Source organism: Pseudomonas sp. R2-7-07 (assembly GCF_003852355.1).
GTDB lineage: Bacteria > Pseudomonadota > Gammaproteobacteria > Pseudomonadales > Pseudomonadaceae > Aquipseudomonas.
In genome coordinates this window covers 180,172-410,857 of record NZ_CP027759.1, presented here as the reverse complement: position 1 = coordinate 410,857, position 230,686 = coordinate 180,172, and the positions used below count along the sequence as shown (strand labels likewise).

Here is a 230,686-nt window from a genome sequence, read left to right as displayed (position 1 = left end):
GCCCGCAGCCGAGATGGAGCTGTATAGATTGTTTACGGTTTGCGCGCCAACGGTCAGGCCTGCGCCCGACGAGATGTACGCGGTGGGGGAACTGCCGGTGACGACGTCCTCGTAGCGCTCAACCGAGCGGAAGTGCACTTCACAGCCCTTGCCGTCACAGAAGTCGTCGTAGTAGGTGTCGAAGCTGCCCGACACCAGTTTCATTTCGGTGCTGAACTGGTCGCGACGGTTGCTCAGGGTGTCGGCCAGCAAACGCATGTTGCCGGTGCTTTCCAGGGTACCGGAGACGTTTTCAATCAGGGCGCTGCGCCCATTGGCGTCGTCGCGGGCGATGTCCAGGCCGCCCAGGCTGTAGACGTCGCCATAGCGATTGCTGAAATCATTGACGCGCAACGTCATGTCGTTGCCACTGAAGATCAGGCCCTTGTCGTTGAGCAGGTGAGTGGCGTTCAGGCGGACCTTTCCAGCGCCGCCGAGGGTGCCGTAGTTGTTCAAGGTGGTGGCGTTGACGGTCAGGTCGCCGATGGCAGTCAGGCGTCCGCGATTGTTCAGGGTGGTGCTGTTGATCTGGGTAAGTGCGCCGCCGGCAATGCGTGCGTTATCGCCGAGGTCCATGCGGGCGCTGGTAAGGCTCATGGCGCCCAGGCTGCTGACCCGACCATTGCCGCTGTAGCCACCGGTCAGTGTCAGGTTGAGGGTGCCATCGCTGGCCAGCAGGCCTTCGTTGGTCCAGGTGCCGCCGATGCCGGTCAGGCTTTGTGCGCCCAGCAACTGGCCGCTGGCGGTCTGGGTGAACTCGCCGATGTCGAGGTTCAGGCGCGCGGCCTGAATCACGCTGCTGTTGGTCCACTTGGCGGCCGTGATGTCCAGTTGGCCGCTGGTGATGAAGCTGCCGCCGGCTCGGGTGACTTGGTCGGAAGTCAGGTCGAATGTGCCGCTGCCGGTGTGCACGATGCGCCCGCCGTTGTTGTCCAGGCTGGCCGCTTGCAGGTTGAGTTCTTCGTTGGCGCTTTCCAGCGCACCCAGGCGGTTATCGAACAGCCCCAGTGTGCTGATGCGGGTGGAACCGGTGCGGCCCATGGCCCGCAGGGTACCGCCCACGTTGCTGATGGTTTGCGCGGTGAGGCTTAGGGTGTCGTCGCTTTCGATCAGGCCAAAGCGGTTGCTCAGGGTGCCTGTCAGGCCGAAGTCGATGGTGCGCGCGCCGACTTTGCCGCCGTTGCCGGCAGCCGTGCCCTGGTTATCGAAATCCTGGGCCGTGACTTTGAGCAAGGTGTCGGCATACACACCGCCACCCTGGTTATTGAAGGTGCTGGTGACGATGCGGTTTTCACCGCCCAGGGCCGAGAGATGCCCGAGTTGGTTGAGCAAGCCGCCGTGGGCGGTGATGTCCAGCGATTGCGCCTGGGTGATCCCGCTGCCGTTGTCGAACAGGCCGCTGACCAGTTTGATCCAGCCCTTGCTGCTGTTGAGTATGCCGCCAGCGGTGTTGGCTACACTGGCTGCTTCCAGGTCCAGGTTGCCGCTGAGGCTGTCGACCCGGCCACCCTGGTTGTTCAGGGCGCCACTCAGACGTAGCCGGTTATCGACTTGGCTTTGCAGCGTGCCTTTCTGGTTATTCAGGGTACGCGCAGCCAGATCAAGCTTGCCCTTCTGGCTGAAAATCAGGCCGTCCTGCTGGTTGTTGATGTCACCGGCCAACAGCTTGATCACCAGGTCTTTCTGGCTGGCGAGGGTGCCTTTGTCGCGGTTATCCAGATCACCGTCGGCGAGGGTCAGGTCGAGTCGGTCCTGGCTGACCAGTTGGCCGCCCCGGTTATCCAGGCTCGATGCGTTCAGCAGCAAAGCTGCGCCACTGGCCAGGCGGGCGTTGTTGGCGTTGATCAGCGCACCGCTGAGGGTGCCTTCCAGGGTGCCCTGGCTGATCAGTTGACCGGCGCTGTTGTCCAGGCTTTGGCCAACCAGAGTGATGTTGGCAGCACTGATCTGGCCGCCACGGTTGAAGATTTCACTCTGGGCATGGTTGAAGTCCAAGTGCTGACCGGCAGAAATCAAGCCGCCGTTGCTGTTGTCCAGGTGCCCGGCGACGGTGAGGCTGACATCCGCCTGGCCGGAAATGATCCCTTGATCATTGTTCAGGCTGGCCGCGCTGATGGTTTGCTTGCCCTGGCTGACCAGCGCACCTGCCGCGTGGTTATCCAACGCGCCGGTAAGCGTGGTTTGCAAGATGCCGCTCTTGCTCGACAACGTGCCTTCGGCGCTGTTGTCCAGGCTGCCGCCGACGACGGTCAGGCCATTCCAGCCAGAGATCAAACCCTTGCCAGCGTTGACCACCGTATCCGCTTCAAGACGCAATTGATCGGCACTGAGGATGACCCCGCGATCGCCGTTATCGATGCGCTTGGCCGCCACGCTGAATGCCGTCTGGCTGGAGATTTCGCCTTGTTCACGGTTGGTCAGGTTGGCCAGGCGCGCGAAGGTCAAAGGCCCTTTGGCGCTGATCAGGCCCGCGCTGTTGTCCAGATCACCGCCTTGCAGATCGAGGCTCACGGCGCGCTCGCCAATCAAGCGGCCCTGGCGCTGGATCAGCTTCTGGATCGTGAGTTTCAAGTCGCCCTTGGACGAGATTTCCCCGTCCTGGCTTGAGTCCACGCGCTGGCCCGCCAAGGTGAGGTCGTTTTGACTGTTGATCAGGCCCGCAGCGTTATCGAGGTTGGCGACGGTCATGTTCAAGACGTGCTGGCTGCCGATCACACCACTGCGGTTATCCACATCGGCGGCGGTGATTGTCAGGCTGCCATCGCTGACCAGTTGGCCGCCCTGGGAGTTATTCAGCGCACCGGTATTAAGGGTGTGGAACGTGCCGGCAGAAAGCCGACCGTTGGCACTGTTATTCAAGGAGCCCGAGGTGACGGTGAGCGCAGTGGCAGCAGAAATCAGCCCCTGGTTATGGTTGTCCAGAAGGCCGGTGACCTTCAGGCCCAGCGCGCCACGGCTGGCGAGGGCGCCGCTGGCCTGGTTGTCCAGGCTGCCCGCTTCCACCTGCAGGAGGTTCTTGGCAGACAACACACCTTCAACGCTGTTATCCAGCGCCTTGGCGATGCGCACCTGAAGGCTGTCGCCACTGATGACTTTGCCGCCCCGGTTGTTCAGTGCATCGGCCGTCAACAGGAAGGATTGGGTGCTGGAAATCTCGCCGCCCTGGCTGTTGTCGACGCTGCCCAGGTTGCTCAGCAGCAATTGGCCGGGGGTCGCAATCAGGCCGTGGTCGCGGTTGAGCAGTTGCCCGTGGCTCAAATCCAGATCGATGTGGCTATCGCTGACCAACTCGCCACGATCATGTTGGTCCAGTCCGGTCAGGGTGGCCTTGACCGTGGACTTGGCAAAGATCGAACCTTGCTGGCTGTTGTTCAGTTGCCCGGCATTCAGGGTGATGCCGGCGTCACTGCTGATGCTGCCGCGCTGGCTGTTGTCCAGCCCCGCACTGCGCACGTCAACCTGTTGCTTGGCGCTGATCACACCGCCCTGGCTGTTGTTCAGCGCAGCGCTCACCAGCGTGGCCGTGCCATCGGCCAGCAGCTTGCCCGCCTGATTGTTCAGTTGGCCGTCCGTTGTGATCGACAGGGCGTTGGCGGCGGACAGAATACCGCCCTGGCGGTTGTCCAGCGTGCCAGCCTTGACCGTTAACGTGCCTTCACTGAGCAAGGTGCCCTGATCATGGTTGAGCAGGTCGCCGCTCAGGTTGATATTCAGGTCTTTCTGGCTGGTGATGCGGCCGCCCAGGCTGTTATCCAGTTGACCGCCGTTCAGCACGAGGCCGTCGCGCCCCGCCAGCAGGCCTTTGCTCTGGTTGAGCAGGCGTTGCACGGTCAGGCTCAAGCCGCTGTCACCAATCACCTTGCCGGCGTTGTTGTTCAACTGGTCGGCCACCAGCAGCACCTTGGCCTGGCTGGAGATCTCGCCTTGCTGGTTGAGCACGCTCTGGCTGCGCAAATCAACGCCGTTGGTGGCGGCGATGAAACCGCCGTTGCGGTTGTCCACCGAGGTGCCAATAAGGCTCAGCGCGCCTTCGCTGACCAGCTCACCCGCTTGCTGGTTGAGCACGCCGACGGTGGCCTGCAGATCACCCTTGGCACTGATCCGACCGGCGGTGTTGTCGAGTTGGTTGGCATTGAGCGTCAACCCGCTATGACTGCTCAGTTGGCCGCCATTGCTGTTGTCGACGCTACCGCCGGTCAGGGTCAATGCCCCATCAGCGATCACCTGGCCGCTCTGGTTGGCCAGGGTATCGCCGTGCAGCGCCAGGGTGGTTTTACTCGATACCAGCCCAGCCTGGGCGTTGTTCAGCTGCCCGACCCGAACCTGCTGGGTCCCTTGGCTGACCAGGTTGCCTTGATTGTGATTGTCGAGCAGCCCGGCGATGGTCGCGGTCAAGCTGCCCTGGCTGGCGACGGAGCCTTGGTCGCTGTTATCCAGGCTTGCGGCTTGCACCGTCAGCAGGCTGGTGGCGGAGAAAATCCCCAGGCGGTTATCAATGGCGCCGCTGGCGGTCACGTTGAGTTGGCTGCCCAGCAGTTTGCCGGAACGGTTATCCAGCGACGTGGCGCTAAGGGTGGTTTGCTGGGCGGAGATTTCGCCGGCTCGGTTGCTCAACGCTCCGGCGGTTACCTGGGCCTGCTCTTGGCTGGCGACCAAGCCGTTATCGTTGGTCAATTGCCCGGCGTTGAGCGCCAGGCTCTTGAGGCCGATCACTCGGCCGTTCTGGTTATCCAGGGCAGCCGTCACCGTGACGTCGGTGCTGTTATCACTGTGCACCAAGCCAGCCGCGCGGTTATCCAGGCCGGTGGCGTTGACTTTGAGCGCATCGGCCCCCAGAACCCGGCCGCCCCGGTTATCGAGCTGGCCTGCGCTGACCACGGTGTTCACACCGCTCAATGTGCCGCCCTGGTTATCCAGGGTCTGCGCAGCGGTCACCATCAGGGTGCGACTGGCAACCACGCTTTGGGTGTTTTTCAGGCTCGTCGCCGTCAGGTGGACGTCGCCGCTGGTATTGCGGCTTTCATCGCCATTCACGCCCGCTTCGATGATGCCGTTGTTGATCACCTGCCCGCCGCTGGTCAGGCTGATGCTGTCGCGCGCGGCGAGGCTTTTCTGGTTGCTCATCCCTGTGGTGGTTTGCGCATCGATTCGGGTACCGGCATATACCGCGCCCGTTGCATCCAACTGGTCGGCCTTGATCACCACCGCTTCGCTGGCCTTGGCATTGACCATGCTCAAGCGCCCATTGGCATCGAGCTGGATATCCCCACCACTGGCTGCCAACGTACCGTCGAGCTTCACGCCCACACCGGCCTCGGTGCCCACCAGTTTGATCGCACCGGCGTACATACCGCCCAGGGCCGAGGAGTCGATCGCCAGCTCGGGCTTGGCACTGCCGTCATCGGCGCGGACGTTGGTTTTCAGGGTTTGCGCATCGACGTCGTTGCGCCCGGCGATCACGTTGAGTTCGCGGGCGTTGATTTTCGCGTTGATCTTGGCTGAGCGGGTGATGATGTCGAAGCGGTCGACGTTGCTGGCGTTGAGGCCTTCACCGTCGATAGTCACGGCGCCGCCGTCGACCTGGTAGCTTTTCAGCTGGCCGGTCGGGTCGATGATGGGTTTGCCGGTGGTGAGGGTGACGTTCGGCGTGTTGATAAAGCCGCAGCCGCTGCAGGTGATCCCGTACGGGTTGGCGACGATGACCTTGGCCGACTGCCCCGCCACTTCGGTGTAGCCGCGCAACTGGCTGGCGCTGCCGCCGTTGACTTCGTTGAGGATGACGCTGGCTGCGCCGCCCTTGAGGTTGGGGTTGCCGACGATGTAGCCGCCCAGCTGGGTGTTGACCAGGGTGCCGGTGGCGTTGTTGAGGATCACGCCGTTGGGGCCGACGTTGTACTGCTGGAACTGGTTATGGGACAAACCTGCGCCGTTGGGCGTGGCGATGTTCACCACCGGTACGCCATTGCCCGCCGCACCCAGGCTGGTACCCGGCGCGCTGACCACGATGCCCTCGGCCTGGGCCAGCAGCGGTTGCCAGAACAGCGCATTGGCCAGGATTAACGCCAGCCCGCGCTTGGGCAGGCCGAAGAACGAGTTTCGCGACTTCAGAGCAGCAGAAGGTTGGCGGGCCAGGAAGGCGAATTGGCGAACGTCCATTGTCAGGTTCTCATTGCAGCGGGGCGTTAATTACAGGAAGAAATCCATGCGGAAGTAGATCGGCGCTTCGCGCTCGGTCACGACCCCAGGTCTTTCTAACGAATGGGCAAAGGTCACGCTGGTGCTGACGTTTTTGCCGCGGGCGAACAGTTCCAGGGAGTTGCTGGAGACCCGCCCATGCAGGTTGTCGTTGTAGCGGTCGTTGCTGATCACGCCCTGGTCGTAGCCGACGCTGGCACCGTATTCGAAGAAGGCCGGGCGCATCCAGTCGAGGGTCACCGGGCGCGCCCAGCGCACTTCGTTGCGCCAGTAGCCGCCGCTGTCGCCGGTGAGCAACTGGTCCTTGAAGCCGCGCACCGAGGCCGAGCCACCGAGGCTCATGCGTTGCGGGCTGAACAGGATGTCTTCGCTGCGTTGGCCGGTGGCCAAGCTGGAAAAACTGAACGACTCGCCCCACAGGCTGAACGGTTGCAGGTAGCTGACGGTGGCGGTGTATTTGCGGTAGCGCGAATTCGGCTGGCGCCGACCGAATTCGTCGCGCTCTTCCTGCGACTGGGCGTCGAGCAGGCCGATGCCGTTTTGCATGCCCAGGTCGAGGTTGACGAAGGCACTGCCGATGCGGCGGCCGTGGTTGATGCCCAGTTGCAGTTCGCTGAGGCGGTTGCTGCTGGGCGCGGTGCGCACGTCGAGGAGGTAGTTGTTGGTGCGCAGGTGCGCCAGGCCGACGTTGACCGAGGTCTTGCTCACGTCATCGCGGTGAATCACCCGCTCGGCGCGCAGTTGGTGGTTCTGGTTGTCGCCGTCCTGCTTGTACTTGGCGTTATCGGCCACGATGTAGGTGCGGTAGTCGCTCTCGTTGTAGCTGTAACTGAAGTTCCACCAGCCCCACGGTACGTTGTAGTAAAGCAGGGTGTTTTTCGAGGTTTTCTGATGGTCGCTGATGGCGTCGTGGCCGCCGCGCAGCATCAACTGGTCGCCGAGGCCCAGCGGGCTGTCCCACTCGAGGCCGGCGCCCCATTGCTGTTCGCCGGTGCTTTTCTGGCCGTCGTTATTGCGCGACAGGCTGGCGCGCCAGGGCTTTTGTGGGGTGTTCTTGACCACCACGTCGCTGCCGCCGACCTGGCTGCCGGGGGTCAGCTCCATCTGCGCTTGTTTGGACGGCAGGCGGTTGAGCTGGTCCACCAGTTGCTCGATTTCGCGCAGGTTCAGCGCCTCGCCGACCTTGCCGGGAAAGGCCATGGCCAACTCGCGCTCGGTCACCGTGCTGCCTTCGGCGCCTTTCAGCGCTTCGAGCTTGCCTTCCACCACCAGCACTTGCAGGTGGCCGCTGGAGAGATCCTGCTGCGGCAGGTAGGCACGGCTGGTGACGCGGCCTTTGCCGAGGTAGTAGTCGGTGATGGCCTTGAGCAGTTCGTTGAGCTGGGACACGCCCAGGCACTGGCCGATATATGGCTTGAGCAGGCGCTCACGGTCGGCGGCCGGCAGGCTGTCGGCGCCTTTGAGTTCGATGTCCTGGATCGGGAAGCAGCGCGTATCGGCGGGGGTGGCCGGTGCTTCGGGCTTGGCTGCTTTGCCGGGCAGGTCCTGGAGTTCCTGCAGACGCCGCTGCTGCTCTTCGAGCAGGCGGTTTTGACGGTCGCGGATCAGGTCCTGGTCGCCGGGGGTGGGGGCGGCGAATGCAGTGTTCAGCGTGAAAAAAGTCAGCAGGCAGGCGCCCAGCAGCCGAGTCCATGGCAGGAGAAAGTACATGTTCGATCCGTCGATTTACAAAGGGTGGCAAATTAACATCGAAGCATGCGTCAGCCAATATCCCGACTGTCTTATCGGCAGATGCGTTAATAACTCCTAATTAACTGATTTTTAAATAAAAAATTATAAAGTTAGAGTATTTGGCGTTGCGATTCCGATAGACGGTAGCGGTGGTCTAACTGAACGAGCAACGGTAACGTGCTGAGCGTCGCCTCAGATGCTTTCTAAAAAGGGCTTCTCAGTTGAGCAAAAACACCATCAACGGATTGTCATTCAATCGCCCCTGAAAGCTCGGCGCTAATGGTTCCACTGGCGAGCCCTTCAACAGAGCCGTGTCCTTGCGCGGCACAATCACCCAGGATGGCCGGGGCAATGTGACGAGCTTCTCAAGCTCGTTACGCCCGACGAACAGCGGCTGCTCATCGTGATCCAGGTTCATCATGTAGCGCACCGCCCAAGTGTCCCGGGCCAGGTCGACAAATACCAGAGGCCCCGGCTGCGCATCCCGCAACGCCTCTACCTGGCGGACAAACTGGCGGGTATCGAACTGAAGGTCCTTGGCCGGCTCGATGACACTCACCAGCAGCAACCACTGGGCCGCCAGGGCGATTGCGCTGAGCCACACCAAACGTGTGGCCCGACGCCACGCAAACATCGCCGCGCCTTGCAGCAGCACCAGCACGCCGATCAATAGCGGCATGGACACGTCGGGCCAGTAACCCTGCTTGTGCCAGGCATGCCGACACACAAACAGCACCACCACGCACAGCGCCGGCAGCGCTACAACGAGCCCTTCGTAACCGCGGCGCACGCCAACGAGCCAGCCTTGCGCCTGGAGCAACCCATAAGCCGCGACGGCGGCAAACATCGGCACCATGGGCAGGATGTAATAAGCACGCTTGAAATGCGGCACGGACAGGCCGAGCAGAATCATCAGGCCGCACGCGCCGAGCCGTATCAATAACTGCACATCCTCGTTGGCCCAGCGTTGCGCCCAGCGATGACGCAGCGCAATCAAGGTAGCCAGCGCCAATGGCACCACCGGGAAATACCGGTACAGACTCAGCTGGAAGTAAAAGTAGAACGGCTCGCCGGACTCATCGAGGCGTCCGCCGACCTGCATCTTGAACACTTCATCAGCAAAGGCATCGCCACCACTGATGCGCGCGAGCTTCATCAACAGCCACCAGCACGCTGCCAGCAACACCAACCCGACAACGCCGTGAATCAACACCTGCCTGACCCGCTCCCCTGGCCGGCCCAGCGCCCAGTACACGCATGCGACGCCACACACCTCGATCAACCCCAGCGGCCCGCGAATCGCAAAGGCCAGGATAAACAGTGGGAACACCGCAAGCTGCCTGACCCGCGAGCCCAGGCGCTCACCACTGTGCAGCAGGTAGAAAGTGCCGATGCACAACAGCGCGATCATCTGGTCCAGGCACACCGAGCGCGACTTTTCGAGCAACTGGGTGGTGAGCAATGTCAGCAACACCGTCAGTAATGCCCAGGGCCGGCTGGACGGCGCCAGCAGGCGATAGGTCAAGGCAATCACGCCGGCCGAAGCCAGCGCGGTGGGCAGCACATTCGCCAGATGGTTGGGCGCGTCGAACAACCGGGCGAAGACGTAGCTGAAGAAGGTCGCGGTGCCGGGATAATCGGCGTACGGCTGGCCGTAGGTGGTGGGGAAAAGACTCGCGCCGTGGCGAAACATTTCCTGCAGGAACAGCGCCCAACGTCCGTCAAAGCCCTGGGGCTGCTGGTCCCAGATACCCCAGGTGAACAGCAATAAGGCGATCAGAAAGATGCCCAGTGACTCCAGGCGATAGCGGTTGCGATGATCCATCGGGTGACCTGTCAGGTGGGAAGCGCGCGCTTATGGTGCCGGCCGACTCCCTGAATAGCGCCTGAACAAACCTGATTATTCACGCGTCAGCGGCTGGCGGGCCACACCAGAGCCGGGATCAGGCGGATATAGATCAACTGCGCGACCAGCTCGACCAGGGTCTGCAGGATCACCGCCGTCGCGGCCAACCCGCGCACGCCTTCAGGCAACGCCAGCGCCAGGGGGAGCACCACCAGCGAATTGCGGGTGGATGCGCTGAACGTCACCGCACGCGCCGTGGCCGCCGGCAGCGCAAACAGCCGCGCGGCCAACATTCCCATCAGCGGCGCCAGCAGCACGAAGCCTGCGTAGACCGCGAGCACTGGCAGCAGTACGCCGATGTCACGAATCACTGATGTGATCTGCGAGCCGATCACCACAAATAGCACAAGCGCCATCGCCGGCACCGGCAGCCAGGCCCAGGCGCTGTTCCACCGGCTTATGCGTGTTGAACGGCGCGCAAGGAGCAGGGTCAACGCGGCCAGCAGCATCGGCGCCACGATCAAGCACAGGAACGCTTGGATAAACGGCCCGACCGCGATCACCACCCCGGATTGCGCGCCCAGCATCAACCCCAAGTACACCGGCAGCAAGGCCAACTGCATCAGCAGCAATAACGGCGTGGCCGCCAGTACCAACCGCGAGTCGCCTTTACCGATGTGAGTAAACACCACCACGTAATCGATACACGGCGTGAGCAACACCAGCAACGCGCCCACCAACAGCGCAGGGTGCTCCAGCAGGCCACGGGTCAGCGCCCATACCAGCAAGGGCACCAGGATGAAATTGGCCAGCAGCAACGCCGCAATAAAGCGCTTGCTGCCCCAGCCGCGGCGCAGCTCGAGGAAAGGAATCTGCAGGAACATCGCGTACATCAATACCGCGATAGCCGGCGTGATCAGCACGCTGAGGCCCTGAGCGAATGATGGCGCGAATACGCCACACAGAGCGGCCAGCAGGATGGCAACAAAGTAGACGGGAATCTGGTTGTGCTCGAGGGTATCGCGGGTCATGAAGACGCTCTGGCAGGTTGCGAAGGCCAAGCCTATTCATCTATTGCCTGGCGGTCGAGTTGGATGAGCGACCAAACCTTCTTGGGATTTCTCCCAACCTGCGCTTCAATACCTGCCCCAAACCCAAGGACGTTACGCCCATGGCCTCGCCAAACAAGCAGCAAAAACGCGCCCAGCGGGCAAAAACCAAGGCCAAGCAAAACCGCACCCAGCGTGCCGTCGCAACCAAGCCGGACGCGTTCGCAGGCGACGACAGCCGTATCGACCTTGAGTCGGTGGACTTGACCGAGCTGTTCGTGGAAATGCGTACGGCGGGCGAAATCAGCCAGCAGGCGCTGTGTGCGGTATTCCTGGCGCACCCGCTGCTGGCGCTGGTGCTGGAGCAGGAAGGCGAAGAGGAAGCGACCGACTTTATCCTGGCCGCGCTGATTGAATATCGGCAATGGGCCACTGACAGCGATGACGAGGCCGCCGCATTGGCGTGGATCGAATCGCCGCAGTTCCAGGCGGACTACTTAGCCGCATCCCAAACGCTGACAAATTCAGCAGACTGACACATACGAAATGTGGGAGGGGGCTTGCTCCCGATGGCGGTGGGTCAGTTAACAAATAAGTGACTGACACACTGCTATCGGGAGCAAGCCCCCTCCCACATTTTGATCTACATTTTTCAGTTCAGTACAGCAGCACCGACTCTCTGGGCCTTGCGACGACTCGCAACAAACAGCCCCGCCAACACCACCAGCAAGCTCAGAATCCCTGTCGCGATGATCTCAACGCGGTGCGCTTCCTGGAACAGCATGATGGTCAGCGTGCCCACGATAAAGACCATCACCGCGTAGGTCAGGCCCGGGAACAGCCACATCTTGAACACAATCTTCTCACCCGCCGCCGTGCGCTTCTGACGCATGCGCAGTTGCGACACGGCAATCACCAGATACACCAGCAAGGCAATGGCGCCCGAACTGGCCAGCAGGAATTCGAACACCGCCGCCGGCGCCACATAGTTGGCAAACACCGCCAGGAACGCAGCGCCCGTGGACAGCATCACGGCCCAGTAAGGCGTGCCGCTTTTATTGGTGCGCTTGGCCACAGCCGGGGCGTCGCCACGACGGCCCAGGGAGAACAGCATGCGCGAGGCGGTGTACAGCGCCGAGTTAAGGCAGCTGGTCACGGCAACCAACACCACCAGGTCGACGATCAGCTTGGCATTCGGGATGCCCATGCGCTCGAGCACGGTCTGGTAGGAACCCACCGCGGCCAGCGTCGGATCATTCCAGGGCACCAGGGATACGACGATGAAGATCGACAAGAGGTAGAACAAACCAATCCGCCAGATCACCGAGTTGGTGGCCTTGGTGATTTGCTGGCCGGGGTTCTTCGATTCTGCGGCGGCGATGGTCACGATCTCAGTGCCCATGAACGAGAACATGGTGGTCAGGATCGCCGCCAGCACCGCGCCCATGCCATTCGGCATAAAGCCCTGGGTGTCGAACAGGTGCGATACACCGCTGACCTGGCTGGTGGGTAAAAAGCCGAAAATCGCCGCCAGGCCAAGGATGACAAAGCCCACGATCGCCACGACCTTGATCAGCGCGAACCAGAACTCGAACTCACCATAATTCTTCACGCTGAACAGGTTGGTCGCCGTCAGCAGCAAGGTGATGATCAGGGTGAAGGCCCAAATGGCTACGCCCGGGAACCAGGCATGCAGGATGGTCGCGGCCGCGTTGGCTTCCAACGGAATCACCAGCACCCAGAACCACCAGTACAGCCAGCCGATGGTAAACCCGGCCCAGTGGCCGATCGCGCGGTCGGCGTAAGTAGAGAACGAACCGGTGTCCGGCGAGGCAACGGCCATTTCGGCCAGCATGCGCATCACCAGTACCACCAGCGTACCTGCTGCGGCATACGCCAGCAGTACGGCGGGGCCGGCGGCGGCAATCGCGTGGCCGGAGCCCACGAATAAACCGGCACCAATCACCCCGGCAATCGAGAGCATGGTCACGTGACGCGGTTTAAGCCCCTGTTCGAGGTCATTGCAGCTTTGCGTACTACTCATTGACACACCTTTGGGAGGAATTGCGAAAACGGTTCGCCCGGCCCGCAGTCTTTCTCGTGAAAAGAAACCAACAGGGCGTTCTTTATTTTTTACGCAAGTTTTGCGCCAAAATGTTACAAAGCCTGGATTGACGCGGGCTGTAGGACAATTCCTCAGTCGTTGCAAGTCATTGAGAACAATGGCATTTCGCTATAGCGTTACCGAGCGACCCATTTTCACCGCGCAAGAGCGCACCAAAAACACACACAAAAAGTAGGCGGCGCTCTATAAAGGGGCCGATATGCACCGTTTACCCGGTTAACCCTTCCAACACCCGGCCAAAGCTGGCACCATCGCGCCCTTTTTTACGCGAAGCCTGTGGATTGGCCAGGTCCAAACGTCTGTTAGTTGTTGATGGCGCGACACGCTGCTGCGCCGATGCGACACCCTGCCGCAGACCACCTGTTAACCGTCCGCAGCGCTGTTGGCTGTCATCCAAACGCTATGCTAGCTTGGCGCCTCGCCAGGAAGGCGGCCCAACAGCAGGAATGCAATGCACACAATGAGGACCGCACATGGCCGAGGCCGCGCCCGCGCTTGAAATCCGCAACTTGCACAAACGCTACGGTGAGCTGGAGGTACTCAAAGGTATCTCGCTGACCGCTCGCGACGGCGATGTGATCTCGATCCTGGGTTCCTCCGGCTCCGGCAAGTCCACCTTCCTGCGCTGCATCAACCTGCTGGAAAACCCGCACCAGGGCCAGATCCTGGTGGCCGGCGAAGAACTCAAGCTCAAGGCCGCAAAAAACGGCGAGTTGATGGCCGCCGACGGCAAGCAGATCAACCGCCTGCGCAGCGAAATCGGTTTTGTGTTTCAAAACTTTAACCTGTGGCCGCACATGAGCATCCTCGACAACATCATCGAGGCCCCTCGCCGCGTGCTCGGCCAGAGCAAGGCCGAGGCGATAGAAGTGGCCGAGGCCCTGCTGGCCAAGGTCGGCATCGCCGACAAGCGCCACGCCTACCCGGCGCAACTGTCCGGCGGCCAGCAACAGCGCGCAGCGATTGCGCGTACGTTGGCGATGCAGCCCAAGGTCATTCTGTTCGATGAGCCGACGTCGGCGCTTGACCCGGAAATGGTCCAGGAAGTACTTAATGTGATCCGCGCGCTGGCCGAAGAAGGCCGCACCATGCTGCTGGTCACTCACGAAATGGGCTTCGCCCGCCAAGTGTCCAGCGAAGTGGTGTTCCTGCACCAGGGCCTGGTCGAAGAGCAAGGATCGCCACAGCAGGTGTTCGACAACCCGCTTTCGGCGCGCTGCAAACAATTCATGTCCAGCAACCGCTAACGGAGCAACATGCATGCAGACCTATAAAAAATTCCTTCTGGCCGCGGCCGTCTCGATGGCGTTCAGCGCCACGGCCATGGCAGAAACCTTGAAAATGGGGATCGAAGCGGCCTACCCGCCCTTCAACAATAAAGACGCCAGCGGCAATGTCGTCGGTTTCGACAAAGACATCGGCGACGCCCTGTGCGCCAAGATGAAAGTCGAAAAGTGCGAAGTGTATGTGTCCGACTGGGACGGCATCATCCCGGCCCTGAACGCCAAGAAATTCGACTTCCTGGTGTCCTCGCTGTCGATCACCGATGAGCGCAAGCAGGCGGTCGACTTCACCGACCCGTACTACTCCAACAAGCTGCAGTTCATCGCGCCAAAAGCCACCGCCGACTTCAAGCCCGACGCCGCCTACCTCAAGGGCAAGGTGATCGGTGCACAACGTGCGACCCTGGCTGGCACCTACCTGGAAGACAAGCTGCCGGACACCGAGGCCAAGCTGTATGACACCCAGGAAAACGCCTACCTCGACCTGACTTCCGGCCGCCTGGACGGCATCCTGGCCGACAAGTACGTGCAGTACGAATGGCTCAAGAGCAAAGACGGTTCGGCCTATGAATTCAAGGGCGACCCAGTTGTAGAGAGCGATAAGATCGGTATCGCCGTGCGCAAGGGCGACCCGCTGCGCGAGCGCCTGAACAAAGCCCTGGCAGAGATCAAGGCAGACGGCACTTACAAGAAGATCAACGACAAGTACTTCCCGTTCAGCATCGAATGATCTGAACGGCCTGACCGACGCGCTCAGCCGAGCGCGCCGGCTTCCAGCAATGCCTGCCGCGATATGAAAACACCATGAATTTCGACCTCTACGGATTCGGCCCGGCCCTTGGCGCCGGCGCGCTGATGACCGTCAAACTGGCGCTCACGGCCCTGTGCCTGGGGCTGGTGCTCGGCCTGGCCGGCGCCTTGGCCAAGACTTCACCGTACAAGCCGTTGCAATGGCTGGGCGGTGCTTATTCGACCATCGTTCGCGGTATTCCCGAGTTGCTGTGGGTGCTCCTGATTTATTTCGGCACGGTCAACCTGATGCGTGCCTTGGGGGAATTTTTCGGTAACCCCGACCTGTCCCTGAGTGCCTTTGCCGCCGGTGTCATCGCTCTGGGCCTGTGCTTTGGCGCCTACGCCACGGAAGTGTTTCGCGGCGCGATCCTCGCCATTCCCAAGGGCCACCGTGAAGCCGGTGTGGCGTTGGGGCTGTCGAAATTTCGGATTTTCACTCGGCTGATCATGCCGCAGATGTGGCGCATCGCCCTGCCGGGCCTGGGCAATCTGTTCATGATCCTGATGAAAGACACCGCTCTGGTATCGGTGATCGGCCTGGAAGAAATCATGCGTCACGCACAGATCGGCGTGACCGTGACCAAGCAGCCGTTCACCTTCTTCATGGTCGCCGCCTTCATGTACCTGGGCCTGACCGTGCTCGCCATGACCAGCATGCACTTCCTGGAAAAACGCGCCGCCCGCGGCTTTGCAAGGAGCGCCCAATGAGCGCTGATTACAGCTGGCTGTCGCATTTCGACCTGGGTCTGAACTGGGCCGTGATCATCAAGTGGCTGCCTAAATTGGCCCAGGGCGCGACACTCACCCTGGAGCTGGTGGCAATCGCCGTGATTGCCGGCCTGCTGCTGGCGATCCCATTGGGCATCGCTCGCTCATCACGCCGCTGGTACGTGAGCGCCCTGCCCTATGCCTACATTTTCTTCTTCCGTGGCACGCCGTTGTTGGTGCAGTTGTTCCTGGTCTACTACGGCCTGGCGCAATTCGACAGCGTGCGTGGCAGCTTCATGTGGCCCTACCTGCGCGATCCGTTCTGGTGCGCCACCGCCACCATGACCCTGCACACTGCTGCCTATATCGCTGAAATCCTGCGCGGCGCGATCCAGGCCATTCCCCCGGGCGAGATCGAAGCGGCTCGCGCCTTGGGCATGTCCAGGCCCAAGACACTGTTCTACATCATCCTGCCCCGCGCCTCGCGCATCGGCCTGCCGGCCTACAGCAACGAAGTGATCCTGATGCTCAAGGCCAGCGCCCTGGCCAGTACCGTGACCTTGCTGGAACTGACCGGCATGGCCCGGACCATCATTGCCCGTACCTACCTGCCGGTGGAGATCTTCTTCGCGGCCGGGCTGTTTTACCTGGTGATGGCCTACGTGCTGGTGCGCGGTTTCAAACTGCTGGAAAAATGGCTGCGCGTCGATGCATGCCAAGGACGTTGAGGCACGCTTCCAGGCACTGGATGCGTTTCTGATCGAGCACCAAGGGCTGTGGCGACCGCGGCCCTTTACCCAGCTTCGATTGGACTGGGAAACCGAACATCCCGCGCTAGCGCAGTGGCTACGCCAACGCTCGCTGGACGACGCCGAAGCCAGTCACAATCACCCCCACGACCTGCCGGCGCCCGCGCCTTTTCCACAGTTGGCCGCACAGGCGCTGCGCCTCAGCGCCGTGGACAAATTGCCGACACACGCGCTTGCACCCGCTCGCCATCGCCTGGATGTCGACGTTCCGGGGCGCAAATGGCAGCAGATCGAAGCCTTCGGCGCCGCCCTGAATTTTGCCGCAGAGCCCCACCACTGGCTGGACTGGTGCGCCGGCAAAGGCCATCTCGGCCGCCGCCTGCTGCAACCTGGCCAACAGCTGACCTGCCTGGAATATGACCCAGCCCTGATTGCCTCCGGCACAGCCTTGAGCGATCACCACGGCTTGCGCGTTACCCATCGCCTGCAAGACGTGATGGCGGATGTGGCGATCAGCCCCGAGCACACTCCCGTCGCCCTGCATGCCTGCGGCGACCTGCATGTGCGCATGCTGCAACTGGCCAGCGCTGCCGGCTGCAAGCAACTCGCGCTGGCGCCGTGCTGCTATAACCGCATCGGCGCCGATCACTATCAAGCGCTGTCCGCGACCGGGCGCGCGTCAGCACTGCACTTGTCGATCGACGATCTGGGCCTGCCGCTGAGCGAAACCGTCACTGCCGGTAACCGCGTACGCCAGCAACGCGATGCCTCCATGGCCCGGCGCCTGGGCTTCGACCGGCTGCAACGGCAGCTGCGGGATTGCGACGACTACCTGCCCACGCCGTCCCTGCCCACGAAGTGGCTGGATAAATCCTTCGCTGACTATTGCCGGGAGCTGGCACGCCTGAAGGATTTATCTACCGGTGACCAGGATTGGGGGGCGCTGGAAGCACACGGCTGGCGCCGGCTGGCCGAGGTGCGAAACCTGGAACTGGTCCGAGGCCTGTTTCGCCGCCCGCTGGAAGTGTGGCTGGTACTGGATCGCGCGTTATTCCTGATGGAGCACGGCTACAACGTCGAGCTCGGCAGCTTCTGTGAACACACCCTCACCCCACGCAACCTGATGGTGCTGGCCGAGCGCGATTAAGGGGCAAAACTTCCTACCGCGCCCTGTGGATAACTCTGTTGATGAATTCTTTGCCAAAGCTGTAGCCATCAGCGCTGCAGACCAAAAGCAGCGCTGGTCATTTTTTGTTCACACAATAAAACGCACGCAAAACAGGCAGTTGCAGCGTATTGAGAACGGCTCCACAAAATGGCCGTTCAGTAACCACCGTTACCAACCGATTGTGCATAAGCATCTGGCGTAAACCGTATAAACCGCGCTTTCACGCGGTTTTCCTCGGCGCCTTCAGCAGCAGGCACAACGCGTTGATATCGTCACTGGCGAGCCGCTTGGTCACGTTATCCAACGGGTCGGCCGCGAAGGCCAATGCCTCGTTGATCGCCATGTCGCGATGCACCTCCAGCAGGTCTGTGCCAAGCCGATGTTTGAACGCCTCAACCATGTCCAGGCTAAAGGCATTGCTTTCGTCCACCTGGTTGACCACTACGTGCACAGCCGGTGGGCACTGGCCCTCAAGGTACGGGGCGAGCAGCGTATCCAGATGATCCAACGTACCAAGGCACGCAGCGTCCGGCTGCACAATAAGCAGCACCACATCGGCCACGTTCAGCGCCTGATGGAAATAGACATTATTGCCGGCGGGCGTATCGATAATCACCGTCTGCCGCTCGCTCAAGCCCAGCGACGCGAGACGCTGCGCCAACCAATCGGGCTCATGCTTGAGCCAACGCTCCAGATTCTCCTGCTGCTGAATATCGACATCGCCGAAGGTGATCACCTGGCAACCGGCAAACCCCAACTGCTGCAGCGGGCCCCACTGCCCATGCTCCAGACTGGTGCGCCCGATCCCGGGCAATGTGGAACTGACGCCAAAGTGGTGGTGCAAGGCATTCTGCGGGTCCAGGTCCAACGCCACCACCGACTCACCATGGCGCTGCAAACCACTGCTCAACGCCGTAACCAGCGTGCTGCGCCCGACACCGCCATTGATCGACACCAGCGCCACTATTTTTGGACGCAACAAAGGGGTAACCAGCGGCTGGAGATGGGATTGTTCAGGGACACTGCCGAAAAAGTGCATTCGCGCATTGATGCCATCGGCGTCATGGGCGACATCCTTGCCGAACAACGCCAGGATTTCTCTGCTAAGGCTCATAACCTGCTCCTCACGACGCAGCGTTAAGACGTGAAGCTCGGCAAGCGCGGATACTTACCGCAGGTCTTATTATAGGCGTCCTTGTTTGGGCATTCTGTGGCAACGGTTAGGGTGTGTCATTATTTTGATGTTTTTGTTTTGTGCTTTCTGGATGAACGGTAAAAAGTCAATTTAATGGCTCTTTTATGAGTGCTGCCTGCACAGGTTTTCATGCAGTGACATTGGGCAAAAAACACAGCGACTGCAAAAAACCGCAGCGTTTGCAAAAATAGTCAGAATTCAGGGGTTTACAGAACCTTTTCAATCGCTATAATCGTCGCCCTAACACGCCGGTATAGCTCAGTTGGTAGAGCAACTGACTTGTAATCAGTAGGTCCCGGGTTCGACTCCTGGTGCCGGCACCATACAAAACAAAGCCCTCGCAGAAATGTGAGGGCTTTGTTGTTTCTGGGTTAAGACAACCCCAGCCGCTCGCCTGCAAACCCTTCCCAAACCGACAAACCGCTATTGACCGCCAACCTGCCGAAGCCTAACGTTTGTATACCGTGTACACAGCGTATACAAAAACGTATGGAGCAACGTTATGGCAGCCTCTCCCGTTCTGTCTTTCCGAGTAAAGCCCGAACTTGCCAGCGAGCTGGATCAACTGGCGCAGGCGACCGACCGAGACCGCCAATACCACCTGCAACGGGCTTTGAGCCGCTATGTGGCCGATGAATCCTGGCATTTCAAAGCCGTGCAGGAAGGCATCGCAGATGCTGATGCCGGCAACGTCACCGATTTGGATGCCGTAAAGGCTAAGTGGGTAAAACGTGCCGAAGATCGCGTTAAGCAGCAAAGCGGAAAGTGACCTGAATGGAATTTACGAGCATTACGAAGGTTTAGTCGGCGCGGAATTGGGGGAGGCAGCCGTCTTCCACATCCTCAACTGCCTGGAAATGCTGGAGCGTTTTCCTAATGCAGGGAAAGCGTCTCCAGTGCCCGATTGCCGAGAGCTGACTATCACCACGTATCCGTATCGAGCGACCTATAGCTTGCAGGGTGACCGCGTGATGGTCTTCCGGATTCTTCACCAGCATTCAGAGCGTCGGGAGGACTGGTGATCGTTGATACGCAGAAGCGCCCGGGTAACTGACCAACTGATTACAAGTCGGTAGGTCCGACTCGTCACCACAATACAAAGCCCCTTAACTCGGGGCTTTGTGGTATCTGGGGTTTGAATGAATAGTGGCAATTGCAAGAAAATAAGTCCGTCCCTTTTTTCTCTTTGATTATGGACTGGCAATAATTATGCCCTTTAGCGGCTCTTTAATTTCTAGGGTGCTGCAACTTCCCACCCCCCTATCCCCACTAAGCCTCTCCCGAGAACGACCCAATCATCTCCCCCCGACACACCCCCAAAATCTCATCCGCCAACGCCGAGTCATCAGGACAAGCGCGCGACAACACAATCGCACCCACCGCCCTCGCCAGCAGATCAATCATTTTTACCCTCGCCTCATCCGGCTCCGCATCCGGTCCGGTTGGGTATTTTTCGCCGAGGGTTTGCAACATGTGCTCGATGCCTTCGGCGAAGGTCGATTTCAAATCGCCCGACTGACGCGCCGCGTCGCCGCACAACGCCGCCATGGTGCAGCCCGTGGCGCGGTTGTCGCGATGAGCCCTGGACACGTACAGGTCGATGAAGTCCTTCACGCTCAATGTTTCGGCGCTGGCCAGGGACTGCGAAAGACTGCAGGCCGAGGCTTCGGCCATCAGGTCGGCCTTGGAACCGAAATGTTTGTAGAAACCGCCATGGGTGAAGCCGGCGGCGGCCATCAGATCGGCCACGCCGACGCCGTCAAAACCGCGCTCGCGAAATACCACTGAAGCCGTTTCGACGACGTGCTCCCGGTTTGCTTGGGCCTGGGCCTTGGACACGCGCATGTTCGCTACCTCTCTACCGCTGAATTCATGGGCTGATGATACATAGATGTCGTTCATAATCAAAACCGTTGACAGTTTAGATTTCGATCATCATCCTAATCGCAAGTGACATGACCTCTACCCACGGGCACGGAACCAACATCCATGAGCGATCTGAATCTGTTTACTCCCTACACACTTGGCAACCTGACGCTCGCGAACCGTGTGGTTCTCGCGCCACTGACACGCAATCGCGCGGGCAAAGGTTTTGTGCCGAGTGAGTTTGCTGCTGCCTATTACAGCCAACGGGCCAGCGCGGGCTTGTTGATTTCCGAAGCTTCGCAGATTTCGCAGCAGGGCCAGGGTTATCAAGACACCCCGGGCATTTACACGCAGCCGCAGATAGACGGATGGCGCGCGGTGACCGATGCCGTGCACGCCAAGGGTGGGAAAATTTTCCTGCAGCTGTGGCATGTGGGGCGTGTATCTCATGTGGATCTGCAGCAGCAAGGTGCAGCGCCGGTCGCTCCTTCCGCGCTTCGTGCCGCGACCAAGGTGTTCGTCAATAACCGCTTCGAGGATGCTTCCGAGCCGCGAGCGCTGGAGGCCGACGAGCTGCCGGGCATCGTTAACGACTTCCGCCAGGCAGCGGCGAACGCGATTGCGGCGGGCTTCGACGGCGTGGAAATCCACGGTGCAAACGGCTATCTGCTGGATCAGTTCATCAAGGACGGCGCCAACCAGCGTACGGATGCCTACGGTGGTTCGATCGCGAACCGGGCGCGTCTGTTGCTGGAAGTGACGGCGGCCGTGGTCGACGAGATTGGTGCTGATCGCACCGGCATTCGCCTTTCGCCTGTGTCGCCGGCCAATGGTGTATCGAGCAGCGATCCACAGGCTCAGTTCGATTACATCGTCGACCAACTCAATGCGCTGGACATCGTGTATCTGCACGTCGTCGAAGGCGCGACCGGCGGGCCACGGGACGTCGCGCCCTTTGATTTCGAGGCCTTGCGCCAGCGCTTCAAGAACACCTACATCGCCAACAACGGCTACGACCTGGACCTGGCCGAGGCACGCGTGGCGCATGACAAGGCCGACCTGGTCGCCTTTGGTCGCCCATTTATCAGCAACCCCGATCTGGTGGAGCGGCTCAAGACCGGTGCGCCACTGTCCGCCTTCGACCCCGCCACGCTCTATGGCGGCGGTGCGGCAGGTTACATCGACTACCCGACGCTTGCCGAATCAAGCGCTGTCGCTAACTAGGCGTCGGCTGATCGAGCCTGGTTCTACGCGCACCTCAATCCCAATCCCTGATAAAGAGCTGACATCATGACGACTCGCCCTACTGTTCTCATCACTGGCGCTTCCACCGGCATCGGCGCGGTGTACGCCGAACGTTTCGCCCAACGCGGGCATGATCTGGTGCTGGTCGCCCGCGACCACGCACGCCTGGAAACGCTCGCCGCGAAGTTGCAGGACGAACACAACGTCGCCATTGATGTGCTTCAGGCCGACCTGACGCAACTCAGCGACCTGCACAGCGTTGAAGCGCGCCTGCGCGATGACGCGCGCATCGGCATCCTCGTCAACAATGCCGGCGCCGCACAATCGGGCACTTTCATCGAGCAAAGCACTGACAGCGTTGCGCAGCTGGTGGCCCTCAACACCACCGCGCTGGTGCGGCTCGCAAGCGCCATCGCGCCACGCCTGGCCAAAGCAGGTGAAGGCTCTATCATCAACATCGGTTCGGTGGTGGGGCTGGCGCCTGAGTTCGGCATGTCGGTCTATGGGGCGACCAAGGCGTTTGTGCTGTTCCTTTCCCAAGGTCTGAGCCTGGAACTGTCGCCCCAGGGTGTTTACGTACAAGCCGTACTGCCCGCCGCCACCCGCACGGAGATTTGGGACCGCGCCGGTATCGACATCAACACCCTGAGCGAAATCATGGAAGTGGGTGAGTTGGTCGATGCGGCACTGCTTGGTTTCGACCGACGCGAATTGGTGACTATTCCTGCGCTGCAGGAAGGCGAGCGTTGGGATGCGCTGCAAGCCGCGCGTGGGGGGCTGTTGGGGCAGATCAAGCAATCAACGGTGGCGCAACGCTATTTGACTCAAGCCTGAACGTTCTGACGTTGCCGGGGCCGCGCCTCGCTCATTCCACGACAAGAGCAGTTGCACCATGAAAGCATTTTTTATCGACCGCTACGGCAAGCAGAACGGAATGATTGGCGAAGTGCCCGACCCTGCGGTCGGTGTGCATGACGTGCTGGTCCAAGTGCATGCGACGAGCGTGAACCCGTTGGATTCGAAGATCAGGACGGGGGCGTTCAAACTGATCCTGCCCTATCGGTTTCCATTGATATTGGGCAATGACCTGGCCGGGGTGGTGGTTCGCACGGGTGCGGCGGTGACGCGATTCAAGCCGGGAGACGAAGTGTACGCTCGGCCTCCCGACGCGCAGATCGGGACCTTCGCTGAACTGATCGCTGTGAACGAAGACGCGCTGGCGCTGAAACCTTCGAACCTCGACATGGCCCAGGCGGCGTCCATCCCCTTGGCCGCCTTGACGGCCTGGCAGGCGCTGGTTGAAACCGCCCAGTTGAAAAAAGGCCAGAAAGTGTTGATCCATGCCGGCTCCGGCGGTGTTGGCACGCTTGCCATCCAGCTCGCCAAACACCTCGGCGCCTTCGTTGCCACCACCACCAGCACGGCGAATGTCGAATGGGTGAAAGCACTTGGGGCGGATGTGGTCATCGATTACAAACAGCAGGATTTTGCCAACGAGCTGCGCGATTTCGACGTGGTGTTGAACAGCCTCGGCACCGATGTACTGGAGAAATCGGTCAAGGTTCTCAAGCCTGGCGGCCAGCTAATTTCCCTGTCGGGGCCGCCGACCGCGCAATTTGCCCAAGCCCAAGGCTTGTCATGGGTGCTGGGGCAGGTCATGCGCCTGCTCAGCAGCGGCATTCGCAGAAAGGCCCGCAAACAGGGGGTGAGCTATGCGTTTTTGTTCATGCATGCCGACGGGGTACAGCTGCAAAAAATCACCTCGCTGATCGAGGCTGGAGTCATCAAACCGGTCATTGATCGCTCCTTCCCGTTTACATCGACCGCAGAGGCGTTGCGGTACGTCGAGCAGGGCAGAGCAAAAGGCAAGGTCACCATTACGCTCCGATAGTTTTTTTTGCGAAAGGCGATCCAAGCGCACGAAGAATGTGGCACTTAGCCATCTCTTTGATTGACACCCTTCTCTACTCCGTTAAAAAACCCGCCTTGCTGTGCATTTAATCGAGACATGGATGTCGTCCAACCCCCCGCTGTTCAAATACCGCCGCTATTGGCTGGCGGCCATCATCGTGTTGCTGGCGATTCTTGATCCTTTTGGCCTGGCCAGTTCCAGCGACAAGGCGTCGGCGCAGTGGCTCAATCGTATGTTCGCCAGCCACTACCCAAGCCTCGGACAGCAGCAGGTGGCAGTGGTGTTGATTGATGATGCCTACCTGATGCGCAATGACAGCCCATGGCCAATGCCGTACAGCGACCAGAGCAAATTGTTCAAGCGTTTGCTGGCATACAAGCCACGGGCTGTGTTTGTGGATTTGCTTTACAGCCACGACCACTCGTTCGGCGACCCGGCGCGGGGCAGTCAGTTGCTGGCAAATGTATTTGAGCGTTATCAACGCCAGGGCATCCCGCTGTGGTTGGCCAATACTGGGCTGACGCGAGCAGAGGCGGGCCAGGCCAATACGCTGGCGCCTTTTATGCAGGTCAGCCGGCCAGCACTGGTGGCGTGGGAAGGGGTAGACGACAAGTACCCACTGGCTAAGCATACGCAGGCCGGGCTGATGGAAACTCCCGCCTTGGCACTATACCGGGCCTTCTGTGCCACCCAAGACTGCACGTCGCCGCCTGTGGATGTACAAACCGCTGCGCAGCGCCAGCCCATCGCGGTGCAATGGGGGCTGAAGCTGGCAGCGGACCAGGCGCGTGTTGCCGATATCCGCCACTGCGCAGCGGCACGACATTTCTTGCTGGACGGGGTGGCTCAGTTCTTCCAGGCCGTGTTCTGGAAGCTGGATGACTCCGCCCAGGCGCGGTGCCCTTATACGCTGACGTTGTCGGCCAGTGACCTGGAAGTCAGTGACCCGGACGACCAAGCCTTGATCGCCGAGTTACTCAACGACCGCCTGGTGCTGATCGGCGCCAATATCGCGTCCACGGGGGACCTGGTGGAGTCGCCGGTACACGGCCAGCTCCCCGGCGTTTACCTGCACGCCATGGCCCTGGATAACCTGATCAATGCAGGTATGAATTATGACCATGAACCCGCCGACTTCCCCCACCTGCCTTTCAATTGGCTGGACCTGCTGGAACTCGGGCTGCTGGCGTTGATCGCGGTGCTCAAGGCGCTGCACGCCCGACGCTTGGCGGGCCATTGCACCTGGGGCCGATGGCGGCGCCAGGAAATCTGGTTTTTCACCTCGCCGTGCCCGTCGTGGCTGTTGGTGATGTCAATGTTGGGATTGGTCAGTGTGCTGCTGAGCCTCAATGACATCACCCCGGTCAACGTGCTGGGCATCGTATTGCTGTCGTTGGTGTTGTTCAGCGAGCGGATCGAAGCCTTCTTCGACCGCGATCGTTGAGCGTACCGCTTTGCCATTTGACTTAAGGAACTCAAGGATGAACAGAAGCCTCATCGTCTTGCTCGCAGCCGTCTTTACCCAGGGCGCCTGGGCGGAAACCCACAGTATCCAGGCGTTCCTCGCCGATCCGGTGACGGTGCTCGACGAGCAGGGCAAGCCACAGCGCGAGTTGGCGAAAAAAGATGCGCCTACCCAACCCATGCCGGTGCTGCAGTACAACCAGGCGCTGGACCTGGTGCAGGTAGAACTGGCAGGCCAGAAAGTCTGGCTGGACACCATGGACCTGCGCATCGAACCGCCGCTGAACGTGGTCGACCTGCCCTGCCTTGGCCTGACGAAAAGCCAGGCCAGGGACGCCCGCAATAATTCCACCATAGGCTTTGGTGCCGGTTGCAATCAATAAAGGGAGCGTTGCGGTGAGGGAATATCTAGTAGCAGCCAGCCTATTGGCCAGTTCGGTGCTCAGTGGTTGCGCCACCTTGAAGGGCGCGGACCAGGCGTTCCTGAACCTGGTAGGGCCGTCGACCCAGTCGCGGGTCCAAGGCCACTACGTGGACAACATCGACGTGCGCCAGTACTACAAGCTGGACCCCCAACGCCAGAGCCAACAGCGCCTGAGCTACGACGGGCGGGCGGTGCCGGCTGCCGAAGCACGCCAGCAGAACCTGGTGGATATCCCGATGCTGCAAGGCTACTTGCAGGGCATTGTCACGCGCTTGTCCAAGGGCTGGCCGGGCGAAGTGCCGCCGCTACAGGTAAAGATCACCGACAGTTATGGGTTCGGACCGTCGGCAGACCCTTACGGCAACCTGTTCGTACCGCTGGGCATGCTGGACAACGTTGCCAGCGAAGACGAAATCGCGGCGATGCTTGGTCACGAAATGAGCCATGTGCTGCTGCATCACCATGACCGCATGGCAGCCTTCCAGCAGCAGAAAGACATGTTTACCACCGTCGCCTCCACGGTCGCCTTGGCTACCATGGCTGCCGATACCGGCGTCGACCGTAGCGCCGGTACGATGAAGCTGTTCAGCAAAGACCCGGCCGGTACCCAGAAGACCATCGGCAACACGGTGCTGTACACCGCGCTGGCCAATACGTTTTCCGACCAAGTGTGGAGCACCGCCTGGGGCCGTAGCCAGGAAGACCAGGCCGACCTGCTTGGCACCGACTTGATGATCCGCGCCGGTTACGCGCCGCGCGCCGCTACCCATAGTCTGGAGCGTCTCAACGACTTCCAGGGCAAACAGAAGCCCTTGCTCACGGGGTTCCTCACGGCGCGCAAGAATGCCATGCAGGATTCGCTGCAACAGTTCAATCTCAACCAGTTCACCAAGGAGTTGGACGTGTTGGTCAAGGACGGCTTGACCACCGGCATCACCGCAACCACGCAGTACTTCAACCGCTCGCATATGTCGACCACGGACCGCGACACCGAGCTGCGCCAATACTTGCAGCGCGAATATCGCCAGGAACGCCGCGCCCGGGTCAACCCGCAAAGCTGGTCGAAGATGAAGGCTACGCCCAAAGTGGCGGAGGCCTTGCAGGGCTACAAAGACGCATACTTCGCAATCGACGCCCTGGAGAAAAACAAGGTACCGGATGCCGAAAGGTTTGTTCGCAAGGCCCTGGCCTCGCCCGTCAAGGACCAGCCGAGCATTCGGCGCACCGCCTATACCTTGCGCCTGGCCCAGGGTAAAAACAGCGAGGCGGTGAAAGAGTTGCAAGCGATCAAGGACTGGTCCCTGGCCGGCCCTTCCACCTATGACTTGATGATCAGCTACCACCTCAAGCGGGGCGACGGGCAATCGGCACTGCAGATGATCGACAAGGCCGAACGCAATCTGGGCTCGGAAGAACTGTTCATCACGGAAAAACTGTTGGCCAACCAGCAACTGCAGAATGTGCAGCAGGTGCAAACCGTGCTGCGCAAGTGTGAGCGATACCCGACACGCAAGGAAAACTGCAAGAAGCTCGCGCCGATCAAGGCCTGACGTTCGATGCTCACCGCCTAGCGGGAAATGCTCGTCGCCAGAAATAAAAAAACCCCGAACCAGTCGTAATGCTGTTCACTTAAGCGGAGCAGCCTTACGGTCCACTGGGTACCGGGTTTTGGAAATCTTCACCGTCCTTGGCCTTCCCGGCCTTGGGCGGTGATCCAGAAACATTCCTCCTACTCCTCCCCTCAGCTCGCTTAGCCTCCTTCCTGTTGCAGATACCGGATTAGCGGCTGCCATCACTATCAACTGCACCGCTATGTACTGGCAGGCAGGCTTGAACCGTATATCCGAAGGTGCGCGGCCGAACGCTACAGCGGCTTGGCTGGCCTCTCGACGAATAATGTTATAAGCCAGCAAAAGCCCCCAGACCTCCTGATAAATCAGCTCGACTTTCTTACTGCGCAGCGTTACCGCGTTCTGTTGCATCGAGCTTTTGATATCCCTGAAGCCCAGCTCAATCTCCCATCGCTCCAGGTACAGCTCAGCCACAGCTGCGGTGTCGTAGTCCTCGACAGGCAAAGAGGTAAGCAGCGATCTGACTTTTCCATGGCTTTCATAGCTAACTTCACGCACTTCCCAACTCAGGGGCAACTCAGGATTTCGTTTACGTGCCTGAGGGGAAACCTTCATCCGGACGAGACGGTCGTGCTCGCCGTAGCGCTCTACTTCCTCCATGACCAAATTCTTGCGAGCAGGTGTCAGCCAGTGTCGGTTCGCGCCGCCGCCCACCACGCTTAGCAGTAGATCCGCGCCCCAGAAGCCTTTGTCGAACAAGGTGATCGAATTGTCCGGAATTTGCCCCAGAAACGTTTCGGCCAACCGCATTTCACTGCCCCGATAAGGGCTGAGCTGCGCATCGAGGATGACATGCGAACGGACATTCATCAGCGCAACGAGCCGCAGCATCGGAAACGGGGTCTGACGGTCGGTGCCGGTGTTACCGGAGCCAAAATGTTCTCTGAGCTCAGGTGAGTCAGCAGTTCGCAGTAGTGCACCGTCCACCGCGAAGACCTGTAGACCGTTCCAGTCATCTCCCTCGTAGCGCTCGTTGCCCCAATGTTTACCGGTTTGACGGAACAGCGATTCAACGGGGTCAGCGCCAAGCCTTTTGCGAGCTTCAGTTAACCCGCTTCGGGCCAGCAACTGATCAGAAGCCAAGCCTTGCGCGCAGATATTCAAACGCCTGGCGACCTCATGAACAGGCTCATCGCGGAACAGAGCCATGCCCAAAACTAGCCAAAGAACTTGATCGCTCGGCAAACGGCGCCGTCGTATCGTGGCTTGCGCCGAGAGGTTCAGCGCACTCGCTACCCACTCGATAGGGATGTTCTGAGTGAAGGTACTCAGGTCAGAAAAATTGAAGAGATCGCCAAGGTCGAGCAACTGCTGCTGAATGGGCATAAAAAAATCCGATGCCAGGGGTCTGACATCGGATTCTCTAGAAAGCCCGGCTTGGACTCAAATGCTTAAGTGAACAGCATTACGAACCAGTCGGGGTTTTTCTCGCCTGGCATCAGGCGCGACCTGCAATCAATCAGAAAACATTGATCGGGTAGTCGGCGAACAGGCGGATTTCGTTACCGCCCACGTTGTATTCGCTGGCGTTGTTGGAAACGCGCAACCACGAGGCGCGAGCGCGCAGGCTCAGGTCTTTGGCCGGGCCGCTCTGGACCACGTACTTGAACTGGTTCCAGATTTCACGCTCGGTGCCATCGCCACGGCCAGTGCCGTCGTCGATGTTGGTGCCGCGTACATAGGCAATGTTGTAGGTCAGGCCCGGTACACCGAAGGTGGTGAAGTCGATGCCGTAGCCTGCTTGCCAAGAGCGCTCGTCCTTGCCGTTGAAGTCGGACCAGTAGGAGTTGGCCAGCAGGATGGTATTGCCGCCGTCGCCGATGCCGCCAGCGTTGCGGTAGCCGCCGTAGAGGTAGCCGGTGTCACCGGTGCTGCGCTGGTGCGCGATGGTGAAGCTGTGCGCGCCAACGGCCCAGGTAGCGCCCAGGCTCCAGATTTTGTTGTCGCGAGCGTCGGCGTCTTTCTGGTTTTCCAGGGCGAAGCTGCGGTCCAGCTTGGTTTTGTAGCCGTTGAAGTCAAAGGTCAGCGACTGTTTCTCTGGCAGCGCCAGCACATAGTTAACGTTGACGTATTGCTTCTTCAGCACGTCCTGCATGTCGGACGCGTACAGGGCAGCCGACAGGCTTTCGGTGAATTTGTAGCTGCCACCGATGTAGTTGATGCTTTTCAGGCCACCGCTGTCGCTGCCTTCGGCGCTCTTGCGTGCTTCCTTGGTGAAGTGGCCGGCGTCCAGTTGCAGACCGGCGATTTCCTTGGAAACGATCGAGGTGCCCTCGTAGGTTTCCGACAACAAACGCGAATTGTCGTACTGCAACACAGGCACGGCTGGCATCTGCTGACCGTATTTGATCACGGTGTTGGAAATGCGCGCCTTGACGGCAGCGCCACCTTTGGCCAGATCGTTGGCCGCTTCACCGCTATCGCCTTGTTTGAAGAAGTCGATACCGCCCGCACCGCTGCGACCTTTGCCGCCGTCCAGACGGATAGCGTATTGGCCAATCACGTCCACACCCACGCCCACAGTGCCCTGGGTGAAGCCGGACTCGAACTTGCCGATAAAACCCTGGCCCCACTCGGCCTTGTCCTGCTTGCCGTTTTTGTAGTCCCGGCTGATGTAGGCGTTGCGTGCTGCGATGTTCAGGTGGCTGTCTTCAACGAAACCCTTGGATTGCTCCTGGTCGTTCGCCATGGCTGTCGATGCGCTCAAAATCCCCAGAGCGATCAGACTCATCCGTTGCTTCAACATTTTCTTATATTCCTTATTACTGGTTGAGTACGCGCTATGACACCAGGCCCCGTATCGCTTTCTGATGTCGACTTTCTCCGAAAAAAACAAGGCCCGCGGACGACTGAACTGCCGCGGGCCTTTTCTTATTGGATGAGTCATGGCTGTTAGCCACAGGCGTTGGACGCAATCCTATGCGCGCGTTGAACTATGTGTCAATTTCGTGAACCGCTTGTATTTAGGCTAAATAATTCTAAGCACAGACCTATGGCGCTTTGGCAAAAGTCGGAAAAACCGCCTTTCTCCTGCCGAAAACACACTAAGTAACAAATTATCAGCCGCTACGTTTGGGAATAGATCACGCGGGCAAATGCAAAGCATTACCATTCGCGCACTTCTTCCTACCTGACAATTCGGACACATTTCCCCATGCTCGCCCCTCGCCTGACGCCCATTTCCCTTGGGCTTTCCGTTGTGCTGTCGGCCAGTTTCGCCTGCGCCACCACGGTCTTGCCTACCACCTCGATCAGCGCCGAAGTCGATGAAGACGACCCGCGCGTCAAGGAGAGCAACACCGCCACGCGCACCGCGACTGCCGTGCGTTATGTGCCCCAGGCGATCGACTCGGTGAAAACCGAAAACCTGCGCGCCTATGGCACTAACGATCTGGGCCAGGCGTTGAGCGGTATTCCCAACGTCAGCAGCGGCGCCGACACCCGCTTCGACAGCCTGCGTATCCGTGGTTTCGACGCCAGTAATGACTTCTACCTGGACGGCATTCGCGACGACAGCCAGTACGTGCGCGACCTGCACAATATCGAGCGCATCGAAGTGCTGAAGGGGCCGGCGGCGGTGCTCTATGGGCGCGGCGGCCAGGGCGGGATCGTCAATCGGGTCAGCAAGCTGCCATCCCCCGGCCGTCAATCCAGCCTTGAAGCCCAGGGCGGCAGCAACGACCTGCGCAGTGTGTATGCCGACCTGAGCACCGATCCCAGCGATACCATCAGCCTGCGCCTGAACATGGGCAACCAGGACACCAACAGCTTTCGCGATGGCGTCAGCGGCAACCGCCAGTTGTTCGCGCCGTCGATGAGCTGGCAGCTCACGCCCGAGTTGAACTGGCTGGTGCAATACGAATACAGCCGCTACAACCGCACGCCGGACCGTGGCATTCCTGGGGTCATTGGGCGCCCTGCCGATGTTAGTCGCAGCACCACTTATTTCTCCAGTGGCGATTACATCGATGACACATCCCAGTCCCTGCGCTCCAAGCTCGCCTATGCGCTCAACGACGACTGGCAACTGCGCCACACCCTGGGCGTGTTCAAGCTCGACAGTGATTTCGACAACACCTACCAGACCGGCTACGACGCGAAAACCAACACCGTCAGCCGCCAGCACTGGCAGCAGGACCTGACCACGCGCAATGTGTTCAACAACCTGGAGCTGGAGGGTGGTTTCGAGACCTTTGGCCTCGAGCACCGCCTGCTCACCGGGATTGAACTGGGCAGCCAGCGCCGCGATCCGACACTCTACTCAGCCACCGCGACCAATCGGGGCGGCCAGGCTGTGCCGAGCCTGGACCTCAACCACCCCAATCGTCACCTCAACCATACCGGGCGGATGAGCGTTTCGAGCAACAACCACACTGAAGTCGAAAGCCGCGCGCTGTACGTGCAGGACCAACTGCGCCTGAACGATCAGTGGCAGCTCCTGGGCGGGCTGCGCTATGACCGCTTCGAAGTGGACACCACCAACAAGCTGCTCGATACGCAGCAGAACGTCAAAAGTCACAGCACCAGCCCGCGCGTCGGCCTGGTGTGGACGCCTCTGGAACATCACTCGTTCTATGCCTCGTGGAGCAAAACCTTCTCCCCGGCAGGCGGCGGTTTGATCGGCATCACGCCGAACGCGGCCGGCAGCGTCAACGACTTGAGCCCCGAGCTGACCAAACAGAAGGAGATCGGCGTCAAAAGCGATTGGCTCGACGACCGCTTGAGCACCACCTTGGCGGTGTATGAACTGGTGCTCTACAACCGCCGCACCAGCGACCCGCTGGACCGCACGATTACCCTGCTGACCGGCGAGCAACGTTCACGCGGCATCGAACTGACAGCCACCGGCAAGGTCGTCGGCAATTGGTATGTACGCGGCGGCGTGGGTCTGCAGGATGCCAAGGTCGAGAAGGACAACAACGGTTTCGAAGGCAAGCGCATCAGCGACGTGGCCAAGCGTAATGGCCGCCTATTTGTCACCTGGAAGCCGGAGATGGGCTGGTATGCGGAAACCGGGCTGACCCTGGTCGGTGATCGTTATGCCGACAGCCTCAACACCGTGGTGTTACCGGGATATGGTCGCTGGGATGCGCTGGCCGGGTTCCGTCAACAGGCGTGGGACGTGCGGGCGGCGTTGAACAATATCGCTGACAAACACTATTACGCCTCCGCGACCAGCGTGGCGCAGATCCAGCCGGGTGAGCCGCGTAGCCTGGTGGTGACAGGGACCTACAGCTTCTAGGTTCGATCAGACCAGACGCAACTAATGTGGGAGGGAGCAAGCCCCCTCCCACATTTACTCTTCGGCGCTCTTCAGTTGCGCTCCAGCTCGCACAAGACCTGCACCTCATCCTCCGTTAACAAGCCCGCCGGGTAGCGTTCACTCATCACGCTGCGCCAGTCAGGCGGTTGCCTGTTCTGGCGCGCGCCGTTTTCCTTCAACCAGAGCGCCAGCGCGTGGATCGCATCGCCGTCGACCCGCACCGGGTGGAACGTGCGCGTGTACATCGGGTTGATTTCGGCATTCATTTCAGCGCTCTCTCCTGCTGCGTGAGCGGCTAACTTACTCAAGGTTTGTGACAGAACCATGCGGTCATCACCTTGGCGCTCTGTGGTGTGTTTGCCGATACAAGAGCTATGCCAATCTCCCGCACTCACAGGTATTGAGGCACAAAAATGCCCGCGACCGTGCTGGATCGCGGGCTTGCCTGGAACACTGCGCTCGCGCAGTGCTCGCTCGCCCTCAAGGCGCTGTTACAACTGCACTCAATTTCTCTGCGGTGCTGGCTGCTGCTGGGTCAGGCAGTGAATATTGCCACCCCCCAGTAACAGTTCGCGGCCCGGCACCATCACCACTTCGTGTTGTGGGAACAGGTTCTGCAGGATCTGCTTGGCCTGATGGTCCAGCGGGTCATCGAAACTCGGCGCGATGATGCCACCGTTGACGATCAGGAAGTTGACGTAGGAACCGGCCAACCGCACGCTCGGATTTCGTTCCTGGCTGCCGTCTACCGGATCGACACCGGCACATTCTTCTTCGGTAGCGTACAGCGGCCCTGGAATTGGCATCTTATGCACCGTGAACGAGCGGCCCCGGGCGTCGGTGCTGCTTTGCAGTACGTCCATGGCGGCATGGCAGCGCAGGTAGTTCGGGTCTTGCGGGTCGTCGGTCCAGGCCAGCAGCACTTCGCCTGGGCGTACGTAGCAGCAGAAGTTATCCACATGGCCGTCGGTTTCGTCGTTGAACAGGCCATCCGGCAACCAGATGATCTTATCCACAGCCAGGTTGGCGCTGAGCACCGCTTCAATGGCTGCGCGATCCAGATGCGGGTTGCGATTGCGGTTCAACAGGCATTCTTCGGTGGTGATCAGGGTGCCTTCGCCGTCGACGTGGATCGAACCGCCCTCCAGCACAAAACCTTCGGTGCGATAACGCGACGCGCGCTCGATCTCGAGAATCTTGCCGCCCACCTGTGCGTCACGGTTCCACGGCGCATACAGGCCACCATCGAAACCGCCCCAGGCGTTGAAATCCCAGTTCACCCCGCGTACTTCACCGCTGTCGTTGATCACGAAGGTCGGCCCCGTGTCCCGTACCCAGGCGTCGTCGCTGGACATTTCCACCACGCGGATATTCGGCACATCCAGGCGGCTACGAGCGTTTTCATACTGGCCGGCGGAAACCGCAACGGTCACCGGCTCGAACCGTGCGATGGCCTTGGCCACCGCCACGTGGGCCGCTTGCGCCGGTTTGCCGCCGAGCCGCCAGTTGTCCGGGCGCTCGGGCCAGATCATCCAGGTTTGAGTCTGTGGCGCCCATTCGGCGGGCATATGGAAGCCATCGGCGCGAGGTGTGCTGTGCAGGGTGGTCATGGCGATGAGGACTCCGAATGGGGTGAAAGCCGACTTTATAACGGATAAATATCGGTTTTAATAGTGAAAAGGAATAATAATTAGGCTAAATCACGTAATTTAGCCGATAACAATCGAATTACTACAGCTCATCCAGCACCTTCGACAGCATGTCGACGAAGAAATCCACACTGCGCCGGGTCGTGACCATCGGCGGCTTGATCTTGAGGATGTTCAGGTAGTCGCCGGTCGGCTGCATGAAGATTCCCAGTTCGCGCAGACGGTCGCATAACAGCGCAGTCTCTTGCGTCGCGGGTTCCAGGGTTTGTCGGTCACGTACCAGCTCGAGGCCCAGATAGAAGCCGGAACCGTGTACCGCACCGACTAACGGGTGAGGCTCGATCAACGCTTGCAGGCGTGTCTTGAAATACCCGCCCACTACCTGGGCGTTTTCCCACAGCTTTTCCTCTTCCATCACATCCAGCACCGCCATGCCGATACGGCAGCTCACCGGGCTGCCGCCCGATGACGAGAAGAAATAGCCCTCGGCCTCCAGGGCTTCGGCAATCTCTCGACGGGTGATCACCGCGCCCAGTGGCTGCCCGTTGCCCATCCCCTTGGCCATGGTAATGATGTCCGGCACGACGCCCTGCTCTTCAAAGCCCCAGAAAAAATGCCCCATGCGCCCATAACCTACCTGCACCTCATCGGCAATGCAGACACCGCCCTGGGCGCGGACCAGCCCATAGACCTGCTGCAAATAGCCGGGCGGCAACGAAATGCCACCGGCGTTGCCATACACCGCTTCGCAGATGAAACCCGCCAGTTGGCGTTGGCCAGCGGCGATTTTCGCCAGGTTATGCTCCACGCTTCGTACATAGTCAGGCGCACTGTCTGGCCCGCGAAACTCACCCCGGTAGGTATTCGGCGCCGTCACCGGGTGCACCCAGTCCGGGCGGCTGCTCAACGCCTGGGGGTTGTCGGCAATTGAGGTAGACACCGCGTCCGCCGCCACCGACCAGCCGTGATAGGCCTCCAGCACGCTGAGCATGTCGCGCCCGCCGCTGTAGGCCCAGGCCAGGCGGATCGCCAGGTCATTGGCCTCGGTGCCGCTGTTGACCAGGAACACCCGGTCCATGCCCGCCGGTGCCAGCGCCAGCAGACGTTCGGAAAACTCGGCAATCGCCGCGTAGTGAAACCGTGAATTGGTGTTGAGCAGTGACCACTGCCGCGCCGCCACCGCCGCCATGCGCGGGTGGCCGTGGCCCAGCACCGCCACGTTGTTGAGCATGTCCAGGTAGGAGCGGCCCTGCATGTCGATCAAGTGATTGCGCCAGCCCCGCTCGATACGGGGCGGGTCGACGTAATAATGCTTCTGCGAACGGGCGAAGCTGGCTTCGCGCCGGGCCAGCAGGGCTTCGGCGTCCAGCTCCGGTTCGGCATCACAGGCCAGCCCGAGCAACGCCGCCGGTGACGGGCACAGCGCCCGCCACGCCGACGCCCGGGAAGGCGCACAGAACAGCGGGGGCGCAAGATCGGCACGACACAGCTGCACGATCAACGGCCCGTGGACTTCACCGAGTATTTGCCCCTTCACCACCTGCGCACCGGCTTTGAGCCGCGTTGTCACGCCCCATACGCGCAGATTCAGGCGCTCTTCGTACACACACAGCAAGCCGTCGGCGCCCTCGCGCAGTGTCCCGGCGAAAGGTGCCTCAAGCACTGTGCCATGGGGCAGGCTTAATTCGACATGAAGAGCGAAGGTGTCCGGTTCCCCAGCACTGTCCGGGCGGGTGCGCGACAAGCGATATTGCCCATAACGGCTGGCTGCCAGCCCATGCACCGCAGCGGCTTCATTCAGCAGCCGCCGATCCATGCCCGGCGTCTCCCAATTGCCCGCCTCGAAATGCGGGCTGAGCACGCCCAGGTCGATCAGCGCGAACTCCCGCCCGACCAGCCCCGGCAGCAAGGGGGCAAAGTCCTGGCTGGACAAGGCAGGCAACGCCTCGCCGACGCTGTTCAGGATCGCCGCTTCCATCAGTTCGAACGGCACCGACGTGGCGACATGGAAAATTTCCCACTCGTGCTCGGCGTTCTTCAACAGGTAGGCGTTATCAGGGTCCAGACGTCGCTGCTGCTCACTGCTCAACACCAACACCGCCGCGCGGGCGACGATCAACGGCCACAGCGCGCGCAACTCTTCATGCTGCAACGGCGTGATCGCATGACAGGCTTGGATCGCCGGCAGGATGGCAAACGGGTCGCCCTCAGCGTGATGCAGCAGCGCAGCGCACGTCACCGACAGGTCAGCGATGCGCCAGGTGTGCACCAGGTCGCCGAAATCGATCACCCCCTGGACCTGCCAATACCGCTGCGCATCGCGCTGCCAGACCACGTTGTCATCGGTGATGTCCATGTGCACGGCCTGCCAGGGCAGGTGTGCAGCCAGAGGCCGGATATGCGCTTCGATCTGCCCGGTGAGCTGCTCCAGTGCAGTGCGATGGGGAAGCTCGGGCAAGGTCGCCAGCAGATGGGTAATCAGCTCCTGCGCGTGGCGTGGGTCCCATTGCAGGGTGCGGTCCAGGCCGGGATGGGTGAACGTTGACAGTGCCAGGCTCATTCGCCCGCACAGGTCGCCGAACCCTGCGATCACATCGCGGCCCAGGTGAGGCAAATCGGTCAGCGGCTGGCCGTCGATGTAGTCCAGTAGCCGCAGGTGCAGGGTTTGCCCATCGACGGTGACGCTCAGCAGTTCGTCGCCATTGAGGGCCTTGATGACCTTGGGCACGCGCACCTTTACGTGGGCCTGCAGCTCGTTGAGGGCTGCATGCTGGGCCAGTAGCTCGATTGCGGCGTAGTCACCCCGGCAGATTTTCAGAACAAAGCGGCCCAAGGCGCTGTCGATCCTGTAGTTAAGGTCTTGTTGGCTGCCCAATGACTGCAATGTGCCCCTGAGGCCGTAACGCTGCTCAAGCAAATGGGCCGCCTGCTCAAGGCTCAACTGGGGGCAAGGCAAACTGGCACGATGGATCAATGTGGCAAGCAACATTGTGACGACCTCGGTTTTATCAGGCGTCTATATCGCCATTGTTCCGGGGCGTTAATCAACCCCTCGTGCTCGCCGCACTTGCGCCCGCCCGATTCACAACTCAAGCTATGCTTCTTTCGCTTAATGTCCGTCTAAGGAAAAGGCCCTCGACATGCGTATTCTCATCACCGGCGGTGCCGGATTTATTGGCTCGGCCCTGATCCGGCATCTGATCCAGCACACCGAGCATGAAGTGCTCAACCTGGACAAACTCACTTACGCCGGCAACCTTGAGTCGCTGGCCAGCATTGCGTCCAACAGCCGCTATGAGTTCGTCCAGGCCGATATCATCGACCAGGCCACCGTCAGCGCGGTGCTGGCGCGCTTCAAGCCCGAAGCGATCATGCATTTGGCGGCCGAGTCCCATGTGGACCGTTCCATCGACGGCCCGTCGGATTTTATCCAGACCAACATTGTCGGTACCTACAGCCTGCTGGAAGCCACCCGGGCGTACTGGCAGACGCTGGCAGAACCGGCTAAAAGCGCATTCCGCTTCCACCACATCTCCACTGACGAGGTGTATGGGGACCTGCACGGTGTGGACGATCTCTTCACCGAAACCACGCCCTACGCCCCCAGCTCGCCGTACTCTGCGAGCAAGGCAGCCTCCGACCATCTGGTCCGCGCCTGGCAGCGTACCTACGGCTTGCCGGTGCTGTTGACCAACTGCTCAAACAACTATGGGCCGTTCCACTTCCCAGAAAAGTTGATCCCTCTGGTTATCCTCAACGCCCTGGCCGGCAAGCCGTTGCCGGTCTATGGCGATGGCTTGCAAGTGCGCGACTGGCTGTTCGTCGAAGACCACGCCCGTGCGCTGCTCAAGGTAGTGACTACTGGGGTGGTGGGCGAGACCTACAACATCGGTGGCCACAACGAACAGAAGAACATCGACGTAGTTCGCGGCATCTGCGCCCTGTTGGAAGAGCTGGCGCCACAGCGTCCAGCCGGGGTGGAAAAGTTCACCGACCTGATCACTTTCGTCAAGGATCGTCCGGGCCACGACCAGCGGTACGCGATCGACGCCAGCAAGATCGAGCGCGAACTGGGCTGGGTCCCGGAAGAAACCTTTGAAACCGGCCTGCGCAAAACCGTGCAGTGGTACCTCGATAACCTGGAATGGTGCCGCAGGGTCCAGGATGGCAGTTATCAAGGTGAACGACTCGGCAATACTGACGTAAAGGATCTGATCGCATGATGAAGGGAATTGTATTGGCCGGCGGTTCCGGCACCCGTTTGCACCCCATCACCCTGGGCGTGTCCAAGCAACTGTTGCCGGTGTATGACAAGCCGATGATCTATTACCCGATCTCGGTGCTGATGCTGGCGGGGATCAAGGACATCCTGGTGATCTCCACGCCCGTGGACCTGCCGCAATACCGCAACCTGTTGGGCGATGGCAGCCAGTTCGGCGTGCGTTTCAGCTATGCGGAGCAGCCTTCGCCGGACGGCTTGGCACAAGCGTTCATCATTGGCGAGGAATTCATCGGGGATGACCCGGTGTGCCTGATCCTGGGCGACAACATCTTCCATGGCCAGCATTTCGGTGACCAATTGCGCCACGCTGCCCAACGCCCGTCGGGCGCCACGGTGTTCGGCTACTGGGTGAAAGACCCGGAGCGTTTCGGCGTGATCGATTTCGACCAAGAAGGCCGTGCCCTGTCGATCGAGGAAAAACCGGCGAAGCCTAAATCCAGCTATGCGGTGACCGGCCTGTATTTCTATGACAACGACGTGATCAAGATCGCCAAGGCCGTCCAGCCTTCGCCACGCGGCGAGCTGGAGATCACCGACGTCAACAACGCCTACCTCAAGCGCGGCGACCTGCACGTTGAGCGTTTCGGTCGTGGTTTCGCCTGGCTTGATACCGGCACCCACGACAGCTTGCTGGAAGCGTCGACCTATGTGCAGACCATCGAGCACCGCCAGGGCCTGAAAGTAGCCTGCCTGGAAGAGATTGCCTACGAGAACGGCTGGATTGATCGTGACTATCTGCTGGAACGTGCGAAATATTTCGGCAAAACTGGCTATGGTCAGTATCTGTACACTCTGGCCGGGAACCCTAAATGAATGTGAGCGCCACTGAGCTGCCTGGTGTATTGGTCATCGAACCAAAGGTTTTTGGCGATGACCGCGGCTTTTTTTATGAGAGTTTCAACGCTCGCGAATTTGAAAACGCCAGCGGATTGAAACTTCAATTCGTGCAGGACAACCACTCACGCTCGTTGAAAGGCGTGCTGCGCGGCTTGCACTACCAGATAGAACACGCCCAGGGGAAACTGGTGCGGGTGACGGCCGGGGAAGTATTGGATGTGGCGGTGGACATCCGCCGCAGCTCTCCTCATTTCGGTCAATGGACCAGCGTGCGCCTGTCTGCCGAGAACAATCGTCAACTGTGGATTCCACCCGGTTTCGCCCATGGGTTCGTTGTGCTGAGCGATTACGCCGAATTCCTCTACAAGACGACAGATTACTACACGCCGTCTGCCGAGCGGTGCATTCGCTGGGACGACCCGGACCTCAATATCAATTGGCAACTCAATGGCCCACCGACCCTGTCCGCCAAGGATCAAACCGGTAAAAGCCTGAAAGTTGCGGACCTGTTCCCATGATAGCCCCCCTGAAAATACTGATCACCGGCCAACACGGCCAAGTCTCCCAGGAGCTGCAACAGCGGCTCCAAGGCCTGGGCGAACTCATCGTGCTGGGTCGTGACCAACTGGACCTTGCCAACGCACCGCTCATCCGTGAGCAGGTGCGCGCCCACCGCCCAAGCCTGATCATCAACGCCGCCGCCCACACGGCGGTCGATCAGGCCGAAAGCGAGCCGGAAGCAGCCTTCGCCATCAACGCCATCGCCCCCGGCATCCTCGCCGAAGAAGCCAAGGCCCTTGGCATCCCGCTGATTCACTACTCGACCGACTACGTGTTCGACGGCAGCAAGCCGGCCCCTTACACCGAAAGCGACTCACCCAACCCACTGGGCGTCTACGGCCAGAGCAAGCTGGCGGGCGAGCAGGCGATTGCGGCCGTGGGCGGGAAGTACCTGATTCTGCGCACCAGTTGGGTGTATTCGAGCCACGGCAAGAATTTCCTGCTGACCATGCAGCGTCTGCTGCAGGAGAAGCCGCAGATGCGCATCGTCGCCGACCAGATCGGCGCGCCAACCTGGGCCGGGACCATCGCCAACAGTACGCGTGCGTTGATTGAGCGCTGGCAAGCCGGTGACGCCGGGGATTGGGGGGTTTACCACCTCACGGCCCAGGGTGAGACGTCGTGGTTCGGCTTTGCCGAGGCCATTGGCCAAGCCCTTCGCGCTGCGGGCAAAGCCTGCGCCGAACTGGAAGCGATCCCGTCCAGCGCCTATCCGACACCCGCCCTGCGCCCGCTGAATTCGCGCCTGGATTGCAGCCGTCTGCAACAGCAATGGCAAGTCAGCCAGCCGCAATGGCAAGACGCATTGCACGAGTGTCTTGCCGGGCAGCACTAGGCATAATGCGCCTGTACCCACAGGCGCACGATTCCCATGACCCCACCCCTTCCGCGAAGACCCCGCTGGCGCAGCCTCGCCCTGTTGGCGCTGTGCCTGGCGCCGCTGCTCTGGCCGCTGGAACACTTGGCCGAGCGCTACTACCGCAGCGAGCTGGCCGGGCAGAACCGTCAGACCCTCGACCTGTACGTCGCCAACCTGTTAGGCACTCTGCACCGCTATGAAGTGCTGCCGCAGATCCTCGGTGACCTGCCGGCCCTGCGCACCGCGCTGGATGCGCCTCACGTCAGCACCAACCTGGTCAACGCCAACTCGCTGCTCAAGGACGTCGCCGCCCAGGCCGGGGTGGAGGTGATGTACCTGATGGACACCACCGGCAAGACTCTCGCCGCGTCCAATTGGGACAAACAAGACAGCTTCGTCGGGCGCAACTTTTCCTTTCGCCCCTATTTCAGCGAAGCCATGGCCGGGCGCCTGGGGCGCTTTTTCGGGCTAGGCACCACCTCGGCCAAGCGCGGTTACTTCTTCGCCGCCGCCGTACGCGATGGCGAGAACATCATTGGCGTGCTGGTGGTCAAGGTGGATCTGGACCACACCGAGAGCTTGTGGGGCAACACCCCGGAACAACTCCTGGTGACCGACCACAACGGCGTGGTAATCCTCACCTCGCGCCCGCAATGGCGGTTCCGCGCCACCCGGCCGCTGACCGCCGCAGAGCGCCAGGCCATTATTGCCATCCAGCCTTATCCCACCCGTGATCCTCAGCCGCTGAACCTCAGCAGCAGCGCCTGGCTGCGCCAATCCACCGCCATCGCCGAGACCGGCTGGAATGTGGAAATCCTCGCCCCCCAATCCTTGATCAACCGCCCGGTGCGTACCGTGGTGGCCGTAGGCGGCGCGACCTTGCTGGTGCTGATGCTGCTGCTCGGCTTGATGATGCAGCGCCGCCGGCATTACCTGGAGCGTATCGCCTTCGAAGCCAAGGCCCGCCGCGAGCTGGAAATGCGCGTGGCCGAGCGCACCAGCGACCTGGAAGGCCTGAACCGGCGCCTGAAACAGGAAGTGCTGGAGCGCGAACACGCCCAGCAGGAACTGGTACGTGCTCAGGATGACCTGGTGCAGGCCGGTAAACTCTCGGCGCTGGGCACCATGTCGGCCAGTATCAGCCATGAACTGAATCAACCCCTGGCAGCGATTCGCAGCTACGCGGAAAACGCGGAAATCCTGCTCGACCATGAACGCACCGCCGATGCGCGCGGCAACCTCAAGTTGATCAGCGAACTGACCGGGCGCATGGCGTCGATCATCGCCCACTTGCGCGCGTTCGCCCGCCGTGACCGCCACGCGCCGGAAAGCGTGGCGCTGCAACCCGCGCTGGACGATGCCCTGGCCTTGCTGGCCAAACGGCGGCGCTCGATGGAAGTGGAATTGATCCGCGACTTACCCGAAGCGACCTTATGGGTACAAGCCGGTGAAACCCGTCTGCGCCAGGTGCTGGGCAACTTGCTGGCCAATGCCCTGGACGCCCTTACCGAAAAAGGCCCGCCACGCAAACTGTGGCTGAGCGCCCAAACCACTGACCAGGGCGTCAACCTGTACATTCGCGACAACGGCCCGGGCTTTTGCATGGAAGCGTTGGGCCGCGCCAGCGAGCCGTTCTACACCACCAAGACGCGCACCCAGGGCCTGGGCCTGGGCCTCGCCATCTGTGACACCCTGATGCGTGCCTTCGGCGGCGAACTGCTGTTCGCCAACCACAAGGAAGGCGGCGCGCTGTTAACCTTGAAATTGCGTGCCGGCTCGCCGGGCGTCAGTCTGCAACCGTCCGAGGACCGCAGTGTATGAGTATCGATAACCAGATTCAGGTGGTGCTGATCGATGACGATCCCCATTTGCGTCAGGCGCTGTGCCAGACCCTGGACCTGGCCGGGCTGAAAGTGCTGCCCCTGGGCGAAGCCAGCGGCCTCACCGCGCGCTTGTCGCGGGACTGGTCGGGCGTCGTGGTCAGCGATATCCGCATGCCCGGCATGGACGGCCTGGAACTGCTCGCCGAACTGCACGGCCAGGACCCGGACCTGCCCGTGCTGCTGATCACCGGCCACGGTGACGTGCCGCTGGCGGTGCAGGCCATGCGTGCCGGCGCCTATGACTTCCTCGAAAAGCCCTTCGCCAGCGACGCCTTGCTCGACAGCGTGCGCCGCGCACTGGCCCTGCGCCGACTGGTGCTGGACAACCGCAGTCTGCGCCTGGCCCTCAGCGATCGGCAGCAACTGAGCACGCGCCTGGTGGGGCATTCGCCGCAGATGCTGCGCCTGCGCGAGCAAATCGGCGCACTGGCGGCGACCAAGGCCGATGTGCTGATCCTTGGCGAAACCGGCGCCGGCAAAGAAGTAGTCGCCCGCGCCTTGCACGATCTGTCGAGCCGCCGCAGCGGTCCGTTCGTGGCGATCAACGCCGGGGCCCTGGCCGAATCGGTGGTGGAAAGCGAGCTGTTCGGCCATGAACCGGGCGCGTTTACCGGCGCGCAGAAGCGCCGCATCGGCAAGTTCGAATTCGCCAATGGCGGCACGCTGTTCCTCGATGAAATCGAAAGCATGAGCCTGGATGTACAGGTCAAGCTGTTGCGCCTGCTGCAGGAGCGCGTCGTGGAGCGGCTGGGCGGCAACCAGTTGATTGCACTGGATATCCGCATCATCGCCGCCACCAAGGAAGACCTACGCCAGGCGGCCGACCAGGGCCGCTTCCGGGCCGACTTGTATTACCGCCTGAATGTCGCGCCGCTGCGCATTCCGCCACTGCGCGAGCGTGGTGAAGATGCGCTGATGCTGTTCCAGCACTTCGCCGACGAAGCCAGCAGCCGCCACGGCCTGCCCTTGCATGAGCTGCAACCGGGCCAGCGCGCGCTGCTGTTGCGCCACAGTTGGCCAGGTAACGTACGCGAGCTGCAAAACGCCGCCGAACGCTTTGCCCTGGGCCTTGAACTGGCCTTGGACAGTACGCAGGACAATCCCTCCGCCAGCACACTGACCTCCACGCCCGGCGGCTTGAGCGAGCAGGTCGAACAATTCGAAAAAAGCCTGATCGCCGCCGAACTGACCCGCCCCCACAGCTCCATGCGCAGCCTCGCCGAAGCCCTCGGCGTGCCCCGTAAAACCCTGCACGACAAACTGCGCAAGCATGGCCTGAACTTCGCCGACAGCGCCAGCCACAGCGCAGACGACGAATGACCCTGCCCACCCGCCAAGAGACCGCCATGAGCCGCGACAGCCGTTACCTGGAATCCATCCTCCACCACGACATCCCTCTCACCCGGGAAATGGGCCTCAAGGTGCTCGACTGGCAACACGGCCAACTGCAACTGCATTTACCCTTGCAAGCCAATATCAACCACAAGAGCACCATGTTTGGTGGCAGCCTCTACTGCGGCGCCGTGCTGGCGGGTTGGGGTTGGTTGCACCTGAAACTACGCGAAGAGGGCATCGAAGACGGGCATATCGTGATTCAGGAAGGGCAGATCAGCTATCCGTTGCCGGTGACGCAGGACGCGACGGTGATTTGCGCGGCGCCGGAGGAGAAAGTGTGGAAGCGCTTTGTCGCAACGTACAAGCGTTATGGGCGAGCGCGGTTGACGCTGGAGACGTGGATTGTGAATGAGGGCAGTGACGAAAGAGCAGTAGCCTTCACTGGTCAGTACGTCCTGCACCGCTAAAATGTGGGAGGGGGCTTGCTCCCGATAGCGGTGTATCAGCAGCACATTCAGTGACTGACATTCCATTATCGGGAGCAAGCCCCCTCCCACAGTTTGATCTGTTGCGGCTTCAGGATCTGGCCAGGGTCAACAGGCGCTCACGCCACGCCGCCTTGGCCGGCAGCGCCAGGAAAAACGGGTTCAACAACGATTCCCGCGCCGGGTAGCTGAACGGCTTGCCATTCAACTCCAGCACTTCGCCCCCCGCCCCTTCCAGCACGCCTTGCGCCGCCGCAGTGTCCCACTGCGAGGTCGGCGCCAGGCGCGGATAGCAGTCGGCACTGCCCTCGGCCAACAGGCAGAACTTCAACGAGCTGCCGATATTCGCCAGTTTCAGCTCCCCCAAGCCTTGGCTCAGCCCCTCCAGCAAACGCTCCTGCTCCGGGCTGGTATGACGGCGGCTGGCAACCACGGTAAAGGCTTCACCCGCGGCCGGAGCCTGGCGCACCTGGATCTGCCTGGGCGCGGCATTCACATCCGAACGCCAAGCCCCCAGGCCCGCGCCGCCGAAGTAGCAACGACCACTGGTGGGCATCGACACCACGCCGAACACCACGCGGCCTTGTTCGATCAAGGCGATATTGACCGTGAATTCTTCACTGCCACCAATGAATTCCTTGGTCCCATCCAACGGGTCCACCAGCCACCAACGCTGCCAACCGGCGCGCACGCTCTGGTCGATATCGGCGTCTTCTTCGGACAGCACCGGAATGCTTGGGTCCAGCGCAGTGAGGCCAGCGAGAATCAGGTGGTGCGCAGCCAGGTCGGCGGCCGTCACCGGCGAATCATCCGCTTTGGAGGTAACCGCGACGTCGGCACGCCAGTACGGCAGGATGGCTTCACCGGCCTGGCGAGCCAGTTCGATGACGGGGGCGATAAAGGGGTGGCCCAGAAACAGTTCGCTCATAAGGTAAACACTCCACGCTGGGTCAGCAGGTCTCGCACCAGGTACAGCGCGGCAAGTGCCCGGCCCTCACTGAACTGCTCGTTTTGCGCCAGTGCCGACAGCTCACGCAGGTTGACCCGCTCCACGCGCATGGGCTCGGGCTCATCGCCTTCCAGGCGCTCTTCATAAAGCTCGGTGGCCAGCACCACCTGGATTTTCTGGCTCATGTAGCCGGGTGACAGCGAAAGCTCAGTAATGTGTTCCAACTGGCGTGCGCCATAGCCGGCCTCTTCCTTGAGTTCGCGGTCAGCCGCCGCCAGCACATCCTCGCCGGGCTCGATCAAGCCTTTAGGCAAGGACAACTCATACTCGTCGGTGCCACCGCAGTACTCTTCCACCAGCAAGGCATGGTCTTCGTCGATCATCGCGACGATCATCACTGCGCCGTAACCGACACCACGGCCCACCAGGCGCTCGTAGGTCCGTTCAACGCCATTGGAAAAGCGCAATTGCACTTCCTCCACGCGGAACAAACGGCTACTGGCGACTATTTCGCGGGCGAGGACGGTGGGTTTCTGGCGCATGAACGGCTCCTTGGCGTGATCGGGTTACTATACCGTGGCTTTTCCGATTGTCTGTGTCGGATATCTTTACTTACATGAGAACGCCCCATGCCCTCTTTGCCCTGGCACGCCATCGATACCGTCCTGCTGGACATGGACGGCACCTTGCTCGACCTGCACTACGACAACCATTTCTGGATGGAGCACCTGCCCCAGCGCTATGCCGAACTGCATGGCGTAAGCCGGGCCATGGCCGAAATGGAACTGCAGCCCCTGTTCGAGCGTAACGCCGGACAGTTGCAATGGTATTGCCTGGATTTCTGGAGCGCCGAACTGAAGATCCCAGTGCGCGAACTCAAGCTTGAAACCGCCCACCTGATCGCCCTGCGCCCGGACGCCGATACATTTCTGGCGGCGATCAAACAGGCCGGCAAACGCGTGATCCTGATCACCAATGCTCACCGCGATTCGTTGTCATTGAAGTTGGAGCGCATTGAGCTGGCGCCGTACTTCGAGCAACTGATCAGCTCCCACGATTACGGTTTTCCCAAGGAAAACCAACAGTTCTGGGAAGCGCTGCACGCTGATATCCAGTTCGACCCGGCCCGTAGCCTGTTTATCGACGACACCCTGCCGATCCTGCGCAGCGCCAGGGAGTTCGGTGTGGGGCATTTGCTGGCGGTGAAAGAGCCGGACAGCAAGAAGGGGCCGAAGGACACAGCTGAATTCGCGGCTGTCGAGGACTACCGCGATCTAATAGCCGGACTCTGAACCCATGTGGGAGGGGGCTTGCTCCCGATAGCGGTATATCAGAAACACATCCAGTGACTGACACACTGCCATCGGGGGCAAGCCCCCTCCCACAGGGTTGTTGTGCGTATTACTCAGGAATACGCAGGGTCTGGCCTGGGTAGATTTTGTCCGGGTGCGACAACAGCGGCTTGTTGGCCTCGAAAATCTTGTTGTACTGGTTGGCGTTACCGTACACAGCCAGGGAAATCGCGCTGAGGGTATCGCCCTTTTTCACCACGACGAAACGCGCAGCGGTAACCGCAGGGCCAGTGACGGTGATCTGATCATCCACGCTCGCCACGCCGGCGATGTTGCCCAGTGCCAGCAGGATCTTTTCTTTCTCTTCCTGGGTGGCCACTTCACCGGTCACGGTGACCTTGTCGCCATCCACCGTGGTTTGCACGTTTGGATTACCCAGGCCCACCTTGCTCACATGCTCCTTCAACTGCTCACTCGCGTTCGCATTACCCGGCGTCAACAGGTCGACGATCTTTTCGCCGGCTTCTTTGATAAAGCTGAAAATACTCATAGTGCGCTCTCCTTGGGTTTAAGTTCCTGATGCCCAAGACTAGACCAGTCCCAAGGTTTTGGGTTCCAGAGCCTGCGACGGCGAGCAGACAACCGCGCAAAACCGAGCCTTGATCGACGCCGTCTATCACTACATCAATACTGGCAATTAGACGCGACCCTTTGTCGCGCCTAGTCTGAACACTGATCAATCCGTCGGTGGTAATTGCCTCATGAACGCCAAGCGCCCAACCTGCGCGGCGCCCGCCCTTGAAACGCCCGCGCCCGCCGCCAGCCAGAGCTATGAGTACAGCAATCTCGAACTCACAGACGTCGGCAGTACTGCACTGGCCGAAGAGGTGGCGTTGGCGATTGCCTATAACGACATCAGCCAGGCCGTCATGCTGGTGACGCCCACCGACCTGGAAGACTTCATTGTCGGCTTCAGCCTTGGCAGCGGCATTATCACCGACGTCAGCGACATCTATGACCTGAAGCTCAGCGGCTCGGGCTCTGCTCAGTATGCCCAGGTACAGATTTCCAGCCGGGCGTTCTGGAACCTCAAGCAGCAGCGCCGCCAATTAGCGGGCACCAGCGGCTGCGGGCTGTGCGGCGTCGAAGCCGTGGAGCAGGCCTTGCCCGACCTGCAGGTGCTGCCCGGCGCACCCTTGCCACCCGCCGCATGGCTTGATGGGCTGCGCCAGCGCATCAGCGCCTTCCAGCCCTTGGGCCAACACAGCGGCGCGGTGCACGCAGCCATATTTATGAACAACCAGGGCGAATTGCTGATGGGCCGCGAAGACATCGGCCGGCATAACGCCCTGGATAAATTGATTGGCGCACTGATCCGCCAACAGATTCCGACCGACGGTGGCCTGGCAATTGTCACCAGCCGATGCAGCCTCGAATTGATCCAGAAAGTCCTGCGCGCGGGCATCCAGACCCTGGTCAGCCTGTCGTCGCCCACCGGCCTTGCCCTGCAATGGGCGCGCCGGCATAACCTCAATCTCATCCACCTGCCGCAGAAAAGCGCGCCGCGGGTTTACAGCCCAGCGATGGAGTACCAGCCATGAGCCTTCACCACCAAGCCGACCAAACCCCAACCCCACGCTACAAGCCCTATAAAGGCCCGGCAGGCGGCTGGGGTGCATTGATCAGCGTGGCGCACGCCTGGCTGACCAGCGACAACGCGCTGAAAAACCTGCGCATGATGCTCAAGACCAACCAGAACGGCGGCTTCGACTGCCCGGGCTGTGCCTGGGGCGACTCGCCGGAAAGTGGCATGGTCAAGTTCTGCGAAAACGGCGCCAAGGCGGTCAACTGGGAAGCCACCAAGCGCCGCGTGGACGCCGCATTCTTCGCCAAACACAGCGTGACCGCGCTGCTGGAACAAAGCGATTACTGGCTGGAGTACCAAGGGCGTCTCACCGAGCCTATGCGCTACGACGCCGCGACCGACCGCTACCAGCCCATCAGTTGGGACGCCGCGTTCGACCTGGTCGGCAAGCACCTCAATGCCCTGCCCAGCCCGGACATGGCCGAGTTCTACACCTCGGGTCGCGCCAGCAACGAAGCCGCCTACCTGTACCAGCTGTTTGTGCGCGCCTACGGCACCAACAATTTCCCGGATTGCTCGAACATGTGCCACGAAGCCAGCGGCGTCGCCCTGGCCCAGAGTGTGGGCGTGGGCAAAGGCACGGTGACCTTTGATGACTTCGAACATGCCGACGCAATTTTCGTCTGGGGCCAGAACCCCGGCACCAACCACCCACGCATGCTCGAGCCGCTGCGCGAAGCGGTGAAGCGCGGCGCTCAGGTGGTGTGTATCAACCCCCTGAAAGAACGTGGCCTGGAACGCTTCCAGCACCCGCAACATCCGCTGGAAATGCTCACCAACGGCGACAAGCCAACCAACACCGCCTACTTCCGCCCGGCGCTGGGCGGCGACATGGCCATCCTGCGCGGCATGGCCAAGTTCCTGCTGCTGTGGGAGCGTCAAGCCTTGGCCGAAGGCAAGGAAGCAGTGTTCGATCACGACTTTCTCAACGAACACACCATCACCGTGCTGGACTATCTGGGCCAGATCGACGACACCTCGTGGGAGGAAATCGTCGAGCAGTCCGGCCTGACACTGGTGGAGATCGAGCAAGCCGCGCGCATGTATGCCAAAGGCAAGAACGTGATCATGTGCTGGGCGATGGGCATCACCCAACACCGTCACTCGGTGCCGACCATCCAGGAAATCGCCAATCTGATGTTGCTGCGCGGCAATATCGGCCGCCCAGGTGCCGGCCTGTGCCCGGTGCGCGGTCACAGCAACGTGCAGGGCGACCGCACCATGGGCATCAACGAACGCCCACCGGTGGCATTCCTCGACTCACTGGAGCGCCGCTTCCAGTTCCAGGTGCCGCGCACCAATGGCCACAACGTGGTCGAAGCCATCCACGCGATGCTTGAAGGCCGCGCCAAGGTGTTTATCGGCCTTGGCGGCAACTTCGCCCAGGCCACGCCGGACAGCACCCGCACGTTCGAAGCATTGCGTAACTGCGACCTGACTGTACAGATCAGCACCAAGCTCAACCGCAGCCATCTGATGCACGGCAAAGACGCGCTGATCCTTCCATGCCTGGGCCGTACCGACATCGACATCCAGGCCGAGGGCCCGCAAGCGGTGACTGTGGAAGACTCGTTCAGCATGGTCCACGACTCCAACGGCCAATTGCAGCCGCTGTCGAAGCTGATGAAATCGGAGCCCGCGATTGTGGCGGGCATTGCCGCCGCGACCCTGGGCAGCAAACCGGTGGATTGGAATTGGCTGGTGGCTGACTACGGACGCATTCGCGACCTGATCGCCGACACCATTCCAGGCTTCAAGGACTTCAACGAGAAGCTCAAAAACCCGGGCGGTTTCTACTTGGGCAACTCCGCCGGCGCACGCCGCTGGAACACCCCATCGGGCCGCGCCAACTTCCGACCGAACGTCCTGCCCAAAGACCTGATTCACGAACGCACCCACGCCACAGGGCGTGTGCCGGACCTGATCATGCAGTCGATGCGTTCCCACGATCAGTACAACACCACTATCTATGGGCTAGACGACCGTTATCGCGGCGTCAAAGGCCAACGGGATGTGCTGTTCGTTAACGAAGCCGACATCATCCGCCTGGGCTTCAAGCCGGGGCAGAAGGCGGACATCATTTCGCTGTGGGAAGACGGCCGAGAGCGGCGCGTCAAGGGCTTCACCCTACTGGCGTTCGATATTCCGGCCGGGCAGGCCGCTGCTTACTATCCGGAAGTGAACCCTCTGGTGCCATTGGAAAGCACGGGCGACGGTAGCCATACGCCGACGTCGAAGTTTGTGGCGATTCGTTTGGAGGCGGCGAGCGATAATGGGTTGATCATGGCGCGCTCGGCCTGACACGGGTTTGTTTGAACTGCCGCTTTGGCAAAGAAGCCCGCACGATCACTACACATTCTGCAGGCACAAAAAAAGGCCGCTTTTTATATAAAAGCGGCCGTTCCCAAGTAGCTAAAGACTCGTAAAAACAACTTAAGTTCCCCATACAAAACAGCAACTTAGCAAATTGTATACAACTGCTGCCGCCGGTCGGATTTCGATTGTCAGCGACTCGATACAACCTCAGGATCGCGCCGTCATCCCCTTGAGGTTTCCCTGAATGAAGTTCTCCTCGATTCTCTTGTTGTCCCTTGGCCTGGTCAGTGGCGCAGCCATGGCCGGTGGCACCACCGAAGCCGGTGTGGGCGGCGCATTGGGCGGGGTTCTAGGCTCGGTTGTCGGCCAGCAGTTGGGCGGCAACACCGGTTCGACCATCGGCGCAGCGCTAGGTGGCGCGGGCGGTAGCGCAGTCGGCGCCGACAAGCGCAGCCGTGGCGAAGCCGCCATTGGCGGTGCACTGGGCGCCGCCGGCGGCAACGTGGTAGGCCGCAGTGTCGGCGGCAGCACCGGCGCACTGATCGGCTCAGCCGCCGGCGGTGGCGCAGGTGGCGCGCTGGGCAACTACATGGGCAACAAGAGCGATGACGATGACCGTCGTTACCGTGGCCGCGACGACCGTCGCTACTACCGCGATGGCCACCCTGGCCGCGGTCATGCCTATGGGCATCGCAAGAACAAACATCACTACCGTCACCGCTAAGCTTTAAGAACACTGCAAATCAATGTGGGAGGGGGCAAGCCTTAATGCCGTCAGTTAAGGCTTTTTGTAGGAGCGAGCTTGCTCGCGAAGAACTCTGGGCCTCCGCGTTTATTCAGAATGAACGCGTTGCCTAGACGTTTTTCGCGAGCAAGCTCGCTCCTACAGTGGACCACTTTCGCTTAACTGAATGGCGTTAGGGCAAGCCCTCTCCCACGTTTGGTTTTGCGGCGTTTGTCTGAACGAGTCAGACCACCAACCGCTGCAACGCCTCACGCAACCTCCCCGGAATCGTCACCGGCTGGTTCGTGCCCCGTTCGACAAACACATGCACAAAACGCCCCGCCGCACAGGCTTCCTGCTCGCCTGCCTTGAATACCGCCAACTCGTATTGCACTGAGCTATTGCCCAACTTGCCCACTCGCAGGCCGATATCAATGTGCTCTGGGAAAGCGATCGACGCAAAGTAATCGCACGCCGAACTGACTACAAACCCGACCACTTCCCCGTCATGAATATCCAGACCGCCCTGTTCGATCAAGTAGGTATTCACTGCCGTGTCGAAAAAACTGTAGTAGGTGACGTTATTCACATGGCCGTACACGTCATTGTCGTGCCAGCGCGTAATGATCGGCTGGAAGTGTGCGTAATCGGCACGTTGGGGCACTGAGTCAGGCATGGGCACCTCTCGTTAGAAGGAGTTTACAGGTCATTCAAATGGGCTTCGGCCCACTCACGAACCTCGGCGTAGGGGTAGTCCTCCAGCGCAGCGAAACCGGGAATGCCCCGCGCCTTCAACTTGGTGAACAACGGCACGCTGATCCCACTCAGAAAGCGCGTCAGCCGTTCCGCACCCGGCAATTGGCCGGTGTGCTCATGATGCCTGTGGATAAAATCACCGCACAGCCCCATAAAGTTTTTATCCACAAGCGGCGGCAGGCGCGGCGGCGGCGGTAGATGGGCGACGTGCCCGTGGCACACCGAGCAATGCCCGCAACGCTCAGGTACATCTTCGTCGCCAAAATAGCGCGCCAGGCGTTGCCCCAGGCACTGCTCGGTGGCGAACAGATCAAGCATGGCGTGAATCCGCGCCACTTCTGTCACCTCGTGCTGCTTGAAGCCTGTGTATAACTCGGCGCTCAGTACCTGTGGGTCGAAATCGGTGTTCAGCAAGCTGTAGACCTCGGTCATCTGCTTGCTCTCCAATTCGATCAGGCCCTGTTCCTGGAAGTAATCCAACGCTTTCACCACACGACTGCGCTCGGCGTTGTGCTGCTGGTAGAGCGCGTCGAAATCCACTGTCGCCCAGGTTTTCGCGCGCTTGCACACCTGGATGATCGCCGCGACAAACTGTTGCCGCTCCCCGGAAAACCGGGCCAGCAAGGCCTCGGGTTCGATCAGGTACTTGAAACGGTACTCGGCATAAAACGCGTAGCGCGGCGCGATCACGCCCTTGAGCTCCAACTGCACCAGCAGCGTCTTCAACGGCAGCTCGCGAATGTTACTGTGGTCCGATAAAGACCTGAGTAAAAACTCCCATTGGCCCTCGTCTCGCGCGGCCTGCACCTCTTCCAGCACTCGACGGATACCTTCCTGCTCCGGCGTATCACCGTACACGAAGTTTTCCAGCACATTGAGGCTGTCGCGATTGGCCAGCACCAGGCAGTCCGAAGGCTGGCCATCGCGCCCGGCGCGGCCGATTTCCTGGCTGTAATTTTCGATGGATTTGGGCAGGTCGAAGTGCACCACATTGCGGATATCACTTTTGTCGATGCCCATGCCAAACGCGATGGTGGCGACGATGCAATTGGAGCGCCCGCCCATGAAACGCTGCTGGATGCCCTCGCGTTTATCATGGGGCAAACCGGCGTGATACGCCTCGGCCTGGATGCCGTTACGGTTCAGGTGCTCGGCGATCTGCTCGGCGGTTTTTTGCAGGGTGACGTAGACGATGCTCGGCTGATTGGCCCGCTCGCTCATCCATTGCACGAGACGCCGGCGTTTGTCCGCGCCGCTCACCGGTTCTACCAACAAGTTGAGGTTGGGCCGGTAAAAGCCCGTGGTAATCACATCCTGCGGCGCAATGGCGAACTTGGCCTGCATATCGGTAATTACCTTGGGCGTGGCCGTAGCCGTCAGCAGCAGCGCTTGTGGGATCTTGAACTGGCGCTGGTAGTCCGGAAGCTTCAGATAGTCCGGACGGAAGTTGTGGCCCCACTCGGAAATGCAGTGCGCCTCATCCACCACCAGCAGCGAGAGCTGCACACTTTGCAGGAAGTTGCGGAAACGCTCATTTTTCAAGCGTTCCACGGAAATCATCAGGATTTTCAACTCCCCGGAACGTGCGCGAGCCATCACGTCATTGGCGTCCTCGCGGCTTTGCGCCGAGTCGATACTGCCCGCTGAAATACCGTGGCGCTTCAGGAAACCCAACTGATCCTGCATCAACGCCAACAACGGCGACACCACCAGCGTCAGGTGTGGCAGCAATACGGCTGACAGTTGATAACACAGAGACTTGCCCGACCCGGTGGGGAAAATAGCGGCCGCCGAACGACCGGCCAGCACGGCGCTGACCGTCTCTTCCTGGCCCAAACGAAACTGTGGATAACCAAAGACCTGCTGGAGGGTGTCGTGCATAGGCTGTCACTCCATTGACCGTTGAACGTGGGTTAAAAACGTAGCCCATTAAGTTCAGCGGATCGAGAAAGGTCGCATGGAAAAAAGAGACAGGATGATACACAGGGTGCAGCAATGGCCTTGGGCCAAATACGACTGTAGGAACACCAACAACCAAATGTGGGAAGGGGCTTGCCCCCGATGGCGGTGGATCAGCTACAAATAACTCACTGACCCACTGCTATCGGGAGCAAGCCCCCTCCCACATTTCAAAACCGCGCTACAACCGAATCAGCGGTTCTGCACCCGCTCAATCGCCGTGTCGTACACCGGATTGGCCTTCTGCTCCTTGGCCAACTGGTAGTGACGCAGCGCATCCGGGAACTGGCCCGCCGCTTCGTAGATTCGCGCAATGTTGTAGTAGGCACCCGCGCGTACGGTTGCCGCATTGGCCCCCGTCGCCAGGGCGATGGCCTTGCGGTTGGCCCAGATCGACTCGGCGGTGTTGCCAGCCTTCTGATACGCCAGGCCGAGGTTGCCATAAGCTTTACCGAAGCCGTTATCCAGATCAATGGCCTGTCGGAACAGATCAATCGCCTGGTCCAGATTACCCGCCTGGTAAGCAGCTTCACCCTGCACGTTCAGACGCTTCGCGTCGGTCTGTGCGGAAGAGCTGACGGCTACTGCGGTAACGGCAACGCTGTCGTCCAGCAATGGTTTGACTTCGTTGAGTACATTGGCGGCATTCACGGTCACGCCGCTGAAGGTGTTGATGTCCTGGAAATCGCCACTGCCGGTCATGCGGAACACGGTCCACAGGTTACCGCTGCGGTTTTTCGGCACGTAGTAGGTGCGCACCAGCGATTGGCCCATGTACACGAATACTTTGGCTTCACTGTTGGACAACTGACGCGAGCCTGGATTGCCGCCGTTGCTGTAGTCATGCACAGCGTAAACGTAGCTTTCACCGTAGTGTTTTTTCTGCAGGGTGATGGTCTCCGGGCCGTAGCTGTCGGTGTCATCCACATCCAGCTCGGCGTCAGTGCCGGTCTTGTTCTCGAAGTAGATATTGTTGCCGGGGAAGATCATATGGGAGTCGAGATCGTCCGGCGTCTGGCCCCAGCTCAGCACCACGCGCAAGCCATCGAGGTTTTCCATCACTGGGCTGATGGCGTAGGTCATGCCTTTGCAGGGGCACTTCACCACCAGGTTGGAATAGCCCGGTTTTTTGATGATCAATAGATTGCTGGCGTCGTCAGCCGCCTCGCTGGTCAGCGTCACCTGCCCTTGAGCGTTGGTGCGGCCCACCACGTTCTGCGCACCGTTGCGTTGCAGCAGCACCTCGGCGTCGGCGATTTTCTGGTCCTTGACCACCGCACTCAGCACCTCGATCGGCAACTGCTCGGCCTGAACGGAAAAAGCCACCGCACACAATGACATCGCCGAAGCGACACGAAGCAAACCCATGCTAATTCCCTTTAAGTAGTGGGCGGAATTGCCCTACAAGATTTTGCGGTGAAACATACGCTGAATTCAGCACGCTGGCGGATTTTTTACAAAGAATGTGACGTGGTTATAGCGAACACTGACCGCACGATGAAACCAGCCTCTGTCTTGGAGAACTGCGCCGTGGAAGAGATGACGTTCAAGCAGAAACAGGCTTACTACAAGCAGATACAACGCTCCAACTATCTCGCCAGCTTGCGTCTGGCAGGCTTTGACACCCAACCGTCCGATGTCGACAATGCTCTGCCGACGAGAGCCGCGGTCCTTGCCTGGTATCTGCCTCGCGAACTCGACGCCTCAGCACTGCACGGCTTGAACCGCAGGTGTTGGTGACGCAGAGCGTCACGGGATGCATTCCCACGCAGGAGCGTGGGAATGATCTGAGGCCATGAACAGTTAAACCATTCGTTTATTGCCCGAGAACACACTCACTTCTAAGGTTCGTTCCGTCGCTGCCAAATCAGCGACCGGGTTTGGTCATCCGAAAAACAGCAGGGACAAACGTGCCAACTCGTTTGGTGTATTTCTTTGAATCTGTATTGGAACTGAAATGACAAAGCCCAACCTCCCAACCAATCGTTATCGCATTCTGCGCACTAACTTCACCGATACCTACCCCCTCGTCATCGACACCGAAGCCAAAGCCGAAGACATCCAGTCCGCCGCCCACCAACGCATCCGCGCAGCTACGGACCTACTGGAAACCTTCTCCTGCCTGACCTTCGAACAAGCCGACCTCAAAGACATCTCCCACATCACCAACGCCTTGTACCTGCTCGTCCAGGACGGATGTGATTTGCTGGAAGCGGCGCAACACGTGCAGCTACAGCCGGCGGCCGACAGTCCAACACAAACTGGCCAGCCACACAGCTAACCCTGTGGGAGCTGGCTTGCCTGCGATAGCGGAGCATCAGGCGAAATTTCCACACCTGACCCAACGTCAACGCGGGCAAGCCCGACTCCCACATTTGACCAGTTTTACCTATGGCGTCGCTGCCAAGGCACAAATGCCGGAAACCGCTGTAAGAAACTTCCAAACACCGCGACATCCCCTTCCCAAACTGCTCCAAATACCCACCTAACGTCTACAGAAGTTACCCGTAGCTGAATGAAAATAGCGCGGTCTCAACTTTCTCGGCGGACACCCGTGAACATCGAAAGGACTCAATACATCGGCCATTATGGCATCACCTTCACGGTGCTTCGCCTTATAGCCTTACCAGCCAACCGGCACGCACTGGCAAACCTATGCCTACTGGAAGCAGGCACATTCGCAAATGAGCTGCGCCAGCGGCTCGTAGATTTATACGACAAAATGCTTGCCCGTGATTTGCCTTGCAAAATCACCATCGGCATCTCGAAGCCAATCACCCGGCAACATGCCGACTTGCTCAACATTCGCGGGGAAATCGTTGCAGGATTAATCAGCGGCGCGGTATCAGCGCCAATGAGTCTGGCATCTCCAGCAGTTGGACTCGCCGCAGGAGCAGCCGTAGGTCTGACTATCAAAGGCCTCATTCGTAGCTATCACGCCGGTGACGTCGTTATAGGGATCGACGCTCAGGTCAACGGAGGCATCGGCCCTCAGCGATCTCTCTCGTCAATGGTCCGACAATTTCAGGGTGGCTAATACGATAACCATGTACATCCAATGGATAAATCTGATTCTACTCTTGGCACTTGCCGCTTTAGCCGACAAAACAATCAAGCGGCCCGTATTCAGAAAGGCTTTTGGGCTCATACTCGTGGTGAGCGGTCCGACAATCTTATTCTGCGCCACCTCTTGGATAAGGGAGACACAAACAGAGAGCCTGCCGGTCATCGCTTTTGTAACAGGCATCATTTTGTTAAAAAGCCAAAACAAGTATCGCCACCAACGCAACCGTCCCCCTCACCCACTCCTGCGTGCCCCTACCGTGAACCTCGCCCCCAACTTCCCCAAAGACCCCGCCATGCAGCAACTCCTGCAACTGCTGCACGAAGAAATCGGCCTGCCGAAACACAAGACCATCCATCTGCAAACCTCACTCAATTTCGACCTGGGCTGTGACGGCAGCGAGGCCAAGCAACTGATGGAAGCACTGGAGCAGGAGTTCGCCCTCGACTTGGGCGACTACGACACTTATCGTTACTTCAACCCACCGGTCTTCGACGTGTTTCTCAAGCGCCGGGCCAAGGGGCATAGCGACAAAGTCCCGCTGACCATTGGTATGCTCTACCTGGCGATCAAGACCCACAGCTGGGACACACAGACGCTGGAAAATCTGAGCTGATCTAAAGAACGCTGATATCCAAATGTGGGAGGGGGCTTGCCCCGGTACAAACCGGGGACATCGTTTACATTTCTAACCGGGGACATGGTTTACAGGTTAATACGCATGATCAGGAGGTAACTGATCATGCCCTGGAACCAAGAGTCTCCGATGAATCAACGAATCAGACTGGTCGCTGACTGGCTTTCTGGTAACTACACCAAAAGCCAGCTGGCGCGCCGCTTTAACGTAAGTCGGCCTACCGTCGACAAATGGATCGGCCGGCACAATGGCGATTTAAAGTCTTTAGCCGAACTGTCCCGACGCCCTCACAACAGCCCCAATAAAACCGACGATGAAATCCTGGCTCGTGTGGTGGCGATGAAGGAGGCGCACGATAAATGGGGTCCGAAGAAGCTTCTCGAGCTATTGCGGCTTGAGGATCCCTCCATCGCCTGGCCTTCCCCAAGTACAGCAGGCCAATGGCTTGATCGACTTGGGCTCGTCCAAAAGCGGCGCTTCAAGCGCAGACACGGTACTTCCCCTGTAGCAATGCGCGAGGCCAACGAACCTAACCAGACGTGGTGCGCCGACTACAAAGGGCAATTCAAAATGCATAACGCGCAGATGTGCTTCCCTTTGACCATCACAGACCACGCGTCCCGGATGATTTTGGCGTGCAGGGCTCATTCAAAGATCAAGACTGAACCTGTTAAACACGCCTTTGAGAGACTGTTTCAGGAGTACGGCATGCCCGAAGTTATCCGCTCGGACAACGGGGTTCCGTTTGCCTCTCCTGGCCTGGCAAGAATGTCCACGCTGGCAGTTTGGTGGATACGTCTGGGCATCTATCCGGAGCGCACCATGCCAGGAAGACCGGCCCAAAATGGTCGCCATGAGCGGATGCACCGTAGCTTGAAACTGGAGCTGCCCTTAGGAGAAAACTTAATCGAGCAGCAGCTTTTGCTGGAGCATTTCAGGCATGAGTTCAATTACGTGCGCCCTCATGAAGCGCTCGGCATGAAGCGTCCAGGGGACGTGTATGTGCCGTCTACCCGGATTTACCCAGGATGCTTGCCGGATGTGGAGTATCCGTCCGAAATGAAGGTTCGAAGCGTCAGACAGGACGGGTCGATCAAGTGGAACGGCAAGTTGGTATTTATCAGCGAGGCATTGTCTGGGGAACGGATAGGACTCAGAGAAGCTGAAGATGATGTTTGGGATCTGTACCTATGTGATTATCCCTTGGGGAGATTTGGACGCGGTATGACCCGCGTCCAGGCCTCAAATGTGTAAACGATGTCCCCGGTTTCAGTTGTAAACGATGTCTACGGTTCTACACCCCGATAGCAGTATGCCAGCCAGCAAATTTTTGTCTGTTACACCGCAATCGGGGGCAAGCCCCCTCCCACATTAGCTTTGCGCAAATCTGCCGAGCGATACATAACAAGGACCTTACATGGACGTAACGATGGGCCTGCTGGCCGCCCTGCTCTGGGGCGGCACGGACTTTCTGGTGGGCCTCAACGCCCGGGCCGTTGGTGTTAAACGCGCGGTGTATTTCGGCCAAGCCCTCGGTTTTTTGATCATGACCCTGCTGCTGGTCAGTTTTCCTGCCTTCTTTTTCAAATCCCTCAATGCGCCCTTGAGCGTCTGGCTCCTGGGTATCGCGGCCGCGCTGCTCACCGTGTCCGGCGCCCTCGCATTGTCCAAGGCCTTCGCCCTGGGCAAAGCCGCCATCGTTGCGCCACTCGTGACCTCATACGGCGTAGTCACTACCTTGCTGTCCTGGGCCAGCGGCGAGCAGATCAGCCTGATCCAACTCGGCTGTATCGGCCTGTGCGTCATCGGCGTGATCCTTTCCAGCCTCCATAAGGACAACGGCGTACCCCAAAACAAACCGCGCCTGTCCATCGCCTACGCCATGCTCGCCGCGCTGCTGTACGGCACCAGTTTCTGGCTGCAAGGCCGCTATACGCTGCCAGCGCTGGGACCCATCACCATGCTGTGGCTGGGTTACCTGGTTGGGGGGTGCGTAATGGTGATGATGGTGCTGAAGATCAAGGACGGCTTGAAAATCCCGCCGCTGAAAAACTGCGCGACATTGACCGGAGCGAGCGTGATGAACCTCGGTGGTTTCTCGGCGTTTTCGTGGGGGGCGATGGCAGGGTCGGTTTCGGTGGTGACGGTGATCAGTACGCTGTCAGGAGGGATTGCAGCGATCCTGGGGTTTGTGTTTTTCAAGGAGCGGCTGACGGCGGTGCAGGTGCTGGGGGTTGTGCTGGTTCTGGTCGGAGCAGTGGTTTTGCACATCGCCGACTGACCTTTTGCGCACAAAAAAAGCCGCCCACAAGAGGCGGCTTTTTCACAACAAACGAGTCTTACAACTTAGGCCCTGCAGCCTTGATCGCATCGCTCACTTCAAACTTCTTGAAGTTCTCGATGAACAACCCAGCCAACGCCTTCGCCGCTTCATCGTAGGCAGCTTTGTCAGCCCAGGTGTTACGTGGGTTCAACAGGCCAGTCTCAACACCCGGCACGGCCAATGGCACGTCGAGGTTGATGGTGTCGAGGTGTTCGGTTTCGGCACCGATCAACGCGCCGCTTTGGATTGCTGCGATCACGCCGCGCGTGGTCGGGATGTTGAAGCGTTTGCCGACGCCGTAGCCGCCGCCGGTCCAGCCGGTGTTGACCAGGTAGACCTTGGAGCCGAAGCCGCGGATGCGCTTGATCAGCAGCTCAGCGTACTCACCGGCCGGGCGCGGGAAGAACGGTGCGCCGAAGCAGGTGGAGAAAGTCGACTTGATGCCGCTGCCCGAACCCATTTCGGTCGAGCCCACCAGTGCGGTGTAGCCGGACAGGAAGTGGTAGGCCGCTTGTTCTTCGCTGAGGATCGACACGGGCGGCAGGACGCCGGTGAGGTCGCAGGTCAGGAAGATCACCGCGTTGGGCTCGCCGCCCAGGTTCTTCTCGGAACGCTTGGCAACGTGTTCCAGCGGGTAGGCGGCGCGGCTGTTCTGGGTCAGGCTGACATCGGCGTAGTCGGCATGCCCGGCTTCGTTGATGACGACGTTTTCCAGCACGGCGCCGTGCTTGATGGCCTTCCAGATAACCGGCTCGTTCTGCTCGGACAGGTCGATGCACTTGGCATAGCAACCGCCTTCGATGTTGAACACCACGCCTTCGCCCCAACCGTGCTCGTCGTCACCGATCAGGTAACGGCTTTCGTCGGCGGACAGGGTGGTCTTGCCGGTGCCGGACAGGCCGAAGAACAGGGTCACATCGCCTGCTTCACCGATGTTGGCGGCGCAGTGCATCGGCAGTACGTCGGCGGCCGGCAGCAGGAAGTTCTGCACCGAGAACATGGCTTTCTTCATTTCACCGGCGTAACGCATGCCGGCGATCAGCACTTTTTTCTGGGCGAAGTTGAGGATCACGCAACCGTCGGAGTTGGTGCCGTCACGCTCTGGCACGCACTCGAAGTTGGCGACGTTGAGCACTTGCCACTCTTCACGACCGGCCGGGTTGTACTGCGCCGGGTTGATGAACAGGCAACGACCGAACAGGTTCTGCCAGGCCGTCTGGGTGGTCATTTTCACGGCCAGGTAGTGGTCTTCGGCAGCCCCTACGTGAACGTGGGAAACGAAGTGCTCTTGCGCATTGTTGAAGGCCTCGACGCGAGCCCAGAGGGCATCGAACTTGTCGGCCGGGAACTTGCGGTTGATCGGGCCCCAGGCGATTGCGGCCTGGGTAGTCGGCTCTTCAACGATGAAACGATCGACCGGCGAACGACCGGTGCGGTGACCGGTTTCTACGACCAGCGCGCCAGTATCGGCAAGCACGCCTTCACCGCGCTGCAGGGCTTCTTTGACCAGATCGTCAACACTCAGATCGGTGTATACGGCGTTATTGGCTTGCGTCATGAGGTTCCCCGTCGGCCTATGGCCGAGTGCTCCAAACGTTTTGTAGTAGAAAGTTGCGCACTACTACCGCGAAAAAAGTGGGCCGGATTATGCCAGAAAAGCCCAAAAAAAGTAGGGTCCTCCCGTCAGAACGCCTCTAATCCGGCATTTGACAGGTGATTTACCTCTGCTTAAACGTTTTAGTGGCGGGTGTCGGAAGGGGTGTCGATGCCTGCGCCGGCGAATAATTGGGCAACATCGGCAGCATCGAACAGATAACGCTCGTTGCAGAACTGGCAGTCGATCTCGATATGGCCACCGTGCTCCACCACCAGATTTTGCGCATCTTCCAGGCCCAGGCTGACCAGGGCATTGGCCGAGCGCTCGCGGGAGCAGCTGCAATTGAAGCGCAGGGACTGTTCGTCGAACAGGCGCACGGCCTCTTCGTGGTACAGGCGGTGCAAGATGGTCTCGTTGTCCAGGGCCAGCAATTCTTCAGCGGTCAGGGTGCCCGCCAGGGCGGTCAGCTTGCGCCAGCTATCCGTGCGCTCATCCTCATCCTTGATCCGGTCAGCCGGCAATTGCTGCAACAACAGGCCGCGAGCGCGCTTGCCGTCGGCGTTGAGCCAGAACTTGGTGCCGACTTGCTGGGACATTACGAAATAGTTGGTAAAGCAGTCCGCCAAGGTCTCGCCGTCGAGGTCAACGATGCCCTGGTAGCGCTGGCCCTCGGTGGGGTCAACGGTGATCGCCAGCACGCCATCGGCCATCAGCTCGGAAAAGGTGGCATCCGGTGTAATCCGGTCGACGTCATAACGGGCCAGGCCACGAATCTCGCGCTCGCTGGAACACTCGATCATCAGCATCGGGATCGGACCTTCGGAACGCGCCTGCAGGATCAGCAAGCCATCGAATTTCATCGTGCCCACCAGCAGCGAAGCCGCTGCCATCAACTCACCGAGCAACTGCGCGACCGGCTCCGGATACGCGTGTTTGGCAAGGACTTCGGCATAGCTGAGCTCCAACGAAACCAATTCGCCGCGGGCGTCGTTCTCGTCAAAGATAAAGCGTTGGGTGAAGTCGGTATCCGGTAGATCAGTCATAGGTCTGGGTATCTGAAGTGATGACAAAATGATTACAACGTTTATAAAATTAAACGCTTTAGCACCATATTGGTGCGGATTCTCCTGAAACAAGGAGCTAATAGAGCGATGAGGGACAGTTTATGAACAATCCGGGTTTGTTCCAAGCGAACTGGAACCTCCGGCGATGGGCTCTTTGCAATCTACTCGCTATCGCGCTGCTGTGTTTTTGGCTGTGGCCCACGGGGCAGATGCTGTGTGTGGTTTTCGACGAGTGGCTGTTTCATCTGCTCAATGGTCCGCTGGCGAGCAACTCCACTTGGTTGCATGTGTGGGCCGTGGCGAGCCTGCGGCCATTTGATGCGGTCGTCGGGGTGATCCTGTTGGCATTGCTGATACGCGGCGACTGGGTGTTCAAGGCCGTGCAGGTGCGCCAAGCGTTCTTTGGCTTCCTCAGCATTCTTTTGTTGTTGCTGTTTATCCGCATGCTGTTTTCCAAACTCGCGGCGCAGATGGGTTGGCAGCACAGCAGCCCGTCGATGGTGATCGGCGGCGCAGTGCAGATGAGTGATTTTTTCCCTGGACTGGAGAAAACCTGGGAACTGAAAGACCGATCGAGCCAGAGCTTTCCCGGCGATCATGCGTCGGTATTGTTGATCTGGGCGATGTTCATGACCGTGTTCGCCAAGCGCATCGGCCAGGTGCTGGTGATCTGGGGCCTGGCGCTGTTGTTCATGATGCCGCGGCTCGTAGCAGGCGCGCACTGGGGCCAGGACGATTACATCGGCGGGGTTTTGCTGGCGCTGTTGGCATTGGGTTGGGGTTACTACACGCCGTTTGCAGCGAAGGTGTCGGGGTTCCTGTTGCGGGTAACAGCGCCGGTTTTCGGGTTGCTCGGCAAATTGCCGGTGATCGGGCGATTGAGTGTGATACGTACAGCCCGTTAACACCGCCAGCTAAATGTGGGAGGGGGCTTGCTCCCGATAGCAGTGGATCAGTCAGCTTATAGGTAGCTGACCTACCGCAATCGGGGGCAAGCCCCCTTGTGTCTTGAGTCAGGATTAGACTGAGGGTGAGAGCGGTGAGTAGCAAGCTGAATGCCCCGAGTGCTTAAAGCACGTGTGGGAGCCCACGCTGCTACTCACCTCTCCGCTCTGGACATGAGCCCGAACAGTTGAACGAGCCCACCTCGAACAGTTACAAGCGTGGGCCAAGCCAGAGCGCTCTCACTCTAAGTGTAAGAGGATTTGGCCATGTTTTCCTGTTCCGCAGGCATTGATGTTTCCAAAGACAGTCTTGAGGTTCGGATTCATTCACTTGAAGCTGGGGTAAGCTGTTCCAACACTGAAAGAGAGTTACCGGCGTTGATCGGTTGGCTAATGCTTTACCAGGTTAATCGCGTGTTGGTGGAAGCCACGGGCGGCTACGAGCGCAAAGTCGTCAAAGCGGCCCAGGCTGCCGGCCTTGAGGTTATGTGCGTTAACCCCCGTCGCGCCAAAGAGTTTTCCAGAGCGATGGGTCAAAAAGCCAAAACCGACCCGATAGACGCAAAGTCTCTGGCGCACTATGCAGCCATTCTAGACTCGCCAAGTGCCCGAATCACAAGCCCGGAACACGACAAGCTGCGCGCGTTGGTCCAGCAGCGGGAACATTTTGTTCAGCAAAGAGATGACGACAGACGACGCCTGAAAACTGCTTCCTGCGATGCGGTAAAGCCTGCATTGCAGAGCCATATCGACTATTTGAACACGGCAGTGGAGGCGATAGATCAACTAATTCGTCAAAGTGCGAACGAGCTAGATAGCGAAAAGGTGGCTCGACTGTGTTCAGTCAAAGGCATCGGGTTGGTTACTGCCACCAGTCTTATGGCTTACCTGCCCGAGCTGGGAGAAATTGGCGGACGCCCTATCGCAGCATTAGCGGGACTCGCTCCGTACAACAACGACAGCGGAAGGCATAAAGGTGCACGTCATATCAGTGGCGGAAGGTTTTCAGCTCGTCGCTCACTTTACATGGCCTGTTGGGTGGTCATCCGGGACCAGCCAGAATTCGGGACTCGATATAAGGCGCTACGTGATAAAGGGAAATGCGCCAAAGTCGCGTTGATCGCCTGTATGCGCGTTTTGTTGGTACGCCTGAACGCGATGCTGCGCGACCGTACTGAATGGATAGAGCGCACCGCTTAGCGCGGTAGCAGCTACTTCGTTCAACATCGCACGGCCTAAGGCTGTGGGAGCTTTGCTGCCTATGAGAAATGACTTCTGAATTGAATCCATTAAGACAGTTGCTCCCACATTTTGATCTCCTTTGGGTTGGAGATTTGCGCAATCAATCATCATTGCCACTACCGCGAAACTTGAACAAATCCCGGCGTTGCTTCTTGCTCGGCTTGCCGTCGGTGGTCAAACCTGAAGCACCCGCCTTGCGCATGGCCGCAGCGTTCTCGCGCTTGGCAATGCTGGCTTGGGTCTCCACATACAGTGTCTGCGCTTCTGGCGCACCCCGGCGCACGGCGGAAAGCGCCTGAACCACGACAGTCTTTTCATCGAACCCTGTACGAATCTGAAACTCGTCACCGACACGCGGTTCCTTCCCCGGCTTGCAGCGCTCGCCGCGATGGTGCACCTTGCCGCTCTCGATAGCGGCCTTGGCCAGGGCACGGGTTTTGTAGAAACGCGCGGCCCACAGCCACTTGTCCAGGCGGACCTTTTCTTCCTCTTCCTGTTTTTGAGCCACTTGAATTCCTCGCTCTGAAAAATGTCGCAACCTTACCGTTGAAACGCTTCGACGCATAAACCCTGAGGCTCACCTAAGATACGCCAGGTAGCACTCTGTTTTCGCGAGGACACGCTGTGACCGACTTTCCCGTTTCACTCACCTCGCCCAACCAGCGGTGCGTGGGTTGCCAGCAAAGCGAGCCTCTGGGGTTCGATTTTGCTTTCGCCTACCAGCCTATCGTAGACCTGCGTGATCATTCGATATTCGCCAATGAAGCCTTGGTGCGCGGCATCCAGGGTGAAGGCGCGTCGTCGGTGCTGGCCCACGTCAACGCAACCAATCGCTACCGCTTCGACCAGCGCTGCCGCACCCAGGCAATCGCCGGCGCCGCCGCCCTGGGCATGCAAACGCACCTTTCCATCAATTTCATGCCCAATGCCGTATACCGGCCCGAACTGTGTATTAGCAGTACCCTGGAGGCTGCCCGCGCGCACAAGTTTCCGCTGGACCGACTGATTTTCGAGACACTGGAAAGCGAGCATGTAGATAACAATCGCCATTTGACGAATATTCTGCGTGAATACCGCGAATTCGGCTTCAAGACCGCCATCGATGATTTCGGCGCGGGCTATTCGGGGCTGAATCTGCTGGCCGATTTCCAGCCGGACCTGATCAAACTCGACATGGCGCTGATTCGCGATGTCGATCAAGACCGTGTCCGTCAGGTGATCGTCCGGGGGATTGTCACAATCTGTGAGCAGTTGGGGGTTACTGTCATCGCCGAAGGCATCGAAAGTGCCGGCGAGCGGGACTTCCTCTCCGACTGTGGAATATTTCTAATGCAGGGCTATTGGTTCGCCAAGCCCGCATTCAATGCCCTGGCCAAGGTTTCGCCTGACGCCTGGGCACATTGACCGGTACCCATATTGAAGACATTTGACCATTTGACCGTTGTGGGTCTGCGAGAGTGGGTGGCGCTTCCCGACTTGGGAGTGGCTGGCCTGCGCGCCAAGATCGACACCGGCGCCAGTACCTCGAGCCTGCACGCCACTGAAATCGAGCCGTTCGAACGTGATGGCGAGAAATGGGTGCGTTTTACCGCCCACTTGGGCAGCGTGGTGCAACTGCGTCACCGCCGCTGCGAAGCGCCCCTGGTAACGATGAAAACCATCAAGAGCTCCAACGGCCATGCGCAGGTGCGCTACGTGATCAGCACCACCCTGGCGTTGGGCGATCGGGTGTGGCGGGTGGAATTCACCCTGGCTTGCCGCAAAGCCATGCGTTATCGCCTGTTGCTAGGCTCCAAGGCGCTGATTGACGGCCATTTGGTGGTCAGCCCGGGCGTCAAGTACGTTCAAGACAAGCCGGTGTTCCCGGTCTCTACTATTTCAGCCCCAGGTGCTGCATGAAGATTGCTGTGCTGTCGCGAAATCCGCGTCTGTATTCCACCCGCCGCCTGGTCGAGGCCGGCACTGAACGTGGCCATGAAATGGTGGTGATCGACACGTTGCGGGCCTATATGAACATTGCCAGCCACAAGCCGCAGATCCACTACCGCGGCAAGCCGCTGGAAGGCTTTGACGCGGTGATCCCGCGCATCGGCGCCTCGGTGACGTTCTATGGCTGCGCGGTGCTGCGCCAGTTTGAAATGATGGGGGTCTTCCCGCTGAATGAATCCGTGGCCATCGCGCGCTCGCGGGACAAGTTGCGCTCGCTGCAGCTGCTGTCGCGCCGGGGGATCGGTCTGCCGGTCACCGGCTTTGCCCACTCCCCGGATGACATCCCTGACCTGATCGAAATGGTCAATGGCGCGCCGCTGGTGATCAAGGTGCTGGAAGGCACCCAGGGCATTGGCGTGGTGCTGTGCGAAACGGCAACGGCGGCGGAATCGGTGATCGAGGCGTTCATGGGCCTCAAGCAGAACATCATGGTGCAGGAGTACATCAAGGAAGCGGGCGGTGCGGATATCCGCTGCTTCGTGGTGGGCGACAAGGTGATTGCCGCCATGAAGCGCCAGGCCAAGCCGGGTGAGTTCCGCTCCAACCTGCACCGTGGCGGCAGCGCGAGCCTGATCAAGATCACCCCGGAGGAGCGCATGACCGCGCTGCGTGCAGCCAAGGTCATGGGGTTGGCCGTGGCGGGCGTGGATATCCTGCGCTCCAATCATGGCCCGTTGGTCATGGAGGTGAACTCATCGCCGGGCCTGGAAGGGATCGAGACCACCACGGGCAAAAATGTGGCGGGGATCATCATTGAGCATCTGGAAAAAAATGGCGGGCCGAACATGACCCGGACCAAGGGAAAGGGCTGAAAAGCTCTGCCCCTGACACACCATCAGTTCAGATGTGGGAGGGGGCTTGCTCCCGATAGCGGTGGGTCAGTCACATCTGCATTGACTGACATTCTGCTATCGGGAGCAAGCCCCCTCCCACTATTTGATTCATGTTGTCTGTTAGACCGCATCCCGGGGCAACATCAACCCAAGCGGCAGGCGCACCCGTGCCTCCAGCCCGCCCTCTTCGCGGTTGCGCAATTCGACATTGCCGCCATGCATCGACGCAATCCGCCGCACAATCGCCAAGCCCAAGCCGGTACCTTTACCGCCCCGGGCGCGGTCGCCACGGGTGAACGGGTTGAAGATGGCCTCCAGTTCCGCCGGGTCGATACCGGTGCCGCGGTCCATCACGCTCAGCACCACATAGGGCGCAGCGCTGTCGCCAGACACGTACGCCGCCACTTCCACATCCGAACCGGCATGATGCAAGGCATTGCCGATCAGGTTGTTCAGCAGGCGCTTCATCGACACCCGGCGCAACGCAAACGGCTGAATCGGTTCCAGGCGCAGGCGCACCTGCTCACCGCTCTGGTTGTAGGGTGCGACCACTTCACGTACCAGATCGGTCAGGTCAACCTCCTCCACTACCTCGTCGCGCCCATCACGGATGAATGCCAGGAACTGGTCCAGAATCGCGTCCATGTCCTCGATGTCGCGCACCATGTCATCGGTGAGGTCGGTATGGTTGCCCATCAACTCCAGGGACAAGCGCAATCGCGTCAACGGTGTGCGCAGGTCATGGGACACGCCCGCCAGCATCAGCTCGCGCTCGCGCCCGGCCTGCTCGACATCCTCCGCCATCTGGTTGAACGCGCCGTACACCTCGGTCATCTCACTGGGCGTATCGCTGACCGGCAGGCGCACGCTGCGCCCCTGCCCCAATTGGCGGGCCGCGAACACCAGGCGTTTGAGCGGTTGATTGAGCTGGCGCACGAAAATCCATGCGGACGCGGTTGAAAGCAAGCCAATGGCGAGGAACCAGCCCAATACGTTCCAGATTTTCTGCCCGCGCAACGGGTGCGGATACAGCGGTACCTTGATCCAGGCATCTCCCAGGCTGGGCGCCCTCACCCACAGCGCCGGCGACACATGCATGCGCAGCCGCACCTCGGTGTCGTCGCCCAGTTCCGCCTGCATCTGGCGCTGGTAGATCTCACTATAGGGCCAATGCTGTTCGCCCTCAGGCACGCCGGCCCCATCAACCCGGATCAGGGTTGAGGCCTTGGCTACCTTTTCACGGTTCTCAGGGTCTACGGCCCAGTAGGCGCGCAACGTCAAGGCGACGCCGTGGCTGTACTGTCGATCCACCAGCACGTCCTCGTTCATCAAGAGATAAACCAGTGTGAGTGCCTTCGAAAACAGAACGACGATCAGCACCAGCCAAAGGGTGCGGGAGAAGAAACTTTGCGGGAACCACAGCGGGGTTTTCATAGGAGACAGCTAGACACCTTGCAGGAACGAGCGGCGCTCGCAGAATTGCAGACGCCGGACACCCCGTCGATCCTCATGGAATCAAACGCCGGATGCCCGCCCCTGCAAATCATCGGTCACTTGGTTGCGGTGCCATCCGGCACAAACACATAACCCACACCCCACACCGTCTGGATATACCGCGGCTTGGAAGGGTCCGGCTCGATCATCCGGCGCAGTCGGGAGATCTGCACGTCGATGGACCGCTCCAGGGCGTCCCATTCTCGGCCACGGGCCAGGTTCATCAGCTTGTCGCGGGTCAGCGGCTGGCGAGCGTTCATCACCAGGGCCTTGAGCACCGCGAATTCGCCGGTAGTGAGCATGTGCACTTCGTCGCCACGCTTAAGCTCGCGGGTCGCCAGGGACAACTCGTAGTCGCCAAAGGTCACGCTTTCGTCTTCGCTGCCCGGCGCACCCGGTACCGACGGGGCCTGGCGGCGCAATACGGCCTTGACCCGCGCCATCAGCTCGTCCGGGTTGAACGGCTTGGCCAGGTAGTCATCAGCGCCCAGTTCAAGACCCTTGATGCGGCTCAGCTCATCACCCTTGGCAGTGAGCATGATGATCGGGATCTGGTTGTTCGCACCGCGCAGACGCTTGCAGGCGGTCAGGCCGTCTTCGCCGGGCAGCATCAGGTCGAGCACGACCAAATTGAACACTTCGCGCCCCAACAGGCGGTCCATCTGCTCGGTGTTCGGCACCGCGCGCGCCCGGTAGCCTTTGGAGTTGAAAAAACGCTCCAGCAGGCTGCTCAGCCCCGGATCGTCGTCAACGATGAGAATTTTTTCGCCTTCAGCAGTTTGTGCAGTGCTGCTCATTAGATGCTCCTCTTATCTCGGCGCGCATTATGGCCTAGCTGCCGTTATACGCACCGTGTGCATTGTTAGCAGATTTTTCCTCTACTGCCAGCCAAGCCGCGCTCTACGACCACTGGCGCAGTAGCCCCCAAGGGCAGAACGCTGGTTATAATGCGGCGCCTTCGTGCAGGGCAACGTCAGATCGTTACCGTTTACTGCCAGGCTTTTTTTACCCGCTTGTCGTGTTTTTTCGATTTCGAGGGTCAACAGACTGTCTCTTGACCCAGGCAGCGGCGCCAGTCGGGCCGCTCAACCAGCCTCGCAAAGCCTTGTGTTTCGGGCCTGCGAGCTGCTTTTCAGAATTTCAGGTGGTTTTATGGACAGCATCAACAGCCGCATCGCCGAGGAACTCGGTGTACGCCCACAACAGGTCGAAGCGGCCGTCGCGCTACTGGATGAAGGCTCCACGGTGCCTTTCATCGCCCGTTACCGAAAAGAAGTGACCGGCAGCCTTGACGACATCCAGCTGCGGCACCTGGAAGAACGCCTGCGTTACCTGCGAGAACTCGACGAGCGGCGTATCAGCATCCTGGCCAGCATCCAGGAACAGGGCAAGTTGACTCCGCAATTGGAACGCGACATCAAGCTCGCCGACACCAAGACCCGCCTCGAAGACCTTTACCTGCCGTATAAACAGAAACGTCGCACAAAGGGCCAGATCGCCCTGGAAGCGGGCCTGGGCGACCTGGCCGACGGCCTGTTCAATGACCCGTCGCTCACCCCGGAAACCGAAGCCGCGCGCTTTGTCGACGCGCAAAAAGGCGTCGCCGATATCAAGGCTGCCCTGGAAGGCGCCAAGTACATCCTGATGGAGCGCTTCGCGGAAAACGCCAGCCTGCTGGAAAAACTGCGTACCTACCTGAAACAGGAAGCCATCCTCAGCGCCCGCGTCATCGCCGGCAAAGAGGAAGAAGGCGCCAAGTTCCGCGATTACTTCGAACACGACGAGCCCCTCAAGAGCATGCCGTCCCACCGCGCCCTGGCGATTTTCCGTGGCCGTAACGAGGGCATTCTCAGCTCCGCGCTGAAAGTCGGCGACGAGCTGCCGGGCACCATGCACCCGTGCGAGGGCATGATCGGTCAACAATTCGGCATTCAGAATCAGAATCGTCCTGCGGACAAGTGGCTCAGTGAGGTCGTGCGCTGGACCTGGAAGGTCAAGCTCTATACCCACCTGGAAACCGACCTGCTCGGCGAGCTGCGCGACGGCGCCGAAACCGAGGCGATCAACGTATTCGCCCACAACCTGCATGACCTGCTGCTGGCCGCTCCGGCGGGCCCACGCGCCACCCTGGGCCTGGACCCGGGCCTGCGCACCGGCTGCAAGGTCGCGGTGGTCGACGCCACCGGCAAGCTGCTCGACCACGCCACCGTCTACCCGCACGTACCGCACAACAAGTGGGACCAGACCCTCGCCATCCTGGCCGCCCTGTGCGCCAAGCACGCCGTGGACCTGATCGCCATCGGCAACGGCACCGCCAGCCGCGAAACTGATAAGTTGGCCGCCGAGCTGATCAAAAAATACCCGGCCCTGAAGATGACCAAGGTCATGGTCTCCGAGGCAGGCGCTTCGGTGTACTCGGCCTCGGAACTGGCGTCCAAGGAGTTCCCGGACCTCGATGTGTCGATCCGCGGCGCCGTGTCGATTGCCCGTCGCCTGCAGGACCCACTGGCCGAACTGGTGAAGATCGATCCTAAATCCATCGGCGTCGGCCAATACCAGCACGACGTGTCGCAGCTCAAGCTGGCGCGTGGCCTGGATGCTGTGGTGGAAGACTGCGTGAACGCCGTGGGTGTGGACGTGAACACCGCTTCCGTGGCGCTGCTCGCACGTATTTCTGGCCTCAACGCTACCCTGGCGCAGAATATCGTGACTCACCGCGACGAGAACGGCGCTTTCAAAACCCGCGCCGCGCTGAAAAAGGTCGCGCGTTTGGGCGAGAAAACCTTCGAGCAAGCCGCCGGTTTCCTACGCGTGATGAACGGCGATAACCCGCTGGATGCCTCTGCGGTTCACCCGGAAGCCTATCCGCTGGTGCAACGAATCGCTGCCGAAACCGACCGCGACATCCGCTCGCTGATCGGCGACGCGGCGTTCCTCAAGCGCCTGGACCCGAAGAAGTACACCGACGAAACCTTCGGCGTACCGACCATCACCGACATCCTGCAAGAGCTGGAAAAACCCGGCCGCGACCCGCGCCCCGAATTCAAGACCGCCGAATTCCAGGACGGTGTCGAAGACCTCAAGGATCTGCAACTGGGCATGATCCTCGAAGGCGTGGTGACCAACGTGACCAACTTCGGCGCCTTCGTGGATATCGGTGTGCATCAGGACGGTTTGGTGCATATCTCTGCGCTTTCGGAGAAATTCATCAAGGATCCCCGCGAAGCGGTGAAGGCCGGTGACGTGGTCAAGGTCAAGGTGATGGAAGTCGACATCCCACGTAAACGCGTGGGCCTGTCGATGCGCATGAGCGACACCCCCGGCGAGAAAATCGACGGCGCCCGTGGTGCTCGTCCTGGCTCGGCCCCGCGCTCGTCGCAGAACACCGCGCCGCGCAAGGAAACCGCGACAGCCGCACCGAGCAACAACGCCATGGCTTCGCTGTTCGCCAACGCCAAACAGTTGAAGAAGCGCTGATGGAGATTCCGGCCGGTTTGACCCAGAGCGCGTTCAGCGAACTGATCGGCTGCCGCCTGCAGCGCCTGGATGAGGGCGTTGCCGAGGTGGCCCTGAGCCTGGAGCCGCGTTTGCGCAATCGCGGCGGCAAGCTGCATGGCGGCGCGATTTTCAGCCTGGTGGACATCACCATGGGCCTGGCCTGCTCCAGCGCCCATGGGTTCGACCAGCAGAGCGCGACCATCGAGTGCAAAATCAACTATATCCGCGCCGTGGAAGACGGTGACGTACTGTGCACCAGCCGGGTGATTCACGCCGGCAGGCGCACATTAGTAGTCGAAGCCGACGTGTACCAGGGCGACAGACTTGTCGCAAAAGCACAGGGCACGTTCGCTGTCCTATAGCTCCCCGCCCATGATTTGAGTTAATTTCGGCGCTGTGACAACAGCGTCGGAATTTTCTCGCTGCGCTGTAGCCCAATTCATGGAGTGAAGTCGGCATATTCAGAGCGGGTCAAATCGACTCAGAACCAGGCGATCACGCCAGTTTCAACTTCACCCTTGTAGACCGTCTTGCCCACCCCCATATTGGGGCGACTGACGCGTGAAGGAATCCAACTTGAGCGAACTTCTCAACCGCCGCCTGGCTCTGCTCGGCAAGCGCGAACACCTCTCCCTGCTAGAGCACTGCCTGCATGGCATCGAGCGTGAATGCCTGCGCGTCACCAGCGAGGGCCGCCTGGCCCAGACGCCGCATCCGGAAGCCCTGGGCGCCGCGTTGACTCACGAACAGATCACGACCGACTACTCGGAATCGCTGCTGGAGTTCATCACCCCCGCGCTGCCCAACCCGGCCGATACCCTGAGCAGCCTGGACAAGATCCACCGCTTTGCCTACACCAAGCTGGGCAGCGAGTACCTGTGGAGCCCCTCGATGCCGTGCCCGTTGCCGGCCGAGGAAGATATTCCGATTGCCTACTACGGCACCTCCAATATCGGGCAGCTCAAGTACGTTTATCGCAAGGGCCTGGCCCTGCGCTACGGCAAGACCATGCAGTGCATTGCCGGTATCCACTACAACTTCTCGCTGCCGGAACAGCTGTGGCCGCTGCTCAAGGAAGCCGAAGGGTTTGTCGGCACTGACCGCGACTATCAGTCCACCGCCTATATCGCGCTGATCCGTAACTTCCGGCGCTACAGCTGGCTGTTGATGTACCTGTTCGGTGCGTCGCCGGCCCTGGACGCCGGCTTCCTGCGCGGTCGCTCGCACCAGCTTGAAGTGCTCGACGCCGACACCCTGTACCTGCCGTACGCCACCAGCCTGCGCATGAGCGACCTGGGTTACCAGAGCAACGCCCAGGCTGGCCTGACGCCGTGCTACAACGACCTGGCCAGCTACACCGACAGCCTGCGCGAAGCGGTGGCAACGCCCTACGCGCCCTATGTCGCAGTCGGCACGCACAAGGACGGTGAATGGGTGCAGCTCAACACCAACATCCTGCAGATCGAAAACGAGTACTACTCCAACATCCGCCCCAAGCGCGTGACCTATACCGGCGAACGGCCGATCCAGGCCCTGATGGCGCGAGGCATCCAGTACATCGAAGTGCGCTGCCTGGACATCAACCCATTCCTGCCGATGGGCATAGATCTTCCAGAGTCGCGCTTTCTCGATGCGTTCCTGCTGTATTGCGCGCTGAATGACAGCCCGCTGTTCGCCAATAATGAATGTGGGAATGCCACCTCCAACTTCCTCAGCGTGGTCAAGGAAGGTCGCCGTCCGGGCCTGCAATTGCAGCGTGAGGGCCAAGCGGTGGATATGAAAGAGTGGGCCACCGAGCTGCTGGAACACATCGCCCCCCTGGCCGCCCTGCTCGATGCAAGCCACGGCATCACTGAGCACAGCCAGGCACTGGACGCGCAGTTGGCGAAGGTCAATGACCCGTCACTGACGCCGTCGGCTCAGGTGCTGGCAGCGATGGCCGAGCGCAAGGAAAGCTTTGCGCAGTTCTCCCTGCATCAGAGCGAGGTGCATGCTGAGTATTTCCGCAAGGAGCCGCTTCCCGCTGAGGAACAGGCGCGCTTTGAGGAACTGGCGCGGACGTCGCTGGCCCAGCAGGCGGAGCTTGAGCAAAACGAAGTGGGCGATTTCGATGTGTTCGTGGGGTCGTACCAGGCGAGTATTCTGGCGATCAGTAACTGATTAAACGCCGAAGCTGCTTTAAAAATGTGGGAGGGGGCTTGCCCCCGATAGCAGAGTGTCAGTCGACCGATCAGTGACTGATCCACCGCTATCGGGAGCAAGCCCCCTCCCACATTTGCTCTCTGTGCATTCAAATTCACGGTTACTTCTGTAACTAAGCTAATTCGAAAATGTTATTTATTTTCGGATTCTTAGATCATTTAGTCTCCTCACACGCCGACCCCCGGCCGCCTGATCGAGGAGCTTCCCTTTGAAACTGCTGACCCCCCTGCGCTTGCTGGCGGCGTTGTCCCTGGCCGGTGCCAGCCTGTTTGCCCAGGCGGCGGATGTGACCGTCGCGTACCAGACCACCGTCGACCCGGCGAAAGTCGCCCAGGCCGATGGCGCCTATGAAAAAGCCACCAATGCCAAAATCGACTGGCGCAAATTCGACAATGGCGCCGATATCATCGCCGCCATCGCCTCGGGCGACGTGCAGATCGGTTACCTCGGTTCCAGCCCGTTGACCGCCGCAATCACCCGCAACGTACCGGTGCAGACCTTCCTCGTCGCCACCCAGATCGGCGGTGCCGAAGCCCTGGTGGCGCGCGAGGGTTCGGGGATAAACAGCCCGCAGGACCTGATCGGTAAAAAGATCGCCGTGCCGTTCGTGTCCACCGGTCACTACAGCCTGCTGGCCGCGCTGAAGCATTGGAACATCGACCCCTCGAAAGTGACCATCCTCAATCTCGCACCGCCCGCCATCATCGCCGCCTGGAAGCGCGGTGACATCGATGCCACCTATGTGTGGGACCCGGCCCTGGGCGTAGCCAAAGAAAACGGCAAGGTGTTGATCACCTCCGGCGAGCTGGCCAAGTTCGGTGCACCGACCTTCGATGCCTGGATCGTGCGTAAGGATTTTGCCGAGAAGCATCCAGAAATCGTCACCGCCTTCGCCAAAGTCACCCTGGATGCCTACGCGGCTTACCGCAAAGACCCACAAGCCTGGCTCGCCGACAAAGGCAACGTCGACAAACTGGTGAAGCTCTCCGGTGCCAAGGCCAGCGACATTCCGTTGCTGCTGCAAGGCAACGTCTACCCGCTGGCCGCTGACCAGGTCACCCTGCTGGGCGCGCCGACCACCAAGGCCGTCACCGACACTGCGGCGTTCCTCAAGGAACAGGGCAAGGTCGATGCCGTGCTCCCAGACTACGCCCCTTACATCAGCGCCAAATTCATCACTAACTGAGGAGTTCATCGCGATGGCCTTGCTACAGCTGGAGCGCATCAGCGCACAGTACCCAGGCGCTCCGGAACCGGTACTGGCGGATATTTCACTCGAGCTTGGGCCCCAGCAATTGCTGGTGGCCCTCGGCCCGTCCGGCAGTGGCAAGACTTCGCTGTTGAACCTGATTGCCGGCTTTGTCGAGCCCTCGGCCGGGCGCATCACCCTCGATGGCGTGCCGGTCAAGGGGCCCAGCGCCGAGCGCGGCGTGGTGTTCCAGGACGATGCCCTGCTGCCCTGGCAGGACGTACTGGCCAACGTCGCCTTCGGCCTGGAACTGGCCGGCGTGCCCAAGGCGCAACGTGAAGTGCGCGCCCGGGAAATGCTCGCGCTGGTGGACCTGGGCGGTTTCGACAGCCGCCGCATCTGGCAACTCTCCGGCGGCCAGAAGCAACGCGTCGGCCTTGCCCGCGCCTTGGCGGCCGACCCTCGTGTATTGCTGATGGACGAGCCTTTCGGCGCCCTCGATGCCTTCACCCGCGAACAGATGCAGGAACTGCTGCTGCAAGTCTGGCGACGCACGGCCAAGCCGGTGTTCCTGATCACCCATGACATCGAAGAAGCGGTGTTCCTTGCCACCGACTTGATCCTGCTGGCACCCAACCCCGGCCAGATCGTCGAGCGCCTGCACCTGGACTTCGGCCAACGCTACGCGGCGGGCGAATCGGCACGGGCGATCAAGTCCGACCCGCGCTTTATCGAAACCCGCGAACACGTGCTGGGCAAAGTGTTCTCGCAACGGCAGGTGTGCGCATGAGCAGCTACGAATTCGCCGCCACGGCGGCCAAGCCGGTGACACACGCCGTCATTCCATTACGCCGCCGCGTGAGCACGCGCTGGATCAGCCTGTTGACCCTGTTGGCCTTGCTGGCTATCTGGTGGGCCGTGACCGCCACCGGCTTGATCGAGCCGCTGTTCCTGCCGCCGCCCTCTGCCGTGTTGCAAAAAGGCTGGTTGCTGGCGACTACGGGGTATATGGATTCCACCTTGTGGCAGCACCTGGGCGCGAGCCTCAGCCGCATCGGCCTGGGTTTGGGCTTTGCGGTGCTGACGGCCGTGCCGGTGGGCATCGCCATCGGTGCCAACCGTATGGCCCGTGGCATTCTCGATCCGCTGATCGAGTTTTACCGGCCGATCCCGCCGCTGGCCTATCTGCCGTTGATCGTGATCTGGTGCGGCATCGGCGAGCTGTCCAAAGTGCTGCTGATTTACCTGGCGATCTTTGCGCCGATCACCATCGCCACCGCGACCGGCGTACGCACGGTCGACCCGGCCAAGTTGCGCGCCGCACAGTCGCTCGGCGCGACCCGGGCCCAGTTGATTCGGCATGTGATCCTGCCCAGCGCCCTGCCCGACATCCTCACTGGCGTGCGCATCGGCCTGGGTGTGGGGTGGTCGACCCTGGTGGCCGCCGAGCTGATCGCCGCCACCAGCGGCCTGGGCTTCATGGTGCAGTCGGCGGCGCAGTTTCTGGTCACTGACGTCGTGGTCCTGGGCATCCTGGTGATCGCGCTGATCGCCTTCGCCATGGAAATGGGCCTGCGCGCCCTGCAGCGTAAATTGGTGCCGTGGCATGGCCAGGCACACTGAGTGATGATGAATAAATGAGCAGCCTGACCGTTACCCCACTAAGCATCGCACTCGGCGCCCAGATCAGTGGCGTCGATATCACCCAGACACTGAGCGCCGAACAGCGCGACGCCATCGAACACGCCCTGCTCAAGCATTCGGTGCTGTTCTTCCGGGACCAGCCGATCACCCCGCAGCAACAGGCACGGTTCGCGGCGAATTTCGGCGACCTGCACATCCACCCGATCTACCCCAATGTGCCGGAACAGCCCGAAGTGCTGATCCTCGACACGGCGGTCACCGATGTGCGTGATAACGCCGTATGGCACACCGACGTGACCTTCCTGCCCACGCCAGCCCTGGGCGCGGTGCTCAGCGCCAAACTGCTGCCGGCGTTCGGTGGCGATACCTTGTGGGCCAGTGGGATTGCGGCTTATGAAGCGCTGTCCGAGCCATTCAAAGCATTGCTCGATGGGCTGACTGCCACCCATGACTTCACCCAGTCTTTCCCACTGGAGCGCTTTGGCAACACCGCCGACGACCGAGCCCGTTGGGAAGAAGCCCGCCAAAAAAACCCACCCCTGTCGCACCCGGTGATCCGCACGCACCCGGTGAGCGGGCGTAAATCGCTGTTCGTCAGCGAAGGCTTCACCACCCGGATCAATGAACTGGAATCGGCTGAAAGCGCGGCGATTCTCAAACTATTGTTCGCCCATGCCACACGCCCGGAATTCACCATCCGCTGGCGCTGGCAGGAAAATGACGTGGCGTTCTGGGACAACCGCGTGACCCAGCATTACGCGGTGGATGACTACCGGCCGCAGCGGCGGGTGATGCACCGGGCAACCATCCTGGGCGATGTGCCGTTCTGAGTCATACACACTTCAAGCAACACTGAGGACCAAATGTGGGAGGGGGCTTGCTCCCGATAGCGGTGGGTCAGTCACTGTATCTATTGACTGATCCACTGCCATCGGGAGCAAGCCCCCTCCCACACTTTTAACCCAGCTGTGTCAGGTCATTCAGCGGTGGATGGTTTTTCCCACAAGTTGATTCCGCCTTCCAGGGCAAACCGATCAATCTCCGCCAGTTCCTCCGCACTGAAGCTCAGGTTCTTCAACGCCCCAACGTTCTCGATGATCTGCTCCGGCCGGCTGGCACCGATCAGCGCGCTGGTCACCCGTGGATCACGCAGGGTCCAGGCCAGCGCCATTTGCGCCAGGCTCTGGCCGCGACGCTGGGCGATTTCGTCGAGGGCACGGACATGGGCGATGTTGGCGTCGGACAGGTGCTTGGCCTGCAACGAACCGCCACCTGGGCGGTTGACTCGTGCGTCGGCCGGCACGCCGTTGAGGTACTTGTCGGTGAGCAAACCCTGGGCCAACGGTGTGAACGCAATCACCCCGGCGCCGAGTTCTTCGGTGGTGTCGAGCAGGTCTTTTTCCACCCAGCGGTTGAGCAGGTTGTAAGCCGGTTGGTGAATCAACAGCGGCACTTTCCACTCGTTGAGCAGCGCTGCCATCTCACGGGTTTTTACGCCGGAGTAGGACGAGATACCGATGTACAACGCCTTGCCCTGCTGCACGGCGGTGGCCAGCGCACTGGCGGTTTCTTCCAGCGGCGTGTCGGCGTCGAAACGGTGCGAATAGAAAATATCCACATAGTCGACGCCCAGGCGTTGCAGGCTCTGGTCCAGGCTCGCCAGCACGTATTTACGCGAACCGCCGCCCTGGCCATAGGGGCCGGGCCACATGTCCCAACCGGCCTTGCTGGAGATGATCAGCTCGTCGCGGTAGTGCTTGAAGTCTTCGCGCAGCAACCGGCCGAAGTTGATCTCGGCGCTGCCGTAGGGCGGGCCGTAGTTATTGGCCAGGTCGAAGTGGTTGATGCCTAAGTCGAACGCGGTGCGCAGCAGGGCGCGCTGGGTGGCGATCGGGGTGCTGTCGCCAAAGTTGTGCCACAACCCCAGGGACAGTGCCGGCAGCACCAACCCACTGCGGCCTACGCGGCGATAAGGGATAGATTCATAGCGGTTTTCGGCAGCAATGTACGTCATCGAATCCTCTCTGGGCTTGGGGCAGATAAGGCCTGGGAATAAGGTTATTCCCAGGCCTTATCTGCCTGCTGAATCGCTTAAGTCTGCCTCTGTCTTTTACAGCAATTTTCCGCCAGGGTGGAATTGGATACTCCACGACACTGTCACGCTCCACTCGCCGGTCATGCCCTGCGCGGTACGCATGTCATCGCCTTGAGCGGATGAAGTCAGCGGGCATTTTCGAAAATTTCAGCGAGCCAGTCGACGAATACGCGCACCCTCGGCGAGAGATGTCGATTGTGCGGGTAAAGCACGGAAACCGGCATCGACGGCGGCGGCGTTTCTTTTAGAATTTCACGCATTACCCCCTGCTCGATCAGCTCGGCCATGCGGTAATGCGGGCACTGGATAATGCCCAACCCAGCCACCGCACTGGCAGAGTAAATTTCCGCGCCAAACACCGACAGCGCATTCTCGATAGCGACTTCCCGCAGCGCGCCTTCGACCATGAATTCGAACGGAAACAACTTGGCCGTGGTGCGCGAAACGTAGTTCACCGCGCGATGCCGACTCAGGTCAGCCAGGCTCTCAGGCTCGCCGTAGGTGCGCAGGTAGGCGGGGCTGGCGCAGGTGACTTGGCGCAAGGTCGCCACCCGCCGGCCGATCAGCGCGGAGTCGCCCAAGCTGCCTGCGCGCAGCACGCAATCCACCCCTTCGCTGATCAGGTCGACAAAGCGATCCGCCTCGCTGATGGACAGCTCGATCTGCGGGTAACGCGCCATGAATTGCGGCAACGCCGGTATCACAAAGTACTTGGCCAGGGTGCCGTGCAGATCCACTCGCAAACGGCCCTTGGGCGCCACGCTGCGAAAAGCCAGTTCAGCCTCTTCGAGTTCGGCGAGCAGGTGCACGCACCGCTGGTAATAGGCCTCGCCATCCAGGGTCGGACGCACGCGTCGAGTGCTGCGCTCCAGCAGGCGCGTGCCCAGCCAGGCTTCGAATTGATTGAGGGTGTGGGTCAACGTCGCACGCGGCAGATTCAGGTCGTCGGCCGCCAGCGTGAAGCTTGAGCGTTCGTAGATGCGTACGAACACCTTCATCGCTTTGACCTGATCCATTTTGCGTCTCCATTGTTGGCGATAATTGAACAGTCAAGGCAACTTTGGCGCATTTATCGGCTTGGGTAAACATGTGAATCTGCTTCCACACCCCCAACTTCAAGGAAACCGAATCATGAAAACTCAAGTCGCAATCATCACCGGCGCTTCCCGCGGTATCGGCGCGGTAGTCGCCAGGCAACTGGCCGCCGAGGGTTACGCCGTGGCCATCAACTACGCCAGCAGCGCGACCGAGGCATCCAGGCTGGTCGTAGAACTGCGCCAGGCAGGGTACCAAGCCATAGCGATTCAAGGCGACGTGGCCAAGCCTGCCGACATCAAGCGGCTGTTCGATGAAACCGAGGCGCAACTGGGCAAGGTGGATGTATTGGTCAACAACGCCGGCATTCTCAAGGCAATGCCCCTGGCCCAGCACAGCGATGAGCTCTACAACCAGAATTTCGATATCCACACCCGGGGCACCTTCAACGCCCTGCGTGAAGCCGCCACACGCCTGAATGACGGCGGGCGAATCGTCAATTTTTCCAGCAGCACCGTCGGCCTTAACTTCCCCGGTTACGCGGTGTACATCGCCAGCAAGGCGGCGGTGGAGTCCTTGACCCAGGTATTTGCCAAGGAAATGCGCGGGCGTGGCATCACCGTCAACGCCGTCGCCCCTGGCCCGGTCGCCACCGAGTTGTTCCTGCACGGCAAGAGCGAAGAACAGATCCAGGGCCTGGCCAAGATGGCGCCGTTGGAGCGCCTCGGCCAACCGGAAGATATCGCCCGCACGGTGGCTTTCCTGGTTAGCCCGGCCGCCAGCTGGGTCAACGGGCAAATCCTGCGCGCCAATGGCGGCCTTGTTTAATTCGCTGATCCTATCGGAGGAGTTGCATTCATGAACCACGCAAACAGCGCTGCCCAACCTCGCAGTCAATCGAAATGGGCGTTTACCCTGGCCACTGCTATCGCGGCCGTCATGGCGGCCGTGGCTGCGGGTACCAGCGGAATGTTGACCTTGCCGGTCTGGGCGATGTTCGTCGGATGGGTGGCATTTTTCAGCCGCGGGCTGACCCTGCGCCACGGCTTGGCCAACCTCGGATGTGTATGGATGGGCATTGCCTTCGGTCTGTTGGCGGCCCTGGGCATCGGGGCCTTGAACCCCGCACTCGGTGCGTGGGCACTGCCGACGGTGGTGTTTATCGTGGCAATGGTCGTGGTATCGCTGCGCGCCGTGCCGGTGATGAACAACATCCTGAGCTATTTCCTCGGCCTGATCGCGTACTTCGCCTCGCATCTGGAGCCATCGCTGGAAAGCGTCGCTGAGTTGGGCGGCGCCAGCAGCCTCGGTGCCTTCGCCGGCTGGCTCTCACACGCCGTGCAGCAACGCCTTGCACGCCACGCCTGAATCTCCATTTTTAAAGGTCAATGCCATGAAATCCATCATCCTGATTACCGGTGCGTCCAGCGGTTTCGGCGCCCTTACCGCTCGCGCCCTGGCCGATGCCGGCCACACCGTTTACGCCAGCATGCGTGAAACCCTGGGGCGCAACGCGCCGCAGGTGGCCGAGGTAGAGCGTTACGCCGCCGAACACAGCGTGGACTTGCGCAGTGTCGAGCTGGACGTGGCATCCAGTGACTCCGTGGAGGCAGGCGTCGCCAGGATCGTCGCGGACTGTGGCCGCCTGGATGTGATCATCCACAACGCCGGGCATATGTCATTCGGCCCGGCAGAAGCTTTCAGTCCTGAACAGTTCGCCCAGCTGTACGACATTAACGTGTTGAGCACCCAGCGGGTCAACCGCGCCGCACTGCCGTACCTGCGCAAACAAGGCAAAGGCCTGGTGCTGTGGGTGTCGTCCAGCAGCGCACGTGGCGGCACCCCGCCGTTTCTTGCGCCGTACTTCGCGGCCAAGGCGGCGATGGATTCCCTGGCGGTTTCCTATGCCAGTGAACTGAGTCGGTGGGGGGTTGAAACGTCGATCATCGTGCCGGGTGCTTTTACCAAGGGCACCAACCACTTTGTGCACTCCGGCAAACCCGCTGACCAAGCCCGTGCGAGCGAGTACGAAGACGGCCCCTACGCCGGCGTGGCGGATACCGCCCTGCAAGGCCTGGCGGCGCTGGAACCGGCGGATGCCGATGTGCGCGAGGTGGCGCGGGCGATTGTCGAGGTTGTCGGCCTGCCCTTTGGTACGCGCCCGTTTCGTCGGCATATCGACCCTTCCGAAGACGGCTGTGAAGTGGTCAACGGCGTGGCAGACCGAGTGCGCGCAGAGATGTTTCGTCGTATCGGCCTGCAGGACCTGCTGAAACCGGCTGCACATTGAAAAATGGCTGGCGGGTCGATCTCTGCAGGAGCGAGCTGTCTCGCGAGAAAAACGCCAGGACAACGCGGGCATCCAGCATGCCCGCATTCCCGTTAACGTCCCTCGCCAGCCAGTTCGCTTCTGCTAGCGCACCAGGTGCAGGAACTGCAGATGCCGCTCGTACTGGTCGAGGATGTCGTTGATGATCTGCTCCTTGGTGTAGCCCACCAGGTCGTAGTCCTGGCTGCCCTCACGCAAGTGCACTTCCGCCCGATAATAGCGGCGATTGTTGAGCTGTTTGGACCCCATGCCGCCGCGCGCAAACGAGGGCGTGAAATAGCCGCGCATCTGCACCTGGTAAACGAACGGATGCTCTTCGCCGTGGCCGATTTCCAGGCTGACGCTGTCGTTGGACGGGTCAGGCTGGGTGACGACGTTGAGGCCTTTTTCGACAAACACTGCCGTCACTTCTTCGATCGCCGGACGTACCGTGGTCTCAAGGAAGCGGTACACCTCATCCCGCGACGGGAAATGCACGGCCTGACTCAAACGCTGGCGCCAACCGCCCGTGCCCTTGCGTGAGCCCGACACCGGCGCCAACGAATGCAACTGGGCGATCTGCTTTTGCGATTCGAGGTAGAACGCCTTGTGCAGCCCCCACATCATCAGCAACAGGATCAGCGAGAACGGCAGCGAAGTCAGCACCACCGCGGACTTCAACGAATCGATACTGCCGGCAAACAGCAAGGCGCTGGTGACCAGGGCGGTCATTGCGCCCCAGAACACGCGTAGCCATTTCGGCCCGTCTTCATCGGCGTTGCCGCCCTTGGACGACAGCGTCGACAGCACCACGGTGCCGGAATCGGCCGAGGTCACGAAGAATACAAAGCTGATGAACACCGTGACCGCAATCACGGTTTTACTCCACGGGTAGGTTTCCAGCAGCAGGTACAGGCTCATCGACGGTTCATCGATGGCGGACTGGCCCAGCGCGGTCATGCCATGGTTGAGCACCTGGTCGATGGCGCTGTTGCCGAAGATCGACATCCACGCCAGGGTGAAACCCAGCGGGATCAGCAGCACGCCAAACACGAATTCGCGGATGGTGCGGCCACGGGAGATCCGTGCGATGAACAGGCCCACAAACGGCGACCATGCGATCCACCACGCCCAGTAGAACACCGTCCAGCCACCCAGCCAGTCGCTGGGTTTGTCGTACGCGTACACATCGAAACTCTTGGTCGGCAAGGCCCCCAGGTAGTCCCCGATGTTCTGGATCAAGGTGTTGAGCAAATGCTGGGTGGGCCCGGCAAACAACACAAACAGCAGCAGCGCGCAGGCCAGCAGCATGTTGATGTCGGACATCACCCGCACACCCTTGTCGACACCGGCCACGGCGACGATGATCGCCGCGCCCATCATCAAGGTGATCAAGCCCACCTGGATCCACTGCGTATGGGCAATACCGAACAGGTAATCCAGGCCGGAATTGAGGTGCAGCACGCCAAAACCCATGTCGGCGCCCAGGCCGAACACCGTGGCGATGATGCCGAAGCCATCCACCGCGTAACCGATCGGGCCATTGATGCGCTTGCCGATCAATGGGTACAGCGCCGAACGCAGCGCCAGCGGCAGGTTATGCCGGTAGGCGAAATACGCCAGGGCCATGCCGACAAACGCGAACACGCCCCAGCCGTGCAGGCCCCAGTGCAGGAACAGGATCTGCATGGCCTGGCGCGCCGCGTCGGCATTCAGCGCCTCGCCCTGGGGCGGTTGCACCAGGTGGGTCAACGGCTCGGACACGCAAAAGAAGAACAGCGTGATGCTGATCCCGGCGGCGAACAGCATGCCGGCCCAGGACAGGTAACTGAATTCGGGCTCGTCGTGGTCGGCACCGAGTTTTATCTTGCCGTAGCCCGATAACGCGGTGACCACCACGAAGACCAGATACAGGGTCATCGCCAGCATGTAGTACCAGCCGACCGTATTGGCCGCCCAGTTTTGCGCCGCCAGCAGCCAGGCACCGGCCTGTTGCGGGATAGCGATGACAGTGATGCCGAACAGCAGAATAGCCGTGGCGGCAAAGTAGAAGACGGGCGCATTCATGCGCACCTGACCGCTGGACGGGGTAGATGATGCACTCATGAACCATGCACCCCCGAGGTGTGAAATGTGGCTGTCAATAACGGACTCAGCAAAGGTAAGCCTCCTGTTGTGAGCGGGCAGCGAACCACCGGTTTAACTTGAACGAACGTTCAAGTTAAACATGGATAGGCGGTTTGGGACTAATTTCGGGGCCGAGTGGTAGGTGATTCCTACACTAGCTTAGGGATTGGTATGACGCGTGAGGTGCGGAATTCGTTCAGCAATGACGGGATGATTTTGGAATGCAGTCAAACATGTGGGAGGGGGCTTGCTCCCGATAGCAGTGGGTCAGCCAGCACATGTATGGCTGGTCCACCGCTATCGGGAGCAAGCCCCCTCCCACAGGGGATTTGCGCAGGTTCGTTACTTTTGCGCGCCATCATCATGCTGCAAATTCGCCTGGGTAATATTCGCCCCGGCCGGCACGCTGCGGGTCAGCCACACATTACCGCCAATGGTCGAACCCTGGCCGATGGTAATCCGCCCCAGAATCGTAGCGCCGGCGTAGATCACCACATCGTCCTCCACAATAGGGTGGCGCGGATGGCCTTTCTGCAATTGCCCATCTTCATCCGCGGGGAAGCGCTTGGCGCCCAATGTCACCGCCTGGTAGATGCGCACCCGCTCGCCGATGATCGCCGTCTCGCCAATCACCACGCCGGTCCCGTGGTCGATGAAGAAACTCGGGCCGATCTGCGCGCCGGGATGGATATCGATACCGGTGGCCGAATGAGCGATTTCCGCGCTGATCCGCGCCAGCAGGGGCAAACCGGCGCGGTACAGATGATGGGCCAGGCGATGGTGGATCACCGCCAGGATGCCGGGGTAGCACAGCAGCACCTCATCCACGCTCCGCGCGGCCGGGTCTCCGTGGTAGGCGGCCAGTACGTCGGTGTCCAGCAGGCTGCGCAACGCCGGCAAGGCCAGGGCGAAATCCTGGATCAGGCGAATGGCCTGGGCGTCGACCTCACGGTCATCCTGGCCGCCCTGGCGCGCGGCGTAGCGCAACTCCAGGCGGGCCTGGGCGAGCAAGGCGTTAAGGGCGACGTCGAGGGTATGCCCGACGTAGAAGTCTTCACTTTCTTCGCGCAGGTCCACCGGGCCCAGGCGCATCGGGAACAGTGCGCCGCACAAGGCTTCGAGAATCTGCGCCACCGCCTGGCGAGACGGTAATTCGCGGCCTCCATGTTCGCCACTCAAGCGGCCATTGCGCGTTCGCCACTGGTCCCGGGCGCTGCGCAGTTGGCTGACGATGGTCTGTAGTTGCCAATGGCTGGAACGCTCGCTCAAAGGGGTTTGCTCCTGAATAGGGGGGCGCAGCGGCAAGCTGCAAGCTGCAAGCTGCAAGCTGCAAGCAAACCGCGATCAACTTGCAGCTTGCCGCTCACAGCTTGCCCCTGAAAAGACACCCACTCTACGACATGCACTGAAAGCAGCCTTAATAACCAATTATCCCAAACATATAACCCCAGCCCATAAGCGATTGGCGGTTGCCCGATGAAAAGTGCCTGCCTATAGTCGCCCCATCACTCAGCCACCGTGCATAGCCATGATCAAACAACAGCTCGACCGCTTTAACCGTCTGGAACTGTTGGGCGGCGCCACCGCCTTGGAAAAACTCGAGCGGCTGTCGACCTGGCTGGGCAGGGATATCTACGTCAAGCGCGACGACACCACCCCACTGGCCATGGGTGGCAATAAATTGCGCAAACTTGAATACCTCGCCGCTGACGCCATCGCCCAGGGCGCCGATACCCTGATCACCGCCGGCGCTATCCAGTCCAACCATGTGCGCCAGACCGCCGCGCTGGCCGCCAGGCTCGGCCTGGGCTGCGTCGCCCTGCTGGAAAACCCCACCGGCACCGAAGACCCCAACTACCTGGGCAACGGCAACCGCCTGTTGCTGGAGCTGTTCGACGCCAAGGTGGAGCGGGTGGAAAACCTCGACCATGCCGACGACCAACTCAACGCCCTCGCCGACCGCCTGCGCAGCAACGGCAAGAAGCCCTACCTGGTGCCTATCGGCGGCTCGAACGCCCTCGGTGCGTTGGGGTATGTGCGCGCGGGCCTGGAGCTGGCGGCGCAGATCGAAGACAGCGGCCTCGACTTTGCGGCGGTGGTACTAGCCTCCGGCAGCGCAGGCACCCACAGCGGCCTGGCACTGGCGTTGAGCGAAGCGCTGCCGAACCTGCCGGTGATCGGCGTCACCGTGTCGCGCACCGACGAAGCCCAACGCCCGAAAGTGCAAGGCCTGGCCGAGCGCACGGCCGAACTGCTCGGCATGCAGGTGCCGGAAGCCTTCAAGGTGATCCTGTGGGATGAATACTTCGGCCCGCGTTATGGCGAGCCGAATGCGGGTACGTTGTCGGCGATCAAACTTCTGGCCAGCCAGGAAGGTCTGTTGCTCGACCCGGTCTACACGGGCAAGGCCATGGCCGGCCTGCTGGACGGTATCGGGCGCCAGCGTTTCGCAGACGGGCCGATCATTTTCCTGCATACCGGCGGAGCGCCGGCGTTGTTTGCGTACGATTCGGTGTTCAACTGACTGAGCGCTGTAAATGTGGGAGGGGGCTTGCTCCCGATAGCGGTGGGTCAGATACAGATAAAGGGACTGTTACACCGCCATCGGGAGCAAGCCCCCTCCCACACTTGACCTCATTGATATTCGAAATATGAATATGAAGTTGGATTTATATTATTTTCAAGTCTTAAAAACCGGCTTTATCATCGCGCCGAAGGCGAAGACGCGCACCGCGCTTTAAGGCAGGATACGGCTACTGCGTCACCGGCTTCGCTCACCATAAAAAACCACAGGGGCTCTTCATGACTATTTCTGTATTGCGTCGCACATTGCTGGTCGGCACATTGGGCTTGGCGCTCGGCGCAGGCATGCTTGGCCAGGCGGTCGCCGGCGAGCAACTGAACACCATCAAGAAAGCCGGCGAGATCAAGATCGGCCTGGAAGGCACCTACCCACCGTTCAGCTTTGTCGATGAAAGCGGCAAGCTCAGCGGCTTCGAGGTGGAGCTGTCCGAGGCGCTGGCCAAGGAGCTGGGCGTCAAGGTCAAGCTGCAAGCCACGCCATGGGACGGCATCCTCGCCGCCCTGGAATCCAAACGCCTGGACGCCGTGGTCAACCAGGTGACGATTTCCGAAGAGCGCAAGAAGAAGTATGACTTCTCCAAGCCCTACACCATTTCCGGTATCCAGGCGCTGACCCTGGCGAAGAATGTCGACAGCATCAAGACCGCCGCCGACCTGGCCGGCAAGAAAGTCGGGGTAGGCCTGGGCACCAACTACGAACAATGGCTCAAGGCCAACCAACCCAAAGCGGAAATCAGGACCTACAACGACGACCCGACCAAATTCCAGGACCTGCGCATCGGCCGCATCGACGCGATCCTGATCGACCGCCTGGCCGCTCTGGAATACGCCAAGAAAGCCAAGGACACCGCCGCTGCCGGCGACGCCTTCTCCCGCCAGGAATCCGGTATTGCCCTGCGCAAGGGCGAGCCTGAACTGCTCGACGCGGTAAACAAGGCCCTCGACAAGCTGCGCGCCGACGGCACCTTGAAGAAGTTGTCCGAGAAGTACTTCAACGCTGACGTCACTCAATAATGGAAGCAGGTTTCCAACTCGCGCTGGACTCCGCGCCCTTTCTGCTCAAGGGCGCGTATTACACGGTGATCCTCAGCCTGGGCGGGATGTTTTTCGGCCTGCTGCTGGGCTTCGGCCTGGCGTTGATGCGCCTGTCGCGCTTCAAGCTGCTGAGTTGGACGGCGCGGGTCTACGTGTCGTTCTTTCGCGGCACGCCCTTGCTGGTGCAACTGTTCCTGATCTACTACGGCTTGCCGCAAGTGGGTATCGAGCTGGACCCGATCCCGGCCGCCATGATCGGTTTTTCGCTGAACATGGCCGCCTACGCCTGTGAAATCCTAAGGGCCGCCATCGCGTCCATCGAGCGTGGCCAGTGGGAAGCCGCCGCGAGTATCGGCATGACCCGTGCGCAGACATTGCGCCGGGCCATCCTGCCGCAAGCCATGCGCACGGCCTTGCCGCCGCTGGGCAACAGTTTCATTTCGCTGGTCAAGGACACGGCGCTGGCCGCCACTATCCAGGTGCCCGAGCTGTTCCGTCAGGCGCAACTGGTCTCGGCGCGCACCTTCGAAATTTTCACCATGTATCTGTCCGCAGCCCTGATCTATTGGATCCTGGCGAGCATCCTGGCGCATCTGCAAAATCGTCTGGAAGACCGGGTCAACCGGCATGACCTGGAGTCTTGAAGCATGATCGTGGTTGAAAAGCTGACCAAACAATTCAACGGCCAGGTGGTGCTCAACGGTATCGACCTGGAGGTCAAGGCCGGCGAAGTCGTGGCCATCATCGGCCCCAGCGGTTCCGGCAAGACCACCTTCCTGCGCTGCCTGAATTTTCTCGAAGAACCCACCAGCGGCCGCATCAAGGTGGGCGACATCGAGATCGACAGCAGCAAGCCACTCAACCAGCAACAGGGCCTGGTGCGACGCCTGCGCCAGCACGTCGGGTTTGTCTTCCAGAACTTCAACCTGTTCCCCCACCGCACCGCGCTGGAAAACGTCATCGAAGGCCCGATCGTGGTCAAGAAGATGCCACGCGAAGCGGCGACCGAACTGGGCCGCAAGCTACTGGCCAAAGTCGGCCTGGCGGGCAAGGAGGCGGCTTATCCTCGGCGCTTGTCCGGTGGGCAGCAACAGCGTGTGGCGATCGCTCGGGCGCTGGCCATGGAGCCGGAGGTCATCCTGTTCGACGAACCCACCTCGGCCCTCGACCCCGAACTGGTGGGTGAAGTGCTGGCGACCATCCGCAGCCTGGCCGAAGAAAACCGCACCATGGTGATCGTCACCCACGAGATGAGCTTTGCCCGGGATGTGGCCAACCGTGTGATCTTTTTCGACAAGGGCGTGATCGTCGAACAGGGTGAAGCCAAGGCGCTGTTCGCCAATCCCAGGGAAGAACGCACCCAGCAGTTCCTGAGCAAGTTTCTCGCTCATTGACCCAGCTTTTTGTGGCGAGCGGGCTTGCTCGCCACAAAAAGCCGCTCCTACACCGAATCGCCATTGCCGCCGGTAAAACATCACGCTGCGCCCCTCTTGAAATACCCCTTCCAGTCAGACCCTTCTGAATATCCTCCAACCCGCCGTTTAGCCTTTTGCCGCCATTGACGCCCCCGGCCCAACCCTCTTATCTAGCGTCCAGAGGATTGGATCCTATCCCGGCTACTCACTGAATCGTTCTTTCGGCCCCTTTGCGCACCCGCGCCCAGGCCCGGAACGATTGCTGCTGGCTGCATCAAGGAGATCACTTATGACGCACACTACAACCCCGGCCATGCTGACCGCACCCACCCTGCCCCAAGCCGTTCGAAACGGCATCAGTGCCCACGCGGCTGCCCAATTGCAGGTCGACATCGCGCCTTACCCCGGCATGGAAGAAGGCGACCTGATCGAGCTGTTCTGGAACAACTGCTTTGCCGCCTCACGCCGGGTGACGGCCGGCAAAATCGGCACGCCTACCCACCTGCGAGTGCCGGAAAGTTTTGTACAGGATGGCCCGGCGCGGGTGCATTACCAGATCATGCAGATCGGCCACGGCCCGGCGCGCTCGGCCACCACCCAGGTCCGGGTCAAAACCAACTACCCGGGCGGCGCGCCGTCGGCCCTGTATAGCGACGAAAACCAGAACCTCGCGCCGGTCAGCCTGCCCGAGACCATCCGCCGCCAGGGCGTCAACAGTCGCCAGGTGCAACGCGGAATTCCGCTGAGCATCGAGCCGTACGCGAACATGGCCAGTGGCGATGCCATCACGCTGCGCTGGGGTGACGTGCGCATGGACCTGCCGAACATCCAGGCCAGGGACGTCGGCCTGGCGGTGCAGGTCTGGGTGCCTTCGACAGTCATTATCGAAGGCGGTGACGACTGCCGCCTGGAGGTGACGTACTGCATCCTGGACCGCGTCGGCAACAATTCGCGCTGGGCGCCAGCCCGCACCTTGCGCATCGCCGCCTGGGTTCCCACGCCCCCTGGTGCAGCCAAGGACGTGTATCAACCCCGGCCTTTCGGCTCTCCCTGCGAACCGGGGTGACGCGCCTTCTATGCATATTCCTAAAAGTTAGTTTATTTAAAAAATAAACACGCTTAGGGTATATGCACCGGACCACCGGACATTCCTGATTGTTTTGTTTTTATTTCATTGAATGCGAGGTCGGTATGGTCAGAATTACCCCGGTGCATAACGCCAGGGCATTACGTGCAGCCAAGGAGCGGCGCTGATGTCTAACTTGGCTCTAACACCCCTCCAGAGTGATCTGGACGTAGCCCCACTGTTGTTGCCGGCCACGGTGCTGCGCAACGACGCCCAGGCGCTGAGCGCCGCCCATGAGCTGGCCGACGCCGCGCGCCTGCAAGCCGCCAAGCGCGACCAGCAACGCCAATTGCCCTGGGCGCAGGTCGAACAGTTCACCCGCAGCGGCTTGGGCAGCATTTCCATTCCCCGTGAATACGGCGGTCCGCAGGTTTCATTCGTCACCCTGGCCGAGGTTTTCGCGATCATCAGCGCGGCCGACCCGGCCCTGGGGCAGATCCCGCAGAACCATTTCGGCATCCTGCACCTGTTGCAAAACACCGCCAGCGAGCGCCAGAAAAAGCAGCTGTTCCAGAGCGTGATCGACGGTTGGCGCATCGGCAATGGCGGTCCGGAACGCGGCACCAAAGATACCCTGGAGCTCAAGGCGCGTATCACTGCCGAGGGTGACGGCTACGTGGTCAGCGGCCAGAAGTTCTACTCCACCGGCGCTCTGTTTGCCCACTGGGTGGCCATCAAAGCGCTCAACGACGACGGCAAGCAAGTCATGGCGTTCGTGCGCCGTGGCAGCGAAGGGCTGCGCATCGTGGATGACTGGTCGGGCTTTGGCCAACGCACCACCGCCAGCGGCACCGTGCTGCTTGACCGGGTGCCGGTGGACGCAGAGCTGGTGGTGGACAACTGGCGCCTGGGCGAAAGCCCGAATATCCAGGGTGCCGTCTCGCAATTGATCCAGGCGGCCATCGACGCCGGTATTGCCCGTGGCGCCCTGGACGACACCATCGCCTTTGTACGTGAACGCTCGCGCCCGTGGATCGACGCCAAGGTCGAACGGGCCAGCGACGACCTGTATGTGATCGCGGACATCGGCAAGCTGAAAATCGAACTGCACGCCGCCGAGGCGCTGTTGCGCAAGGCTGGCCAGGTGCTGGACCAGGTCAGCGCTGCGCCGATCACCGCGCAGTCCGCTGCACGCGCGTCGATCGCCGTCGCCGAAGCCAAGGTACTCACCACTGAGGTGGCGTTGCTGGTCAGTGAAAAACTCTTCGAGCTGGCCGGCAGCCGCGCCACCCTCGCCGAATTCAACCTTGACCGGCACTGGCGCAATGCGCGGGTCCACACGCTGCATGACCCGGTGCGCTGGAAGTATCACGCCATCGGCGCCTATCGCCTGAACGGCACTCTGCCGGCTCGCCATTCCTGGATCTGACCGACCAGACATCTGGAGAACATCATGACTTTCTCTCACCCCGTCGCGGTCATCACCAGCGACGAACAAGCCCTTGTTGTCGCCAGCGACCTGGCTGAAGACTTGCGCCGCGACAGCGCCCAGCGCGACCGCGAGCGCCGCCTGCCGCTGGCCGAGCTGGACGCCTTTTCGCGCTCCGGCCTGTGGGGCATCAGCGTGCCCAAGGCCTACGGCGGCGCTGGTGTGTCCAACGTCACCCTGGCCAAGGTCATCGCCTTGATCGCCCAGGCGGATGCGTCCCTGGGACAGATTCCGCAAAACCATTTCTATGCCTTGGAAGTGCTGCGCGTGAATGGCAGCCCGGCCCAGCAACGCAGCCTGTATGCAGAAGTATTGGCCGGCCAGCGTTTCGGCAACGCCTTGGCGGAATTGGGCACGAAAACCGCTCATGACCGCGTCACCAAAATTACCCGCGACGGTGATGGCTTCCGTATCAGCGGCCGCAAGTTCTATTCCACCGGCGCGATCTACGCCCAGCGCATCCCCACCTCGGTGGTGGATGAACATGGGGTTCAGCAACTGGCCTTCGTGCCCCGCGACAGCGCGGGCCTGAGCGTGATTGACGACTGGAGCGGCTTCGGCCAGCGCACCACCGGCAGCGGCTCAGTGGTGTTCGACAACGTGTGGGTGGCGGCGCAGGACGTGATCCCGTTCCAGAGCGCTTTCGAACGCCCGACCACCGTCGGCCCCTTGGCGCAGATTCTTCATGCCGCCATCGACACCGGTATCGCCCGCGCCGCCTTCGAAGACGCGTTGCATTTTGTGCGCACCAAGACCCGTCCCTGGATCGACTCGGGCAGCGACAGGGCCACTGATGACCCGCTGACCTTGAAGAGCTTCGGCCACTTGAGCATTCGCCTGCACGCCGCCGAAGCGCTGCTCGAGCGCTCGGGCGAATTTCTCGACCGCGCCCAGGCCGACAGCAATGCCCAGACCGTCGCGGCCGCCTCCATCGCCGTCGCCGAAGTACGCGCCTTGAGCAGCGAAATCTCCCTGGCCGCCGGCAGCACGCTGTTCGAACTGGCCGGCAGCCAGGCGACCCTGGCCGAGCATGGCCTGGATCGCCACTGGCGTAACGCCCGCGTGCACACCCTGCATGACCCGGTGCGCTGGAAATACCACGCGGTGGGCAATTACTACCTCAACGATGAAAACCCGCCGCTGCGGGGGACCATCTGATGAGCAAGAAAAAAATCCTGCTCAATGCCTTCAACATGAACTGCATCGGGCATATCAACCACGGTTTGTGGACCCATCCACGGGACACGTCCACCCAGTACAAGACCCTCGAGTACTGGACTGACCTGGCAAAAATCCTCGAGCGCGGGCTGTTCGACGGTTTGTTTATCGCCGATATCGTCGGCGTGTATGACGTGTACCAAAAGTCCATCGACGTGCCGCTCAAGGAATCGATCCAGTTGCCGGTCAACGACCCGCTCCTGCTGGTCTCGGCCATGGCGGCCGTCACCCGGAACCTCGGCTTCGGCCTCACTGCCAACCTGACCTACGAGCCGCCGTATCTGTTCGCCCGGCGCATGTCCACCCTCGACCACCTGAGCCGGGGCCGGGTGGGCTGGAACATCGTCACCGGCTACCTCGACAGCGCCGCCAAGGCCATGGGGCTGACCGAGCAGGTCGAGCATGACCGTCGCTATGACCAGGCCGATGAATACCTGGAGGTGCTGTACAAACTCTGGGAAGGCAGCTGGGAGGATGACGCGGTGGTCAACGATCCCCAGGCGCGGGTGTATGCGCAGCCGGGCAAGGTGCACAAGGTCGAACACCACGGCGAGTTCTACCAGGTGGAGGGCTATCACCTGTGCGAGCCATCGCCGCAGCGTACGCCGGTGCTGTTCCAGGCCGGCAGTTCGGACCGTGGCCTGCAGTTCGCCGGGCGCCATGCCGAGTGCGTGTTCATCAGCGGGCAGAACAAGGCCGCAACCCGAATCCAGGTGGACAAAGTGCGCGCCAGCGCGGTGGAGGCCGGGCGCAATCCGGATGACATCAAGGTGTTCATGGGCCTGAACGTGATCGTCGGCGCGACCGAGGAACTGGCCTGGGCCAAGCACGCCGAGTATCTCAGCTATGCCAGCGCGGAGGCCGGCGTGGCGCACTTTTCCGCTTCCACGGCGATCGACTTTTCCGAGTACGAACTGGATGAACCGATCCAGTACGTGAAGAGCAACGCCATCCAGTCGGCGACCAAGAACCTGCAGAACAACGACTGGACCCGGCGCAAATTGCTCGAGCAGCACGCCCTCGGTGGGCGCTATATCACGCTGGTGGGGTCGCCCGAGCAGGTCGCCGACGAACTGGAATCGTGGATCAGCGAAACCGGCCTGGATGGCTTCAACCTCACGCGCATTGTGACGCCGGAGAGCTATGTGGATTTCATTGATCTGGTGGTGCCGGAGCTGCAAAAGCGTGGCTCGTACAAGACTGAATATGAGCAGGGAACGTTGCGCGAAAAAGTCTTCCACGGCGCCGCTCGCCTACCCGAACAACACACCGGATCTACCTATCGACACTAACCCCTGTAGGAGCGAGCTTGCTCGCGAAGATCGTTAACGATAACGCGGTGCATCTGGTTTACCGAGGCGCCCTCAAGTTTTTCGCGAGCAAGCTCGCTCCTACAATTGGAAATTCATATGAAAAAAATAGTGCTCTCCCTGGCCTTCGGCTTGTTCAGCTCGGCCGTATTCGCCGCCGATGCGCCGTTGAAAGTCGGCACCACCGCCGCCTTCGCGATTCCCCTGGAAGCCGCTGTAGAAGAAGCCGGCAAACAGGGCCTGAAGGTCGAACTGGTGGAATTCACCGACTGGATCGCGCCGAACGTCAGCCTCGCCGCCGGCGATATCGACGTGAACTACTTCCAGCACATCCCCTTCCTGGAAAATGCCAAGGCCGCCGCCGGCTTTGACCTGGTGCCCTATGCGCCGGGCATCATCAACAACGTCGGTTTGTATTCGAAGAAGTACAAAAGCTTCAATGACCTGCCCGAAGGCGCCAGCGTGGCCATCGCCAACGACCCGATCAACAGCGGGCGCGGCCTGCAACTGCTGGCCAAGGCCGGGCTGATCACGCTCAAGCCGGGGGTGGGCTACAAGGCCACCGAAGACGACATCGTCAGCAACCCGAAAAAGATCAAGATCCTGCAGGTGGAAGCCGTGCAACTGGTGCGCGCCTATGACGACGCCGATCTGGTGCAGGGCTACCCGGCGTACATCCGCCTGTCCAAGACCTTCGATGCCGAATCGGCGCTGCTGTTCGATGGCCTCGACCACCCGGAATACGTGATCCAGTTCGTGATCCAGCCCAAGAGCAAAACCGACCCGAGGGTGATCAAGTTCGTCGACATCTACCAGCACTCGCCGACGGTGCGCGCCGCCCTGGATAAATCCCTCGGCAAGCTCTACCAGGTCGGCTGGGACGATAAAAAATGACCGCTGCCAATGCCCAACTGCGCGACCTGGGCACATTGCCCAGGGACGCCGAGCAGACCGAACTGCATCCGGACTTCAACAGCGCCCATGTGCGTTTCATCAACCTGGGCAAAACCTATGACGGCACGGTGCATGCCCTGAAAGGCATTGACCTGGCGATTGCGCGCGGCGAAGTGTTCGGCATCATCGGCCGCAGCGGCGCCGGCAAGTCGTCGCTGATCCGCACCATCAATCGCCTGGAACAACCCAGCAGCGGGCGCGTGCTGATCGATCAGGTGGATATCGGCTGCTTCGATGAAGACCGCCTGGTCGCGCTGCGCCGGCGCATCGGCATGATCTTCCAGCACTTCAACCTGATGTCGGCCAAGACCGTCTGGCAGAACGTCGAACTGCCGCTCAAGGTCGCCGGGGTGCCCAAGCCGCAGCGTGAGCAAAAGGTGCGTGAGCTGCTGGAACTGGTGGGTTTGCAAGACAAGCACCAGGCCTATCCGGCGCAGCTCTCGGGCGGGCAGAAACAGCGCGTGGGCATCGCCCGTTCGCTGGTGCACGACCCCGAGATCCTGCTGTGCGACGAAGCCACCTCGGCCCTCGACCCGGAAACCACCCAATCGATTCTCGGCCTGCTGCGCGAGATCAACCGGCGCCTGGGCCTGACCATCGTGTTGATTACCCATGAAATGGCGGTGATCCGCGACATCTGCGACCGCGTGGTGGTGCTGGAGCATGGGCGCATCGTCGAGCAAGGCCCGGTGTGGCAAGTGTTCGGCAACCCGCAACACGAGGTCAGCAAGACCCTGCTGGCGCCGCTGCAACATGGGCTGCCGGAAGAACTGCAAAACCGTTTGCATACCCAGCCTGAATCGCCGGAAGCCGCAGTGGTGCTGCGCTTGCAGTTCACCGGCAGTGCCAGCGATGAACCCGACCTGGCCGCGCTGTTCAGTGCCCTCGGCGGCCGCGTGCGTCTGCTGCAGGGCGGCGTCGAACGGATTCAGGGGCATGCCTTGGGGCAACTGCTGCTGGCGGTGAATGGCTCGCCCCATAGCACCGAAGAACTGCGCAACCGCGCCGCAAACTGGGCACAACAGGTGGAGGTGCTGGGCTATGTGGTTTGATCGTTTAGTACAGGGCGCCATCGACACCTTGTTGATGGTCGGCGTGTCATCACTGATCGCCTTGCTGGTAGGGATTCCACTGGCGGTGTTTCTGGTCACCAGCGACAAGGGCGGCATTTACCAGGCACCGGCGCTGAACCGGGTGCTCGGGGCCTTCGTCAATCTGTTCCGCTCCATTCCGTTTCTGATCCTGATGGTGGCGCTGATCCCTTTCACCCGCCTGATCGTCGGCACCACCTACGGTGTGTGGGCGGCAGTCGTGCCGCTGACCATCGCGGCCACGCCGTTCTTTGCGCGCATCGCCGAAGTCAGCCTGCGCGAGGTCGACCATGGCTTGATCGAAGCCGCACAGGCCATGGGGTGCCGCCGCTGGCACATCATCTGGCATGTGCTGTTGCCCGAAGCGCTGCCGGGAATCGTCGGCGGGTTCACCATTACCCTGGTGACCATGATCAACTCGTCGGCCATGGCCGGCGCGATTGGCGCGGGCGGGCTGGGCGACATTGCGTACCGCTATGGCTACCAGCGCTTCGATACGCAGATCATGCTCACGGTGATTGTGCTGTTGGTGGTGTTGGTGGCGGTGATCCAACTCGGCGGCGATCGACTGGCGCGGGTGCTCAACAAGAGGTGAGGTATAGTCGGCGCATCCCAGCGCCCGGTATTGCCTGTCATGACCCTCAAGCCCGACGACCTTAACCAGATCACCGCCATCACCCTCGGCCATTACAACAAAGTGGCCGAAGACTTCCGCGAGGGCACCCGCGATCACGATGTGAGCCAGAACATCGACGCGTTGCTGCGGCATATCCAGGGCACGCCGCCGTTTACCGTGCTGGATTTTGGCTGCGGGCCGGGGCGGGATCTGCAGACCTTTACACGCCTGGGGCATATCGCCGTGGGGCTCGATGGTTCCGAGCGGTTTGCGCAGATGGCGCGGGACGACAGTGGCTGCGAGGTGTTGCAGCAGGACTTCCTCAAACTGGACCTGCCCGACGGGCGCTTCGATGGGGTGTTTGCCAATGCGGTGCTGTTTCATATTCCCAAGCAGGAATTGCCCCGGGTCCTCAAGCAACTGCATGGCACGTTGAAGCCTGGGGGCGTGCTGTTCAGCTCCAACCCTCGCGGTGACAACCAGGAAGGCTGGAATGGGCCACGGTATGGGTCTTATCACGATCTGGCGGCCTGGCGGGCATTGCTGACAACGGCGGGGTTTGTGGAGTTGGAGCACTATTACCGGCCGGCGGGATTGCCTCGGGAACAGCAGCCTTGGTTGGCCAGCGTTTGGCGCAAGGCTTAAGTCTGGGGTTGCCCGGGCTGATGCCATCGCGGGCAAGCCCACTCCCACATTTGGATGCATTCCCCTGTGGGAGGGGGCTTGCCCCCGATGGTCTCAATGACCCCGCTGATCCACCTGATACACCACCGGGCTTTCACCCTCCACCAGCGCCGTCACACTGCGCCCGGCATAGCCTTGTTTTTCTCCCGTCGAAAAATTCGCCACCAGCCGCGTGCCATCGGCAAACGTGGTTTGCTGCACCTGTTTATCTGCGGTCAGCCAGCGAAAATCAGTCATCGCCTGAGTCGCCAGGCGCTCATGCAGGGGACGGAAAAATCGGTCCTGGCGCTGGATCAACGGCAGCCGTTCCTTGAGCGTCGCAGCACTCAGGTGATACAGCGGCGGTACGTTGTAGAGCAACTGCGTCAGCTCATTTTCAGCCCGCACATTGCTCAGTTTGAGGCTATCGAACAGCCAGTGATGGGTGGTGATCACCGAGCCATGGAACACCGCCTGGTACAGCGGCAAGCGCAGCGTCGGATCGAAGTAGAGGGTGCGAAATGGCTCGTTCAGCGGCACCGACTTGAAGAACACCGCCGGTTGCTCCGGCGGATACCAGTTGCCCACGTAGTAGGGCGACTGTTTGTCCTGAGTCATGTCGCGATCCCCCCAGCCCAGCACCGGGGTTTGCATGCCATGGGCGAACAGGATCCCCTGGGCGGTGACGGCGTTGCCGTCTTCGGAGCCTGTCGGCAATTGCAGCGTGGTGTTCAGCCAACGGGACGCATCGATATTGCCTTCAGCGTTTTGCGCCTGGGTCATCGGTGCGCTGTCGCGGTAGCTGTCGAGCAGCATGCTGGTAGCGTACGCATCGAGAAACCAGGCGTTGAAGCCGGCCCTGGCCTGTACGGCTTTCACCCGCGCTTCCAATAACGGCCGCACACAGCGCGGATCGGTGTAGTGGCCGGACCGCTGGAAGCCAGTCTTGAGCTGGCCGTCCTTCAATACAATGGCGCAGTCGCGGTAGGCCTTGCTGCCCAGGTGGGCGGTGGTCCAGTCGGGATTTTCGGTGGCGGACAATGCGGTTTGATAGGAGTCGTAGGGCGCCATCAGGTAGCCCGCGTCGACACCGGCGCGGATGGTTTCGGGGTGCCACAGGCCGCCTTCCCAGCCTTCGCCCAGGGTCAGCATCAAGCGTGGCAGCCCGGCGTCGCGCAGTGTCTGTACTACCTTGCTGCCCCAGGTGTCGGGGCTACCATCGAGGGCACCGGCAAAATCCACCGCCAGTTCGCGACGCAACTCACCGTAGCGGGCGGCAAGACGGGTCATATCGGGCTCGTCCACCTGCCAGCTCTGCCGGGCCTTCTGGTTGATCGCCGCGTTGAGGCCGCGCAACAGCACGGTTTGCTCGTAGCGATTCAACCTGCCCGGCTGCGCCAGCAGCGCTGCGGAGTCCTTGTCCAACAGGCCCTTGAGCGCATGATCGCGCAAGCGCTTGAGCAACAGCGGCCAATCACGCACATCCTCCAGCGCCAGCAGGTCATTGCCCCACAGGTAGGCATGGCTGGCGCCCAGCAGTTTTTGCGCGCCCGGCGTTTGCCGCAGCTTGGCCTCCAAGGGTTCGTAACGGTCCTGTTCGACCAGCCATTGGCGATAGCGCTTGGCGCCGGCCAGCGGGTCGCTTTCGCCCAGGTGCAACAACAGGGTCATGGGCGCGGCAGGTGCGAGCGACGTGAACTCATGGGCCAACGACAACGCCTGGCCTTGCCAGCGCAGGCGGTTGTTGTAGGGATTGGTCAGCAGCCAGTTCAGGGTGAAGGCGCCGTGATCGACACCCCACAACGGCAGGCTGAGGTCCTGGGTGGTGTTGATATCGCCCTGCTCTACCAGGAAATCGCTCCACAGGGCATTGCCGGCCGGCACGTAATGCCCTTCGGCCAAAGGCCACATCAACCCCTTGCCCAGGGCGCTCGCCGGCTGCACAAGGATCGGCAGTTCACCGTCTTCCCGCGCCCTGATCGACAGCAGCAGGTCGCGCTGCTCGAGGCTGGCAGTCACGCGATAGGCACCGTCGTCCCATTGCCAACTGACCTGTTGATCGTTTTGTGCGAGTTGACTGACGGCGCGGGCCGATACCCCTTTGGAGGCTTGAACCTCGGGTTGGCCGCTGGGTGTCACACGGATGGCGAGGGTGGCCGGGTCGAGTTCGACTCGCCACAACGGGTTTTCCAATACGGTGCTGGCAAAGGCCAGGGGCGACAGGAAGCAGCAGAGCAGCAAGGTATGACGCAGACGGTTCATGGCAGGCGACCGTTGAGAGGTGGAGGCCGGAGGGTAAAACACTCAACGGGGTGACCAGGGCAACACCCGTCGCTTCCGGAAGTTTCCCACGTCTCAAAGATCGTTCCCACGCTCCGCGTGGGAATGCGGCCCGTGACGCTCCGCGTCACCTGTGCGCAGTAGCCGAAATTTGCAGCGCTTGGCGGGACGCGGAGCGTCCCAGGAGGCGTTACCACGCGGAGCGTGGGAACGATCAGCCCCGCTCACATTTTTAACCGCGTTCTTCCTGCTGTGGCTCGCGGATCTTGTACCAGGCCACATACAGCGCCGGCAGGAACAACAGCGTCAGCAAGGTGGCGATGATGATACCGCCAATCATCGCGTAGGCCATCGGCCCCCAGAACACTTCCCGCGCAATCGGGATCATGCCCAGGCTCGCCGCCGCCGCGGTGAGCAGGATCGGCCGGCGCCGATGCTCGGTGGCTTCCACCACGGCGTCCCACGGCGTGTAGCCGGCTACTTCATATTCGTGGATCTGCGTCACCAGGATCACCGAGTTGCGGATGATGATGCCGATCAACGCGAGGATACCGAGGATCGCCACGAAGCCCATGGGCGTGCCCGTGGGAATCAGCGCCAGCACCACGCCAATCAGGCCCAGCGGCGCGACACTCGCCACCAGGAACATCTTCTGCACGCTGTGCAGTTGGATCATCAGGAACGTCGCCATGAGGAACAGCATCAGCGGCACCACGCTGGCAATCGGGCCCTGGGCCTTGCCGCTTTCTTCCACGGTGCCGCCGGTGGCGACTTTGTAACCCACCGGCAGGCCGTCGCTGAACTTCTGGATAGTCGGCGCCAGCTGCTTGACCAGGTCGGTCGGCTGCATCTCGTCGCGCACTGCGGCCTTGATGGTGATGGTCGGCTTGCGGTCGCGACGCCACACCAGCGGCTGCTCCAGCTCGTAACGCACGGTGGCGAAGGCCAGCAGCGGGATCGAGGTGCCGTTGGGCGTGACGATCTGCAGGTTCTGCAAGGTTTCCGGCGTACCGCGTTCGGCGTCTTCGGCGCGGCCGACCACATTGATCAGGTAAATATCGTCATGCACCTGGGTCACCGAGGCGCCGCTGACCACGCTGTTCATCAACTGCGCCACGTCTTCCGACGACAGCCCCAGTTGCCGTGCCTTGTCCTGGGCGATGTCGACGCGCAGAACTTTGCCCGGCTCGTTCCAGTCGTAGATGATCTCGCCCAGGTGGGTGTTCTGGTCGAGCAAGGTCGCCAGTTCGATGGCGTGCTTGCGCACCTGGTCGGTGTCTTTGCCGGACACGCGATACTGGATCGGTCGTCCCACCGGCGGGCCCATTTCCAGCGGCTGCACGAAACTGCCGATGCCGACGAAATCATCGCGCAGGCGCTTCTGCAGGCGCGCAATCAAAGCGCCACGCTCTTCCAGGCCCTTGCTGACGATCACCAACTGCGCGTAGTAGGGGTTCTCCAGTTGCTGGTCCAGCGGCAGGTAGAAACGGATCGCGCCCTGGCCGATGTAGGTACTCCAGCGTGTGATGTCCGGGTCGTCCTTGATGATGGCTTCGAGACGGTCGACGGCTTTGCGCGTTTCATTGATCGAGGCGTTCTGCGGCAGGTTCAGGTCCACCAGGATTTCCGGGCGATCCGACGACGGGAAGAACTGGTTCTGCACAAATTGCATGGAGAACACCGACGCCACAAACAGGCCCACGGTGATGCCGATGGCCCACCAGCGGTTGCGCATGGCCCACAGCATGCCGCCATTGAACGCGCGGCCGATGCGCCCCGGCTCGGCGCTATGGGGCTTCACGTTGGCGCTGAGGATATGCACGCCGATCACCGGCGCGAACAGCACCGCCACCACCCACGACACCAGCATCGCCACGGCGATGACCGCGAACAAGGTGAAGGTGTACTCACCTGCCGAACTGGCGTTGAGGCCAATCGGCACGAAACCGGCGACGGTCACCAGCGTGCCGGTGAGCATCGGGAACGCTGTGGAGGTGTAAGCGTAGGTCGCGGCCTGCTCCTTGGTTTCGCCTTTTTCCAGGCGTGTGATCATCATCTCCACGGTGATCATCGCATCGTCCACCAACAGGCCGAGGGCGATGATCAAGGCGCCCAATGACACCCGCTGCATGGTGATGCCGCTGTATTCCATGAACACAAACACCAGGGCCAGCACCAGCGGAATCGAGCACGCCACCACCAGCCCGGCACGCATGCCCAGGCTGATAAAGCTCACCACCAGCACGATGATCACCGCTTCGAACAACGCGCTGGTAAAGCCACCGACCGCTTCTTCCACCACTTCAGCCTGGTCCGAAACCTTGTGCACCCCGACGCCCACCGGCAGGTCGGCGGTCAGCTCATCCATGCGCCCGTGCAGCGCCTTGCCGAACGACTGGATATTGCCGCCCTTTTGCATCGCAATCGCCAGGCCGATCGCCGGCTTGCCGTTGAAACGGAACATCGGCCGCGCCGGGTCGACGTAACCTCGGCTGATGTCGGCAATGTCGGCCAGGCGATAGAAGCGGTCATTCAAGCGCAGGTTGACGTTGGCCAGATCCTTCTCCGAGGCGAACTGCCCCGAGGTGCGCACCGAGATCCGCTCCGGCCCGGCCTCGATCACCCCAGCGGGGGTCACGGCATTTTGCGATTGCAGGCTTTGCACGACCTGGCGCTGATCGATGCCCAGGGCCGCCAGTTTGCGTGTGGAAAAATTCAGGTAAATCACTTCGTCCTGCTGGCCGATCATTTCGACCTTGCCCAGCCCCGGCACCGAGCGGATTTCAGCGCGCACCTGCTCCACGTAGTCGCGCAACTGGCGCATCGACAGGCCATCGCCGGTAAAGGCATACACCGAGCCGAACACATCACCGAATTCGTCGTTGAACGACGGCCCCTGCAAGCCTTGGGGGAAGGTGCCGCGAATATCGTCGATCTTCTTGCGAACCTGGTACCAGATCTCCGGAATGGCCTTGGCGCTGGTGGTGTCCTTGAGGAACACGAACACCGTGGATTCGCCCGGCCGGGTGTAGCTCTTCACATAATCGAGGGAGTCGAGTTCCTCGAGTTTTTTCTCGATGCGGTCGGTGACCTGCTTGAGGGTTTCTTCCTGGGTCGCGCCCGGCCAGCGGGTCTGGATGACCATGGTCTTGATGGTGAACGAGGGGTCTTCCTCGCGGCCCAGGTTCATGTACGAAAACACGCCCATCAACAGCGCGACGAACATCAGGTACCAGACGAAGGACTGATGCTTGATGGCCCAGTCGGATAAGTTGAAGCTGCCTTTCATCGCGGGCTGTCCTCGTCGATTTTGACTTTCTGCCCGGGTTTCAGGCTGTTCACACCGGCGGTGACGACGCGCTCGCCGGGCTTGATGCCACCATTGAGCACTGCGCTGTCGGCGTCACGGCTGACAACCGTGACATCACGCGGTTGCACCGTCTGGCTCTGGGTGTCGAGCAACCAGATGCGGGTCTTGCCATCGACTTCCTGCAAGGCGCTCAACGGCAGCTCGATACGCGGCGCGATGGCGCTGCTCAAGGTCACGCTGATGGCGGTGCCCAGGCGAAACGCGGCAGGCGTTTCGGTCAGGCTCAAGCGCGCGCGACGGGTGCGCGTGGCGCTCTGGGCCTGGGGCTCGATCTCGCGCACGATGGCGGTGGTGTGCACACTGGGGTCCAGTTGCCCGGCCACCAGAAACACCACATCCGCCGGCAGGCGCTCGGCCAGGCCGGCGGGCAGGTCGATCACCGCTTCCTTGATGTCTGGGCGTGCCAGGGTCACCACTTGCTGGCCGGCGCTGACCACCTGGCCGGCCTCGGCGTTCCAGGCGGTGACGATGCCGGCGTGGTCGGTGCGCAGCTCGGCGTAGTTGAGCTGGTCCTTGGCTTGATTGACCGAGGCGCGGGCCTGGTCGAGGGTGGCCTGGGTGGTTTTCAGGTCAGTCTGGGCCACGTCCAACTGCGCCCGGGCGCCGACGCCACGGTCGAACAGCTCTTGCTGGCGGCGGGCATTGGCCTGGGCATTGATGAACTGTGCCTGCACCCGAGCCAGGTCACCCTGGGCGGCGCGCAGTTGGTTCTGCTGGTCGGTGGGGTCGAGGACGGCGAGCAAGGCGCCCTTCTCCACCTCGGCGCCCACGTCCACCGCGCGGCGGGCGATACGGCCCGGCACACGGAAGCCCAGGTTACTTTCGTAGCGGGCCTGAATGGTGCCGGCAAAACGACCGAGGTGTGCCTGGTCTTCGGCCTTCACCTCCATGGACAACACCGGGCGCACCGGTTCGGGCGGCGCGTCTTCCTTGGAGCAGGCCACCAGCAACAGGCTGGCGGCGAGGATCACCGTCAGGTGCTTCATGGCTGGGCTCCTTGCTGGGCGATTTCGACGAGCATGCCGGGGTGCAGCAATTGCCCACCGGCCACCACGACTTTTTCGCCGCCTTTAAGGCCGTCACCGATGATCACCTTGCCGGTGAGGTAACGCGCCACCGTAACCTTGTGCAGTTGCGCCTTGCCGTCGCCGTCTACCAGCCACACGGCGGGTTCGCTGAGGTCCTTGGTCAAGGCCGACCACGGCAACTCGATGCTGGCCTTGGCCGGGCCATTGGCGGTGGCGCTCACCACCGAGCCCAGTTCCATGCCTTTGGGCAGGCTTTGCAGGGCGATCTTCACTTGCACGGTGCCGGTATTGGCAGCCACGGCAGGGGTAACTTCGCGGACTCTGCCCACTGTCTTGATGCTCGGGTTATCCAGCAGGCTGACGGTGATCGGCGCGTCCGGCGGCGGCTCCACCAGCAGCGATTCGTAAACGTTGAACACCGCGTCGCGTTCGCCATCGCGGGCCAGGCTAAAGATCGGCACGGTGGCTTGTACGACCTGGCCGACTTCAGCCTGGCGCGCCGTGATAATGCCCGGCGCATCGGCGATCAGCGCGGTGTAGCCCAGTTGTTCACGGGCGTTGGCCAACTGCGCCTGGGCGGCGGCCAGGGCGCTTTGGCTGCTGCGCAACGCGGCCTGGGCGGCGTCGTATTCGCTGCGGCTGGTGTAGCCCTTGGGCAAGAGTTTTTCCTGACGCACGAAGGCGGCGGCGGTTTGCTTGACCCGCGCCTGCTCGGCCACGACCTGGGCCTGGGCGGAATCGACGTTGGTCTGCAGGTCCTTGGGGTCGAGCCTGGCCAGCACTTGCTTGGCCGTCACCCGATCACCGACGTCGACCAGACGCTGGATGATCTTGCCACCCACCCGAAAGGACAGATCGGTTTGCACCCGCGCCTGGACATCTCCGGTCAGCGTGACCGCTGCGGCAAAATCCGCCGGCTGCACGGTTTGCACGAACACCCGCGAATGGGCCTTGGGCTCGGTCTTTTCCTGGCCACAACCGCTCAGCAGCGTCAGTAAGCCAAGCCCGAATAAAAATGTGGAAATGCGACCGCCCATGCAGGCTCCTTTTGCGTGATGCCGACGTGCCAGTGTGTATGCGACTGTGAGCTTAGATCAGGGTTCCTTATCTGCATGGAGGATCCCATACTTCAATGGTTCCCCTACCGACTCAATTGCCATGCTCAAGACCCTCGCGGTGGCCAATTACCGCTCGATCAATAAATTGGTGGTGCCCCTGGGCCGCTTGAACCTGGTCACAGGCCCCAACGGCAGCGGCAAGTCCAATCTATATCGCGCCCTGCGCCTGCTGGCTGAAACCGCTCAGGGCGGAGTGATCAATGCACTGGCCCGGGAAGGCGGGCTGGACTCGACGTTCTGGGCAGGGCCGGAAACCATCAGCCGGCGCATGCACAGCGGTGAAGTGCCGGTGGAGGCTGTCGTGCGCAAGGGCGTCAAGCGTCTGCGCCTGGGGTTCGCCGCCGAAGATTTCAGCTACGCGATCTCCCTGGGCTTGCCGGAACTCACCCAGTCGTTTTTCAGCCTCGACCCGGAAGTGAAGAGGGAGTGCATCTGGGCCGGGCACGTCTACCGCCCGGCCAGCCTGTTGGTACAGCGTTCCGGGCCGTTGGTGCGCGCTCGCGAAGGCCGTGCCTGGGATGTACTGGCCCAGCACACGCCGAACTATCACAGCCTGTTCGACCAAGTCGGCAGTTTGCGTGGCTCGCCGGAAGTATTGCTGCTGCGCGAAAGCATCCGTGGCTGGCGCTTTTATGATCACTTTCGCAGCGACGTGGACGCGCCAGTGCGCCAACCGCAGTTAGGCACCCGCACGCCGGTGCTGCATCACGACGGGCGCGATTTGGCCGCAGCGTTGCAAACCATTCGTGAAATTGGCGACCCCGAGGCGTTACAGCGCGCAGTCAGCGATGCGTTTCCAGGCGCGCGCTTAAATATCCAACCGTTACAGGGCGGGCGCTTTGCCATCGAGTTTTACCAGGAAGGCCTGCTGCGCCCGTTGTCGGCGGCGGAGTTGTCGGACGGCACCTTGCGCTACCTGCTGCTGATCGCCGCGCTGCTGACGCCACGGCCGCCGACCATGATGGTGCTGAACGAGCCTGAAACCAGCTTGCATCCGGACCTGTTGCCGGCGTTGGCGCGCTTGATCATCCAGGCGTCGGCGCAGTGCCAGGTGTGGGTGGTGTCCCATGCCAGCCGCTTGATTGCGGCGTTGCAGCAGGATGAGGAATGCAATTCGATTGTGCTGGAGAAGGTGCTGGGGGAGACGCGGATTGTGGGGCAAGGGATGCTGGATGCGCCGGCGTGGCAATGGCCGGAGTGAAGGGTGAGGGTACCGGCCTCATCGGGGGCAAGCCCCCTCCCACATTTGGATATATGCACAAATCAGAACCTGTGAACCCAATCCAGTGTGGGAGGGGGCTTGCCCCCGATGGCGGCAGAACAGCCAACACAAAAGCCAGGCCTCAGCCCTGCCACTTCCCGCCTTCAACAATCACACTCTCAGGCTTGGTGTCATCGCTCAGCTCTTTACGCACATATTGGTCATAGAGCTTGAGCAAGAACTTCTCTTCGCCCAACTTCGCCAACTCCGCATTCACCCAGTCGCGCAGTTCGATATTGCCCTTCTTCACCGCCGGGGCAATCGGTGCTTCGTCACCGAGCTTCTGCTCCAGCACGCGGTAGCCGGGGTTCTGCTTGGCCCAGCTGAACAGCACCAGGTTGTCCTGGGCGTAGGCATCGCCACGGCCGGCCGACAGCGCTTGCAGCGACTCGGAGTTTTTCTCGAACTTGAGCAGTTTCCAGTCCGGGTGGTGCTTGGTCAGCCAGATGTCGGCGGTGGTGCCGGTGGTGACGATGGTGGTGCGGGTGGCCAGGTCATCCAGGTTCTTGACCGGGCTGTTGTTCGGTACCAGGGCCTGTACCGCCACTTTCAGGTTGGGGTTGGTGAAGTCCACCGCTTCCTTGCGCTCAGGGGTCACGGTCATATTGGCGAGGATCAGGTCGACCTTATCGCTTTGCAGGAACGGGATACGGCTGGCGGGCTCCACGGCGACGAACTCGACTTTGTTTTCATCGCCCAACAGGTCCTTGGCGAATTGGCGGCCGATGTCGGTATCGAAGCCGACGTAGCGGCCGGCTTCGTTAACGAAGCCGAACGGCGGTTTGTCGGTGAAGACGCCGACGATCAGCTTGTCGCGGGCCTTGATCTTGTCGATCGCACTCACCGCGCTGGCGGCAGGTTTGGCAGGTTCTTCGGCCTTCTTGTCGCAGCCGGCCAGTAACGCGACGGCAAACAGTGGCAGCAGTAACTTTTTCATAGCAGCTCCGGTTCCTTGATCTTTCTGGGCAGTGTTGAAACAAAGGAGAACTTCTCCAGGAACTGCTGCGCGCGTGCGGTTTGCGGGTTCGTAAAGAATGCCTCGGGGGTGTTGTGTTCGAGGATGCGACCGGCCTCCATAAACACCACGCGGTCGGCGACGGCGCGGGCGAAGGCCATTTCGTGGGTGACGATCAGTAGGGTCATGCCATCGCGGGCCAGGCCCTGGATGACTTCCAGCACTTCCTTGACCATTTCCGGGTCGAGCGCAGCGGTGACTTCGTCGAACAGCATGACCTGGGGGTTCATGCACAGCGAACGGACGATGGCGATGCGTTGCTGCTGGCCGCCGGAAAGCTGGCGTGGATAGGCGTCGCGCTTGTCGGCCAGACCCACGCGCGCCAGCAGTTTTTCCGCTTGCTCGCGCGCTTCACGCGGGTCGCGCTTTTGCACCTTCAAGGGGCCGAGCAGAATGTTGTCGAGCACGCTCATGTGCGGGAACAGGTGGTAGCTCTGGAACACCATGCCGATGTCCTGGCGCACCTGGCGCCAGTCGGAATGTTTTGCCAACAGCTCGTTACCGGCGAACCGCAAGTGCCCGCTGTGAGCCACTTCCAAGCCATTGAGGCAGCGCAGCAAGGTGCTTTTGCCGCAACCGCTGGGGCCGAGGATCACCACCACTTCGCCGCTGTGCACGCTCAGGTCGATGCCCTTGAGCACCTGCTGTTCGCCGAAGAATTTGTTGAAACCCTGAAACTCGATCAATGCGCTCATGCTTGGGCCCAGCGCCGTTCCAGCACCTTGGAGGCGGCCGACAACGGGTAGCAGATAAAGAAGAAAAACAGGAACAGCGCGCCGTAGATCAACACCGACTCATAGGTGCGCTCGATGATTTGCTGGCCGACCTTGATCACATCCACCACGCCGATCAGCACCGCCAGGGAGCTGGTCTTGATGATCCGCGTGTAGACATTGATGGTCGGCGGCGTCATGCGTTTCAGGGCCTGGGGCAGCAGCACGTAGCCGTACAGCTGCGGGTCGGACAGCCCGATCGACAAGCCGGCTTCGCGCTGGCCACGGGGCAGCGAATGCAAGGCGCCGCGCACCACTTCGCCAACTTCACTGGCGCCCCACAACGACAACACCAGCACCGCACACCAGAAACTGGGGATGCTCAGGCCGAAGAAGATCGGCAGGCCGAAAAACAACAGGTACAGCCAGACCAGCACCGGAATGGCGCGAAACAGCTCCAGGTAAACCCGCAGCAGCGCATTGATCACGCGGTTGTCCAAGGTGCGCAATACGCCATACAACACGCCGCCGACCGTGCTGAAGGCAATGCTCAAGAACGAAATCGACAGGGTTTGCGCAGCGCCTTTGCCCAGTTGCGGCAACGACACCCATAACAATTCAAGACCCGAACTGGCCATGCTGGAGCCTCCTTTCCAAGCGGCTGAGCAACAGCGACAACGGCAAGAACAGCAGCACGCAGATCAGCGTCAATACGGCGAGCATTTCGTAGGTCTTGTAGTAGAGCGCGATGTAGCTCTTGGTGGTGTAGAGAATCTCCGGCACCGCCACAGCGGAAACCACCGTGGTCTCCTTGAGCAGAAAGATGAAATTGGCGAACAGCGCCGGCAGGCTGAGGATGCCGGCCTGGGGCAGAATCACATGGCGCAGCAGCTGCCAGTCGGACAGGCCGATGGACTTGCCTGACTCGATCTGCGCCGTTGGCACCGCTTCCACACCGGCGCGCAGCACTTCGGTGAGGTAGGCGCCGCCGAGGAAGGTCATGGTGATGATCGCCGCCCAGAATCCGGAAATATTCAAGCCCAGGGCCGGCAGCGCGAAATACACGAAGAACAGTTGAATCAGCAGCGGCGTGTTACGCGCCAGCTCTACATACAGCGCCACCAGCCGCGACAGATAGGGCGTGCGAAACACCAGCAGCGCTGCGTTGATCAGCGCCACCAGCAAGGAGGTGGCAATGGCGATCAGACCCACTTGCAGCGTCACCCCGACCGCTTTCAGAAATGCCGGCAGGGTGCTGAGGATAAATGCGAAATCGAAGGTCATGTGCAGTCCAAATCGCCGCATGGGTAATGCCGCGAGCGCAGTCCGTTCCGGCGTGGATAACGTCGGGTAGCGCGAACTTTAAAGGTATAAAAAGCAAAGTTTAAATACCGAAATAGCATATTGATATCACCCAAATAGCTAACCTATTGGGGGAGTGCCTAACCGAGCGCAAGACGTGAACGCGTCGATAAAAAAGCCCCGCCGACAGGCGAGGCTCTCAACACTATTTAGCCCCTCTTCAGCGTGTCGGGCTGGCCGCCACCGGCCATTGCTTTGGTAGCGCTGTTTTGCTGCTCTTCGGTCTCAAAATTGACGTAGTTGTCGGGGAATTTGAAATGGGAATCCACGAGTTTCCAGTACTCTTCGTTTTGCGGCTTTGCTTTGTCCCATATTCGATCAGCCAGAGAGCGGGCGTCGCTGCGCACCAGATCCGGCTGCCCCTTCGCTTGCTGTATCACTTTGTCGACGTGCCCGCGTAATGCATTGGGGCCGGTGGTTTCAATAGTGCTTTTATTCGGGCGACTGAAGTAACGGTCACCGCCGTACTCATTGCCCTTCATGGAACGGTAGTTGTTGCCGATGTCATCAATCAGGCTGGACAGCATCGCACTCTGGGCATGGCTGGAAAATAAGGCGTTGGCGAAATAAGGGGTGGCGCTGCCCTTTGCGTCATTTTTGCCTTCAGCCATGCCGACCAGCATTAAATCGGGATGGGCATGCAGTGCGCCATCGAGGGGTCGTACGCTCTCCAGATCAATATCCGTATAAGTGCCCGCATAACGATTGACGATTTCATAACGGGCCACGTCCGAGGCTGCAGCATAGCCACCGTTGCGTCCGATAATTTCGTGTTGATACACGTCTTTGTTCTGTAATCGAATGTCCGAGGGATTGCTCAGGTCACGAATCTGAATGTTCTTTTGATCGGCAAACCGCTCTTTTAAACTCGTCAGCGTACTGATATCACGGGGAGGGTTACTCGCGTAACGGTCCCAGGATTTTGTCGTCTGGTCCAGAATCACGGCTTCTGCTTGATAAAACTTATCGTCGGTGCGCTGCGCGTAACGCTCAAATCCGTCAAGTACCTGCCGAGCGTTAGCAGCGGTCACGTTTCCACCTTCGGGCAGCAGTAGCGCTTTCAACTGTTTGTTACTTGAGGCAGACAGCTCTTTGTTCAACTCGCTGATGACTTGTGACTGTTCTGCAGGTTTACGCTGCCTGGGAGATTCCGTAGTCACTTTGAGCTGACTGAATAAACCGCGAATGGGACGCTCTGATTGATAGCCTGGATAAATAGCTTCCGCCTTTGCCTGCGCGGACTTATTCGTGGCGTAAGCATCAAATTGAGTGGAATCCACCCAAAGCGTGACTTCATGGTTAGGGTTCTTGGCTGCCCACTGACGCAAGTATTCATCCTGCTTGACGCTTGGTTCCGAGCCCACCCACACCATATGGATATTGTTCGGGACGGGCTTGAATTCGCTTAGAGGGTAGGTGGATTCAAAGCTCTTAGGGCTCTGGGGCTGGGCCGCTATCGGACTCATGCTTGGGGAGGTGGTGAGCAGTTGATGCGAAGAGACATGCTGAGTCATAACTATTGGCTCCAAAAAGCTGACAACACTTGCCGGCGCCTCCATGCGTTAATTCCTTCATCGACTCCAAGCCTGCGGGTAAAAAAACAAAAAAACAAAGATACAAATGTAAGATTATTTAAGAAACATAAGCCGGCAATTCAAGAAAACATCCAATGGAACTAATCCACAAACAAAACCAATAAACTCCCTTAATGTAACGGGTATAAAGTTGCGTTCCACAACTTAACGCCTCACTTCGGCGCCCTGTATCTGTCACAAAAAAAAACGCCGGCGCTTTATTAGCCACCGGCGTTGAAACCTTGAAGGGGGTTTTGACTTACATCAGAACGCTGGCACGACCGCGCCGTTGTACTTCTTCTCGATGAAGGCTTTGACTTCGGGGCTGGTCAGGGCCTTGGCCAGTTTCTGGATCGCGTCACTGTCCTTGTTGTCCGGGCGAGCGACCAGGAAGTTCACGTAGGGCGACTTGGCGTCTTCGATGATCAGCGCGTCTTTGGCTGGGTTCAGGCCGGCTTCCAGCGCGTAGTTGGTGTTGATCAGATCCAGGTCAACCTGGTCCAGCACGCGTGGCAGCAGGGCTGATTCCAGCTCCTTGAATTTCAGGTTTTTCGGGTTGCTGGCGATATCTTTCGGCGTGGCCAGGGCATTGGTCGGGTCTCTGAGGGTGATTACACCCGCTTTCTGCAGCAGCAACAGGGCGCGGCCGCTGTTGGAGCCTTCGTTCGGGATAGCCACGGTGGCGCCATCCTTGAGCTCGGAAATATTTTTGATCTTTTTCGAGTAACCGCCGAACGGTTCAACGTGCACACCGACTACGGTCACCAGGTTGGTGCCCTTGCCCTTGTTGAAGTTTTCCAGGTACGGCAGGGTCTGGAAGTAGTTGGCGTCCAGACGCTTCTCGGCCACTTGCACGTTCGGTTGTACGTAGTCGGTAAAGACTTTGATCTGCAGGTCTACGCCTTCCTTGGCCAGGGCTGGCTTGACCAGCTCAAGGATTTCGGCGTGCGGGATCGGGGTGGCGGCCACCACCAGTTTCTCGTTGGCCTGGGCGAAGCTGGCAGTCAGGGCAGCCGCCAGTGCGGTAAACAACAGAACCTTTTTCATGCAATGTCCTTCTAACGACCGTTTTTATGTGGAGTGCCAGCGAAGTGCTATCGCGGCGTGGAGTGGACAATACCTAAGTTTTTTATTCCCGAACAATATCTTTTATTCACGTTGATATTCCATTTTGCTCATACAGGAAGGTACGCAGCGTCTCCCGTTCGGTGGGACTGGCGCTCGCGAAAATCCGCTGCACCTGCTCCAACGGCGACCCGGCGGCGGGAAGGTTCAGATGCTCAGGCAGAATCTCATCGCCGCTGCTCACCAACAGGGCAAAGTGGATAACGTTTTCCAACTCGCGGGTATTGCCCGGCCAGCTATGACGTTCCAGCACGCGCTGGGCGGCGTCGCTGATCAGCGGCACCGGCAGTTCCAGGCGTTGGCTGTAGATGCCCAGGAAGTATTCGGCCAGGGACAGGATGTCGCCGACCCGCTCGCGCAATGCCGGCAGGTCCAATTGACCTTCGCTCAGATAATGGAACAGGCGCTCATGGAACTTGCCCGCTGCCACCGCCTGGGCCAGGTCGATGCTGGTGGCGGCCACCAGGCGCACGTCCACCGGGCTGGGTTGGTGGGCGCCGACGCGGGTGACTTCGTGGTTTTCCAGAGCGGCGAGCAATTTGACCTGGATCGGTAAAGGCAAGTCGCCGATTTCGTCCAGGTACAGCGTGCCGCCATTGGCCGAACCGAACCACCCGGCCCGGCTGCTCGCCGCGCCGCTGTGACTGCCGGCGGCATAGCCGAACAGCTCCGCGTCGGCATAAGTCGGGCTGATCGCGCCGCAATTGACCGACACAAACAAGCCCGAGCGATCACTGCCACGGTGAATATGCCGCGCCAGCAGCTCTTTGCCGCTACCGGTCTCGCCGCGAATCAACACGGGCAATGCACGCGGTGCGAGACTTTCCAGCTCTTCGCGCAGCTGCCGCGAACGTGGGTCGACGAACACCAGCGCCTTGGCGCGGATGCTCAGCGGGCTTTTTTCGGCATCGGGGAAGGTCAGCAATGGCTGGCCGTAGGTTTCATGCAGACTCATGGCAGGCTCCCGCCCCCATCCACTCAGGGACAGGGCGTTGAAATAGGTTATGCACGGCGCCGAGCGTGATGCTCGAGGCGATTTTGCAGGCGATAGAGGTACGCGAAACCCTGCTCCCAACGTTGGTGGCCGGACTTCACATTGATATGCCCGGCCCCCGACAGGATGCCGGCTTCGGCGCCCCAGTGACGCGCCAGCTCCAACGCCCGTGGCGCGCTGACGGCACTGTCGTTGTCGGAACTGACCACTTGGCTGGGAAACGGCAACAGGTCGGTAGGAATCGGCGCAAAGTTGCGCAGGGCGGGGGCGCAGGCCGGACGTTCGACGTCCGCCGGGGCCACCAGCAAGGCACCGCGCACCTGGCGCAGGAAATTCACCGGCGCGGTGGCCGCCCAATGCGCCACGGTGATGCAACCCAGGCTATGGGCGATCAGGATCACCGGCGTGCTGTCGGCGGCGATGGCCTCGGCCAACGCCGCCACCCAGTCTTCGCGGCGCGGGGTCAGCCAGTCATCCTGCTCCACGCGCGCACTGTTGGGCAGGCTGTTCTGCCAGTGACTTTGCCAATGATCTTCTGGCGATCCTTGCCAGCCCGGCACGATCAGGTAACGAATCGATTCGCTGTGCATGGGTGTGCCCTCCTGCAGCGTTTAACGTTGCAGACCAGTATAGGGACGCGGTTTATATTCTTTAAGGAATAAGAAGCTATTTATTAATAACCAAATTCCATAACCAATGATGATCAAATGTGGGAGGGGGCTTGCTCCCGATGGCCATAGGTATCTACACAACTTGGCGTAGCCCTGAACCTGTGGCGAGGGAGCTTGCTCCCGTGGCGACCTGGCGGCCTATAGCTTTCTGACTGATGCCGCGCGATCCAAATGTGGGAGGGGCGGTGCGACGATTCGACTTGCCCCCGATGGCGGTCTGACAGCCGACCAGGATGTTGGATCAAGGCGAGTACATATCCGTTGCTGCGGTAACGGCGGCTTAGGGTTCCGCCCTTACGGCGTCTCACTTTTGAAAAGCGCAAAAGTAAGCAAAACGCTCTTGCCCCACCACTCGGCACCTCGCCCAGGCTCGGTGTGCCCGTAATCCGACAGTGATTTGGGGGGCCGCCGCCACGCGCCATCCATGGCGCGGGGCGGCTAAACCGGCATCCCTGCCGGTTTACCCCCCAAATCACTATCGAATTCCGGCCAGCGTGGTTTAACGGGGCGCCTAGATCAAAAGCAAGATCAAGAGCGGCTCGCTTCGCATCGTGGTTACAGTAGGCTGCTACAAAATTGTGTAGATACCTATGCCCCGATAGCAGTGTGTCAGCCAGCACATCTGGCACTGACACACCGCCATCGGGGGCAAGCCCTAATGCCAGTCAGTTAAGGCGGCACCGAACCTGTGGCGAGGGAGCTTGCTCCCGCTGGACTGCGCAGCAGTCCCATTGTTTGGGGCCGCTTCGCGCCCCAGCGGGAGCAAGCTCCCTCGCCACAAGTTAGTTCTCGCTCCTGCTACTTCTTAACTGACTGGCATTAGGGCAAGCCCCCTCCCACATCCAAAAAAAAAGGCCGCACCCTGCCAAGGAAACGGCCCAAAAATCGTCGAGGCTTTGTTGCGACTCAACGTGCGGTAATCACCGACAGTTTGGTTATCCCCGCGCGCTCGATAGACGCCATGGCTCGCGCCACTTCGCCGTAGTTCACACCATCGTCAGCCTGCAGTTGCACCCGTACATCGGGGTCCTTGGCCTTGGCCGCCTGCAGCTTGAACTCCAGCAGGTCCGGCTGGATTTCGTCCTTGTTGATAAACAGTTTGCCGGCACCGTCGATGCTCACCACCAGCGGGTCTTTCTGCTCGACCGGGGCCACGGCCTCGGTCTTGGGCAAATTGATCGGAATCGCATTGGTGAGCAGCGGCGCGGTGACGATAAACACCACCAGCAGCACCAGCATCACGTCCACCAGCGGCGTGACGTTGATCTCGCTCAGCACCTCATCGCTGTCCTGGGTGGAGAAGGCCATGTCAGGAGGCCTCCTTCACTTTTTGCGGGGTGCCGGCGCTGGCTTTGGTCAGCGCGGGGTGCAACAGCACGCGGAAGGCGTTTTTCTGCGCAAGGCTGTAGAAGTCGTGGGCAAAGTCGTCCAGGTCGGCAGCCGTCAGCTTCAGGCGACGCAGGAAATAGTTGTAGACCAGCACCGCCGGCACCGCGACGGCAATCCCCACGCCCGTGGCGACCAGCGCCGCACCGATGGGCCCCGCCACGGTTTCCAGGCTGGCCGAGCCGGCGGCGCTGATCCCCTTGAGCGCTTCCATGATGCCCCACACCGTGCCGAACAGGCCGATAAACGGCGAGGTGCTGCCGATGCTGGCGACCACGGCCAGACCGGTTTCCAGGGAGCGGCGTTCACGCACGATCTGCTGGCGCAAGGCACGTTCGAGGCGATCTTGATGATTGATGGCCTGGCTCAGGTCAGCCGCGTGCTGGGTATCGCCGACCTGGATCGCGGCGTAACCGGCATGGGCTACTCGGGCCGCCGCGCCCGGTTGGGTTTCGGTCAATTCGGCGGCGGCGTCCAGGCTTGAGGCAGCCCAGAATTTTTTATGAAACCGGCGATCCTGGGCCTTGAGGCGCCCGAATTGCACGCCCTTCAATAACGCCAAGCCCCAGGTGGCGACCGAAAAGACCACCAACAGCCAGATCACCGCGCTTTCAATGGATTCAAGTGGAGATGCCAAAGCCATGATGTGTTCCCTCTGTGCAGCTGAATAATTAATGGATCTTGAAATCGATCGGCACGCTGACCCAGCCGTCCTGGGCCACGTCACCCTGCTTGGCCGGCACGAAACTCCAACGCTTCACGGCGGCCAATGCGGCGTCATCGAGTTGCTGGCGACCGCTGCTTTTTTGCAGCTGGATCTCACCCGGTTTGCCGCTGGCCAGTACGTGCACCCGCAACAACACGCTGCCCTCCCATCCGCGACGCTGGGCCAGCGACGGGTATTCCGGCGCCGGGTTCTTCAAGTACGCGGCGTTGGCCGAAGCGGGCGTTACCGGGGCCGGCGCGGGCGGTGCAACAGGTGCCGGCGGCGCGGGTACAGGCGGCGCTGGCGGCTGTTCGATAGCCTTGGGTACCGGCTTGGGCTCAGGTTTGGGCACGGGCTTGGGTTTGGGTTTAGGAATCGGTTTGGGCGGCGCCGGCTTGGCGGCCAACTCATCCACCACCGGCGGTGGCGGCTCGACCACCGCAGGTGGTGGCGGCACGGGCGGTGGCGGCTCGACCACGGGTGGCGCCGGCCGGGAAAATTCGATGGTCATCGGCGGAATTTCCGGTGGCACCAATGGCAGCACCGGAGTGGGCTTCTGGCTCACCCAATAGATCACGGCGCCGTGCAAGGCCAACACCAACAAGCCCAACAGAATGCCTTCGCGTCGGCTGGAAAACCGCTTGGGGGTCTGTTGCAGGCGTAACTGCCCCAACGGCGCACGGTGCGGCCGGCCAAGGTCGACCAACTCACCACCCGGTGCCAGGCGCCATTGCGCCTCTTGTGCACTGGCGGCGGTCTGGACATTGCCCATTGATTCACTCCCTACGGCTTTAAGACCAAAAAACCGACAGGCCTGCTTGAAAGGCCGTCGAGGGCTGAATCATCGGGGTTGAGCGCTTATCTCTTAAAGTAATCTTTAAAGTTATGGATATATCTAAAGCGAATATAAAAATAGACCCGCTGCGTCAAGCCCGCGTCTTCCGTGGCTTTGCGCGAAGCGCTTGTTTTTGCATGCATTTACGGCATACAAAATATTCAGCGAAGGCATGGTTCAAACGGGATTTGCATCGCACCAGGCAAGCAACTCACCACGGGCATGCTCAGGCTGTCGACCCAGCACAACGACTGGCATACTCCCTGCCTCTTTTTGCACTCCGGCAGGTCCTGCATGACGTTTAACCATTCGATCGCCAGCAAGCTCGCAAGCTGGGGCCTCCTGGTGGTCCTGGGACTGAACCTGCGGCCCATCCTCAGTTCCATCAGCCCGCTGCTCGGTGAAATTCGCCAAGCCACCGGCCTGAGCTTTCAGAGCAGTGCCTTGCTCACCAGCTTGCCGGTGGTGTGCATGGGGTTGGTGGCGCTGGTGGGCGTGAGGGTAGAAGCACGGCTGGGTGAACGGCGCGGTATTGCGCTGGGACTAGTGATGATTTTGCTGGCGTGCCTGGCGCGCTGGCTGATGGGCCAGGCCTCGGCGCTGTTGGTCACGGCATTGCTCGGCGGCGCGGGTGTGGCGCTGATCCAGGCGTTGGTGCCGGCGATGATCAAGCGCGAATTTCAGCACCGCGTGCCGGTGGCGATGGGTGTGTATTCGGCGTCGCTGATGGCCGGTGGAGGGCTGGCGGCGCTGCTCAGCCCGCTGGTAGCCACGTATTTCCAGCAATGGCAGGCGGGCCTGGGCGTGTGGCTGTTGCCAGCGTTGGGGGCGTTGTTGCTATGGGCAGGGTTGCCGCTGGGCGCCGCCCGAAATACACAGGTCGCCCCGGCCTTCAAAGGCCTGCGCAACCGCCGCGCCTGGCTGCTGGCGCTGTATTTCGGCCTGGTCAATTGCGGCTACATGAGCATGGTGGCCTGGCTGCCCGCCTACTATCAGCAACTGGGTTGGGGCGTGCTGCCCAGCGGCTCGTTGCTGGCGTTCATGACCATTTTTCAAGTCATCGCCGCGCTGTTGATGCCAGTACTGGCGCAACGCGGGATCGACCGTCGCCCGCTGCTCGGCATCAGCCTGTTGGCGCAAACCCTCGGCTACCTCGGCCTGATCATCGCGCCCACCGCATTCCCCCACCTGTGGGTGGCCTTGTGCGGGTTTGGGCTGGGTGCGTGCTTCGCCCTGAGCCTGCTGCTGGCCCTCGACCATCACCGCGACCCACGCCAGGCCGGGCAACTGGCGGCCTTCGTACAAGGCGTGGGCTTTTTGATCAACGCTATTTCGCCGTGGTTGACCGGCTGGCTGCGCGAACTCACCGGCCACTTCGTCAGTGCCTGGGTCGTGCTCACGGTAACGGCGGTGGCGATGCTGCTGGTGACGCGGGTGTTCAGCCCGGCCACCTACCGCACCGGGCTAGAAGTCGTAGCGCCCGGTCACGCCTAGGGTACGCGGCGTGCCCAGCAGACCTTCGTAACCGCCGTTGCCGCCGGTCCACAGGGTGGTGTAGTAGGTTTTGTCGAAGGCGTTTTTCAGCCACAAAGACACATCCCACTGGCCTTGCTCGTAGTTGCCGCGCAGGCCAGTGGAGAGGTTGACCAGCGCATAGGCGGGGATCTGCCCGTAGTCGGAGTCTTCCACCGTGCCCACCGCCTTGGAGCGAAATGCGTAGCTGGCGGTGACGTAGGGTTCAAAGCCGTTATCCAGGTTCCACTTGTACTCGCCGTTGGCATTGGCAATCCATTTCGACGCGCCCACCACCTGGTGCCCGGTCAAGTCGCAGGACGCCGGCGCACCGGGGCGCAGGCTGACTTCCGGCGGGCATGGCGCGTCCTTGTAAGACAGGTAACTCACGTCGTTGAACGACCCGTTGATGTTCAGCGTCAGGCCCTTGATCGGCACCAGGGTGCTTTCCACTTCAACCCCCCGCGAGCGCACGGAGCCGGCGTTGGTGAGGTATTGCACACGGTTGTCCTGGTCGTAGGCGTTGGTCTGGTAGCCGTTGACCTGGGTCCAGAACAGGTTGGCATTGAGCTGCAGGCGTCGATCCCACAACGTGCTCTTGAAACCCAACTCGGCATTGTTGGCGCGCTCGGTGCCGATCAGCAGCGAGTCGGCCCCGGCCGTCGGCGCCGAGCCCACCGCCAGGTTGACGCCACCGGACTTCTCGCCGTGGGACAGCGTCGCGTAGCCCAGCAGGTTGTCGTTGAAGTGATAACTGAGGTTAAGCAGCCCCGACGGCGTGGCGCTGTATTGCGTCAGGTCACCCGAGTCATACGCCCCGGCACGCCCGCGCCGCGCCGTGGCAGCCGCGCCGCTGACCGCTGCGCCGCCGAGCGGGGCATTGCGCGTCACCCAGGCACTTTTTTCTTCGTAGGTGCCGCGCAGGCCGGCGGTGAAATCCAGGCGTTCAGTCAGGTGCCAGGTGCCTTGGGCGAACAGCGCAAAGCTGTCGGTGCGGATGTGCCCGTTGCCGACGCTGCTCACATTATTCAACGCGCCGGTCGGCGTGCCGTTCCAGATGTCCGCCTTGGGACCGTAGTAGGCGAAGGCTTGGTTATCCAGGTCTGAGCCGAAGTAATAGGCGCCGAGCACGTAGTCGAAGAACCCGCCCTGGGGTGAAGCCAGGCGAAATTCCTGGGACCACTGTTTGTCTTCCACCGATACGCCGGCGTTATACGAGGCCGGCACGTTAAGCCCGTCATCGTTGCGCGGGGTGAAATTCCACCAGCGATAGGCACTGACCGACGTCAGGGTGAAATCGCTCGGCAAGGTCCAGTTGGCCTCCAGCGACGTTCCGCCCTGGAACACCGTGACGTGCTGGTCATTGTCCAGATTGACCTTGCGGTGGGTGCCGTCGACCAGCGTCGCGCCCGCTGCGTTGGCCCTGGACTGGTAGAGGTTGGTACCGTTGATGGTCGGCCCGGTGCTGTAAAGCACGCGCGTACCGGCGCTGGAATCCTCCTCGTTGTAGTCACCGATCCAGCGCAGGTTGAACGCCTCATTGGGCTTGTACAGCAATTGCCCGCGAAAGCCCTGGCGCGAGCCGCCATTGAGGTCGTGCCCGTCATGTTCGTTCTTGATGTCGCCGTCGCTGCGCGTGCGATAGGCCGAAAAACGCCCGGCCAAGTCATCGGTCAGCGGCCCGGAAATAGTGCCCTTGGTCTGGAAATAGCCGTCCTCGCCCAACGAGGTTTCAATGCTGCGCTCCGGGGTGAAACTCGGCGCGCGGGTGCTGATATTGATCACCCCCGCCGTGGTGTTCTTGCCGAACAACGTGCCTTGCGGGCCGCGCAGCACCTCGAGCTGCTCGATGTCCATCAGGTCGAACACCGCCATACCGGGGCGCCCGAGATACACGTTATCGATATACAACCCCACGCTGCCTTCCAGGCCGTCACTGGCCGGGTTGTTGCCCAGGCCGCGAATCGACACGCTGGACTGGCGCGCATGCATGTAGGCGACGTTGACGCTGGGCACCAGTTGCTGCAAATCCTGAATCCGGTACACCCGCTGGCTCTCCAGCGCCTGGCCGCCGACCACGCTCATGGGCGTCGGTACCGCCTGGGCGCTTTCGGTGCGCCGCCGGGCCGTGACCGTGACGGTCTCCAGCTGACCACTGGCGCTTTCGCCCGCAGGCGCAGGCTCAGCCGCGTGGCTGGGCGTCCAACCGGCACTGCCCGCGAGCAACAGGGCCAGGGGCAGGCGCTTGAGCGGCCAGGGAGAGCAAGGTAAAGCGGGCGTGAACAGACTCATGAGCGGCTCCGGAACCCAGGAATATTCAATCTCTGATATTCCTTTAGGTTATTTATTTATGTTTTTGCGAACATTTACTGCATAAGAGATAGCCTTTATAAGGAGTCGACCTAATGCATAGCCAATGCATTTCCCGGATATTTTTGATGTGAAAAATGCATATCGACCTGCGCCAGCTTCGCCACTTCATCGCCCTCGCCGAACAACGCAGTTTTGTCGCGGCGGCGTTGACGGTGAACCTGTCGCAATCGGCCTTCAGCCGCAGCATCCAGGCCCTGGAACACAGCGCCGGCTGCCAGTTGGTGGACCGCGGGCGCAAAGACCTGGCGCCGACCAAACAAGGCCAGGTGCTGCTCGAACACGCCCGGCGCCTGGTCAGCGGCGCGCAGCAACTGGCTAACGAAATCAGCCAATTCAACGGCCTCGAGGCGGGCGAACTGCGCTTCGGTTGCGGCCCGGCGCCGGCGGGCGGCTTGATCCCCCGCGCCATCGGCAGTTTTATCGGGCGCTATCCCAAGGCCCGCGTGCAGTTCCAGGTGGACGACTGGGAAAGCTTGAGCAAACGCCTGCTCAGCGAAGAGTTCGAATTCTTCGTCGCCGACACCCGTCATTTCGAGGCCAACCCCGACTATCACACCCATCGCCTGCGCGCGCGCCGCTGGTATTTCTGCTGCCGCGTCGGCCACCCCCTCGCCGCCCGCGACAGCGTCAGCGCCGCCGAACTGATGAGCTATCCGCTGGCCGTGACCATCCGCCCACCGAACCTGCGCAAAGTCATCGTCGACCTGAGCGGCCGACCGGATTACCTGCCCAATGTCGAATGCGAAAACGGCTACAGCCTGCTGGGCGTGGTGCTGCGCTCGGACGCCATCGGCATCGTCAGCGCCAACAGCGACGTGCTGCAGATGGCTCGCGGCGAATTGGTGTGCCTGACGATCGACGGCCTGGATGAAAACCTGGAGGAGCGTTACACCCGCTACGGCATCGTCAGCCGCGCGGGGTATCGGTTGTCGCCGCTGGCGGAGGCGATGATTGAACAGATCAAGCAAATAGATGAGTTGGATGAAGATATTTGTACGCTGGAAAATGTCGCTGTGTGAACCGACGCCATCGGGGGCAAGCCCCCTCCCACATTTTGAATGTATTCACAGATCAAGTGTGGGAGGGGCGGTGCGACGATTCGACTTGCCCCCGATGGCGCCGGTAGCAACACCCATGCATTGCCTGCATCAAAACCAGACCCCAAATGCACTTGCCAGCGCCCTACCCAAACAGCGAAAAAACCTCACCTGTCCTCCATTCGGTGAGCCTTCATGTCCCAGCCCCAACCCGTGCGCAATGTGCTGTACATCATGTGCGATCAACTGCGCCGCGATTACCTGTCGTGCTATGGCCACGCGCATTTGCACACCCCCAATATCGACCGCCTCGCCGCTGCCGGCGTGCGTTTCAGCCGTGCCTATACCCAAGGCACCATTTGTGGGCCGTCGCGGATGTCGGCGTACACCGGGCGTTATGTCAGCAGCCACCAGGTGGCGTGGAATGCCGTGCCGCTGCCGCTGGACGAGTTGACCATTGGCGACTATCTGCGCCCCCACGGCATTCGTACTGCGCTGGTGGGCAAGACCCACGCCACGCCGAATCTGGATGCGCTGCAACGCGTGAACATTGACCCTGAAAGCGCCCAGGCCGAGCCGCTGAATGAAGTGGGCTTCGACACCTACTTTCGTCACGACGGCATCTACCCCGACAGCCCGTTGTTCGAGGATAAACGCGAGTCCGCGCCCTACACGCATTACCTGCGCGAACAGGGCTACAGCGGCAGCAACCCGTGGCATGAATGGGCCAATGCCGCACAAGGTGAAAACGGCGAAGTGCTCAGCGGCTGGCATATGCGCAACGCCGGTTTGCCGGCACGGGTCGCCGAGCAGCATTCGGAAACCGTCTACACCACCGACCGCGCCATCGACTTCATCCAGGAGCAGGCCGAGCAACCCTGGTGCCTGCACCTGTCCTACATCAAGCCGCACTGGCCCTATATCGCACCGGCGCCGTACCACGCGTTGTACGCTGCCGAGCATGTGCAGGCGCCGATTCAACCGGAGCAGACCAGCGATCACCCGGTGTACCAGGCGTTCCGCCAGCACCAGGAGAGCGTGAATTTCTCTCGCGACGAGGTGCGGCTCACGGTGGTTCCGACCTACATGGGGTTGATCAAACAGATCGACGACCAGCTCGGGCGGCTGTTCGATTTCCTGCAAAGCAATGGGCGCTGGGATGACACGCTGATCGTGTTCACCAGCGACCACGGCGACTTCCTCGGCGATCACTTCCTCGGTGAAAAGGAATTTCTACTGGAGCCTGCGGTGGGCATTCCCTTGATTGTGCGCGACCCGCGCGCGAGTGCCGATAGCAGCCGCGGCTCGGTGGACGCGCGCCTGGTAGAGACCATCGATGCGCTGCCGACCTTCCTCGACGCCCTGGGCCTGCCCGCCGCCGATCACCGCCTGGAAGGCCGCTCGCTGATCCCGCTGCTGCATGGTCAGCCGACTCCTTGGCGCCAGTATGCGATTGCCGAATACGACTACGCCTTCCAGGCTCCGGCCCGCGAGCGCCTGGGCCAGCCGATCGACCGTTGCCGCATGACCATGGTGCGCAGCGAGCGCTGGAAATACCTGGCGTACGACGGCTTTCGCGCGCAGCTGTTCGACCTGGAAAACGACCCGCAGGAAGTGCACGACCTGGGCGCCGATCCGGCCTATGCGGATGTGCGCGAGACACACGTGGGTTATCTGTTCGAGTGGCTGCGTGGGTTGAAGCGGCGCACGACCATCAGCCACACGGAGATTGAAGTGCGTGGCCAATGGTTTCGCTACGGGGAGCCGGAGGCGGAGAAGGTCGTGCAGATTGGCGTCTGGTAGAACGACACAGGTCTAAATGTGGGAGGGGGCTTGCTCCCGATAGCGGTGGGTCAGTCACAGGTGCAGTGGCTGACACTACGCAATCGGGAGCAAGCCCCCTCCCACATTTGAATCTCTGTGAATTTAAAGGCCTTTGGTGGTCTGGCTGCGTTGGCCCTGCACACCCACCGGCACATCGCCCTTGAGTGTCACCCGGCGCACGATACGTTCCTGGGTGCCGTAGTCATCCACCGCGTAATGCTGGGTGGCGCGGTTGTCCCAGATGGCCACGTCGCCGCTGTTCCAGCGCCAGCGCACGGTGTTCTCCAGGCGGGTGACGTGGCTTTGCAGCAGGTTGAACAGTTGCGTCGAGTCGGCCTGGGAGTAGCCTTTCAGGCGTTTGACGAAATGCCCCAGCAGCAGGGTTTTCTCACCGCTGACCGGATGCACGCGCACCACCGGGTGCTCGGTTTCATACACCGTCGAGGTGAACACCTTGCGGTATTCCTCAAGCTTCTCCACCGCCACATCCGGCTTGCGCGCGGCGTAGTCGTATTCGTTGCTGTGAATGGCCCACAGGTTATCGGCCAGGGCCCGCAGTTCGACGCTGAGGTCGTTGTAGGCGGCCGCCGTGTTGGCCCAGACGGTGTCACCGCCGGAGGCTGGCGCCAGCACTGAACGCAGGATCGAGGCTTTCGGGTAGGCGTCGACGAAGGTCACGTCGGTGTGCCAGGAATTGGCGCGCTGGCCGCGGGTGCCGTCCAGCTCCATCAAAAAGCGCGTGCCGTCGCGTACCGGCACAGTCGGGTGCGCAATCGGCTCGCCGAGCAGATGGGCGAAGGCTTCCTGGCTCTGGTCATCGAGGTGCGTTTGCTCGCGAAAGAAGATCACCTTGTACTGCACCAGCGCTTGCTGGATGGCTTCGACCGTGGCGGCATCGAGGTGACCGGACAGTGTGATGCCACGAATCTCGGCGCCGATGCGGCCGGCGACCGGATGAATCTCCAGTGCCTGGGCGATGGGTTGAACAGCTAATGCGGCGTTGCTCATTGTAGTGACCCTCATGTGCCTGCGGATGGTGGAACGCTCGCCGACAACGCTCTATTCATATGCCTTTTAGATCTAGCAATTGAACCAATGCTTCGTTGACGGAATAAGAGCTTGCATTTAAAACCTCAGCTGGGTCGCTCGCAAATGCCTTCGACCTATTTTTCAAATGCCGGGAATGCATATGGATCTTCGTCAGCTGCGCTACTTCATCGCCCTCAACGAACACCGCAGTTTTGTGCGTGCGGCGGACGCCATGGGCATCACGCAACCGGCGTTCAGCCGCAGTATCCAGGGGCTGGAACAGGAGTTTGGCTGCGTACTGGTGGACCGTGGCCACAAGGACCTGCGCCCGACACCGGAAGGCCAGGTGGTACTGCAACACGCCCTGACCCTGGTGCATGGCGCCGCCTTGCTGAGCAGTGAAGTCACGCGCATGACCAAGCTCGATGCCGGCGACCTGCGCTTCGGCTGCGGCCCGGCGCCCGCGGTGAAGCTGGTGCCGGATGCGGTGGCGCGTTTTATCGGCGCGCACCCGAAAATCCGCACCAGTTTCCAAGTGGATAACTGGGAAAAGCTCAGTCGTGCATTGAGCCGTGAGGAGATCGAATTCTTCATTGCCGACATCCGCCAGTTCGAAGCCGACCCGAACTTCCAGACCCGTGCGCTGACGCCCAAGCGCGGCGTGTTTTTCTGCCGCCCGGGGCACCCGCTGCTGGCCAAGGACAGCCTGTCGACCAACGACATGTTCGACTACCCGCTGGCCGCGCCGCTGATCTCCCAGGGCATTCGCAAACTGCTGGCGAACCTGAGCGGGCGCATGGACTTTTCACCGAGCATCCAGACCGAACACTTCCCGGCGCTGGTAAAGATTGTGCTGCAGTCCAATGCCATCGGCGTGGGCACCGAAGAAGCGTTCGCCGAGGATGTCGCCCGGGGTGCGCTGGTGCTGCTGCACTGGCGCAACCTGCCGCAGAGCCTGGAGACCCTGAGTGCGCGGTGCGGGATTGTCAGCCGTACCGGGTCGCGCTTGTCGCCGGCGGCCAAGGCGATGATCGAGACGTTGGTTGAGGTAGACAGGCAGGAGGTGAGTGTGGCGGTTTGAAGGGCCTCATCGGGGGCAAGCCCCCTCCCACATTTTGAATGTATTCACAGATCAACTGTGGGAGGGGGCTTGCCCCCGATGCGATACCCCAGACACCACAATACTCAAAGCCCCGCCGCCACCAACCCAGGCGCCACCCAATCACTCACCTGAAACGACCGGCGAATCAGCTTTTCCTTGGACGCCAAGTCCACTGCATCCTGCAACTTGCCAAGAAACACCGGATCAAGCGTCGCCGGGAAAATCGCACTGAGCTGCTGGTCTTTCAAATCATTGGTCAGGATCACCGGCGGATAACTGGCCAGCCCCGACACCAGTTCGATGTACGCCTGCTTGTTGCTGTCATCGGTCAACCATTGCACCGCCTGCTGCTGTGCCCTTAGCAGCTTGGCCACGGCGTCGGGATGCTCATCGACAAACTGTTTGCTGCCCACCAGCACCGCCTGAATGCTGCCGGCACCGCCGAGGTCCTTGGTGGTCAGGGCGATTTCGGCCAGCCCCTTGGCTTGCAGCGCGGTCAGGTTCGAGCCGCCCCAGGTCGCGTCGATCTGCTTGGCGGCCAGCGCCGCACCGGCCGCGTTGAAATCCAGGTTGATGACTTTCAGGTCTTTCTCATTCAAGCCCTGGCTGGCCAGTGCGCTGTCGAACGACAACTGGCTGGCCGTGCCGCGAAACACCGCGACGCGCTTGCCCTTGAGGTCTTGCAGGGTCTTGATGCCCGAGCCCGGTACCACGCCGAGGTACTGCTTGATGTCCCGTGCCGTTGCACTGAGCAAGCGGGTCTGCAGGCCATTGGAGCGGCCGATGATGGCCGCCAGGTCGCCCAGATAGGCGAGGTCCACCTGACCGTTGGCAAAGGCTTCGTTGATCACCGGGCCCGCGCCCTTGAAGTAATTCCACTGAATCGTGATGCCTTGGTCGGCGAAGGCCTTTTCGAAAATCTGCTGTTCGCGCAACACATCGGTGATGCCGCCACCGCTGTGTTGGGTGCCAGCGCTGAGGTCGGGCACGGCAATGCGGATTTCCTTGAGTTCGGCGGCATGCACCAGCCCCGCCAGTGCGGTGCCCGCGAATAGCGTGATCAGACGTTTGAAGGGCAGTTTCATAAGCGCAGCTCCTGGTGGGCGACGGTCGCCGGGGAGCTGAAAGTAGGCACAGGCTGCTGAAAACTTTAAATACTATAAATTCACAATTTTATAGCTTTTAGCACTATGCGAGCCAAATCGCAGGCTCCAGCGGCCTATGCATAAACAGCATCGAAAATATTCTTCGAATGCATTGGATGCGTGCCGGGCGCAGGCTTTAAATGACTTCTCTTATCCCACAATCATCTTGATTACGTTTTTATAAGATCGAAATCACATAACGAAAGGGAAGTCCTCAATGGCCCGAAGCGCACGGTTGAGCCCGCCTCTTACAACGCCCATCCTGCGCTGGCCGTCGTTCAGCCACTGGCTGCTGCCGCTGTCGCTGTTTGCCCTGTGGTGGCTGGCCAGCCGTCAGCAGTGGATGAGCGAACAGATCCTGCCGCCGCCTTCATTGGTCTGGCGCAGCGCGATGGAACTGGCGGGCGGCGAGTTGTGGAGCCATTTGGCGGTCAGCCTGCAGCGCTTGTGCTGGGGCTTGCTGGCGGGCATCGGCGCCGGGGCCTTGCTCGGCGCCTGGCTGGGCTTCAGCGCGCGTGCCGAGCGCCTGGTATTTCCGACATTCAGCGCGCTGTCGCAGGTACCGACCCTGGCGTGGATCCCACTGTTCATGGTGTTTTTCGGCATTGGCGAGACGCTGAAACTGGTGGTGCTGGTCAAGGCCATCGTGGTGCCGGTCACCCTGCATACCCTGGTCGGCGTGCGCGACGCCCAACCGCAGTTGCGTGAGGCTGCGCGGGTGCTGCGCCTGCCCACCCCTCTGCTGATCCGCCGGCTGATCCTGCCCGCCGCCCTGCCGGCGTTCATGGCCGGCGTGCGCCTGGCCCTGGCGGCCGGTTGGACGTCGCTGCTGGCGGTGGAACTGCTCGCCTCCAGCGAAGGCATCGGCTACCTGATGGTGTGGGCGCGCCAGTTATTCATGCTCGATATCGTCTTTGTGTGCATCGTGGTCATCGGCGTGCTGGGCGTGGCGATGGACCGTGGCATCGGCTGGCTGGATCGGCGCTGGGTGCACTGGCCGCATCCGGCCACGGCGCAGATCCGTCGCGGCCCGCGTTACCACGGCTGGCAACGCCTGCAGCCGTGGCTGCTGCCGCTGTTGTTGCTCGCGCTGTGGCAGGTGGCGACGCAACAGGGCTGGGTCGACGCGAATATCCTGGTGAGCCCGTGGACGGTGCTGCACACCACCGCCTCGGGTGTCGCGGATGGCACGCTGTCGGGGGCGCTGGGCAAAAGCCTGGGGCGCACCTTGGGCGGCTTGGTGCTGGGCGGCAGCCTGGGGTTTGCCGTGGGCTTGTGGCTGGGCTTGTCACCGCGCAGTGAGCGGGTACTCGGCCATACCCTCGCCGCGTTACGCCAGATCGCTATCTTCGCCTGGGTGCCGCTGCTCACGGCCTGGTTTGGTCTGGGGGAGCTGGCCAAGTGGGTGTTTATCGGCCTGGCGGCGTTTTTCCCCTTGTTTGTCGCCACCCAGCGCAGCGTGTTGAACCTGTCACCGCAACTGAGCGAAGCCGCCCAAGTGCTGCGCCTGGACCTGCCCCAACGGCTGCGACGCCTGATCTTGCCCGGCGCGGCAGCGGGAATTTTCGCCGGCCTGCGCCTGAGCCTGATCTACGCCTGGCTGGGCACCATCGGCGCGGAATACTTCATGCCGTCCAACGGCGGTATCGGCAGCCTGATGATCGGCGCCCAACAGCTGCTGCGCATGGACTTGATCATGAGCGGCATGCTGCTGGTCGGCCTTACCGGCGCCACCCTCAACCTTGTCGGCCAACGCCTGGAAACTCGCGCCACCCGCTGGAGACACGCATGAACGCACCGATTGTCAGCTTCAACCATGTGGGCAAGTCTTTCGATGTGGAGGGCTTCGAATTGGAGGCCATCCGTGAGTTCAACCTGCAGATTGCCGAGGGCGAATTCGTTGCGATTGTCGGCTCCAGCGGTTGCGGAAAATCCACGCTGCTGCGCTTGCTGGTGGGGCTGGATACGCAGTTTCGCGGCGAGATTCAGGTGGACGGTAAGCCGGTGAACGGCATCGGTGGCGAACGCGGCATTGTGTTCCAGGAACACCGCTTGTTTCCGTGGCTGACGGTGGCGCAGAACATTGGCCTGGGTCTGGTCAACGAGCCCTTGAGCGAGGCCGAGCGCAGCCGGCGCATCAGCGACTTTATCGAACTGGTGGGCCTGACTGACTTCACCCGCGCCTATCCTCACCAGTTGTCCGGCGGCATGGCGCAACGGGTGGCGATCGCTCGCGGCTTGGTTGCCAGCCCACGGATTCTGCTGCTGGACGAGCCGTTCGGCGCACTGGATGCGCTGACCCGCCAGCAGATGCAGGACGAACTGCTGGCGATCCGCGCCCGCGCCAGTATCACCACGGTGCTGGTGACGCACGACGTGGAGGAAGCGATTTTCCTGGCCGACCGGGTGGTGGTGATGGAGCCACGACCGGGACGGATCAAGCAGGTCGTGGAGATTGCCCTGCCCCATCCACGCCAGCGCAGCAGCTTTGAATTCCACCAGTTGCGCGAAGAGCTGCTGCATGAATTGACCAGCGACGATCACTACCAGCCGCCGGCGCGCGAACAGATCCGCGACCTGCCGTTGGCGTTCATCGCTTGCTGAACGACAGTTCGCTGCGCGGCTGCTCCTGGCGCTCAAGCCGATTGGCCCGCGCAAAGGTGCCCAAATCATTGAAGCGCACACCCATCTCGGCCATGACCTTGTGCGCCACCTTGGCGGTCATCTGGCGAATATAGAACGGCTCCTTCACCACAAAATGGTGGATGCCGTGGGTGCTGCCGAAATTGAAACAGAACGCCTGCAACGGCCACATCCACCAGGGGTTGAGCACCTGGGTCTGCTGGATCACATTGCCCAGCTCCACATCGCCGTAATAGTGCATGTTGGAGCTGACGAAGTGCAGGCAGAAGGTGCGCAGCACGTTGGGGCCGATGATCACCACGGCGGCGATGTCGATCACCTGCATCATCTGCAGCGTCCCGGCTGACCACTCGATGGGCGCGCCCATCAGGCTGGCGATGCCATTGGCGGCATGAAAACCCAGGAACACGTACCACGCGCCCCAATGCAGCAGCGCCAGCGGTGCGTACACCAGCACCACGCGCTTGAGGATGCTGAACCGGTGCCGCCAGGTCTTGGCGCGCAGCAGGCGGATCAATGCCGACATCATGTTGTCGCCGACCATCAGCAAGCGCGCGATGCCCCAGGGCTCGCCGTTGGTGATCGCGCGCTCTTCCATATCGGCCTCGGTGCCGGAGACCTTGTGATGATTGAGGTGCAGGTGCCGGCGAATCCATGGGTTGATGGTGCTCGGCCGCGCCAGCCAGACCAGGCCCATCATCAGGTTGTGCGGCACGCGCTGCTTGCGAAAGTACATGCTGTGGATCAGGTCATGTTCCAGCTCATGGGTGAGTGAGGCGAAGAAGGCATTGAGCAGCAGGCACACCCACCAGGCCATCTGGCCGCTGATATAGAGCGCCGCCGAACCCAGCATGCCGACCAGCGCAAACGCCAGGATGCCCGCGCCCAGGGCGTCCTGATGCAGCAGCCAGGGGTGGCGCTGGCGCAGTCGCACGCCCTCGGCCAGCACCACCTCACGGATATGCGCCGAACGCTGTTGGGCGTTCATCTGCTGGGGACTTGCACAAGTACCGTCCATGCTTCCATTCTCTAGTGGAGTGATGCCTGCATCCTGCACCCTACCCTGGCGCAGGGCGCTAGCTCCGCACGCCAACCTGTTGACCGCAAGCGCCAATCGCCATGACCGAACCCACCTCCCTCGCCAGCTGGACCCGCGCCCTGCGCAAGCAACTCGACGCCCTGGGCCTCGACAGCGCCGCGCTCTGCCGCGAGGCCGGGCTCGACCCGCTGTTGATGGACGACCCGAATGCGCGCTACCCGTTGTCGGCCACCACGCGCCTGTGGGAACTGGCGGTGCAGGCCAGTGGCGATCCGGCGATTGGCTTGCGGGTGTCGAGGTTTGTCAGCCCCACCACCTTTCATGCGTTGGGGTATGCGCTGGTGGCCAGCGGCAGCCTGCGCGAGGTGTTCGAGCGTATCGTGCGCTATCACCAAGTGGTCAGTGATGCCCTGAGCCTGGAGCTGAGCCGTCACGGTGACGGCTACCGTTTCCGCCTGCTGCAACCCGAAGGCAGCCCGGCGCCGGCGCTGGAAGCCATAGATGCGTTTGCGGCGATCTATGTGCGCACCTGCCGCAATCGCCTCGGGCGTGACTATGCACCGCTGGCGGTGTACCTGCGGCGCCCGGAACCGGCCGACCCTGCGCCCTGGCACACGGTGTTTCGCTCACCGGTGTTCTTCGGCGCTGAGGAAGACCGCCTGGAGTTCGCCGCCCGCGACTTCGACAGCCACCTGGACGACGCCAACCCGGAGTTGGCCGAACACAATGAAACCGTGCTCAAGCGCACCCTGGCCCAACTGCAACCGCTGACCTGGGAGCGCAAGGTGCGCGCCGCCATCGAAGCGCAACTGCCCGACGGCGAACCCAGCGCGGAGCGGATCGCCCAGGCGCTGCATTTGAGCCTGCGCAGCCTGCAGCGGCACCTGGCGGATGAAGGCTGCCGGTTTGATGCACTGCTCAATGAGTGTCGGCAGAACCTGGCGCTATTGCACCTGCGCGATCCGCAGTGTTCATTGGCCGAGATCAGCCATTTGCTGGGGTTTGCCGATACCAGCAGCTTCAATCGGGCGTTCAAGCGCTGGACGGGGATGACGCCGGGGCAGTTCAGGGATGGGTTGCGGTAGGCAGATGTGGGGTGGCTTTGAGGGCCTCATCGGGGGCAAGCCCCCTCCCACATTGGGTCTGTGAATACATTCAAGTGTGGGAGGGGGCTTGCCCCCGATAGCCATAGGTATCTACACAACTTTGTAGCAGCCAACAGTAACCACGATGCGAAGCGAGCCGCTCTTGATCTTGCTCTTGATCTTAAGCGCCCCGTTAAACCACGCTGGCCGGAATTCGACAGTGATTTGGGGGGTAAACCGGCAGGGATGCCGGTTTAGCCGCCCCGCGCCATGGATGGCGCGTGGCGGCGGCCCCCCAAATCGCTGTCGGATTACGGGCACACCGAGCCTAAGCGAGGTGCCGAGTGGTGGGGCAAGAGCGTTTTGCTTACTTTTGCGCTTTTCAAAAGTGAGACGCCGTAAGGGCGGAACCCATAGCAGCCGTTACCGCAGCAACGGATATGTACTCGCCCTGATCCAGCATCCTGGTCGGCTGTCAGGCCGCCATCGGGAGCAAGCCCCCTCCCACATTTGGATCGCGCGGCATCAGTCAGATAGCTATAGGCCGCCAGGTCGCCACGGGAGCAAGCTCCCTCGCCACAGGTTCAGGGCTACGCCAAAGTTGTGTAGATATCTATGCCCCGATAGCGGTGGTGGAGGCCATCACCGCCCTCGGTCACGCCGCAACACCTTCCTCACCCGCGCCACCAATACCTTGGCATCAAACGGCTTGAGCAAGTAGTCGTCTTCATGCAATTCCAACCCACGCAAACGATCTTCGATGCCATCGGGCGTGGTCAGAAACAGCACGGGCGTTTCGCCGCGTTGGCGAATCGCCTGCTGCAACTTCCAGGCATTCAGGCCCGGCAGCATCACATCCAGGATCACCAGGTCGTACACGGTGCTTTCCACAAACCGTTGCGCGGCCATGCCGTTGGCCGCGACTTCCACGGTAAAACCGGCCTCGCTCAAGCCCTGGGCCATCCGTTGCGCCAGTTGCGGCTGGTCTTCCACTAACAACACGTGCATGCCTTACCTCTGGGTTTGATTACAAACCTGTCATCAAATTGTGCGGCTTTTGTCCACCTCCACTGGCTACCGTGACGGCCTGCCTTCTGGAGCGTTCACCATGTATCGCACTGCTTTATTCCTGAGCCTCGCCGTGGCGACTGCCGCCCAGGCGACGCCACAACTGCCACGCCACGCCACGCTTGATTTACACACCGCGCGCCAATTGGCCGATGCCAGCCTGGCTCACTGCAACGCCGCGCTGACCGTGCTCGACCGTGGCGGCAACCTGCTGCTGAGCCTGCGCGCCGACGGCGTCGGCCCGCACAACAGCCTCGCCAGCCAGCGCAAGGCGTACACGGCGTTGTCGACCAAAACCCCAACCCGGCTGTTCGCCGAGCGTGCGCGCAACAACCCCGAGGCCGCCAACCTTAACAGCTTGCCCGAATTGCTGTTGCTCGGCGGTGGCGTGCCGCTGTTTGCCGAGGCCGAACTGGTCGGCGCGCTGGGCATCGCCGGTGCCGGCGGCGCGCCGCAGGATGAAGCCTGCGCCGTACAGGCGGCCGAGCAACTAGGCTTGAAAATCACCCCTTGATTCCACTCCTGTCAACAAGGACTTCTCGATGAAAACCCTAAGCATGACCCTCGCCGCCCTCAGCCTGAGCGGCCTGTGCAATCTGGCCCTGGCCGACGGCAACCCGCTGAGCGTGCATGTGCTCAACCTGGAAAATGGCCTGCCGAGCGCCGGCGTCAACGTCACCCTGGAGGAACACGTGGGCGACCAATGGCAGGCGCTGTCCCAAGGCGTGACCAACCAGCAAGGGCGCATCGCCGAACTGTTCCCGGCAGATCGCAAAATGAAGCCGGGCGAGTACCGCGTGGTGTTCAAGACCGGCGACTATTACAAGAAAGCCAACCGCGAAACCTTCTTCCCCGAAGTGCCGGTGATTTTCCAGGTCAAGCAGGTCGATCAGCACTACCACATCCCGCTGTTGCTCAGCCCCTACGGCTTCTCCACCTATCGCGGTTCATAGGCGCGCCTGCTCGACTTCACCCTGGCCTTGCGCGATCATCATCAACAGCCGCTGGCAGCCGACTGACAGGGCATGATCAAACATCCTACAGGAGGAATAACAATGAAAAGCCTCGTCGACCACCTCAGTCAATACGCCGCCTACCACCGCGACCCGCGCAATATCACCAGTCATTTCATCGGCATTCCGTTGATTGTGGTGGCGGTCGCCGTGCTGCTGTCACGCCCCGAATGGGCGGTGGGCGGGCTGTGGCTATCACCGGCGGTGCTGCTGGCGCTGTTTTCGGCGTGGTTCTACCTGCGCCTGGAGCTGGCGCTGGGTGGTTTGATGACGGTGCTGATGGGTTTGTCGGTGTGGGCCGGGCACGTACTGGCGGCGCAAAGCACGACGGTGTGGCTGGGCAGCGGCGTGGGCCTGTTTGTGCTGGGCTGGGTGATCCAGTTTGTCGGGCATTACTACGAAGGCCGCAAGCCGGCGTTTGTGGACGACGTGTCGGGGCTGATCGTGGGGCCGTTGTTTGTGGTGGCGGAGTTGGCGTTTCTGGTGGGGCTGCGGCAGGACCTGAAACAACAGATTGAAGCGCGCTCGGGGCCGGTGGCTCGTCGCGATCTCAAGCCAAGCGAGGTCTGAATGTGGGAGGGGGCTTGCTCCCGATGGCGGTGGGTCAGCTGATTCATAGGCCAACTGACACTCCGCTATCGGGAGCAAGCCCCCTCCCACATTGGCCCCATTTCACATTTGGCACTGGGGTGAGCTTAGGCTTTTTGCCAGACCTTGGGCTTGAAGAACAGGGTCTCGCCACGGGCCAGGCCGGTGAGGCTGTCGTGGTCTTTGACCACTTCGGCTTCGATCAACTCGGGTTGGCCTTCGACCTTCAAGGTCACCCGCGTGGTCGCGCCCAGCGGCCGAATATCGCGCACCTCTGCCGCATGGTGATCCTCCAGCTCATGCCGCGACAGCGACACCTCATGGGGGCGGAACAGCAGGTGTTTATCCTCGCCCAGGTGCAGGCGGTTCGAGTCACCCAGGAAGTGGTACACAAAATCGCTGGCCGGGTTTTCGTAAACCTCGCCCGGTGAGCCGATCTGCTCGATCACGCCCTTGTTCATCACCACGATACGGTCGGCGACTTCCATGGCCTCCTCCTGGTCATGGGTCACGAACACCGAGGTCAGGTTGATATCCTCGTGCAAGCGCGCCAGCCAGCGGCGCAGCTCCTTGCGCACCTTGGCATCGAGGGCGCCGAAGGGTTCGTCCAGCAGCAGCACTTTAGGCTCCACCGCCAGGGCGCGGGCCAGGGCGATACGCTGGCGCTGGCCGCCGGAGAGTTGTTCTGGATAACGATCGGACAGCCAATCGAGCTGCACCATGTTCAGCAGGTCGTGAACCTTGGTCGCGATCTGGCTTTCGCTCGGGCGCTGGTTTTTCGGCTTCATGCGCAGGCCGAAAGCGACGTTGTCGAACACGGTCATGTGGCGGAACAGCGCATAGTGCTGGAACACAAAGCCCACGTTGCGATCACGCACATCGTGGCCGGAGACGTCCTCGCCGTGGAACACGATGCTGCCGGCATCCGGGGTTTCGAGACCTGCGATGATGCGCAGCAAGGTGGTCTTGCCGCAGCCGGAGGGGCCCAGCAAGGCCACCAGCTCGCCACTCTGGATATCCAGGTTGATGCTGTCCAGGGCCTTGAAGGCATTGAAGTTCTTGCTGACATTACGGACTTCGATCGACATGACTTATTCCTCACCGGCGCTGTTGCGCAGGCGGTTGATTCGGTTCTCGCTCCACTGCTTGAGCAGCAGGATGAAGAGCGCCAGGATCAGCAACAGGCTGGCCACCGCGAAGGCGGCGACGTGGTTGTATTCGTTGTAGAGAATCTCGACGTGCAGCGGCAGCGTGTTGGTCACGCCACGAATATGGCCGGACACCACCGACACCGCGCCGAACTCACCCATGGCCCGCGCGGTACACAGCACCACGCCGTAGATCAGGCCCCACTTGATGTTCGGCACGGTGACATGCCAGAACATCTGCCAGCCGTTGGCACCGAGCAGGCGCGCGGCTTCTTCTTCCTGGGTGCCCTGCTCCTGCATCAACGGGATCAGCTCGCGGGCTACGAACGGCACGGTGACGAAGATGGTCGCCAGCACGATGCCGGGCAAGGCGAACACGATCTGGATGTCATGGTCCTGCAACCACGGCCCGAAGAAACCCTGGGCGCCGAACATCAGCACATACACCAGGCCCGCGATCACGGGCGAGACCGAGAACGGCAGGTCGATCAGCGTCACCAGGATGCTTTTGCCACGGAAGGAATACTTGCTCACGCACCACGCGGCGCTGACACCAAACACCAGGTTGAGCGGCACCGAAATCACCACGGCGATTACCGTGAGTTTCAGCGCCGACAGCGCGTCCGGTTCGAGGATCGCAGTGAAGAACGCGCCGAGGCCATTCTTCAAGCCCTGGGACACCACGATCAACAGCGGCAGCAGCAAAAACAGCGCGAACACCAGCCAGCCGAGGCCGATCAGGATACGTCGCGAGGTGGCGCTGCCGCGCCGGGCGGCGTTGGCCGAGGACGCGGCGGAGATAGACGATTGGGACATGTTCCGCGCCTCCTTATGGACGTTCGATGCGCCGCTGCAACAAGTTGATCAGCAGCAGCAGGACAAAGGAAACCACCAGCATCAGCACACCGATCGAGGTGGCGCCGCGGTAGTCGTACTGGTCAAGCTTGACCATGATCAGCAGCGGCAGAATCTCGGTTTTCATCGGCATGTTGCCAGCGATGAAAATCACCGAACCGTACTCGCCGACGCCACGGGCGAAGGCCAACGCAAAACCGGTCAGCCAGGCCGGCAACAGCGCCGGTACGAGGATGTGACGGAACACTTGCAGCGGCTTGGCGCCCAGGCAGGCGGCGGCTTCTTCGACTTCCCGGGGGATATCGGCGAGTACCGGCTGCACGGTGCGCACCACGAAGGGCAAGGTAACGAAGGTCAGCGCCAGGGTGATGCCCAGCGGGGTGTAGGCGATCTTGAAGCCCAGGTCGGCGGCGAACTGGCCAACCAGCCCGTTAGGCGCGTACAGCGCGGTCAACGCGATACCGGCCACAGCCGTGGGCAAGGCGAACGGCAGATCGATCATCGCATCGATGATCTTGCGTCCGGGGAAGGTGTAGCGCACCAGCACCCAGGCCAGCAGGGTGCCGATCACGCCATTGATCAGCGCGGCGTACAACGCGGTGCTGAAGCTCAGTTTCAACGCCGCCAGCACGCGGGGTGCGGAGATGATGTTCCAGAACTGATCCCAGGTGAGTTGAGCGGCGTGTACAAACATCGCCGCCAGCGGGATGAGCACGATCAGGCTGAGGTACACGACGGTGTAGCCCAGCGTCAGCCCGAAGCCGGGTATGACGGGGGAGATACGACGCGACATAAGAGTCCTTGGTTAAAGGGTAGAAACCACTGTAGAAGCCAGCTGTTGTGGCGAGGGAGCTTGCTCCCGCTGGGCTGCGCAGCAGCCCCAGGACCAGGCGACCCGATGAACCGTGGGGACCGGTACTGGGAGCGCTTCGCACTCCAGCGGGAGCAAGCTCCCTCGCCACAGAAAGCTCGCTCCTACAGGTACTTTGGCTTACTGCGCCGTGTAGATCTGGTCGAACACGCCACCGTCGTTGAAGAATTTCGGTTGGGCAGTTTTCCAGCCGCCGAAATCTTTGTCGATAGTCACCAGGTCCAGTTTCGGGAACTGCTGGGCGTATTTGGCGGCGACTTTCTCATCGCGTGGGCGGTAGAAGTTCTTCGCCGCAATCTCCTGGCCAGCCGGGCTGTACAGGTGCTTGAGGTATTCGGTGGCGATCTCGGTATTGCCCTTTTTCTCGGCGTTCTTGTCGACCACGGCCACTGGCGGCTCGGCGAGGATCGACAGGGACGGCACGACGATGTCGAACTTGTCGGCGCCGCCGTCTTCTTTCAGCGCCAGGAACGCCTCGTTTTCCCAGGCCAGCAGCACGTCGCCCTGGCCGTTGTTGACGAAAGTGATGGTGGAACCGCGCGCGCCGGTGTCGAGGATCGGCACATGTTTGAACAGCTCCTTGACGTATTCCTGAGCCTTGGCTTCGCTGCCGCCGGTCTTCAGGCCGTAGGCCCAGGCGGCGAGGAAGTTCCAGCGCGCACCGCCGGAGGTTTTCGGGTTAGGTGTGATCACCGAAACGTCTTTCTTGACCAGGTCGCCCCAGTCCTTGATGCCCTTGGGGTTGCCCTTGCGTACCAGGAACACGATGGTCGAGGTGTACGGGGTGCTGGCATCCGGCAGGCGGGTCTGCCAGTTTTCCGGCAGGGTCTTGCCCAGCTTGGCGATTTCGTCGATGTCGCCGGCCAGGGCCAGGGTCACCACGTCGGCGCGCAGGCCGTCGATCACCGCGCGGCCCTGCTTGCCCGAACCACCGTGGGATTGCTGGATCTTCACGTTGTCGCCCGGGTGAGACTGTTTCCAGAAGCTGGTGAACTCAGCGTTGTAGTCCTGGTACAGCTCACGGGTCGGGTCGTACGAGACGTTGAGCAACTCGTAATCCTTGGCAACGGCGGAACCGGCAAACACGGCACTGGCCAATGCGGCCAGGGCGTAACGGCGAATCGACGACATAGAAGCTCCTGAAATTCTTATGTTGGCGCAACCCTGTAGGAGCGAGCTTGCTCGCGAAAAACCCAGGAGCACCGCGTTAAACCTGATGCGCTGCGTTATCGTTGGCGTTTTTCGCGAGCAAGCTCGCTCCTACTGGTGGCTTATTCTTAGGCGGGTTTGTTACCCGGGTTCTGCAGACGGAATTTTTCCTTGCGTTCGATCTGTACCACTTGAGCGTTGTGTACGGTGATTTCCACCGCGCCAAACCGCAGATCGCGCAAGGCGCTCTGGATCTCACGCAAAATGGCTGCTTCGTCCTGGCCGTCGACGCTACGTAGAGATGCGCTCATGGTCTCGCTCCTGAAATGAATAGTGCCTGGCAGTGGCGGCACTGCTTGCGGCGTGAGGGCGATAGTAGATAAGCGCGGATATTCTTAAAAATACTATTTAAGAATGTTTATATAACCAGAAAGAATTTTCTGACGGGACGTGGGGTTGCGCGCAGGTTTTGCGTTCAACCACTGAATTTAAGCAGTGATGCAATCCAATGTGGGAGGGGGCTTGCTCCCGATGGCGGTGGGTCAGACAAGATTTTCTAACCTGATAGACCGCTATCGGGAGCAAGCCCCCTCCCACAGTTGAATGCATTTCAAATGTGGATGGGGGGTGTTCGGCTCCAATCTATCTCTTGGGCCGGCATCGGCTTGCCAAACCAATACCCCTGCCCCATGTCGCATTCCTGGTCCAGCAGGAAGCGCGCCTGCTCCACTTGCTCGATCCCCTCGGCATGCACCTGCATGCCCATGCTTTTGGCCAGGGCGATGACCACGCGCACGATGGCGGCGTCGTCTTCATCCCAGGGCAAGCCGGCGACAAAGCCTTGGTCGATCTTGAGTTTCTGCACCGGCAGGCGCTTGAGGCGCAACAGCGAGGAATAGCCGGTGCCGAAGTCGTCGATGGCCAGGCGCAAGCCCAGCTCGCGCAGGCGGTGCAGTTGTTCAAGGGCGACTTCCGGGTCGTCCATCACCGCGCTTTCGGTAACTTCCAGCTCCAGGAAGGCGGGATCCAGGCCGGTGTCGTGAAGCACCTGGCCGACCTGTTCATAGAGTTCGCGCCGGGCAAACAGACGGCTGGAGACATTGATCGCGATAAACCCCAACGGCGCGCCGTCCGCCAACCATAGGCACATCTGGCGGCAGGCCTGGTCCATCACCCAGGCATCGATGTCGGCGATCAACCCGGTGCGCTCGGCGATGGGAATAAATTCAGCCGGCGGCACCAGGCCGCGCTCCGGGTGCTGCCAGCGCACCAGCGCTTCCACGCCAATCAAACGGCTGTTCTGCAGGTCGTGCACGGGCTGGTAATAGACGCGCAGTTCCTGCCGGTCGAGGGCGCGGCGCAATTCGCTGGCGATTTCCACACGACTCTGCGCGTGAGCCGTCAGTTCCTCGGTGTACAAGGCGTAGCTTTCACGGCCCGCGTTTTTGGCCTTGAACAAGGCCGAGTCAGCGTTGCGCAACAATTGCTCGGCGCTCAGCGCATCGCTGGGGAACAGGCTGATACCGATGCTGGCGCTGATAAACAGTTGGTTGCCGTCAAAAATGAACGGCTCCTTCATGGCCTCAAGCATCCGCTGGGCCATGGCCGCAGCCTGCATCACCTGTGGACAACTTTCCGCCAGCACGGCGAACTCGTCGCCCCCCAGGCGCGCCAGGGTCACCCCAGGCCCGAACAGCCCCTTGAGACGGTCGGCCACCAGCTTGAGCAGTTGATCGCCAACGTTGTGGCCCAGGCTGTCATTGATGATCTTGAAGTGATCCAGGTCCATCAACAGCAATGCACAGCCGCGCTTGTGCACGCGTGCCGAGGCCAGCGCCTGCTCGGCGCGGTCGGTGAACAGCAGGCGGTTGGGCAGGCCGGTCAGCGGGTCGTGGTGGGCCAGGTGCGCCAGCTCGTGTTCGGAGTCCTTGATGGCGCTGATATCCGAGAACACGGCGACGTAGTGGCTGATGTGGCCCTGGTCATCACGGATGACGCGGATGGTTTGCCACTGGGGGTAAATTTCTCCGCTTTTGCGTCGATTCCAGATTTCGCCGCTCCATTCGCCGCTGCGCTCGAGGGCCTGGAACATCTGTTGATAAAAATTCGACGAATGGCGCCCGGACTTGAACAGGCTGGGTGGCCGGCCCATGACGTCTTCGCGGCGGTATCCGGTGATCTCGATGAACGCCCGATTGACGTGCACGATCAGGCCCTGAGCGTCGGTGACCAGCACGCCTTCGCGGGTGCAATCAAACACCGCAGCGGCCTGTTGCAAGCGTTCACGGTTTTCTTTCAGGGGATGTTGCAACGCGTGAGCACGGGCAAAGCGCAACCCCATCAGGTAAATAGCCAGCGCGCTCAGGCCTACCCAGACATAGCCGCGCAGTTGCAGCCAATGCGCCAAGGCCCGTGGATCATCGATAAAGCTGATTAATAGATGGTGGCTAAGCTGAAGCCATAGAATGGAAATCAGCAGGTATACCAGCCCCGCACGTAGGGCTCCTCGGTATGAAAACAACATATGCTCAGTAATCCTTACCAAAAAAACACAATCGCCCTACGGAGGCTGAGGATTATAGAATAAGAAACATCCAGTCACTTCTATCTGAAAGGGCGGCTGGTTTTCTCTGTAGGCTTAGTGATAATGCGTGAGCTGTTCTTTACTTTATCTGAGGGCCATACAGCCTATGTGGTACAACGGTTTTCTTGACCTGTCAGCCTGGCAACTGGTGGCAGTCACGTTGTTGATGACCCATGTGACCATTATCGGGGTCACCGTCTATCTGCACCGTTATTCGGCCCATCGCTCGCTCGAGCTCAATGCTGGCCTGAAACACTTCTTCCGCTTCTGGCTGTGGTTGACCACGGCGCAGAACACCCGCGAGTGGACCGCCATCCACCGCAAGCACCACGCCAAATGCGAAACCGTCGATGACCCGCACAGCCCGGTGATCAAGGGCCTGTCCACCGTGCTGCGCAAAGGTGCCGAGCTGTACCGCGCCGAGGCGGAAAACCCCGAGACCCTGCGCATCTACGGCAAGAACTGCCCGGACGACTGGATCGAACGCAACCTCTACACGCGCTACCCGCTGCTGGGCATCGCGATCATGGGTGTCATCGACGTGCTGCTGTTCGGCACCATCGGCATCACCATCTGGGCGATCCAGATGATGTGGATCCCGTTCTGGGCCGCCGGCGTCATCAACGGCCTGGGCCATGCCGTGGGCTATCGCAACTTCGAATGCCGCGACGCGGCGACCAACCTGGTGCCGTGGGGCATCATCGTCGGTGGCGAAGAACTGCACAACAACCATCACACCTACCCCAATTCGGCCAAGTTGTCGGTGAAGAAGTGGGAATTCGACCTGGGCTGGGCCTGGATCAAGGTGTTCAGCTTCCTGCGCCTGGCCAAGGTGCAGCGCGTCGCGCCGATCGCCCACCGTGTCGAAGGCAAGGGCCACCTGGACATGGACACCGCAATGGCGATCCTCAACAACCGCTTCCAGATCATGGCCCAATACCGCAAATTGGTGATCGGCCCGCTGGTCAAGCAAGAGCTGGAGAAAGTCGATCATTCGGTGCGCCACCAGTTTCATCGCGCCAAGCGCCTGCTGTCACGGGAAACCAGCCTGCTGAGCGATCGCCACCACGTGCGCATCCAGAGCATGCTGGAACACAGCCATGCGCTGAGCGTGATCTACGAGAAGCGCCTGGCGCTGCAGCAAATCTGGCTCAAGACCAGTTCCAACGGCCACGACATGCTGGCTGCGATCAAGGAATGGGTGCACGAAGCCGAGGCCAGCGGCATTCAATCTCTGCGCGATTTCGCTCACCAATTGAAGACCTATTCACTGCGTCCCGCAGCGGTCTGACGGTACTGCGGGAGGGCTCTCCCTCCCGCACACTGGCTTTTTGGCGCCATTTTCCGGGCACCGCCAATCCATCCCGATCACGGAACTTCACCGCAATTCCCCTCTCTCAAAGAACACTTCGCCATCATGGTGACCCCTTGTAGTGACCGCTGTTCCATCCTGCGGCGCGCCCAGAGAGAGTTGTTCCGATGGTTCACGAAAAGCCCTGCCCGATTGACCTGTCCTCTGCCCAGCCACCGCGCCCAGCGGCGGCGTCGACCCTGCTGGCGCTGATGCATGCCCAGGGCGAGGTCGAGCGGCTGAGTGAGCGTGAGCAGCTGCTCAGCTCGCTGCTGGTGAGCGTGAACGCGGTGCTGTGGGCCATCGACTGGGAAACGCGTCGTGTGCTGTACGTCAGCCCGGCCTACGAACGGATATTCGGCCGAAGCGCCGGTTTGCTGTTGGCCGATCACCGGGAATGGCGCAACAGCATCCACCCCGAAGACCTCGACTACGCCGAACACAGCCTGGCCCGCGTGCTGGAACAGGGCGCCGTGGAAGACCGCGAATACCGCATCGTCACGGTCGACGGGCAGATCCGCTGGCTCAGCGACAAATGCTATATCAATCAGCAGGCCGAGCCGGGCAAGCCGATGATCGTCGTGGGCATGGCCGAGGACATCACCGAAAAGAAGCAGTTGGAGCTGGAGTTGCATCGCCTGGCCACCACCGATGTGCTGACCCAGAGCAGCAACCGCCGGCACTTCTTCGAACTCGCCAACCAGGCCTTTGACAACGCCTGTATGCAGGGCACGCCGCTGGCGTTCCTGTTGTTGGACATCGACGACTTCAAAGACATCAACGACAGTTATGGCCACCTCGAGGGTGACCAGGTGCTACGGCGCATCGCCGAAAGTGGCCGAAGCGTGTTGCGCCGTGGCGACCTGTTCGGCCGCATCGGCGGCGAAGAATTCGCCGCCATACTGCCCGGCTGCGCCCCGGACATGGCCCTGCAGGTAGCCGAGCGGCTGGGCAAGGAAATCCAGGCGCTGAGTTTCAGCGTTGAAGGCCACGCGTTTACAGTGACCGTCAGCCAGGGCCTGACCAGCCTGCGCGAAGACGACTCGACCCTGGACAGCCTGTTCGGCCGCGCCGATGCGGCGATGTATGAGGCAAAACGTCAGGGTAAAAATCGGGTGATCGCTGCCTGACACTGCTCGAAATGTGACTGATCGTTGACTGATCGTTCCCACGCTCCGCGTGGGAATGCCTCCTGGGACGCTCCGCGTCCCGCCACACAGTGACGCAGAGCGTCACGGGCGGCGTTACCACGTGGGAGCGTGGGAACGATCTTCGGTGTGAGCGGCGGGGCTTAAAAAAACCCGCCGAAGCGGGTTTTTTACATCGACACAGCGCTGGGATTAGAGCTCTGCGAAGCACTCTTCAATGATTGCCAGGCCTTTGTCCAGCTGCTCGTCCGGCGAGGTCAGTGGCACCAGTACGCGCAAGACGTTGCCGTAGGTACCGCAGGACAGCAGGATCAGGCCCTTGTCACGCGCCTTGGCCACCACGGATGCAACGGCAGCGGCGTTCGGTTTGTGGCTATCGCCATCTTCGAACAACTCCACGGCAATCATCGCGCCCAGTGCACGCACTTCGCCGATTACCGGGTATTTGGCCTGGATGGCCTTGAGGCCGGTTACCAGGCGTTCGCCGACGGCCTTGCAGCGGTCCAGCAGGTGCTCTTCTTCGAACACTTCCATTACCGCCAGCGCGGCCGCGCAGGCGATCGGGCTACCGGCGTAGGTACCGCCCAGGCCGCCTGGGGCGATGGCGTCCATGTATTCGGCCTTGCCGCACACACCGGCCAGCGGGAAGCCACCGGCGATGGATTTGGCGAAGGTGGTCAGGTCGGCGGCGACGCCCATCTGTTCCATGGCGAAGAAGGTACCGGTGCGGCCGGCACCGGTTTGCACTTCGTCGGCGATCAGCAGGATGCCGTGCTTGTCGCACAGTTCGCGCAGACGCTTCATAAAGGTTTTCGGCGCGACGTAGAAACCGCCTTCGCCCTGCACCGGCTCGATGATGATCGCAGCGATATCACGCGGCTCGGCATCGTTCTTGAAAATACGCTCGATGCTAGCGATGGCGTCGTCGTCGCTCACGCCGTGCAGCTCATTGGGGAACAGCGCACGGAACACGCCGCCCGGCATCAGGCCCATGCCCGCCGAGTACGGCACGACTTTACCGGTGAGGCCCAAGGTCATCATGGTGCGGCCGTGGTACGCGCCGGTGAAGGCGATCACACCGGCACGGCCCGTGGCGGCGCGCGCGATTTTCACGGCGTTCTCGACCGCTTCGGAACCGGTGGTGACCAGCAGGGTTTTCTTGGCGAAATCACCTGGCACCTTGGCATTGATTTTTTCGCACAGCTCCACGTAAGGCTCGTAGGCCAGGACCTGGAAGCACGTGTGCGTCAGCTTGTTCAGCTGCTCGGTCACCGCTGCGATGATTTTCGGGTGCACGTGACCGGTGTTCAGCACGGCGATACCGCCGGCGAAGTCGATGAACTCGCGACCTTCAACGTCGGTCACGGTGGCGTTCTTCGCAGATTCGGCGAAGATCGGGTGAATCTGGCCAACACCGCGCGGTACAGCGGCTTCGCGGCGTTTCATCAGGGAAGCGTTGGTCTTGCTCATAAAGTCCTCATTCGCCGCTCATCGGGCGGCGTGGCTCAAGGATAGGTGGCGGGGAGGCAACTACGGCAGCATGCGATGATCGACTGCCACAGCTTTCCGGCCACTGCGAATAACGGCGTGAAACACGCAAAGGGGCAGCGCTCTCGTGCCCTCTGCGTTTACTGCAATCCCTTACCGGTCAGATGCCCAGGCAGAGGTATTTGATTTCCAGGTAATCCTCGATCCCGTACTTGGAACCTTCACGGCCCAGGCCCGAAGCCTTGATGCCGCCGAACGGCGCCACTTCGTTGGAGATCAACCCGGTGTTGACGCCGACCATGCCGTATTCCAAGGCTTCAGCCACACGGAACACACGGCCCAGGTCACGGGCATAGAAGTACGACGCCAGGCCGAACTCGGTGTCGTTGGCCATCGCGATCACTTCGGCTTCGTCTTTGAAGCGGAACAGCGGCGCCAGTGGGCCGAAGGTTTCTTCCTTGGCCACGGCGGCGTTTTTCGGCACGTCGGTCAGGATGGTCGGCTCGAAGAAGTTGCCTTCCATCACCTTGCCGCCAGCCAACAGCTTGGCACCTTTACTCAGTGCGTCGGCGATGTGTTCCTGGACCTTGGCCACGGCCTTTTCGTCAATCAGCGGGCCAGTGGTGGTGCCCTCTTCCAGACCGTTGCCGATCTTGAGCTTGGCCACGGCCACTTTGAGCTTTTCGGCAAACGCGTCGTAGACCGAATCCTGGATGTACAGGCGGTTGGCGCAGACGCACGTTTGGCCGTTGTTACGGTACTTGGAGATGATCGCGCCTTCGACGGCCTTATCCAGGTCGGCGTCGTCGAACACGATGAACGGCGCATTGCCGCCCAGCTCCAGGGAGACTTTCTTGATGTCCTTGGCGCATTCGGCCATCAGCTGGCGACCGATTTCGGTGGAGCCGGTGAAGGACAATTTACGCACGATCGGGTTGCTGGTCAGCTCGCCGCCGATGTCGCCGGCGCTGCCGGTGACCACGCTCAGCACGCCTTTCGGGATGCCGGCACGGTGTGCCAGCTCAACCAGGGCCAGGGCCGAGAACGGGGTTTGCGACGCCGGCTTGATCACCATGGTGCAACCGGCGGCCAGGGCCGGGCCGGCTTTGCGGGTGATCATCGCCGCAGGGAAGTTCCAGGGGGTGATGGCAGCGGTCACGCCGATCGGCTGCTTGATCACGATCAAGCGCTTGTCGGGTTGATGGCCGGGGATCACGTCACCGTAGATGCGCTTGGCTTCTTCGGCGAACCACTCGATAAAGGAAGCGGCGTAGACGATTTCGCCCTTGGCTTCGGCCAGCGGCTTGCCTTGTTCGAGGGTCATCAGGCGGCCGAGGTCGTCCTGGTTTTCGATCAACAGCTCAAACCAACGGCGCAGCTTATTGGCGCGCTCCTTGGCGGTGAGTGCACGCCAGGCCGGCAGGGCCTTGTCGGCGGCTTCGATGGCGCGGCGGGTTTCGGCGGCGCCCATCTTCGGCACGGTGCCGAGAATTTCGCCTGTGGCCGGGTTGTTGACCTTGATGGTTTGACCATTGTCCGCATCGACCCAAGCGCCATCGATGAACGCTTGCTGGCGGAACAACTGGTTGTCTTTAAGCTGCATGTCGGCTTTCCTTAACAGCACCGCGCGCACGCGGAGCGAATTAGAGTTGTTGAAAGGCGCCTGGTGGGCTGCCGTCAGGGAAATCAGCCTCAACGCGCCACAGTGAATAGATAGAGCACGAGAGGCAGAGCGTTTGAAATCTCAAACGAATCCTAGGAGCAATGGGGGTACAGGGCAATAGGATGTTCGAAAAAAAGAACAAAAACGCCATATCCGTCAGACCTTTCTGATCAGCGTAGTTGCACTTGGTTTAACCGCACTGATCGATGGCCCCCGGCCCAGAGCCTGCACGCGGCGGATTCCTACACTTAAAGGCCCAAAGACCAGCATGGACGCCCAAGGTCGACATGGGTATGATGTCGCCCGCACAAGCATCCGTAGCTCAGCTGGATAGAGTACTGCCCTCCGAAGGCAGGGGTCGTGGGTTCGAATCCCGCCGGGTGCACCACATACTAGTTTCTGGCTGTCTCAGACAGCCTACGAAACACCCCAAGAAGCCCGCCCCGTGCGGGCTTTCTTGTTTCTGGCTATCCGGCGCCTGTAATCGCGACGATAAGGTCCACCACTGGGGCCTGTTGGTCGAATTCGATTACCCGGACTGCGCCAAAAAGCGCTGGAACATTCCAGCCCGAACCATGGCTGGCGACTTCGGAAAGGACGTACTCGGTCCACCGGTCGGCATGGGCCTGCGCCTCGCGGGAACCCGATAAGGGCGCAATGCCCGCAACGACCTGCAGAGTTATCTCGGCGGCTTCGACAGCGCCCAGCGCGCACGATTGGTGTCACGCCTGGCTGGCACGACAATGCGTTCCTATTGCCCGAACAACAGATCGACTCGCACGCCGAACACTTGCATTTTTACGAGGCCGGTGCGCGGTTGCCGCCGATCAGCGAGGCGGATTCTCTGGAGCAATGGCAGCAGCAAATCGGCGCGCTGTGCGTTGGTAATCACCGCTTGGCGTTTGTCGTCTCTGTGGCCTTTGCGGGGTCTCTGATGAACCTGCTTGGGCATGAGTCGGGCGGCTTCCACCTCTACGGCGACAGCTCCGGCGGCAAGACCACCCACCTGCAGATCGATGCCTCCGTCTATGGCGGGCCGCGTCTGGTGCGTTCTTGGCGATCCACAGATAACGCCCTGAAGTCCATCGCCGCTGCACACTCAGACGGCCTCCTGGTGCTGGATGAAATCGGCATGTGTGACCCGCGCATTATTGGCGAGACGGTGTACATGCTCGGCAACGGCACCGGCAAGGCCCGGGCGAATGATCGAGGACAAGCGGGCCGACAGGTGCAGGAGTGGCGCTTGCTGTTTCTCTCGACCGGCGAGAAGACGTTGGCGCAGCACATGGCGGATGCAAACAAGGAGCTGAAAGCCGGTATGGAGGTGCGCATGCTCGCTGTGCCAGCGGATGCCAGCAAAGGCCTCGGCATGTTCGATGTGCTGAATGGTTTTGAGGACGCTGCGGCCCTCTCCGATGCGCTCAAAGCCCGTGTAGCGAAATACTACGGCACGCCCCTCACCGCCTTCCTGCACGCACTGTGCGCGCCAGGAGAAATGCTCAGGTGGTGGGTGATCGTTCGCCGCACGGTGGAGCAGTTCATCACCCAAAACCTGCCCGCCTCGGCCAGTGGTCAGGCCCAGCGTGCCGCCCTTCGCTTTGGCCTCGCTGCAGCGGCCGGAGAGCTGGCCACCGCCTTTGGCGTTACTGGATGGCCCGATGGTACGGCCACGACCGCTGCACGTGTATGTCTGCACGCTTGGCTGGCCGAACGAGGCGGCGCCGGAAACTTCGAGGGCGATGCGATTTTGGCGCGGCTGAGGCAGGTCATCGAGCGCTTTGGAGAAAGCCGCTTTACCCGTTGGGAATCTGCCGCCGCCAAGATCGATGAGCACGGTCCACGCACGATTGATCGACTGGGCTTTCGCAAGACGATGGAACACGGCATAGGCGACGCCCTGCATACCACCAACACCTACTACGTACTGCCGGAAGCCTGGAGGGCCGAGATCTTCAAGGGCATGAATATCAGTGCAGTGAATAAGGAGCTGCTGCAACGGGGCATGCTCGAACCGGGAAGCGATGGCAAGGCGTACAGCTTGATTCGTCTACCTGGGTTAGGACCTCAGCGCTGCTACGTGGTGAAGACAGTCCCGGGAACCGATGAGAGCGAGGCTCAGGCGGCCTGATGGCCGGCCTACGGAGTAATGCAGGCTCAACTTCGGCCTAGCCTGCCACTATCCCCATCAGACAATCAAATTACACAGGAAAAAACACATGAATGGCATACAAGAACTAAAAGATAAACCCGAAGCCCAGCTTCCTGGATTGGAAAAACTGGAAACGGAACTGCTCCCTTTTGAGGCCGCGCTGGAAAGTTCAAAAGGCATAGACCGTGACCAGACAAGAGTGATCATGAACGGAACTCAAGAACTCAAAGATAAATGCGACACCCTGCTTCCTGAATTGGAAATTCTGGAACAGGAGCTGCTCCCTTATGAGGACGCGCTGGAGAAATCCGAAGGCATAGACCGTGACCAGCAAAGAGCGATGAGAGACGAGTTCAATGAGCGCAAGCGCCGAATCGATTCGATCAAGTTTGAGCTCTATCAAATCAATCAAAAACTGCTTCGCCGAGAGGCGATTGCTGAGCAGGATACTCGGATAGCTGAATACGTCTCCGGCATGAATAACTGGAAGGTCGGCAAGGAAGAGCTTCTCACCAAACGACAGAGCCTTAACGTTCGGCTGGAGCAAGTCCGCAAGCAAGCGCAGGAGGATATGAGTAAAGCGCGACAAGCTGAAACTGAAGCGGCATCAGCCTATGCCAGAGCTGTTGCATGGGGTGATGAAGAAGGCGAAAAAAACGCGAATAGTGATGCGCAGATAGCCGCGAAAAACCTTGTGGCTGCCACTGAACATCACCGGCGGCAACAGCTCATTATCACCGCTCTCGAGGAGGAGTTAGTGACGGTGGACAAACACATCATTGAGGCAGAAGAGGAATACAAGCAACTTGAACGCTCTGCCTTGCATGTGGCGCATTACGCCTTGGAAGAAAAGTGGAATGTTGCCGCCCGAAAACTACTGGATGTGGGAGCTAAGCTGTACGCAGCCGGACGTTTAATCGGGGGTGATCCCGTGGCGTTTTTGAAACTGGATATTCCCGAACTGGGTGAAAATTACGGCCACTGGCACCTGCGCCATATGTCCGAGCGGGCCAATTACGACGTTTCAGATATTCTGACGCGATAGTTGGCGAAGCTCTGCTGGAAACATCGAAAAAGTCGGCTTATGTCGGCTTTTTAATACACTGAAAAACGATAGACAAGCTTAGGGATAATTTGCCGCCACCCACAGAGCTTCAAACGTTCAACATCCACACCACTTGGTTTCAGCGCGACCTGGCAACGGGACGACAGGAAGCTTTAAGCGATCCGTGGAGTATCTTCAATCTTAGCGCAAAGGTATGCACCTGCTGGCAATGAGAAAAGTTTTGCACGCGCAGCTCGCGCATAGGCGGCATCAGACCGGGTAGAACGTTTTAACTGTTCTTGTAAGCGATCTATGGCCGCACGATCATTTTCTTCAGCCAACAGTTCCATCAGGGTCAGGTAGTGATCTTCTACCTCGCGCATCACACGTTTACGTGCGCTAATCAAGTTTCCCAAGTTCAAACCATACAACTCGACAGACTTACTAACACGCCAATTTTTAACAGCACCCACGCAGACCATACTTGCCACTGCACGACCATCCTCTGGGTTGATATCGACCAAATCAACATCCACAGCTTTTGTCGGATCTAGCAATACAGGCCACTCATCTCCAATGCATCGGTCTTCCCAACTAGCCTTCTTACTGCCGTCCAGTAACGGAAACCAACTCCCCTTCCCTACCGTTGTTTCGGTAGCCTCGTCTTTGTTGACGCTGTTTGAGCGCCCGGCGGTATAGCAAAAATTGTCCCATGAAAAGGCTAGCCAGGGATAACCGCTATCCGAATCTAAGTCAGTTCGCCGAGCCTGCTTCTTGGGTCTAAAATGATCCACGGCGAAAAAGGACTGCGGATCATTACTCTCCGAGTACCAGCACTTTCCATATGACATTTTCGCCAGGTACCGCCCGAACGCCCGCCACACATGGGCCTTCTTCTCAATGAAATCTTTCCGTTCAGCAGAAGCTAAACCCTCCAACTCCGCCTGCGCACGCTCGGCGACCTTCAACACTTTCTCGGGAATCAGGCCAGTGTCGCGCTTCACATAAATCATGTAGGCTCCTGCTCCGTACTTATTAAACGTTGAATCAGGGCTTTCATAGCGACATGACGTGCTTCAATCTGGGTTGGAGTCAAGGGTGGCCTGTCGGCATATCTGACATCGTGCCATGCACGTAGAAAGGCTTGGTACAGAGGCTCTCTGTCCTCAAAGAGGAAACCAAGCCGCGCCAGCTTATCGTTGATAGCAATGAGCTGGCGCTCCTGCTCATCAGATTTGGTCATTAGGTGAGTCAGAGCATTTCGCTCATCTACCAAACTCTGAGTCTCAACATCCAAGCTCGTTGGCAGGCCAAAGATTTCAGTCAGAGTAGACGTGAATCCCATGCCTTTGGGGTCGGCATATGGCGCTACCGCCTCCACTCGACCATCTTGCCCTTGTGTGATTATCCGTACTTCATCTCGCGTCAGCGCGGAGATGGTTAAGGGGTTATGCGAGGTTAAAATGATATGGCATTTGTCCACATCTGCAGCAATACCAGTCCAGTCCTCGATCAGCTTCAGGTAGCTGTGCTGCCAGTGGGGATTGAGATGGGTGTCAGGTTCATCCAGCAGAAATAAGGCGCGTTTACCACGTGACACCCGTATTAACCCGAGAACCATCAGCAGCTGACGTTCTCCATCGGAGAGGTCAGCGAAACCAACATCGCCAGTGACGTCGTCCTGACGCGTTACCCATACCAGCATCTCGCGAATGAGATCAGAAATGTCCATAGCCTCCAGGGCATAGAACATGTCACGTTCACTCTGAAATCCACTGGCAAAACGAAGCAAGTGATCGAAAGAGGGAAGAAATGTAGCGTACTGCGATTCGGTCTGTTGTTTATCGCGGTAATCGTCAATAGCGTTTCCTTCGAGCGCCAAGGGATGAAAGGCCATCTCCTTGAACTGATGCGCTGTACGCCCGGCGGGTCCGGCAGCCCCCCAAAAATTTTGCGGCAAACGTTCATCAGCTTTCTTGGACCGCGCAAACCAGGGTTCGCGAAAATGCGCGAGCAACGAATGAAACCCAGAAATTCCCAACTTAGACGACAATTCTTCCGTTAACTTCCGATCAGGAAAGGCGAACAACGCCATCAAGGCCAAAACACCATGGATAGGGCGACAATAAAAAAGACGTCGCGCCTGTTGCGCCGACTTGAAAACGCTGAGACTGTCTTCCAGCTTAATCGCGTCGTAGTAACGGCGCTGGTGGCTATCGAAAAGCGATTCTAAGCGACGGCTGCCCCCCGAGTAATAACCGAACACCAGGTCAGGAAACCATTCTTCCTTACGCTTTTCGAACTCGTTTCTCTTGACCTCTTTACCGTTAACGAGAATGGCAGGCTCACCAGGCAAGTTACTCAATGTAATACGCGCTGGCTCGGAAACGATATGTTCCGGTGGTTGGATGCGGTAATCGACGCGGTACTGAAAACGTGGTTCCTGACGACGCAAGTCCACCCAGCGAAAGACCTGAGTGATGGCCTCGATCAAGTTCGACTTACCGGCGCCATTCTGGCCGATGAGCACCGTAGTGAGCTTTTGTTCATCAAAGTCCACCTCCAGATGTTTCAAGTTTTTGAAGCCGTCGATATAGACCTTATCCAGCCGCATGGCCCAACTCCAATAGGTTGGTGTTATCTTTCACATAGCCTTGGGCGACTTCCCAGGCTAGTTGCTTGTAAAAGTCGGCCACTGGTAGCTGTACCAGTTTGAAGAGTGATTCGGCAGTTGCAGAACCATTTAGGCGGCGTAAATGGTCGGCTAAGTAGGCTTTGCCTTTCACGTCATCATCGTGTCGACTTTTGGTCATAGTTGCGGTTTCCTTGGGCGCACGCGGTGGACGAACTTGGCGGATCTTACGGACTCTGGGCTTAGCCACCGCGCTAGCGCGCCGCGCCGCGATGCGAGCCAGTAAGGCACTGGCGGATTCGTTGTTAGGGTCTTGAGGGACCAACTCACCGCGAAAAGCTTTAGATAGCAATAGTAACGTCAAGCGCTGGACTTTAGCATTTGCTTCAGCATAGTGAGCGTCTATGCAATCGGCGAAGCTGAAAAGGCTATCCACGCGCCGCACTATCTCTAGCTGTTCGTCGAGGGGAGGCACAGGCAACTGAAGTGCTCGAACATCTCCAATATTAATTCCTTTTACAGCCACGCCTCGTATAGCCTTTTGCATACGTAACTGAATGGAGCTTTCTAGCAAACTAAAATACACATAGCGGCGTTCAATCCGAGGATTGATAGAGAGTCGCGCTGTATCTTGAGTGATATTTGCTCCATCCAACTCATCAGGTACTTCGATCAAACGACCGACGGTTCCACGAATAGAAAGGATAAGATCGCCGGGACGTAATCGGGATCTCTTAAATTGTTCATCGATCGCCGCACTTGTCTTTCGGATCAGTTCAAGCTGCAAGCGATTTCCAGGAAAGTCTGCTACCCGTATGTAAGGCACACCCACATCAAGTTCGGGGCCAGGCTTCAATATGCCGTAGGTTATAGGTCGACCAGGTTCACAGAGATCCCTTAGTGTTGCCACCGCCCATGACTTCGGCAAAAGTCTACCATCAAAGTTATGCACACCATCACTAGGCTCGGCAGCATTACCTTTGGCATGTCCACCATTAGCTTCATGATCTCCTTTGAGAAGATCTAGCAGATCACTTGCATGATTAAGTGTTCTCTCTTCACGCCAATCTGATGTCAGATCTCCGGAAGTCGCAGCGCCTAAAACCGACTGTCTGTAGCGTTTAAGTAAGTTAGGTAAAGCGTCGAGGTGCTTTTTACAAACTTGTACACGGGCAATAAGAACATCAAGCTTATCGGCAATTTTAGACTGCTCGGCCAAAGGAGCAATTGGTGCGATGAATGCCCTAACATCCTTAGAGCGAATGGCGGGATATAACGCACCTTGCACTAACGACGACATTGATTTAACGAACGCCTCAGTTCTGACCAGATAATTAATCCAACGAGGATCCATGTCTTGGCAGGGACGAAGCACATCAAAACCGGTCGAGGCGATCGCACCATCATGCTGCGCGGGTATTAGCGCAACCGCATTAAGGTTAGGCCGTGTCATTGACACTAATGTGTCACCCTCTCGCACCACTTTACGGGCGCGGCTTGGCGCATCAGCACCTCTCATTTGCGTAGAAGTGGCTACGGTCTTATCTGCACGGTTAATTGCACCAATGTCGATGTAGGTAAATACCTCATCAACGTCAGGCACCTTTTGGTCAGGCGCTGTTGTGACGCCGCCCAAGGGGGCACTACTCCAACCCTGAGGGAACTTACTCATTCTTGGTTCCAACCAAAATCTCTACGCGATGGACCAGACGCATCGGTCTTATTCCAAATCGCTGGCTACTCAGAACTGAAAGTATAAAGCCCCGGGGAGTGATGGCGATGAGGCGCCGCCCCTCTACGAACTTAGGTGCGGGGATCAGGGCAGGCTGGATCATGCCTCTGTCTCACAAGATGCACCATTGGTTGAGTCGGTCTCGTCGTCGAGAAGTAGTTCATCCAAGGGAAGATCGGGGTCTTCGCCCAATTCATCCAGTAGGGCACTGAGCTCGGCCACAGCCGCGTTGAGCTTGCATAGAATCAAGCGAGCGACTAAAGCCGGCTCATCGGATTTGTTTTTTGTAGTTTCAGCAGTCTCGTCCTTGAGCCAGCTGACGTCGAGATTGTCGCCACGCTGGACAATCTGCTCACGAGTGAAGCGCCGCCAACGCCCAGCTTCTCCGGCGTCCACTCGTTTAGCCAGGGCTTCTGGACCACCTTGCGGATCATTGCCAAATAAATCTTCAAATTTATCTCGGGGTAAATCTGCGGGAGAGTTGTTCTGCGTACGAAAGTAGTCACGAGTAAGGGGGGTGCGTTTACCAAATTGCGGCATATTGGCGCGCATATCGTACACCCACAACTCCTTGGTGTTGTCCTTGTCGCTTTCTCCCCTGGTGAAGAAAAGAACATTGGTCTTCACCCCTGGAGCGTAGAAAATACCTGTGGGTAACCGCAAAATGGTGTGCAGATTGCATTTATCCATGAGGTCACGGCGAATTTCAGTGCCCACATTACTTTCAAATAGTACGTTATCAGGCAGCACCACTGCCGCTCTACCGCCAGGTTCAAGATCCTTATAAATATGCTGCAAAAAAGCGAACTGCTTATTGCTGGTCGGATAGGGAAGGTCAGTACGAGTGGGGTGGCCACCGCCTTTCTTGGTACCAAACGGGGGATTGGAAAAAATCAAAGTGGCGGGCGGCAACTTCATGTAATCGTCGCTCAGCGTATCACCATACGTGACACCGCCCTCAATACCATGCAACAGCATATTCATAAGCGCTAAGCGATGAGTATCTTGCACTAACTCCATGCCATGGAAAGTTTCTTTGCAATAGCGATTTAAAGACGCGTTGTCGAGACTTCCGAAATCGTTGTGTTGGCGCAAGTAGTTATTGGCGGCAATCAAAAAGCCACATGTGCCTGCAGCTGGATCTTGGATCACATCGCTCAGACTCGGTTTCATTACAGCCACGATGCTGTCAATCAAGCATCGAGGTGTGAAGTACTGACCCGCACCACTTTTCTTTTCCGTAGCGTTCCGTTCCAACAAGTCTTCGTACAAGTCACCCAGATCATCGCGTTGCACGCTGTACCAGTCGAGCGCATCAATGTCTTGTACCAGTTTGCTAAGCGTAGCCGGCTTGGTAACGAAGGTATTAGCGTTGGCGTAGATCTGTTGCACCGCGCCTCGCCCATGCAGACTGTAATCCAGCAATATTTCCTTGTAGATATCCAAGCGTTCGGAAGGCGCGGCGCTCAGCAGATCATCCCAGCGTGTACCGCGCATTTCTTCTACAGGGGCGCCCCTCTTGGGGCGCTTCCAGACCTTGAGCTGCTCCTCTTGCCCAGTCTCCTTCATCATTTTAAGGAATAGGAGATAGGTTAGCTCACTCAGGTATTGGTGGTAGGTGACGCCATCATCGCGCAGCACATGGCAGAGCGACCAGAGCGTGGCACCAATGTCTTGGGCTGCTTGGGAATTGGTAGACATATAGAGGAAAATTCAAGACCTTCAGAGGACGGCTTCTGAGAGTTCACCCGCGACACTCATGACAGAAAATCATATCACACGACGGCTCAGCTCGTACCAACACTTAGGCCAGAAGGTTCGGTAGTTATTACGAATAAAGTAGTCAACGAAAAGCATCGGATGCCTGCTATAGGCCTGAGCGGTGTAACCATGTCAACGGTCAGCTGAAGGAATCGAAAGCAGCACAAAAGGGATGTCTCCTGTGGAAATCCAGATCTGTTCGCTAGACGAATGGGCGTACATTTCACACGGCGCACAATCAGTGCCTGGGTTTTCCCACCCTAGGGAGAAAGCGGTTCGTGGTGAATGGCTGCAATTGGCTGAAAACTAATGGTATCACACCCATTATTGACACAAAGCCTCTGAGTAAACCCACTTAGGGTTGAACCAGCGACATCCTGTGCTGTAACACGAACCACACCTGTAACACGGTATGCTCACGAGCCTAGGTTGCGGCGTTACAAACTATATCACCTTATAATTCAATAGTTTGCGGGCATAAGTAACACACGTAACACATGTAACACGACTTTTGGAGACCCGATCCCCGCCCCCCTATATCGCTCATGCCACCAGCGATTAAATCCTATGCAATTACTCTATGCCCAAGATTACGTCAGCACTTCACTAGACATCGCAGGGCCCCTGGGGTGTCGGTTCTACACAGGGGCAAGTAACCCGCCGGATCGTGTTAGCGGAAGGGCAGCCAGCTCAGTGAACAGGTGAACCTGGTGAACTCCAGTTCACCTGTGCATATGCCCTACCCTTTTCAGCCATCTGCGAGTACCGTTACCAATACGGTAACGATGCCCTTTTTTCTTCAAGATCCTTTCAATTTCAACATTGAAATTTCAGTAAGCTGGTGTGGCTGCCGCTACCACGATCCCGCGGGTTTCATGCCCCGTGTGAAGCTAAAGCTCTCAGGGTCCCCAGCGTGATTTCCTCTCATCGAAAGGCGGAGCCCGCCAAATTCGCTTGGTAGGCTCGAGCGCAACGCGCCTGCCCACAACACCCGGATGCTGACTTTAGCGTTACACGCAGGGGCAGCGTTACATCGGGGGTACGCTATGTCGCTCAACTGTGTAACAGGCATGAAAGCCAATGAAACCGGGCGTTTGGTGAAGGGCGTTACACTCGTAACACCGGTTACACCAGTTTTGGAGGGGGGCTGGATATGTGCTCTCATGCTGCCTTTCCAAATTGGCCCTACACCACATTGTTGGTGGCCTCTAGGGTGGGTAATTGCACTCAACCTGACCACCCATTCGCATTGCGCTTGCCCACTCATTTGCATTCGACTTGGCAAGTCGTTCGCATCGGATTTGACCAGAACACTGGCTGGCCCTGATTGGCAGAAGTCGACCCTGAGCAGACATTCAAGAGCTGACGTCAAGGGGAAAGCTACTCAGCACCTCATAGGTCAACCCAGCCTCAAAATATGACGCTCTCCACTCAAGAAACCCTTCTTCTGGCTCGCACAACAAGAGAACAGTGGATCCAGCCTCCCCCATTAAAATCCTTTCCACCACAGCGATATCTCCAGGAGCCGCCTCCCGAGAGTTCAACCAGTCCGTGAGTACCACCGCTGCTCGGTCAATAGTGATCAGCTTTATGATACTGCCTTTGGAAAGTGCCATGCCGTCTCGCCTTAACTTGTGCAGGTATGTGGTTTGTAAAGCTATTTGAAGATTTAAGGAAGGTCTGCTTTTGGCCGTTTGTTGCCGACCAAGGCCACTCAGTGTGCTGGTCAGATCCGATGCAAACGACTGGTCAAGTCGAATGCCTGGATACCCTGGATGAAAATGCAGGATTCATCACACTTGCGCTCGCCTCACTGGCGGCAGAAGGTCGAACGAAGAAGTAACTACTCAGCTGCATGGCAATACATCAGCCACCATTGGGTGTTGCTTTACCCTACGGGGACACTTCGAAAAAGAGGCCAGAAGGAAGCGCCGTGTATGCCCATGTGTATGCCTAACCGAAGCAACACCAAGCATACCCAATAAATACGAGCCTCTTACCGCCCAGTTCAAACGACGCCGGGCACCAGATATGAATGAAAAAGCCCCAGGTCAAAAGACCTGGGGCTTTTTTGTGTGTGCCAATTCAACGCTTCCGCAACGCCTCCAACCTCCCCGGCAAATCCTCCCCGGGAAAGCGCTTATGCAGCGCCAGCAGCTTCTCATCAGCCGCCTTGCTCGCTCCCGCCTCACGCAACTTCACGATCGCCTGCAACTCCTGCTCCAAAGACGGCAATGCAACCGGCGCGGCCTTGCTGAGCTTTGCCGCTGGCGGAGCCGCCAGTGAATCTGCGGTTTCAGCCTGAGCTGGCGCACTTTCAAGCCTGGGTGCCGCAGCCATTCGGGCCATTGGCGCGGGGGCGGAGAAGGCTTGGGGCGTTGGCTGGGCGGCTTCTTGGTGGTGCAGGGCGGAGAATGTCGCGGTGGAGATTTCGGGCTGCGGCACGGGGGAGCGTGTGAGCACGCCGATCATCAGCGCTAAACCTGCGACGGTGGCGAATGCCATTTGCCAGCGTGGGCGTTGGCAGGCGTGCAGCCAGCGTTGCCACAGGTTGAGTTGTGGCGCCGGGGCTTCGCGGCGGGCGGTGTTGAGGATGAAGGCGTCGAGGGACGCGGGGGGTTCGCCGGTGCTGTGTTGACGGTAGTGCTGGAGCAGTTCGTCGTCTGGGGTGGGTCGAATGTCAGTCATACAGTTACCTCCTCCGCCAACAAGCGCCGCAATTTCTGCAGGGCGTAGCGCAGGCGGCTTTTTACGGTTTCCAGCGGGGCGCCGGTGAGGGCGGCGATTTGGGGGACTTCGAGTTCGCCGTGCAGGCGCAGCAGGAAGACTTCGCGCTGGTCTTCGGGCAGGTCTTGCACGGCGGCGTCGAGGCGCGCCTGGTCGCGGCTCAGGCTCAGGTGTTGCTCGGGGCCGGCGCTGTGGTCGGCCTGGGCGTGCAGCTGCTCGTCGTAGCTGTCGTGCAACGGGTTGTGGATGCCGTGCTTGCGCCAGTGGTCGATCAGGCGGTTGCGTGCGATCTGGAACAACCACGTACGAAAACTCGCCCGGCCCTGTGGCTGGGTGGTGCTGCGGATCAGGCTGAGCCAGGTGTCCTGGTAGATTTCCTCGGCCAGTTCGGGTTTGTTGCACAGGGCCAGGAGGAAGCGGTACAGGCTTTGGCGGTGCTGGGCGTACAAGGCTTCGAAAGCAGCGGCGTCGCCGGTGCGGTAGCGGGCCAGCAGCGATTCGTCGCTGGGTGGATCGTCTGGGACGGCCATGTGCTGGGGTGAACTCCTTTTTGTCAGCCGAAGCAGGATTGACTGTGGGAGGGGGCTTGCTCCCGATGCGGTGGGTCAGATAGCACATTTGGTGCTGATGTACCGCTATCGGGGGCAAGCCCCCTCCCACATTTGGACAGTGTAGGATTTGAGATCAGCGTTTCAGGCTTTGGGCCAGTTCCACTAGCTGTACGAACTCGTTGCGCAGGCCGAACGGGTCGTCGCCGCGTGCAGAGCGGGCCAGGTTGGCGGTGTCCTGCAAACTCATGTTGCCAGTGTAGCGGCCATCGCCCTTGAGCTGTTGGGCGAAGGCGGCTACGGCGGCGCTGAAACGCAGGTCGTCGCTGGGCTTGGTGGATGCTTTACCGACGGCCCGTTCGATCAATTGGCTATCACCGCCCACCGCAGGTTTGTAGCGTACGCGCACCGTCGCCAGTTCGGCCGAGGTGTTTTCAGCCGCAGGCGCTCTGGCATAGCGCAACGGCTCCAACCAGCCCTTCTCGCCCTTCGGTACGATTTCGTACAGCGCGGTCAGCGTGTGCCCTGCGCCGATTTCGCCGGCATCGACCTTGTCGTTATTAAAATCCTCACGTTTCAAGGCGCGGTTTTCATAGCCGAGCAGGCGGTATTCGCTGACTTGTGCCGGGTTGAATTCCACTTGCAGTTTCACGTCCCGTGCCACCACCGCCAGCGTTGAGCTGAGCTGGTCTACCAACACCTTGCGGGCTTCGCGCAGGTTGTCGATGTAGGCGTAGTTGCCATCACCGGCATCGGCCAGTTGCTCCATCAGGTGCTCGTTGTAGTTGCCCACACCGAAGCCGAGGGTGGTCAGCGAAACGCCGCTTTTGCGCTGGTCGACGGCCATTTGCTTGAGGCTGTCGAAGTCGCTGATGCCCACGTTGAAGTCACCGTCGGTGGCGAGCAGGATGCGGTTGATGCCCTTGTCGATAAAGCCTTCGCGGGCCAGTTGGTAGGCCAGTTCGATGCCGGACGCGCCAGCGGTGGATCCACCGGCAGTGAGTTGGTCGATGGCGTTGCGGATGGTGGTTTTGTCACGCCCGGAAGTCGGTTTGAGCACCACGCGGGATTCGCCAGCGTAGACCACCAATGACACGCGGTCCTGATCACGCAATTGATCCACCAGCAATTTCAGCGTGCTTTTCACTAACGGCAAACCTTCGCGACGGTCCATGGAGCCGGACACATCCACCAGAAACACCAGGTTGGCCGGCGGCAGGTCCGCCACGGCGCGGTCGGACGCTTTGATGCCGATGCGCAGCAGTTTAGTCCGTGGGTTCCACGGCGTGGCGGCGACTTCGGTCGTAACGCCAAAGGGTGAGCCATCGGTAGGCAACGCGTAGTCGTAGGGGAAGTAATTGACCATTTCCTCCAATCGCACAGCGCCTTCGGGCGGCAGGCTGCCTTGGTTGAGGAAGCGTCTGACGTTGGCGTAGCTGCCGGTGTCGACATCCACGCTGAAGGTGGAGACCGGGGTTTCGGCGACGCGATGAACCGGGTTGTCGGGCAGGTTGGCGTATTGCTCGCGGGGTTCGCTGCGGTAGTCCATGGTCGCCGTCTCGCGCATTTGCATCGGTGCAGGCATGGCCATGCGCTTGACCAATGCGCCCTGGGCCGGCGCACGCTGAAGTTCGGCGGCGGGCTCAGCCGGTTTCGCCAGGTCAGGCGAGGACGACAGCCCGCATCCGGCCAGCGCCACCAGCAGGGTAAGGGTGAAGCCTTGGGCAGCAGGACGCAGGGAAAGCAGAGGGCGGGACATGGGCTGAACCTCGTGAGTGAATAGTCCGTTCACAAGGTCAGACGCGGGGAATGTGGGGTCCGGGTTAACATTCTCGATTTAGATAACGCCAGAAATCAGTGTGGGAGGGGGCTTGCTCCCGATGGCGGTGGGTCAGCCACCAGATGCAGTGGCTGACACTAAGCTATCGGGGGCAAGCCCCCTCCCACATTTGATCTTCATTGTCTGAAGAAAAGGGTTACTTCAGTCCGTGCCGTATTTCGGGTTGCGCGGGCCGTAGAGGATGCCGGTGCGCTGCCCGGCCGAGAGCAACCGGGCGCTGGTGATACCGGCAATCGGGTGCGCCGCATCGGTGGAGCTGTTGATCACTTGCTTGACCGCCGCTGTAATCAACATTCCCACCAGGCCACCGCTGTTATTGTTGCCCTCCTCGCTCGACGCACGCGCCGTGCCGGTCCACAGGGTGGTGCCGGTGCGCAGGTCCACCAGTTTGGCCGAGGCGGTCACGGAGGTGTCGCTGGAGATCAGCATGTACTTGGTGCCGTACTCGCTGACGGTGATGTACAGCGCGGCGTCTGCACCAAAGATGTCATGCAGCTTGGCCGGCAGTACGGCCTGGATATCGTTGGCGGTGGTCAGGCCGTTCTGGCGGAAGGTTTCGTCCACCAGGGCGATCGGCAGCACGTAGTAGCCGGCTTCGGCCAACGGGTAGGTGACTTGCGACACCAGGCTGTAGGACGCCTGCACTTCCGGTGACTCGTTGATCGGCGGCAATACCAGGATCGACTTGGGCCGCGCCTGTTTGTAGGCTGAGTAATCAAACGTCTTGGGCGCCGCGCAACCGCCGAGCAAAGCCAGGGCCAGCAAGGCGCCGGTGAGTTTTAACAGGCTCATTTGGTGGCGACTCCGGTCTTGGCGTTTTTCAGCAAAAAGTCCATGTAGGCGGCCGACTCAGGGAACAGCGCCTTCTCGGTACGAAACTCCTGCACCATCTGGTCGTCCTTGCCCATGTTCATGTACAGCATGCCCAGGTGCGCGTGGTAACCCGGCGGCGCCTTGCGGCCGGTGGCGTTGATTTTTTGCAGGTCGCGCTCCAGTGCCTCGACCTGCGCTTCCTTGGGCTCACCCTTGAAGTATTCGTAAACCTGCGGCTGGTAGCTTTCCCATTGATACAGGGGTTGGGGCGCCGTCTGGCACCCGGTTACCGTCGCGATTGCTGCCAGCGTCAGCGCCAACTTCACTGCCTTGCTCATCCGTGTACTGCTCCTTGAGGTGTTGCTGATCAGTTACGTGGGTTCCAGGCGCCGGCATTGATGCCGTCCACCAGGCGGTTGATCGCTTCGCGCATGGCCAGGTCCAGCACCTTGCCATTGAGGGTGGAGTCGTAGCTGGCGGTGCCGCCGAAGCCGATCACTTCACGGTTGGAGAGCGCGTACTCACCGGCGCCCTGGGTGGAATACACCACTTCGGAGGTGTTGATGTTGACGATATTCAACGCGACTTTGGCGTAGGCCACTTGGGTCTTGCCACGGCCGAGGATGCCGAACAGCTGGCGGTCGCCGGTTTCCTTGCGGCCGAACTCGGTCACATCGCCGGTCACCACGTAATCAGCGCCCTTGAGCTTCTGCACGGTGCCTTTGATTTTGGCTTCCTGGGAGATTTCGCCCATGTTGTCGCGGTCCAGCACGCTGAAGCGGTTGGTCTGCTGCAAGTGGGTGATAAGGATGGTCTTGGCCTGGCCACCGAGGCGGTCGACGCCGTCGGAAAAGATACCGCGCATGTAGCTGGAGCGGTTGTCGAACTTGCCCACGGCAATCGGCACGCGCACGCCGGAATAGGCCACGCTGGCGCTGGCGACTTGCTCCACCGGCATCGCGCGGTTGCTCTCGGTGGCGCAACCGGCCACGGTCAACAGCGCCACGGCGGTGAGGCCCGACAGCAGGATTTTGGACAGTGTCTTCACGTGTTGCTCCTAAAGTGAGATATCGGCAGAGCGCAGGGCTGCGGCCATTTTCGGGGAGGGAAACACGAGCGTCTGTATTCATCCCTGAACCTGTCGTGCCGCAACGGCTGCGGCATTTTACGGGGTTGAGAGCGGTTCTCAAGGTGTTTTGAATAAACGCAGGGTTAAGTGATGAATGGGGCTGCTGAGGGAGGGAAACCGGATCGGCCTAAAGTTCTGAGCCGACGTGCCGAGACCCTGACCTGGTTCATTCATTAATAGGGATATTGCGTGTTGAAAATCCTCTTGCGGGCAGCCGCCCTCGTTGCCGCGCTGTCGATGACGGGCTGTGTGTCCTACACCGTCACCGGCCCTATCGGCGCCCCGTTACACCCGGCTTCTGTCAGCAGCCCGCGCAGCGCGCAAATCGCTGATGTGACGGTGAACGCCGCCGACGTCAACGACGCCAACAAAACCGCGATCAGCCGTTCGTTGACGTTGCAGCTTAACCAGTACGTGCGCGCGGCCGGTTACTTCAAGCAGGTTACCGAGTACCCAGTGCGCCTGGGTGAGCAGGATGTTTCGCTCAAGTTCAACATGACGTCGCTCAAGGGTCATCGCGGCGTACACCCGGGCTATGTACCCGGCGCCTTGCTGACGTTGACGATCTGGATCTGGGTCAACGGCCCGATCTACGTCGACACGTTCGATCTGGCCGGCGACCTGGTGATCGTCGACCGCGACGGCAAGGAACTGGCCAGCAGCAAACAAGAGGTCAAGTTCGAGCGCAACGTGGGCCTGTACGGTCGCGAATACTGGGCCCCGACCATGGGCGCCAAACAACTGAACGAACTCGTCGCGCAACTGCTCGACACCGCCACCGCCAAACTGGCCAAACCGTAACCGCAAGGAGCATCACATGAAAGGATTGATCAAGCACAGCCTGGTACTCGCGGCCGTCTTGCTGACGGGCTGCGTGTCTTACTCGCAACACGAACTGCCACCGGTACAAACCTGGCCACCGACCGCCAACGCGCCCGCACAAAAACCTACGGCGTACGTGCGCACCACCGGGCTGAACCAAGTCAACGGCGGCCCCGCCAACGCCGCTGCCGGCGCACCCGCCGCCCTGTGGGAAAAAGCCGTGGCGGATGGGTTCCGCCAGTCCAACCGCTTCGCACGGGTGAGCACCGACAAGGTTGACTCGGACATCTACGCTGACGCCACCCTGTACAACAACGAACAGTTCAGCATGGCCTCGGCGATCATCACCGGCGTGACGTTCTTCATCATCCCGTCCACAGCCAAGAACACCTTCACCCTGGAAACCGTGTTCAAGGACAAAGACGGCAAGGAATTGGGCCGCGTCAAGAAGAGCGAGTCGGTACGCACCTGGATGCACCTGGTGCTGATCGTGGGCATCCCGTTCCAGGCAGACACCCGGGAAGTGGTAGAGGCGTTGACGCGCAGCACGCTGGATGAGGCGGTACAGCGCAAGTTGTTCTGACGGATTCACACAAATCCAAATGTGGGAGGGGGCTTGCTCCCGATGGCGGTGAGTCAGTCAACACGACATTGACTGGACCACCGCTATCGGGGGCAAGCCCTAATGCCAGTCAGTTAAGGCTTTTTGTAGGAGCGAGCTTGCTCGCGAAGAACTCAAGGCCCCCTCGTTCATCCAGAATGAACGCGTTGTCTGGGCGTTTTTCGCGAGCAAGCTCGCTCCTACAGTGAAGCCCTTTCGCTTAACTGACTGGCATTAGGGCAAGCCCCCTCCCACAGGGGATTAGCGGCAGGCTCTACGTACGCGGGTTGAGGCTGTACAGCGCAAGTTGTTCTGATGGATTCACACAAATCCAAATGTGGGAGGGGGCTTGCTCCCGATGGCGGTGAGTCAGTTAACACATCATTGACTGGGCCACCGCTATCGGGAGCAAGCCCCCTCCCACATTTATGTTGAGGTGTTGCTTAGAACGCGTAGCGTGCCTTGAGCATGACGCCGTCAGCATCGAAACCGCTGCGTGCCTGGCGGGTGTAGCTGGCGCCGACGCTAAAGTCCGAGACCTGGTAATTCACGCCCACACTGGCTTCATAGCTGTCACGCGCCACCGACGCGCCGGTCACGGTAAACGGCGAACCACCCGCCACGAAGCTGGAGGTTTGCGCGACGCGATCACCCATCAGGTCGTGATAGGCCATCAACGTGGCTTCCGGTTGCAGCGTGCCGGCGCTCAACGGCAGGTTGGCCGCCAGACGCACACCAGCACCCAACTCGCCCACTTCATAACGCTGCGAAGCCGTGCTCAACGCCGCCGACGAACCTTTCTCGGTAAAACCATCCATGCGCACGTTGGCATACCGCGCCGCTACACGTGGCTCGATCACCACCGCCTGGGACGGCTTGAAGCTGTAGCCGCCGATCACGCTGGCCGCCAACACATTGCTGTCGTAGCTGCCCTTGGCCGTGGTGCCCGCGACGTGGCGCTTGCTGTCGTTCTCGTTATGGCCGTAGCTGAGGCTGCCATCCACGAACCAGTTCTGCAGCGCCCAGTTGCCGTACAGCGACAGCGCGTGGCCCTCGACGTCAGTCTTGTTGCCCAGGTCCGAATGGATATTCGAGTTGAGGTAGCTGTACGCCACGCCCAGGGTGGTGGTGTCGTTCACACGACCGTCCACGCCCACCGCCATACCGCTGCTGTTGGCCGAGTAACCGTTGTTGCCGCCACGGCCGTCCTGGTCCATGTTGCTGCTCAGGCCCTGCACCCACACACCGCCGACCTGGTGGCTTTCGCGCTGGTCGGTGAGGCGATTGAAGATCGCGCCGTTGACCACAGTTTGCCCCGACAGCGCCACATCGAGGGCGCCACGGTTGACGTCCGGCGTGAGTTGGCCGGCGAGCTGCGCCAGTTGCTGTGCTGTCCCGGCGTTCGCCAGGCTCTGGAACACCGGGTCGTTTTGGTTGAGCTGGCCGAGCACATCGTTTTTCAACACGTTGACGGCGGTCGCAGCCGACGCACCCGCGCTGGCACCCGCCAGCTCCTGCTGCACCTGCTGATCGCTTTTCACCGCCACCACGGCCTTGACCGTCTGCGCATCGGCCGAGTAGCTGAGCACGTTCAGCAACGACGACGCACTGGCCACGGCCACGCCGTTGTTCTGCACGTTGGTGGCTTGCAGCAGGGTGTATTGCGTGCCGGCTTTAGGCGCGGCGAAGTCGCCCGGGTTGGCGCTGACGGTCAGCTTGGAGGCCTGGGCCAGATTGGCCGTGCCGTTGACGGTGAGATACGGCGTGGTCGGCACCACGCTGTCGGCCAGGTGCATATCAATGCCCGCGCCGCTGGCCACATTCAGATTGCCGGTGATGGCGGTGCCAGGTGCGGACAGGTTCAGCGAGCCCGAATTGATCGAAACAGGCGCGATGATACGGCTACCGGTGAAACCCGCCTGGCCATCGACGTTGACGGCGGTGAGGTTGAGCAAGTCGCCGGTGATTTTGCCACCGGTCCAGTTCAGGCTGGCGAGGTTATTGGCATCGACGGCGATACCGCTGTTGCTGCGGATTTCGCCGGCTTGCTGGTTGATTTCAAAGGTCGCGACCTGCTCGGCCGCATCCACCTGGATCGCGGTGCCGTCGGCTGTGATGAGGCCACGGTTGACGATACCACGCGCACCTGCGGCACTGTTTTGCGCAAAGCTGGCGCCGGACAGGTCGAAGGCATTGGCCGACGCGCCCTTGGCTTCGATGGTGCCGGTGTTGAGGATGTAATCAAAGGTGCCCGCGTAAAACGTCAGGCCCTTGGCTTCATTGCCGTTGGCGGAAATCAGGCCACTGTTTTCGATGCGCAGGGGGTTGGTAGCGGTCTCAACTTCCATACCCCAGGCGCCATTACCTGTGGCGATAATCGAGCCCGAGTTGAGCAGCTTGCCGCCGATGGTGGTCGGCGTGCCGCTGTTGACGTCGAGGACCAGGCCGATCGCTTCCGGGCCGGCCATATCAATCACGCCAGTGTTGGAAACGTCACCGGCAACCGTGGTGCCGTGCAGGTAAATACCCTCACCACCGCCCAGGTAGCCGGGAAAGGGCTCGGCGCTCACCGGCGGCGTGGAACGGATGGTGCCGGAGTTGATAACGCTGCCGCCAATGGTGGTAGCGCCGATTTCAAGCCCTTCATAGGCGCCATGGGTCATCAGGATATTGCCCGCCTGAACCACATCCCCAGTGATTGTGCCGGGGTTCAGACCGGAAGGACCAGACCAGAACATCGGGTCGATGGCGATGGCGCGAATGGTTTTGCCCTGTGAGTCCAGCGTGATGTCTGCGCGGTTGATCAGCGAGCCTTGAATGTTGGTGTTCACAAATCCGAGACCGGCGGGGTCAGTGGTGCCGGAATTGACCACCTCGGAAAACTTGCCGGTAATGGTTACCGGCTCGTTAAACGTCTCATTGGCCCAAATATTCTTGCCCTGACCCAGGTCGAACTCTACTGCCAGCACCTGGGTGCTGATCGCGCCAACCATGATTGCCAACAGACTTTTCTGGAACTGCTTGCGCTTCATTTCAAACTCCATGAACTACAGGTCAAAACCGCCAAGAGGCCCGGCGGCAGTAGGTGTGCTTTGGGAAAGGATCAATCGATCCGAATGAGTCCCCCGGGGCCGCCCTTCTGAATCCCAGGCGCGGGCACGCGCACCGTGGGCGGTGGCAGACAGGGGCCGTAAGGGGAATAGGGCTCACATCAATCCTTAATGTCATTTGAAAACGCTGCAGTCCATGCAGCCCGACCGATTGCGGGTGGGCGGGGTAAAGACACTGGGATAAACAAAATGTTCAAAGCTATAAGCGGCACGCCCCAACACCGCCCACCCTGTAGGAGCGAGCTTGCTCGCGAAAATCGTCAACGATAACGCGAGCAACCAGAAAAACGCCGCATAGACGTTGTTACACCACCGTCAGACTTACTTGAGCTCCTTCACCAGATACTGCGCAGATATCTGCGTAATCCCGGTCAACGCCCGGCGCAAGGCCTCAGGATCGGTGCGATAAGTCAGCGGCGTGTAGCCATAAACGTTCTGGCCATTGAATGGCGTAACCGTTTCAAAGGTGCGCCAGATCATCTCATCGCCGCGATTCATCTGCGCCACCACGCTAATGGTGGGGTAAATCACGCTGCTGAACCCCTGGGTCAGGCGAAAACCCCACTCGGACACGGTCAACTGGATCTGCGCATCGGCCGGTTCATCGTCGCCGACCACCTTGAGCGTCGAGGTCTTGCCCAGTGCATCGACAAAGCCCTGCTTGAGCAACACACCCACGTCGATTTTTTCCGCTTCGATCAGCGTCAGAATCGCCATCGACGTCGGCATCTCTGCCAACTGCCCAAGCTTCATGCCGCCAGCCAAACCGGCGCCGCTCAACGCCGCGGTACCCACCTTGGACGCACCGCTGGCCATGCCAACACCCGCGCCAACCCCGGCCCCGAGTGCCGCGCCCCAGGCTTGTTCGCGACCGAAGTACACCATGTTCTTTTCCCACTTCACGGGCAGGACTTTTACCGTCTTGATCTGCGCGCGGTTTTCGGGGGTGAGGGGGTGGCTGACGCAACCGCCGAGGATGAGGGTGGTGATGAGGATTAGGAGGAGGTTTTTCACATCAGTCCTTTAATGTTTTATTCAAGTTGAAGTCGTCATGTGACTTGCCGACCCGCTTCAAGAATCCAGAAGCGAACTCAGCATCCACTTTTAATAAAAGCTCCAAAACATCATAAATCTTCCATCGGTGAAGCTCAGGATGCGCGCTAATAGCCAACAAATGCTCACGCAACGCTGGAATGAAATCCCTGAACTCTTCGCGCTTGACCAACCAAAACATATCAGCGATTTCAAAAGGGCGGTCATTCGACAGATGGATGATTTTCACCATTGGTTCATAGATGTCAGCCCGTGCTTTTTCGCTCTCACCTGCATCTGCCAGTCTGCAGAAGTAACCCACTAACGACCTCAGCACGAACTTGAAGGTCTCGTCGTGGCCGTGCAATCGATGTGAGTCAAACCCTCCGAATGCCTGGAAGTGGTCAACGATATGAACCGTATAGCTCAATCCTTCTTGTACGCCCCAACTCGTCAACAAACGCGCGGCCAACAGCCGCACACCCTCATCGGGATGAGTCCTGAGCAACTCGGTCACGCCCGCTATTCGACGGTCGGGGATATCTTCCGGGTCCAGATCTGTAGCGTCCACAGCATAATCGGCATGCTGGGGGACAAAATGCAGCAGTTCATTTAGCTTATCGTCCACTTTTTATCCTCAAGCAGCGCAGGACTTCCCGTCGTCAAAATATCGGCAAGGCTGCGTACCTTGGTCAAGTTGCCGGTTTGAATCACGATAGTCTTGGCAAACATGTCGCCCAGGCGGGTTCTGGACTCCAGAAAAATCCACACCCAGTCGACAATCAACAGCGCCCCGGCATTACAGGTAAACGACTGGGAAACGCTGCAGCCCTTGCGGCTATTACGGTTCACCGTCGCAATACTCAGCAAACGCTTGCCCAGGCTTTGACCGCTGGACAGCGCGTCGGCGAACAAGATGATTCGGGCCAGCAGGCGGCGGCCGATGCTAGCCAGAACGGTCGGCTGTTTAGTGGGGGAATTTGCGTCCATACGGTGTTACTCCGGCTTATGTCGCGTGTCAGTCAAACATGATTGAAGAATACTGGGTGAGCCACAAGCAAACCCAGTGTTCAGGGCAGAGGACAGGGACAATGGGCGAACTCAGAGCCCGCCCGTTTCAAGCCTTTTTAACTTACTTGCTTTCTTTGGCAATGGTGCCCAGGGACGCATCCTTGACCAGATAACGGCCTTCTAGATCGCTAAGCACTTTGAGGCTGTTGCGCGCCACAGCGAAGCCCATTTCGACTTCCTGCTTGAGGTAAACCACCTCACCCGCCTTGACGTCGATCGGCATGTCCGCCCAGTTCTCAGCCTTGGAGCTGATCACATGCTTGCCCGGCGTCACGAAAAAATAGATGTACTGGTTACCACGGTTGTAACCCATCTCCGAGTTGGCTTCCTTGTCATCCAGGAACACGTTGAACCGAACCATCATCCCGACGTTGCTAGGGCGCACGACATAGACCAGGCCTTTATCGGCCACGGCGGCCTTGGGCAATGAGTAGTTCGCCACGTCAGCCTGCATCTTCTCTACCGACGGCGTGGAGGAACAGCCAAACAGAGTGGCCAGCGACAGAACGACAGCGGCTTTGCAGAACAACTTGATCATGTACTTCTTCCTTGTGGTTAACGGTGGAGCGGTTGCGAGAGCGCCGATGATGGCGGGGCCTCAGTTTTGATGCGTTGGGTCATCGCCAATGTGTCGGCAAGGGTTGGCATGGCATGAGGGCTGGTGCCACTGCTGTGATGCCTTGCGCGGTTTTGGGCGAGGGGCTTATAGTCCGGCCGTCGCTCAAAAAGCGACCGGGTTTGGCGACCCGAAAACCGAGCCCTCAATAATCTAGAGAGCTTAATGATGAATCAATACATGCCCCTAACCGGCCACGACTGCACCGTCCCCGCCCTGATTATCGACACCCAGGCACCCCTCGACGTCCTTCACGACGCCGCCGTGCACCGTATTCGGGCCGTCACCCAACTGCTGGAAAACCTAGCCTTCCGCGAACAACTCAGCAGCGATGCCGTAGTGCTTTCAGACTTCGCCCATTTGCTGGCCATTCCGCTGCGCGATGGGTGTGATTTGCTGGATGTCATCAGTCGCAGGCTGAATGCTGAGCTGTCTTGAGTGAAAATCGGGCGACCGTAGTGTCGCCCGCTTTGGTGCGCTAAAAATAGAAACAAAGGGGACTGATTTACTTAATAGGCTTTAACTGACATCACGAATTAAAATAAATCTGCCCCCTTTTTGCTTCCTACTTCCTCTAATCATTCAACATAAAGAACTTACATCTCTAAAATTCAAAAATTCTTGAAAGCAAGAAATGACGACACCTATATCTCTTGTGATGAAACTCGCCGGATAACAATCGCTAAGAATCTCAACCGGACTTGTTCCAGCCGACGTATTACTAAGAGTACGTACAGCGTGCTCCCCATCATCCAGATATTGATTTAGCATTAAAAAATAATTTCCAGAATCAGCGTAGAGATTGATTTCGTAAGGCCCATATTCAGGCGCCGGGGAAATAGAAAAAGATGCGACGCCATCGAATTTACTATATGTGTTTAGAATGGCTTTTACATCTTCCATGGTCGGTTGATGAACCATAGGGACTTGCAATCTACCGTGCTCAGGGCTAAGTGTATACCCTCCAATCATCAACCATTTTTTCTCCTTAGTAGACTCCATACCTAGCCTCAGCAATAGTTTTTCCACGCGTACAACGCTGCCAGCATAGCTTTCTATACACCGCACTTACTTATACTAAAAATCGATTAAAACCTTTTCGATACACGCATCACTATTCATTGTCGAGCGTCCTTTTCTGCTGCCATGACTTTCCTACCGCTGCTAATGGGAAAGTTCGCGAGTAAGATGGGTGAATTTAAATTGGCTTTTCAACAGCTACCTAAAATTCGAATAAATCCGTTTTTCTCCCCGTTCTTTTTCTAATATATTTTTACACTATCCTGCAGGAACCGCATCGATATCGAACTCACCTCGCTCGTCAATTTCTGAGTCCGCTCTCAACACCTCAAAATCGCAGCGCCCCAAATTCAGATAGACATTTATCGCATATAACCCACTGGAAGATGGCCTCATAAATTCGACCTGAAGAGAATAGTCGCCTTCAGCCATCTCTAGAGAAATCGAATCCGAAATACTACCAATCTCAATATTTCTATCTCTCACCGCGAAGGGTACTTTAAAGGCCCGAACCACGTCTGCGCTTATAGCTGGTACATGTTCATTAATGAAAAAAATAGTTATATGCCCCCCTTCGTCTACCAGTGATCTAAATGAGGCACTCCCCAATCTCCACGCGAATCCTTGCGCACAACTACGATCGCTCCAATCGTTATACGGCTGATCAAGCGAACTCAAAAATACGCAAAATTGCGAATAAGATAAATATATACTTTCTTTAAACGTAGCCATCAGCCCACCACTTTGATTCTGGCTCTCTCCCCATGCACTACCTATACATGCGCCAGTCCCTATTAGCCTCCGGGACTTCGGGTCTAACACTCGCTCCGGCCCCACTTTCTTAAAATAAAGGGAAAAGATTTATTTATTTGGCTTTTTTACTGCCACCTCGAACCCGAATAAATCTGTCCCGCTTCTCCGTTCTTACCCATTCAGACGACGATGATGCCACCAGAATCCAAATAAATCGAGTAAGACTCATAACCATCTGAAACGTCCGACTCGATGGTAATTTTCGCTCCCGTGCTAAATGTTATTTGTAGTGCATCAGTTTCGACTTTCTCAACAGACTCAACGTCCATTAATAAAAAATCTAATAAGGGTGAACTGGTAGACGAGTCGTTAAATTCGCGCTGACCCACAATGTCGTGAATTTGATATTTCAACCCGGCTTCTACACAGAATGAAACTTTATAAGGCGACACACCAGCGAATGTCTGCGGTCTTGAAAAGTCAAACCTCGTGACACGCACTCCAAAACAAACCATTTCCAAATAACAATCAGAAAGCAGCGAAAAGTCAAAACCATCTGGCGAAGTCCTCATACATCCCTCTAAAGCGCTCAGCGACGAAAGGGCGATAGAGATCAAGAAGAAACCAATATGATAAAGGGGCTATGTTTATCTAATACGTTTTTCAGTTCATATTAAATAAATCCGCCCTCTTTCCTCTACCGTCATGATCTCATTTCCGCTGCCATGACGTTCCTACCGACAAAGAACATCATCACGTCAGCCCTTGACTTTTCTCTGCCCATTTAACTTATTCTATAGAAACTTCGTATAAGGCGTCCGGAGGGGCCTGCGCACGTTCAAAATCTGACAAAACGACATCAACAATACTAAAAACATCAATTTTTTTAATTACTTCTATTTGGCTACTTTCTGAAATTGAAAATACAAGTTTTTTACATTCACAAATTGCAATGATCTTAAAAATCGCCGCCAATAAAATTTTAACTCTTTCTACCGGATCACCAGGAAACCCAATATCCGAATACAGCGGATCATACTGATTATAGTCAGTCAAATACGTAGCATTGGGATACCCGGGCCTATCCCCAATTAAAAACACAAAAGTTTCTTCGCTTGGCAACAACTGTGGCGGATAATTAAATAGCTCCGCGCTGCTAATTTTAAATATCCCCAGATCGCTTTCGGAAATATATTTATCCAACGCTACCCAAGCGTCTGGGCTGGGCGGCGGAAAAACATATCCACATACATCATTCGACATGCTGATACCTATTTATCTAAAATCCAAGGCTCGACAACTTTTTCGTCGGCACTTACTTCTCGATAATACTGTTTATCGACGAAACCCCGACCGTTATATTCTATTTTGTGCTCATGAGGCACCGCCCGACCGTCCGTAGCGTAACCTAAGCTGCCATGACTCCGTGGAAAATTAGGGGTCAGACCACTACTCTTCTATTAGTAAACCCTAGGACGGCGAGCCATCTAAAACCCTTAAGTGGATAAGCGTTTTCAGCTTCGCCTCCTATCAACAGACTAACTAAATAGAATAACTAATTACAAAAATAAATCATATTTTTAAAGAGCAACTCTGCTGAACACTAAAAATGCAAAAACGTGGTCTGACCCTATTCCCTCGATTTCCACCCGTTCATACATTTCCCACCAGTTCAAACTTCCTCCTAACATGAACATAATCAACCAACTTACTATCAAAATCATAATGCACTGTTACCGCATTCCCTCTCACTAAAAACTCGCACCCCGGACTCGTGGGAGCCCTACCGGGAATTCGAACGGAGGGCACATTACGCAAGGGCGCACCATATTTAGCAATTGACTCTTCAATTGTTTCAATATCCGCACAAGCAGTTTTAGTTTCAGCATCAGCTGGGAAATACTCATCAGAGGCTTGATAATAAACGCGGTATGCAACGATGACACCGTCACTACCCGCCTGAAAATAGACCCCATACTCCGGCAGCTTTAGAAACTCTTCACCCTCAACCTTTACGTACTCGACTATCGATATATCCCTTCTAAACTCCGCAAGAACATCAATTAACGACGCATTTAAGTATTCATTTGGATCCATATTAAGCCCCATTCTTTCGAATAAACTTTTGTTTAATTCGTGAATTTGATTTCGCGTATTGTCGATTTTACTAGCCGACCAGCCTTCGTCCTCCCACACAGGCATCCACGTTTCTACATCAGCTTCCGCAGCCTTATAATGGTCGGAGCCATCTAGGAAAAAATAGGGGTCAGAACACTATTACTCTATTCTTTCAACTCACACTTCTTCGGGCGTCCTGACACACCCGGTGAAACTCTTTTACCTAAAATCTGCGCGATTTCGGACGCAAACTTCTGATCGCCCAAAACGTAATTACCGTTTTTAGAAGATTGAATTTGTTCTATCAATCCAGGTGAAAGCCGATCCTCGAACATAGACCGATAAGCTTGGGCTCGTTGCGCGGTGCTGCTACCTAACTCGCTATAAACCGCATGCGGGCTTATAATCCTGATAGCTCGCCCTGTGCGTTTGCTCTATAGCTGCTCCAGCGATAGTCGCCCGGATGAGCAACCATACCCGCTCTGATCGGGTTCATTTCAATATATCGATAGCAAGCTAAAACATAGTTGTCTTGTTGAACCAAACAAGAGCGGAAACGGCCTTCCCACAATGTTCTTGTTCGTTGATATGTTCGATTGGCGTACTGAACATCTCGCTGCCCACCCCCTTCATAAGTAGGCCAGCCCCTGCGCAGCAGGTGGGAGTCAACAATAGATGAACGTGATTTGTCATCAAGCACAATGCGTGAACTTTACAGCCATACAGTTGAGCAAGCACAGCTAATGTTTCAATGTAAAAAATGTAGTCTCTACCTGAATAAAAACACGCAGACCGATTATTTCCCCGCTGTATAATGTGAAACGGGATACCCGGCATAAAAACCTAGGACGGCGGGCCATATAAAACCCCTAGCTGGATAAAAACTTACAGCTTAGCCGCCCATCAATAGGCCAACGAGATAGAATAACTACAAAAAATAAATCATATTTTTAAAGAGCAACTCCGCTGAACTCTAAAAAATGCGAAACCGTGATACTCCCCCTATTCCCCTAGAAAACGCAAAAACGTTGTCTGCACCCTATTCCCCGCTATTTTTACTTCCGTTCGTTACGCAGACTGCTGATAATCCGATTCCAGTAGCGCACTGCCTCAAAGTGCTGCTGCCTCGTCAACCAAGTCTTATTCTCAGGGCTGCTCGGATCACCACCAACGATAGCGGGTTTAATCTCGAATAGCTCCATGCCTTTAGGGCGTGAGTACTTATTAAGGTCACGCATTTCGGTCTGCCAATCGAGCAAATAGATCGGGGAGGTCACTCGCGACCGAGATGGCGTACTGCCGATCCATACCTATAAAAGGGACTCGAACTACCGGCATTGCTGTATCCTCCATATCGAACCCATACCCCTCCCCTCCTCCGTTAGAAGCGAACAAAAAGATGCCTGGCGCATATATCTCGACCTCATATTCACGATTGAAATCAATTAACTCTTCTGCTTTCCAAAAAATAATGTAGCTATCGCCAATGAACCCTTCCCCACCGTCGTGCTGCTTAAGGAATTCAATGTAACTCTCAGGGAGTGCAACTCCCAAGCGTGTTGACAGACCATCAACAGTCGAAATTTCAGCCGGACCATTGAGCTGCCCCTCTGTTAGATGATATTCCATAGCTATTTTCCTAAGTCTTTCTGCAATTGGTTCCACCAAGGAGTTACCTGCTGCCGATGAACATCGCGAGGCAGGATAACTTTATTGGTAGAGTCGGTTGGACTTCCACCAAATTTCACTGGGTTGATTTCATGCACGTCCACAGGCTGACCTACAAGTCCTTGTTCTGGGCGGAGAGTGCTATTGGCTTTGTTGGCGGCATTTCTGGCGGCATTGTACTCGGCCCCCTCCAGTAATCTGAACGGCCCTTGCGGTACAGGGACGCCCGTTGGATAGCCTGCCCAATCTGAAATCGAGAAACTTCCTTCCGGGGGATCGATAGAAACCCGAGGCGTAGCACCTTCGGCAGCACTGTTAACAGTAGTTTTTGCACCGACTTACAGCTTGATAAAGGTAAAGACCTCTTTGAATAAATTTTCAATATGTGGTGACGCTTCAAGGTGAATGAGCGCTTCGGTCGTGGATACAGGCATGTCATAAGGCTTAAAACCTCTACGGAGGGCGATACCATACAGTGCGTATTCGTCGCCCTCCGCATGCTCCCAATGGGGCACGTAACCAGTTATCTTATACACCTTGAAAATCTCATCTTGAAAATCCATCAAATCATATAAAAAAGCTGGGACGTTACTTAGTGACAAAGCTTGAGCGCACCACGTACTGAGCTCATCTTTGCTGATAGCACCACAAAATAAACACGTAATGACAAAAGCCATCAGTTCATCATTGAAACCATCAAGCTCAATAGCACTCACATTCCACCCCCATAGCTTCGCCACTAATATGTCCTGTTTTTTTATGAATCAATTCTTTGGGGAGTCTGGCATTTCGGGAGGAGATCAGCAGTGGTGCGGTTGTGTTGCATGATTTTGCGCTGCTGCTGGCTATTCCCCTGAGAGATGGGTGTGATCTGCTGGATGTGGCTGGATGGAAGTTAAACTCGAAAGTTTCGTAAATAATTAAGGGCGGTTATCTGGTAACCGCCTCGCTTAGACATTTAAACAAAAAATAAAATTATTTTTTAAAGAGCTGTGATTGAACGAGCGCAAGAAATACAGAAAAAGTTAAAAGAGAACACTAATATCGCTCTCAAAATTAGAACATTACTGCACGACATCCTTTATATCCAACACCCGTTTACTTTCCATCTTCACTTCCTTCTCTCAATCAAAACGTTACATATATCCCTTTTTTTACTGAATTAGCTTGATTGAGAAAACCTTCGTACCTCTCCAGATCTTCAATTAAACTATCTTTCATCTCACCCTTCACTTTCTCAATTTTTTTTAGACTTTCACCCACTTCACGGGTAGTTTGAAAGTACGACCCCATTTTACCAGGATCAAAAAACTCGCCATCTACACCTACTGGCGCACCCAAAAAAGGAGAAATATTTAGCTTACCTCGATTGGAGATTTTTTCTTGAAAATCTGCCCATTTCGCGCCTAATCCATGATCATCCTTCGGGGAATAATATTTCGTCAGCGCAAAGTCCCCATATTGATGAACATCCCTGTCTTCGATCATATCCTCCCAGTCGTTATCCAGCGCATCTCCCTCATAGGGATCGACCAAAAGCTCTTTGTTAGAAAGAATAAAACAACGTAGCGGCTCAATATCTCCAGAGCGCAGGGAAGCTTCCAATAACGGCTTAAGCTCGCTATCAAAGCTATCAAAGTCAAAAATGAATGCTTTATGCTCGAAACTCATAATTTAGACTCCTAATTCTTTTTTGGCAAAAAATCATACGGTGAGTACAAGTCGGTTTTCACAGGCAAGCCAGTTTTAGGGTCATATCGTTGTATGCCTATCGTCTCAGGCAAAACGCCCTCTCTTTGCCTAAACGCCTCAATAAATCTAATAATCTCTTGCCTGTCCTTCGCAATAGGACGGCCCAGAGGTTTGTCATCCACTATAAGTCTACGATCGAAGTTAGCTGCATCAGGGATCGCCTTTTGGAAGTTTGCCCCAGGCTGCGCTTCGCCCGTTTTCAAATCAACCCGCTTTGGGACCAAAATTGGATTGCCAAATTGATCTGCTATTGGCTGCTCCACCGTGCTGAATAGCCCGGACTCTCTGCGGAGGTCCGCTTGTGTTTTATGAACCCTTTTACCCAGAGAAGTCGAAGCTGTTTCACCGGTGATCGCTACCTCGCTAACTCCGTTGGCGGCTAGCCCTCCTGGACCAAAAAAGCCCTCCGGCAACGCACACGGCCCAGTATTGTGCACCCACGTCTTCAACTCCCCAACATAGAACGTGTGCCCCACATCCACCGTCAGGTTGAAGGTCTCGCCCACAGGCAAGTAAAGCTCCAGCGACTCCACCTCAGACGAAGTATTGTTCGTCTCGCCATCAGCCAGGGACTGCAGCAGATCGCCCGGTTTCAGATGGATGACAGGAATGAAGTCGCGCTTGGCCGGAACATAGAACGGGTGACCCGGCGTGACTAGCAGGGTTTCGCCCTCAGCTATGCCGTCTGCCCGAACGCTTTTCAGTTTGAGGCGGTAAATCGGCTGGTCGGAACGCTGATGGGTCGCCAGGATCTTAGCGGCGAAGGGTTTGCCGCCTTTTTCCGGTTTGCTCCAGACCACGTCGCCGACTTTGAGCGATTCGATGGCGCGGTCGCCGTTAGGGGTTGAGACTTTAGTGCCGGCAGCGAAGCAGCAGGGCTCTTTGTATTTCGTGAGCACGACTTCATTGCTTCGGGCAGCAAGTAAGTCATCCGCTCTGACGTAGCTGCCTACATCACCAGTGAGGGCAGTCGGTTGATAGGCGCCGACGGATGTGGTCGGTGTACGGGTGCCCGTGCGCTCAAACTGTAACGTGGTGTCAAAGCTGTTGGGGCTCAGGCCGTAGGTTGGGATGTCATCCGCCAATCGGGCCGTCATCCCCGCAGCGGCTTCGCTTCTCGCCACCAGGGCACTGTCAGCCCTGACAAGAGCCGAGGCTTCGCCAGCCTTGGAAATCTGCCCAAACCTGCCAGCAGTAGACCCAGGAGCGGCCATGGTCGCAGCGTCAGTGACTAACTCTGAAACTTGCGCGGCTGACTCATAGCTGTTGCCTTGCAGGTCTGAAACGAATGCCCGACCCGTTTGCCGGGTGGTCATTTGACCAACCGGGTTCAGAGACGGGTCGGCAACAGGCCCCAGAAAGTCGTTGGCAACGCCCAGTGCATTTCCACCCAAAAGCTCACTACCGAGCTTAGCAGTGGATGTAACTAGGCCCCACGCACTACGACCTACGCCTGCCACTCCGCCTTTAAAGCTCTCCAGGTAGTCCGTCGGCTTATCGCTGTAGTTCAAATTGGACTGATAGAAATCCACTGTTCCTTGGCTGTTGTGCCCTTCAGGGTCGCCCAAGTAGTCGATATTTCTAGTGCCGTCTTTGTAGGCAGACGGGCGCGTGTCCTTGAAATCAAGAATCAAGGCCGCCGTCTCATTACCACTGTATCCGCGCTGGCTTCCGTCCGCGGACGCATCGGTTCGCGCGTAGTTATCCGCAATGGGTGCCAGAGCCACACCTAAGTGCTGCAAGGTTGCTGTATCGATATTGCTTACATCATCTGCCGAGATTGATTTTCTCCAGCCATCATCGGTGTAATAGGCCAGCGCAACCCCCATGCGCCGCGAGGCCTCTTCCTGACTGATCTTTAAATCCGCCGCCATTTTTGGCGCTTGCTCTTTAATCAGTTCGGCGGCTCGCGGGTGCAGTTGCTCGTTGTAACGTTCAACATTGCCCGCCACCCAAGCGGCGTCGTTCGGATTTCCGTTCACTAGAGAACCAGCCGCAATACCGATGATTTGCGCGGTTGCGACTTTGAATTGATTATCCGTTGCGAAACGATCATCCAGGTATTTACCCAAGTTCTCGGTCGCAATTGCTGTCAGCCCTTCAGCCGCGCCGGCGGCAATGGCGCCGGTCTTGAAGTCACCGCCTCGAGCAGCTGAAAGTGCGCCACCCAGGATGGCATGCATCAGGACCTTCTCCGCCGAGCCGGGGCTCAGATCAAGGTCGCTCGCCAGATTGCCAAGCCCCTTGTTGCCGGCCGCAGCGGCAAGGTCGAAACCTTGCGACACCAAGGCGGAGCTCAGATTGTCTTTCAAGCTGCCGCCGTTGATGGCTGTAGAAATGCCACTTTCGATGACGGCATGGGTGCCACCTCGCAGGACTGCATCCTGAGCTTTTGGCCAGCTGAGCCAATCACTGGAATAACCCGGGCTCTGCACCGGCCCCGCCGTAGTGACTTTCGCGCCCGCGCCGTCGGCCGGGCTCGCACCCTTGAACCAATTACTATCGGCGTAGTTCAACGCCCCGGTTGCCAGACCAGCGATAGCGGCGTTTTTCAGGCTGCTGCTGCTGAAAGTGTCCTTGAGCGCAATGCCGATGTTGCCTTTGTTGTTGATCGTGCTCACAGCACCGGTACTGGCCAGCGAGGTCAGCGCGGCGGTGGCCATCATGTTACCTAGCCCCGCACTTGTGGCTGCAACCGCCGCCGACGTACTGGTCGCCGCAACCGCAGCTGTACCGGCGGCCATGGTTGAACCAGCCGATGCACCTGCGCCCACCAGTGCACTCGCGCCACCCGCCGTCACAATGGTGACGATAATGATGACCGCCAACATGGCGCCCTGGCCCATGCCGGAGTTGCTGTACTTGAAGGAGTCGTGCAGCTCTTTGACTTGCCGCCAATCCACGTCGCCGCGCTTCTCGGCGTCCTTGATCCAGGCCAATTGTGGGTCGGCCTTGACCATGGTGTCGATGGTCTGGCTGACGGTTTGCTGGTCGACTTGTTTGACGTCGATCTTCAGGCCGTTAACGGCTTCGATGACGGTCTGCCCCTTGGCAACCAGCTCACTCTGACGCAAGGTTTCATCGGTCTTGCCTTTGCCCTTCATCGAGAACCAAGCCATGTTGCTCTTGCTCTTGGTATGGCTCTCGTCGTGATAGTCCTTTACGCCTTCAAACGTCACGGCGCCGCCGCTTTTCAGGATGAGGTCGTTGCCGCTGTTGAGCTTGGCGACCTGGTACAGCTGGTCGCCGTTGCTAACCAAAGTCAGGTTGCCTGCGGTTTTGATCTCAGTGCCGACGTTGGTGGTCTGGGTAACTTCATCACGCTTGGCTTTTTTCGCGCCCCAGCCGCCGTTTTCCTTCATGTCATACAGGGTATGCGTGCTGTTCTGCGCCGCCAGCAAACTCAACTTATCCCCGCTATACAGATAAGCCTCATTCCCCGCACTGATCCTGCTCGCCACGATCGTGGTATCACGCCCGGCCTGGCTGACAAAATCCCCACCCGCCGTCAGTACGCTGGCCACTTGGGTGGTCTGGTCGTCCGAGGTTTTGATGCGTTTCTTGCCGTGTTTTTCCTTGCCTTCGACGTTGTGCATGTCGCTGACCGAGGCGACGTTGAGGTCGCGGCCGGCGGCGATGGTGAGGTCTTTGCCAGCGGTGGCGGTGCTGCCGATGATGTTGACGTCTTGTCCGGCTTGCATATTGATGCTGCCGCCCGCCGTGACGCTGGCGGCGAGGTTTTTGACGTCGGTGGTGATGCTGGATTTGTGCCCGCCGTCGCTGAACTCGTGTTTCACGCGGGTATCGCTGGCGGCGATGAGGTTGAGGTCGCGGCCGGCGGTTAAGTTAGCGTCGTTGCCAGCGGTGAGGGCGCCGCGGTTGGTGAGGTCGCGGCCGGCGTCGATGGCGAGGTTTTCGCGGGCGACGATGGTGCCGGCGCTGGTGTCGGTGAGGGTGCGCATGCCGGCGCCGTCACGTACCTGGATGGCGGTGTTGTCGTTGGTGACATCGCCCTTGAGCGCGGTGAGGCTGACTTGCTTGCCGCGGATTTCGCCGGCCATGGCGTTGCGGATGCTGTCCTGGGCCAGCAGGTTCAGGTTGTTGCCGGCTTCGACCAGGCCGCCGGTGTAGATACTGCCGCTGCTGATGGCGGAGAGGTTGTTGCTGGCGCGCAGGGTGCCGACGTTGATCAGGTCGCCGCCGGTGACCAGGTTGAGGTCGCGGCCCTGGATCAGGCTGTTGCCGCGCACGTTGCGCGACTCGGCCTGGGCCAGGTACAGCACGGGCACGAGGACGGTCTGGCCATCGATGACGCGGTTTTCCATCCACACGATATCGTGGGTCAGGGCGCCGACTTGCTGGCCGGTGAGGGACACGCCGAGGCTAAGGCGCAGGGCGTCTTTGCTGGCCAGTGCGTTGTCCATCAGGTAGCGGAACTGGTCGGCATCGCTGTACAGGCCGCCGGCGAGGAAGCGTTGGCCGGTTTGCGCGAGCACGGCGTCGCGGATCAGGCGGGTTTCGTACTGGCCATCACCGAGGCGGCGCCAGGCGTTATCGGAATTGAAGCCGAGTTTGCCGAGCATGTAGTCGGAGCTGAAGAAGCCCGACACCGAGGTGAACTCGGGGTTGGTCTCGATCAGGTAATGGCTGGTAGGGTCGGCGTTCTTGACGAACAGGCCGTACTCGCCCTTGGGCAGTTGGAAGGTGGGCGAGGTGGTGGGGTCGACCGGGGCGAAGGCGGTGCCGGTGTAGTCCACGGGCACGAAGCCGCCGCCGGGGGCCACGCCCACTACAGGCAATAGGCTGCCGGGCGCCTGGGCACTCGGGTCGTTGGCGTGTTTGCTCAGGTTGATGTTGATGCCGCCGACGGGGATGCCGGTCTGGTCGTCGCCGAGGGTGCCGGTCAACTGGGCCAGGGTGTTGTTGTGCAGCGTGCCGTTTTGCAGGGTGCGAGCAACGTTGAGGTTGACCGTGCCGCCGGCTTGTAGCGTCGCCGCGTAGCCAGGGCCGCCGTTGTCGGTCCAGGTAGTGACATTACTGACCTCGGCAAAACGGTCATCGGAAGACCGCGCTTTGAGTGCTTCAAACCGTGCCAGATCGAAGTTGCCGGCTGCGACAGCGGCATTGAACGCTGGGACGTCGTGAAACTCCATCTGGTCCCAATAATCGGTGTCGATCTTTTTAGGTGTACCCACGACGATGCTGTTTTGGCCGGTGCGGGTGCCCGCGCCCTGATTGAGCAGGTCATTGGCGCTGATGCTCAGGTTGCCATTGGCGGCCAGCAGGCTGTAGCGGTTCTGAACGTTGTCGCCCTGGATGACCACGTCTTTGCCAGCGACCAGGCGAGCAGGTGCCGAGTCCTTGACCGCCGACTCGAGGTAGGTCTGGTAAATGTTGATCTGCCCGCGCTTGAACCAGTCGTGGCCGGCGCAATGCTGGCCACAAACCCACTCTATACGGCCACTGGTCAGAGTTTGGCCCAGTTCGAACTCTGCTTTGGCGTTTTCTACGAACGCGGCATTGATGCCGATATTGCCTTCGCTTTCCACAGTGCCGGAAAGGTTGCTGAAACCTGCCGCACGCCCGCCATCTACCGCCGCAAAGCTCAGGTTGCCCTTGCTGTAGACGTCACCGTAAAGGTTGCTGAAGCCATTGGCGCGCAACGTCATGTCGCCGCCGCTGAACAACAGCGAATCGGCCGCATTGGTGATGCCGTTGACGGCGGTCAGGTTCACCGCGCCCTGGGCACCGAGGGTGCCACGGTTGTCGATTTGCGCAGCGGCGATATCCAGTTGCTGGCGGGCGGTGAGGAAACCGAGGTTGTCCAGGGTGCCGCTCAGGTTGAGCTGAGTGCGTACGCCAGCCAGGCGGCCGCCGTTCTGGCTGAGGTTGTTGGCCTTGACGGTGAGGGTTTGCAGGGCCGATACGCGGCCGCTGTTGCTCATATCGCCAGTGGTGATGCTGATGTCACCGTCGCTGAGCAGTTCGCCGCCGTTGTCCAGGCTGGCCACATTGAGGACCAAACCCTTGGCGCTGGCCATGCGGTCGCCGGCCTTGAGAGTCAGCGCTTGGTCGCTCTTGTAGGTGAGCACGTCGTTGAGTTGCACGCGGCCCAGGCCGTCGACTTTGCCGAATGCCCAGTCGGCGCTGCCCATGCCCTGGATATTGCCCTGGCTGCCGGACAGGCTGGCGGTGTTGAGGTGGAACAGGCCGGTGCCGGCGTGCTGCAGCATGCCGTTCTGGTTGTTGAGGCTGGCGGCGTCGAGGCTGAAGGCCTGACTGCCGAATTCCAGGGTGCCGTTCTGGTTGTTCACCGCCCCGCTGAGATTGAGGCTGCTGCTGGCGCCGCCCAGGCCGCGCAGTTGGCCGTTGGCGCTGTTATCCAGGTTGCCGCCGGTGAGGGTCAGGCCCTGGTTGGCTTCGATCAGGCCGCCCTGGTTGGTGAGGGTGTCGCGGGAGGTGAGGTTGAGCTGGTTGCCGCTGATCTGGCCGCCTGCGCTGTTGTCGAGGGTGGCGCCGCTGACGGTCACTTGTTCTTTGCCGAACAGTTTGCCGCCACGGTTGGCCAGGGCTTGCACGGTCAGTTGCAGATTGCCCACCAGGCTTGCCATCAGGCCGCCGCTGCCGTTATCGACGCTGTCGGCGGTGACGCTCAGGCTATCGCCTTGCACGGTGCCGTCCTGGTTATCCAGGCTGGCGGTGGTCAATTCGGTGAGGGCGCCGCCGCTGAGGATCAGGCCCTTGCGGTTGCTCAGGTCGTGGCCGCTGTAGCTCAAACCCCCGGCGCCGGCCAGCAGCTGGCCGTTGTCGTTGTTCAGGTGCTGGGCGGCGATGTCCAGACGCTTGCCGCGCAGGGTGCCGCCGTCGTTGTTGAGGGTGGTGAGCTGCTTGACCAATACGCTGCGCTCGCCCGCATCGATCTGGCCGCCGACGTTGGTGAGCAGGTCGCTGACCTTGAGCACCACGTCACCGCCATCGCTGACCAGCGCGCCTTTGTTGCTGTTGTTGAAGGTCTGCGCGGTCACGTCGACGGTCTGGCCCAGCAGGATGCCGGCGCTGTTGTCGAAACGCTCGCCCTGCAATTGCAGCAGGCCTTCGCTCTGGATGCGGCCCTGGGCGTTAAGCAACTGGCCCGGACCTTTGAGCAGCAGGCTAACGCCCTGGGCACCACCGGCCAGCAGGCCGGCGCTGCGGTTGTCGAGGCCGGAAGCGCGCACGTCGAGCTGGTCGCCCAGTACGCGCCCGGCACGGTTGTCGATGTCACCACCGGCAACGTCGAGCAGCAGTTGCTTGCCGACGATCACGCCGTTCTGGTTATTCAGGTTCGCGGCGCGCAGTGCGATATCGCCCTGCCCGGCCTGCAGGCGGCCCTGGGCGTTGTTGAGCTGTTGCGCGGCGGTGAGGGTCAGCTTGCCGGTGTCGGCGCTCAGCACGCCGTTGGCATTACTGCTGAGGGTGCCGGCAGTGACGTTGAGGTCGGTGCTGGCCTGGGCGAAACCCTGGTTGTTGTTGAAGGTGTTGGCGACGGTGAGGTTGAGCGCGCCGCCGTCGGCCTGGATCAGGCCCTTGAGGCTGTTGTCGAGGTTACTGGCATTGACGGTGGCGGCTTTGCCCACCAGCACGCCGTTCTGGTTGTTCAGGTTGCCGGCGTTGACGCTGAGGCCGTTGGCGATGATTTGCCCGCTGCTGTTGTTGAGGCTGGCGCTGGTCACGACCAGGCTGCCACCGGCCATTTCGATACGGCCCTGGCGGTTGTCCAGGGAGGCGCTGTTGAGCGTGGCGGCCTGGCCTTCGCCGAAGCGAATCAGCCCGCCGAGGTTGACGATGGCCGGTGAGCTGATCACCAGGCTCTGCTCGCCGAACAGGCGCGCGCTGACACCCTGGTTAGTCAGCTTGGCGCTGCTGAGGTCGACGGTCTTGGCCTGGATGATCGCGCCCTGGTTGGTCAGCGCCTGCGCGGCGGTGATCGCCAGGGCGCGGCTGGCCAGCAGGTTGCCGGAGGTGGTGACGGTTTGCGCGTTGACCACTAGATCGCCGGTGGTGTTGCGGGTGTTATCGGCGGCGACGCCGGCCTCGATGATGCCGGGGTTGTTCACGTTGGCCGCGTTGAGTTCGATGCGCTGGCCGGCAGCGATGCTTTTCTGGTTGACCAGGTTCTGAGCGCTGGTGACCTGCACGTTGCCGTTGGCGTAGACCTTGTCGGTCAGGTCGACATTCTGCGCCGTGACCTTGACGTTGCCGGTGGCAGCCGCCTGCGCCATGCTCAACCGCCCATTGGCATCGAGCTGAATATCCCCACCACTGGCCGCCAGCGTACCGTCGAGCTTCACGCCCACGCCAGCCTCGGTGCCCACCAGCTTGATCGCGCCGGCATACATGCCGCCCAGGGCCGACGAGTCAATCGCCAGCTCCGGCTTGGCACTGCCGTCATCCGCGCGTGGGGTGGCGTTCAGGCTTTGCGCATCGACGTCGTTGCGCCCGGCGATCACGTTGAGTTCGCGCGCGTTGATCTGCGCGTTGATCTTGGCCGAGCGGGTGATGATGTCGAAGCGGTCGACGTTGCTGGCGTTCAGGCCTTCGCCGTCGATGGTTACGGCGCCGCCGTCGACCTGGTAGCTTTTCAACTGGCCGGTCGGGTCGATGATGGGTTTGCCGGTGGTCAGGGTCACGTTAGGGGTGTTGATAAAGCCGCAGCCGCTGCAGGTGATCCCGTAGGGGTTGGCGACGATGACCTTGGCCGACTGCCCCGCCACTTCGGTATAACCGCGCAACTGGCTGGCGCTGCCGCCGTTGACTTCGTTGAGGATGACGCTGGCCGCGCCGCCCTTGAGGTTGGGGTTGCCGACGATGTAGCCGCCCAGCTGAGTATTCACCAGGGTGCCGGTGGCGTTGTTGAGGATCACGCCGTTGGGGCCGACGTTGTACTGCTGGAACTGGTTATGGGACAAGCCTGCGCCATTGGGCGTGGCGATGTTCACCACCGGTACGCCATTGCCCGCCGCACCCACCGTGGTGCCTGTGGTGCCTGGCGCGCTGACCACGATGCCGTCGGCCTGGGCCAACAGCGGCTGCCAGAACAGCGCGTTGGCGAGGATCAACGCCAGCCCGCGCTTGGGCAGGCCGAAGAACGAATTGCGCGGCTTCAGGGCGGCAGAAGGTTGGCGGGCCAGGAAGGCGAATTGGCGAACATCCATTTTCGTAGTCTCGTTGCAGCGGGCATTAAGGACATGCGGTAGTAACCGGCGCTGTAGCTCGCTCATTACTGTCGACACGCGATCGTCAGGCTGGCGGGAAATAGAACGTCAGCTCTTATATCCATATCGAGAAAGAGCCACTACTTAGCCATCAGATCGCCGAATAGGTTAGTACAAGGAAAGGGGCAAAAGTTCGCGAGGGTTGTGTGAATTGGATCCCACTTATCGGAATTCATGTGCAGGGCTGGTTTGAATAGCGTCGACGCAGCCGGCGAGTGAGATCGATCAGTTGCTGCCGCATCAGCGGGCGCCTACCTGAGCTTGGGAGAAGCGGCCGAAACTCAGGCAGAATATCTATTGTTTTGCGCAAGTACTCGATGGGATTTCTGCGATAGGGCCAGGCGTCTCTACACCGGAGAGCAGTCGAATCACTGCGCCGCATCTCCAGTCATGCCGGTCCAGATACGCCTCATAATCCTTACCTGCCTCAGGAGTAAATACTTGAGGAGCTGGCGCACAGATGAATTGGTCGGTGACCATTTTCATCACGACCACAGAAGGGGCGCCTGCGGGGATAATAAACTCTGAGTACGACTCGCCATAGCTCAGATGATCACTCCTCCATGACGCAGGCATTCCGATGCTTCGTCTGGTGTGTTTGCCCAGAGTGGAATTGAGCTTATCTGCAAGGGTATCGCCGTAGGCATAAAGAGGTTCTTTGCTCGAAGCGCAGTCTTGCCCGGGATTGATTGCGACGGGCAAACCGTTGTTTCCGAAAAGACGGATTCTTGCGGAGGTTGTGTGATCGTAGGGCTGCTCTTGTATAGGCTGTTCGTGACTAGTTAGCTGCTAATTAAATGCCCTTCAAATCTGTCCCTTTTATCATCATCAAGGAAAATTGGTATCCACAAAGTCTCTAGCAAAATCTTCTGCGTTTATTTTTACACCAGCTCGCGCGAATTTTTCCGAATTCACGCGCCACACTTCTTTTATTTTCTCCACCAGGGATTCCGGAAAATCCATCTGAGACGCGACGACATCACCCCAACTGCCTTGCACCCCGTACAGCTCGTGCAACTTGGGCTCCAGCGCACTTAACGCCGCACACTGCTCGTCTGTCAGCTCATCAATAGCCGAAAGCACGTAGCATTCCAGTAGCCGGAGAAAAGGCTTTCCTTCATATCGATTCATAACGGCTCTTAAATAAAATCCGGGTGAACTTGCAACTGCTGCAGAAACTTATCGAAGCTATCGGCAAGTTGGGTGCGTTCTGAGCCTTCATGTGAATAATACCAAACAAAACCGGATGGCGAATCCAGCGAAATATAAAACTGGCTGCCACCTCCGTCGCGCCCAATGGGCAACATGAATGGCCCCAACACTTGAGCCCAGTCATCAAGAGCCTTATCCAGGCTGTCGATACCTGCGTCTCCTAGTGAATAAAACCAATCAACGCTGACGCTAGCATCTGGTGATGCGTTCAAAAAGAAACTTCCGGCTTCAGGATGCCCACCGTTGGCACTTCGGATGAATTGAAGGTAGGTTTCTGGAAACCTACGGCCCAGCCGAGCCTCAAGGGCGCGCACGCTTGAGTCATTACCACTGAAACCCACGCTGGGGCGTCCCCCGACATTGATGTTCAACTCAGCAATATTCATTCTTCCACCTAATTTTTTGGGCCTTGCCCAGCAAAAGTCCCAGGGATTACTTTTTCAGGGTTACTCCCAACGTCATGAATTTTATCAAGTACCATTTTACGATCTGCTGGGCTAGCCGCGTTGCCGCCGAAATCTTCAACGTGCTTACCGAGCTTTTTACCTAGCTGCTTCGAATCTACCTTAAATGCTGCAAAATAGGGGTCAGACCCTGAGGGATCCCCGAATTTTCTTACTTAAAATCAAGAAGTTGGAATATTGAAGAGGCCTGCATGAGCCGGCAACTTGGTTTGCACCACACAAAACTAAGAACCCGAACCCATGCAGGCCATCCGATTTTTACACAGAGCGCTCGCTCAAGCACTGCCCTCGATCCATTCTCGCCGCCTAACGACGCTGATGAGTTGTGTCAGTTCGTTACTGCAAGGCCGTCGCCTGACGCTAACAGCGCTGGGACGTTTTATGCCACGTCAGGCGTACCCCAAGCATGCGATCAAACGAGTGGACCGATTACTGGGTAATCAACACCTCAGAGCAGAGCGCCCGCTGTTCTACTGGGTGATGCTGCGGGCGTTGTTAGGCTCCCTGAAGCACCCTTTAATCTTGGTGGACTGGTCTCGAATTGATGCTCCTGGCGATGCGTTTTTGTTGAGAGCCGCGGTCCCGTTTGCGGGACGCTCGTTTCCTATTTATGAAAGCGTTCATGAGCGTGAGAGCTGTCCCAAATATCAAAGCCGCCTGCTCAAAATGTTAGCTGAGTTACTGCCTGACGGATGCGTTCCAGTCTTGGTCACGGATGCGGGTTTTCGGCGTCCGTGGATGAAGGCTGTGGTAGCGAAGGGCTGGTATTACGTGGCTCGCATACGCAACCGTGAACTTTATCGTCGAGAAGCAAACGACTGGCAACCCGTGAAGAATTTGTACGCTCTGGCCACTTCATCACCTAAATCGCTGGGGCGCGTTGAGATGACGCGTAGCGCCCCTCACTTCGTCGATTTGTACTGCGTTCGCCATTCAGCCAAGGGCCGAAAACACCAACGAGTCACGGGTTCAATCGCCAGAAGCAAGCTCAGCCGACAGTCCGCCAAACGTGAGCGTGAGCCGTGGTTGCTTGCCAGCAACCTTGCGCAAAGTGAGTGGAACCCGGCACAGATTGTGGCGATTTATAAGCGGCGTATGCAGATCGAGGAAGGTTTCCGAGATGTCAAAAGTGAGCACCTGGGATTCGGTCTGAATTTGCATCGAAGCCACTGCCCAAAGCGCATTGAGGTGCTGTTGTTGATTGCGGCATTGGCCAACTACCTCATATTTTTAACAGGGCTGCAGGCGCGAGAAGATGGTTTGGAACGGTGCTATCAAAGCAATAGCCTCAAAAAGAAACGAGTGCTTTCATTGTGGCGATTGGGTTTGGAATACTGGCGCAGTTGCACCGAGTTCGGTGGTCAAAAACACCTGGAGATATTGGAGAAAGCTCTGCGTGATGAGGTGCACCATCAGGCGCAGAGCTTGGAGTAAATTTGTGGGGATCCCTCAGGGCCTGACCCCATTTTTCCAGACCCAATTTTTCACATTAGACAATAAAACACTGCCCTTTTAATTTCAAACTAGTCAGAGAGAACAAAACGTATACGGGTGCAGGTCTTACTTATAGGACTTGGCACCGGATGCTCCTATGTGGATTGTACCGTCTTAATAATGCAGTGTTCTTTGTGACCATCCCCATAGGTCATGACTACTGACGTGGTAAATGTACCGTCTTCGTTCCAAACCGTCATTACATTTTCACTCTTCTCAGGGCGCTTATCGGGTCCACCGAAAGGATCAGGATTGACAGCAGTGGGCTCTGCCGCGTAGGTCACTGGGACGAAAAGCGATAGCATTGCTATAAAACTCAATACTGAAGCTAACAATTTCCTATTTTTTTCTCCATTACACCGAATACGATAGCTGTGTTGTGTAAGCTCAGAATCTGATTTGCTTGCCATTACCGACCTCCTATTTAAGCGCCCAAAAAAGCTATAGCAGTGGCTCCCCCAAGTACATAGAAGCCAGACCAAAATCGCATGTTACTGACGAGACTAAAATATTGGGACCCATGCGGATCGCGAATAGCTACAACGGAGTTCCCGTTCTAGTTATAGCCCCATCAACCACAATAAAATGGAAAAAGTCAGCGCAAAAACGTGGTCTGACTCCTATTCACCCCTGCTGAACTCTAAAACGCAAAGACTTGGTCTGATCCATATTCCCTCTATTTCGCACTCGACCTTGTATACCTATCACTGATTTCAGAGTAATTAATGGTCACAGAATTAACGTCATCAACAACACAATTCCATTTTTTACCGAACTCGTACGCCAACCATAAATACATCTCCATCGACCCTTTTGAGTGTCCCAACTGCATTTCAATCATTGTCCTCGGTGTGGCACCCAATAAATTCTCCCATTCTAAAATATCTTGCGCATCATAAAAACCTATGAATTTTTCGGAGGTGAGTAATGACACATACAAAGTCGCCTCGCCCCAGCTCAATACTCCGCGACTACGTTTACCGCCGCTGACGATTCCACCTATAGAGTGAAGAAAATCAGCGAACGTGTCTTCATCAATTTCCACATCCGATATAATTGATGCTGAGTCGCTCACAACTATAACCCCCCTTTTTTGGCTCCATACTCGAATAACTCTTCGACGCTGTTAATTACTTTAACCCCTACCTTTTCATAAGCTTTGATCTGCTGCGGCTTAACCACGTTCGGAGCAAAAAGTATGACTTCTTTACGATCAGGGTTAAGCATAGTGTTATTTTGTAACTTCTGTAACTGTTCGATTTTTCCAGGCTTCGGACTGCTGGCAACCTCAATGATAAAACGAGGTGTTTCAGCGTCTATCTCGCCAATTCCCACAGGTTTTCCGTCAACAAAACCAGATCTGAATTTGCTTTGATAATCCAAAAGCATCCCTTTTTCGCTCAATGCTCTTCCGACTTGCCCCTCTAAAACCTCTCCCGTGACATCTGATTTAAGTGCCAAGTCAATTTCATTATCAAATCTTCCTGGAACAACCGTAAGAGGTCTCCCGGCTAACCCAGCTTCGTTATCAGCTGCCCCAGCCCAATTTTTTCCCGCAATCAGCTCACCGGACTTAGCTGCGCTGTTTAACTCGGCAGCTGATGCAAGCCTCTTAATCGCAATACTCTCCAAAACAAGTTCGAAAACAGTCTTGGCACCCCGTGCCGCCGGTACCACAGCCGCCAGAATATCCAGCTCAGGCGTGACGTCTTTAGTCCCCTTGATCGCGATGTCCGCCAAACGCTGCGACGCATCCGCAACGCTCGACTCATACGTAGACAGCCCCGATAGCTCGTTTTGATGCTGAGCCGTCTGCTCTTGACCGTACTGCCGCCATTGATCATAGACAGCTCCGGGGCCGTAGACATTTGCCGCATTAAAAAGGGTGGGGTCGTTTTTCTGACTCTCTGTGGCACCGAAGGCGTAGACCTTCTCGCCCTTGACCATAATGGGCGTGCCATCTTTCCAGGTCAGCGGAATTTCCTGTGCGGCTAACTGGGCAACGATTCCCTTGGCCGTGTTCAAATCTTCCATGAATCGCTCGGACTCGGTGTCCTTGCCCTTGGATTGCTGCACCAGTGCATTCAAGCGTGCTTCGTCAGCTTTATCGACCGCACCGCCTGCGGCAATCATCAGCAAATCAATCCAACGTGTACTGGACTCAGCTTTGCCCCGCTTTTCCAGCTCTTCGGCCTTCTTCTCCAGAATTGGCACTTCCTGGGTCTTGTGCAGGCGGCGGTTGAATACTTCAACACTATTGGCCGTTCCACCAGCCACTATCGAACCGTTTACGCCATTACCAGCACCTACAACAGTGCCCACACCCGCCGCAATCAACGACGCCAGCGCATCTTGATCCGTACCCTTGATTTGGTTTTTTTCCAAAGCATCTGTGATCGCCGGTATCAACGCGGCTGATGCACCTGCACCTAGTGCACCGCTTTGAGGGCTACCGCTGGACAACCCAATCGCCGCCCCAGCCAGCGCATGCAACATCACACGTGCCGCACCACCCTCTGCCCAGGCTGCGCGGGTGGCCGCATCGGATTTCGGATCTATGGATCTGGCCTGAGCGTAGTCGCCTATCTTTTTAAAGATGTCACTGGAGGACGTATTGGCAACAATGCCGACGGCTGTACTTCCTGTCGCTCCGCCTAACCCCGCTGCGATTAAACCGGTGGCGATATCGGCCATCACACGCTTGTCACCACCCACCTGCCAGCCCTTGGCATCCAGATATGCCGCGTTTGCCGCCAGTGCGGTTTGCTCAGCATCGGGTGAGCCCGCCTTGGCCTGATCATCTGCCTGCTTGCTCAAGGCTGCGGCTTTATTCGCCTTGGCTTCGGCAACTTTGTTGATCACGCTACTCGACAGTTGCGCCGAGCTTTGGATCAAGTCGATCCGCTCTTGCATGGCCTTTTCGTCGGGCCGGTCGAGCGGCTTGTTGGCGTTGGCAGTGTCACGGTTCAAGCCGACCAGGTCATTGACCCCGGCCGCGTTCCTTACCTCAATTGTTCCCGGGCTGACGGCGCTACGGGTTTTGTTGCTGTCGGACTCCTTGAGCAGCAACGGAATCGTGCCGCCCACGCCCGAGCGCGCATCAGTGAACCCTGCTGTCGCGCCGGAATAGCTCAAGCTCGCGGCCTGGCTTTTGATGTCGCTGTTGTTTTTGATATCGCTGACCAGCAGACGATCAGTACTCAGGTAGTTCTTGTCGTTGCTGGCTTCGCTGGCGATTATCGCGCCCTGAAGCGTAGTGTTTTTACCCACATTGATGTCATAGCCACCCTTGCCAGCATAAAGGCCGGTTTGCTGGGTCACCGCGTTGTAATCGCTGTTCATTTTGTTGCCGGCGATATTCGCGGAGCCTGAAACCATGGAGCCCAGGCAGAAAGGTGGCACGCAAATGCTCACGCCAACACCGCCGCTGGTTTGCTTGTTCTTCTGGCTCGCTTCGTCCTGGCGAGAGGCGATGTTCAAGTTGCCGCCAACCTGCGCCTTAATAGCATCGGCATGCACCTGCGCGCCTGCCAATGTTGTGTCCTGGCCACTCTTGAGGACGAGAAGACCCGTCTCAACCGTACTATTGACTTGGGTGACTTCATGGCCGGTTCCCATACCCTTGGCCATCTGTGCACCCAGGTCCAGCACGAAGCCGCTCTGTTCACCAAAACTGAGGCTCACACCGATGCTGGTCTTGTTATTTTTATTCTGGTTGTCCCAGTTCTTACGGTCCTGAGCGCTTTCCAGGATGACGTCGCTCTTGGCCTGCAACAGCGTGTCTTTGGCTTTGATGCTGCTGCCGATCACATGCAGGTCACCTGCGGTGCCCGGAGCATTGCCGGTTGCCACGATCGCCAGACCACCGCCACTGTTGAGGGTCGATTGCTTCACCGTCTCGGCGTTGTACTCGCTGGTGCTTTTCTTGCGGGTATTCGCGAGTTCAGTACCAATCTTAAACACCGACCCTTTGCTGTTGGCGGGCTTGCCGTCTGAATCGTTGGCTGCTTCATTGCTACCACCCAAAGCATCGTAGACCGAGAGCGCCGCCTGAGCGCCCTTGACGGCCTTCAGGCGGCTGTCGTCGGCTTTTTGAACGGCCTGTACATCGTTGCGAATACTCTTGTAGGTATCGACCGCTACACCACCAATCACCCGCCCGACTGCCAGGCTTTTGGAGCTGTCTTTACTGGTTTGATTAGCTGTTTCTGTCCCGGAAGCAATGGTGACGTTAGAGCCGTTGAGCGACATATCCTTGGTGCTCACCAAATCACTGGCGACCACCTTCAGCTCGCGCCCGGCGGCCAGACTCACATTGCCAGCACTGGACCCGACCGTGCTGCCCGTCAAGGTCGTTTCGTTGGCTGTGCCGTTGTGTTTCTGGCTATTGATGAACAAATGCTGATTGCCGGTGATGTCATCCAGCCCCAGCTTGTTGCCAGTCAGTACACCGGTGAGGTCGCGATTTTTTTCCTTGTGCATGTCGGTGCGCGAGAACGTGTTCTGCGTGGCATCGATTGTCAGATCACGCCCGGCCTGTACAGCCAGTTCTGCGGTGCTCACCAACGATGAGCCGGTGACTCTGACGTCCTGCCCACTGGAAACAGTGACGGTGTCACCCGAAACCATACTCCCCACCGCAGTCGTGCGCTTCTCGTCGACTTTGTCTTCAACCTTGCTCGACTTGAACCCACCCCAACTGCTTTTGCTTTCTTTGCGTTCGTGACGGGCGTGGTCGGAGTTAGTGACCGCAAGAATGCTGACGTCCTGGCCTGCGACCAGTTGCGCCGCGCCTTTTTCGGCGGTGACGGCACTCCCAGCCAGCAACAGGTTTTCACCCGCCACGGCGGTGCTGTTGGTACCCGCGCTGACCAAGCTGCCGACATTGTTGATGGCAGAAGTCTCATCCAGGCGGAATTTTTTCCCGGACGAGCTCTTCTTGGTTTTGCTGTAGAAGCTGTAGTCCTGATTTTCAGCCGCCTTTAGGGCAAGGTCGTTACCCGCAACCAGATACGCTTCTTTGCCCGCATCCACCTGGCTGGCCACTAGTTGCAGGTTCTGCCCGGCGCTCAGGGTGGCGTCACCACCCGCCTTGAGTACGGTGGACACCTGCTGAACATGATCCTCTTGACTGGTGACCTTCTTGGAATTAAACGCCGAATGCTGTTCATTCGCCGCCGAAGCCAGGTTCAAATTGCCCTTGGCCACCATCGCCAGATCACGCGTTGCATTCAACTGGCTGCCGATGGCGCTGATGTCCCGTGCCGCCACAATCTGGAAGTCCCGTCCGGCTTCTACCACAGTGCCGTACTGGGTCGCGCTGCTGTTACGTGAGTAGGTGCTGACAATATTGGCGTTACGCTGTTCGGCGGTGGCCAGGTTCACGTCACGCCCGGCTTGCAGGCGCGTGTCGGCGCCACTCTTGAGTACACCGCCGGTGCTGTTGACGTCGCGACCGGCTTGCAGGGTCAGGCTGTTGGCGGCTTCGATGCGCGCGGCGTTGTCGACGAAGTCGGTGCGTTCGGTGCGGTAGCCGCTACTGCTCTGGTGGCTGGTGACGCTGCGCTCATTGAGGACATCGCCGCTGATCGCGCCCAAGCTGACATCGCGTCCGGCAATGATGCCGCCGGCGCGGTTGGTCAGGCTGTTGCCGGCGAGCAGGTCGAGACGGTTGCCGGCCTGGGTCAGGCCGCCGTTGACCATGTTGCGTCCGGCGCTGGCGGCGAGGTTGTTGGTGGCGCGCAGGGTGCCGACGTTGTTGAGATCTGCGCCGCTTACCAGACTCAGATCGCTGCCGGTGATCAACGCGCCATTGGGGGCCAGGCGGTTGTTGGCCTGGGCCAGGTAGAGCACGGGCACCAGCACTTGCTGGCCGGCGACGGTGGCGTTTTCCATCCACACGATGTCGTGGGTCAGGGCCGCAACTTGTTCGGCGGTGAGGCTTACACCTACAGACAAATTGAGCGCCTGACGGCTGCCGATGGCGTTGTCCATCAGGTACTTGAACATCGCCGTGTCACTGGTTTGGCCGTCGATGAAGCGCTGGCCGGTGCGGGCAATGACCGCCTGTTGGATCAGGCGTTGTTCATAGAGGCCGTCACCCAGGCGTTTTTGCGCCTGGTCGGGGTCGTAGCCGAGCTTGGACAGCAGGTAATCGGAACTGAGGAACTGGCTGAGGTTGGTCAGCTGCGGGTTGGTTTCGATCAGGTATTTCTGTGGGTTGGAGACGAACTGGCTGTCCGGCAGGCCTTGCACGCGATTGATAGTTACACCATCGGCCGAGGTGCCGGTGCCGGGTACGACCGGCCCGGAAACCGGGGCCCGGTCTACGTTGCCGCCGCCCAGGGTCCAGCCTTGCGGGCCGGTACTGGCCGGCGCGCTGGCGCTTGCGCCGCTGAGGCGGAACAGGCCGCCCTGCCCGCTGGGCAAGGTAAAGCCGGGCAAGCTCAGCGGGTTGATCTGCTGCTGGGCCAAGTCAGGAGGTAATTGCTGGTTAAGGGTGATGCGGGTCGAGTAACCGGCGGCGCCGCTGGCGCCCGTGGCGTCGGTTGGGTTTTTTGCGCCCGCACCGATGTAGTGGTAACCCAGGCGCACCACGCTGTTGTCGATACCGGCTTGCGCCTTGACGTCCACCGCGCCGCCAGCCTGGATCACGGCGGCGTAACGCTGATCATCGCTGGCGATTTTGGTGACCTTGCCGAACTGGGTACGCTCGCTCTCCATCATGCCGACGAAGTTGGCCACGGTGGCCTCAAGGCCGCCGAGGTCATTGGGGTTGTAACCGGCGCTTTTGTACCAGTATTTGTTGGTCAGTGCGCTGGCGGCATTGAACCAGGCACGCGGATGTTCGGTGCGCGCGGAGGTAAAGAGCCGATAGGTCTCGGTCTCGCCGGTTTCAATCCCCGTGTTGACCAGGTTGTTCAGGCGCGCCGTGAAGTTGCCGCCGGCTGCAATCGAACTGCTGCTGTTGAGCAGGTCGCCCCCGGCCAGGGTCATGTTACCGCCCGAAGTGATGCTCGAACCGGCACTGGCCGCGGTCACCTCCAGTTTGTCGCGGGTCACCACTTCCCACACGTAGTTACGCCCCGTGCCACCAGCATGGCAGTCACCGGCGTTGACATACTCGATGCATGTGCCTTCAGTGGCGGAGGCGGTGTATACGCCCGCATCATTGACGGTCAGTACCGCACGTTCATTTTTGATCGTGGCGGCGGTCAGGCTCAGGTCACCATCACTCTGCATGCTCGACGAGCTGTTGATAATGCTGTCGGCCAACCCGCCCTTGCCGTCGCGATCGACGCTCAGGTTGCCCATGCTGTAGATGTCGCCGTAGCTGTTGTTCAACGACGCGACGCGCAGGCTCATGTCGGCACCGCTGAAGATCAGGCCGTGGTCGTTGAGCAACGCGCCAGTGGTGACCGTGAGCGCTTGCCCGCTGCCAAGCGTGGCGTAGTTGTTGAGCGCGCCCGCGTCGATCAGCAGGTCAGTGGCCGAGGTCAGGCGGCCACGGTTGTTCAGGGTGCCGCTGATGGTTGCGCGGGTCACGCCGCCGCCGGCGATGCTGGCGGTGTCGCTCAGGTTCGCCTGGGCGGCAGTGAGGTTCAATTTGCCCAGGCTGCTGATGCGCCCGCTGCTGTTCAACGCGCCGCTTAACGTAAGGTCGAGGTCACCGTCGCTGGCGATCAGGCCGTTGGTGGACCAGTTGCCGCCGCTGCCGATAAACCGCCGGGCGCCGAGCAATTGGCCGGTTGTTGTCTGGTCGAGCGTGTTGACGTTGACCGTCAGTTGCCCGGCCTGGATCACGCTGCTGTTGGTCCAGTTGTCCCGGGTGATGGTCAGGTCGCCCCGCGTCACCAGGCTGCCGCCGACGTCATTGAGGTTGGCGGGGGCAATGCCGAAGTTGCCGGTGCCCACATGCAGCACACTACCGCCAAGGTTTTGCAGGCTGCCGGCGTCCAGTGTCAGGTTGGTGTTGGCGGTTTCCAGCACGCCGTTGCGGTTGTCGAACACGCCACCGATGGCGAACTCAGTCGTGCCGTCGGGCCCCAGGGCACGCAGGCGTCCGGTCTGGTTGTCGAGGCTGGCGGCGTGCACCTTGAGGGTGGACTCACTTTCGATGATGCCCAGGCGGTTGTTCAGTGCGCCGCTCAGGTCGAGGTCGATCTGTTGGGCGGCTATCTGGCCATCGTTGTCACCGCTGTTATCGAAATCGTGCCCAACCACGCGCATCAGGCCTTTGGCATAAAGCCCGCCGTTGCGGTTATCGAAATTGCCGGTGGTGACCAGGCCGTTGCCACCCTGCGCAGAAATGCGTCCGCCATAGTTGTCCACGGCGCCGGCTTGCAGGTCCAGGGTTTGGCCCTGCATCACGCCACCCTGGCGATTGTTGTTGAGGTCGTAGCCGTTGCGCAGCACGCCGACGACTCGGGTCTGGAGCAGGGCCTTAAGGCTGGCGAGGGTGCCGCCACGGTTGTCGAGGCTGGCGGCTTTGATAGTCAGGTCGCCGGTCTGGGCGATCAATTTGCCGCTCTGGTTGTCGACAGCGTCGACCACGTCGAGGGTCAGACCGTTCTGGCTCTGCACGGCGCCTTTGTCGTTGTCCAGCCGGTTGGCGCTGAGCTTGAGGTCAGCGTTCTGGCTGTAGATCAGGCCATCGCTGCCGTTCTGCACCAGGCCGCTGGCGGTGATGCTCAGGCGATCATTGGCGGCCAGTGTGCCGCGATTACGGTTATCCAGGCCGCCGGTCAGCAGCGTCAACAGGCCTTGGCTGGCGAGCTGCCCGCCCTGGTTGTTGATCTGCGCCGCTCGGTTGATCAACAGCGAGCCGCCGCTGGCCAATTTGCCGTTGGTATTGGTCAGGGTCGCCAGCAGGTCCAGGCTGGTGTCGGTGCCGCCGCTGATGCTGCCGGCGCTGTTGTCCAGGTTCCGCGCGGTCAGGTCCAGGGCCGTGCCGCTGTCGATGGTGCCACCGTTGGCGTTGTTCAGCAGGCCGGTGACCTTGAGGTTTTGTTCGGTGGCGCTGGAAAGCACGCCCTTGTCGCTGTTATCCAACTCGGCGGCGCTGACGGTGAGCGCCTTCTGGCTGACCAACGCACCCGCGCCGCTGTTGAGCAGGCTGCCGGTGAGTGTGGCATTGAGGGCGCCGTAACGGCTCGACAGGGTGCCGCTGTTGCGGTTGTCCAGGCTTGCGGCAGTGGCGTTCAGGCCTTGCCAGCCGGACATCAACCCGTTTTGGTTGATCAGCGTGTCGGCGTTGAGCACCAGCAGGTTATTGCTGATCAGCTTGCCCGCGCTGTTGTCGAGGGTGCGTCCACCGAGGTTCAGGGTTTGCGCGCTGGAGAGTTCACCGCCCTGGTTATTCAAGTCGCGCAGGTGATCGATGCTCAGGTTGCCGGCGGTGGTGATCAGGCCACCAGAGTTATTCAGATCGCCGGTGGCACTGCCGAAATCCACGGCAATCGCGCTGCCCAGCAACGAGCCGCCCTGGTTATCCAGGCTCGCGGTATTGATGCTCAGAAGGTTGGCCGCGTTGATCAGGCCCTGGGCCCGGTTGGTCAATGGGCCACTCACGTTGAGCACGGTGTCGCCACGGCTGGTGAGGGTACCGCCGCTGTTGTCCAGGCTGGCGGCGCGTGCATCCACCGCAGCGGCGGCAATCATGCCCTTGACGTTCGCCAGGGCCAGGCCGATGCGCAGGGTCAGGGCAGTATTGCCGAGCACTTTACCGCCGCTGTTGTCGAGGTTGTCGGCAGTGAGCGTGAATGCCTGGCTGCTGGAAATCTCGCCGCCCTGGTTATTCACATCCTTGAGGTTGTTGAGCACCAACAGCGGCCCGTTGATCAGCCCGCCCTGGTTGTTGAATTGGCCCCGATTGAGTTCAAGGGTCAGGCCGGTGGCGCTGGTCACCTGGCCGCCTTGCTGGTTGTTCAGGTCGCGGGTGTCGATACGCAGCGCATCACGTGCGCTGAGGGTGCCTTGCTGGCTGTTGTCGACGCTTGCGCTGGTCAGGGTCAGAGTGCCATCGGTCACCAGGCGCCCGCCCTGGTTGTCCACCGCGTCACGGGCGCCGATGGTCAGCGGGCCAGCGCTTGAGAGCGCGCCACCACGGTTGACCAAGGTGCCCGCGGTCACGGTGAGCAGCCCTTCACTGCTGATCAGGCCCTGGTTGCGGTTGAGCAGTTGATCGACGTTCAGGTTCAGGCCGCTGCCGGCTATTACCAGGCCGCCATCGCTGTTATCCAACTGCGTGCCGTTTACCGCCACGCCCGCACGGCTGGACAGCTCGCCGTTGCGGTTGTCAATGCTGGCGACGTCGATCTGCACGCCGCCGGTGCTGGCGACCAGGCCTTTCTGGCGGTTGTCCAGGCGATTGCCGTTGAGGTGAAGGGCGCCCTGGCTGGTGACCAGCCCGTTCTGGTTGTCGAGCGTGCCGGCGCTGAGGCTCAACGCCTTGCCTGCGGTGACCAGGCCCGCGACGTTGTCCAGGGTGGTCACCGTCAGGGTGGCCGTGTCCAGGCTGGAGATTTCGCCGCCGGTATTTTGCACAGTGCCCACGTTGGCGGTCAGTGGCCCATTGCTGGTGACCAATCCGCCCTGGCCGTTCTGCAGTTCGCTGGCGCTGACCTCCAGCGCGGCGTTGCTGAGGACTCGTCCCTTGTTGCGGTTATCGAGCGCAGCCGCCGTGACGCTGGTGTGTTGCCGGGCGCTGAGGGTGCCGCCCTGGTTGTTCAAGGCTTGGGCATCAACGGTCAACGCACGACTGGCGATGACGCTGGTGCCGGTGTTGTTGAGGGTCGTGGCGCGCAGGCTCACATCACCCGCCGTGTTACGGGTGTTATCGGCGTTGACGCCGGCTTCGATGACGTCGCTGTTGGTCAGCGTGCCGCCGCTGGACAGCGCGATGCGGTCACGTGCGGCGAGGCTTTTGCGGTTGATGAGATCGCCTTGGGCTTGCACGTCCAGCGCTTTACCGGCGTAGACCTTGTCGGTTAGATCGACATTATGCGCCGTGACCTTAACGTTGCCGGTGGCAGCCGCCTGCGCCATGCTCAAGCGCCCATTGGCATCGAGCTGGATATCCCCACCACTGGCCGCCAGCGTACCGTCGAGCTTCACCCCCACCCCGGCCTCGGTGCCCACCAGTTTGATCGCACCGGCATACATGCCGCCCAGGGCCGATGAGTCGATCGCCAGCTCCGGTTTGGCGCTGCCGTCGTCGGCGCGTGGCGTGGCATTGAGCGTTTTTGCATCGACGTCGTTACGCCCGGCGATCACGTTGAGTTCGCGGGCGTTGATCTGCGCGTTGATCTTGGCCGAGCGGGTGATGATGTCGAAGCGGTCGACGTTGCTGGCGTTCAGGCCTTCGCCGTCGATGGTCACGGCGCCGCCGTCGACCTGGTAGCTTTTCAGTTGGCCGGTCGGGTCGAGCACCGGTTTGCCGGTGGTGAGGGTGACGTTCGGCGTGTTGATAAAGCCGCAACCGCTGCAGGTAATCCCGTAGGGGTTGGCGACGATGACCTTGGCCGACTGCCCCGCCACTTCGGTGTAGCCGCGCAACTGGCTGGCGCTGCCGCCGTTGACTTCGTTGAGGATGACGCTGGCTGCGCCGCCCTTGAGGTTGGGGTTGCCGACGATGTAGCCGCCCAGCTGGGTGTTGACCAGGGTGCCGGTGGCGTTGTTGAGGATCACGCCGTTGGGGCCGACGTTGTACTGCTGGAACTGGTTATGGGACAAACCCGCGCCGTTGGGCGTGGCGATGTTCACCACCGGCACGCCATTGCCCGCCTGACCAACCGAAGTACCCGGCGCGCTGACCACAATGCCCTCGGCCTGGGCCAGCAGCGGTTGCCAGAACAGCGCGTTGGCGAGGATCAACGCCAGCCCGCGCTTGGGCAGGCCGAAGAACGCGTTGCGCGGCTTCAGGGCGGCAGAAGGTTGGCGGGCCAGGAAGGCGAATTGGCGGACGTCCATTGTCAGGTTCTCATTGCAGCGGGGCGTTGAATTACAGGAAGAAATCCATGCGGAAGTAGATCGGCGCTTCGCGCTCGGTGATCACGCCAGGTCTTTCTAACGAGTGGGCAAAGGTCACGCTGGTGCTGACGTTTTTGCCGCGGGCGAACAGTTCCAGGGAGTTACTGGAGACCCGCCCATGCAGGTTGTCGTTGTAGCGGTCGTTGCTGATCACGCCCTGGTCGTAGCCGACGCTGACGCCGTATTCGAAGAAGGCCGGGCGCATCCAGTCGAGGGTCACCGGGCGCGCCCAGCGCACTTCGTTGCGCCAGTAGCCGCCGCTGTCGCCGGTCAATAATTGGTCCTTGAAGCCGCGCACCGAGGCCGAACCGCCGAGGCTCATGCGTTGCGGGCTGAACAGGATGTCTTCGCTGCGTTGGCCGGTGGCCAGGCTGGAAAAACTGAAGGACTCGCCCCACAGGCTGAACGGTTGCAGGTAGCTGACGGTGGCGGTGTATTTGCGGTAGCGCGAATTCGGCTGGCGCCGGCCGAACTCGCCGCGCTCTTCCTGCGATTGGGCGTCGAACAGGCCGATGCCGTTTTGCATGCCCAGGTCGAGGTTGACGAAGGCGCTGCCAATACGGCGGCCGTGGTTGATGCCCAGTTGCAGTTCGCTGAGGCGGTTGCTGCTGGGCGCGGTGCGCACGTCGAGGAGGTAGTTGTTGGTGCGCAGGTGCGCCAGGCCGACGTTGACCGAGGTCTTGCTCACGTCATCGCGATGGATCACCCGCTCGGCGCGCAGCTGGTGGTTCTGGTTGTCGCCGTCCTGCTTGTACTTGGCGTTATCGGCCACGATGTAGGTGCGGTAGTCGCTCTCGTTGTAGCTGTAGCTGAAGTTCCACCAGCCCCACGGTACGTTGTAGTAAAGCAGGGTGTTTTTCGAGGTTTTCTGATGGTCGCTGATGGCGTCGTGGCCGCCGCGCAGCATCAACTGGTCGCCCAGGCCCAGCGGGCTGTCCCACTCAAGGCCGGCGCCCCATTGCTGTTCGCCGGTGCTTTTCTGGCCGTCGTTATTGCGCGACAGGCTGGCGCGCCAGGGCTTTTGTGCGGTGTTCTTGACCACCACGTCGCTGCCGCCGACCTGGCTGCCGGGGGTCAGCTCCATCTGCGCCTGTTTGGACGGCAGGCGGTTGAGCTGGTCCACCAACTGCTCGATTTCGCGCAGGTTCAGCGCCTCGCCGACCTTGCCGGGAAAGGCCATGGCCAATTCGCGCTCGGTCACCGTGCTGCCTTCGGCGCTTTTCAGGGCTTCGAGCTTGCCTTCTACCACCAGCACTTGCAGGTGACCGCTGGAAAGGTCCTGCTGTGGCAGGTAGGCACGGCTGGTGACGCGGCCTTTGCCGAGGTAGTAGTCGGTGATGGCCTTGAGCAGTTCGTTGAGCTGGGACACGCCCAGGCACTGGCCGATATACGGCTTGAGCAGACGCTCGCGGTCGGCGGCCGGCAGGCTTTCGGCGCCTTTGAGTTCGATGTCCTGGATCGGAAAGCAGCGCGTGTCGGCGGAGGTGGCCGGGGCTTCGGGCTTGGTTGCCTTGCCGGGCAGGTCCTGGAGTTCCTGCAGACGCCGTTGCTGCTCTTCGAGCAGGCGGTTTTGACGGTCGCGGATCAGGTCCTGGTCGCCGGGGGTGGGGGCGGCGAATGCAGTGTTCAGGCCCAGGCAAGTGAGCAAGACAGTGCATAGAAGAAACCGAGTCCGTGGCATTAACAGAGGCATGTTCGATCCGTCGAAAATTAAGGGCCGGCAAACTAACATCGAACTTCCAGCAGTCCAAGAAGCTGGGCTGTTGGGTGTTTGAGCGGGCCTGGCCGTTAATGTATTGATTAGTAACAAAATTTAATCATCTAACGGCTTTCAGGCTGATCGCGGAAACGTTTAATCCGACCGGCGGCAGCTGTTTCGATGAGGATTCGACTGAGCAGCCATTGATCGCCATTATTTAGCCATCAGGTGTCGTCGCTAGGTTAGTACCGGGGATTGGAGGAAAGTTCGCGGGGGTTTTGTGAATTGGATCCCACTTATCGGAATTTCGAGAACAGGGATTGAACCGCTGCGCCTAGGGGATCGTTCCCATGCTCCGCGTGGGAATGCAGCCCGTGACGCTCCGCGTCACCTGTGTGAGCGGTTGGCGGGACGCGGAGCGTCCGAGGAGGCATTCCCACGCGGGAGCGTGGGAATGATCTTTAGACCGCTATCGGGGGCAAGCCCCCTCCCACATTGGGTATTCGCAGCATTGGAAGAGCCTAGCCAATACCCTTGTCTTTTTCCGAGCCGGGCACCAGGGCCAGGCCGGGGCGTTCGACGTCGCGGGACACGTGGGACTTCACTTCTCCCACCCCACCCTCTTCATCGTTGTGGATCACCAGCACGCCAGGCCGGCGCAGTTGCTCTAGGTCGCCCGCGCCGAGGTTGAAACTTTCACTCAAGTGCTGGTCGCTGAGCGCATTCGCTTCGGCGCGACGCTGGGCGAATTTGCGCCCTTTGCGCTGCTGGTAGCGCGCCCAGGCGATCAGGATCACGGCGTTGAACAGGGCGATCCACAGATAGATCTGCAAGGTATTGAGCGCGGCGAAAATCGGCGCTTCCAGGCGCGGGCCGCCGTGGGTTTCGAGCATGGCGCTCATGCCCCGGGCCAGCAGCCAGACCAGGCCGCCCCAGGCCAGCAGGGTGAGCAATACATCGATGATCCACATCACCAGGTGCTGGCGGGTTCTGACCAGTTTCATCGTCACGCCTCCTCTTGGGCAGGTTTGATACCACGGTCCGGGCTGACCCAGCGGGCGCGTTTCTGGTGCTGGTTGAACAACACCTTGGGAAAGCTGACCAGCGTGGTGAACAGGCTCACCAGCCAGAACACCATCGGGTACCACACGGTCCAGAACAGGGTTTTCCACAGGTCTTTTTCGTAGCGCCGGTCGATCAGGATGCTCACCGCGAACTGCAGCAGGCACACCATTGCCAGGACCAGTCCGGTAAACGCCGGGGGCACCAGGGAGACGACGGTAATCGCCTGCGGCAACACCATGAATTTACCCAGCCCCCAGAAAAACACCGAGAGCAGGAAGGTGAACGCCCAGCCGGTGGACAGGCAGTACTCGAACAGCAGCGGCCACAGGTAGCGATGGCGCCATTGCCAGATGCCGCGGATATTTTTGAACAGCACTTCAGCACCGCCCTGGGCCCAGCGCAGGCGCTGTTTCCACAGGCCGCCGACGGTTTCGGGCATGAGGATCCAGCACAGCGCGCGCGGCTCGTAGAAGATCGCCCAGTGATCGAGCTGCAGCTTCCAACTCACGTCGATGTCCTCGGTGATCATGTCGGTGCTCCAGTAATCGATGCGGTTCAGCGCCTTCTTACGGAACGCCACCACCACCCCCGACACAGTGAAGATCCGCCCGAACACGCGCTGGGTACGCTTGATCAGGCCGATGATCGAGGAGAACTCGCCCACCTGTACCCGGCCAATCAGGGTTGAGCGTGTGCGTACACGCGGGTTGCCGGTCACGGCGCCCAGGCGCGGGTTGTCGAGCATCGGCGCAACCATATAGGCCGCCGCGTTTTTGTCGAGCAACGCATCGCCATCGATGCACACCAGGTATTCGCTGCGCGCGGCCACCGCCCCCATGCGCAGGGCCACGGCCTTGCCCTGGTTCTGCGCCAGGTGCAGCACGCGCAGGCGTGGGTGTTGCAGCGCCAGCGCGTCGAGTACGGCGGCGGTGTTGTCGCTGGAACCGTCGTTGACCGCGATCACCTCGATGTTCGGATACACCTGGGCCAATGCAGCGGCCATGGTGTCGGCGACGTTATCGCCTTCGTTGTAGCAAGGGATGATGATCGAGATCAGCGGGTTGCCGGCCAGGGTCGGCGCCGGGGTGTCTTCCTTCCACGGCCAGTGGCGCTCCCAGTGCAGCCAGAAGTACAGGCCGCCGGCGATCCACAGCGCAGACATGAACAACGGGTAGAAAAACACGAAGTCCATCAGGAACTGCCCGGTGACCAGGAAGATCAGGCCCAGGGGCACGCCCAGTACCAACGCCAACACGAATAAAGCCAGGATTCTGTCGAACATGATCAAGGGTTCCACTGGTTGGAAAGGGCCGGGCGTACGGTCTTCAGGTCCGGCGAGTTTTCCAGGAAGTTGTCCGGGTAGTAGCCAAAGCTCTTGACCCCCTGGCGTTTGAGCACCCCCATCCATTCAGCCATTTGCACAGCGTTGATATCGGGGGCTTGCTGGGTACGCCAATCCTTGGCTTGCAGTTCGAATACGGTTCGCTCCAGCGCACCGGGGCGGGCCTTGACGGTGGCGACCAGTTTTTCCAGCCAGGCGTTGGAGTTCTCCAGCGACTGGCCTTCCATCAACGGCATGGCCATCGGCGCGGTCCAGTCGTAGGCCTGCAGGAAGTCATCGAGGTTCTGGGCGAACCAGGCTTCGCTGGCCGGGTTGAGCATCGGTTCGGCGAAGATATTGCGCGCGGTCTGCACCTGCGGCCCGGCGATGGCGCGCACCTTGGTGGTCAGCTCCTGGGTGAAATCGATCAGGTAGCGGCTTTTGAAGCGGGTCCAGCGTTGCAGCGTTGCCGGGTCTGCGCGCAAGGCGGCGATGCTGCCCGGCAGGCCATTGGCCGCATAAGCCTTGAGCGCGGCGGGGCTGGCGTCTTCGAAGTCCGAGAGCACGGCGTCGTCGTGGTACAGCACCCCGTCGATGGCGCTGTTGCGGGCGAGGTCTTCGTAGATCTCGCCGATGATTGTGCGCACCTGCGGGTCGAACGGCGACAGGCGTTTGTACTGATCAGGATCGGCGCCCAGCGTGCCGCTTTGCGGGTCCCAGCGGGTCACGCGGGGCAGCTTGGGGTCGAGGGCGAAACTGAGCACCGGCATCCACGCATACACCGCAGCATGGGCACGGGTGTGCAATTGCCAGGCAACGCGGTTGAACAAGTCGGCGCGCACCGGCAGATGACGGTTGGGGAAATACAGCGAATGCACCAGGCCGTCGCCCTTGGGGTCGGCGAAGGCTTGCAGGAATACCGTGCCGACGCCCATGTCCACTACCCGCTGGACCAGTACGTCGAGATTGCGCGCCTGTTGGGCCGGGTCGGGGTCGTAGACATTGTCCAAGTCCACGTGCAATACGCGCAGCGGCGCCGGGGTCTGCGCCGCGACGATGCTGTTGGCGAAGTGCTCGCCGTCCGGGTCGGAGGCCACCAGGAAGCGTGGGCTGTTCATCAGGTTGCCGAGGCTGTCGAGGCCGTCTTCCAGGGTCAGGGCCATCTGGTAGCCCTGCTCGCTGACCACCGCCAGGGACGTGCCTTTGGCCGCACCGTACGGCCACACCCAAACCCGTGGCGCCTTGCCGGTCACGCTGCGGATTTTCTGCGTGATGGCCGCCACATCGGCACGCATCCGCGCCTGGAACTGCGCTTGGGTTTCATAGCGCTGGGTCGCCGGGTCGTAGCGCAGTGAGGTCGCCGCCGGCTCCAGGTTGCCCTGGGGGTTGGCCAGAATCCCGGTGTGGCTGGCATCGGTGTGCGCGGCGATTTCCACCAGGCCCGACTGGGACACTTCGCGAATCTGCTGCCAGGTGAGGAATTCGCCACGCGGGCGCGGTGAGCCGGCGAAGTCCACCGGCTTGTTCAGTGGCGTATCGATCCAGTAGCCCACCGGCGCCAGCACGGCCGGCCAGTGATAGGCGCGCAGAATCGGCATCACGCGGGTGTAGAAGCTCGTGTAACCGTCGTCGAAGCTGAGCATCACGGCCTTGGGCGGCAGTTCAGGGCCACCGTTGCGCGCCGCCAGAATCTGGTCGACGCTGACCGCCTGGTAGCCGTTCTCCCGCAGCCACGACAGTTGCTCGATCAAGCGTTCGGTGCGCACCGCCACCACCGTCTGGTCGGGGTCGCGGTCATTGACGTCGTGGTAGGCAATGCCCAGGAAATGGTTTTTCGGCCAAGGCGCTTCGTTCGGCGCTGTTGGCCGCTGCGCGGGTGGGGTATAGGGCGCGGGTTGCTGGGCGCAGGCGGCGGCCAGCATTACACCCAGGACCAACAAGCAACGGCTGAGGACGGTCATGGTCAGGCTCTTCTAGAAACGGTAAGTGAGGTCGACGAGCAGGCGCAGATCGCGTTCGCGATCACCGTCATAAGGTCGGCTGATCAGGCTGAGGTTGGCGCCCATTTCCAATACGTCGTTCCAGCGAAAGCGTTGGCCGTAACCGATAAGGCCGATGCCGCCGGTGGAGTAGTCGCGCTGGCTGTAGGTGCCCGCACCGATCTGGAACTGCTGGCTCCACTGGGTCTCGTAGCGGTGATAGAGCACGTGATTGACGTTGATCATCGGTAACACCGTGAAGTCCGACTTCGGGTTGAAGTACGCGGTGTCTTCCTTGCTGTTGCGGCTGGCGCCCACTTCCAGGCCCAGGTCGACTTGCACATGGGGCGAGCTGTAGAGGCCTTCGCGGCCGCTGAGCAGCGCTTCGAAGCGGTCGTTGCCGTCACTGAAGTGCGACGGGCTGAGGGTCAGTTTCCACTCGCGGCTTTCATTGGCGCGCCAGCGGATAAACCCACTGCCGCCGTTGGCGGTGACGCCGTCGTTCAAGGCGCGCAATGGCGTGGTGGTGAGCAGGTAGCCGACGCTGCCGCCGTACTGCCAGTGGTCGTTGATGTCGCGGGCAATCGACACTGCCGCGCCTTGCTTGGAGCCATCGCCGTAGGAATGGTTGGACACTTCGGCCTCAATGGTCATGTCGCGGGTACGCCGCTCCACGCCCACGCGCTGCCAACGGTGCTGGCCGGTGCCTTCGCTGAAGTCGGCGGTGGCGTAGCCGGCACCGGCGAACAGGCGCCAGTCTTCGTCGATGGGCGGCGTGTAGATCACGCTTTCAATGCCCCAGTCACGGCTACCGGTCACGGCACCCGCGTCGTTGTTATTGCCACCGCCATAGCTTTTGCCGGTGTAGGCCTCGACGCGCAGCTCGGCCATGTCGTGCACATCGCGCAGGCGGCGCAGACGTTGTACTTGGCGGTTGTCCGGGTTGCGCGCAACCACATCGTCGGTGAGGGCGTCCATCTGGCGCCACTCCTGCAGGTCCATGGCGGTATAGGCCTGGGAAATTTCCAGGCCGATGTCGCGCGGGGCCTGGGCTTCGGTTTCCTTGAGGGTGCCTTCGGCGCGGCGCGGCCAGTCACGGGCGCGGTACATGTCGGCCTGGGCGATGCGCAGGCCGACGTTGCCTGGCGCCTTGGCCACCAGGGCTTCCAGGCTGGCTTCGCTGCCCGGCAGGTCGCCGCCGAAGGTGCCGGCCTGGGCGGCCAGTTGTTGCGCGTCCATCCAATTGTCGTTGGGGTTGCCAATCGGCAGGCCCTTGAGTTCGACGCGGGGGTTCTGTTCCTTGGCCAGGGTGTTAGCGACCTGGCGGGCGTCCTCGACCTTGTCGCTTTCCAGCAACGCGTAGAACAACGCGGTGCTGTCGTCGACGCGGTAACTGGCGTCGGCATCCGGTGCGGTCAACACCTGGCGGTACAGCGGTTCGGCTTGTTCCGGCTGGCGCTGGTCGAGATACGACGCGGCAACCCAACGCAACGCGTAAGTGGGCAACTGCACGCCTTCGCCGGTGAGGGTCTGGTATTCGCGGATCACTTCCGCGGTGCGCGCCCTGGCCTTCAGCGCGCCCAGGCGGTCGATGCGCCAGCGCACCACGTCGTCATGGGCGCTGGCGTCCGGGGCCCAGCGGGCGATCAGCCGGTCGTAGTCATTGAGCGCGCGGTCGGCCACCACGTAGCGTTCTTTTTCGGTGCGCGTGGCGAACTCGGCGATGCGCACGCGCTCGGCGGCGAGGTCGCCTTCCAGGCGGCGCTGGGTCACCGCGTCCACCAGCCCTGGGCGCTTGGCCGACAGGCGCAGCGCGGCTTCCGGCAGCCGGGCCTTTTGCAGGGCGACGATGTATTCACGGGCTACATCGGGTTTGTCGCCGGCGCGGATAAATGCCTGGTCGAATTCAAACAGTGCGTCGTAGTTCAAGCCGGCACGGCTCAGCGCGTAGCCCAGGGCCATGCGACGGTTGGGGTCATTCGGCTGCGCGGCCACCAGCGCGCGCAAACGTTGCACCGCCTCGGTGGCTTTGCCGCCATCGGCCTGGGTGAGCGCCAGGCCCAGTTGCAGGTCGATATTGTTCGGTTCACGCACCAGCGCCTGGCGATAGACCGCCTCGGCCTGGGCCCACTGTTTTTGATTGCGATAGGTGCGCGCCACCGTGGCCAGCGCCTGGCTGGTCAGGTTGCGATTTTTGCCCTGGGCTTCATACACCTTCAGCACTTCGGCGTCCTGCCCGGCCCAACCGGCAATCACTAGGTGATCGCTGACCTGCCCTGGGGTTTGACGTTCGGCGGACAGTTGGCGCAGTTGAGTCAGGGCCGGCGTGAAGTGGCCGTTGCGGGCCTGGATGATCAACGCGTCATAGGCAGGGTCGGCCACGGCATAGGCGGGCATCAGCAATTGGCTGCACAGGGCTGCTCCGATGAGCAACCGCAACCGGCCTGATGCACTGAGTGAATGGATTGGCAACATGGCGTCAGCTTCCTTACAAGGAAAGCTGCAACGATGGGTGATCCTGAGCGATGTGCTTCAGGGTGTCGGCGTCTCGGGACCCGACCTAGCTTTCCTATGGGAACTATCCCTCAGCCAGGCGAGGCCAAGGGCAATTCAGAACAATTGTTCAGAATTGGCTGAACGCGTTTTTTTGCCAAGCACAAACAAAATGTGGGAGGGGGCTTGCTCCCGATGGCGGAATGTCAGTCAGTAAATTTTTAACTGACCCACCGCTATCGGGAGCAAGCCCCCTCCCACATTTTCAATTGCATTTCAGGGTTATTGCGCGCCGCTCATTGCGCCGGCCTTGGACATCACGAAGCTGATGAACTGCTCGACCGTCATCTTCTGGCCGTTGAAGGTCACTTCGTTATTGGCATAGTGCAGCTTGGACACCACATCGGTACCTTCCAGGGTTGCCAGCTGAGTACCCACGGCCATGCCGCTGACCATATCGGCCGCCATCTGCGATTGCTGTTCGATGGCTTTCGGGTCGGTCACGCCGCCGACCTGCGCCTGCAGCGCGGCCACGTCGCCGATCATCGGCTTGGACAGGGTCAGGTTGGCGTCCAGCAGCGAGATCATCTGCTTGCCCAGTTCAACCGGCGGCAGTTCCATGGAGGCCGGCTTGGCCAGGTCCAGCACCAGACTGAACTTGCTTTCGCCGTGGGTGGTTTTCAGCGACAGGTTTTCCACGGCCAGTTGCGGCTTGGCGGCCAGCACCTGGTTGACGTTGGCTTCGGCCAGGGTCTGCTCGGCTTCGGTCAGTTGCAGCTCCGGCGCGGGTTGGCCGGCAGCGGCAGCGGCTTGCACCGGCTGCATCTTGTCCTGGTAGAGCTTGGTCAACACCAGCATCGCCGGGATATCGACGTTCTTCATGCTGACGGCCATGGCAGCCGAGCCCACCGGCTTACCCTGGTAACCGATCTCGTCGATCTTGTAGTCGACGCGGCCGGCCAGGTTATTGTCCTTGGTTTCGCTGGAGTCTTTCTGCTCGAAGCCCTTGAGGGTCAGCACGGCTTTCTGCGGGCCGAAGGTAACCTTGGTGTCGGTCAGTTCGATGGTGTTCTGGCCGGTGTAGAACCCGAAGGTGGATTTGGCCAGGTTGCTGGCGACGGTCAGGCCGGCCAGTTCGGCTTCGAACGCGTCGCCGTTGGCATCGACCGCCGCGACCTTGAGGCTGTTCATGTAGCCGTCGGCCTTGACCTTCTGGCCTTCGGCGCTGCTGTCGAAGTCGAGGTTGGCGCCGGAGAAGCTCACCGAGGACTTGTCGTCCTTGAATTCCAGGGGCAGCAGTTCGACATTGCCGCTGACCGAACGGCTGTAACCGATATTGGCCACGCCTTTGAGCGGCGACACGTCTTTGCTGGCGGCGAACCATTGTTCGGTGGTGGCGTTCTTTTCCAGTGCATAGTGACTGGTGGCCATCACTGGCAGCCACTTCAGGCTGACCAGGCGCGAGAACGGCAACGGGCCGTGTTCGATATGGTCGACGAACAGCAGCTCGGGGTTCGGGTTTTGCTCGCCGAACACACTGCCCTGGCCCTTGAGGCGGTAATGGGCGGTGCTGCTGAACACGCCGCGGTCCAGGGACACCAGTTCCAGGGACACGCTGCCGTCCACGCCGGCCATGGAGGTCTGCAGTTCCTTGTTGGCGTTCTGGATCGCGGTTTGCAGGACCGGCTCCAGTTGTTTACCGGTGTACCAGGCGCCGCCTGCACTGACGACGCCAACGGCGACAACGAAACCCAAAAGAACGACTGCTGGCTTATTCATGAAGTGACCTGATCAAATCCTGTGAGAAGTGGGCTGTCTTCCTTGAACTGTAGGAGCGAGCTTGCTCGCGAAGAACGTATAGGCACCGCGTTCATTCAGAATGCACGCGTTATCGTTGACGTTTTCGCGAGCAAGCTCGCTCCTACAGTACTGGCCCGTATGGCCGAAAGGCTGGGGAAGATTAGCACTGGCGGGCGCAAACGGCCCAGCCTTTCAGAGGGATCAGTTCAGCAGGAGTTCAGGAGTACTCCAGCTCAATTTCGTCCAGTTGGTGATCGAAACTCTTCAAGCGCGCCGTCCAGGTGTAGACCAGCACCTCAAACTCGCGGTGTATCACGGCATTGCCGGGGGTGTCGGTCTTGGGGTCACAGAAGTCCAGCTGGTAGCGTTCACGGGCCATCTGCGTGGCGACATCGGACAATTCCCGCGCATTATTGAGCCAGTGCCTGCCGTCCGCGACCTGCCGGTCGAGTACCACGCACTGCTTCTTCAGGACTTCGAGGCTTTTTTCCAGGGGCGTGCCGGTGAGGTCGCCCATGACTTCCTGGAAGGTGCGCCCGGGTTGCCAGTAGCTGCCCCAGAAATAGCGGTCGAACACGGTTTCGACACGGCGCAGGGCAACCTTGGTGTCCCAGATCGTTACGCGGGTCTTGCCTTGCTCGAGCAGCTTTCGCTTCACCCGCTGGTTTTGATAGGACGCCCAGGCCACCACGCCGATGGACAAGGTGCCGATAACCAGACAGGCGCTGTCGAGAAACACCATGGCCTTGTCGAGTTGGTGGGCGAGCATGACCCCGTAGAAATACGCGGCCGATAACAGCACCAGTGCGAAGAGCACGCACCAGAAAGCGGGAGCATAAGGGTTTTTCATTATTGGAATCCCCATGAGCAAACGCGAGCAGTGTCAGGCGAGGCTTTACGCCCCTTAGACACAGCATAGCCATCACCTCACGGATTGCCGGGTTTTACCCCTTGCGTTCGTCCGCTTTCCCAGCCGCCGCCCAGGGCCAGGAACAGGTCGATCTGGCTCATCGCAACCTGGGTGTTGGCCGCCGCCAATTGCGCGCGCATGGTGGTGTAGGTACGGGTCGCTTGCAGATCGGCGAGGAACGACTCGCGCCCGGCCTGGAAGAAGCGGTGGGTCTGGTCTGCCGCTTCACGTGCCGAGCGTTCGGCGTCGGCCAGCGCCTCACGGCGCTGCAACATGGCGGTGTACTGCGCCAGGCCGGTCTGGGTTTCGCGGATCGCGTTGAGCACCACCCCGTCGAAGTGCGCCAGGGCGCCCTGGGTCGCGGCTTCGGCTTCGTGGATACGGGCTCGGGCGCCGTTGGTCGGCACTGTCCAGCTGATCATCGGGCCAAAGCCCCAGCGATTGGTCGCCGGCTGGCCGAGGTTGTCGAGCAGGCCCACTGTGCCCACCGTGGCGCCGATGGCGATGTCCGGGTACAAGGCGCCGGTGGCCACGCCGATGCGCGCGGTGGCAGCGGCCAGTTGACGTTCGGCCTGGCGTACATCCGGGCGGCGCTTGAGCAGGGCCGCGCCGTCGCCCACCGGCAACAACTGCGCGATGTGCGGCAGCTCGGCGCAACTGGCGGTGCCGGCCGGCAATTGATCGAGCGGTTTGGCCAGCAGCATCGACAGCCGGAACAGCCCCGCCTGGCGCGCGGCTTCGTAGCGCGGCATATCGGCACGCAGGGATTTGTATTGGGTTTGCGAGCGCGTGACCTGGGTTTCATCGCCACGCCCGGCGTCGCGCAGGCGCTGGGTGAGCTGGGTGCTTTGCGCTTGCAGGTCGAGGGATTCGTTGGCAATCGCCAGCTCTTCGTTGGCGGCGCAGACCTGGGTGTAGGAACGCACCACATCGGCCACCAGGGTAATGCGCGCGATATCGGCGGCCGCCTGGGCCGCATCGGCGCTGGCCTGGGCGCTTTCGATGCCACGCTGCAGGGTGCCGAACAGGTCGAATTGATACGAGGTGGTGATGCCGACACTGCCGATGTTGCCCACCGGGACTTTGTCTTCCAGCAAGAAGGCTTCGCCAGACTCCTGCAACCGCTGGGCTTCGGCCTTGGCACCGGCGCTCCAGCCGCCTGCGGATTCGGCCTGCTGGGTCTGATAGCGCGCGCGTTGCAAATTGGCGGCGGCCACACGCAAGTCGGTATTGGAGGCCATGGCCTGGCGCACCAGCTCATCCAGGCGCGGGTCTTTGTAGAGTTTCCACCAGTCCGTCGGCACGGGCGCGGACACCACGTTATTGCCCTCCCCCGCGATAGCGCCTTGCAGGTCGCCACGGTTGACGGCAGTGGTGTCCGGCAGTTTGTAATCCGGGCCGACCGCCTGGCAGGCCGACAGCAACACCCCCAGCGCAGCGGTGGCCAGCAGTTGCTTCATGGCTGGTCTCCGGCTTTGGCCTTGTCATCGATGATCGACACCGTCGCCGTACGCCCGGCGATCATGCGAAAGTCCGGCGGCACATCATCAAAGGCAATACGCACGGGAATACGCTGGGCCAGGCGCACCCAGCTGAACGCCGGGTTGACGTTGGGCAGCAGGTTGGAGCCGCTGCTGCGGTCGCGGTCTTCGATACCGGCGACGATGCTCTGCACATGCCCATGCAGGCGGGCGTTGTCACCGATCACGCGGATATCCACGCCCATGCCGACGTGGATGCCGTCGAGCTTGGTCTCTTCGAAGTAGCCGTCGATATGGAAGGAATTGCTGTCCACCACCGACAGCACCGGCCGCCCGGCGGTGACGAACTCCTGGGTGCGCGGCGCGCGGTCGTTGACATAGCCGTCCACGGGGCTTCGGATCACCGAACGGTCGAGGTTGAGCTGGGCGGAATCCACCGTCACTTGCGCCTCGGCCAGCGCCGATTGGGCACGGGCCACGCGGGACTGGCTTTCTTCCAGTTGCTCGCTGGGCACCAGGTTGCCCAGGCCACGGTTACGCTTGTACTCGCGCTGGGCCTGGGCCAGGGTTTCCTGGCGATCGGCCACGGCGGCCTGGGCCTGGCGCAGGGCCAGCTTGAAGCGGTCCTGGTCGACGGCAAACAGCACCTGGCCCTTGGTCACCAGTTGGTTGTCGCGCACGTCCACCCGCTGGATCAGCCCGGACACGTCCGGGGCGATCTGCACGATGTCGGCGCGGATGTGCCCGTCGCGGGTCCAGGGCGCAAACATGTAGTACATGACCATGCGCCACACCACGACGACCGCGAAACTCACGATCAACAGCGTCAGGACTACACGGCCGATGGTCAAAAAAGGTTTTTTCATGTCATCAAATATCGACTGAGTGAGTCCACCGCGCCCAGCAACAGCGCGTAGAGCCCCACATTGAACAATGCCCGGTGCCAGACCAGGCGATAGAAGTGCATGCGCGTCAACAGCCCGTGCACCACCAGAAACAACACATAGGTAATGCCCATCAGCACCAGCAGCGTGGGCAGGAATACGCCGCTGATATCCAGGTCACCGATCATAAAGGCGCTCCATCGGGTAGCGGCGCTTCCATTTCCGTGCCGCCAATGAACTCCACGCCAGGCAACAGCGCCAGGCGCAGGCCGGCCAGGGCATGCAGCAGGTGCAGGCGCGTGTCACCGTCGTCTTGCAGGCCCTGGCCGTTGAGGGCGCGGCGTGTGCGGTCCAGGGTCATCAGCAGACCGCTGGGCGCGGGCAAGCGTTCACCGGCCTTGAGGCACGCCTTGAAATAACCGCCCACGCCTTCCACCACCTGATTGAGCAGCACGCGTGGCACGCCGAGGATGCGCGGCGAGTAGGCGAGCAGATCGAGCAGGTTCAGCGCCACGCGCAGGTCGCGCAGCGCGGTGCCGGTGTCCTGGCCGGTAAGGGCCAGGCGCGGCAGGTGCTGCATCAGGCGGTCGAGCATTTGCGCGGCCATGTGCCGGTGTTCGGCCAGGGTCGCAGGTTCGGTGAGGCTGACGATGTCGCGCCAGCTGAAACGGGTCAGGCGCTTGGCCGCCAGTTCCGCGCCGAAGGGCCGCGCGATCAGGGTCCAGATAAAGGCAAACAGCAGGCCTACGGGACCGGCCAGGTTGACGTTGGCGAAGTTGAGAAAGTCCGCGTCATAGGCGCCCTGGATGCTGATGAACGATGAGGTGTTGACCAGCGTCAGCAGCATGCCCAGGTAAAAGCGCGGCTGCACGGTGAGGGTGCCGATGCAGATGAACGGCACGGCGAACGCCAGCACCAGCATCGGGAAATCGTGCAGGTTGGGCAGCACCAGGAACAGGTACAGGCTGGCGAGCAGCACCGACATGGCGGTCCAGAAAAAGAACCGGTAGATCTGCGGTGCGGGGTCGTCCATCGAGGCGAAAAAGCTGCAGGCGACAGCGGCCAGGATCACTGCGCTGCCGCCATCGGTCCAACCCAGCAGGATCCACAGCACCGAGGCGACGATGATCGCGCTGACGGTGGAAAACGCCGAGTAGAACATCAGACCTCGGTCAAGGAACGGCGTGAGCCGGCCCAGGCGCCAGTGACGGTACACGGCGCGCCAGGTGTCCTGGCTTTCGCACTGGATGGCGGCTTGCAGGCTGCGGCAGTCTTGCCACAGGTCGACCCATTCGCCGAGGCGGTACAGGGCGTTGGAGAACAGCAGCGTGTGGCGGTCGTCCAGCGCTTCGCCTTGGGGTTGCGCGGCGTCGATCTGGTCGCGCAGCACGCGCCAACGTTCAAGGGGAGCTGTTTGAGTGGTGCTTTGCAGCCAGGCATTGGCCTCCTGGAGCAACGGCGTGAGCTGAGCGAGAAACTCGGGGGCGCGATGTTCGATGGCGTACACCGCATCGTCCAGGGCGTCGATCACCGGCAACAGGTGAATCATTCGCCCGCGCAGTTCCTTGGTGTTGCGCACCGTCTGCGGCCGCGCGCCTTCGTGGGGCAACTGGCCGATCATCAATTCGAGGGTGTTGAAGGTCGCGACCATGCCACCGCGCAGGCTGCTGACGGCTTCCGGGTCTACATCGCGGGTGAGAAAACGCTGGCTGTAGACCTGGGCGTCGGTAAACCACTTGGCCACGGAGCCATCGAACACAGGCATCAGGCGACGCGGCCAGAACATTGCGCCCACCACCGCCGCCACGGCGATGCCAAGGAAGATTTCCTCAGTGCGCGCCTCGGCCACATCCCACACCGCCAACGGGTTATCCACCACCGGCAGGGCAATCAGCGGCAAGGTGTAGCCGGCCAGCATCAGCGCGTAGTTGTTGGCGGTGCGCAGGTGCAGGGAGAGGAACAGCAAGGTCCCGGTCCACAACGCGATCACCACCACCAGGATGTAGGGCGACTGCACGAACATCGGCACAAAAAACACCGCCGCCGCCGCGCCCATCAAGGTGCCGATAGCGCGGTACAACGCCTTGGAACTGGTGGGACCGACAAAGGGGCTGGAGACGATATACACCGTGGCCATCGCCCAATAGGGACGCGGCATTTGCATGAGCATGGCGATGTACAGCGCGATCATCGACGCGGCGAAGGTACGCACCCCGTAGAACCAGTCGCGAGCGGGCGGAAAGCCGGCAAAGAATCCGTTCAAGGCGCCACAGCCTCGGCCGCCTCGAAGGCGCGCAGAACGCGCAATGCGGCTTGCAAGTCGTCGGGGGGCAGATCCGCCAGGACGTCCCTGCGCAGGCGCACCAGCTGCGCCTCCACCGCCTGCACCAGTTCGCGGCCGCGCTCGGTGAGGCTCAAAGCCTTGGCGCGGCGGTCGTGGATGTCCTCGGTGCGGCACACGTAGCCGTCGCTGCACAGGCGGTCGAGCAGGCGCACCAACGAGGGGCTCTCCATACCGGAAGCCTGGGCCACCTTGACCTGGTGCACGCCGTCACCCAGGCGGCCGATCATCAGCAGCGGCACGGCGCAGGCTTCGGAGATGCCATAGCTCACCAGCGTGGTCTGGCAGATTTTGCGCCAATTACGGGCGCCCACCACCATGCTGCTGCTGAGGTTCATCTGGAGTTGTTCGAGGGATTGAGGCACGGGATCGTTCGCATACAGTTAGTTTGCTAACTATCAATATGGTGGATCGATGCGCGCCCGTCAAGTTTGGAAACAATTTCGCGGATGAGTGGAGCGGTATAGCGCTGACACCGCTGGACGAATGTGGGAGGGGGCTTGCTCCCGATAGCGGTGAAACAGGCAATAAACTGTCGACTGACACTCCGCTATCGGGAGCAAGCCCCCTCCCACATTTAGAGAGGCGTAAAGACATCATGCAACCTCAAAAAAAATTCACCTAGCCAACTAAAGCTCGGTTTTTTTCAACCCTCACCATTTTTTTTCAAGTTTTGGCCTTTTCACACATTTTTTTGCACATCTCGCCCGCCCCGCAACATCACATTCAACTCATCCACCACCACCGCCCAATCCGCATCTTCCAGAATCTCCTCACGCAAAAACGCTCTTTGGCTATCGGTCCAGAAAAACGCATCCGCCAGTTTCAACTCCGGCTTGAGCGGTGAATGAACCGCCACAAATTGCTCAATGCTCACCGGGGCATCCGCCAATCCAAGCTGTTTGAACAGTGACGACAAGCTATGCACAGGCGATTCCATGGCGGGCTCCTAAGAAGACGATTTCCCAGAGTCTAGCCCAGGCGCCAGCCACGCCAGCAACCGCTCGACGCACTGCTGTGCCGATAGCACGCCGGTATCCAGCACCAGCGACGCATGGGACGGTGGCTCGTAGGGCGAGCCGATGCCGGTGAACCCCGGCAGTTCTCCCCTTCGCGCCCGGGCGTAGTGACCCTTGGGGTCGCGGCCTTCGCACACTGCCAGTGAGGCGCTGCACCACACTTCGCGATAATCGGCGCCCAGGCGCTCGGCAAACACCGCGCGCAGCTCAACCAGCGGCGCGATCAACGCCAGGATCACGATGTGCCCGTTTTCCACCAGCAATGCCGCGAGTTCGCTGGCGCGGCGGATGTTCTCCAGGCGATCGTTGTCGGCAAACCCCAGGTCTTTGTTGAGGCCACCGCGCAAGGCGTCGCCGTCGAGTACCAGGCTCTGTCGGCCCTGTTCGAACAGCGCCGCGTGCAGCCCCTGGGCCAGGGTGGATTTGCCCGAGGCAGGCAAACCGGTGAGCAGGATCGCCACGCCGCGATGCCCATTGCGCGCTTCGCGTTGACGGCGAGTGACGCTCGCCGTCGGCGCCACCAGGTTATTTGGCGACGGCACGTGGCACCGGCGTAGTGATATTGCCGGCAGCCCACGCTGATTCGCGGCCAGCCAACGCCGTGGCGATGGACTGCACGCGGTCCGAGTCCAGCTCTTCGGGCAACGGGTCGAGCCCAGCGCTGGCGAAAATCTGGCCATAGGCGTTGCGCAGGTCGGCGTAGGCCAGGTCGCGGCGCAGGTCGGCTTGCAGGGTGTTGAGTTCGCCCTGGATCAGGTCGAGCTCACCTAACCCGGCGGCCTCATGGCGGTTGCGCAACTGGGTGAGGATTTGCCCGTCGATGCTGGCCAGTTGTTCGCTGGTCTTGAACTGGCGCACGGCTTCCTGGTAATTGGCGTTGGCCACGTAGACCTGGGCCAGCACCGCGATGGACATCGCCTGGCGTCGGGCTGTCGCGACGTTTTCACCGGCCTTGGCGACGTCGATGGCGGCCGGCGCGGAGATCACGTTGAACAGGTTCCAGGTGATCTTGGCGCCGTAGTCGGCCCAGCGGTTGTCGACCAGAAACGAGTTGCTGTCGTAATGGCCTCCGGCCGAAAACTCCAGGCCTGGCAGCAGGCGCAGCATGGCTTTGCGGGTTTCGGCGGCGCTGATGCGGGTCTGGTAGTCCTGCTCGCGCAGTTCAGGGCGGTTGGCCAGGGCTTCCTGCTCCAGGCTGGCCAGCTTGACCTTCAGTTGCGGCACGCTGTAGTCATCGGGCGTTACCAGCTTGAGGTCGGTGCCCATGGGCAGGTTGATCAGGGTAGCCAGTTCGGTCTTGGCCAGGGACAGCGCGCGGCGCTGTTCCTGCAACTGGCGCGTGGCTTCGATCAGCGAGCGCTGGTAACCGAGGGCCTGCACCGGGTCGCCGATGCGCTGCTCGCTCATGCTCTGGCTGTTGGTCTGGGCCTGGTTGACCCGCGCCATCAGGCTGTCGATCTGGGTCAGCAAGCGTTCAGCCGCCACGGCGCGCCAATAGGCCGAGCGCACGTCCTGCACGATGGTGTTGATCACCTTGCGCCGACGTTCCTGGATGATCAGACGCTGGTCGCCCTGCTGCTTGGCGCTGATGTAGCTCACACCGAAGTCGAGAACGTTCCACACCATGGTCAGGTCCGCCACGCGGCGGTCGCGGTCCTGGGAGGTGGACGGTTCCAGCGACTGGTTGCCACTGAGCACGCTCTGGCTGCTGGAGGCGTTGGTGTTATTGCGCCCGGCGTAGCCCGCAGACAGGGCCATGCGCGGCAGCATGTCGAAGCTGGAAAGGTCGGACTGACGCATGGCCAGGGCTTCTTCCATGATCTTCAAGCGGCCTTCAAGGTTGTACTTCACCGCACGGGCCATGGCCTGGTGCAACGTGAGCGGGCCGCTCAGCGGCTCCTGGTCCTTGTACATGCCTTGCAGATCGCTGCGGGCTCGCTGCTCACTGACACTGCGTTCAATCGGCTCGCTGGTGACCGCACAACCGCCGATCGCCAGCGCCAGCAAGCTGGCGCCGAACAACTTATGACCTGTTTTCATCCTTGGAGCGCCCCTGTTCCTGCGTCTTGAGTTAAGTATGTTCAAGCCTGCATTTCGCTGATGCCGACCTGTTGCAGTGCACGCGCCAGGTCAATCACCTGGCGTTGTTCGGTGTCCTTGAGTTGCTGCAATTGCTGGCCGAGGGTCGGCGCGCCAAATACGCCACGCAACCCGTGGGCCGGGTCGGACTGGCCCTTGATCGACTTGCTGTCGAACGCCTTGAGGCCGCTGTCGTCGCCGCCGCTTTCACGGTTGAACAGGCTCGACAAGGAGCTTGAACCAAACACTCCGCCATCGCCGCCGCCAAAGCCGAGAAAGCCCTTGCCGCTGCCATCACCGGCGTCGTTGTTGCTGAACACCTGGGCGATAAAGCTCGGCGCCGACGCACCGTTTTGAATGAAGATACTGCCCAGGGGCGGCAAACCCGCGCCTATTTCGCGCGGTGCAAACAACGGCGAGAAGCCGATGAGTGAGCCGAGGTTGCCGGTCGGCTGGCCGAAGATAACGGGCTGCAATGGCACGTTCGTCGCCACCTGCGACGGTGCCGGCTCGGTGACGCGAAACAGCGGGTCGCCAGTCAACGTAACGGTATTGATCGAGAAGTTGTTGGAGTTGGCAAAACCGCTGCCCGTATTGCCCGACAGGTCATTCACCAGCCCGGTATCAAGGGTGATGAAGTTGCTCGGGTCGTTAAGGTTGGCTGCCGGGGTCAAAGTGGCCGTCCAGGTCTGGCCGCCATCGCTGGTTGCCAGGTTGGACAAGCTGCCGTTGGCCACGCTCAGGTCATCGAGGTCGAAGCCACTGACTTTCTCGCTGAAGGTGAAGGTCACGGTGGTGGTCTGGCCCACCGTCAGGTTCGGGTTGGCGATGCTGATCGTCGCGGTGGGGCGTTCGCCATCGATCGCATAATTGTTGGAGATCGCAATGCCGCCGCCGGCATTACCTGCCGCGTCATTGACCTGCCCCCCATCCAGCACGATCAGGTTGGTCGCATCGCTGATCACCGCAGTCGGGGTCAGGAGGGCGGTCCAGGTTTTACCGCCATCCTGGCTTGCCAGGTTGGACAGCACCCCATTGGCCACACTCAGGTCCGACAGGTCAAAGCCGCTCACTGCTTCGCTGAAGGCGATGGTAACGGTGGTGGTCTGCCCGATGCCCAAGGTGCCGTTGGCCACGGAAATACTCGCGGTGGGGCGTTGGGTGTCGACGGCATAGTTGTTGGAATCGGTGGTGCCGCTGCCTGCGTTGCCGGCCGCGTCCTGCACGCCGCTGTTGTTCAGCGTGACCAGATTGCTGGTGTCGGTGATGTTGGCTATCGGCGTCAGGGTCGCGGTCCAGGTCACGCCGCCATCGCTGGAGGCCAGGTTGCCCAGAGTGCCATTGGCCACGCTCAGGTCGCCGGCGCTCAAGCCACTGACCGCCTCGGAGAAGGTAATGGTGACTTGGGCGGTCTCACCCACCTTCAATGCGCCGTGGTCGACCACAAACGTCGCGGTCGGCCGCAGCGTGTCGATGCTGAAGTTGCCGGAGCCCGTCACGCCACTGCCGACATTGCCTGCCAGGTCGCTGACACCGGCGTTATCCAGCGTGATCAGGTTGGTGGTGTCGTGAATGTCGCTGGTCGGCGTAAACGTCGCCGTCCAGGTGATACCGCCGTCCGTGCTGCTCACCGCCGAGAGCGTGCCGTTGGGCACGCTCAGGTCGCTGTTGTCGAAACCTGCAACCGCCTCGCTGAAGGTGATGGTCACCAGCGAAGTTTCCCCGGCGGCCAGGGTCGGGTCGGCGAACACGATCGTGGCCGTTGGGCGCTGGCTGTCGATGGTGTAGTTGTTCGAATCGGTGGTACCACTGCCAGCGTTGCCGGCCTGGTCGGCGATGCCGGTGTTGTTCAGCGTGATCAGGTTGCTGGTGTCGGTGATTCCGGCCGTCGGCGTGAAGGTTGCGGTCCAGGTAATGCCGCCATCGCTGCTGCTCAAGGCGCTCAGGGTACCGTTGGCAACCGCGAGGTCGGCGTTGGTAAAGCCGGTGACCGCCTCGGAGAAGGTGACCGTTACCAGCGACGTCTGGCCGACGCCGAGGGCGGTATTGGCAAGCACAATGCTGGCGGTCGGGGCCTGTGTGTCGATGGCGTAGTTATTGGAGTTAGTGGTGCCACTGCCGACGTTGCCCGCACCATTTTGCACGCCACTGTTGTCCAGGGTGATCAGGTTGCTGGTGTCGGTAATGGCGCTGGTGGGCGTGAACGTCGCCGTCCAGGTGATGCCGCCGTCACTGCTGCTCACCGCGCTCAGCGTACCGTTGGCGATGGCCAGGTCGGCGTTGCTGAAACCGCTGACCGCTTCGCTGAAAGTGATGGTGACCAGTGAGGTTTCGCCGACGCTTAACGCGGTGTCAGCAATGACGACGGTTGCCGTCGGTTGCACCGTATCAATGGTGAAGTTGCCCGAGTTGGTGATGCCGGTGCCCGCATTACCGGCCAGGTCGGCGACCCCGGCGTTGTTCAGGGTGACCAGATTGGTGGTGTCGCGCACGCTGGCGTTCGGGGTGAAGGTTGCCGTCCAGGTGATGCCGCCGTCCGTGCTGCTCACCGCCGAGAGCGTGCCGTTGGGCACGTTCAGGTCGCTGTTGTCGAAACCTGAAACCGCCTCGTTGAAGGTGATGGTCACTAGCGAGGTCTCACCGGCGCTCAATACTGGGTCGGCGACCACGATCGTCGCCGTTGGGCGCTGGCTGTCGATGGTGTAGTTGTTCGAATCGGTGGTGCCGCTGCCAGCGTTGCCGGCCTGGTCGGCGATGCCGGTGTTGTTCAGCGTGATCAGGTTGCTGGTGTCGGTGATTCCGGCCGTCGGCGTGAAGGTTGCGGTCCAGGTAATGCCGCCATCGCTGCTGCTCAAGGCGCTCAGGGTACCGTTGGCAACCGCGAGGTCGGCGTTGGTAAAGCCGGTGACCGCTTCGGAGAAGGTGACCGTTACCAGCGACGTCTGGCCGACGCCGAGGGCGGTATCGGCAAGCACAATGCTCGCAGTCGGGGCCTGTGTGTCGATGGCGTAGTTGTTGGAGCTGGTGGTGCCGCTGCCGACGTTGCCCGAGCCGTTCTGTACACCGCTGTTATCCAGGGTGATCAGGTTGCTGGCATCGGTAATGGCGCTGGTGGGCGTGAACGTCGCCGTCCAGGTGATGCCGCCGTCACTGCTGCTCACCGCGCTCAGCGTACCGTTGGCGATGGCCAGGTCGGCGTTGCTGAACCCGCTGACCGCTTCGCTGAACGTGATGGTAACCAGTGAGGTTTCGCCGACGCTTAACGCGGTGTCAGCAATAACGATGGTTGCCGTCGGTTGCACCGTATCAATGGTGAAGTTGCCCGAGTTGGTGATGCCGGTACCGGCATTACCGGCCAGGTCGGCGACCCCGGCGTTGTTCAGGGTGACCAGATTGGTGGTGTCGCGCAGGCTGGAGTTCGGGGTGAAGGTTGCCGTCCAGGTGATGCCGCCGTCGGTGCTGCTCACCGCCGAGAGCGTGCCGTTGGGCACGCTCAGGTCGCTGTTGTCGAAACCTGAAACCGCCTCGTTGAAGGTGATGGTCACCAGCGAGGTCTCACCGGCGCTCAACACTGGGTCGGCGACCACGATCGTGGCTGTTGGGCGCTGGCTGTCGATGGTGTAGTTGTTCGAATCGGTGGTGCCGCTGCCGACGTTGCCGGCCGAGTCGGCGATGCCGGTATTGTTCAGCGTGATCAGGTTGCTGGTGTCGGTTATTCCGGCCGTCGGCGTGAAGGTTGCGGTCCAGGTAATGCCGCCATCGCTGCTGCTCAAGGCGCTCAAGGTGCCGTTGGCAACCGTCAGGTCAGCGAGGGTAAAGCCTGTGACCGCCTCGGAGAAAGTGACCGTTACCAGCGACGTCTGGCCGACGCCGAGGGCGGTATCGGCAAGCACAATGCTGGCGGTCGGGCGCTGGGTGTCGATGGCGTAGTTGTTGGAGTCGGTGGTACCGGTGCCGACGTTGCCCGAGCCGTTCTGTACACCGCTGTTGTCGAGGGTGATCAGGTTGCTGGCATCGGTAATGGCGCTGGCGGGCGTGAACGTCGCCGTCCAGGTGATACCGCCGTCGCTGCTGCTCACCGCGCTCAGCGTACCGTTGGCGATGGCCAGGTCGGCGTTGCTGAACCCGCTGACCGCTTCGCTGAAGGTGATGGTGACCAGTGACGTTTCGCCGACGCTTAACGCGGTGTCCGCGACCACGATGGTCGCTGTCGGCTGTACGGTGTCGATCGTGTAGTTGGCCGAGTTGGTGGTGCCGGACCCGGCGTTGCCGGCGAGGTCGGCGACGCCGGTATTGGCCAGGGTAATCAGGTTGGTGGCGTCGTTGACGCCAAGCGTCGGCGTGAAGGTGGCGGTCCAGGTGATCCCGCCATCGCTGCTGCTGACGGCCGTCAACGTGCCGTTGGCAATCGACAGGTCGGCATTGGTGAAACCGCTGACGGCCTCACTGAAGGTTACGGTGACCAACGAGGTCTCACCGGCGCTCAACACCGGGTCGGCGACCACGATGGTCGCGGTCGGCCGGGCGGTATCGACGGCGTAATTGGCCGAATCGGTGGTGCCGCTGCCGGCGTTGCCGGCCTGGTCGGCAATGCCGGTATTGTTCAGGGTGATCAGGTTGGTGGTGTCGCTGGTGCTGGCGGCAGGGGTAAACGTCGCTGTCCAGGTAATCCCCCCGTCGCTGCTGCTGACGGACGTCAATGTGCCGTTGGCAATCGTCAGGTCGGCATTGGTGAAACCCGTCACGGCTTCACTGAAGGTGATGGTCACCAACGAGGTGTCGCCGATTTTCAGGGCCGTGTCGGCCATCACGATGGATGCAGCCGGACGCTGGGTGTCGATGGTGTAGTTGTTGGAGCTGGTGGTGCCGAGGCCCTGGTTGCCATTCGCATCACTGACCCCGGTGTTATCCAGGGTGATGAGGTTGGTGGTGTCGGTAATGCTGGCCGTCGGGGTGAGCGTCGCGGTCCAGGTGATGCCGCCGTCGCTGCTGCTGACGGCCGACAACGTACCGTTGGCGACAGCCAGATCCGCGTTGGTAAAGCCGCTGACGGCCTTGTTGAACGTGATGGTGACCGTTGAGGTTTCACCGATGGCCAGCGCGGTGTCGGCCACGACGAGGGTGGCGGTCGGACGCGTGGTGTCGACCACGAAGTTGTTCGAATCGGTGGTGCCCTGCCCGGTGTTCCCGGCAGCGTCTGCGACCCCGGCGTTATTCAGGGTAATCACGTTGGTGGTATCAGTGACGCTGTTGGTGGGCGTGAACGTGGCCGTCCAGGTGATGCCGCCGTCGCCGCTGGTGACGGCCGACAGCGTCCCGTTGGCGAGGGTCAGGTCGGCGTTGGTGAAACCGCTCACGGCTTCACTGAAGGTGATGGTCACCAGCGAGGTTTCACCGATGCTCAGGTTATTGTCGGCGACCACGATGGTCGCGGTCGGCCGAGCCGTATCAATGGCGTAGTTGGCCGAATCGGTGGTGCCGCTGCCGGCGTTGCCGGCCTGGTCGGCAATGCCGGTGTTGTCCAGGGTGATCAGGTTGGTGGCGTCGGTGATAGCGGTGGTCGGGGTAAAGGTCGCCGTCCAGGTGATACCGCCATCGCCGCTGCTGACAGCCGTCAGCGTACCGTTGGCGATGGTCAGGTCAGCGTTGGTGAAACCGCTTACGGCTTCACTGAACGTAAAGGTCACTGCCGTGGTTTCGCCGGCTTTGAGTGCCGTGTCGGTGATAGCGATCGTGGCCGTCGGGCGAAGCGTGTCGACCACGTAGTTGGCGGAATTGGTGGTGCCGACGCCGACTGCGCCGTCGGAGATGGCCGCCACGCCGGTGTTGTCCAGGGAGATAACGTTGGTGGTGTCCGAGATGGCATTGGTGGGCGTAAACGTCGCCGTCCAGGTAATGCCGCCGTCGGCGCTGGAAACGGCCGTCAACGTGCCATTGGCGATGGCCAGGTCGGCATTGGTGAAACCGCTCACGGCCCGGCTGAAGGTGATGGTTACCAGGGAGGTATCGCCGATTTTCAGGGCGCTATCAGCCAGCACGATGGTCGCGGTCGGGGGCTCGACATAGGCGGTATTGAGGACGCCGCCACTGCTGTAAATCGAGGGCTGCGCGCTCGGCGAGGTACCCGCAGTGCCCCCGCTCGTAGGGCCGCCTGCCCCGCTGGCCGCGGCGTTACCACTCAGTGCGGCAAAGTTGGCGGCGGTGATCAACACGGTCCCGCCGTTGTTCCAGATGGCCCCCACACCGCGACCACCGGCGCCGCCGTCGAAGATCTTGCCGCCGCTGCCGCCGCCCCCACCGCCGCCGCCGGCCGCGATGTTGTTGCTGATCACCGAAGCACCGATCACTTTCAGGGTGCCGCTTGAAGCGTTGTAGATACCGCCCGACGCATTGCCGCCGACGCCGCCGACCTTGTCCCAGCCGGAACCGCCACCGCCACCGCCAATCGAAAGCGTGCCGTTGGTCGCCGATCCGCCGTCACCGCCGTGGCTGTAGCCGGACGCGCCATTGCCACCCAGGCCGCCAGTGCTGGTGCCGCCGCGTCCGCCCATATCGTTGACTGAGTAGCCCCCCCCGTAGCCGCCAGCGCCGGCGCTGCCGGCGCCCCCGGCATACGTGAGGTTGCCTGGGCCGGTCGAACCGCCATGACCGCCGCTTCCCCCACCGATACCCCCGCCGCCGCCACCACCGCCGCCGGAATAGGCGGGCGTCACGCCACCACCGCCACCACCACCGGACGCGGCGTTGGCGGTGACCGTCACGTTGTTGAGCGTGAGGGTGCCAGCGTTGAAAATCCCGCCGCCCATCGCGCCCGCCGCTGCCGCGCCGCCGTTGCCGCCGTTGCCCGCCACCAGCCCTTTGGTGATGACCAGGCCATCGAGGGTTACCGTGCTGCCGGAGGCGATTTCCACGACGCGGGACCGGTACTGGCCATCGAGGGTGATATCCGCGGTGCCGTTGTTGTCCAGGTCACCATCGACGGTGATGTTCTTGTTGATCAGCAACTCGGACGTGAGCGCCACGGTCGAGCCGGAGAGGCCGGCGTTGAACGTGACGATATCGCCGTTCTGCGCCGAGGCGATGGCCGCGCGCAGCGAGCCGACCCCGGTGTTGAGGTTGTTGGTAGCGGTCCAGGTCGCCAGGCCCCACTGGTAATCGCTCATGGCTTTGGTCGACAGCACGTTGGCGCTTTCGATGGAGCCGGTGGCGATCTCCAGGTCCCAGTCGCCGCCCACGCCCGTGCGGTTGATCGACGCCGCAACGTCGCGGCCGGTCAACTGCGCCAGGGAATCGACAAAATTCAGGCCGCGTTCGCCCTCGGCGGTGTAGCAGCCGTAAATCAGGATGTCGCCGCCAACGTTCATGTCCTTGCCGATTTGCCCCAGCACCGCGCTGCGGGCCGCGACATTGTCGGCCGACAGGTAGGTAGTACCGAGCCACAGATCGCCCGCGTTGCCGTGGGCAATGATCTGCACCGAGCTGACGCCCTGGTGGGTGTCGAGGTAGTCGGCAATCTGCTGCAGGCCGTCCTTGCTCGCATCCAGCTGGATGACCTGGGCGCCCGGGGCCACGCCTTGCAATAAGCTGGCGGAGTCCCTGACCCGGGCATCCACGAACACCACGGTTTGACCGGGCACGGCTACGGGGGAAACGGCTGGCGCGTCGGCCTGGCCGTGGGTGTCTTTGCTCACGCTCGGGTGGTCAGCCGTCGGCGGCTTGGCGGCGTCAGCGGTGGGATGGCTGTCGGGTTGCGCCGCTTCAGCCACGGTGGCGGCGACTGCGCCGTCGAACAGCATACGCGGCTCCAGGTGCATGATCATCGGCGAGACCCGTGCCCGTACTGCTTCGGTTTCCCGCGACTTGCGATTGCTCCACCACATGCTGCTCACCCGGCGTCAAACGTTCTTGAGAAAAATGAAAACGCCGCGATCAACTGATCGCGGCGTTGGCCTTCATACGAATCACATTGGCGGCGCTGGCTGAGCCGTCCTGCCAAAACGACAACTCGGTGTACTGCTGGAACAAGTCCGGCGGCAGGATGGTGCGCCGCGACTGCAAGCGCACCTTGGGCTGGACCTTGTGCAAGCCGGCAACGCCCAGCGCCTCGTCGAATGCCGGCGCGTCGTA

At 60.1% G+C, this 230,686-nt stretch carries 179 protein-coding genes, 2 tRNA genes and 4 pseudogenes (2 of these 185 running past the window's edge); 81 read left to right on the top strand and 104 right to left on the bottom strand.

Annotated features, from left to right (window positions below):
* The 4 genes from C4J86_RS01700 to C4J86_RS01685 all read right to left on the bottom strand — a co-directional run.
* Positions 1-6,195 carry the 5' portion of a DNA/RNA non-specific endonuclease gene (locus tag C4J86_RS01700; RefSeq protein ID WP_124369251.1) on the bottom strand. It extends 4,335 nt beyond the left edge of the window, so only the first 6,195 of its 10,530 coding nucleotides appear in the window; it begins with the start codon at positions 6,193-6,195; its stop codon lies off the left edge, out of view.
* Between the two features lie 30 nt (positions 6,196-6,225).
* Positions 6,226-7,944: a ShlB/FhaC/HecB family hemolysin secretion/activation protein gene (locus tag C4J86_RS01695; RefSeq protein WP_124369250.1), complete on the bottom strand. Its 1,719-nt coding sequence runs from the start codon at positions 7,942-7,944 to the stop codon at positions 6,226-6,228.
* Positions 7,945-8,182: 238 nt separating this feature from the next.
* A complete protein-coding gene (locus C4J86_RS01690) occupies positions 8,183-9,790 on the bottom strand; it encodes a glycosyltransferase family 39 protein (RefSeq protein WP_124369249.1) in 1,608 nt (535 codons plus the stop codon).
* Positions 9,791-9,876: 86 nt separating this feature from the next.
* Positions 9,877-10,842 (bottom strand): arsenic resistance protein, encoded by a 966-nt coding sequence (locus C4J86_RS01685; RefSeq protein WP_124369248.1) that lies wholly within the window; start codon positions 10,840-10,842, stop codon positions 9,877-9,879.
* A 140-nt stretch (positions 10,843-10,982) separates the two neighbouring features.
* Between C4J86_RS01685 and C4J86_RS01680 the strand changes: the two genes are divergently transcribed.
* The gene (locus C4J86_RS01680) at positions 10,983-11,396 is read left to right on the top strand and encodes a hypothetical protein (RefSeq protein WP_124360838.1); all 414 of its coding nucleotides are present in this window, start codon (positions 10,983-10,985) and stop codon (positions 11,394-11,396) included.
* A gap of 116 nt (positions 11,397-11,512) precedes the next feature.
* Here the strand turns inward: C4J86_RS01680 and gabP are convergent, their stop codons facing one another.
* Positions 11,513-12,904 carry a GABA permease gene (gabP, locus tag C4J86_RS01675; protein ID WP_124369247.1) on the bottom strand — a complete coding sequence of 464 codons (1,392 nt, stop codon included), beginning with the start codon at positions 12,902-12,904 and terminating at the stop codon, positions 11,513-11,515.
* Between the two features lie 554 nt (positions 12,905-13,458).
* On the opposite strand from gabP, the gene C4J86_RS01670 reads away from it, so the two are divergent.
* The 5 genes from C4J86_RS01670 (at position 13,459) to C4J86_RS01650 (ending at position 17,664) form a co-directional block, all read left to right on the top strand.
* Positions 13,459-14,232, top strand: a complete 774-nt coding sequence (locus C4J86_RS01670; RefSeq protein ID WP_124365477.1) for an ABC transporter ATP-binding protein — start codon at positions 13,459-13,461, stop codon at positions 14,230-14,232.
* Between the two features lie 13 nt (positions 14,233-14,245).
* Positions 14,246-14,998, top strand: coding sequence for an ABC transporter substrate-binding protein (locus tag C4J86_RS01665; RefSeq protein ID WP_057725474.1), 753 nt, complete (start codon positions 14,246-14,248; stop codon positions 14,996-14,998).
* Between the two features lie 74 nt (positions 14,999-15,072).
* Positions 15,073-15,768, top strand: a complete 696-nt coding sequence (locus tag C4J86_RS01660) for an ABC transporter permease (protein ID WP_124369246.1) — start codon at positions 15,073-15,075, stop codon at positions 15,766-15,768.
* A gap of 38 nt (positions 15,769-15,806) precedes the next feature.
* Positions 15,807-16,496, top strand: a complete 690-nt coding sequence (locus tag C4J86_RS01655) for an ABC transporter permease (protein ID WP_124365093.1) — start codon at positions 15,807-15,809, stop codon at positions 16,494-16,496.
* Positions 16,477-17,664, top strand: coding sequence for a methyltransferase (locus C4J86_RS01650; RefSeq protein ID WP_124369245.1), 1,188 nt, complete (start codon positions 16,477-16,479; stop codon positions 17,662-17,664). Before C4J86_RS01655 ends, C4J86_RS01650 begins: the two co-directional genes overlap by 20 nt.
* Before the next feature lie 241 nt (positions 17,665-17,905).
* On the opposite strand, the gene bcsQ is transcribed toward C4J86_RS01650, so the two are convergent.
* Positions 17,906-18,799, bottom strand: coding sequence for a cellulose biosynthesis protein BcsQ (bcsQ, locus tag C4J86_RS01645; RefSeq protein ID WP_124369244.1), 894 nt, complete (start codon positions 18,797-18,799; stop codon positions 17,906-17,908).
* 328 nt (positions 18,800-19,127) lie between these two features.
* Between bcsQ and C4J86_RS01640 the strand changes: the two genes are divergently transcribed.
* From C4J86_RS01640 to C4J86_RS01630, 3 genes are all read left to right on the top strand, one after another.
* Positions 19,128-19,203: transfer RNA gene (locus C4J86_RS01640), tRNA-Thr, on the top strand.
* Positions 19,204-19,382: 179 nt separating this feature from the next.
* Positions 19,383-19,649, top strand: a complete 267-nt coding sequence (locus C4J86_RS01635) for a CopG family ribbon-helix-helix protein (protein WP_078822908.1) — start codon at positions 19,383-19,385, stop codon at positions 19,647-19,649.
* Positions 19,612-19,902: a type II toxin-antitoxin system RelE/ParE family toxin gene (locus C4J86_RS01630; protein WP_124369243.1), complete on the top strand. Its 291-nt coding sequence runs from the start codon at positions 19,612-19,614 to the stop codon at positions 19,900-19,902. Before C4J86_RS01635 ends, C4J86_RS01630 begins: the two co-directional genes overlap by 38 nt.
* Positions 19,903-20,149: 247 nt before the next feature.
* Here the strand turns inward: C4J86_RS01630 and C4J86_RS01625 are convergent, their stop codons facing one another.
* Positions 20,150-20,725, bottom strand: coding sequence for a TetR/AcrR family transcriptional regulator (locus C4J86_RS01625; RefSeq protein ID WP_124372377.1), 576 nt, complete (start codon positions 20,723-20,725; stop codon positions 20,150-20,152).
* Positions 20,726-20,869: 144 nt separating this feature from the next.
* On the opposite strand from C4J86_RS01625, the gene C4J86_RS01620 reads away from it, so the two are divergent.
* From C4J86_RS01620 to C4J86_RS01595, 6 genes are all read left to right on the top strand, one after another.
* The gene (locus C4J86_RS01620) at positions 20,870-21,970 is read left to right on the top strand and encodes an alkene reductase (protein WP_124369242.1); all 1,101 of its coding nucleotides are present in this window, start codon (positions 20,870-20,872) and stop codon (positions 21,968-21,970) included.
* A gap of 66 nt (positions 21,971-22,036) precedes the next feature.
* Positions 22,037-22,825, top strand: a complete 789-nt coding sequence (locus C4J86_RS01615; RefSeq protein WP_124369241.1) for an SDR family oxidoreductase — start codon at positions 22,037-22,039, stop codon at positions 22,823-22,825.
* Positions 22,826-22,883: 58 nt separating this feature from the next.
* A complete protein-coding gene (locus C4J86_RS01610) occupies positions 22,884-23,882 on the top strand; it encodes an NADP-dependent oxidoreductase (RefSeq protein ID WP_124369240.1) in 999 nt (332 codons plus the stop codon).
* A 121-nt stretch (positions 23,883-24,003) separates the two neighbouring features.
* Positions 24,004-25,347 (top strand): CHASE2 domain-containing protein, encoded by a 1,344-nt coding sequence (locus C4J86_RS01605; RefSeq protein ID WP_124369239.1) that lies wholly within the window; start codon positions 24,004-24,006, stop codon positions 25,345-25,347.
* Positions 25,348-25,384: 37 nt separating this feature from the next.
* Positions 25,385-25,750 carry a hypothetical protein gene (locus C4J86_RS01600; RefSeq protein ID WP_124369238.1) on the top strand — a complete coding sequence of 122 codons (366 nt, stop codon included), beginning with the start codon at positions 25,385-25,387 and terminating at the stop codon, positions 25,748-25,750.
* A 13-nt stretch (positions 25,751-25,763) separates the two neighbouring features.
* The gene (locus C4J86_RS01595) at positions 25,764-27,341 is read left to right on the top strand and encodes a M48 family metallopeptidase (protein ID WP_124369237.1); all 1,578 of its coding nucleotides are present in this window, start codon (positions 25,764-25,766) and stop codon (positions 27,339-27,341) included.
* A gap of 75 nt (positions 27,342-27,416) precedes the next feature.
* Here the strand turns inward: C4J86_RS01595 and C4J86_RS01590 are convergent, their stop codons facing one another.
* Positions 27,417-28,748 (bottom strand): IS4 family transposase, encoded by a 1,332-nt coding sequence (locus C4J86_RS01590; RefSeq protein WP_372239250.1) that lies wholly within the window; start codon positions 28,746-28,748, stop codon positions 27,417-27,419.
* A 133-nt stretch (positions 28,749-28,881) separates the two neighbouring features.
* Positions 28,882-30,168 carry an OprD family porin gene (locus tag C4J86_RS01585; RefSeq protein ID WP_124369236.1) on the bottom strand — a complete coding sequence of 429 codons (1,287 nt, stop codon included), beginning with the start codon at positions 30,166-30,168 and terminating at the stop codon, positions 28,882-28,884.
* A gap of 408 nt (positions 30,169-30,576) precedes the next feature.
* Between C4J86_RS01585 and C4J86_RS01580 the strand changes: the two genes are divergently transcribed.
* Positions 30,577-32,664, top strand: coding sequence for a TonB-dependent siderophore receptor (locus C4J86_RS01580; protein ID WP_124369235.1), 2,088 nt, complete (start codon positions 30,577-30,579; stop codon positions 32,662-32,664).
* A 71-nt stretch (positions 32,665-32,735) separates the two neighbouring features.
* Here the strand turns inward: C4J86_RS01580 and C4J86_RS01575 are convergent, their stop codons facing one another.
* The 3 genes from C4J86_RS01575 to C4J86_RS01565 form a co-directional block, all read right to left on the bottom strand.
* On the bottom strand, positions 32,736-32,951 hold the full coding sequence (locus C4J86_RS01575) for a hypothetical protein (protein ID WP_124369234.1): 216 nt from the start codon (positions 32,949-32,951) through the stop codon (positions 32,736-32,738).
* Between the two features lie 237 nt (positions 32,952-33,188).
* Positions 33,189-34,295, bottom strand: coding sequence for an agmatine deiminase (aguA, locus tag C4J86_RS01570; protein WP_124369233.1), 1,107 nt, complete (start codon positions 34,293-34,295; stop codon positions 33,189-33,191).
* A 121-nt stretch (positions 34,296-34,416) separates the two neighbouring features.
* A complete protein-coding gene (locus tag C4J86_RS01565; protein WP_124369232.1) occupies positions 34,417-37,323 on the bottom strand; it encodes an aminotransferase in 2,907 nt (968 codons plus the stop codon).
* 151 nt (positions 37,324-37,474) lie between these two features.
* Here C4J86_RS01565 and rfbB point away from each other — a divergent pair, with 151 nt between their 5' ends.
* Genes rfbB through C4J86_RS01530 form a run of 7 tightly spaced genes read left to right on the top strand, consistent with a single transcriptional unit; the run spans position 37,475 to position 44,558 of the window.
* Positions 37,475-38,557 (top strand): dTDP-glucose 4,6-dehydratase, encoded by a 1,083-nt coding sequence (gene rfbB / locus C4J86_RS01560; protein ID WP_124369231.1) that lies wholly within the window; start codon positions 37,475-37,477, stop codon positions 38,555-38,557.
* The gene (gene rfbA / locus C4J86_RS01555) at positions 38,554-39,429 is read left to right on the top strand and encodes a glucose-1-phosphate thymidylyltransferase RfbA (RefSeq protein WP_124369230.1); all 876 of its coding nucleotides are present in this window, start codon (positions 38,554-38,556) and stop codon (positions 39,427-39,429) included. Before rfbB ends, rfbA begins: the two co-directional genes overlap by 4 nt.
* Positions 39,426-39,971: a dTDP-4-dehydrorhamnose 3,5-epimerase gene (gene rfbC / locus C4J86_RS01550; protein WP_124369229.1), complete on the top strand. Its 546-nt coding sequence runs from the start codon at positions 39,426-39,428 to the stop codon at positions 39,969-39,971. Before rfbA ends, rfbC begins: the two co-directional genes overlap by 4 nt.
* Positions 39,968-40,849: a dTDP-4-dehydrorhamnose reductase gene (rfbD, locus tag C4J86_RS01545; protein WP_124369228.1), complete on the top strand. Its 882-nt coding sequence runs from the start codon at positions 39,968-39,970 to the stop codon at positions 40,847-40,849. Before rfbC ends, rfbD begins: the two co-directional genes overlap by 4 nt.
* A gap of 36 nt (positions 40,850-40,885) precedes the next feature.
* A complete protein-coding gene (locus C4J86_RS01540) occupies positions 40,886-42,694 on the top strand; it encodes an ATP-binding protein (RefSeq protein ID WP_124365448.1) in 1,809 nt (602 codons plus the stop codon).
* A complete protein-coding gene (locus C4J86_RS01535) occupies positions 42,691-44,076 on the top strand; it encodes a sigma-54 dependent transcriptional regulator (protein ID WP_124369227.1) in 1,386 nt (461 codons plus the stop codon). The genes C4J86_RS01540 and C4J86_RS01535 overlap by 4 nt, the downstream gene beginning before the upstream one ends.
* A gap of 26 nt (positions 44,077-44,102) precedes the next feature.
* Positions 44,103-44,558, top strand: a complete 456-nt coding sequence (locus tag C4J86_RS01530) for a thioesterase domain-containing protein (RefSeq protein WP_124372375.1) — start codon at positions 44,103-44,105, stop codon at positions 44,556-44,558.
* Positions 44,559-44,667: 109 nt separating this feature from the next.
* On the opposite strand, the gene cysQ is transcribed toward C4J86_RS01530, so the two are convergent.
* Positions 44,668-45,504 carry a 3'(2'),5'-bisphosphate nucleotidase CysQ gene (gene cysQ / locus C4J86_RS01525; protein ID WP_124369226.1) on the bottom strand — a complete coding sequence of 279 codons (837 nt, stop codon included), beginning with the start codon at positions 45,502-45,504 and terminating at the stop codon, positions 44,668-44,670.
* On the bottom strand, positions 45,501-46,067 hold the full coding sequence (nudE, locus tag C4J86_RS01520; protein WP_124369225.1) for an ADP compounds hydrolase NudE: 567 nt from the start codon (positions 46,065-46,067) through the stop codon (positions 45,501-45,503). Before nudE ends, cysQ begins: the two co-directional genes overlap by 4 nt.
* Positions 46,068-46,154: 87 nt before the next feature.
* Here nudE and yrfG point away from each other — a divergent pair, with 87 nt between their 5' ends.
* Positions 46,155-46,817, top strand: a complete 663-nt coding sequence (yrfG, locus tag C4J86_RS01515; protein WP_124360812.1) for a GMP/IMP nucleotidase — start codon at positions 46,155-46,157, stop codon at positions 46,815-46,817.
* A 109-nt stretch (positions 46,818-46,926) separates the two neighbouring features.
* On the opposite strand, the gene lysM is transcribed toward yrfG, so the two are convergent.
* On the bottom strand, positions 46,927-47,367 hold the full coding sequence (lysM, locus tag C4J86_RS01510; RefSeq protein ID WP_003187704.1) for a peptidoglycan-binding protein LysM: 441 nt from the start codon (positions 47,365-47,367) through the stop codon (positions 46,927-46,929).
* 211 nt (positions 47,368-47,578) lie between these two features.
* Here lysM and fdhD point away from each other — a divergent pair, with 211 nt between their 5' ends.
* The 3 genes from fdhD to C4J86_RS01495 all read left to right on the top strand — a co-directional run bounded on the left by fdhD (position 47,579) and on the right by C4J86_RS01495 (position 51,502).
* On the top strand, positions 47,579-48,418 hold the full coding sequence (gene fdhD, locus C4J86_RS01505; protein WP_124369224.1) for a formate dehydrogenase accessory sulfurtransferase FdhD: 840 nt from the start codon (positions 47,579-47,581) through the stop codon (positions 48,416-48,418).
* Positions 48,415-50,763: an FdhF/YdeP family oxidoreductase gene (locus C4J86_RS01500; RefSeq protein ID WP_124369223.1), complete on the top strand. Its 2,349-nt coding sequence runs from the start codon at positions 48,415-48,417 to the stop codon at positions 50,761-50,763. The genes fdhD and C4J86_RS01500 overlap by 4 nt, the downstream gene beginning before the upstream one ends.
* A gap of 259 nt (positions 50,764-51,022) precedes the next feature.
* Complete coding sequence (locus tag C4J86_RS01495; protein WP_124369222.1) at positions 51,023-51,502, top strand: glycine zipper domain-containing protein; 480 nt, start codon at positions 51,023-51,025, stop codon at positions 51,500-51,502.
* A 244-nt stretch (positions 51,503-51,746) separates the two neighbouring features.
* Here the strand turns inward: C4J86_RS01495 and C4J86_RS01490 are convergent, their stop codons facing one another.
* From C4J86_RS01490 to C4J86_RS01480, 3 genes are all read right to left on the bottom strand, one after another.
* Positions 51,747-52,178 (bottom strand): thioesterase family protein, encoded by a 432-nt coding sequence (locus tag C4J86_RS01490; RefSeq protein ID WP_124369221.1) that lies wholly within the window; start codon positions 52,176-52,178, stop codon positions 51,747-51,749.
* A 23-nt stretch (positions 52,179-52,201) separates the two neighbouring features.
* Complete coding sequence (locus C4J86_RS01485; protein WP_124369220.1) at positions 52,202-54,139, bottom strand: ATP-dependent DNA helicase RecQ; 1,938 nt, start codon at positions 54,137-54,139, stop codon at positions 52,202-52,204.
* Between the two features lie 270 nt (positions 54,140-54,409).
* Entirely contained in the window at positions 54,410-55,585 is a 1,176-nt protein-coding gene (locus C4J86_RS01480; protein ID WP_124369219.1) for a tetratricopeptide repeat protein, read from the bottom strand.
* Between the two features lie 162 nt (positions 55,586-55,747).
* On the opposite strand from C4J86_RS01480, the pseudogene C4J86_RS01475 reads away from it, so the two are divergent.
* The 6 genes and pseudogenes from C4J86_RS01475 to C4J86_RS01450 all read left to right on the top strand — a co-directional run.
* Positions 55,748-55,900 (top strand): annotated as a pseudogene (locus tag C4J86_RS01475) (YhfG family protein); the annotation flags it as partial.
* 274 nt (positions 55,901-56,174) lie between these two features.
* Positions 56,175-56,498 (top strand): hypothetical protein, encoded by a 324-nt coding sequence (locus C4J86_RS01470; RefSeq protein WP_124369218.1) that lies wholly within the window; start codon positions 56,175-56,177, stop codon positions 56,496-56,498.
* Positions 56,499-56,771: 273 nt separating this feature from the next.
* Positions 56,772-57,254, top strand: a complete 483-nt coding sequence (locus C4J86_RS01465; RefSeq protein ID WP_124360803.1) for a hypothetical protein — start codon at positions 56,772-56,774, stop codon at positions 57,252-57,254.
* Between the two features lie 322 nt (positions 57,255-57,576).
* On the top strand, positions 57,577-57,897 hold the full coding sequence (locus C4J86_RS01460) for a DUF1493 family protein (RefSeq protein ID WP_256681376.1): 321 nt from the start codon (positions 57,577-57,579) through the stop codon (positions 57,895-57,897).
* 126 nt (positions 57,898-58,023) lie between these two features.
* Positions 58,024-59,172 (top strand): DDE-type integrase/transposase/recombinase, encoded by a 1,149-nt coding sequence (locus C4J86_RS01455; RefSeq protein ID WP_124369216.1) that lies wholly within the window; start codon positions 58,024-58,026, stop codon positions 59,170-59,172.
* 163 nt (positions 59,173-59,335) lie between these two features.
* Positions 59,336-60,199 carry a DMT family transporter gene (locus C4J86_RS01450; protein WP_256681717.1) on the top strand — a complete coding sequence of 288 codons (864 nt, stop codon included), beginning with the start codon at positions 59,336-59,338 and terminating at the stop codon, positions 60,197-60,199.
* Between the two features lie 58 nt (positions 60,200-60,257).
* Here C4J86_RS01450 and C4J86_RS01445 read toward each other — a convergent pair whose 3' ends face one another.
* Together C4J86_RS01445 and hslO are read right to left on the bottom strand one after the other, a co-directional pair.
* Positions 60,258-61,799, bottom strand: coding sequence for a phosphoenolpyruvate carboxykinase (locus tag C4J86_RS01445; protein ID WP_124360801.1), 1,542 nt, complete (start codon positions 61,797-61,799; stop codon positions 60,258-60,260).
* A 179-nt stretch (positions 61,800-61,978) separates the two neighbouring features.
* Positions 61,979-62,881, bottom strand: a complete 903-nt coding sequence (hslO, locus tag C4J86_RS01440; RefSeq protein WP_124369215.1) for an Hsp33 family molecular chaperone HslO — start codon at positions 62,879-62,881, stop codon at positions 61,979-61,981.
* A gap of 122 nt (positions 62,882-63,003) precedes the next feature.
* Between hslO and C4J86_RS01435 the strand changes: the two genes are divergently transcribed.
* Entirely contained in the window at positions 63,004-63,807 is an 804-nt protein-coding gene (locus C4J86_RS01435) for a phosphatase PAP2 family protein (protein ID WP_124369214.1), read from the top strand.
* Between the two features lie 306 nt (positions 63,808-64,113).
* On the top strand, positions 64,114-65,046 hold the full coding sequence (locus tag C4J86_RS01430) for a transposase (RefSeq protein WP_124369104.1): 933 nt from the start codon (positions 64,114-64,116) through the stop codon (positions 65,044-65,046).
* A gap of 142 nt (positions 65,047-65,188) precedes the next feature.
* Here C4J86_RS01430 and C4J86_RS01425 read toward each other — a convergent pair whose 3' ends face one another.
* Positions 65,189-65,596 (bottom strand): RNA-binding S4 domain-containing protein, encoded by a 408-nt coding sequence (locus tag C4J86_RS01425; RefSeq protein ID WP_124360798.1) that lies wholly within the window; start codon positions 65,594-65,596, stop codon positions 65,189-65,191.
* Positions 65,597-65,712: 116 nt separating this feature from the next.
* Here C4J86_RS01425 and C4J86_RS01420 point away from each other — a divergent pair, with 116 nt between their 5' ends.
* From C4J86_RS01420 to rimK, 3 genes are read left to right on the top strand one after another with little or no spacing between them, the layout of a single operon-like run.
* Positions 65,713-66,492 (top strand): EAL domain-containing protein, encoded by a 780-nt coding sequence (locus C4J86_RS01420; RefSeq protein WP_124369213.1) that lies wholly within the window; start codon positions 65,713-65,715, stop codon positions 66,490-66,492.
* A gap of 45 nt (positions 66,493-66,537) precedes the next feature.
* Entirely contained in the window at positions 66,538-66,987 is a 450-nt protein-coding gene (locus tag C4J86_RS01415; protein WP_372239264.1) for an ATP-dependent zinc protease, read from the top strand.
* Complete coding sequence (rimK, locus tag C4J86_RS01410; protein ID WP_057725432.1) at positions 66,984-67,889, top strand: 30S ribosomal protein S6--L-glutamate ligase; 906 nt, start codon at positions 66,984-66,986, stop codon at positions 67,887-67,889. Before C4J86_RS01415 ends, rimK begins: the two co-directional genes overlap by 4 nt.
* A gap of 141 nt (positions 67,890-68,030) precedes the next feature.
* Here rimK and C4J86_RS01405 read toward each other — a convergent pair whose 3' ends face one another.
* Positions 68,031-69,344 carry an ATP-binding protein gene (locus tag C4J86_RS01405; protein WP_124360795.1) on the bottom strand — a complete coding sequence of 438 codons (1,314 nt, stop codon included), beginning with the start codon at positions 69,342-69,344 and terminating at the stop codon, positions 68,031-68,033.
* A gap of 116 nt (positions 69,345-69,460) precedes the next feature.
* Positions 69,461-70,201, bottom strand: a complete 741-nt coding sequence (ompR, locus tag C4J86_RS01400; RefSeq protein WP_003236035.1) for a two-component system response regulator OmpR — start codon at positions 70,199-70,201, stop codon at positions 69,461-69,463.
* A 355-nt stretch (positions 70,202-70,556) separates the two neighbouring features.
* Between ompR and C4J86_RS01395 the strand changes: the two genes are divergently transcribed.
* The 7 genes from C4J86_RS01395 (at position 70,557) to tauD (ending at position 78,767) form a co-directional block, all read left to right on the top strand.
* Complete coding sequence (locus C4J86_RS01395; protein WP_124369211.1) at positions 70,557-72,881, top strand: Tex family protein; 2,325 nt, start codon at positions 70,557-70,559, stop codon at positions 72,879-72,881.
* Positions 72,881-73,264: a PaaI family thioesterase gene (locus C4J86_RS01390; protein WP_124369210.1), complete on the top strand. Its 384-nt coding sequence runs from the start codon at positions 72,881-72,883 to the stop codon at positions 73,262-73,264. The genes C4J86_RS01395 and C4J86_RS01390 overlap by 1 nt, the downstream gene beginning before the upstream one ends.
* A 214-nt stretch (positions 73,265-73,478) precedes the next feature.
* Positions 73,479-75,062 carry a glutamate--cysteine ligase gene (gene gshA, locus C4J86_RS01385; RefSeq protein WP_124369209.1) on the top strand — a complete coding sequence of 528 codons (1,584 nt, stop codon included), beginning with the start codon at positions 73,479-73,481 and terminating at the stop codon, positions 75,060-75,062.
* Positions 75,063-75,312: 250 nt separating this feature from the next.
* Positions 75,313-76,290, top strand: a complete 978-nt coding sequence (gene tauA / locus C4J86_RS01380; RefSeq protein WP_124369208.1) for a taurine ABC transporter substrate-binding protein — start codon at positions 75,313-75,315, stop codon at positions 76,288-76,290.
* Between the two features lie 13 nt (positions 76,291-76,303).
* Positions 76,304-77,083 carry a taurine ABC transporter ATP-binding subunit gene (gene tauB, locus C4J86_RS01375; protein ID WP_124360790.1) on the top strand — a complete coding sequence of 260 codons (780 nt, stop codon included), beginning with the start codon at positions 76,304-76,306 and terminating at the stop codon, positions 77,081-77,083.
* A complete protein-coding gene (gene tauC, locus C4J86_RS01370) occupies positions 77,080-77,916 on the top strand; it encodes a taurine ABC transporter permease TauC (RefSeq protein WP_124369207.1) in 837 nt (278 codons plus the stop codon). Before tauB ends, tauC begins: the two co-directional genes overlap by 4 nt.
* Positions 77,917-77,930: 14 nt before the next feature.
* Positions 77,931-78,767, top strand: a complete 837-nt coding sequence (gene tauD, locus C4J86_RS01365) for a taurine dioxygenase (protein WP_124369206.1) — start codon at positions 77,931-77,933, stop codon at positions 78,765-78,767.
* A gap of 146 nt (positions 78,768-78,913) precedes the next feature.
* Here the strand turns inward: tauD and mgrA are convergent, their stop codons facing one another.
* Both mgrA and C4J86_RS01355 read right to left on the bottom strand, forming a co-directional pair.
* Entirely contained in the window at positions 78,914-79,951 is a 1,038-nt protein-coding gene (gene mgrA, locus C4J86_RS01360; protein WP_124369205.1) for an L-glyceraldehyde 3-phosphate reductase, read from the bottom strand.
* A 206-nt stretch (positions 79,952-80,157) separates the two neighbouring features.
* Positions 80,158-81,048 carry a LysR family transcriptional regulator gene (locus C4J86_RS01355; RefSeq protein ID WP_124369204.1) on the bottom strand — a complete coding sequence of 297 codons (891 nt, stop codon included), beginning with the start codon at positions 81,046-81,048 and terminating at the stop codon, positions 80,158-80,160.
* A 115-nt stretch (positions 81,049-81,163) separates the two neighbouring features.
* On the opposite strand from C4J86_RS01355, the gene C4J86_RS01350 reads away from it, so the two are divergent.
* From C4J86_RS01350 to C4J86_RS01340, 3 genes are read left to right on the top strand one after another with little or no spacing between them, the layout of a single operon-like run.
* Positions 81,164-81,895 (top strand): SDR family oxidoreductase, encoded by a 732-nt coding sequence (locus C4J86_RS01350; RefSeq protein ID WP_124369203.1) that lies wholly within the window; start codon positions 81,164-81,166, stop codon positions 81,893-81,895.
* Positions 81,896-81,925: 30 nt separating this feature from the next.
* A complete protein-coding gene (locus C4J86_RS01345; RefSeq protein ID WP_218567536.1) occupies positions 81,926-82,435 on the top strand; it encodes a DUF1097 domain-containing protein in 510 nt (169 codons plus the stop codon).
* Positions 82,436-82,460: 25 nt separating this feature from the next.
* On the top strand, positions 82,461-83,357 hold the full coding sequence (locus tag C4J86_RS01340; RefSeq protein WP_124369202.1) for an SDR family oxidoreductase: 897 nt from the start codon (positions 82,461-82,463) through the stop codon (positions 83,355-83,357).
* Positions 83,358-83,480: 123 nt separating this feature from the next.
* Here the strand turns inward: C4J86_RS01340 and betT are convergent, their stop codons facing one another.
* Both betT and epsC read right to left on the bottom strand, forming a co-directional pair.
* Positions 83,481-85,442, bottom strand: coding sequence for a choline transporter BetT (betT, locus tag C4J86_RS01335; RefSeq protein WP_164487677.1), 1,962 nt, complete (start codon positions 85,440-85,442; stop codon positions 83,481-83,483).
* A 402-nt stretch (positions 85,443-85,844) separates the two neighbouring features.
* Complete coding sequence (gene epsC, locus C4J86_RS01330; RefSeq protein WP_124360785.1) at positions 85,845-86,771, bottom strand: serine O-acetyltransferase EpsC; 927 nt, start codon at positions 86,769-86,771, stop codon at positions 85,845-85,847.
* A 259-nt stretch (positions 86,772-87,030) separates the two neighbouring features.
* Between epsC and C4J86_RS01325 the strand changes: the two genes are divergently transcribed.
* From C4J86_RS01325 to C4J86_RS01265, 13 genes and pseudogenes are all read left to right on the top strand, one after another.
* A complete protein-coding gene (locus tag C4J86_RS01325; RefSeq protein WP_124369201.1) occupies positions 87,031-88,026 on the top strand; it encodes a D-cysteine desulfhydrase in 996 nt (331 codons plus the stop codon).
* Positions 88,027-88,304: 278 nt separating this feature from the next.
* Entirely contained in the window at positions 88,305-89,099 is a 795-nt protein-coding gene (gene tcyJ / locus C4J86_RS01320; protein ID WP_124369200.1) for a cystine ABC transporter substrate-binding protein, read from the top strand.
* Entirely contained in the window at positions 89,099-89,764 is a 666-nt protein-coding gene (gene tcyL, locus C4J86_RS01315; RefSeq protein ID WP_003187646.1) for a cystine ABC transporter permease, read from the top strand. Before tcyJ ends, tcyL begins: the two co-directional genes overlap by 1 nt.
* Before the next feature lie 3 nt (positions 89,765-89,767).
* Positions 89,768-90,514: an L-cystine ABC transporter ATP-binding protein TcyN gene (gene tcyN, locus C4J86_RS01310; protein WP_124360781.1), complete on the top strand. Its 747-nt coding sequence runs from the start codon at positions 89,768-89,770 to the stop codon at positions 90,512-90,514.
* A 310-nt stretch (positions 90,515-90,824) separates the two neighbouring features.
* On the top strand, positions 90,825-91,601 hold the full coding sequence (locus C4J86_RS01305; protein ID WP_124369199.1) for a hypothetical protein: 777 nt from the start codon (positions 90,825-90,827) through the stop codon (positions 91,599-91,601).
* A 187-nt stretch (positions 91,602-91,788) separates the two neighbouring features.
* Positions 91,789-93,030, top strand: coding sequence for an SfnB family sulfur acquisition oxidoreductase (locus tag C4J86_RS01300; protein ID WP_124369198.1), 1,242 nt, complete (start codon positions 91,789-91,791; stop codon positions 93,028-93,030).
* Positions 93,031-93,054: 24 nt separating this feature from the next.
* Positions 93,055-94,248, top strand: a complete 1,194-nt coding sequence (locus C4J86_RS01295; RefSeq protein WP_124369197.1) for an SfnB family sulfur acquisition oxidoreductase — start codon at positions 93,055-93,057, stop codon at positions 94,246-94,248.
* Positions 94,248-95,600, top strand: a complete 1,353-nt coding sequence (locus C4J86_RS01290; protein ID WP_124369196.1) for an LLM class flavin-dependent oxidoreductase — start codon at positions 94,248-94,250, stop codon at positions 95,598-95,600. Before C4J86_RS01295 ends, C4J86_RS01290 begins: the two co-directional genes overlap by 1 nt.
* Positions 95,582-95,707, top strand: a pseudogene (locus C4J86_RS26945) (outer membrane lipoprotein carrier protein LolA); the annotation flags it as partial. The gene C4J86_RS01290 and the pseudogene C4J86_RS26945, both read left to right, overlap by 19 nt.
* A gap of 10 nt (positions 95,708-95,717) precedes the next feature.
* Positions 95,718-96,512 (top strand): MetQ/NlpA family ABC transporter substrate-binding protein, encoded by a 795-nt coding sequence (locus C4J86_RS01280; RefSeq protein ID WP_124365412.1) that lies wholly within the window; start codon positions 95,718-95,720, stop codon positions 96,510-96,512.
* Positions 96,509-97,624 (top strand): methionine ABC transporter ATP-binding protein, encoded by a 1,116-nt coding sequence (locus tag C4J86_RS01275; protein WP_124369195.1) that lies wholly within the window; start codon positions 96,509-96,511, stop codon positions 97,622-97,624. The genes C4J86_RS01280 and C4J86_RS01275 overlap by 4 nt, the downstream gene beginning before the upstream one ends.
* Positions 97,614-98,258: a methionine ABC transporter permease gene (locus C4J86_RS01270; protein WP_034117212.1), complete on the top strand. Its 645-nt coding sequence runs from the start codon at positions 97,614-97,616 to the stop codon at positions 98,256-98,258. The genes C4J86_RS01275 and C4J86_RS01270 overlap by 11 nt, the downstream gene beginning before the upstream one ends.
* A 39-nt stretch (positions 98,259-98,297) precedes the next feature.
* Positions 98,298-98,924 (top strand): bifunctional 2-polyprenyl-6-hydroxyphenol methylase/3-demethylubiquinol 3-O-methyltransferase UbiG, encoded by a 627-nt coding sequence (locus C4J86_RS01265; RefSeq protein ID WP_124369194.1) that lies wholly within the window; start codon positions 98,298-98,300, stop codon positions 98,922-98,924.
* 93 nt (positions 98,925-99,017) lie between these two features.
* Here the strand turns inward: C4J86_RS01265 and C4J86_RS01260 are convergent, their stop codons facing one another.
* The 4 genes from C4J86_RS01260 to C4J86_RS01245 all read right to left on the bottom strand — a co-directional run bounded on the left by C4J86_RS01260 (position 99,018) and on the right by C4J86_RS01245 (position 106,657).
* Positions 99,018-101,204 (bottom strand): glycoside hydrolase, encoded by a 2,187-nt coding sequence (locus tag C4J86_RS01260; RefSeq protein ID WP_124369193.1) that lies wholly within the window; start codon positions 101,202-101,204, stop codon positions 99,018-99,020.
* 250 nt (positions 101,205-101,454) lie between these two features.
* The gene (locus C4J86_RS01255; RefSeq protein ID WP_124365408.1) at positions 101,455-104,511 is read right to left on the bottom strand and encodes an efflux RND transporter permease subunit; all 3,057 of its coding nucleotides are present in this window, start codon (positions 104,509-104,511) and stop codon (positions 101,455-101,457) included.
* The gene (locus C4J86_RS01250; RefSeq protein WP_124369192.1) at positions 104,508-105,578 is read right to left on the bottom strand and encodes an efflux RND transporter periplasmic adaptor subunit; all 1,071 of its coding nucleotides are present in this window, start codon (positions 105,576-105,578) and stop codon (positions 104,508-104,510) included. Before C4J86_RS01250 ends, C4J86_RS01255 begins: the two co-directional genes overlap by 4 nt.
* Complete coding sequence (locus tag C4J86_RS01245) at positions 105,575-106,657, bottom strand: efflux RND transporter periplasmic adaptor subunit (RefSeq protein ID WP_124369191.1); 1,083 nt, start codon at positions 106,655-106,657, stop codon at positions 105,575-105,577. The genes C4J86_RS01250 and C4J86_RS01245 overlap by 4 nt, the downstream gene beginning before the upstream one ends.
* Positions 106,658-106,778: 121 nt before the next feature.
* Here C4J86_RS01245 and C4J86_RS01240 point away from each other — a divergent pair, with 121 nt between their 5' ends.
* Positions 106,779-107,939, top strand: a complete 1,161-nt coding sequence (locus C4J86_RS01240; protein ID WP_124369190.1) for an AAA family ATPase — start codon at positions 106,779-106,781, stop codon at positions 107,937-107,939.
* Positions 107,940-108,081: 142 nt separating this feature from the next.
* Here C4J86_RS01240 and C4J86_RS01235 read toward each other — a convergent pair whose 3' ends face one another.
* The 12 genes and pseudogenes from C4J86_RS01235 to C4J86_RS01185 form a co-directional block, all read right to left on the bottom strand.
* Positions 108,082-108,936 carry a transporter substrate-binding domain-containing protein gene (locus C4J86_RS01235; protein ID WP_124369189.1) on the bottom strand — a complete coding sequence of 285 codons (855 nt, stop codon included), beginning with the start codon at positions 108,934-108,936 and terminating at the stop codon, positions 108,082-108,084.
* Positions 108,933-109,709: an amino acid ABC transporter ATP-binding protein gene (locus tag C4J86_RS01230; RefSeq protein ID WP_124369188.1), complete on the bottom strand. Its 777-nt coding sequence runs from the start codon at positions 109,707-109,709 to the stop codon at positions 108,933-108,935. Before C4J86_RS01230 ends, C4J86_RS01235 begins: the two co-directional genes overlap by 4 nt.
* Positions 109,706-110,365, bottom strand: a complete 660-nt coding sequence (locus tag C4J86_RS01225; RefSeq protein WP_124365403.1) for an amino acid ABC transporter permease — start codon at positions 110,363-110,365, stop codon at positions 109,706-109,708. Before C4J86_RS01225 ends, C4J86_RS01230 begins: the two co-directional genes overlap by 4 nt.
* Positions 110,346-111,011: an amino acid ABC transporter permease gene (locus tag C4J86_RS01220; RefSeq protein WP_124365402.1), complete on the bottom strand. Its 666-nt coding sequence runs from the start codon at positions 111,009-111,011 to the stop codon at positions 110,346-110,348. Before C4J86_RS01220 ends, C4J86_RS01225 begins: the two co-directional genes overlap by 20 nt.
* A gap of 227 nt (positions 111,012-111,238) precedes the next feature.
* Positions 111,239-112,603, bottom strand: a complete 1,365-nt coding sequence (locus C4J86_RS01215; protein ID WP_164487759.1) for a TcdA/TcdB catalytic glycosyltransferase domain-containing protein — start codon at positions 112,601-112,603, stop codon at positions 111,239-111,241.
* A gap of 324 nt (positions 112,604-112,927) precedes the next feature.
* Positions 112,928-113,710: a MetQ/NlpA family ABC transporter substrate-binding protein gene (locus tag C4J86_RS01210; RefSeq protein WP_124369186.1), complete on the bottom strand. Its 783-nt coding sequence runs from the start codon at positions 113,708-113,710 to the stop codon at positions 112,928-112,930.
* Positions 113,711-113,816: 106 nt separating this feature from the next.
* Complete coding sequence (locus tag C4J86_RS01205; protein WP_124369185.1) at positions 113,817-114,743, bottom strand: sigma 54-interacting transcriptional regulator; 927 nt, start codon at positions 114,741-114,743, stop codon at positions 113,817-113,819.
* 47 nt (positions 114,744-114,790) lie between these two features.
* Positions 114,791-115,372: an alpha/beta hydrolase gene (locus C4J86_RS01200; RefSeq protein WP_124360762.1), complete on the bottom strand. Its 582-nt coding sequence runs from the start codon at positions 115,370-115,372 to the stop codon at positions 114,791-114,793.
* 766 nt (positions 115,373-116,138) lie between these two features.
* A pseudogene (locus C4J86_RS27280) lies at positions 116,139-116,234 on the bottom strand (N-acetyltransferase); the annotation flags it as partial.
* A gap of 125 nt (positions 116,235-116,359) precedes the next feature.
* Positions 116,360-116,761, bottom strand: a complete 402-nt coding sequence (locus C4J86_RS01195; protein WP_124360761.1) for a biopolymer transporter ExbD — start codon at positions 116,759-116,761, stop codon at positions 116,360-116,362.
* Between the two features lies 1 nt (position 116,762).
* Positions 116,763-117,485 (bottom strand): MotA/TolQ/ExbB proton channel family protein, encoded by a 723-nt coding sequence (locus C4J86_RS01190; RefSeq protein ID WP_124372371.1) that lies wholly within the window; start codon positions 117,483-117,485, stop codon positions 116,763-116,765.
* Positions 117,486-117,510: 25 nt separating this feature from the next.
* Positions 117,511-118,317 carry an energy transducer TonB gene (locus C4J86_RS01185; RefSeq protein ID WP_124369184.1) on the bottom strand — a complete coding sequence of 269 codons (807 nt, stop codon included), beginning with the start codon at positions 118,315-118,317 and terminating at the stop codon, positions 117,511-117,513.
* A 357-nt stretch (positions 118,318-118,674) separates the two neighbouring features.
* Between C4J86_RS01185 and C4J86_RS01180 the strand changes: the two genes are divergently transcribed.
* Positions 118,675-119,874 (top strand): CynX/NimT family MFS transporter, encoded by a 1,200-nt coding sequence (locus C4J86_RS01180; protein ID WP_124369183.1) that lies wholly within the window; start codon positions 118,675-118,677, stop codon positions 119,872-119,874.
* On the opposite strand, the gene C4J86_RS01175 is transcribed toward C4J86_RS01180, so the two are convergent.
* Positions 119,845-122,184, bottom strand: coding sequence for a TonB-dependent receptor (locus C4J86_RS01175; RefSeq protein ID WP_124369182.1), 2,340 nt, complete (start codon positions 122,182-122,184; stop codon positions 119,845-119,847). The two genes, C4J86_RS01180 and C4J86_RS01175, sit on opposite strands and share 30 nt — an antisense overlap.
* Positions 122,185-122,339: 155 nt before the next feature.
* On the opposite strand from C4J86_RS01175, the gene C4J86_RS01170 reads away from it, so the two are divergent.
* Both C4J86_RS01170 and C4J86_RS01165 read left to right on the top strand, forming a co-directional pair.
* Positions 122,340-123,284: a LysR family transcriptional regulator gene (locus C4J86_RS01170; protein WP_124360757.1), complete on the top strand. Its 945-nt coding sequence runs from the start codon at positions 122,340-122,342 to the stop codon at positions 123,282-123,284.
* Positions 123,285-123,497: 213 nt separating this feature from the next.
* Positions 123,498-125,105: an alkaline phosphatase family protein gene (locus C4J86_RS01165; protein WP_124369181.1), complete on the top strand. Its 1,608-nt coding sequence runs from the start codon at positions 123,498-123,500 to the stop codon at positions 125,103-125,105.
* Between the two features lie 123 nt (positions 125,106-125,228).
* Here C4J86_RS01165 and C4J86_RS01160 read toward each other — a convergent pair whose 3' ends face one another.
* Positions 125,229-126,134, bottom strand: a complete 906-nt coding sequence (locus C4J86_RS01160) for a TauD/TfdA family dioxygenase (protein WP_124365392.1) — start codon at positions 126,132-126,134, stop codon at positions 125,229-125,231.
* Between the two features lie 181 nt (positions 126,135-126,315).
* Here C4J86_RS01160 and C4J86_RS01155 point away from each other — a divergent pair, with 181 nt between their 5' ends.
* Positions 126,316-127,236: a LysR family transcriptional regulator gene (locus C4J86_RS01155; protein ID WP_124369180.1), complete on the top strand. Its 921-nt coding sequence runs from the start codon at positions 126,316-126,318 to the stop codon at positions 127,234-127,236.
* A 104-nt stretch (positions 127,237-127,340) separates the two neighbouring features.
* Here C4J86_RS01155 and C4J86_RS01150 read toward each other — a convergent pair whose 3' ends face one another.
* On the bottom strand, positions 127,341-128,342 hold the full coding sequence (locus C4J86_RS01150) for an ABC transporter substrate-binding protein (RefSeq protein WP_124369179.1): 1,002 nt from the start codon (positions 128,340-128,342) through the stop codon (positions 127,341-127,343).
* Between the two features lie 277 nt (positions 128,343-128,619).
* Here C4J86_RS01150 and C4J86_RS01145 point away from each other — a divergent pair, with 277 nt between their 5' ends.
* A complete protein-coding gene (locus tag C4J86_RS01145; protein WP_124369178.1) occupies positions 128,620-130,194 on the top strand; it encodes an ABC transporter permease in 1,575 nt (524 codons plus the stop codon).
* The gene (locus C4J86_RS01140; protein ID WP_124360751.1) at positions 130,191-131,006 is read left to right on the top strand and encodes an ABC transporter ATP-binding protein; all 816 of its coding nucleotides are present in this window, start codon (positions 130,191-130,193) and stop codon (positions 131,004-131,006) included. Before C4J86_RS01145 ends, C4J86_RS01140 begins: the two co-directional genes overlap by 4 nt.
* Here the strand turns inward: C4J86_RS01140 and C4J86_RS01135 are convergent.
* Positions 130,993-132,063 (bottom strand): fatty acid desaturase, encoded by a 1,071-nt coding sequence (locus C4J86_RS01135; protein ID WP_124369177.1) that lies wholly within the window; start codon positions 132,061-132,063, stop codon positions 130,993-130,995. The two genes, C4J86_RS01140 and C4J86_RS01135, sit on opposite strands and share 14 nt — an antisense overlap.
* A gap of 101 nt (positions 132,064-132,164) precedes the next feature.
* Between C4J86_RS01135 and C4J86_RS01130 the strand changes: the two genes are divergently transcribed.
* The gene (locus C4J86_RS01130) at positions 132,165-133,169 is read left to right on the top strand and encodes an AraC family transcriptional regulator (protein ID WP_124365386.1); all 1,005 of its coding nucleotides are present in this window, start codon (positions 132,165-132,167) and stop codon (positions 133,167-133,169) included.
* A 642-nt stretch (positions 133,170-133,811) separates the two neighbouring features.
* On the opposite strand, the gene C4J86_RS01125 is transcribed toward C4J86_RS01130, so the two are convergent.
* Complete coding sequence (locus C4J86_RS01125) at positions 133,812-134,177, bottom strand: response regulator (RefSeq protein WP_124369176.1); 366 nt, start codon at positions 134,175-134,177, stop codon at positions 133,812-133,814.
* A 100-nt stretch (positions 134,178-134,277) separates the two neighbouring features.
* Here C4J86_RS01125 and C4J86_RS01120 point away from each other — a divergent pair, with 100 nt between their 5' ends.
* From C4J86_RS01120 to C4J86_RS01110, 3 genes are all read left to right on the top strand, one after another.
* The gene (locus C4J86_RS01120; protein WP_124369175.1) at positions 134,278-134,751 is read left to right on the top strand and encodes a heme-binding protein; all 474 of its coding nucleotides are present in this window, start codon (positions 134,278-134,280) and stop codon (positions 134,749-134,751) included.
* A 28-nt stretch (positions 134,752-134,779) separates the two neighbouring features.
* On the top strand, positions 134,780-135,190 hold the full coding sequence (gene uraH, locus C4J86_RS01115) for a hydroxyisourate hydrolase (RefSeq protein ID WP_124369174.1): 411 nt from the start codon (positions 134,780-134,782) through the stop codon (positions 135,188-135,190).
* Between the two features lie 102 nt (positions 135,191-135,292).
* Complete coding sequence (locus C4J86_RS01110; RefSeq protein ID WP_124369173.1) at positions 135,293-135,820, top strand: DUF962 domain-containing protein; 528 nt, start codon at positions 135,293-135,295, stop codon at positions 135,818-135,820.
* 125 nt (positions 135,821-135,945) lie between these two features.
* Here the strand turns inward: C4J86_RS01110 and C4J86_RS01105 are convergent, their stop codons facing one another.
* The 6 genes from C4J86_RS01105 to dibA all read right to left on the bottom strand — a co-directional run bounded on the left by C4J86_RS01105 (position 135,946) and on the right by dibA (position 142,385).
* On the bottom strand, positions 135,946-136,926 hold the full coding sequence (locus C4J86_RS01105; protein ID WP_124369172.1) for a sulfate/molybdate ABC transporter ATP-binding protein: 981 nt from the start codon (positions 136,924-136,926) through the stop codon (positions 135,946-135,948).
* Between the two features lie 3 nt (positions 136,927-136,929).
* Complete coding sequence (gene cysW / locus C4J86_RS01100; RefSeq protein WP_122686303.1) at positions 136,930-137,802, bottom strand: sulfate ABC transporter permease subunit CysW; 873 nt, start codon at positions 137,800-137,802, stop codon at positions 136,930-136,932.
* A gap of 13 nt (positions 137,803-137,815) precedes the next feature.
* Entirely contained in the window at positions 137,816-138,634 is an 819-nt protein-coding gene (gene cysT, locus C4J86_RS01095) for a sulfate ABC transporter permease subunit CysT (RefSeq protein WP_065949976.1), read from the bottom strand.
* Positions 138,635-138,832: 198 nt separating this feature from the next.
* The gene (locus C4J86_RS01090; protein ID WP_124360743.1) at positions 138,833-139,843 is read right to left on the bottom strand and encodes a sulfate ABC transporter substrate-binding protein; all 1,011 of its coding nucleotides are present in this window, start codon (positions 139,841-139,843) and stop codon (positions 138,833-138,835) included.
* Between the two features lie 146 nt (positions 139,844-139,989).
* Positions 139,990-140,172: a sulfur starvation response protein OscA gene (gene oscA, locus C4J86_RS01085; protein ID WP_010565387.1), complete on the bottom strand. Its 183-nt coding sequence runs from the start codon at positions 140,170-140,172 to the stop codon at positions 139,990-139,992.
* Positions 140,173-140,471: 299 nt separating this feature from the next.
* Positions 140,472-142,385 carry a phosphodiesterase DibA gene (gene dibA / locus C4J86_RS01080; RefSeq protein WP_124369171.1) on the bottom strand — a complete coding sequence of 638 codons (1,914 nt, stop codon included), beginning with the start codon at positions 142,383-142,385 and terminating at the stop codon, positions 140,472-140,474.
* 166 nt (positions 142,386-142,551) lie between these two features.
* Here dibA and desA point away from each other — a divergent pair, with 166 nt between their 5' ends.
* Both desA and C4J86_RS01070 read left to right on the top strand, forming a co-directional pair.
* The gene (gene desA, locus C4J86_RS01075) at positions 142,552-143,736 is read left to right on the top strand and encodes a delta-9 fatty acid desaturase DesA (protein WP_124369170.1); all 1,185 of its coding nucleotides are present in this window, start codon (positions 142,552-142,554) and stop codon (positions 143,734-143,736) included.
* 188 nt (positions 143,737-143,924) lie between these two features.
* Positions 143,925-144,926: a sensor domain-containing diguanylate cyclase gene (locus tag C4J86_RS01070; protein WP_124369169.1), complete on the top strand. Its 1,002-nt coding sequence runs from the start codon at positions 143,925-143,927 to the stop codon at positions 144,924-144,926.
* A 210-nt stretch (positions 144,927-145,136) separates the two neighbouring features.
* Here C4J86_RS01070 and gabT read toward each other — a convergent pair whose 3' ends face one another.
* Positions 145,137-146,414, bottom strand: coding sequence for a 4-aminobutyrate--2-oxoglutarate transaminase (gene gabT, locus C4J86_RS01060; RefSeq protein ID WP_124369168.1), 1,278 nt, complete (start codon positions 146,412-146,414; stop codon positions 145,137-145,139).
* A 178-nt stretch (positions 146,415-146,592) separates the two neighbouring features.
* Positions 146,593-148,035, bottom strand: a complete 1,443-nt coding sequence (gene gabD / locus C4J86_RS01055; protein ID WP_124369167.1) for an NADP-dependent succinate-semialdehyde dehydrogenase — start codon at positions 148,033-148,035, stop codon at positions 146,593-146,595.
* 371 nt (positions 148,036-148,406) lie between these two features.
* Here gabD and C4J86_RS01050 point away from each other — a divergent pair.
* From C4J86_RS01050 to C4J86_RS01040, 3 genes and pseudogenes are all read left to right on the top strand, one after another.
* Positions 148,407-148,483: transfer RNA gene (locus tag C4J86_RS01050), tRNA-Arg, on the top strand.
* A gap of 88 nt (positions 148,484-148,571) precedes the next feature.
* A pseudogene (locus C4J86_RS01045) lies at positions 148,572-150,223 on the top strand (DUF927 domain-containing protein); the annotation flags it as partial.
* Positions 150,224-150,449: 226 nt separating this feature from the next.
* Positions 150,450-151,289 carry a chromosome segregation protein SMC gene (locus C4J86_RS01040; RefSeq protein ID WP_124372369.1) on the top strand — a complete coding sequence of 280 codons (840 nt, stop codon included), beginning with the start codon at positions 150,450-150,452 and terminating at the stop codon, positions 151,287-151,289.
* A 173-nt stretch (positions 151,290-151,462) separates the two neighbouring features.
* Here C4J86_RS01040 and C4J86_RS01035 read toward each other — a convergent pair whose 3' ends face one another.
* The 11 genes from C4J86_RS01035 to C4J86_RS00980 form a co-directional block, all read right to left on the bottom strand.
* Positions 151,463-152,302 (bottom strand): hypothetical protein, encoded by an 840-nt coding sequence (locus C4J86_RS01035; RefSeq protein ID WP_124369166.1) that lies wholly within the window; start codon positions 152,300-152,302, stop codon positions 151,463-151,465.
* Entirely contained in the window at positions 152,299-153,903 is a 1,605-nt protein-coding gene (locus C4J86_RS01030) for an AAA family ATPase (RefSeq protein WP_124369165.1), read from the bottom strand. The genes C4J86_RS01035 and C4J86_RS01030 overlap by 4 nt, the downstream gene beginning before the upstream one ends.
* Positions 153,890-155,593 carry a restriction endonuclease subunit S gene (locus tag C4J86_RS01025; RefSeq protein WP_124369164.1) on the bottom strand — a complete coding sequence of 568 codons (1,704 nt, stop codon included), beginning with the start codon at positions 155,591-155,593 and terminating at the stop codon, positions 153,890-153,892. The genes C4J86_RS01030 and C4J86_RS01025 overlap by 14 nt, the downstream gene beginning before the upstream one ends.
* Before the next feature lie 159 nt (positions 155,594-155,752).
* Positions 155,753-157,354 carry an N-6 DNA methylase gene (locus C4J86_RS01020; protein ID WP_124369163.1) on the bottom strand — a complete coding sequence of 534 codons (1,602 nt, stop codon included), beginning with the start codon at positions 157,352-157,354 and terminating at the stop codon, positions 155,753-155,755.
* A gap of 1,415 nt (positions 157,355-158,769) precedes the next feature.
* Complete coding sequence (locus C4J86_RS01015) at positions 158,770-159,030, bottom strand: hypothetical protein (protein WP_124369162.1); 261 nt, start codon at positions 159,028-159,030, stop codon at positions 158,770-158,772.
* A 469-nt stretch (positions 159,031-159,499) separates the two neighbouring features.
* A complete protein-coding gene (locus C4J86_RS01005; RefSeq protein ID WP_124369160.1) occupies positions 159,500-160,102 on the bottom strand; it encodes a hypothetical protein in 603 nt (200 codons plus the stop codon).
* A complete protein-coding gene (locus C4J86_RS01000; RefSeq protein ID WP_124369159.1) occupies positions 160,099-160,671 on the bottom strand; it encodes an RNA polymerase sigma factor in 573 nt (190 codons plus the stop codon). Before C4J86_RS01000 ends, C4J86_RS01005 begins: the two co-directional genes overlap by 4 nt.
* Positions 160,672-160,825: 154 nt before the next feature.
* Positions 160,826-162,448 carry a VWA domain-containing protein gene (locus C4J86_RS00995; protein WP_124369158.1) on the bottom strand — a complete coding sequence of 541 codons (1,623 nt, stop codon included), beginning with the start codon at positions 162,446-162,448 and terminating at the stop codon, positions 160,826-160,828.
* A gap of 222 nt (positions 162,449-162,670) precedes the next feature.
* Positions 162,671-163,321, bottom strand: a complete 651-nt coding sequence (locus C4J86_RS00990; protein WP_124365367.1) for a DUF799 domain-containing protein — start codon at positions 163,319-163,321, stop codon at positions 162,671-162,673.
* Complete coding sequence (locus C4J86_RS00985) at positions 163,318-163,680, bottom strand: DUF4810 domain-containing protein (RefSeq protein WP_124365366.1); 363 nt, start codon at positions 163,678-163,680, stop codon at positions 163,318-163,320. The genes C4J86_RS00990 and C4J86_RS00985 overlap by 4 nt, the downstream gene beginning before the upstream one ends.
* Before the next feature lie 29 nt (positions 163,681-163,709).
* A complete protein-coding gene (locus tag C4J86_RS00980) occupies positions 163,710-164,390 on the bottom strand; it encodes a CsgG/HfaB family protein (protein ID WP_124360727.1) in 681 nt (226 codons plus the stop codon).
* Between the two features lie 270 nt (positions 164,391-164,660).
* Here C4J86_RS00980 and C4J86_RS00975 point away from each other — a divergent pair, with 270 nt between their 5' ends.
* On the top strand, positions 164,661-165,272 hold the full coding sequence (locus tag C4J86_RS00975; RefSeq protein WP_124365365.1) for a hypothetical protein: 612 nt from the start codon (positions 164,661-164,663) through the stop codon (positions 165,270-165,272).
* A 16-nt stretch (positions 165,273-165,288) separates the two neighbouring features.
* Positions 165,289-165,876 carry a hypothetical protein gene (locus C4J86_RS00970; protein WP_124369157.1) on the top strand — a complete coding sequence of 196 codons (588 nt, stop codon included), beginning with the start codon at positions 165,289-165,291 and terminating at the stop codon, positions 165,874-165,876.
* Positions 165,877-166,337: 461 nt separating this feature from the next.
* Here C4J86_RS00970 and C4J86_RS00965 read toward each other — a convergent pair whose 3' ends face one another.
* The 5 genes from C4J86_RS00965 to C4J86_RS00945 all read right to left on the bottom strand — a co-directional run bounded on the left by C4J86_RS00965 (position 166,338) and on the right by C4J86_RS00945 (position 171,561).
* Positions 166,338-168,926 (bottom strand): autotransporter outer membrane beta-barrel domain-containing protein, encoded by a 2,589-nt coding sequence (locus C4J86_RS00965; RefSeq protein WP_124369156.1) that lies wholly within the window; start codon positions 168,924-168,926, stop codon positions 166,338-166,340.
* 399 nt (positions 168,927-169,325) lie between these two features.
* Entirely contained in the window at positions 169,326-170,018 is a 693-nt protein-coding gene (locus tag C4J86_RS00960) for a hypothetical protein (RefSeq protein ID WP_124369155.1), read from the bottom strand.
* A gap of 1 nt (position 170,019) precedes the next feature.
* Positions 170,020-170,664: a hypothetical protein gene (locus C4J86_RS00955; RefSeq protein ID WP_124369154.1), complete on the bottom strand. Its 645-nt coding sequence runs from the start codon at positions 170,662-170,664 to the stop codon at positions 170,020-170,022.
* A complete protein-coding gene (locus C4J86_RS00950) occupies positions 170,649-171,026 on the bottom strand; it encodes a hypothetical protein (RefSeq protein WP_124369153.1) in 378 nt (125 codons plus the stop codon). The genes C4J86_RS00955 and C4J86_RS00950 overlap by 16 nt, the downstream gene beginning before the upstream one ends.
* A 142-nt stretch (positions 171,027-171,168) precedes the next feature.
* Positions 171,169-171,561, bottom strand: coding sequence for a DUF2846 domain-containing protein (locus C4J86_RS00945; RefSeq protein ID WP_177412762.1), 393 nt, complete (start codon positions 171,559-171,561; stop codon positions 171,169-171,171).
* Between the two features lie 342 nt (positions 171,562-171,903).
* Here C4J86_RS00945 and C4J86_RS00940 point away from each other — a divergent pair, with 342 nt between their 5' ends.
* The gene (locus C4J86_RS00940) at positions 171,904-172,161 is read left to right on the top strand and encodes a hypothetical protein (RefSeq protein WP_124372368.1); all 258 of its coding nucleotides are present in this window, start codon (positions 171,904-171,906) and stop codon (positions 172,159-172,161) included.
* 144 nt (positions 172,162-172,305) lie between these two features.
* On the opposite strand, the gene C4J86_RS00935 is transcribed toward C4J86_RS00940, so the two are convergent.
* From C4J86_RS00935 to C4J86_RS00865, 12 genes are all read right to left on the bottom strand, one after another.
* Complete coding sequence (locus C4J86_RS00935; RefSeq protein WP_124369151.1) at positions 172,306-172,752, bottom strand: hypothetical protein; 447 nt, start codon at positions 172,750-172,752, stop codon at positions 172,306-172,308.
* A 249-nt stretch (positions 172,753-173,001) separates the two neighbouring features.
* Positions 173,002-173,475: a competence protein ComJ gene (gene comJ / locus C4J86_RS00930; protein ID WP_124369150.1), complete on the bottom strand. Its 474-nt coding sequence runs from the start codon at positions 173,473-173,475 to the stop codon at positions 173,002-173,004.
* 200 nt (positions 173,476-173,675) lie between these two features.
* Positions 173,676-174,113: a hypothetical protein gene (locus tag C4J86_RS00925; RefSeq protein WP_124369149.1), complete on the bottom strand. Its 438-nt coding sequence runs from the start codon at positions 174,111-174,113 to the stop codon at positions 173,676-173,678.
* Positions 174,114-174,285: 172 nt separating this feature from the next.
* Positions 174,286-174,759, bottom strand: a complete 474-nt coding sequence (locus C4J86_RS00920; protein ID WP_124369148.1) for a hypothetical protein — start codon at positions 174,757-174,759, stop codon at positions 174,286-174,288.
* Between the two features lie 390 nt (positions 174,760-175,149).
* Positions 175,150-175,698: a hypothetical protein gene (locus C4J86_RS00915; RefSeq protein WP_124369147.1), complete on the bottom strand. Its 549-nt coding sequence runs from the start codon at positions 175,696-175,698 to the stop codon at positions 175,150-175,152.
* Between the two features lie 432 nt (positions 175,699-176,130).
* Positions 176,131-176,451, bottom strand: a complete 321-nt coding sequence (locus tag C4J86_RS26940; protein ID WP_256681374.1) for a transposase — start codon at positions 176,449-176,451, stop codon at positions 176,131-176,133.
* A gap of 393 nt (positions 176,452-176,844) precedes the next feature.
* Positions 176,845-177,243, bottom strand: coding sequence for an SMI1/KNR4 family protein (locus tag C4J86_RS00900; RefSeq protein WP_124369145.1), 399 nt, complete (start codon positions 177,241-177,243; stop codon positions 176,845-176,847).
* 377 nt (positions 177,244-177,620) lie between these two features.
* The gene (locus C4J86_RS00890) at positions 177,621-178,022 is read right to left on the bottom strand and encodes a hypothetical protein (RefSeq protein WP_256681373.1); all 402 of its coding nucleotides are present in this window, start codon (positions 178,020-178,022) and stop codon (positions 177,621-177,623) included.
* Positions 178,023-178,410: 388 nt separating this feature from the next.
* Positions 178,411-178,953: a hypothetical protein gene (locus C4J86_RS00885; RefSeq protein ID WP_124369144.1), complete on the bottom strand. Its 543-nt coding sequence runs from the start codon at positions 178,951-178,953 to the stop codon at positions 178,411-178,413.
* Positions 178,954-178,964: 11 nt separating this feature from the next.
* A complete protein-coding gene (locus C4J86_RS00875) occupies positions 178,965-188,228 on the bottom strand; it encodes a DUF637 domain-containing protein (protein ID WP_256681716.1) in 9,264 nt (3,087 codons plus the stop codon).
* An 888-nt stretch (positions 188,229-189,116) separates the two neighbouring features.
* Positions 189,117-189,419 carry a hypothetical protein gene (locus C4J86_RS00870; RefSeq protein ID WP_124369143.1) on the bottom strand — a complete coding sequence of 101 codons (303 nt, stop codon included), beginning with the start codon at positions 189,417-189,419 and terminating at the stop codon, positions 189,117-189,119.
* An 8-nt stretch (positions 189,420-189,427) separates the two neighbouring features.
* Positions 189,428-189,886 (bottom strand): SMI1/KNR4 family protein, encoded by a 459-nt coding sequence (locus tag C4J86_RS00865; protein WP_124369142.1) that lies wholly within the window; start codon positions 189,884-189,886, stop codon positions 189,428-189,430.
* A 318-nt stretch (positions 189,887-190,204) separates the two neighbouring features.
* On the opposite strand from C4J86_RS00865, the gene C4J86_RS00860 reads away from it, so the two are divergent.
* Entirely contained in the window at positions 190,205-191,398 is a 1,194-nt protein-coding gene (locus tag C4J86_RS00860) for an IS4 family transposase (protein WP_124369141.1), read from the top strand.
* Positions 191,399-191,553: 155 nt separating this feature from the next.
* Here the strand turns inward: C4J86_RS00860 and C4J86_RS00855 are convergent, their stop codons facing one another.
* The 20 genes from C4J86_RS00855 to C4J86_RS00760 form a co-directional block, all read right to left on the bottom strand.
* Entirely contained in the window at positions 191,554-191,868 is a 315-nt protein-coding gene (locus C4J86_RS00855) for a hypothetical protein (protein WP_124369140.1), read from the bottom strand.
* 266 nt (positions 191,869-192,134) lie between these two features.
* Positions 192,135-192,533, bottom strand: a complete 399-nt coding sequence (locus C4J86_RS00850) for a hypothetical protein (RefSeq protein WP_124369139.1) — start codon at positions 192,531-192,533, stop codon at positions 192,135-192,137.
* Positions 192,534-192,535: 2 nt separating this feature from the next.
* Entirely contained in the window at positions 192,536-203,428 is a 10,893-nt protein-coding gene (locus tag C4J86_RS00845) for a hemagglutinin repeat-containing protein (RefSeq protein ID WP_124369138.1), read from the bottom strand.
* A gap of 31 nt (positions 203,429-203,459) precedes the next feature.
* On the bottom strand, positions 203,460-205,181 hold the full coding sequence (locus C4J86_RS00840; RefSeq protein ID WP_124369137.1) for a ShlB/FhaC/HecB family hemolysin secretion/activation protein: 1,722 nt from the start codon (positions 205,179-205,181) through the stop codon (positions 203,460-203,462).
* A 527-nt stretch (positions 205,182-205,708) separates the two neighbouring features.
* Entirely contained in the window at positions 205,709-206,191 is a 483-nt protein-coding gene (pgaD, locus tag C4J86_RS00835; protein WP_124360714.1) for a poly-beta-1,6-N-acetyl-D-glucosamine biosynthesis protein PgaD, read from the bottom strand.
* Between the two features lie 2 nt (positions 206,192-206,193).
* Entirely contained in the window at positions 206,194-207,534 is a 1,341-nt protein-coding gene (pgaC, locus tag C4J86_RS00830; RefSeq protein WP_124360713.1) for a poly-beta-1,6-N-acetyl-D-glucosamine synthase, read from the bottom strand.
* A gap of 2 nt (positions 207,535-207,536) precedes the next feature.
* Positions 207,537-209,534, bottom strand: a complete 1,998-nt coding sequence (gene pgaB, locus C4J86_RS00825) for a poly-beta-1,6-N-acetyl-D-glucosamine N-deacetylase PgaB (RefSeq protein WP_124369136.1) — start codon at positions 209,532-209,534, stop codon at positions 207,537-207,539.
* Between the two features lie 12 nt (positions 209,535-209,546).
* Entirely contained in the window at positions 209,547-212,027 is a 2,481-nt protein-coding gene (gene pgaA, locus C4J86_RS00820; protein ID WP_124369135.1) for a poly-beta-1,6 N-acetyl-D-glucosamine export porin PgaA, read from the bottom strand.
* Between the two features lie 300 nt (positions 212,028-212,327).
* A complete protein-coding gene (locus C4J86_RS00815) occupies positions 212,328-213,824 on the bottom strand; it encodes a YdgA family protein (protein ID WP_124369134.1) in 1,497 nt (498 codons plus the stop codon).
* A 238-nt stretch (positions 213,825-214,062) separates the two neighbouring features.
* Complete coding sequence (locus tag C4J86_RS00810) at positions 214,063-214,695, bottom strand: NADH:ubiquinone oxidoreductase subunit N (RefSeq protein WP_124365346.1); 633 nt, start codon at positions 214,693-214,695, stop codon at positions 214,063-214,065.
* 77 nt (positions 214,696-214,772) lie between these two features.
* Positions 214,773-216,215: an efflux transporter outer membrane subunit gene (locus C4J86_RS00805; RefSeq protein ID WP_124369133.1), complete on the bottom strand. Its 1,443-nt coding sequence runs from the start codon at positions 216,213-216,215 to the stop codon at positions 214,773-214,775.
* Complete coding sequence (locus C4J86_RS00800; protein ID WP_124360707.1) at positions 216,212-217,102, bottom strand: HlyD family secretion protein; 891 nt, start codon at positions 217,100-217,102, stop codon at positions 216,212-216,214. Before C4J86_RS00800 ends, C4J86_RS00805 begins: the two co-directional genes overlap by 4 nt.
* Positions 217,099-217,308: a DUF1656 domain-containing protein gene (locus C4J86_RS00795; RefSeq protein ID WP_003187469.1), complete on the bottom strand. Its 210-nt coding sequence runs from the start codon at positions 217,306-217,308 to the stop codon at positions 217,099-217,101. The genes C4J86_RS00800 and C4J86_RS00795 overlap by 4 nt, the downstream gene beginning before the upstream one ends.
* The gene (locus C4J86_RS00790) at positions 217,305-219,383 is read right to left on the bottom strand and encodes an FUSC family protein (protein ID WP_124369132.1); all 2,079 of its coding nucleotides are present in this window, start codon (positions 219,381-219,383) and stop codon (positions 217,305-217,307) included. The genes C4J86_RS00795 and C4J86_RS00790 overlap by 4 nt, the downstream gene beginning before the upstream one ends.
* The gene (locus C4J86_RS00785; protein WP_124372366.1) at positions 219,380-219,799 is read right to left on the bottom strand and encodes a MarR family winged helix-turn-helix transcriptional regulator; all 420 of its coding nucleotides are present in this window, start codon (positions 219,797-219,799) and stop codon (positions 219,380-219,382) included. The genes C4J86_RS00790 and C4J86_RS00785 overlap by 4 nt, the downstream gene beginning before the upstream one ends.
* 344 nt (positions 219,800-220,143) lie before the next feature.
* Entirely contained in the window at positions 220,144-220,401 is a 258-nt protein-coding gene (locus C4J86_RS00780; RefSeq protein ID WP_124369131.1) for a DUF2789 domain-containing protein, read from the bottom strand.
* A 9-nt stretch (positions 220,402-220,410) separates the two neighbouring features.
* A complete protein-coding gene (gene cysC, locus C4J86_RS00775; protein WP_124369130.1) occupies positions 220,411-221,022 on the bottom strand; it encodes an adenylyl-sulfate kinase in 612 nt (203 codons plus the stop codon).
* Positions 221,006-222,520: a TolC family protein gene (locus C4J86_RS00770; RefSeq protein ID WP_124360702.1), complete on the bottom strand. Its 1,515-nt coding sequence runs from the start codon at positions 222,518-222,520 to the stop codon at positions 221,006-221,008. Before C4J86_RS00770 ends, cysC begins: the two co-directional genes overlap by 17 nt.
* 41 nt (positions 222,521-222,561) lie before the next feature.
* Positions 222,562-230,439, bottom strand: a complete 7,878-nt coding sequence (locus C4J86_RS00765) for an Ig-like domain-containing protein (RefSeq protein ID WP_124369129.1) — start codon at positions 230,437-230,439, stop codon at positions 222,562-222,564.
* A 49-nt stretch (positions 230,440-230,488) separates the two neighbouring features.
* Positions 230,489-230,686 carry the end of a sulfotransferase gene (locus C4J86_RS00760; RefSeq protein ID WP_124372365.1) on the bottom strand. 645 nt of this gene lie beyond the right edge of the window, so the window shows 198 of its 843 coding nt (coding positions 646-843); the start codon falls outside the window, past its right edge — the gene reads right to left on this strand; the stop codon is at positions 230,489-230,491.

Coding starts and splice junctions, on each gene's coding strand:
- C4J86_RS01695 (WP_124369250.1), bottom strand. CDS start 7,944: ATGTACTTTCTCCTGCCATGGACTCGGCTGCTGGGCGCCTGCCTGCTG.
- C4J86_RS01690 (WP_124369249.1), bottom strand. CDS start 9,790: ATGGATCATCGCAACCGCTATCGCCTGGAGTCACTGGGCATCTTTCTG.
- C4J86_RS01685 (WP_124369248.1), bottom strand. CDS start 10,842: ATGACCCGCGATACCCTCGAGCACAACCAGATTCCCGTCTACTTTGTT.
- C4J86_RS01680 (WP_124360838.1), top strand. CDS start 10,983: ATGGCCTCGCCAAACAAGCAGCAAAAACGCGCCCAGCGGGCAAAAACC.
- gabP (WP_124369247.1), bottom strand. CDS start 12,904: ATGAGTAGTACGCAAAGCTGCAATGACCTCGAACAGGGGCTTAAACCG.
- C4J86_RS01670 (WP_124365477.1), top strand. CDS start 13,459: ATGGCCGAGGCCGCGCCCGCGCTTGAAATCCGCAACTTGCACAAACGC.
- C4J86_RS01665 (WP_057725474.1), top strand. CDS start 14,246: ATGCAGACCTATAAAAAATTCCTTCTGGCCGCGGCCGTCTCGATGGCG.
- C4J86_RS01660 (WP_124369246.1), top strand. CDS start 15,073: ATGAATTTCGACCTCTACGGATTCGGCCCGGCCCTTGGCGCCGGCGCG.
- C4J86_RS01650 (WP_124369245.1), top strand. CDS start 16,477: ATGCATGCCAAGGACGTTGAGGCACGCTTCCAGGCACTGGATGCGTTT.
- bcsQ (WP_124369244.1), bottom strand. CDS start 18,799: ATGAGCCTTAGCAGAGAAATCCTGGCGTTGTTCGGCAAGGATGTCGCC.
- C4J86_RS01635 (WP_078822908.1), top strand. CDS start 19,383: ATGGCAGCCTCTCCCGTTCTGTCTTTCCGAGTAAAGCCCGAACTTGCC.
- C4J86_RS01625 (WP_124372377.1), bottom strand. CDS start 20,725: ATGCGCGTGTCCAAGGCCCAGGCCCAAGCAAACCGGGAGCACGTCGTC.
- C4J86_RS01620 (WP_124369242.1), top strand. CDS start 20,870: ATGAGCGATCTGAATCTGTTTACTCCCTACACACTTGGCAACCTGACG.
- C4J86_RS01615 (WP_124369241.1), top strand. CDS start 22,037: ATGACGACTCGCCCTACTGTTCTCATCACTGGCGCTTCCACCGGCATC.
- C4J86_RS01610 (WP_124369240.1), top strand. CDS start 22,884: ATGAAAGCATTTTTTATCGACCGCTACGGCAAGCAGAACGGAATGATT.
- C4J86_RS01605 (WP_124369239.1), top strand. CDS start 24,004: ATGTCGTCCAACCCCCCGCTGTTCAAATACCGCCGCTATTGGCTGGCG.
- C4J86_RS01600 (WP_124369238.1), top strand. CDS start 25,385: ATGAACAGAAGCCTCATCGTCTTGCTCGCAGCCGTCTTTACCCAGGGC.
- C4J86_RS01590 (WP_372239250.1), bottom strand. CDS start 28,748: ATGCCCATTCAGCAGCAGTTGCTCGACCTTGGCGATCTCTTCAATTTT.
- C4J86_RS01585 (WP_124369236.1), bottom strand. CDS start 30,168: ATGTTGAAGCAACGGATGAGTCTGATCGCTCTGGGGATTTTGAGCGCA.
- C4J86_RS01580 (WP_124369235.1), top strand. CDS start 30,577: ATGCTCGCCCCTCGCCTGACGCCCATTTCCCTTGGGCTTTCCGTTGTG.
- C4J86_RS01575 (WP_124369234.1), bottom strand. CDS start 32,951: ATGAATGCCGAAATCAACCCGATGTACACGCGCACGTTCCACCCGGTG.
- aguA (WP_124369233.1), bottom strand. CDS start 34,295: ATGACCACCCTGCACAGCACACCTCGCGCCGATGGCTTCCATATGCCC.
- C4J86_RS01565 (WP_124369232.1), bottom strand. CDS start 37,323: ATGTTGCTTGCCACATTGATCCATCGTGCCAGTTTGCCTTGCCCCCAG.
- rfbB (WP_124369231.1), top strand. CDS start 37,475: ATGCGTATTCTCATCACCGGCGGTGCCGGATTTATTGGCTCGGCCCTG.
- rfbA (WP_124369230.1), top strand. CDS start 38,554: ATGATGAAGGGAATTGTATTGGCCGGCGGTTCCGGCACCCGTTTGCAC.
- rfbC (WP_124369229.1), top strand. CDS start 39,426: ATGAATGTGAGCGCCACTGAGCTGCCTGGTGTATTGGTCATCGAACCA.
- rfbD (WP_124369228.1), top strand. CDS start 39,968: ATGATAGCCCCCCTGAAAATACTGATCACCGGCCAACACGGCCAAGTC.
- C4J86_RS01540 (WP_124365448.1), top strand. CDS start 40,886: ATGACCCCACCCCTTCCGCGAAGACCCCGCTGGCGCAGCCTCGCCCTG.
- C4J86_RS01535 (WP_124369227.1), top strand. CDS start 42,691: ATGAGTATCGATAACCAGATTCAGGTGGTGCTGATCGATGACGATCCC.
- C4J86_RS01530 (WP_124372375.1), top strand. CDS start 44,103: ATGAGCCGCGACAGCCGTTACCTGGAATCCATCCTCCACCACGACATC.
- cysQ (WP_124369226.1), bottom strand. CDS start 45,504: ATGAGCGAACTGTTTCTGGGCCACCCCTTTATCGCCCCCGTCATCGAA.
- nudE (WP_124369225.1), bottom strand. CDS start 46,067: ATGCGCCAGAAACCCACCGTCCTCGCCCGCGAAATAGTCGCCAGTAGC.
- yrfG (WP_124360812.1), top strand. CDS start 46,155: ATGCCCTCTTTGCCCTGGCACGCCATCGATACCGTCCTGCTGGACATG.
- lysM (WP_003187704.1), bottom strand. CDS start 47,367: ATGAGTATTTTCAGCTTTATCAAAGAAGCCGGCGAAAAGATCGTCGAC.
- fdhD (WP_124369224.1), top strand. CDS start 47,579: ATGAACGCCAAGCGCCCAACCTGCGCGGCGCCCGCCCTTGAAACGCCC.
- C4J86_RS01500 (WP_124369223.1), top strand. CDS start 48,415: ATGAGCCTTCACCACCAAGCCGACCAAACCCCAACCCCACGCTACAAG.
- C4J86_RS01495 (WP_124369222.1), top strand. CDS start 51,023: ATGAAGTTCTCCTCGATTCTCTTGTTGTCCCTTGGCCTGGTCAGTGGC.
- C4J86_RS01490 (WP_124369221.1), bottom strand. CDS start 52,178: ATGCCTGACTCAGTGCCCCAACGTGCCGATTACGCACACTTCCAGCCG.
- C4J86_RS01485 (WP_124369220.1), bottom strand. CDS start 54,139: ATGCACGACACCCTCCAGCAGGTCTTTGGTTATCCACAGTTTCGTTTG.
- C4J86_RS01480 (WP_124369219.1), bottom strand. CDS start 55,585: ATGGGTTTGCTTCGTGTCGCTTCGGCGATGTCATTGTGTGCGGTGGCT.
- C4J86_RS01470 (WP_124369218.1), top strand. CDS start 56,175: ATGACAAAGCCCAACCTCCCAACCAATCGTTATCGCATTCTGCGCACT.
- C4J86_RS01460 (WP_256681376.1), top strand. CDS start 57,577: ATGCAGCAACTCCTGCAACTGCTGCACGAAGAAATCGGCCTGCCGAAA.
- C4J86_RS01455 (WP_124369216.1), top strand. CDS start 58,024: ATGCCCTGGAACCAAGAGTCTCCGATGAATCAACGAATCAGACTGGTC.
- C4J86_RS01450 (WP_256681717.1), top strand. CDS start 59,336: ATGGACGTAACGATGGGCCTGCTGGCCGCCCTGCTCTGGGGCGGCACG.
- C4J86_RS01445 (WP_124360801.1), bottom strand. CDS start 61,799: ATGACGCAAGCCAATAACGCCGTATACACCGATCTGAGTGTTGACGAT.
- hslO (WP_124369215.1), bottom strand. CDS start 62,881: ATGACTGATCTACCGGATACCGACTTCACCCAACGCTTTATCTTTGAC.
- C4J86_RS01435 (WP_124369214.1), top strand. CDS start 63,004: ATGAACAATCCGGGTTTGTTCCAAGCGAACTGGAACCTCCGGCGATGG.
- C4J86_RS01430 (WP_124369104.1), top strand. CDS start 64,114: ATGTTTTCCTGTTCCGCAGGCATTGATGTTTCCAAAGACAGTCTTGAG.
- rimK (WP_057725432.1), top strand. CDS start 66,984: ATGAAGATTGCTGTGCTGTCGCGAAATCCGCGTCTGTATTCCACCCGC.
- C4J86_RS01405 (WP_124360795.1), bottom strand. CDS start 69,344: ATGAAAACCCCGCTGTGGTTCCCGCAAAGTTTCTTCTCCCGCACCCTT.
- ompR (WP_003236035.1), bottom strand. CDS start 70,201: ATGAGCAGCACTGCACAAACTGCTGAAGGCGAAAAAATTCTCATCGTT.
- C4J86_RS01395 (WP_124369211.1), top strand. CDS start 70,557: ATGGACAGCATCAACAGCCGCATCGCCGAGGAACTCGGTGTACGCCCA.
- C4J86_RS01390 (WP_124369210.1), top strand. CDS start 72,881: ATGGAGATTCCGGCCGGTTTGACCCAGAGCGCGTTCAGCGAACTGATC.
- tauB (WP_124360790.1), top strand. CDS start 76,304: ATGGCCTTGCTACAGCTGGAGCGCATCAGCGCACAGTACCCAGGCGCT.
- tauC (WP_124369207.1), top strand. CDS start 77,080: ATGAGCAGCTACGAATTCGCCGCCACGGCGGCCAAGCCGGTGACACAC.
- tauD (WP_124369206.1), top strand. CDS start 77,931: ATGAGCAGCCTGACCGTTACCCCACTAAGCATCGCACTCGGCGCCCAG.
- mgrA (WP_124369205.1), bottom strand. CDS start 79,951: ATGACGTACATTGCTGCCGAAAACCGCTATGAATCTATCCCTTATCGC.
- C4J86_RS01355 (WP_124369204.1), bottom strand. CDS start 81,048: ATGGATCAGGTCAAAGCGATGAAGGTGTTCGTACGCATCTACGAACGC.
- C4J86_RS01350 (WP_124369203.1), top strand. CDS start 81,164: ATGAAAACTCAAGTCGCAATCATCACCGGCGCTTCCCGCGGTATCGGC.
- C4J86_RS01345 (WP_218567536.1), top strand. CDS start 81,926: ATGAACCACGCAAACAGCGCTGCCCAACCTCGCAGTCAATCGAAATGG.
- C4J86_RS01340 (WP_124369202.1), top strand. CDS start 82,461: ATGAAATCCATCATCCTGATTACCGGTGCGTCCAGCGGTTTCGGCGCC.
- betT (WP_164487677.1), bottom strand. CDS start 85,442: ATGAATGCGCCCGTCTTCTACTTTGCCGCCACGGCTATTCTGCTGTTC.
- C4J86_RS01325 (WP_124369201.1), top strand. CDS start 87,031: ATGATCAAACAACAGCTCGACCGCTTTAACCGTCTGGAACTGTTGGGC.
- tcyJ (WP_124369200.1), top strand. CDS start 88,305: ATGACTATTTCTGTATTGCGTCGCACATTGCTGGTCGGCACATTGGGC.
- tcyL (WP_003187646.1), top strand. CDS start 89,099: ATGGAAGCAGGTTTCCAACTCGCGCTGGACTCCGCGCCCTTTCTGCTC.
- tcyN (WP_124360781.1), top strand. CDS start 89,768: ATGATCGTGGTTGAAAAGCTGACCAAACAATTCAACGGCCAGGTGGTG.
- C4J86_RS01305 (WP_124369199.1), top strand. CDS start 90,825: ATGACGCACACTACAACCCCGGCCATGCTGACCGCACCCACCCTGCCC.
- C4J86_RS01300 (WP_124369198.1), top strand. CDS start 91,789: ATGTCTAACTTGGCTCTAACACCCCTCCAGAGTGATCTGGACGTAGCC.
- C4J86_RS01295 (WP_124369197.1), top strand. CDS start 93,055: ATGACTTTCTCTCACCCCGTCGCGGTCATCACCAGCGACGAACAAGCC.
- C4J86_RS01290 (WP_124369196.1), top strand. CDS start 94,248: ATGAGCAAGAAAAAAATCCTGCTCAATGCCTTCAACATGAACTGCATC.
- C4J86_RS01280 (WP_124365412.1), top strand. CDS start 95,718: ATGAAAAAAATAGTGCTCTCCCTGGCCTTCGGCTTGTTCAGCTCGGCC.
- C4J86_RS01275 (WP_124369195.1), top strand. CDS start 96,509: ATGACCGCTGCCAATGCCCAACTGCGCGACCTGGGCACATTGCCCAGG.
- C4J86_RS01270 (WP_034117212.1), top strand. CDS start 97,614: ATGTGGTTTGATCGTTTAGTACAGGGCGCCATCGACACCTTGTTGATG.
- C4J86_RS01265 (WP_124369194.1), top strand. CDS start 98,298: ATGACCCTCAAGCCCGACGACCTTAACCAGATCACCGCCATCACCCTC.
- C4J86_RS01260 (WP_124369193.1), bottom strand. CDS start 101,204: ATGAACCGTCTGCGTCATACCTTGCTGCTCTGCTGCTTCCTGTCGCCC.
- C4J86_RS01255 (WP_124365408.1), bottom strand. CDS start 104,511: ATGAAAGGCAGCTTCAACTTATCCGACTGGGCCATCAAGCATCAGTCC.
- C4J86_RS01250 (WP_124369192.1), bottom strand. CDS start 105,578: ATGAAGCACCTGACGGTGATCCTCGCCGCCAGCCTGTTGCTGGTGGCC.
- C4J86_RS01245 (WP_124369191.1), bottom strand. CDS start 106,657: ATGGGCGGTCGCATTTCCACATTTTTATTCGGGCTTGGCTTACTGACG.
- C4J86_RS01240 (WP_124369190.1), top strand. CDS start 106,779: ATGCTCAAGACCCTCGCGGTGGCCAATTACCGCTCGATCAATAAATTG.
- C4J86_RS01235 (WP_124369189.1), bottom strand. CDS start 108,936: ATGAAAAAGTTACTGCTGCCACTGTTTGCCGTCGCGTTACTGGCCGGC.
- C4J86_RS01230 (WP_124369188.1), bottom strand. CDS start 109,709: ATGAGCGCATTGATCGAGTTTCAGGGTTTCAACAAATTCTTCGGCGAA.
- C4J86_RS01225 (WP_124365403.1), bottom strand. CDS start 110,365: ATGGCCAGTTCGGGTCTTGAATTGTTATGGGTGTCGTTGCCGCAACTG.
- C4J86_RS01220 (WP_124365402.1), bottom strand. CDS start 111,011: ATGACCTTCGATTTCGCATTTATCCTCAGCACCCTGCCGGCATTTCTG.
- C4J86_RS01215 (WP_164487759.1), bottom strand. CDS start 112,603: ATGACTCAGCATGTCTCTTCGCATCAACTGCTCACCACCTCCCCAAGC.
- C4J86_RS01210 (WP_124369186.1), bottom strand. CDS start 113,710: ATGAAAAAGGTTCTGTTGTTTACCGCACTGGCGGCTGCCCTGACTGCC.
- C4J86_RS01205 (WP_124369185.1), bottom strand. CDS start 114,743: ATGAGTCTGCATGAAACCTACGGCCAGCCATTGCTGACCTTCCCCGAT.
- C4J86_RS01200 (WP_124360762.1), bottom strand. CDS start 115,372: ATGCACAGCGAATCGATTCGTTACCTGATCGTGCCGGGCTGGCAAGGA.
- C4J86_RS01195 (WP_124360761.1), bottom strand. CDS start 116,761: ATGGCCTTCTCCACCCAGGACAGCGATGAGGTGCTGAGCGAGATCAAC.
- C4J86_RS01185 (WP_124369184.1), bottom strand. CDS start 118,317: ATGGGCAATGTCCAGACCGCCGCCAGTGCACAAGAGGCGCAATGGCGC.
- C4J86_RS01180 (WP_124369183.1), top strand. CDS start 118,675: ATGACGTTTAACCATTCGATCGCCAGCAAGCTCGCAAGCTGGGGCCTC.
- C4J86_RS01175 (WP_124369182.1), bottom strand. CDS start 122,184: ATGAGTCTGTTCACGCCCGCTTTACCTTGCTCTCCCTGGCCGCTCAAG.
- C4J86_RS01170 (WP_124360757.1), top strand. CDS start 122,340: ATGCATATCGACCTGCGCCAGCTTCGCCACTTCATCGCCCTCGCCGAA.
- C4J86_RS01165 (WP_124369181.1), top strand. CDS start 123,498: ATGTCCCAGCCCCAACCCGTGCGCAATGTGCTGTACATCATGTGCGAT.
- C4J86_RS01160 (WP_124365392.1), bottom strand. CDS start 126,134: ATGAGCAACGCCGCATTAGCTGTTCAACCCATCGCCCAGGCACTGGAG.
- C4J86_RS01155 (WP_124369180.1), top strand. CDS start 126,316: ATGGATCTTCGTCAGCTGCGCTACTTCATCGCCCTCAACGAACACCGC.
- C4J86_RS01150 (WP_124369179.1), bottom strand. CDS start 128,342: ATGAAACTGCCCTTCAAACGTCTGATCACGCTATTCGCGGGCACCGCA.
- C4J86_RS01145 (WP_124369178.1), top strand. CDS start 128,620: ATGGCCCGAAGCGCACGGTTGAGCCCGCCTCTTACAACGCCCATCCTG.
- C4J86_RS01140 (WP_124360751.1), top strand. CDS start 130,191: ATGAACGCACCGATTGTCAGCTTCAACCATGTGGGCAAGTCTTTCGAT.
- C4J86_RS01135 (WP_124369177.1), bottom strand. CDS start 132,063: ATGGACGGTACTTGTGCAAGTCCCCAGCAGATGAACGCCCAACAGCGT.
- C4J86_RS01130 (WP_124365386.1), top strand. CDS start 132,165: ATGACCGAACCCACCTCCCTCGCCAGCTGGACCCGCGCCCTGCGCAAG.
- C4J86_RS01125 (WP_124369176.1), bottom strand. CDS start 134,177: ATGCACGTGTTGTTAGTGGAAGACCAGCCGCAACTGGCGCAACGGATG.
- C4J86_RS01120 (WP_124369175.1), top strand. CDS start 134,278: ATGTATCGCACTGCTTTATTCCTGAGCCTCGCCGTGGCGACTGCCGCC.
- uraH (WP_124369174.1), top strand. CDS start 134,780: ATGAAAACCCTAAGCATGACCCTCGCCGCCCTCAGCCTGAGCGGCCTG.
- C4J86_RS01110 (WP_124369173.1), top strand. CDS start 135,293: ATGAAAAGCCTCGTCGACCACCTCAGTCAATACGCCGCCTACCACCGC.
- C4J86_RS01105 (WP_124369172.1), bottom strand. CDS start 136,926: ATGTCGATCGAAGTCCGTAATGTCAGCAAGAACTTCAATGCCTTCAAG.
- cysW (WP_122686303.1), bottom strand. CDS start 137,802: ATGTCCCAATCGTCTATCTCCGCCGCGTCCTCGGCCAACGCCGCCCGG.
- cysT (WP_065949976.1), bottom strand. CDS start 138,634: ATGTCGCGTCGTATCTCCCCCGTCATACCCGGCTTCGGGCTGACGCTG.
- C4J86_RS01090 (WP_124360743.1), bottom strand. CDS start 139,843: ATGTCGTCGATTCGCCGTTACGCCCTGGCCGCATTGGCCAGTGCCGTG.
- oscA (WP_010565387.1), bottom strand. CDS start 140,172: ATGAGCGCATCTCTACGTAGCGTCGACGGCCAGGACGAAGCAGCCATT.
- dibA (WP_124369171.1), bottom strand. CDS start 142,385: ATGTTGTTTTCATACCGAGGAGCCCTACGTGCGGGGCTGGTATACCTG.
- desA (WP_124369170.1), top strand. CDS start 142,552: ATGTGGTACAACGGTTTTCTTGACCTGTCAGCCTGGCAACTGGTGGCA.
- C4J86_RS01070 (WP_124369169.1), top strand. CDS start 143,925: ATGGTTCACGAAAAGCCCTGCCCGATTGACCTGTCCTCTGCCCAGCCA.
- gabT (WP_124369168.1), bottom strand. CDS start 146,414: ATGAGCAAGACCAACGCTTCCCTGATGAAACGCCGCGAAGCCGCTGTA.
- gabD (WP_124369167.1), bottom strand. CDS start 148,035: ATGCAGCTTAAAGACAACCAGTTGTTCCGCCAGCAAGCGTTCATCGAT.
- C4J86_RS01040 (WP_124372369.1), top strand. CDS start 150,450: ATGAACGGAACTCAAGAACTCAAAGATAAATGCGACACCCTGCTTCCT.
- C4J86_RS01035 (WP_124369166.1), bottom strand. CDS start 152,302: ATGATTTATGTGAAGCGCGACACTGGCCTGATTCCCGAGAAAGTGTTG.
- C4J86_RS01030 (WP_124369165.1), bottom strand. CDS start 153,903: ATGCGGCTGGATAAGGTCTATATCGACGGCTTCAAAAACTTGAAACAT.
- C4J86_RS01025 (WP_124369164.1), bottom strand. CDS start 155,593: ATGAGTAAGTTCCCTCAGGGTTGGAGTAGTGCCCCCTTGGGCGGCGTC.
- C4J86_RS01020 (WP_124369163.1), bottom strand. CDS start 157,354: ATGTCTACCAATTCCCAAGCAGCCCAAGACATTGGTGCCACGCTCTGG.
- C4J86_RS01015 (WP_124369162.1), bottom strand. CDS start 159,030: ATGGCACTTTCCAAAGGCAGTATCATAAAGCTGATCACTATTGACCGA.
- C4J86_RS01005 (WP_124369160.1), bottom strand. CDS start 160,102: ATGACTGACATTCGACCCACCCCAGACGACGAACTGCTCCAGCACTAC.
- C4J86_RS01000 (WP_124369159.1), bottom strand. CDS start 160,671: ATGGCCGTCCCAGACGATCCACCCAGCGACGAATCGCTGCTGGCCCGC.
- C4J86_RS00995 (WP_124369158.1), bottom strand. CDS start 162,448: ATGTCCCGCCCTCTGCTTTCCCTGCGTCCTGCTGCCCAAGGCTTCACC.
- C4J86_RS00990 (WP_124365367.1), bottom strand. CDS start 163,321: ATGAGCCTGTTAAAACTCACCGGCGCCTTGCTGGCCCTGGCTTTGCTC.
- C4J86_RS00985 (WP_124365366.1), bottom strand. CDS start 163,680: ATGAGCAAGGCAGTGAAGTTGGCGCTGACGCTGGCAGCAATCGCGACG.
- C4J86_RS00970 (WP_124369157.1), top strand. CDS start 165,289: ATGAAAGGATTGATCAAGCACAGCCTGGTACTCGCGGCCGTCTTGCTG.
- C4J86_RS00965 (WP_124369156.1), bottom strand. CDS start 168,926: ATGAAGCGCAAGCAGTTCCAGAAAAGTCTGTTGGCAATCATGGTTGGC.
- C4J86_RS00950 (WP_124369153.1), bottom strand. CDS start 171,026: ATGGACGCAAATTCCCCCACTAAACAGCCGACCGTTCTGGCTAGCATC.
- C4J86_RS00945 (WP_177412762.1), bottom strand. CDS start 171,561: ATGCAGGCTGACGTGGCGAACTACTCATTGCCCAAGGCCGCCGTGGCC.
- C4J86_RS00940 (WP_124372368.1), top strand. CDS start 171,904: ATGCCCCTAACCGGCCACGACTGCACCGTCCCCGCCCTGATTATCGAC.
- comJ (WP_124369150.1), bottom strand. CDS start 173,475: ATGGCTACGTTTAAAGAAAGTATATATTTATCTTATTCGCAATTTTGC.
- C4J86_RS00920 (WP_124369148.1), bottom strand. CDS start 174,759: ATGTCGAATGATGTATGTGGATATGTTTTTCCGCCGCCCAGCCCAGAC.
- C4J86_RS00915 (WP_124369147.1), bottom strand. CDS start 175,698: ATGCCTGTGTGGGAGGACGAAGGCTGGTCGGCTAGTAAAATCGACAAT.
- C4J86_RS26940 (WP_256681374.1), bottom strand. CDS start 176,451: ATGCCGGGTATCCCGTTTCACATTATACAGCGGGGAAATAATCGGTCT.
- C4J86_RS00900 (WP_124369145.1), bottom strand. CDS start 177,243: ATGGAATATCATCTAACAGAGGGGCAGCTCAATGGTCCGGCTGAAATT.
- C4J86_RS00885 (WP_124369144.1), bottom strand. CDS start 178,953: ATGAGTTTCGAGCATAAAGCATTCATTTTTGACTTTGATAGCTTTGAT.
- C4J86_RS00875 (WP_256681716.1), bottom strand. CDS start 188,228: ATGGATGTTCGCCAATTCGCCTTCCTGGCCCGCCAACCTTCTGCCGCC.
- C4J86_RS00870 (WP_124369143.1), bottom strand. CDS start 189,419: ATGAATCGATATGAAGGAAAGCCTTTTCTCCGGCTACTGGAATGCTAC.
- C4J86_RS00865 (WP_124369142.1), bottom strand. CDS start 189,886: ATGAATATTGCTGAGTTGAACATCAATGTCGGGGGACGCCCCAGCGTG.
- C4J86_RS00860 (WP_124369141.1), top strand. CDS start 190,205: ATGCAGGCCATCCGATTTTTACACAGAGCGCTCGCTCAAGCACTGCCC.
- C4J86_RS00855 (WP_124369140.1), bottom strand. CDS start 191,868: ATGGCAAGCAAATCAGATTCTGAGCTTACACAACACAGCTATCGTATT.
- C4J86_RS00845 (WP_124369138.1), bottom strand. CDS start 203,428: ATGGACGTCCGCCAATTCGCCTTCCTGGCCCGCCAACCTTCTGCCGCC.
- C4J86_RS00840 (WP_124369137.1), bottom strand. CDS start 205,181: ATGCCTCTGTTAATGCCACGGACTCGGTTTCTTCTATGCACTGTCTTG.
- pgaD (WP_124360714.1), bottom strand. CDS start 206,191: ATGAAACTGGTCAGAACCCGCCAGCACCTGGTGATGTGGATCATCGAT.
- pgaC (WP_124360713.1), bottom strand. CDS start 207,534: ATGTTCGACAGAATCCTGGCTTTATTCGTGTTGGCGTTGGTACTGGGC.
- pgaB (WP_124369136.1), bottom strand. CDS start 209,534: ATGACCGTCCTCAGCCGTTGCTTGTTGGTCCTGGGTGTAATGCTGGCC.
- pgaA (WP_124369135.1), bottom strand. CDS start 212,027: ATGTTGCCAATCCATTCACTCAGTGCATCAGGCCGGTTGCGGTTGCTC.
- C4J86_RS00815 (WP_124369134.1), bottom strand. CDS start 213,824: ATGAATAAGCCAGCAGTCGTTCTTTTGGGTTTCGTTGTCGCCGTTGGC.
- C4J86_RS00810 (WP_124365346.1), bottom strand. CDS start 214,695: ATGAAAAACCCTTATGCTCCCGCTTTCTGGTGCGTGCTCTTCGCACTG.
- C4J86_RS00805 (WP_124369133.1), bottom strand. CDS start 216,215: ATGAAGCAACTGCTGGCCACCGCTGCGCTGGGGGTGTTGCTGTCGGCC.
- C4J86_RS00800 (WP_124360707.1), bottom strand. CDS start 217,102: ATGAAAAAACCTTTTTTGACCATCGGCCGTGTAGTCCTGACGCTGTTG.
- C4J86_RS00795 (WP_003187469.1), bottom strand. CDS start 217,308: ATGATCGGTGACCTGGATATCAGCGGCGTATTCCTGCCCACGCTGCTG.
- C4J86_RS00785 (WP_124372366.1), bottom strand. CDS start 219,799: ATGAACCTCAGCAGCAGCATGGTGGTGGGCGCCCGTAATTGGCGCAAA.
- C4J86_RS00780 (WP_124369131.1), bottom strand. CDS start 220,401: ATGGAATCGCCTGTGCATAGCTTGTCGTCACTGTTCAAACAGCTTGGA.
- C4J86_RS00770 (WP_124360702.1), bottom strand. CDS start 222,520: ATGAAAACAGGTCATAAGTTGTTCGGCGCCAGCTTGCTGGCGCTGGCG.
- C4J86_RS00765 (WP_124369129.1), bottom strand. CDS start 230,439: ATGTGGTGGAGCAATCGCAAGTCGCGGGAAACCGAAGCAGTACGGGCA.